General features: G+C 71.4%; 180 protein-coding genes, 3 tRNA genes, 1 other RNA gene and 1 pseudogene. 110 read left to right on the forward strand and 75 right to left on the reverse strand.

The features are described 5' to 3' along the window. Positions 1-321 precede the first annotated feature (321 nt). The 3 genes from IDM40_RS28170 (at position 322) to nudC (ending at position 5,429) form a co-directional block, all read left to right on the forward strand. Positions 322-1,677, forward strand: coding sequence for an HNH endonuclease signature motif containing protein (locus IDM40_RS28170; protein WP_328807019.1), 1,356 nt, complete (start codon positions 322-324; stop codon positions 1,675-1,677). A gap of 1,242 nt (positions 1,678-2,919) precedes the next feature. Further along, complete coding sequence (locus IDM40_RS13790) at positions 2,920-4,296, forward strand: dipeptidase (protein ID WP_193122404.1); 1,377 nt, start codon at positions 2,920-2,922, stop codon at positions 4,294-4,296. A gap of 173 nt (positions 4,297-4,469) precedes the next feature. Then, complete coding sequence (nudC, locus tag IDM40_RS13795; protein ID WP_193122405.1) at positions 4,470-5,429, forward strand: NAD(+) diphosphatase; 960 nt, start codon at positions 4,470-4,472, stop codon at positions 5,427-5,429. A gap of 25 nt (positions 5,430-5,454) precedes the next feature. On the opposite strand, the gene IDM40_RS13800 is transcribed toward nudC, so the two are convergent. Together IDM40_RS13800 and IDM40_RS13805 are read right to left on the reverse strand one after the other, a co-directional pair. Next, the gene (locus IDM40_RS13800) at positions 5,455-5,901 is read right to left on the reverse strand and encodes an ANTAR domain-containing protein (RefSeq protein WP_193122406.1); all 447 of its coding nucleotides are present in this window, start codon (positions 5,899-5,901) and stop codon (positions 5,455-5,457) included. Between the two features lie 158 nt (positions 5,902-6,059). Continuing rightward, positions 6,060-6,320 (reverse strand): mycoredoxin, encoded by a 261-nt coding sequence (locus IDM40_RS13805; RefSeq protein ID WP_193122549.1) that lies wholly within the window; start codon positions 6,318-6,320, stop codon positions 6,060-6,062. A gap of 282 nt (positions 6,321-6,602) precedes the next feature. On the opposite strand from IDM40_RS13805, the gene IDM40_RS13810 reads away from it, so the two are divergent. The 6 genes from IDM40_RS13810 to IDM40_RS13835 all read left to right on the forward strand — a co-directional run bounded on the left by IDM40_RS13810 (position 6,603) and on the right by IDM40_RS13835 (position 11,539). Continuing rightward, positions 6,603-8,720, forward strand: a complete 2,118-nt coding sequence (locus tag IDM40_RS13810) for an ATP-dependent DNA helicase UvrD2 (protein ID WP_193122407.1) — start codon at positions 6,603-6,605, stop codon at positions 8,718-8,720. Beyond that, a complete protein-coding gene (gene tesB / locus IDM40_RS13815; RefSeq protein WP_193122408.1) occupies positions 8,713-9,615 on the forward strand; it encodes an acyl-CoA thioesterase II in 903 nt (300 codons plus the stop codon). The genes IDM40_RS13810 and tesB overlap by 8 nt, the downstream gene beginning before the upstream one ends. A 198-nt stretch (positions 9,616-9,813) precedes the next feature. Next, a complete protein-coding gene (locus tag IDM40_RS13820) occupies positions 9,814-10,173 on the forward strand; it encodes a hypothetical protein (protein WP_193122409.1) in 360 nt (119 codons plus the stop codon). A 197-nt stretch (positions 10,174-10,370) separates the two neighbouring features. Beyond that, positions 10,371-10,649, forward strand: a complete 279-nt coding sequence (locus IDM40_RS13825) for a WhiB family transcriptional regulator (RefSeq protein WP_193122410.1) — start codon at positions 10,371-10,373, stop codon at positions 10,647-10,649. Between the two features lie 50 nt (positions 10,650-10,699). Then, the gene (locus IDM40_RS13830; RefSeq protein WP_193122411.1) at positions 10,700-10,864 is read left to right on the forward strand and encodes a hypothetical protein; all 165 of its coding nucleotides are present in this window, start codon (positions 10,700-10,702) and stop codon (positions 10,862-10,864) included. Positions 10,865-10,987: 123 nt separating this feature from the next. Further along, a complete protein-coding gene (locus IDM40_RS13835) occupies positions 10,988-11,539 on the forward strand; it encodes a M48 metallopeptidase family protein (RefSeq protein ID WP_193122412.1) in 552 nt (183 codons plus the stop codon). 8 nt (positions 11,540-11,547) lie between these two features. Here IDM40_RS13835 and IDM40_RS13840 read toward each other — a convergent pair whose 3' ends face one another. Genes IDM40_RS13840 through IDM40_RS13850 form a run of 3 tightly spaced genes read right to left on the reverse strand, consistent with a single transcriptional unit; the run spans position 11,548 to position 13,919 of the window. Further along, positions 11,548-11,883, reverse strand: a complete 336-nt coding sequence (locus IDM40_RS13840) for a hypothetical protein (RefSeq protein WP_328807020.1) — start codon at positions 11,881-11,883, stop codon at positions 11,548-11,550. Positions 11,884-11,912: 29 nt separating this feature from the next. Beyond that, positions 11,913-12,491, reverse strand: a complete 579-nt coding sequence (locus tag IDM40_RS13845) for an NUDIX hydrolase (protein WP_193122413.1) — start codon at positions 12,489-12,491, stop codon at positions 11,913-11,915. 3 nt (positions 12,492-12,494) lie between these two features. Beyond that, a complete protein-coding gene (locus tag IDM40_RS13850; protein ID WP_193122414.1) occupies positions 12,495-13,919 on the reverse strand; it encodes a zinc-dependent metalloprotease in 1,425 nt (474 codons plus the stop codon). 123 nt (positions 13,920-14,042) lie between these two features. Between IDM40_RS13850 and IDM40_RS13855 the strand changes: the two genes are divergently transcribed. From IDM40_RS13855 to IDM40_RS13865, 3 genes are all read left to right on the forward strand, one after another. Further along, the gene (locus IDM40_RS13855) at positions 14,043-15,110 is read left to right on the forward strand and encodes an NAD-dependent epimerase/dehydratase family protein (RefSeq protein ID WP_193122415.1); all 1,068 of its coding nucleotides are present in this window, start codon (positions 14,043-14,045) and stop codon (positions 15,108-15,110) included. An 83-nt stretch (positions 15,111-15,193) separates the two neighbouring features. Continuing rightward, entirely contained in the window at positions 15,194-15,631 is a 438-nt protein-coding gene (locus IDM40_RS13860; RefSeq protein ID WP_193122416.1) for a molybdenum cofactor biosynthesis protein MoaE, read from the forward strand. Positions 15,632-15,738: 107 nt separating this feature from the next. Beyond that, positions 15,739-16,806: a YlbL family protein gene (locus IDM40_RS13865; RefSeq protein WP_193122551.1), complete on the forward strand. Its 1,068-nt coding sequence runs from the start codon at positions 15,739-15,741 to the stop codon at positions 16,804-16,806. A gap of 86 nt (positions 16,807-16,892) precedes the next feature. Here IDM40_RS13865 and IDM40_RS13870 read toward each other — a convergent pair whose 3' ends face one another. Beyond that, a complete protein-coding gene (locus tag IDM40_RS13870) occupies positions 16,893-17,429 on the reverse strand; it encodes a PPA1309 family protein (protein ID WP_328807021.1) in 537 nt (178 codons plus the stop codon). A 299-nt stretch (positions 17,430-17,728) separates the two neighbouring features. Here IDM40_RS13870 and IDM40_RS13875 point away from each other — a divergent pair, with 299 nt between their 5' ends. The 4 genes from IDM40_RS13875 to IDM40_RS13890 all read left to right on the forward strand — a co-directional run bounded on the left by IDM40_RS13875 (position 17,729) and on the right by IDM40_RS13890 (position 21,301). After that, on the forward strand, positions 17,729-20,659 hold the full coding sequence (locus tag IDM40_RS13875; RefSeq protein ID WP_193122553.1) for a UPF0182 family membrane protein: 2,931 nt from the start codon (positions 17,729-17,731) through the stop codon (positions 20,657-20,659). Positions 20,660-20,828: 169 nt separating this feature from the next. Then, positions 20,829-20,905: transfer RNA gene (locus IDM40_RS13880), tRNA-Met, on the forward strand. Between the two features lie 122 nt (positions 20,906-21,027). Then, positions 21,028-21,104: transfer RNA gene (locus tag IDM40_RS13885), tRNA-Met, on the forward strand. 120 nt (positions 21,105-21,224) lie between these two features. After that, positions 21,225-21,301 (forward strand) — tRNA-Met (locus IDM40_RS13890). A gap of 208 nt (positions 21,302-21,509) precedes the next feature. Here the strand turns inward: IDM40_RS13890 and IDM40_RS13895 are convergent. Both IDM40_RS13895 and hisN read right to left on the reverse strand, forming a co-directional pair. Continuing rightward, positions 21,510-22,019, reverse strand: coding sequence for a hypothetical protein (locus tag IDM40_RS13895; protein ID WP_328807022.1), 510 nt, complete (start codon positions 22,017-22,019; stop codon positions 21,510-21,512). An 82-nt stretch (positions 22,020-22,101) separates the two neighbouring features. Next, positions 22,102-22,908 (reverse strand): histidinol-phosphatase, encoded by an 807-nt coding sequence (gene hisN / locus IDM40_RS13900; RefSeq protein WP_193122417.1) that lies wholly within the window; start codon positions 22,906-22,908, stop codon positions 22,102-22,104. Between the two features lie 137 nt (positions 22,909-23,045). Between hisN and IDM40_RS13905 the strand changes: the two genes are divergently transcribed. Both IDM40_RS13905 and IDM40_RS13910 read left to right on the forward strand, forming a co-directional pair. After that, positions 23,046-23,651: a TetR family transcriptional regulator gene (locus IDM40_RS13905; RefSeq protein WP_193122418.1), complete on the forward strand. Its 606-nt coding sequence runs from the start codon at positions 23,046-23,048 to the stop codon at positions 23,649-23,651. Positions 23,652-23,676: 25 nt separating this feature from the next. After that, complete coding sequence (locus tag IDM40_RS13910; RefSeq protein ID WP_193122419.1) at positions 23,677-23,967, forward strand: DUF2087 domain-containing protein; 291 nt, start codon at positions 23,677-23,679, stop codon at positions 23,965-23,967. Positions 23,968-24,046: 79 nt separating this feature from the next. On the opposite strand, the gene rsgA is transcribed toward IDM40_RS13910, so the two are convergent. Both rsgA and aroA read right to left on the reverse strand, forming a co-directional pair. Next, positions 24,047-25,063, reverse strand: coding sequence for a ribosome small subunit-dependent GTPase A (gene rsgA / locus IDM40_RS13915; RefSeq protein ID WP_193122420.1), 1,017 nt, complete (start codon positions 25,061-25,063; stop codon positions 24,047-24,049). Continuing rightward, positions 25,060-26,352: a 3-phosphoshikimate 1-carboxyvinyltransferase gene (gene aroA, locus IDM40_RS13920; protein ID WP_193122421.1), complete on the reverse strand. Its 1,293-nt coding sequence runs from the start codon at positions 26,350-26,352 to the stop codon at positions 25,060-25,062. The genes rsgA and aroA overlap by 4 nt, the downstream gene beginning before the upstream one ends. Positions 26,353-26,426: 74 nt before the next feature. Here aroA and IDM40_RS13925 point away from each other — a divergent pair, with 74 nt between their 5' ends. Next, positions 26,427-27,599, forward strand: a complete 1,173-nt coding sequence (locus IDM40_RS13925; protein ID WP_193122422.1) for a cysteine desulfurase family protein — start codon at positions 26,427-26,429, stop codon at positions 27,597-27,599. A gap of 5 nt (positions 27,600-27,604) precedes the next feature. Here the strand turns inward: IDM40_RS13925 and IDM40_RS13930 are convergent, their stop codons facing one another. Together IDM40_RS13930 and IDM40_RS13935 are read right to left on the reverse strand one after the other, a co-directional pair. Then, the gene (locus IDM40_RS13930; RefSeq protein ID WP_235997579.1) at positions 27,605-28,264 is read right to left on the reverse strand and encodes a peptidylprolyl isomerase; all 660 of its coding nucleotides are present in this window, start codon (positions 28,262-28,264) and stop codon (positions 27,605-27,607) included. A 118-nt stretch (positions 28,265-28,382) separates the two neighbouring features. Beyond that, a complete protein-coding gene (locus IDM40_RS13935; protein WP_193122556.1) occupies positions 28,383-28,802 on the reverse strand; it encodes a PLD nuclease N-terminal domain-containing protein in 420 nt (139 codons plus the stop codon). 299 nt (positions 28,803-29,101) lie between these two features. Between IDM40_RS13935 and IDM40_RS13940 the strand changes: the two genes are divergently transcribed. From IDM40_RS13940 to IDM40_RS13950, 3 genes are all read left to right on the forward strand, one after another. After that, positions 29,102-29,914: a helix-turn-helix domain-containing protein gene (locus IDM40_RS13940; RefSeq protein WP_193122423.1), complete on the forward strand. Its 813-nt coding sequence runs from the start codon at positions 29,102-29,104 to the stop codon at positions 29,912-29,914. 67 nt (positions 29,915-29,981) lie between these two features. Then, positions 29,982-31,196, forward strand: coding sequence for an amidohydrolase (locus IDM40_RS13945; protein WP_193122424.1), 1,215 nt, complete (start codon positions 29,982-29,984; stop codon positions 31,194-31,196). Between the two features lie 445 nt (positions 31,197-31,641). Then, positions 31,642-31,812, forward strand: a complete 171-nt coding sequence (locus tag IDM40_RS13950) for a hypothetical protein (RefSeq protein ID WP_193122425.1) — start codon at positions 31,642-31,644, stop codon at positions 31,810-31,812. Here IDM40_RS13950 and IDM40_RS13955 read toward each other — a convergent pair. Beyond that, on the reverse strand, positions 31,768-32,706 hold the full coding sequence (locus IDM40_RS13955) for a DUF3592 domain-containing protein (RefSeq protein WP_193122426.1): 939 nt from the start codon (positions 32,704-32,706) through the stop codon (positions 31,768-31,770). The two genes, IDM40_RS13950 and IDM40_RS13955, sit on opposite strands and share 45 nt — an antisense overlap. Before the next feature lie 104 nt (positions 32,707-32,810). Next, positions 32,811-33,608, reverse strand: coding sequence for a TIGR03089 family protein (locus IDM40_RS13960; RefSeq protein WP_193122427.1), 798 nt, complete (start codon positions 33,606-33,608; stop codon positions 32,811-32,813). Between the two features lie 176 nt (positions 33,609-33,784). On the opposite strand from IDM40_RS13960, the gene IDM40_RS13965 reads away from it, so the two are divergent. Genes IDM40_RS13965 through IDM40_RS13975 form a run of 3 tightly spaced genes read left to right on the forward strand, consistent with a single transcriptional unit; the run spans position 33,785 to position 37,892 of the window. After that, positions 33,785-35,833: a hypothetical protein gene (locus tag IDM40_RS13965; RefSeq protein WP_193122428.1), complete on the forward strand. Its 2,049-nt coding sequence runs from the start codon at positions 33,785-33,787 to the stop codon at positions 35,831-35,833. A 20-nt stretch (positions 35,834-35,853) separates the two neighbouring features. Beyond that, positions 35,854-36,792, forward strand: a complete 939-nt coding sequence (locus IDM40_RS13970) for a glycosyltransferase family 2 protein (RefSeq protein WP_193122429.1) — start codon at positions 35,854-35,856, stop codon at positions 36,790-36,792. Then, positions 36,789-37,892 carry a glycosyltransferase family 4 protein gene (locus IDM40_RS13975; RefSeq protein WP_193122430.1) on the forward strand — a complete coding sequence of 368 codons (1,104 nt, stop codon included), beginning with the start codon at positions 36,789-36,791 and terminating at the stop codon, positions 37,890-37,892. Before IDM40_RS13970 ends, IDM40_RS13975 begins: the two co-directional genes overlap by 4 nt. On the opposite strand, the gene IDM40_RS13980 is transcribed toward IDM40_RS13975, so the two are convergent. Next, complete coding sequence (locus IDM40_RS13980; protein WP_407939970.1) at positions 37,862-38,893, reverse strand: lysylphosphatidylglycerol synthase domain-containing protein; 1,032 nt, start codon at positions 38,891-38,893, stop codon at positions 37,862-37,864. The genes IDM40_RS13975 and IDM40_RS13980 overlap by 31 nt on opposite strands. A 162-nt stretch (positions 38,894-39,055) precedes the next feature. On the opposite strand from IDM40_RS13980, the gene IDM40_RS13985 reads away from it, so the two are divergent. After that, a complete protein-coding gene (locus IDM40_RS13985) occupies positions 39,056-41,683 on the forward strand; it encodes a bifunctional FO biosynthesis protein CofGH (RefSeq protein ID WP_193122431.1) in 2,628 nt (875 codons plus the stop codon). Between the two features lie 60 nt (positions 41,684-41,743). Here the strand turns inward: IDM40_RS13985 and IDM40_RS13990 are convergent, their stop codons facing one another. Next, positions 41,744-42,769, reverse strand: a complete 1,026-nt coding sequence (locus IDM40_RS13990) for a chitinase (protein ID WP_193122432.1) — start codon at positions 42,767-42,769, stop codon at positions 41,744-41,746. Between the two features lie 167 nt (positions 42,770-42,936). After that, entirely contained in the window at positions 42,937-44,517 is a 1,581-nt protein-coding gene (locus tag IDM40_RS13995; RefSeq protein ID WP_193122558.1) for a Na+/H+ antiporter, read from the reverse strand. Positions 44,518-44,635: 118 nt separating this feature from the next. On the opposite strand from IDM40_RS13995, the gene IDM40_RS14000 reads away from it, so the two are divergent. Beyond that, positions 44,636-45,655 carry a methyltransferase gene (locus IDM40_RS14000; RefSeq protein ID WP_235997596.1) on the forward strand — a complete coding sequence of 340 codons (1,020 nt, stop codon included), beginning with the start codon at positions 44,636-44,638 and terminating at the stop codon, positions 45,653-45,655. On the opposite strand, the gene IDM40_RS14005 is transcribed toward IDM40_RS14000, so the two are convergent. The 5 genes from IDM40_RS14005 to cofD form a co-directional block, all read right to left on the reverse strand. Continuing rightward, positions 45,633-46,358 carry a tRNA-dependent cyclodipeptide synthase gene (locus tag IDM40_RS14005; RefSeq protein WP_407939971.1) on the reverse strand — a complete coding sequence of 242 codons (726 nt, stop codon included), beginning with the start codon at positions 46,356-46,358 and terminating at the stop codon, positions 45,633-45,635. The two genes, IDM40_RS14000 and IDM40_RS14005, sit on opposite strands and share 23 nt — an antisense overlap. Further along, a complete protein-coding gene (locus tag IDM40_RS14010) occupies positions 46,342-46,662 on the reverse strand; it encodes a DUF6092 family protein (RefSeq protein ID WP_193122433.1) in 321 nt (106 codons plus the stop codon). Before IDM40_RS14010 ends, IDM40_RS14005 begins: the two co-directional genes overlap by 17 nt. Continuing rightward, the gene (locus IDM40_RS14015; protein ID WP_193122434.1) at positions 46,643-47,197 is read right to left on the reverse strand and encodes a nitroreductase family protein; all 555 of its coding nucleotides are present in this window, start codon (positions 47,195-47,197) and stop codon (positions 46,643-46,645) included. The genes IDM40_RS14010 and IDM40_RS14015 overlap by 20 nt, the downstream gene beginning before the upstream one ends. 244 nt (positions 47,198-47,441) lie before the next feature. Beyond that, positions 47,442-48,737 (reverse strand): coenzyme F420-0:L-glutamate ligase, encoded by a 1,296-nt coding sequence (locus IDM40_RS14020; protein ID WP_193122435.1) that lies wholly within the window; start codon positions 48,735-48,737, stop codon positions 47,442-47,444. Then, entirely contained in the window at positions 48,734-49,714 is a 981-nt protein-coding gene (cofD, locus tag IDM40_RS14025; protein WP_193122436.1) for a 2-phospho-L-lactate transferase, read from the reverse strand. Before cofD ends, IDM40_RS14020 begins: the two co-directional genes overlap by 4 nt. A gap of 271 nt (positions 49,715-49,985) precedes the next feature. Here cofD and IDM40_RS28645 point away from each other — a divergent pair, with 271 nt between their 5' ends. The 11 genes from IDM40_RS28645 to IDM40_RS14080 all read left to right on the forward strand — a co-directional run bounded on the left by IDM40_RS28645 (position 49,986) and on the right by IDM40_RS14080 (position 68,204). Further along, positions 49,986-51,686, forward strand: a complete 1,701-nt coding sequence (locus tag IDM40_RS28645) for a hypothetical protein (protein ID WP_268959337.1) — start codon at positions 49,986-49,988, stop codon at positions 51,684-51,686. Positions 51,687-51,924: 238 nt separating this feature from the next. Next, positions 51,925-52,212, forward strand: a complete 288-nt coding sequence (locus IDM40_RS14035; protein ID WP_026118359.1) for a WhiB family transcriptional regulator — start codon at positions 51,925-51,927, stop codon at positions 52,210-52,212. Between the two features lie 264 nt (positions 52,213-52,476). Continuing rightward, positions 52,477-55,971 carry a glycosyltransferase gene (locus IDM40_RS14040; RefSeq protein ID WP_193122438.1) on the forward strand — a complete coding sequence of 1,165 codons (3,495 nt, stop codon included), beginning with the start codon at positions 52,477-52,479 and terminating at the stop codon, positions 55,969-55,971. A gap of 2 nt (positions 55,972-55,973) precedes the next feature. Beyond that, positions 55,974-57,581: a DUF5719 family protein gene (locus IDM40_RS14045; RefSeq protein ID WP_193122439.1), complete on the forward strand. Its 1,608-nt coding sequence runs from the start codon at positions 55,974-55,976 to the stop codon at positions 57,579-57,581. A gap of 104 nt (positions 57,582-57,685) precedes the next feature. Continuing rightward, positions 57,686-58,285: a nucleotide exchange factor GrpE gene (gene grpE / locus IDM40_RS14050; RefSeq protein ID WP_193122440.1), complete on the forward strand. Its 600-nt coding sequence runs from the start codon at positions 57,686-57,688 to the stop codon at positions 58,283-58,285. Positions 58,286-58,397: 112 nt separating this feature from the next. Further along, on the forward strand, positions 58,398-59,981 hold the full coding sequence (locus IDM40_RS14055; protein ID WP_193122441.1) for an Hsp70 family protein: 1,584 nt from the start codon (positions 58,398-58,400) through the stop codon (positions 59,979-59,981). Between the two features lie 21 nt (positions 59,982-60,002). Then, complete coding sequence (locus tag IDM40_RS14060) at positions 60,003-62,705, forward strand: fibronectin type III domain-containing protein (RefSeq protein WP_193122442.1); 2,703 nt, start codon at positions 60,003-60,005, stop codon at positions 62,703-62,705. 123 nt (positions 62,706-62,828) lie between these two features. Beyond that, positions 62,829-63,923: a zinc ribbon domain-containing protein gene (locus IDM40_RS14065; protein ID WP_235997581.1), complete on the forward strand. Its 1,095-nt coding sequence runs from the start codon at positions 62,829-62,831 to the stop codon at positions 63,921-63,923. 1 nt (position 63,924) lies between these two features. Beyond that, complete coding sequence (locus IDM40_RS14070) at positions 63,925-66,363, forward strand: GAP1-N2 domain-containing protein (protein WP_193122444.1); 2,439 nt, start codon at positions 63,925-63,927, stop codon at positions 66,361-66,363. Beyond that, the gene (locus IDM40_RS14075) at positions 66,364-67,983 is read left to right on the forward strand and encodes a TRAFAC clade GTPase domain-containing protein (protein ID WP_193122445.1); all 1,620 of its coding nucleotides are present in this window, start codon (positions 66,364-66,366) and stop codon (positions 67,981-67,983) included. Next, complete coding sequence (locus IDM40_RS14080) at positions 67,980-68,204, forward strand: hypothetical protein (protein ID WP_193122446.1); 225 nt, start codon at positions 67,980-67,982, stop codon at positions 68,202-68,204. The genes IDM40_RS14075 and IDM40_RS14080 overlap by 4 nt, the downstream gene beginning before the upstream one ends. Positions 68,205-68,270: 66 nt before the next feature. On the opposite strand, the gene IDM40_RS14085 is transcribed toward IDM40_RS14080, so the two are convergent. Then, entirely contained in the window at positions 68,271-68,657 is a 387-nt protein-coding gene (locus tag IDM40_RS14085; RefSeq protein WP_193122447.1) for a metallopeptidase family protein, read from the reverse strand. A gap of 231 nt (positions 68,658-68,888) precedes the next feature. Between IDM40_RS14085 and IDM40_RS14090 the strand changes: the two genes are divergently transcribed. From IDM40_RS14090 to IDM40_RS14105, 4 genes are all read left to right on the forward strand, one after another. Further along, positions 68,889-69,254: a DUF3499 domain-containing protein gene (locus tag IDM40_RS14090; RefSeq protein ID WP_193122448.1), complete on the forward strand. Its 366-nt coding sequence runs from the start codon at positions 68,889-68,891 to the stop codon at positions 69,252-69,254. A gap of 78 nt (positions 69,255-69,332) precedes the next feature. After that, on the forward strand, positions 69,333-70,685 hold the full coding sequence (locus tag IDM40_RS14095; protein WP_193122449.1) for a phosphomannomutase/phosphoglucomutase: 1,353 nt from the start codon (positions 69,333-69,335) through the stop codon (positions 70,683-70,685). A 74-nt stretch (positions 70,686-70,759) separates the two neighbouring features. Then, on the forward strand, positions 70,760-70,936 hold the full coding sequence (locus IDM40_RS14100) for a Trm112 family protein (RefSeq protein WP_193122450.1): 177 nt from the start codon (positions 70,760-70,762) through the stop codon (positions 70,934-70,936). A 159-nt stretch (positions 70,937-71,095) separates the two neighbouring features. Next, the gene (locus tag IDM40_RS14105; protein ID WP_193122451.1) at positions 71,096-72,469 is read left to right on the forward strand and encodes a serine/threonine-protein kinase; all 1,374 of its coding nucleotides are present in this window, start codon (positions 71,096-71,098) and stop codon (positions 72,467-72,469) included. A 36-nt stretch (positions 72,470-72,505) separates the two neighbouring features. Here the strand turns inward: IDM40_RS14105 and IDM40_RS14110 are convergent, their stop codons facing one another. Then, on the reverse strand, positions 72,506-73,633 hold the full coding sequence (locus tag IDM40_RS14110; RefSeq protein ID WP_193122452.1) for a hypothetical protein: 1,128 nt from the start codon (positions 73,631-73,633) through the stop codon (positions 72,506-72,508). 172 nt (positions 73,634-73,805) lie between these two features. Continuing rightward, on the reverse strand, positions 73,806-74,228 hold the full coding sequence (locus IDM40_RS14115; RefSeq protein WP_193122453.1) for a MerR family transcriptional regulator: 423 nt from the start codon (positions 74,226-74,228) through the stop codon (positions 73,806-73,808). A gap of 129 nt (positions 74,229-74,357) precedes the next feature. Here IDM40_RS14115 and ahcY (IDM40_RS14120) point away from each other — a divergent pair, with 129 nt between their 5' ends. After that, a complete protein-coding gene (ahcY, locus tag IDM40_RS14120; RefSeq protein WP_193122454.1) occupies positions 74,358-75,794 on the forward strand; it encodes an adenosylhomocysteinase in 1,437 nt (478 codons plus the stop codon). Between the two features lie 16 nt (positions 75,795-75,810). Next, on the forward strand, positions 75,811-77,073 hold the full coding sequence (ahcY, locus tag IDM40_RS14125) for an adenosylhomocysteinase (protein ID WP_193122455.1): 1,263 nt from the start codon (positions 75,811-75,813) through the stop codon (positions 77,071-77,073). Positions 77,074-77,111: 38 nt separating this feature from the next. On the opposite strand, the gene IDM40_RS14130 is transcribed toward ahcY (IDM40_RS14125), so the two are convergent. Continuing rightward, positions 77,112-77,984, reverse strand: coding sequence for an RDD family protein (locus IDM40_RS14130; RefSeq protein ID WP_328807024.1), 873 nt, complete (start codon positions 77,982-77,984; stop codon positions 77,112-77,114). A gap of 116 nt (positions 77,985-78,100) precedes the next feature. On the opposite strand from IDM40_RS14130, the gene IDM40_RS14135 reads away from it, so the two are divergent. Then, positions 78,101-79,108: a stage II sporulation protein M gene (locus IDM40_RS14135; RefSeq protein ID WP_193122456.1), complete on the forward strand. Its 1,008-nt coding sequence runs from the start codon at positions 78,101-78,103 to the stop codon at positions 79,106-79,108. Between the two features lie 22 nt (positions 79,109-79,130). Here the strand turns inward: IDM40_RS14135 and IDM40_RS14140 are convergent, their stop codons facing one another. The 6 genes from IDM40_RS14140 to IDM40_RS14165 all read right to left on the reverse strand — a co-directional run bounded on the left by IDM40_RS14140 (position 79,131) and on the right by IDM40_RS14165 (position 85,587). Further along, complete coding sequence (locus IDM40_RS14140; protein WP_193122457.1) at positions 79,131-80,336, reverse strand: ATP-binding protein; 1,206 nt, start codon at positions 80,334-80,336, stop codon at positions 79,131-79,133. A gap of 126 nt (positions 80,337-80,462) precedes the next feature. Further along, entirely contained in the window at positions 80,463-81,761 is a 1,299-nt protein-coding gene (locus IDM40_RS14145; RefSeq protein ID WP_193122458.1) for a DUF58 domain-containing protein, read from the reverse strand. Beyond that, complete coding sequence (locus IDM40_RS14150; RefSeq protein ID WP_193122459.1) at positions 81,761-82,747, reverse strand: AAA family ATPase; 987 nt, start codon at positions 82,745-82,747, stop codon at positions 81,761-81,763. The genes IDM40_RS14145 and IDM40_RS14150 overlap by 1 nt, the downstream gene beginning before the upstream one ends. Before the next feature lie 58 nt (positions 82,748-82,805). Next, a complete protein-coding gene (locus IDM40_RS14155; RefSeq protein ID WP_193122460.1) occupies positions 82,806-83,951 on the reverse strand; it encodes a DUF4350 domain-containing protein in 1,146 nt (381 codons plus the stop codon). Further along, the gene (locus tag IDM40_RS14160; protein ID WP_193122461.1) at positions 83,948-84,589 is read right to left on the reverse strand and encodes a DUF4129 domain-containing protein; all 642 of its coding nucleotides are present in this window, start codon (positions 84,587-84,589) and stop codon (positions 83,948-83,950) included. The genes IDM40_RS14155 and IDM40_RS14160 overlap by 4 nt, the downstream gene beginning before the upstream one ends. Further along, on the reverse strand, positions 84,586-85,587 hold the full coding sequence (locus IDM40_RS14165; RefSeq protein ID WP_193122462.1) for a glycerophosphoryl diester phosphodiesterase membrane domain-containing protein: 1,002 nt from the start codon (positions 85,585-85,587) through the stop codon (positions 84,586-84,588). The genes IDM40_RS14160 and IDM40_RS14165 overlap by 4 nt, the downstream gene beginning before the upstream one ends. 865 nt (positions 85,588-86,452) lie before the next feature. Between IDM40_RS14165 and mtrA the strand changes: the two genes are divergently transcribed. The 5 genes from mtrA to hpf all read left to right on the forward strand — a co-directional run bounded on the left by mtrA (position 86,453) and on the right by hpf (position 92,941). Beyond that, positions 86,453-87,130, forward strand: a complete 678-nt coding sequence (gene mtrA, locus IDM40_RS14170) for an MtrAB system response regulator MtrA (RefSeq protein WP_017570965.1) — start codon at positions 86,453-86,455, stop codon at positions 87,128-87,130. A gap of 16 nt (positions 87,131-87,146) precedes the next feature. Beyond that, entirely contained in the window at positions 87,147-88,874 is a 1,728-nt protein-coding gene (gene mtrB / locus IDM40_RS14175; RefSeq protein WP_193122463.1) for an MtrAB system histidine kinase MtrB, read from the forward strand. Continuing rightward, entirely contained in the window at positions 88,871-90,748 is a 1,878-nt protein-coding gene (locus tag IDM40_RS14180) for an LpqB family beta-propeller domain-containing protein (protein ID WP_193122464.1), read from the forward strand. Before mtrB ends, IDM40_RS14180 begins: the two co-directional genes overlap by 4 nt. Before the next feature lie 77 nt (positions 90,749-90,825). Continuing rightward, positions 90,826-91,569 carry a ComF family protein gene (locus IDM40_RS14185; RefSeq protein WP_193122465.1) on the forward strand — a complete coding sequence of 248 codons (744 nt, stop codon included), beginning with the start codon at positions 90,826-90,828 and terminating at the stop codon, positions 91,567-91,569. Between the two features lie 703 nt (positions 91,570-92,272). After that, complete coding sequence (gene hpf, locus IDM40_RS14190; protein ID WP_193122466.1) at positions 92,273-92,941, forward strand: ribosome hibernation-promoting factor, HPF/YfiA family; 669 nt, start codon at positions 92,273-92,275, stop codon at positions 92,939-92,941. Positions 92,942-93,030: 89 nt separating this feature from the next. Here the strand turns inward: hpf and IDM40_RS14195 are convergent, their stop codons facing one another. After that, entirely contained in the window at positions 93,031-93,558 is a 528-nt protein-coding gene (locus IDM40_RS14195; RefSeq protein ID WP_193122467.1) for a hypothetical protein, read from the reverse strand. 304 nt (positions 93,559-93,862) lie between these two features. On the opposite strand from IDM40_RS14195, the gene secA reads away from it, so the two are divergent. Further along, on the forward strand, positions 93,863-96,706 hold the full coding sequence (gene secA, locus IDM40_RS14200; protein WP_193122468.1) for a preprotein translocase subunit SecA: 2,844 nt from the start codon (positions 93,863-93,865) through the stop codon (positions 96,704-96,706). Between the two features lie 81 nt (positions 96,707-96,787). Here secA and IDM40_RS14205 read toward each other — a convergent pair whose 3' ends face one another. Together IDM40_RS14205 and IDM40_RS14210 are read right to left on the reverse strand one after the other, a co-directional pair. Continuing rightward, positions 96,788-98,164, reverse strand: a complete 1,377-nt coding sequence (locus IDM40_RS14205; RefSeq protein WP_193122469.1) for a PTS transporter subunit EIIC — start codon at positions 98,162-98,164, stop codon at positions 96,788-96,790. Between the two features lie 46 nt (positions 98,165-98,210). After that, a complete protein-coding gene (locus IDM40_RS14210) occupies positions 98,211-98,948 on the reverse strand; it encodes a GntR family transcriptional regulator (protein WP_193122470.1) in 738 nt (245 codons plus the stop codon). A 137-nt stretch (positions 98,949-99,085) separates the two neighbouring features. On the opposite strand from IDM40_RS14210, the gene IDM40_RS14215 reads away from it, so the two are divergent. From IDM40_RS14215 to ssrA, 15 genes are all read left to right on the forward strand, one after another. After that, positions 99,086-100,129 (forward strand): SIS domain-containing protein, encoded by a 1,044-nt coding sequence (locus IDM40_RS14215; protein ID WP_193122471.1) that lies wholly within the window; start codon positions 99,086-99,088, stop codon positions 100,127-100,129. Positions 100,130-100,276: 147 nt separating this feature from the next. Beyond that, positions 100,277-100,513 carry a glucose PTS transporter subunit EIIB gene (locus IDM40_RS14220; RefSeq protein WP_193122472.1) on the forward strand — a complete coding sequence of 79 codons (237 nt, stop codon included), beginning with the start codon at positions 100,277-100,279 and terminating at the stop codon, positions 100,511-100,513. A 92-nt stretch (positions 100,514-100,605) separates the two neighbouring features. Next, positions 100,606-101,094: a PTS sugar transporter subunit IIA gene (locus IDM40_RS14225; RefSeq protein WP_193122473.1), complete on the forward strand. Its 489-nt coding sequence runs from the start codon at positions 100,606-100,608 to the stop codon at positions 101,092-101,094. A 95-nt stretch (positions 101,095-101,189) separates the two neighbouring features. Then, complete coding sequence (locus IDM40_RS14230; RefSeq protein ID WP_193122474.1) at positions 101,190-102,857, forward strand: glycoside hydrolase family 3 protein; 1,668 nt, start codon at positions 101,190-101,192, stop codon at positions 102,855-102,857. Positions 102,858-102,966: 109 nt separating this feature from the next. Further along, positions 102,967-103,608, forward strand: coding sequence for an HAD family hydrolase (locus IDM40_RS14235; protein ID WP_193122475.1), 642 nt, complete (start codon positions 102,967-102,969; stop codon positions 103,606-103,608). 77 nt (positions 103,609-103,685) lie between these two features. Beyond that, a complete protein-coding gene (locus IDM40_RS14240; RefSeq protein WP_193122561.1) occupies positions 103,686-104,138 on the forward strand; it encodes a DUF6912 family protein in 453 nt (150 codons plus the stop codon). A gap of 189 nt (positions 104,139-104,327) precedes the next feature. After that, positions 104,328-105,602, forward strand: coding sequence for a cytochrome P450 family protein (locus tag IDM40_RS14245; RefSeq protein WP_193122476.1), 1,275 nt, complete (start codon positions 104,328-104,330; stop codon positions 105,600-105,602). 87 nt (positions 105,603-105,689) lie between these two features. Further along, positions 105,690-106,382, forward strand: a complete 693-nt coding sequence (locus IDM40_RS14250; RefSeq protein ID WP_193122477.1) for an HAD family hydrolase — start codon at positions 105,690-105,692, stop codon at positions 106,380-106,382. 380 nt (positions 106,383-106,762) lie between these two features. Then, complete coding sequence (locus IDM40_RS14255; protein WP_193122478.1) at positions 106,763-111,631, forward strand: NAD-glutamate dehydrogenase; 4,869 nt, start codon at positions 106,763-106,765, stop codon at positions 111,629-111,631. 307 nt (positions 111,632-111,938) lie between these two features. Continuing rightward, positions 111,939-113,048, forward strand: a complete 1,110-nt coding sequence (gene prfB / locus IDM40_RS14260; protein WP_193122479.1) for a peptide chain release factor 2 — start codon at positions 111,939-111,941, stop codon at positions 113,046-113,048. Between the two features lie 354 nt (positions 113,049-113,402). Beyond that, positions 113,403-114,092: a cell division ATP-binding protein FtsE gene (ftsE, locus tag IDM40_RS14265; RefSeq protein ID WP_193122480.1), complete on the forward strand. Its 690-nt coding sequence runs from the start codon at positions 113,403-113,405 to the stop codon at positions 114,090-114,092. A gap of 80 nt (positions 114,093-114,172) precedes the next feature. Beyond that, a complete protein-coding gene (gene ftsX, locus IDM40_RS14270; RefSeq protein ID WP_216630782.1) occupies positions 114,173-115,084 on the forward strand; it encodes a permease-like cell division protein FtsX in 912 nt (303 codons plus the stop codon). 59 nt (positions 115,085-115,143) lie between these two features. Further along, positions 115,144-115,623, forward strand: a complete 480-nt coding sequence (smpB, locus tag IDM40_RS14275) for an SsrA-binding protein SmpB (protein ID WP_193122481.1) — start codon at positions 115,144-115,146, stop codon at positions 115,621-115,623. A 23-nt stretch (positions 115,624-115,646) separates the two neighbouring features. After that, positions 115,647-117,593, forward strand: coding sequence for a penicillin-binding transpeptidase domain-containing protein (locus IDM40_RS14280; protein WP_193122482.1), 1,947 nt, complete (start codon positions 115,647-115,649; stop codon positions 117,591-117,593). Positions 117,594-117,959: 366 nt separating this feature from the next. Then, positions 117,960-118,335, forward strand: a transfer-messenger RNA (tmRNA) gene (gene ssrA, locus IDM40_RS14285). A 1,163-nt stretch (positions 118,336-119,498) separates the two neighbouring features. Here the strand turns inward: ssrA and IDM40_RS14290 are convergent. The 4 genes from IDM40_RS14290 to nagA form a co-directional block, all read right to left on the reverse strand. Then, entirely contained in the window at positions 119,499-120,248 is a 750-nt protein-coding gene (locus tag IDM40_RS14290) for a helical backbone metal receptor (protein ID WP_193122483.1), read from the reverse strand. Further along, positions 120,235-120,387 carry a hypothetical protein gene (locus IDM40_RS14295; RefSeq protein WP_193122484.1) on the reverse strand — a complete coding sequence of 51 codons (153 nt, stop codon included), beginning with the start codon at positions 120,385-120,387 and terminating at the stop codon, positions 120,235-120,237. The genes IDM40_RS14290 and IDM40_RS14295 overlap by 14 nt, the downstream gene beginning before the upstream one ends. A gap of 84 nt (positions 120,388-120,471) precedes the next feature. Then, positions 120,472-120,780, reverse strand: a complete 309-nt coding sequence (locus tag IDM40_RS14300; RefSeq protein WP_193122485.1) for a hypothetical protein — start codon at positions 120,778-120,780, stop codon at positions 120,472-120,474. 101 nt (positions 120,781-120,881) lie between these two features. Then, positions 120,882-122,018 carry an N-acetylglucosamine-6-phosphate deacetylase gene (nagA, locus tag IDM40_RS14305; RefSeq protein WP_193122486.1) on the reverse strand — a complete coding sequence of 379 codons (1,137 nt, stop codon included), beginning with the start codon at positions 122,016-122,018 and terminating at the stop codon, positions 120,882-120,884. A gap of 637 nt (positions 122,019-122,655) precedes the next feature. On the opposite strand from nagA, the gene IDM40_RS14310 reads away from it, so the two are divergent. Continuing rightward, positions 122,656-123,171 carry an NADPH-dependent FMN reductase gene (locus tag IDM40_RS14310; RefSeq protein WP_193122487.1) on the forward strand — a complete coding sequence of 172 codons (516 nt, stop codon included), beginning with the start codon at positions 122,656-122,658 and terminating at the stop codon, positions 123,169-123,171. Between the two features lie 166 nt (positions 123,172-123,337). Here the strand turns inward: IDM40_RS14310 and IDM40_RS14315 are convergent, their stop codons facing one another. After that, on the reverse strand, positions 123,338-124,267 hold the full coding sequence (locus tag IDM40_RS14315; protein ID WP_193122563.1) for a hypothetical protein: 930 nt from the start codon (positions 124,265-124,267) through the stop codon (positions 123,338-123,340). 216 nt (positions 124,268-124,483) lie between these two features. On the opposite strand from IDM40_RS14315, the gene IDM40_RS14320 reads away from it, so the two are divergent. The 8 genes from IDM40_RS14320 to thiC all read left to right on the forward strand — a co-directional run bounded on the left by IDM40_RS14320 (position 124,484) and on the right by thiC (position 138,040). Then, complete coding sequence (locus tag IDM40_RS14320) at positions 124,484-126,226, forward strand: SGNH/GDSL hydrolase family protein (protein ID WP_193122488.1); 1,743 nt, start codon at positions 124,484-124,486, stop codon at positions 126,224-126,226. Then, on the forward strand, positions 126,226-128,052 hold the full coding sequence (locus IDM40_RS14325; RefSeq protein ID WP_193122489.1) for a hypothetical protein: 1,827 nt from the start codon (positions 126,226-126,228) through the stop codon (positions 128,050-128,052). The genes IDM40_RS14320 and IDM40_RS14325 overlap by 1 nt, the downstream gene beginning before the upstream one ends. Then, a complete protein-coding gene (locus IDM40_RS14330) occupies positions 128,049-128,189 on the forward strand; it encodes a hypothetical protein (RefSeq protein WP_017612178.1) in 141 nt (46 codons plus the stop codon). Before IDM40_RS14325 ends, IDM40_RS14330 begins: the two co-directional genes overlap by 4 nt. Positions 128,190-128,404: 215 nt before the next feature. After that, entirely contained in the window at positions 128,405-129,730 is a 1,326-nt protein-coding gene (locus tag IDM40_RS14335) for a glycosyltransferase family 4 protein (protein ID WP_193122490.1), read from the forward strand. Further along, positions 129,727-134,214 carry an alpha-(1->3)-arabinofuranosyltransferase domain-containing protein gene (locus IDM40_RS14340; RefSeq protein WP_193122491.1) on the forward strand — a complete coding sequence of 1,496 codons (4,488 nt, stop codon included), beginning with the start codon at positions 129,727-129,729 and terminating at the stop codon, positions 134,212-134,214. The genes IDM40_RS14335 and IDM40_RS14340 overlap by 4 nt, the downstream gene beginning before the upstream one ends. Continuing rightward, positions 134,211-135,320, forward strand: coding sequence for a DUF3068 domain-containing protein (locus IDM40_RS14345; protein WP_193122492.1), 1,110 nt, complete (start codon positions 134,211-134,213; stop codon positions 135,318-135,320). The genes IDM40_RS14340 and IDM40_RS14345 overlap by 4 nt, the downstream gene beginning before the upstream one ends. Before the next feature lie 10 nt (positions 135,321-135,330). Then, the gene (locus tag IDM40_RS14350) at positions 135,331-136,179 is read left to right on the forward strand and encodes an SOS response-associated peptidase (RefSeq protein WP_193122493.1); all 849 of its coding nucleotides are present in this window, start codon (positions 135,331-135,333) and stop codon (positions 136,177-136,179) included. 199 nt (positions 136,180-136,378) lie between these two features. Beyond that, positions 136,379-138,040, forward strand: a complete 1,662-nt coding sequence (gene thiC, locus IDM40_RS14355) for a phosphomethylpyrimidine synthase ThiC (RefSeq protein WP_235997585.1) — start codon at positions 136,379-136,381, stop codon at positions 138,038-138,040. Between the two features lie 46 nt (positions 138,041-138,086). Here thiC and IDM40_RS14360 read toward each other — a convergent pair whose 3' ends face one another. After that, a complete protein-coding gene (locus tag IDM40_RS14360) occupies positions 138,087-138,908 on the reverse strand; it encodes a class I SAM-dependent methyltransferase (protein WP_193122494.1) in 822 nt (273 codons plus the stop codon). A 358-nt stretch (positions 138,909-139,266) separates the two neighbouring features. Here IDM40_RS14360 and IDM40_RS14365 point away from each other — a divergent pair, with 358 nt between their 5' ends. The 5 genes from IDM40_RS14365 (at position 139,267) to IDM40_RS14385 (ending at position 143,868) form a co-directional block, all read left to right on the forward strand. Further along, positions 139,267-139,932 carry a sigma-70 family RNA polymerase sigma factor gene (locus IDM40_RS14365; protein ID WP_193122565.1) on the forward strand — a complete coding sequence of 222 codons (666 nt, stop codon included), beginning with the start codon at positions 139,267-139,269 and terminating at the stop codon, positions 139,930-139,932. After that, complete coding sequence (rsrA, locus tag IDM40_RS14370) at positions 139,932-140,240, forward strand: mycothiol system anti-sigma-R factor (protein ID WP_193122495.1); 309 nt, start codon at positions 139,932-139,934, stop codon at positions 140,238-140,240. The genes IDM40_RS14365 and rsrA overlap by 1 nt, the downstream gene beginning before the upstream one ends. 812 nt (positions 140,241-141,052) lie before the next feature. Continuing rightward, positions 141,053-142,330 carry an HD-GYP domain-containing protein gene (locus tag IDM40_RS14375; protein WP_328807026.1) on the forward strand — a complete coding sequence of 426 codons (1,278 nt, stop codon included), beginning with the start codon at positions 141,053-141,055 and terminating at the stop codon, positions 142,328-142,330. Beyond that, positions 142,330-143,592, forward strand: coding sequence for an HD-GYP domain-containing protein (locus tag IDM40_RS14380; RefSeq protein ID WP_193122496.1), 1,263 nt, complete (start codon positions 142,330-142,332; stop codon positions 143,590-143,592). The genes IDM40_RS14375 and IDM40_RS14380 overlap by 1 nt, the downstream gene beginning before the upstream one ends. A 63-nt stretch (positions 143,593-143,655) precedes the next feature. After that, on the forward strand, positions 143,656-143,868 hold the full coding sequence (locus IDM40_RS14385) for a biotin/lipoyl-binding carrier protein (protein ID WP_193122497.1): 213 nt from the start codon (positions 143,656-143,658) through the stop codon (positions 143,866-143,868). A 39-nt stretch (positions 143,869-143,907) separates the two neighbouring features. Here IDM40_RS14385 and IDM40_RS14390 read toward each other — a convergent pair whose 3' ends face one another. Then, entirely contained in the window at positions 143,908-144,648 is a 741-nt protein-coding gene (locus IDM40_RS14390) for a GntR family transcriptional regulator (RefSeq protein WP_193122498.1), read from the reverse strand. A 169-nt stretch (positions 144,649-144,817) separates the two neighbouring features. On the opposite strand from IDM40_RS14390, the gene IDM40_RS14395 reads away from it, so the two are divergent. After that, on the forward strand, positions 144,818-146,368 hold the full coding sequence (locus tag IDM40_RS14395; RefSeq protein ID WP_193122499.1) for a sensor histidine kinase: 1,551 nt from the start codon (positions 144,818-144,820) through the stop codon (positions 146,366-146,368). Between the two features lie 81 nt (positions 146,369-146,449). Here the strand turns inward: IDM40_RS14395 and IDM40_RS14400 are convergent, their stop codons facing one another. Both IDM40_RS14400 and IDM40_RS14405 read right to left on the reverse strand, forming a co-directional pair. Beyond that, complete coding sequence (locus IDM40_RS14400; RefSeq protein WP_017612192.1) at positions 146,450-146,707, reverse strand: WhiB family transcriptional regulator; 258 nt, start codon at positions 146,705-146,707, stop codon at positions 146,450-146,452. Between the two features lie 302 nt (positions 146,708-147,009). After that, complete coding sequence (locus tag IDM40_RS14405; RefSeq protein ID WP_193122500.1) at positions 147,010-147,942, reverse strand: diacylglycerol/lipid kinase family protein; 933 nt, start codon at positions 147,940-147,942, stop codon at positions 147,010-147,012. Positions 147,943-147,987: 45 nt separating this feature from the next. Between IDM40_RS14405 and IDM40_RS14410 the strand changes: the two genes are divergently transcribed. Next, positions 147,988-148,389, forward strand: a complete 402-nt coding sequence (locus IDM40_RS14410; protein WP_193122501.1) for a hypothetical protein — start codon at positions 147,988-147,990, stop codon at positions 148,387-148,389. Between the two features lie 118 nt (positions 148,390-148,507). Beyond that, positions 148,508-149,878 (forward strand): acyltransferase family protein, encoded by a 1,371-nt coding sequence (locus IDM40_RS14415; protein ID WP_193122502.1) that lies wholly within the window; start codon positions 148,508-148,510, stop codon positions 149,876-149,878. Positions 149,879-149,917: 39 nt separating this feature from the next. Here IDM40_RS14415 and IDM40_RS14420 read toward each other — a convergent pair whose 3' ends face one another. The 8 genes from IDM40_RS14420 to IDM40_RS14455 all read right to left on the reverse strand — a co-directional run bounded on the left by IDM40_RS14420 (position 149,918) and on the right by IDM40_RS14455 (position 155,686). Beyond that, positions 149,918-150,676, reverse strand: coding sequence for an RNA polymerase sigma factor SigF (locus tag IDM40_RS14420; protein WP_083931723.1), 759 nt, complete (start codon positions 150,674-150,676; stop codon positions 149,918-149,920). Positions 150,677-150,717: 41 nt separating this feature from the next. Further along, positions 150,718-151,143 (reverse strand): ATP-binding protein, encoded by a 426-nt coding sequence (locus tag IDM40_RS14425; protein ID WP_017612197.1) that lies wholly within the window; start codon positions 151,141-151,143, stop codon positions 150,718-150,720. A gap of 126 nt (positions 151,144-151,269) precedes the next feature. Continuing rightward, a complete protein-coding gene (locus tag IDM40_RS14430; RefSeq protein WP_193122567.1) occupies positions 151,270-151,761 on the reverse strand; it encodes a GNAT family N-acetyltransferase in 492 nt (163 codons plus the stop codon). Positions 151,762-151,844: 83 nt separating this feature from the next. After that, on the reverse strand, positions 151,845-152,426 hold the full coding sequence (locus IDM40_RS14435; RefSeq protein WP_193122503.1) for a class I SAM-dependent methyltransferase: 582 nt from the start codon (positions 152,424-152,426) through the stop codon (positions 151,845-151,847). 99 nt (positions 152,427-152,525) lie between these two features. Beyond that, positions 152,526-152,732: a DUF6199 family natural product biosynthesis protein gene (locus IDM40_RS14440; protein WP_193122504.1), complete on the reverse strand. Its 207-nt coding sequence runs from the start codon at positions 152,730-152,732 to the stop codon at positions 152,526-152,528. A 195-nt stretch (positions 152,733-152,927) separates the two neighbouring features. Further along, a complete protein-coding gene (locus tag IDM40_RS14445; RefSeq protein ID WP_328807025.1) occupies positions 152,928-153,746 on the reverse strand; it encodes an amino acid ABC transporter ATP-binding protein in 819 nt (272 codons plus the stop codon). Further along, on the reverse strand, positions 153,746-154,705 hold the full coding sequence (locus IDM40_RS14450; RefSeq protein WP_193122505.1) for an amino acid ABC transporter permease: 960 nt from the start codon (positions 154,703-154,705) through the stop codon (positions 153,746-153,748). The genes IDM40_RS14445 and IDM40_RS14450 overlap by 1 nt, the downstream gene beginning before the upstream one ends. A gap of 129 nt (positions 154,706-154,834) precedes the next feature. After that, the gene (locus tag IDM40_RS14455) at positions 154,835-155,686 is read right to left on the reverse strand and encodes an ABC transporter substrate-binding protein (RefSeq protein WP_193122506.1); all 852 of its coding nucleotides are present in this window, start codon (positions 155,684-155,686) and stop codon (positions 154,835-154,837) included. Positions 155,687-156,067: 381 nt separating this feature from the next. On the opposite strand from IDM40_RS14455, the gene IDM40_RS14460 reads away from it, so the two are divergent. Further along, complete coding sequence (locus tag IDM40_RS14460) at positions 156,068-157,264, forward strand: NAD(P)-dependent malic enzyme (protein ID WP_193122569.1); 1,197 nt, start codon at positions 156,068-156,070, stop codon at positions 157,262-157,264. A 435-nt stretch (positions 157,265-157,699) separates the two neighbouring features. Here the strand turns inward: IDM40_RS14460 and IDM40_RS14470 are convergent, their stop codons facing one another. The 4 genes from IDM40_RS14470 to IDM40_RS14485 all read right to left on the reverse strand — a co-directional run bounded on the left by IDM40_RS14470 (position 157,700) and on the right by IDM40_RS14485 (position 164,004). Further along, complete coding sequence (locus IDM40_RS14470; RefSeq protein ID WP_193122507.1) at positions 157,700-158,650, reverse strand: PadR family transcriptional regulator; 951 nt, start codon at positions 158,648-158,650, stop codon at positions 157,700-157,702. After that, on the reverse strand, positions 158,651-159,502 hold the full coding sequence (locus IDM40_RS14475) for a DUF4097 family beta strand repeat-containing protein (protein WP_193122508.1): 852 nt from the start codon (positions 159,500-159,502) through the stop codon (positions 158,651-158,653). Positions 159,503-159,713: 211 nt separating this feature from the next. Further along, entirely contained in the window at positions 159,714-159,893 is a 180-nt protein-coding gene (locus IDM40_RS14480) for a DUF6104 family protein (RefSeq protein ID WP_193122509.1), read from the reverse strand. Positions 159,894-160,377: 484 nt separating this feature from the next. Beyond that, on the reverse strand, positions 160,378-164,004 hold the full coding sequence (locus tag IDM40_RS14485; RefSeq protein ID WP_193122510.1) for a multifunctional oxoglutarate decarboxylase/oxoglutarate dehydrogenase thiamine pyrophosphate-binding subunit/dihydrolipoyllysine-residue succinyltransferase subunit: 3,627 nt from the start codon (positions 164,002-164,004) through the stop codon (positions 160,378-160,380). 528 nt (positions 164,005-164,532) lie between these two features. On the opposite strand from IDM40_RS14485, the gene IDM40_RS14490 reads away from it, so the two are divergent. Continuing rightward, a complete protein-coding gene (locus tag IDM40_RS14490) occupies positions 164,533-164,907 on the forward strand; it encodes a BlaI/MecI/CopY family transcriptional regulator (protein ID WP_193122511.1) in 375 nt (124 codons plus the stop codon). Between the two features lie 3 nt (positions 164,908-164,910). Here the strand turns inward: IDM40_RS14490 and IDM40_RS14495 are convergent, their stop codons facing one another. Both IDM40_RS14495 and IDM40_RS14500 read right to left on the reverse strand, forming a co-directional pair. Then, on the reverse strand, positions 164,911-166,137 hold the full coding sequence (locus IDM40_RS14495; RefSeq protein ID WP_193122512.1) for an MFS transporter: 1,227 nt from the start codon (positions 166,135-166,137) through the stop codon (positions 164,911-164,913). 86 nt (positions 166,138-166,223) lie between these two features. Beyond that, positions 166,224-167,303 carry a suppressor of fused domain protein gene (locus IDM40_RS14500; protein WP_193122513.1) on the reverse strand — a complete coding sequence of 360 codons (1,080 nt, stop codon included), beginning with the start codon at positions 167,301-167,303 and terminating at the stop codon, positions 166,224-166,226. A 203-nt stretch (positions 167,304-167,506) separates the two neighbouring features. On the opposite strand from IDM40_RS14500, the gene rlmN reads away from it, so the two are divergent. After that, positions 167,507-168,604, forward strand: a complete 1,098-nt coding sequence (rlmN, locus tag IDM40_RS14505; RefSeq protein ID WP_193122514.1) for a 23S rRNA (adenine(2503)-C(2))-methyltransferase RlmN — start codon at positions 167,507-167,509, stop codon at positions 168,602-168,604. 7 nt (positions 168,605-168,611) lie between these two features. After that, entirely contained in the window at positions 168,612-169,085 is a 474-nt protein-coding gene (locus tag IDM40_RS14510; RefSeq protein WP_193122515.1) for a hypothetical protein, read from the forward strand. A 20-nt stretch (positions 169,086-169,105) separates the two neighbouring features. Here IDM40_RS14510 and IDM40_RS14515 read toward each other — a convergent pair whose 3' ends face one another. The 4 genes from IDM40_RS14515 to IDM40_RS14530 all read right to left on the reverse strand — a co-directional run bounded on the left by IDM40_RS14515 (position 169,106) and on the right by IDM40_RS14530 (position 173,285). After that, positions 169,106-169,957 (reverse strand): alpha/beta hydrolase, encoded by an 852-nt coding sequence (locus IDM40_RS14515; RefSeq protein ID WP_235997587.1) that lies wholly within the window; start codon positions 169,955-169,957, stop codon positions 169,106-169,108. 98 nt (positions 169,958-170,055) lie between these two features. Then, positions 170,056-171,654 carry an ABC transporter permease gene (locus IDM40_RS14520; protein WP_193122516.1) on the reverse strand — a complete coding sequence of 533 codons (1,599 nt, stop codon included), beginning with the start codon at positions 171,652-171,654 and terminating at the stop codon, positions 170,056-170,058. Next, positions 171,651-172,592 carry an ABC transporter ATP-binding protein gene (locus tag IDM40_RS14525; RefSeq protein WP_407939973.1) on the reverse strand — a complete coding sequence of 314 codons (942 nt, stop codon included), beginning with the start codon at positions 172,590-172,592 and terminating at the stop codon, positions 171,651-171,653. Before IDM40_RS14525 ends, IDM40_RS14520 begins: the two co-directional genes overlap by 4 nt. 18 nt (positions 172,593-172,610) lie before the next feature. After that, a complete protein-coding gene (locus tag IDM40_RS14530; RefSeq protein ID WP_193122517.1) occupies positions 172,611-173,285 on the reverse strand; it encodes a TetR/AcrR family transcriptional regulator in 675 nt (224 codons plus the stop codon). 144 nt (positions 173,286-173,429) lie between these two features. On the opposite strand from IDM40_RS14530, the gene IDM40_RS14535 reads away from it, so the two are divergent. Then, the gene (locus IDM40_RS14535; protein WP_193122518.1) at positions 173,430-174,239 is read left to right on the forward strand and encodes a carbon-nitrogen hydrolase family protein; all 810 of its coding nucleotides are present in this window, start codon (positions 173,430-173,432) and stop codon (positions 174,237-174,239) included. Between the two features lie 730 nt (positions 174,240-174,969). On the opposite strand, the gene IDM40_RS14540 is transcribed toward IDM40_RS14535, so the two are convergent. Then, a complete protein-coding gene (locus IDM40_RS14540) occupies positions 174,970-176,478 on the reverse strand; it encodes a CoA-acylating methylmalonate-semialdehyde dehydrogenase (protein ID WP_193122519.1) in 1,509 nt (502 codons plus the stop codon). A gap of 37 nt (positions 176,479-176,515) precedes the next feature. Beyond that, positions 176,516-177,808 carry an aspartate aminotransferase family protein gene (locus IDM40_RS14545; RefSeq protein ID WP_193122520.1) on the reverse strand — a complete coding sequence of 431 codons (1,293 nt, stop codon included), beginning with the start codon at positions 177,806-177,808 and terminating at the stop codon, positions 176,516-176,518. Positions 177,809-177,890: 82 nt separating this feature from the next. Between IDM40_RS14545 and IDM40_RS14550 the strand changes: the two genes are divergently transcribed. From IDM40_RS14550 to IDM40_RS14595, 10 genes are all read left to right on the forward strand, one after another. Further along, complete coding sequence (locus IDM40_RS14550; RefSeq protein ID WP_193122521.1) at positions 177,891-179,495, forward strand: PucR family transcriptional regulator; 1,605 nt, start codon at positions 177,891-177,893, stop codon at positions 179,493-179,495. Between the two features lie 155 nt (positions 179,496-179,650). Continuing rightward, positions 179,651-182,638 (forward strand): ATP-binding protein, encoded by a 2,988-nt coding sequence (locus IDM40_RS14555; RefSeq protein ID WP_193122522.1) that lies wholly within the window; start codon positions 179,651-179,653, stop codon positions 182,636-182,638. Positions 182,639-182,728: 90 nt separating this feature from the next. After that, positions 182,729-183,613: an Fpg/Nei family DNA glycosylase gene (locus IDM40_RS14560; RefSeq protein WP_193122523.1), complete on the forward strand. Its 885-nt coding sequence runs from the start codon at positions 182,729-182,731 to the stop codon at positions 183,611-183,613. A gap of 81 nt (positions 183,614-183,694) precedes the next feature. Further along, on the forward strand, positions 183,695-184,720 hold the full coding sequence (locus IDM40_RS14565; RefSeq protein WP_193122572.1) for a LacI family DNA-binding transcriptional regulator: 1,026 nt from the start codon (positions 183,695-183,697) through the stop codon (positions 184,718-184,720). A 209-nt stretch (positions 184,721-184,929) separates the two neighbouring features. Next, positions 184,930-186,624, forward strand: a complete 1,695-nt coding sequence (locus IDM40_RS14570) for an ABC transporter substrate-binding protein (RefSeq protein ID WP_193122524.1) — start codon at positions 184,930-184,932, stop codon at positions 186,622-186,624. A gap of 41 nt (positions 186,625-186,665) precedes the next feature. Further along, positions 186,666-187,661 (forward strand): ABC transporter permease, encoded by a 996-nt coding sequence (locus IDM40_RS14575; RefSeq protein ID WP_193122525.1) that lies wholly within the window; start codon positions 186,666-186,668, stop codon positions 187,659-187,661. Further along, the gene (locus IDM40_RS14580) at positions 187,658-188,497 is read left to right on the forward strand and encodes an ABC transporter permease (protein ID WP_193122526.1); all 840 of its coding nucleotides are present in this window, start codon (positions 187,658-187,660) and stop codon (positions 188,495-188,497) included. The genes IDM40_RS14575 and IDM40_RS14580 overlap by 4 nt, the downstream gene beginning before the upstream one ends. Beyond that, a complete protein-coding gene (locus IDM40_RS14585) occupies positions 188,497-189,450 on the forward strand; it encodes an ABC transporter ATP-binding protein (RefSeq protein ID WP_193122527.1) in 954 nt (317 codons plus the stop codon). The genes IDM40_RS14580 and IDM40_RS14585 overlap by 1 nt, the downstream gene beginning before the upstream one ends. A 1-nt stretch (position 189,451) precedes the next feature. Beyond that, positions 189,452-190,363, forward strand: coding sequence for an ABC transporter ATP-binding protein (locus tag IDM40_RS14590; protein WP_193122528.1), 912 nt, complete (start codon positions 189,452-189,454; stop codon positions 190,361-190,363). A 275-nt stretch (positions 190,364-190,638) separates the two neighbouring features. Further along, a complete protein-coding gene (locus IDM40_RS14595; RefSeq protein ID WP_193122529.1) occupies positions 190,639-190,842 on the forward strand; it encodes a cold-shock protein in 204 nt (67 codons plus the stop codon). Positions 190,843-190,930: 88 nt separating this feature from the next. Here the strand turns inward: IDM40_RS14595 and IDM40_RS14600 are convergent, their stop codons facing one another. From IDM40_RS14600 to IDM40_RS14625, 6 genes are all read right to left on the reverse strand, one after another. Beyond that, positions 190,931-191,683: an MIP/aquaporin family protein gene (locus IDM40_RS14600; RefSeq protein WP_193122530.1), complete on the reverse strand. Its 753-nt coding sequence runs from the start codon at positions 191,681-191,683 to the stop codon at positions 190,931-190,933. Positions 191,684-191,784: 101 nt separating this feature from the next. Beyond that, positions 191,785-193,299, reverse strand: a complete 1,515-nt coding sequence (gene glpK, locus IDM40_RS14605; protein WP_193122531.1) for a glycerol kinase GlpK — start codon at positions 193,297-193,299, stop codon at positions 191,785-191,787. Between the two features lie 250 nt (positions 193,300-193,549). Next, a complete protein-coding gene (locus IDM40_RS14610) occupies positions 193,550-194,305 on the reverse strand; it encodes an IclR family transcriptional regulator (RefSeq protein ID WP_193122532.1) in 756 nt (251 codons plus the stop codon). Positions 194,306-194,361: 56 nt separating this feature from the next. After that, entirely contained in the window at positions 194,362-195,372 is a 1,011-nt protein-coding gene (locus tag IDM40_RS14615) for a threonine aldolase family protein (protein ID WP_193122533.1), read from the reverse strand. Between the two features lie 47 nt (positions 195,373-195,419). Then, complete coding sequence (locus IDM40_RS14620; protein ID WP_193122534.1) at positions 195,420-195,881, reverse strand: MarR family winged helix-turn-helix transcriptional regulator; 462 nt, start codon at positions 195,879-195,881, stop codon at positions 195,420-195,422. Next, positions 195,878-196,510, reverse strand: coding sequence for a DJ-1/PfpI family protein (locus IDM40_RS14625; RefSeq protein ID WP_193122535.1), 633 nt, complete (start codon positions 196,508-196,510; stop codon positions 195,878-195,880). The genes IDM40_RS14620 and IDM40_RS14625 overlap by 4 nt, the downstream gene beginning before the upstream one ends. 520 nt (positions 196,511-197,030) lie before the next feature. Between IDM40_RS14625 and IDM40_RS14630 the strand changes: the two genes are divergently transcribed. Further along, complete coding sequence (locus IDM40_RS14630) at positions 197,031-198,407, forward strand: GntP family permease (RefSeq protein WP_193122573.1); 1,377 nt, start codon at positions 197,031-197,033, stop codon at positions 198,405-198,407. A gap of 24 nt (positions 198,408-198,431) precedes the next feature. On the opposite strand, the gene IDM40_RS14635 is transcribed toward IDM40_RS14630, so the two are convergent. Then, positions 198,432-199,166, reverse strand: coding sequence for a FadR/GntR family transcriptional regulator (locus IDM40_RS14635; protein ID WP_193122536.1), 735 nt, complete (start codon positions 199,164-199,166; stop codon positions 198,432-198,434). 140 nt (positions 199,167-199,306) lie between these two features. On the opposite strand from IDM40_RS14635, the gene IDM40_RS14640 reads away from it, so the two are divergent. From IDM40_RS14640 to IDM40_RS14670, 7 genes are all read left to right on the forward strand, one after another. Beyond that, positions 199,307-199,822 (forward strand): gluconokinase, encoded by a 516-nt coding sequence (locus tag IDM40_RS14640; RefSeq protein ID WP_193122537.1) that lies wholly within the window; start codon positions 199,307-199,309, stop codon positions 199,820-199,822. 45 nt (positions 199,823-199,867) lie between these two features. Then, on the forward strand, positions 199,868-200,389 hold the full coding sequence (locus tag IDM40_RS14645) for a hypothetical protein (protein WP_235997589.1): 522 nt from the start codon (positions 199,868-199,870) through the stop codon (positions 200,387-200,389). 423 nt (positions 200,390-200,812) lie between these two features. Continuing rightward, a complete protein-coding gene (locus IDM40_RS14650) occupies positions 200,813-202,480 on the forward strand; it encodes an ABC transporter substrate-binding protein (protein ID WP_193122538.1) in 1,668 nt (555 codons plus the stop codon). Positions 202,481-202,583: 103 nt separating this feature from the next. After that, entirely contained in the window at positions 202,584-203,588 is a 1,005-nt protein-coding gene (locus IDM40_RS14655; RefSeq protein WP_193122539.1) for an ABC transporter permease, read from the forward strand. Next, positions 203,588-204,577: an ABC transporter permease gene (locus IDM40_RS14660; protein WP_193122540.1), complete on the forward strand. Its 990-nt coding sequence runs from the start codon at positions 203,588-203,590 to the stop codon at positions 204,575-204,577. The genes IDM40_RS14655 and IDM40_RS14660 overlap by 1 nt, the downstream gene beginning before the upstream one ends. A 2-nt stretch (positions 204,578-204,579) precedes the next feature. Next, positions 204,580-205,644 (forward strand): ABC transporter ATP-binding protein, encoded by a 1,065-nt coding sequence (locus IDM40_RS14665; protein WP_193122541.1) that lies wholly within the window; start codon positions 204,580-204,582, stop codon positions 205,642-205,644. After that, complete coding sequence (locus tag IDM40_RS14670; RefSeq protein WP_193122542.1) at positions 205,641-206,762, forward strand: ABC transporter ATP-binding protein; 1,122 nt, start codon at positions 205,641-205,643, stop codon at positions 206,760-206,762. The genes IDM40_RS14665 and IDM40_RS14670 overlap by 4 nt, the downstream gene beginning before the upstream one ends. Before the next feature lie 66 nt (positions 206,763-206,828). Here IDM40_RS14670 and IDM40_RS14675 read toward each other — a convergent pair whose 3' ends face one another. Beyond that, positions 206,829-208,259 (reverse strand): PQQ-binding-like beta-propeller repeat protein, encoded by a 1,431-nt coding sequence (locus tag IDM40_RS14675; protein ID WP_193122543.1) that lies wholly within the window; start codon positions 208,257-208,259, stop codon positions 206,829-206,831. 56 nt (positions 208,260-208,315) lie between these two features. Further along, positions 208,316-208,783 carry a hypothetical protein gene (locus IDM40_RS14680; RefSeq protein WP_193122544.1) on the reverse strand — a complete coding sequence of 156 codons (468 nt, stop codon included), beginning with the start codon at positions 208,781-208,783 and terminating at the stop codon, positions 208,316-208,318. Between the two features lie 138 nt (positions 208,784-208,921). Between IDM40_RS14680 and IDM40_RS14685 the strand changes: the two genes are divergently transcribed. Continuing rightward, positions 208,922-210,550, forward strand: a complete 1,629-nt coding sequence (locus IDM40_RS14685; RefSeq protein WP_193122545.1) for a serine hydrolase domain-containing protein — start codon at positions 208,922-208,924, stop codon at positions 210,548-210,550. 42 nt (positions 210,551-210,592) lie between these two features. Here IDM40_RS14685 and IDM40_RS14690 read toward each other — a convergent pair whose 3' ends face one another. Both IDM40_RS14690 and IDM40_RS28825 read right to left on the reverse strand, forming a co-directional pair. After that, positions 210,593-211,267, reverse strand: coding sequence for a response regulator (locus IDM40_RS14690; protein ID WP_193122546.1), 675 nt, complete (start codon positions 211,265-211,267; stop codon positions 210,593-210,595). Further along, positions 211,264-212,532: a sensor histidine kinase gene (locus IDM40_RS28825; RefSeq protein ID WP_193122547.1), complete on the reverse strand. Its 1,269-nt coding sequence runs from the start codon at positions 212,530-212,532 to the stop codon at positions 211,264-211,266. The genes IDM40_RS14690 and IDM40_RS28825 overlap by 4 nt, the downstream gene beginning before the upstream one ends. A 169-nt stretch (positions 212,533-212,701) precedes the next feature. Here IDM40_RS28825 and IDM40_RS14700 point away from each other — a divergent pair, with 169 nt between their 5' ends. From IDM40_RS14700 to IDM40_RS14710, 3 genes and pseudogenes are all read left to right on the forward strand, one after another. Then, positions 212,702-213,214 (forward strand): SdpI family protein, encoded by a 513-nt coding sequence (locus IDM40_RS14700; RefSeq protein ID WP_216630786.1) that lies wholly within the window; start codon positions 212,702-212,704, stop codon positions 213,212-213,214. After that, positions 213,211-213,579, forward strand: a complete 369-nt coding sequence (locus IDM40_RS14705) for a hypothetical protein (protein WP_193122548.1) — start codon at positions 213,211-213,213, stop codon at positions 213,577-213,579. Before IDM40_RS14700 ends, IDM40_RS14705 begins: the two co-directional genes overlap by 4 nt. A gap of 897 nt (positions 213,580-214,476) precedes the next feature. Next, positions 214,477-214,684: pseudogene (locus IDM40_RS14710) on the forward strand (HNH endonuclease); the annotation flags it as partial.

The following is a 214,684-nucleotide window of genomic DNA, read 5'->3' on the forward strand; positions in this document are numbered from 1 at the left end:
CGAGACCGCCTCCGCGATCGGGGACGGCGCTCTGACCGTCGGCGAGGCGGCTGCGATCGCTTCGGGTGTCAAGCGCCAGGTCGAAAACCGCGACACCGCAGAACACCCGGACGAGGAGCTGTACCGGGCCAAGCTCGACCACGGGTTGGCCAACCTCAAGCGAGTCAAGCCGGCCACCTCGGTGCAGACCCTGGACCGCACCGCCCACGCCCTGGGGCTGACCTACAACCCCAACCGGGCGGAGAAGAACGAAGAGGCGGCCTTCGCTGAGCGCGGGGCGCGCCTGCAGACNACCTCAAGCGAGTCAAGCCGGCCACCTCGGTGCAGACCCTGGACCGCACCGCCCACGCCCTGGGGCTGACCTACAACCCCAACCGGGCGGAGAAGAACGAAGAGGCCGCTTTCGCTGAGCGCGGGGCGCGCCTGCAGACTTCGTTCGCCGGTTTCACGTTCCAGGCGTGGGGTCCTGCTTCCGACGGTGAGCGCCTCAAGGCAGCGCTGGCCTCGTTCACCGCCCCCTACGGGGCCACCGACAAGACCACCGACGCCAACGGCGTGGGCACTAACGCTGGTGGCGCCGAAGGCGCCGCCTCCGGCGGCACCGGCACCACCGGTGCCGACATCGGCCTGATCCCCGCGGGTGAGTCGGTGACCTCGCGCTACGCGCGCACCTACGACGCCCTGATCTCCGCGGCCGGGTTCGCACACGGCCACCACGGCCACGGCACCACCAACGGCAACGGCTTCGCCGGTGCCACCACCGTTGCTGCTGGCGCTGACCCCGTCGGCGGTGCCGATGGCGCTGGCGGCTCTGCCGCTGCCGCTGTCACTGGTGGCGCCAGCGCTGCTGGTGGCTGCTCGCAGCCGCCCGGCACCAAGGCCGTCATCAACATCACCGTGCCGCTGTCGGCGCTGCTGGGCTTCGGCTTCGCCTTCAACAACGACAACGAGGCCGACGGCAACGCCGTCGCTGGCGCCGAAGGCGCCACCGCCAAGGCGGGCACCGCAGGTGGCGCCAACACCACCGCGGCAACCGGGAACACCGGGGCGACCGCCGTCCCCGGCCCCGAGCCGGGCACCGGGTCGGACCCCGATTCGGGCACCGACTCCGAATCGCCGCCCGGCACCTACACCGGCACCACCACCGGTCACGGTGCCACCGGCGCCGCAGGTGGCACCAACGCCAACACCGGCCCGCCCTCCACCACCCCCGATTCCCCGGGCCCCTCCGGTTTCCCCGGTGTGCCCGTCTCCTCCGGTGTGGCCGTGACCGAGGACGGCAACGTCCTGGCCCTGTCGGCGGTGCGTGCGATGGCGCCGACGGCGCAGATCCGCCGGTTGATCTTCGATGACCGTACCGGCCTGCCCCTGGACCTGGGCCGGGCCCACCGCCTGGCGCCCGGTTACCTGCGCACCGCCGCTTTTGCCGGGCACACCACCTGCGCATGGTCGGGTGGGTGCGATGTGCCGGTCTCGCAGTGCGAGGCCGACCACATCACCGAGTTCTCCCACGGCGGCGAAACCAAGGCCACCAACCTCCAGCCGCTGTGCTCGACCCACAACCGCGCCAAGTACCGCCGCTCGAACAACAACCACACCGGCGGTGCCGAAGGCGCCAACGGCGGCTCGGGTACCGAAGGCACCGGCACCGGCACCGGCACCACCGGCACCGGCTAGACCAGCAGGCCTCTTCCACAGGCCGCCCGCCCCAGGCCCGATCCCCCTGCCGAGCCCCGCTCTGGCCGTCAGAGAATCTCCAGGACCGGCTCCAGTGGTGCACGCTGGGACGGCGACTGCCGCAACTGGCCCCGCAGAGACCCACGGCCCACCGCCCACCACGCACCGGGCACCGGGCACCGGGCACCGGGCACCGGGCACCGGGCACCAGGCACCGGGCACCGGGCACCGGGCACCGCTTCTGGAGCATCTCCATCGAAGGCCCAACACATACCCACCCACGGCGGCGGCCCGCACTCTGTCCCCACCGGACCCGATCGCACGTGAGCCTGCTCCTGGCCCGAGCGGCCCTTCCCAGCGGTTGATAGTGCTCTTTCGAGCACCTGAAAACGTTGTCAGTGCCTAATGGAGCACTACCAACGACACAGAGCCGGATACCGGCCCCACCAGCGTCACCAGCAACCGGGGGTGAGCCGAGGCAGGCCCACCCGGGACTCACCCGCACACGTGCCACCCCTGACACTCAATGCCCTGCCGGGAGCGCGCGGGGCCGGGGAGGCTGCCCACACACGTGCCACCCCCGACACTCAATGCCCTGCCGGGAGGGCGCGGGGCGTGCCGTGCCTGTGCCGTTGCCGTTGCCGTTGCTTGTGCCGTCGCAGGAGCGAGCCACCACCCCCGCACCTTGACCGTTGGTCGCAATGAAGCGCCCCAGGGGGTGGGCAGTTGCAGTTGGCTCTTGGACCCCGTTCCTTTGGGCTGCCAGGGGGCCTCGGGGGTGAAGGGGGTTCGTCGATGCGGGTCGGGTCAGCCCGGCGAACAGGGCCGGAACGCACACCCCGAGGCGCCCCGAACAACCACGCACAACGCCGACACATCCACTCCAACCCTGTGAACTGGTGGGGCGCCGACGCGGGTTGCGAGAAGGCCCGGCCGGGCTACGATCCCGACCCCCGACGAACCACCACCCCCGAGGCAGCACGACAGAACACCTATCCCGCCGACCACCCCCGAGGCAACACCACAGAAGACCCGCCCCACCGCACACCCCCGAGGCAACACCACAGAACACCCATCCCGCCGACTACCCCAGGGCCAGCACCCCAGAACAACCCCATGAACAGCACACCCCGAATAACCAGAGGTGCGGTCGGATCACCCGAGGTGCGGCCGGGGCTGCGCGCGCTCTAGTGTCATACCGGACAAGAACCAGGACAAAGACGTCGACAGAAAGACACACGGATGGACGCGCGCGCCTACATCGAGGCCCACAGGGACGACTTCCTCTCCTCACTCGACGAGTGGCTGAGGATCCCCTCGATCTCCTCCGACCCCGGACACCACGAGGACGTACGCGCCTCCGCCGAGTGGCTCGCCGAGCACCTGCGCGGCACCGGCTTCCCGGCCGTCGAGATCTGGGAGACCCCGGGCCTGCCGTCCGTCTTCGCCGAGTGGCAGGCCGCCGACCCCGACGCACCGACGGTCCTGGTCTACGGCCACCACGACGTCCAGCCCGTCGACCCCGTCGGTGCCTGGGAGACCGACCCCTTCACCCCGACCCTGCGCGGCACCTCTCTCTACGCGCGCGGCGCCTCCGACGACAAGGGCCAGGTGCTCTTCCACGCGCTGGGCGTGAAGGCCGCGCTCGCCGCGTCCGGCGCGGACGCCCCTCCGGTGACGATCAAGATGCTCATCGAGGGCGAGGAAGAATCCGGCTCGGTGCACTTCGCCGACCTCATGCGCGCGAAGCGGGACCGCCTGGCCTGCGACACCGTCGTCATCTCCGACACCACCATGTGGTCCGCCGACGTCCCCTCCATGTGCGTGGGCATGCGCGGGGTCACCGACCTGCAGATCGACCTGCACGGCCCCGACCGCGACCTGCACAGCGGCTCGTTCGGCGGCGCCGTCCCCAACCCGTTGCAGGGCATGTCCGACCTCCTGTCCGCCCTGCACGACGACGACAACCACATCACTGTTCCCGGGTTCTACGACGGCGTCGTCGAGGCCTCCGACGAGGAGCGCGAGCTCATCGCCCGCCTGCCCTTCGACGAGAAGGGGTGGCTGGACACCGCCGCCTCCTCCGCGACGTGGGGGGAGGAGGGCTACAGCACTCTCGAGCGCGTCTGGCTCCGGCCGACCGCCGAGATCAACGGCATGTGGGGCGGCCACATCGGCGAGGGCCGCAAGACCATCGTCCCCGCCTCCGCGCACGCCAAGGTCAGTTTCCGTCTCGTCCCCGGCCAGGACCCCGTGAAGATCCAGCAGGGTGTGCAGCAGTTCGTCGACGCCCACACCCCGGCCGGACTGCGCGCGGAGACCCACTTCAGCGGACCGGGCACCCGCGCCTGCGCCTCCGACCTCGACTCCACCGCACTCAAGGCCGCCCGCTCCGCCATGGAGCAGGCCTTCGGCAAGGAGGTCCTCTTCACCCGCGAGGGCGGCAGCGGGCCCGAGGCCGACATCGCCGAGATCCTCGACGCCCCGCTCGTCTTCGTCGCCGTGGGCCTGGACGAGGACCAGATCCACGCGCCCAACGAGAAGGTCGAGGTCCCGCTCCTGCTCAAGGGTGCCGAGAGCGCCGCCCACCTGTGGCGCGAGCTCGCCGAACGCTCCTGAACCGGAACCCGGCCCGGTCCCGCAGGGGCCCGCTACGACCGGGCCGGGAACCGTGTGCCTCCGCGCACCGCATCACGCGGGCATGCGCGGGGGCGCCACACTGTTGTGCCAGGAGTGGACCACGGGGGCGCCCCGTCCAGGGCGCCCCGCGACCGATCCGGGACGAAGGAGCCATGGCAACCGACGCAACCGACCCGACCCCCTCGCTGGCCCGAGCCACCATCGACCCCGCGGGGCACCGCAGGGCCGACCGCGACTGGCTCGACAAGGCCTGGTCCGACCCCTCGACCCGCGTCCTCGCCCTGGACGGCGGCCCGCCCGACAGCCGCGGCTGGAGCACGCCCTCGCCCCGCCGCACACGCTCCCTCGTCACCACCGACGGCCCCCGCCGCCTGGCCCTGACCACACCCGAACGGGCGCCCGAGGGCGAGCGGTACTTCCTCGGCGCCGAGAACGGCACCGCCTACTTCGGCGTCCGCAGCCCCGAGTCCCTCACCGAACCCGCAGGTACGGCCGCCGCGACCCTCGGCGAGGTCGGAGCGCTGCTGGGCGACCGCGACACCGGGCTCCTCACCCGCGCCGTCGCCCTTGCCAACTGGAACGCCACCCACCGCTTCTGCCCCCGATGCGGCGGACCGACCCGTCTCGCCTCGGCCGGGCACGTGCGCGTGTGCGAGAACGACGGCGACGAGCAGTACCCGCGCACCGACCCGGCCGTCATCATGCTCGTGCACCGCGAGAACGCCGGCCGCGAGGAGGTCCTGCTCGGCAACAACCCCCGGTGGGACGCGCAGCGCTACTCCGTGCTCGCCGGGTTCGTCGACGCGGGGGAGTCCCTGGAACAGGCCGTCGCACGCGAGGTCGCCGAAGAAGCGGGGATCGTCGTCACGGACCCCCGCTACCTGGCCTCCCAGCCCTGGCCGTTCCCGCGCAGCCTCATGATGGGCTACACCGCCCGCGCCGTCGGCGAGACCGAACGCACCGACGACGAGATCGGCGAGCTGCGCTGGTTCACCCGCGACGAACTCGCCGAGGCCGTGCACGGCGGACACGTACGCCTGCCCGGGGCGGTCTCCATCGCCCACACCCTCATCGAGCACTGGTACGGAGGAGAGCTCCCGGGCGGCTGGTGAGCGGTGCGTGCGGGCGCCCGGACGGTCAGGGCCCCACACCCAGTTCGTCGGGGAGCACGGTCAGGGGGCTGTTGCTGCTCTCCACCACGTCCCGGGCCAGGTCGGCGACCTTGCGCCCACGCGAGCGCGCCGACGAACGCAGCCGCTCGAACGCCTCCCGCGTCGGCATCGTGTGCCGCTCCGCCAGCACGCCGATGGCCTGCTCGACCACCACACGCGAGTGCAGCGCGTGCTCCAGCTGGGAGATCGTGTGCCGCAGGCGTTCCACCTCGGACGCGCCCTCGGGTGCGCGCCCGGGCGCCTGCGTGCGCGGCCGGGGGGAACCCGTCTCGCTGTTGATCAGGTCGGCCAGGACCATCGCGCTGATCAGGTCCGGAACCTCCGGGCCGCCCTCGACCCGCCACCCGGTCGGGGTGCGTCGCACCACGTCGGTGTCCACCGGGTGGCCGGCGGCTATGTCGTGAGGCCTCATCTCGTTGCCCAACTCCACACTCCCCGTCTTCCGTCTTCGTCGAGAGCCGCCCGTCCGCGGCTCTGCCGTCGTCGGCCGGGGTGCCGTGGGAGGCACGGCCCGTGCTCCGGCCGGCCGGGACACCCGGGGGAGGGTGCCGCCGGCCGACCGGGGCCCGGCTACGACAGCTCGGCCAATTTCTGCTTCACCTGAGCGAGAGACGGGTTGGTCATGGCCGTGTCGTCGGCGAAGACCAGCGTGGGGACGGTCGCGTTCCCACCGTTGACCTTCATGACGTAATCCGCGGCCCCCGGGTCCTGTTCGATGTCCACCTCGCGGCCCGTGATCCCCTCCCGGGACAACTGGCTCTTGAGCCGCTTGCAGTAGCCGCACCAGGGGGTGGTGTACATCGTGAACTGTTCGGTGTCCGTGTTCGTCATCTCGCTCACGTCTTTTCCGTCTCGAGGTCGGGGATCACTTCCGTCCCCCATCCCAACACCGGGCGGGTTCGGCGGCTTCCCGCGGCCACGCGACACCACGTGGGACGCATCACAGGGCGATCTGGTTCGACCCGGGTGCAAATGCCCCCGTACCGATCCGCTCTCCGACGGCGCCGATACTTGAGAGACTGTCTCCTCAGCACGCGCAGCCGTCCCTCCGATGCACCCCCGGGGACCGCGCTGCCGTTGCCCGCAGCAGCCCCGACCACACGCAGGAGCACCATGGACCCCGACCGCGTCCTGGAGGGACTCGACCCGGAGCAGACCCAGGTGGCACGCGCCCTGCGCGGCCCCGTGTGCGTGCTCGCGGGCGCGGGAACCGGCAAGACCCGCGCCATCACGCACCGCATCGCCCACGCCGTCGCGAGCGGGGTCGTGGCCGAGCAGCAGGTTCTGGCGGTCACCTTCACGGCCCGGGCCGCGGGTGAGATGCGTGGCCGGTTGCGGACACTGGGAGCCCCCCGGGTCCAGGCGCGTACGTTCCACTCCGCGGCGCTGCGCCAGCTCTCCTACTTCTGGCCCGACGCCGTCGGCGGTGAGAAACCCACCCTCATCGACAGCAAGATCAAGGCCGTCGCGCAGGCCGCGCACATGGTGGGGCTCCAGCCCGACCGCACCGGGTTGCGCGACCTCGCCAGCGAGATCGAGTGGGCCAAGGTCACCCAGGTGCGCCCCACCGACTACGAGAAAGCGGTCGCCAAGGCCGGACGCGACACCCCGACGTCCTCGCCCCAGGAGGTCTCCCGGGTCTTCGAGGCCTACGAGGACCTCTGCCGCGAGCGCAACCTGCTCGACTTCGAGTCGATGCTCGAGCTCACCGCCGGCATGATCAACGCCGACCCCGGCATCGCGCAGAAGGTGCGCGGCCAGTACCGCTACTTCGTCGTCGACGAGTTCCAGGACGTCAACCCGCTGCAGAAGCTCCTCCTGGACGCCTGGCTGGGCGACCGCGACGACCTGTGCGTGGTCGGCGACCCGAGCCAGACCATCTACTCCTTCGCCGGCGCGACCCCCGGTTACCTCACCGGGTTCGCCGCGGGCCACCCCCACGCCACCGTGGTCGAACTCGTGCGCGACTACCGCTCCACCCCGCAGGTGGTGCGCGTGGCCAACCACGTCATCTCCCAGGCCCGCGGTTCGGCCGCCAACAGCCACCTGACCCTGCGGGCGCAGCGCCCCGACGGCCCTGATCCCCTCTACCAGGAGTACGACGACGAGCCCGCCGAGGCCACCGGCGTCGCCCGCAAGATCCGGGTGCTCATGGACAGCGGCGGTGTGCCCGCGAGCGAGATCGCCGTGCTCGTGCGCACCAACTCCCAGTCGGCCGCCTACGAACAGGCCCTCACCGACGAGGGTGTGCCCTTCACCGTGCGCGGTACCGCCCGCTTCTTCGAACGCCCCGAGATCCGCGAGGCCGTGCACCTGCTGCGCGGGGCCCGCCACGGCGCCGCCGACGACGCGGGGGAGGACCTCGTCTCGGGCGTGCGCCACCTGCTCACCCAGTTGGGCCTCACCGAGACCGCACCCGAGGGGCGCCAGGCCCGCGAACGCTGGGAATCGCTGTCCGCCCTCGCCCAGCTCGCCGAGGACATGGTCGCCACCGCCGGCAGCCGCGTGACCATGGCGCACTTCCTGGAGGAGCTCGAGGCCCGCATGGCCACCGAGCACGCGCCAGGGTTCGAGGGGGTGACCATCGCGTCCCTGCACTCGGCCAAGGGTCTGGAGTGGGACGCGGTGTTCATGTGCGGGCTCCACGAGGGCATGATGCCGATCATCTACGCCGAGACCGACGAACAGGTCGAGGAGGAGCGCCGCCTCTTCTACGTCGGCGTGACCCGCGCGCGCGAGCACCTGTCCATGTCCTGGTCGCTGTCGCGCTCGCCCGGCGGGCGCCGCACCCGCAAACCCTCGCGCTTCCTCGACGGCCTGCGCCCCGCCTCGCCGACCACCGGAGCTCGCCGGGACCGCCGCAACAACCGTGTCGTGCGCTGCCGGGTGTGCGGGGTCGCCCTCACCGAGGCCGCCGAGCGCAAGCTCGGACGCTGCTCCGACTGCCCCTCCACCTACGACGAGGCCCTGCTGGAACGCATGCGCCACTGGCGGCTGCTGACCTCCCGGGCGCAGTCCGTGCCCGCCTACGTCGTCTTCACCGACGCCACACTCCAGGCCATCGCCGAGCAGGAGCCCAGCAGCCTGGAACAGCTCTCCACCGTGTCCGGTGTGGGGGCGCAGAAGCGCGGTCGCTACGGTGAAGCGGTGCTGGCCCTGGTTCGCGGAGCCGACCCGGAGGCCCTGGTCGAAGCGCACACCGCAGACATGGAGGACACGACCGATGACTGACCCCACCGGAGCGGCCGACTGGGGGCCGTCGCTGGACGACCTGCTCGGTGTCCTCGACCTCGAACGCATCGAGGTCAACATCTTCCGGGGGAGCAGCCCCTCGGAAGGGCCCCAGCGCGTGTTCGGCGGGCTCGTGGCCGGGCAGGCGCTGGTCGCCGCCGGGCGCACGGTGCCCGAGGACCGCCACGTGCACTCCCTGCACGCCTACTTCATCCGTCCCGGCGACCCCGACGTGCCCATCGTCTACGACGTGGACCGGGTGCGCGACGGGCGTTCGTTCACCACGCGCAGGGTCGTGGCGATCCAGCACGGCAAGGCGATCTTCACGCTGTCCGCCTCCTTCCACAAGGAGGAGCCGGGCCTTGACCACCAGCTCCCGATGCCGGACGTGCCCCCGCCCGAGGAACTGCCCAGCACCCGCGACCGGTTGCGTGCCGAGTTCGGCAAGGTGCCCGGGTTCGTGCGCTGGCACCCCATCGAGATGCGACCGGTCGGCCCGCTCTCCTACGAGGCCGAACGCGACCCCGACCTGCGCACCGCCACCAACCCGGTCTGGCTCAAGGTCGACGGCAAGCTGCCCGACGACCGGCTCACGCAGGTCTGCATGATGACCTACGCCTCCGACCTGACCCTGCTCGACACCGTGCTCCTGCAGCACGGGCGTTCGTTCGCGGGGATCTCGATGGCCAGCCTCGACCACGCGATGTGGTTCCACCGGCCCTTCCGCGCCGACGAATGGCTGCTCTACGCGCAGGAGACCCCGAGCGCCCAGGGTGCGCGGGGACTGGCGCGCGGGCTCGTCTACACCCGCGACGGGCAGCTCGTCTGCTCGGTGGTGCAGGAAGGCCTGATCCGCGTCGTCGACGCCGAGGGCTGGGAGGACACCAGAGCGTGACCGACGCCCCACGCAGGGCCCGGGGACCGATGCGTCGAGACGTCCGGAAGTTGTGGCCGGATCCGGACGTCTTCGCAGGTCAAAAATGGGTTGCCGGGCCTGTGGGGCCGCCGTAGTGTGTAACCCGTCGCCATGACCGCCATACCGGCGCAGGTGAAAGACCCTGACGCCCGACTTCGAGGGAGGTGCCCAGATCTGATGACCGACACCACGATGACCACAGGTTCCATTGCCGGCTTCGACGTGCCGTTCGTGCACACGCGTGACCTGGGTGCCACCTGGAGTGGCCTCATCGGCGTCACCGCCGGAACCAGCGGCAAGCCCTCCAACGGGTTGCCGCACCTGCTGAAGCTCGCAGGCGAGTACCCGGGCCAGGGTCTGCAAGGACCGGCCCGTGTGAACGACCTGTGCACTGTCGCAGGAACGGGCACGCGTGTGTCCGAGTCCGGCGCCCTCGCCCGAGAGCGTGGCGAGCGTGTCATCGATCTCGTCGAAGCTACCCCGCGCTACGGCGCACCGGGGCAGTGTCCACGGAGGAATTCCGGCCCAGCGGAGTAGGCCGAGAGTTTCGTCCCGTGGCCGCGGACCCCGAGAAGGGGCCGCGGCTTTCTTTGTGTCCCGATCCGAGGCTCTCCCCCGGGGAGAGGACCCAGGAACACGGATGCCAACGCAAGTCAGGTCCCTGAGTCGCCACCGAAGGCGGCACGCAACACCGACCGCGTTGAACGAAACGACACAGATGCTGGAGGGCACCGATGCTCGCGTCGGTCCTGCAAACGCCCTGGTTGGGTGAGGTCTCCGTTCCCTGCCGTTACGAGCCCGACCTGTTCTTCGCCGAGGCGCCCGCCGATGTCGAGGCGGCCAAGGCCGTCTGCGGCGCCTGCCCGGTCAAGGAACAGTGCCTGTCCGACGCCCTCGAGCGGCGTGAGCCCTGGGGTGTCTGGGGTGGAGAGCTGCTCGTCTCCGGCCAGGTCGTGGCGCGCAAGCGCCCCCGCGGCCGGCCGCGCAAGAACCCCGCGCCGGCCGCGGCCTGAACGGCCCACCCGACCCGTCCCGCACCGACCCTGCACCGAAGGAACGAACGATGATGCTGTACGAACTGCTGCGCCTCGCCGAGGAGACCGACCAGGAACGCCGGATGGAACTGCAGAGCACCAGGCTCGGCGCCCGCCGGCTGCGCGCCCGTCAGCGTGCGGAGCGCCGCACGGAGGACGCGCTCATGGAACTGGCGTGGTCACGGCTGTGTTGACCGGATGAACACTGGGCGGGCCGGGGTCGAACGGGCCCCGGCCCGCCCGCGTGCGTATCGAACCGGCAAAACTGGACATGCGGAACCTGTTCGTGAGGGACGCGCTCGACTAACGTGAGGGGCGTGCCCTCGAACCCCAAGATCGAGGTGCGACGCAGTTCCCGTCGTCGGCGGACCGTGTCCGCGTACCGGGACGGGGACACCACGGTCGTCCTCGTGCCCGCCTCCTTCTCCCACGCTGAGGAACAGCGGTGGGTGGGACGGATGCTGCGCAAGCTGGAGGCAAAGCAGGGGCGCCGCCACTCCGGGGACGAGGAACTCCTCGAACGCGCGGTCGAGCTGGCCCGGCGGTACCTGGACGGCACGGAGTTGCCCGAGAGCGTGCGGTGGGTCGACAACCAGAACGCGCGCTGGGGTTCGTGCACGCCGGAGAGCCGTACGATCCGTATCTCCCGGCGGCTGGAGGACATGCCCGCCTGGGTCGTGGACTACGTGCTCGTGCACGAGCTCGCGCATCTGCGCATCCCCACGCACGGCCGCGACTTCTGGGACCTCGTGGCCCGGTACCCGAAGGCCGAGCGCGCCCGCGGTTACCTCGAGGGTTTCAGCGCCGCCGCACGGACCGAACCCCCCGAGCCCGACGAGGGCCTGCCCGAGGGCACCGTCACCGACTGATCCCGGGGTCAGGAGGCCAGGCGGGCGACGCGCTCGCGGGCGTCGGTGAGGCGTGAGCCCACCTGGGCGTGGCCGACGAGGGTCACCAGGAGCAGGGCGCCGAAGAACACCAGGTGGAACGGGGTCCACCCGCCCCAGTCGTCGGAGGCCAGCGCCTCCCACACGGTGACGCCCATCAGCGCCGCCATCGCCGCGATCAGGACGGGGCTCACCCGGCGGGCCCGGGCCAGCAGCTCCTCCTCGGCGACGGCGGCCTCGCGCTTGCGCAGGCGCCCGTCGAGCTTGTCCTCGACGATCTGCCGGTTGGCGTTCTCCAGGCCGCGCGCCAGCATCACGACGAGCACACCGACGACCGCGCCGGTCGCGGTGATGATCAGGGAGACGATGACGGCCTCCGGGGGCCGGTGTTCTCGGCCGCGACCGCACGGGAGGCCGCGCGCACGAGGGCGCGCACCGAGTCGTCGGTCGGATCGGGCAGCTCCCGGACGGGGAACCACCCGAGGTCCGTGGACTCGTCGGGGTCGCGCACCAGGACGGCGTCCTCCGGCGCGACCGCCGCGAACTGCACGTCCAGGTGGTGGGTGCCCCCGCCGCACGGCACCGCGTGGCGGTCCAGCCGCACGGGGTCGGGCAGCACGCGCACACCGTGGATCCCGGACTCCTCGGTGGCCTCACGCAGGGCAGAGGCCACCAGCGTGGTGTCCTCCGGCTCGCAGTGGCCGCCGGTCTGCAACCACATGCGCAACATCTTGTGGAGCGTCAGCACCACGTGCGAGCCGTCCGCGGACAGCACCGCGGCGCTGGCGGTGAGGTGGCCGGGCAGGCACTCCCTACGCATGGCGTCGGCGTGTTCGTCCAGGTGGGCGAGGTAGGAGGAGCGCAGCCCCTCCTGCTCCGCGTCGGGCGCGGCCCACCCGGCCAGGACCTCACGGGCGTCGGCGTGCAGGGACACGTGTCAGGAGTCCTCTCCGCGCTTGCCGCCGGTCTCGTCGTCGTCACCGGGCTCCTCGGGCCCCTCGGGGCTCTCCCCGGTGATCTTGCTGATGTCGAAGTCGGCGAATTCGCCCCCGCTGACGAAGGCGTCCGGGTCGTCGAGGTCGTCGCCGGTCGGCATCAGGTCGGGGTGCTCCCAGAGGGCGTCGCGCCCCTCGACCCCTCGGGCCTCCTCCAACGCCGTCCACAGGGCCGAGGCCTCGCGCTGGCGGCGCGGGCGCAGCTCCAGCCCCACCAGGGCGGCGAAGGTGTGCTCGGCCGGGCCCCCGGTGGCGCGGCGGCGACGGGTCGCCTCGGCCAGGGCGTCGGCCTGGGGGAGACGGCCGGCGACGGCCTTGGAGACCACAGTGGACACCCACCCCTCGATGAGAGCGAGGGTCGTCTCCAGGCGGGCCAGCGCGGCCTTCTGCTGCGGGGTGTCCTCGGGCTGCAGCAGGTTCTCGCCGCCCATGCCGCCGGACAGCGCCTCCTGCAGTGCCTCGGGGTTGTTGATGTCGATCTGTCCGAGCTTGTCCTCGAGGCCGCTGACGTCGAAGGACATCCCGGCCGCGTACTCCTCGACCAGGCGGTAGACGTGCTGGCGCAGCCACGGCACGTGCGAGTACAGGCGGTGCACCGCCGCCTCGCGCGCGGCCAGGTACAGGCGGATCTCGTCCTCGGGGATGCCCAGGCCCTCGCCGAACTTGGACACACCGCCGGGGAGCAGCGCCGCGTGCCCCTCGCCGGCCATGGGCACGCCGATGTCGGCGGTGCCGATGACCTCGCGGGCCAGCTCACCGATGGCCTGCCCGGCCTGCTGGCCGACCATCATGCCGCCCATCTGCTGAACCATGCCCAGCAGCGGGCCGGCGACGGACTGCATCTCCTCGGGCAGGTTCTGCCCCATGGCGTCGACGGACTTGGAGGTCAGCGGGTCGCACAGCTGCGCCCACGAACCCATGGTCCGCTCGATCCACTCCGACCGGGTCCAGGCCTGTGCGGTCTGGATCCCCGAAGGGAGGTCGGTGGCCTCGCCGAGCCAGAGGTCGGCCAGACGCAGGGCCTCCTCGATCTTGGCGTAGTCGGCCGGTGGCACACTGGGGTCACCGTGTTCGGCGACGGTGTGCCGGGCGATGTTCTTGGCCATGTCCCAGTTGATCCCCGACTTCGAGGACGCTTCGCCGCCACCGGAACCGGGGGCGGGCTGGGACGACATCATGTCCGCGAACTGGCGGAGCATGTCGGCCATCTGGTTCGGGTCTCCGAACGGGAAGCCGCCCGGAGTACCGGAGTCCCCCCCGCCCGGGCCGCCGCTGCTGCCGGCACCCGAGCCGGAGTCGCCGGAACGGCGCCCGGACTCGTCATCGGGATCGTTCGGCATGCTGAAACCGAAAGGCAGGTCGCTCACAATCAGACCTCAGGCAGGATTAGGTTTGGTCTCCACTGTCACGTTAGCTGGGAGTCGCCCGGAGTGAATACCGATAGCAGCCAGGTTCGCCCAGAGCACAGCTCGCGCGACGGAGCCGGTTCAGTGGTCGCGGTCACCGGCGCCGCGTCGGGCGTGGGCCGGCTTCTTGTGCAACGTCTGGCCGACGCGGAAGGTTCCTCCGCCCCGTCCGAGGTCGTGGCCGTGGACAGCGAGTTCGCGGACCTGCGCGGGGTCACGTGGCGCATCGCCGACGTGTGCGACCCCGGCCTGGTCTCCCGTCTCGACGGGGTCGACGTGCTCGTACACACCGCCGACGACCGGTCCCCGGAGAGCAAGCCGGTCCGCCGCCGCCAGCACAACATCCGCGCCGCCCAGACGGTGCTGACCGCAGCAGCGGCCTCGGGCGTCCCGCGGGTGGTCCTGATCACCAGCACCATGGTCCACGGCGCCGACCCCGCCAACCCGGTGCCGCTGGCCGAGGACGCCCCCCGCGTCTCCGACAACAGCGAGGGCCTCATGGGCGACTTCGCGGAGATCGAGGCGTTGGCCGAGCGCGCCCGCCGGGCCCACCCCAGCCTCTCGGTCACCGTGGTCCGTCCCGCGCCCCTGGTCGGCCCGGAGCTCGACACCCTCCTCAGCCGCCACTTCTCCGCGCCCCGCCTGCTCACCGTCAAGGGCCAGGAACAGCACTGGCAGTTCTGCCACGTCGACGACCTGGTCAGCGCGCTGGCGCACTGCGTCACCGAGGACGTGCACGGCCGCGACGGCGCCCTGGCCGTCGGCAGCGACGGGTCCCTGTCCCAGGACGAGGTCGAGCAGCTCGCCGGGATGAAGCACTTCGAGGTCGCCGCCAACCTCGCCTTCGGGGCGATCCGGCGGCTGCACAAGGCCCGCATCACCCCCGCGGCCGCCGCCGAGCTCACGTTCCTCGTGCACCCCTGCGTCGTGGACTGCGCGAGCCTGCGCGAGTCCGGGTGGAAACCCGTGTACACGAACGAGGAGGCCCTGGCCGCGCTGCTGGAGTCCCGCGAGGGCAAGCACGCCATCGTCGGCCGGAGCGTGGGGCGCAAGGAGGTCACCATCACCGCGGCGGGTGCCGCGGGTGCGGCCGCGGCCGCGATCGGTACCGCCGCCGCCATCCGCCACCTGCGCAAGCGCAAGGGCGGCTGACCGGGCCCGGAGCCCGGCCCCGGCGGACCGGACGGGTGCCCGTGCGGACGCACGCGCACGAACCGGGTTGATACGGTCGGAGCGTGGAAGAGATCACCCTGGCAGCCGTACGTGAGACGCCCCTGTCGGTCGACGAGGTCCTGGACTCGGTCGCCGACCCCCGAGCCGGCGGTACCGCCGTGTTCCTCGGCACCGTGCGCGACCACGACCACGGGCGCGGGGTCGCCGCGCTCGGTTACTCCGCCCACCCGACCGTCGAGGCGCAGCTGCGTTCCGTCATGGAGAAGGTCCTCGGCGACACCTCCACGGCCGGGCGCCCCGTCGTCAAGCTCGCCGCCGTGCACCGCGTCGGCGACCTGGAGATCGGCGACACCGCCGTCGTGGTCGCGGCCTCCGCCGAGCACCGGCAGGAGGCCTTCGAGGCGTGCCGCCGCCTCATCGACGACCTCAAGGCCCAGGTGCCCATCTGGAAGCGCCAGTCCTTCTCCGACGGCGACGACGAATGGGTCGGCGCCCCCTGAGGACGCCCCGACCGGCATCCCCCTGAGGCCGTTCCGTTCCGAACCAGGGTGGTGCGCCCGCACCGTCCCGTGACCGCAATAGTCTGTAGGGCATGCTTCGTCGCGTGATGACCCTCGCTGTCGCCCTCGTCCTCCTCATCGGGCTGGGGGTCGGCAGCCTCTTCCTGCCCATGCCGTATCTGGTGGCGGCACCGGGTGCGATCGTCAACACCACGGGCGACCTGGAGGGCGAACCGGTCATCGAGATCGGGGGAGCCGACACCTACGAGCACGACGACGGATCGCTGTCGATGGTCACGGTCCAGTACGCCGGCGGCCCCGACCACCGGCTCAACTTCTTCACCGTCATGACCTCCTGGCTCTCCCCGCGCGACGCCGTCCTGCCCGAGGAGCTGCTCTTCCCCGCCGACCGCACCCCCGAAGAGGTCAGCGAGCGCCAGAGCGTCCAGATGAACGACTCCCAGACCGAGGCCACCGCTGCCGCCCTCACCCAGCTCGGCACCGACTACGAGGCGGTGCCCGTGGTCGCCGAGGCGGTCGAGGGCATGCCGGCCGAGGGGCTCGTCGAGGCCGACGACATCGTCCTGGAGGTCGACGGAGAGCCGGTTCCCACCCACACGCAGGAGAGCGAGGGCGAGGCCGTGGGCAGCGGCGCCGTCGTCGAGATGGTCGCCGACCGTGAGCCCGGCGAACCCGTCACCCTCCTGCTCGACCGCGACGGCGAGGAGGTCGATGTCGAGCTCGAGACCGAGGAGGGCGAGGACGGCTCCGCGGCCGTCGGGGTCCTCATCGCCGACGACATGGACTTCCCGATCGACGTCGACATCACCGTCGGCCAGATCGGCGGGCCCAGCGCCGGGATGATGTTCTCCCTCGGGATCATGGACCGCCTCAGCGAGGACGGCATCACCGGCGGCGCCGAGGTGGCGGGCTCCGGCACCATCACCGCGGAGGGCGAGGTCGGCGGTGTCAGCGGGATCCCGCAGAAGATGGTCAGCGCCCAGCAGGTCGGCGCCGAGTACTTCTTCGTCGCCTCCGACAGCTGCCCCCAGGTGAGCCAGTCCGCGGCCTACGGAGAGCTCGACGTGGTCGCCGTCGACACCCTCGACGAGGCCGTCGACGCCCTGGAGACCATCAACGCCGACGGCGACGACCTGCCCCGCTGCGAGGAGTAGCCGCCCCGGCCGCACGGCCGCCGCGAACGAGAACGGCGCCGCCCCGAACAGGATCGGGGCGGCGCCGTCGTCGGTCGGGTCGCGGTTCAGGTCTCCGACGACCCCTGCTCGGTGGCCGGCAGCTCGATGTCCAGGGTCAGGGCCAGGGCCGAGGTCAGGGCGGGGATCAGGTCCTCCCCGTCCATCACTTCCTCGTCGGTGTCGTGGTTGCGCAGGCGCATCGCGCAGTGGCGCGACCCGTCCCGCCCGACCCCGGCGACCATGCGGATCTCCTCGGTCTCCTTGCCTGAGGTGTTGGGGTCCTCGTCCACGGCGAGGGTCTCGTCGGACCCCTTCACCACGAGGCGCTCCATCACCAACGCGCACCCGGCCACACCCTCGGGCCACATGATGCGGCCGAGCGCCTCCTCCAGGGGAACGTCCTCCGGAAGGCGCTCCTGCTGCACCGGGGTCAGCTCGTCCGGGGACTCCGGTTCGGAGATCCCCAGCAGCTGCGCGGCGGCGGGCTCGGCCTTGAGCAGCTCGGCCGTCGGCACCAGGGCGTACAGCTCCAACGGCTGGTCCCACCCCTGTTCGGCGACGTGGTGTTCCAGGTCCATCACGGCTTCACGAATGTTCGACACGTTTCCATGGTGGCCGATGTGGGGACCTCGCTGCGCCCGGCACGTCCCAGTAGGGTCGGACCCGGCCCCCGCCCGGATGCAGCTCCGATACTGCAACGATGCACGCTTGTCACCCGCGCGGAAGCGATTTCGGGAACCTGACGGCCACCGATTAAGTTTTCTGTAATAGGGCGCCACTTGCGCACCGAAACGCACCTACCAAGTCAGAACGAGGGGGAGGCGTGAGCTTCCGATCGCCCGGCGCACCACCTGCGCGTATGCCTCGCCGATCAAGGTTGCTCGCGCCTGTCGCAGCGACCGTGGTCGTCATCATCGCGGGTCTGGTGTTCGCCGCCAACTTCTGGACCGACTTCAAGTGGTTCCAGTCCGTCGACTACACCTCGGTCTTCCTGACCGAGCTGTGGACCCGTGTGCTGTTGTTCGCCGCGGCAGGTCTGGTGATGGCGGTCGTCGTCGGCGCCAGCATCTACTTCGCCTACCGTGCCCGGCCGGCCATGCGCCCGGCCAGCCTGGAACAGCAGGGACTGGACCGCTACCGGCAGTCCATCGACCCGCACCGCAAGCTCTTCTACTGGATCGCCGTCGGCGCCCTGGCGGTCCTCGCCGGTGCGGCCGCCAGCGGTGACTGGCAGTCGTTCCTGCAGTTCATGAACGCGACGAACTTCGGGGCGACCGACCCCGAGTTCAACATGGACATCGGGTTCTTCGCGTTCACCCTGCCGTTCCTGGAGACCCTGCTCGGGTACCTGTACGCCGCCGTGATCCTGGCGTTCATCGCCGCGGTCGTCGTGCACTACCTGTACGGCGGCGTCCGCCTGCAGAACGACACCGGCCAGCGTGCCACCCCGTCCGCCCGCGTGCACCTGTCGGTGCTCCTGGGCCTCTTCGTGCTGCTGCGCGCGGTCTCCTACTGGCTCGACCGCTACGGCCTGCTCTTCTCCGAGCGCGGTTACACGTTCGGTGCCGCCTACACCGACGTCAACGCGGTCAAGACGGCGCTGACGATCCTCACCGTCATCTCGGTGATCTGCGCGCTGCTGTTCTTCGCGAACATCTACTTCAAGAACACGATGGTCCCGATGGCGAGCCTGGGGCTCCTGCTGCTGTCCGCCGTCCTCGTGGGCGTGGCCTACCCGCAGATCGTGCAGAACTTCCAGGTCGACCCCAACGAGCAGCGCCTGGAAGCCGAGTACATCCAGCGCAACATCGACAGCACCCGTGAGGCGTACGAGATCGCCGACTCGGACGTGCAGACCTACGACGCCACCACCGAGCTCACGCCCGAGGAGCTGGCGGAAGAGGCCGACACGATCCCGAGCGTGCGCCTGGCCGACCCGTCCGTGGTCTCGCAGACCTTCCAGCAGATGCAGCAGGTCCGCGGCTTCTACCAGTTCCCGGACGTGCTCGAGGTCGACCGCTACGAGGACACCGACGGCAACCTCACCGACACGCTGGTCGCCGTCCGCGAGCTCGAGGGTCCGCCGGACGACCAGGACAACTGGCTGAACCGGCACCTGATCTACACCCACGGCTACGGCATGGTGGGCGCGGCCGGCAACCTCATCGACGACGAGGGCCGCCCGGTCTTCACCGAGTACAACATCCCGCCGCGGGGTGAGCTCAGTGAGGTGACCGGCGAGTACGAGCCGCGCATCTACTACGGCCGCGAAGGCGCCGAGTACGTCATCGTCGGCGCCGAGGACGAGTACGACTACCCCCTCGACGCCGAGGAGGACGCGGGGGACGTGCCCACGCCCGAGGACGCGATCGAGGACGAGTCCCGCGCGCCCAACGAGGGCGACACCGAAGGCAACGGTGAAGGCGGCGGCGAGGGTGCCGACGCCGAGGGCGAGGGCGAGGAGCCCGAGGGTTCGCAGGCCTACACCAACTACGACGGTGAAGGCGGCGTGCCGCTGAACAACTTCTTCGACCGGATCCTGTACGCGATCAAGTACCAGGAGACGAGCATCCTGCTCAACAGCGCGATCGACAGCAACTCGCGCATCATCTACGAGCGGGACCCGGAGGAGCGCGTCCAGAAGGTCGCCCCGTTCCTGACCACCGACAGCCGCCCGTACCCGGCGGTCGTCGACGGCCAGGTCAAGTGGATCGTGGACGCCTACACCACGTCCAACAACTACCCGTACGCCAACCGGCTCGACTTCAACCAGGCGGTGACCGACACCTTCACCGACGGTTCGGTGCAGGAGGTCGGCGCGCTGCCCGGCAACGAGGTCAACTACATCCGGAACTCGGTCAAGGCCACCGTCGACGCCTACGACGGCACGGTGGAGCTGTACCAGTGGGACGAGGACGACCCCGTCCTGGAGACCTGGATGGGTGCGTTCCCGGACATCGTCACGCCGCGGGACGAGATGAGCGACGAGCTCATCGACCACATCCGGTACCCGGACGACCTGTTCAAGGTCCAGCGCGAGATCATGCGCGAGTACCACGTGACCGAGCCGGACGCCTACTACGGCGGTCAGGACTTCTGGGAGGTCCCGGAGGACCCGACCAACGAGACGGAAGAGGCCGAGCCGCCCTACCGCCAGACCATCAACTTCCCGGGCGCGGAGGAGGCCAGCTTCTCGCTGACCTCGACCTTCGTGCCGCGGGGACGTGAGAACCTGGCGGCGTTCATGGCCGTGGACAGCGACCCGCGCTCCGACGACTACGGTCAGCTGCAGCTCCTGGAGCTGCCGCGGAGCACCGTGATCTTCGGTCCCGGGCAGATCCAGAACGCCTTCGACTCCGACGCCGATGTGCGTGAGGTCCTGCTCCCGCTGGAGCAGTCCGAGGCCGAGGTCACGCGGGGCAACCTGCTGACCCTGCCGTTCGGTGGCGGTCTGCTCTACGTCGAGCCGCTGTACGTCCAGGCCGGCGGCGGCGGTGCTGCGTCCTTCCCGCTCCTGCAGCAGGTGATGGTCGGCTTCGGTGAGGAGGTCGCCATCGGCAGCACCCTCCAGGAGGCTCTGAACAACCTGTTCGAGGGCGGCCAGGGCCCGCTCCCCGAGCCGGACACCGGCGACGAGGGGACCGAGGACGAGGACCCGGCCGAGGGTGACGCCGGGGCCGGTGACGAAGACACCGGCGGAACCGACGAGGACCTCGTCGACGCCCTGAACGAGGCCGTGGAGGCCTTGGAGGAGGCCCAGGAGTCCAACGACGACGCCAACGAGCGCGTGCGTGAGGCCCTGGAGGACATCGAGGAGCAGATGGGCAACTAACGGCCCAGGGGTCCGAGGGCCCGCGCTCCGAGAGCGTTCCGTGTGGGGCGGTACCCGTCGAGGGTGCCGCCCCACCGTCGTTCCCGGGCGGGGAACGGGCGGGTGAGTGGCCGCACACCCGCACTGTTCGAGGGAGTCCCGCGAGCACGATAGGCTGAGAACACACCGACGCGGGGTGGAGCAGTTCGGTAGCTCGCTGGGCTCATAACCCAGAGGTCGCAGGTTCAAATCCTGTCCCCGCTACCACGTCCTCGGCCGGGGGTTCGCCCCCGGCCGAGGGGATTCATTCGGGTGGGCCTCACTCGGCGAACCGCAAGGGGAACCGATTTGCCACCCGGGCCGCAAGGTCCTAAAGTTGAGGTCAACGACGCGGGGTGGAGCAGTTCGGTAGCTCGCTGGGCTCATAACCCAGAGGTCGCAGGTTCAAATCCTGTCCCCGCTACCACGTTTTCCGGAGAGATTTCATCCCGCTCTCCGGGGAATTCAACGGGTGGGTCTCATCCGGTCCCTTCACGGGAACCGATACGGCACCCGGGCCGCAAGGCCCGAAATTCGAGGCCATCGACGCGGGGTGGAGCAGTTCGGTAGCTCGCTGGGCTCATAACCCAGAGGTCGCAGGTTCAAATCCTGTCCCCGCTACCAAGGAAGCGCCGGGTGGAGAATTCCGCCCGGCGCTTTTTCGTGTGTCCGGTCATGGCCGTCGCGCACGGCAGGGCCCGCACACGAGAAGAGCCCCGCAGACCCCGGGCGGCCGTTGTGGCGGCCGCCGGGTCCACGGGGCTCCGTAAGTCCGGCCGGGCCGGTCCCGGGCGCCCACGGCCCTCTCAGAGGTGTACGGCTGGGCGCGGGCCTACTCGGCCTCGAAGCCGTCGCAGGCCAGCGCGGTCCCGGTCTCCTCGTCGGTCCACAGGACGGTGTGCGTGCCCGCGGCCAGCCCGGCGCCCTCGAAGTCGTCGGGGAACTCGACGGGGGCCACCTCGCCGTCCTCGACGGCCGCCGCAGCGGTCACGGGTTCCTCGTCCGGTCCCACCACGACGACCTCGGTGCCCGTGGTGTCGGCGTCCTCCGGGGCGTGGGCGGACAGCGCGACGGGGCCCTCCTCGACGGCACGGCGGGGCACGTCCGTGCGCCACCCGCCGGCGGCGTCCACGTCCGGCTCGCACAGAAGGGTGTCGGGGTCGAAGCGGGACTCGGGGAGCCCGTCCTCCTCGGCCCCGTTCGCCTCGCGTGCGTCCTCGGCGATCATGGCGTCGAGCTGCTCGGGTGAGTGGCCGTGCCCCTCGGAGCAGGCGGTGGCCAGCAGGAACAGGGGCAGGGCGGCGCACACGGCCAGGCGCCGCACAGGGTGGGTCGTCAACACGCCGTGCACGCTACTACAACGGGCCGACCCGTCAGCACCGAACGATCCGGGTTCCGAAGGGCACCGGGAACCCTGGACGGGGTCAGGTGGGGCGCAGCGGAGTGGGTCCGCCGTTGAGCCAGGTCAGGGTCTGGTCGTGGAGCGCGCCGTTGGTGCAGACCAGCGGCCCGTTGTCCTCGAAGCCCTCACCGCGCAGGTTGGTGGCGCGGCCGCCGGCCTCCTCGAGGATGATCGGCAGCGGGGCGGCGTCCCACACCGACAGTTCCGGTTCGGCGGCGATGTCGACCGTGCCCTCGGCGACCATCACGTGCGACCAGAAGTCACCGTAGGCGCGCGTGCGCCACACCGAACGGGTCAGGCCGAGGAAGGACTCCAGGCGGCCCTGCTCCTCCCAGCCGGTCAGCGACGAAAAACTGAGCGAGGCGTCGGAGAGCTCGCCGACCTGCGAGACCTGGCAGCGCGAGGCCTTGGAGAGGCTGCGCCCGGTCCACGTCCCGTTGCCCTGGGAGGCCCACCAGCGCCGCTGCAGCGCCGGGGCAGAGACCACACCCACCACCGGGCGGTCGCCCTCGAGCAGGGCGATGAGCGTCGCCCACACGGGGACCCCGCGCACGTAGTTCTTGGTGCCGTCGATGGGGTCGATGACCCACACCCGGTTGCTGTTGCCGGTCTTGCCGTACTCCTCGCCGACCACCGCGTCGCGCGGGCGCGCGCGGGAGAGCACACTGCGCAGCGTCTCCTCGACCATCCGGTCGGCCTCGGTCACCGGGGTGAGGTCGGGTTTGGTGTCCACCACCAGATCGAGTGCTCGGAAACGCTTGAGAGCGATGTCGTCGGCAGCGTCGGCGAGCACGTGGGCCAGACGCAGATCATCGTCGAAGGACGCCATGGGCGGTAACGCTACCCGCCCCGGAACGAACATGGCCAAAGGGGCACCCGCACGTGATGCAAGTGTGACACCGGGCGGAACCGGAACCCTTGCGGCTCCGGGGTTCCGGTCCGGCGGCGGATGCGATCATGGAGGGCATGGAACCGGTGAACGAAGAGCGTGCCGAACGCACCCCCGTGCGCGAGCGGCTCATGGACGCCGCCTACGCCGAGGTCGTGGCGGGCCGCTGGACACAACAGCGCATGGCCGACATCGCCTCGGCCGCGGAGGTGTCCCGGCAGACGCTCTACAACGTCTTCGGCAGTAAGGAAGGGCTGCTGCAGGCGGTCGTGGTGCGGGAGGCCGACAGCCTCCTCGACAAGGTCGTCGCACTGCTGGAGGAGGACCGGTCCGACCCCGTGCACGCCGTCAGCCGCACGACGGGGTTCGTGCTGCGCTCGCTGCGCGACAACCCGCTCCTGCGCGCCGTCGTCGCCGGGGACCGCGAACTGCTGCCCGTGGTCACCACCCGTTCCGCGCCGCTGCTGGACGTGCTCGGTGAACGCATGGCCGCCATGCTCGCCGAGAGCTGCCCCGAGCTGGACCGTTCGGTGACCGAGGCCGTCGCGGACGTGAACCTGCGCCTGACGGTCTCCTACGCCCTGCAACCCATCGACCCCGACGAGGCCGCCCGCCGTGTGGAGGCCGTGGTCCACGGAATGCTCTGCGTGGGCCTGCCCGAGGCGGGCCGCACCCGGGGTTGAGCGGACCGAGAGGAGGAGCGCCCCCGTGCGGGACGGTTCCTACACAGAACGGCACCGCCAGGAGGTTCTGGACTGCTACACCTCCGGCGGGCGGATCACGGCCATGCCCGTGCGGCGCCCGGACCGGCTCGTCCTGCTCGACCACGTGGCACGCGGCCTGGAACCGGGCGTGCGCTACACCGAACCGGAGCTGACCGCGGTGCTGCTGCGCTACGGCTCCGACCTGGCGGCGCTACGCGGCGGACTGTTGGCCGAGGGGTTCCTCGAACACGACCGGCGGGCGTACTGGCGCTGCGGCGGCACCGTCGAGCTCTGAGCAGGGCAGACGCTCGGGGATCTTGCTACCGGAGCCGAACTCAGCGCTGAACCCGGCTCTGGTAGCAAGATCCTCGCAATCAGGAAAGGGCCGGGGGCTCTTCCTCGTCCTCGCCCTCGCGGCTGGAGAGCAGCCGCACCAGGGAGGACACCCGGTCGGCGTCCAGGGTCCCGGCGGCCAGGGCCGCATGGACGGCGCAGCCGGGGGAGTCGGGCCGGTGCGCGCAGCCCTCCGGGCAGTCCGGGGTGAGCTCGGCGATCTCCGGGAACCCGGCGACGATCTCCTCCGGTGCGATGTGGGCGAGCCCGAAGCTGCGCACACCCGGGGTGTCGATGAGCCATCCGCCCTCGAAGGCGAGGGCGACCGCGGAGGTCGAGGTGTGGCGCCCGCGGCCGGTGACGGTGTTGACCCCGCCCACGGCCCGGTCGGTTCCGGGGATCAACCGGTTGACCAGCGTCGACTTTCCCACGCCGGAGGAACCCACGAGCACCGTCGTGCGCCCGGCGAGGCGCTCGGACAGTTCCGTCGGGTCCGAGTCCGGACCGAGCACGACGTACGGCAGGCCGAGCGGTTCGTACAGGCGCACCATCGGCCCGGGGTCCCCGAGGTCGGCCTTGGTCAGGCACAGCAGGGGTTCCAGGCCGGCGTCGTAGGCGGCGACCAGACAGCGGTCCACGAACCGGGGCTGCGGTTCGGGGTCGGCCAGGGCGCACACGATCGCGAGCTGGTCGGCGTTGGCGACGATGATGCGCTCGACCGGGTCGGTGTCGTCGGCGGTGCGGCGCAGCACCGAGTGGCGGTCCTTGACCCGCACGACCCGGGCGAGTGTGTCCGGCTTGCCCGACAGGTCGCCGACCACGTCCACCCGGTCCCCGACCACGATGGAACCGCGGCCCAGTTCGCGGGCCTTCATCGCCACCACCGGGACGCCGGCGACCAGGCACCGGTACCGGCCGCGGTCCACGGCGGTGACCAGGCCCTCCTCGGCGTCGGAGTGCTTGGGCCGGTTGCGGGTGCGGGGCTTGGAACCGCCCCGGGCGCGCACGCGTACGTCGCGTTCGTCCATGTGGCGGCCCCCGCCCCGCGTGCGGCTCACGACAGGGCCTCCGCCCAGAGCCCGGGGAAGTCGGGCAGGGTCTTGCGGGTGGTGGCGATGTCCTCCACCTCGATCCCGGGGACCGCCAGCCCGAGCACCGCGCCGGAGGTGGCCATGCGGTGGTCGTCGTAGGAGTGGAAGACACCACCGTGCAGCGGGCGCGGCTCGATGACCAGGCCGTCCTCGAGCTCCTCCGCGTGCCCGCCGAGCCGGTTGATCTCCGTGGCCAGCGCGGCGATCCGGTCGGTCTCGTGGCGGCGCAGGTGGGCGACGCCGGTCAGGCGCGAGGGGCTGTCGGCCAGCGCGGCGAGGGCGGCGATCGTCGGCGTGAGTTCACCGACGTCGTGCAGGTCGGCGTCGATCCCGCGGATCTTGCCGGTGCCGTAGACGGTCAGGTCGCCGCCGTCCCGGGCGACCTCGCCGCCCATGCGGGCCAGCAGCGAACGCAGTGCGTCGCCGGCCTGCGTGGTGTGCTCGGGCCAGTCCTCGACGGTGACCGCGCCCCCGGTGACCAGCGCAGCTGCCAGGAACGGTCCGGCGTTGGACAGGTCCGGCTCGACGGGGATCTCCGACACCCGGATCGCACCCGGTTCGACCCGCCACTCGTCCTCGCCGGTCTCCACGGTGACCCCGGCCGCGCGCAGCATCTCCACGGTCATGTCCAGGTGCGGCTGGGAGGGCACCGGCGGGCCGTCGTGGCGCAGGCGCAGGCCCTTCTCGAACCGCGCCCCGCTCAGCAGCAGCGCCGACACGAACTGGGAGGAACCCGACGCGTCGAGGGTGACCTCGCCGCCCGGGAGCGACCCCGTTCCGTGCACGGTCATCGGCAGCGCACCCCGGCCGCCGTCGTCGATGTCGGCGCCCAACGCACGCAGGGCCTGCAGGAGCGCGCCGACGGGGCGCTCGTGCGAACGCGGGTCGCCGTCGAAGTGCACGTCACCGTCGGCCAGGGCCGCGATCGGGGGCACGAACCGCATCACCGTTCCGGCGTTGCCCACGTCCACCGACGCCGGGCCGCGCAGGTCGGCCGGGGTGACGGCCAGGTCGTCGCCGTCCTGCTCCACACGCGCGCCCAGGGAACGCAGCGCACCCGCCATGAGGTCGCTGTCCCGGCTGACCAGGGGGCGGCGGACCACGCACGGGGTCTCCGACAGCGCGGCCAGCACCAGCGCACGGTTGGTCACGGACTTGGAACCGGGCAGGGACAGGCGGGCGCGCACAGGGCGGTCGGCCGTGGGCGCGGGCCAGTGGTCGGCGGCAGACGGCTGCGGGGATGCGGAGTCAGGCATGGTCCCAGGTTATGGGAAACGGTGCCACCGCGGTTCCGGGCGGCCGGTTCGCCCGAAGTATCCTTGGTGGCGACATGGTGTATCTGGATCACGCTGCCACGACCGGGGTCCGCCCCGAGGTCGCCGCCGACGTCACGGCCGGGCTCGGCTCGCTCGGCAACCCTTCCTCCCTGCACGGCCACGGCCGGGCCGCCCGCCGCACCGTCGAGGAATCACGCGAACGCATCGCGGCGGCCGTGGGCTGTACCCCGCACGAGGTCGTGTTCACCGGGGGCGGGACCGAGGCCGACAACCTCGCGATCAAGGGCCTGTACTGGGCCCGCAACGCCCAGGACCCTGCGCGGCGGCGTGTGCTGCTCAGCGCGGTCGAGCACCACGCCGCGCTCGACCCGGCGCAGTGGATCGCCGACCACCAGGGCGCGCAGGTCGAGTACCTGCCGGTGGACCGCCTGGGGCGCGTGAGCCCCGAGACCTTGCGCGAGGCGGTCGGGAGCGACCCGGACTCGGTCGCGCTGGTCTCGGTCATGTGGGCCAACAACGAGGTCGGCACGGTCCAGCCGGTCCGGGAGCTCGCCGAGGTCGCCGCCGAGTACGGGATCCCGATGCACACCGACGCCGTGCAGGCCGTGGGCGCCGAGCCGGTCGACTTCGCCGCGAGCGGGGTCGGTGCGCTCAGCCTCAGCGGCCATAAGCTCGGCGGTCCCGTGGGGGCCGGGGCTCTGGTGCTCGCACGCGGGCTCACCCCGGTCCCGGTGCTGCACGGCGGCGGCCAGGAACGCGACGTGCGTTCGGGGACCGTGCCCACGGCGCTGGTGCGGGGCCTGGCGACCGCCGTGGGGATGGCCGTCGACGAGCGTGAGGAGCACGTCAAGCACGTGTCCGCGCTGCGGGACGAGCTCGAGGCCCGTGTGCGCGAGGCCGTTCCGGACGTGGTCGTCAACGGTGACCCCCAGGGCCGCCTGCCCGGGATCGCGCACCTGTCGTTCCCCGGCTGCGAGGGCGACGCCCTGCTCATGCTCCTGGACGCCCAGGGCATCTCGTGCTCGACCGGTTCGGCCTGCTCGGCCGGGGTGGCCCAGCCCAGCCACGTGCTGCTGGCCATGGGGGCCGACCCCGACACCGCGCTCAGCAGCCTGCGCCTGTCCCTGGGCCGGTCCTCCACCTCGGAGGACGTGGCCGCCCTGGCCGCGGCGATCGGCCCCGCGGTCGAGCGCTCGCGTGCCGCCCGCGCCAAGCGCAGGTACTGAAACGCCTAGGCGCGCTCGATGGTGACCGACTCCAGGGTCACGTCGCTGACCGGGCGGTCCTGGGAATCGGTCTCCACCTGCGCGATGGTGTCCAGGACCTCCTGGGAGTCGTCGTCGGCCACGTGCCCGAAGATCGTGTGCTGGCCGTCCAGGTGCGTGGTCTCGGTGACCGTCAGGAAGAACTGCGACCCGTTCGTGCCGTCGCCCTCGGGGGTCCGGCCGGAGTTGGCCATGGCCAGCACACCCGGCTGGTCGAAGCTGTGGTCGGCCTCGACCTCGTCGTCGAAGGTGTAGCCGGGGCCGCCGCGCCCGGTCCCCTCGGGGTCGCCGCCCTGGACCATGAAGTCGTCGATGACGCGGTGGAAGATCAGGCCGTCGTAGAACTCGTCCTCCGACAGCCCCACGAAGTTCGCGACGGTGACCGGGGCGTCCTCGGGGTGCAGGTCCAGCTCGATGTCGCCCTCGCTGGTGTGCAGCACGGCGCCCTCGACGTCGGAGACGTCCACGTCCGGCGGGCCGGCGTCGTCGTTCTGCTGGTCGCCCTGGGTCTGCTCGTCGTTCGGCTGTTCCTCGGGCTCCGACGGGGACCCTTCGCCGCAGGCCGCGGTCAGCAGCAGGGCCGAGGAGGCCAGGAGGGCCGAGGCGGGGAGAGTCAAGCGCGTCATCGGTTCACTTCCGGGTCAGGTTCAGCGGCTGGGCGGTCCACAGGGTACTGCGGTACCCGCACCGCAGCGCGACAGGACCTTGGTCCTTCGCTGCGCCGGAAGGGGCCCGGCGCGGCTCTCAACCCGCGTCGAGACCGTCCTCGTCCTGCTCGCGGTCCTGCCGCTCGCGGCGCTCCTGCTCCTCCCGCTCCTGCAGCTCACGTGCCCGGCGGCGCTGGGCCTCGGCGCGCTCGCGGCACCGGCGCAGGAACTCCTCGTCGTCCTCAGGGGTCGCTCCCCGAGCCCGGTTCGGATGGTCGTATTCGGGGAAGGGCGAAGTCGTGGCCGGGGACCGGGTGGTGACGAGGGACTCCCTGGGCGGGCGTCCCAGGGTGAACCACAGCAGTCCGCCGAACTTCGGCAGGAACAGCACGATCACGACCCACACCGGCTTGGACAGCAGCCGTGTCGACCCGGCGTCCGCGCTGATCACGTCGAACAGCGCGTACACCCAGATGGCCAGGGACATCACGGCGAGGAACAGCGCGAGGTAGACCACGGGGACTTTCCAATCGGGGGACACCAGGAGACCGGGACTGCGGCCGCGGTCCCTGTCATGACTTATCACGGATCGCCGTACCCACCGCGGGCCTTGACCTCCCGTGTGCACAGGAGGAAGGTCGGTCCACGCCGCCGGGCCCGGTCCTGTCCGGGCCCGGAAGAGTACCGGGTTGCGCACGGGGCGGACCCGGGAACACCCGGAAGAGCGGGAGGCGACGAGATGGACGAGTTGCACCGGGCAGGACCCGCCCGTACACCGATCCGGCCGACCGGCCGGCCACGAACCCGGGAGGTCGGATGAACACTGCACTGCCGTCCGCGATGTGGCTGCCTTTCGCGGCGCGGGTCCTGCGGGCCCGTTCCGACCGCGGGCTCACCCGGGCCGAGCTGGCCCGGTCCGTCGGGGTCAGTGACGACAAGCTCCGCGAGGTGGAACGTGCACACTGCCGTCCCGCGCGCTCGCTCGTCGCGCGCGTGGAGACCGCCCTGGGCCCGGAACACCAGCTCATGGAGGCCTGGGCGATCACACTCCAGGCGGAGGCGTTCCCGAACGAGTTCGCCGACCTGTGCGAGCTCGGTGTGCACGCCCAGCACCTGTGGGAGCACCAGCCGGTCGCGATCCCGGTGTTCCTGCGCGTGCCCGAGTACTCCAGGGCCGTGATCAAACCGCGGCTGGGCCACCTCGGCGACGAGGAGGTCGAGCTCATGGTCGACGACGAGATGGAACACCGCGCGGCGATGATCGCGCCCGGCGGGCCGGGCCTGCGTGTGGTGCTCAACGAGTCGGTGCTGCGCCGTCCCCAGGGCGGGGTGCGGGTGCTCAACGCACAGCGCAGGTTCCTGGCCGACCTCGTCGACGCCGGCATCGTCACGATCGCGGTGATCCCGGAGGCCACCCCGGACCACCCGGGCCTGGGGGAGGCGTTCCGGCTCATGGAGTTCGCCGACCGGCCGAGCATGGTCTACGCGTTCGGGGCCCGCGGCGGCGAGCTCACCGCCGAGAGCGAGCAGGTCGCGGGGTGCACGATGGTGCGCGACGCCATCGAGGACGTCGGGGTGGAACTCTCGCCCGACTCCGAACTGCTCACCGCGCGCCCCATCGACGACTGACCCGGTCGCCGAGTCGTGACCCCGCGGGTCTTGGGCGGCCTGCCCCGTGTGGGCTAGGTTGCGCGCCATGGATATCGCGATCACATCCGGATACGTCGTGCCCGTCGACGGTGACCCCGTCGACGGCGGCACGGTCCTCATCTCCGACGGCCGGATCACCGCCGTCGGCCCGGACTCCGAGGTCACCGTCCCCGCGGGCGCCCGGGTCGTCGACGCCGCCGGCAAGTGGGTGCTGCCGGGGTTCGTCGAGGCGCACGGCCACATCGGCGTACATGAGGAGAGCGTCGGCTGGGCCGGCGACGACACCAACGAGATGACCGACCCCAACGGCGCGCGCATGCGTGCGCTCGACGCGGTCAACCCCGCCGACCAGGGTTTTGTCGACGCGCTCGCCGGCGGTGTCACGAGCTCGGTCATCAAACCCGGTTCCGGCAACCCCATCGGCGGGCAGACCGTCGCGGTCAAGTGCTGGGGCCGCAGCATGGAGGACCGCCTCCTCAAGGAGCCCGCGAGCGTCAAGAGCGCCCTGGGCGAGAACCCCAAGCGTGTGTACGGGAACAAGGACCGCCTGCCCTCCACCCGCCAGGGTGTGGCCGCGGTGATCCGCGACGCCCTGACCAAGGCCCAGGACTACAAGGCCAAGCGCGACCACGCCGCCGCCGAGGGCACGCCCTTCGACCGGGACAACACCCTGGAGGTCCTGGCGCGGGTGCTCGACGGCGAGGTGCCGTGGTGCCAGCACACCCACCGGGCCGACGACATCCACACGGCGATCCGGCTCGCGGACGAGTTCGGGTACCGGCTGGTCATCAACCACACGACCGAGGGCCACCTGCTGGCCGACGAGATCGCCGAACGCGGTATCCCGGTGATCAGCGGCCCCCTCATGACGAGCCGGTCGAAGCTGGAGGTGTCGCAGCGGACCCTCGCCAACCCGGGGATCCTCGACCGGGCCGGGGTGAAGCTCGCGCTGACCACCGACCACCCGGTGATCCCGATCGACTTCCTCATCTACCAGGCGATCCTGTGCGTGAAGGAGGGCCTGGACCGCGACAGTGCGATCCGCGCCATCACCCTGAACCCCGCCGAGATCATGGGCCTGGACGACCGGGTCGGGGCGCTGCGCCCGGGTCTGGACGCCGACGTCGTGGTGTGGTCAGGCGACCCGCTGGACGTCATGAGCCGCGCGCTGCAGGTCTTCGTCGACGGGCGCGAGGTCTACACCTGGGACGACCAGGCCCGCCGGGGCGAGGCACTGGACCCCTACTACCGCGAGGACTGAGGGTCCGCTCCGAGGACTGAGGGGGCCTCAGGGCGGTCGCGCGAGGGACTGAGGCGCGGCCGCCCGCGCGGTTACGGCATCCTGCCGATGGTGGCACCGGGTGCCTCAGCCGGAGTCTGGGAGCAGGGCCTGTTTGGTGGACGCCTTCCGTCGCTTCGACCAGCTACTGCGCCGAAGGCGTCGTTTGAGGGTTGGTGGCGGGTGACGGGTGGGCGTATCCAGTGGTGCTATCGCAAGGCCGAAGAAGGAGGCCCCTACTGTGCGCTGCTTCGCAAGCTCAGCAATATCGCACAGCGGGGGCCCGGCCCGGAAGTGCCGTTGACTGATGAGAACGCAGCGAGAGTGCCGCTGGGGCGTCGCGCAGCAGGTAACGGGTGTTCGCCAAGCAGGCCCTAGGTCGGGACGCAGGCCCGGCCGGGAACCCGACCCCCGTTGAGGAGCCGCCGTGCACCCCGATCTCGCCGCCCAGGCCGCCGACCTCTACCGCGCCGAACGCGAGCAGGAAGCCAGGCAGGCCCGCTTGGTGCGCACGTCCCGCGCGGCGCGCCGGCGCCCGGCCCCGCGCGGCCGGTCAGAACCACAGGGCCGGCAGGAGGATCAGCCCGGCCAACGCTGAGACCAGCAGGATCCCGGACCCGAGCAGGATGTGCTTCGGGGCCCACCACGCCCGGTCCCGGGGCGGCCCCGGGGTGAGCAGCGTGAAGTCGCCGGGGTCGTCGGGGGCGTGACGCACCGGGATCCGGTCGCCGACGCGGGACGGGGACCGGGTTCCGGGGCTCCCGTCGCGGCGGTGGATCTCCCGGCCGTCGGGCAGCACGAACCGCACGACCCGCTGGTGGACCCGCGTCGGGATCTGGTTCCTTCCGCCGGAGAGCCGGGACCAGGCGTCGGTGACCGTCGCCTCCGCCCCCGCGGTGTGGTGCTCCGGGACCTGCCCGGCCCGGCGCAGCGCCTGTACCGCACGCACGATCAGGACGACCCCCAGGCCCGCGAAGAACGGCGGCAGGAGCAGGGGGAGGAAGCCGGCCGAGCCCGTCCCGACGAGGACGAAGAGCAGCAGGAACACCGCGGCGCCCCCGAGCAGGGCCAGGCCGTGGGTGTAGGACGCTCCGCCCGGGCGGCGTCCGTGCGGGTTCACCGGGTAGAAGGCGCCGTCACCCGGCCGGGCCGCGCGCAGCACCGCCACGTTCCCCGGGTCGTCGGGGTGGTGGACCGCCTCCACGGGTGTGCCCTCGCGCACCAGGTGCCCGCCCAGCCCGCTCGTGTCGTCGGCCTCCCAGCGCGCGCCGTCGGCCCCGTGCAGCCGGACGGTCACCGGGTGGCCGTGCGGGCTGCGATTCAGCGGGTGCACACGCGTGACGACACCCCGCACCGGAACGCCGCGGCTGCGGAGCTCGTCGGCGTCCTCCTGCCGGGAACGCACACGCAGCAGGTCGCGCACCGCGTACACGGAGACGGCCGCGGCGGCCAGGGTCGGGAGGGCGAGCATTTCGAGGAGCTCGTTGTCCACGGCGGGGCTCCCGGGGGTGGAGGGGCGGTGACCCGGACGGGTCCCGCACCCCGTTCCGATGCCCCCGGGCGGCCCGTGGTTCCGTGAACCGTGTCGGTCCGGACTCAGTCCAGGGCGCGCACGCCCTCGGGTACCGCGGTGCCGTCCGCCGACACCGCCGCCGTCACGTGCTCGGTCGACAGGCGCTGCGCGAGCCCGTCGGCGGAACCCGGTGTGAGCACCAGCGGGGTGCCCGCGTGCACGGCCGCGCCCAGCAGGGAGAGGTCCGCGCCGAGCACCGACAGCGGGGCGTCCTCCCCGGCCAGGACGGCGATGCGGTCCTTCTCGCCCAGGTCCCACGCCTCGGCCCGCGCGCGCCCGGCCTCCACCAGCTCGGCGCCGGTGTACTCGCGGTCGGTGCGCAGGGCCGCTTCCGCGGGGTCCACGGGGTAGTGCGCGAAGTGGTCGCCGTGGCCGCGCACCTCGACGGTGTAGTCGGTGACCATCGGCGGCGTTCCGCTCAGAGGCAGGCCCAGCGGGTGAAGGGAGGTGCCCACGACCTCCTCGGCGCCGCTGTCCAACGCCGCCTCCAGCCGGTCGGAGTCGGCGACCGCGAACTGGGCGCCCGAGGGCACCTCACCGGGGCGGGCCGGCTCGGCGATCGCGCCCACCGACCACGACGCGAGCAGCCACACCAGCGACTGCCAGTGCAGGGGCAGGGCCACGGCCACCCGGTCGCCGGGTTGGGCGCCCAGGCCGTCGATGAGCATGTTCGAGGTCTTGGAGACCCAGTTGTCCACGGTGGCGCGGGACAGCTCGACCCGGCCGCCGGAGGCGTCGTAGGCGGTCACGAAGGGGCGGGCGGGGTCGGCGGCCACGAGGGCGCGCCACGCGGGGCCCGGTGCGGCAGGTGTGTCGGACATGCCCACAGCTTAGGAGCGGTGACCCCGTGGCCTTCCCGGCGGCCCACGGGGTCGGGCCGAGCCACGCGCGTGCGGGCCGGCTCCGGGACCGATCGGACGAACCCGCTCTCGCCGGAGCGTCCCGCCCAAAGGGGGCTCGGCGTGCACGTGATGGCAGGAACTGCCAGAGTGACCCCATGCGCTTGTCTCCCGGACGATTCCTCGCCCGTGTCACCGCGCTCCCCGCGATCGCAGTCTCCGCCTGGCTCCTGGTGACCTTCCCCCTCCTCGCCCTGGGGGCGTTCACCCCGTTGCTCTCGGCGATCTTCGGCATCCCCGCCGTCGTCGCCGCGTGCACCCTCGTCCCGCGGCTGATCCCCGAACCGGAGGAGGACCGCGCGCCCTGGTGGCCGGTCGTGCTGGTCCTGCTCATCGTGGTGGTCTTCGCGGCCGTGCAGATCGCCTACCACGCCGAGGCCCTCGTGATCCGCCGCGATCCTGCCTCCTACGCGATGTACACGGTGTGGATCGCCGAGAACGGGTCCCTGCCGATCCCGCGCATGCACGAGCTCATCGCCGGCAACGACCCCGCGCTCAGTTACCAGAGCCTGGCCCACTACGAGCGCGACGACGTGATCTGGCCCCAGTTCATGGCAGGCGCACCGCTGCTCACCAGCATCGGTTACTGGCTGGGCGGGCTCACCGGGATGCTCGTCACCACGCCGGTCCTGGGCGCCCTCGGCGTCCTGGTCCTCGCCGGGCTCACCGCGCGCCTGGTCGGCGTGCGCTGGGCCCCGCTCGCCGCGCTGGTCCTGGCGGTCTGCCTCCCGCAGCAGTGGGTCAGCCGGTTCACCTACAGCGAGCCCGTCACACAGATCCTGCTCCTGGGCGGGCTCGTGCTGGCCTACGACGCCCTGTCCCGGCGCAGCGGCCTCACCGAGCGCTGGGGCCGGACCCACGTGCTCGCAGCCGCGGCCGGGCTGGTCTTCGGGCTCGCCCTGATCACCCGCATCGACGTGCTCCGCGACCTGCTGCCCGTGGTCGGGTTCCTCGGGCTCCTGCTGCTCGCCCGCCGCGGCCAGGCGGTCCCGATGCTGGGCGGGCTCACCGTCGGCGTGCTCATGGGCCTCTACGCCGGGTACGGGCTCTCCTACCCCTACCTGGAGTACCTGTCGGACTCCCTGGTCCCGCTCCTGATGATCTCGGGTGTGGTCGTCGCGCTCACCGTGGTCGCCACCGCCGCGCTCTGGCGCATGGGGCTGCCCCAGGTGTGGCGGGTGCGGTGGCTGCCCAACGCCGTCGCGATCGCCGCCGTCCTGCTCATGGTCGGGCTGGCCCTGCGCCCCGTCCTGTGGCCCGACTACGGCCACGGCAGCGACTTCACCGACCAGTGGGTCGCCGCCGTTCAGGAGATGGAGGGCCTGCCCGTCGAGGGCAGCCGCACCTACTACGACTTCAGCCTGTACTGGGTCGGCTGGTACGTCGGTCTGGGCAGCGTCCTGTTCGCGACCTTCGGCGTCGCCCTGGTCCTGCGCAAGCTCGCACAGGGCCGCCTCGCGCAGTGGCTGCTCCCGGCGATGCTCCTGAGCTGGACCGTGGTCACCACCCTGCTGCGCCCAGCCATCACCCCCGACCACCCGTGGGCCAGCCGGCGCCTCATCGTGCTGGTGATCCCGGCGTTCATCCTGTTCGCGGTGTGGTTCACGGCCTGGCTGACCCGGTACTGCGCCCGCGCCTCCGCCCCGGACCGCCGTGCACTGTCGGCCTCCTTGCCCGCGGTGGTGGCCGCCGGTGCGTCCGTGGCCATGATCGGCCCCACCGTGATCACGTCCGCGCAGGGGATCATGGGGTACAGACAGGACGTGGGCACCGTCGCCGCGACCGAGAACCTGTGCGCGTCGCTGCCCGAGGACGGGTCGGTGGTCGTGGTTGACTCCGGGATGGCGAGCAATTACATGCCGTTGATCCGGAACGTGTGCGGCCTGCCCACCGCCGCGATGAACGAACCCGTGCAGGAGGACGTCGACCGGGTCGTCGGAGAGATCCACGACCGCGACCGCACCGCCGTGCTCGCCGGACCGGAATGGCGACCGCTGCAAGAACTCACCGGAACCGAACCCGAACGCCCGTTCCGGGTGGTGGCCGAGATGGACCCGAGCACCCTCATGGAACCTCCGACGGGGAGCTGGGGTTTCGAGGGGGACGTGTGGATCTCCGTCGTCCCGCCCGACGAGAACACCCGCTGAACGACCCCGCTGAGAGAGGCATGACCCCTACACACGAACCCGCCCGCCCGGTCCCCGGTGGCCCGGAGGACGAACCCCGGGTGACGATCGTGCTGCCCTGCTACAACGAGGAGCACCACGTCGTCGACGAGGTCAAACGCATCTGTGCGGCCATGGACCAGTCGGGGTGGACCTACGAGCTCCTGGCGGTGGACGACGCCTCCACCGACGGGACCCTCGAACGCCTGCGCGACGTGCAGGACCTCTACCCGTCCATGCGCGTCATCGCCTTCGGCCACAACGGCGGGGCCGGGACGGTACGCCGCGTCGGCAGCAGCCGGGCGCGCGGGGAGTACGTGGTGTGGACCGACGCCGACATGAGCTACCCCAACGAGCGCATCCCCGAGCTCGTGCGCATGCTCGACGCCGACCCCGAGACCGACCAGGTCGTGGGCGCCCGCACCACCGAGACGGGGTCGCACAAGGCGCTGCGGGTGCCGGCCAAGTGGATGATCCGCAAGATCGCCGAGGGCCTGACCCGCACGCGCATCCCCGACCTCAACTCCGGACTGCGGGTGTTCCGCCGCGACGTCGCCCGCCCGTACCTGCGCTTGCTGCCGCCCGGGTTCTCCTGCGTCACGACCATCACGCTGGCGTTCCTGTCCAACCAGCACCCGGTGCGGTACGTGCCCATCGAGTACGCCACACGGGCGGGGCGTTCCAAGTTCCGTTTCGTCAGCGACGCCTACCGCTACATCCTCCAGGTGTTGCGGATGGTCATGTATTTCCATCCCCTCAAGGTCCTGATGCCGCCCGCCCTGGTCCTCCTCGGCCTCGGCGCCGGCAAGTTCGTCTTCGACCAGGTGCGCAACCCGCTGTACATGCCCAACAACACCGTCATGATCCTCATGACCGGGCTGATCATCGGCGCGATGGCGCTCCTGGCCGACCTGATCGTGCGCTCCAGGGAGCACTCGTGAGGATCACCCTCGTCGGCCCCGCCCACCCCTACAAGGGCGGAGGGGCCCGCCACACCACCGAACTCGCCCACCGGCTCTCCGCCCGGGGGCACAGCACCGCGATCGAGTCGTGGCACGCGCAGTACCCGTCGCTGCTCTACCCGGGGCAGCAGACCATCGCCGACCCGGAGGCCGAGACGTTCTCCGGCACCCGCCACCGCCTGGCCTGGTACCGGCCGGACGGGTGGTGGCGCACGGGCCGGAGGCTCGCACGCGAGTCCGACCTGGTCGTGCTCACCCTGTTCTCGCCCGCGCAGATCCCCGCCTACCTGGGCATCCTCGCCGGGCTGTGCTCGCGCCGGGACCGCGCGCGGGTGGTGGCGCTGTGCCACAACGTGCTGCCGCACGAACGGCGTTCCGTGGACGTCAGCCTCACCCGGGCCCTGCTGCGGAGGGTCGACGGGATCCTCACGCACAGCGCCGAGCAGGCCCACCTCGCGCGGGGGCTGCTGCGCGGGGACCAGGCCGACCCGGTCGTGGCCTCGATGCCGCCGCACCTGCCCGAGACCGGGGGCGCGGTGGAACAGCCGTGCGGGGAACGCCGCCACCTGCTCTTCCTCGGGATGGTGCGGCCGTACAAGGGCGTGGACCTGCTGCTGCGCGCGCTGGCCGAGGGCGCGCCGGACGACGTCGCGCTCACCGTCGCGGGCGAGTTCTGGGGCGGGACCGCGGAGCTGTCCGCGCTCGCCGGGGAACTGGGCCTGAGCGACCGGGTGACGCTGCGCGACGGGTACGTGCCGGCCGAGGAGCTGCCGGAGCTGTTCGCCGGCGCCGACGCGGCCGTGCTCCCGTACCGTTCGGCGACCGCGACGCAGAACGTGTGGATGGCGCACGAACACGGCGTCCCGGTGATCGCCACGCGTGCGGGGACCCTGCCGGACCACGTGAGCGAGGGTGTGGACGGCCTGCTGTGCGCCCCCGGCGAGGTGGAGGACCTGGCACGGGCGCTGCGTGAGTTCTACATGCCCGGGGTGCCGGAGAAACTGCGCGCCGGTGTACGCCCCGTCGACCCCGGGCCGCACTGGGACACCTACGTGGGGCGGTTGCTCTCCTCGGCCTGAGCGCTCCCGTGCGGGCCGGGGCGTGAACGCGAGGCGAGCAGGCCCGTCCCGGCCCACGCGAGGTCGGCGACGGTCATGACCAGGCGGGACAGGACGGCGAGCACGAGTGCGGCGCCCGCGTCCACGACCGGGGCGAGCGCGACGACCAGGACGGCCTCGCGCACGCCCAGGCCCGCGGGCGCGAAGACCACGAGCAGGCCCAGGGTCCACGCGAGTGCGTAGGCGCCCACGGCCGGGCCGAGCGAGGAGAGCGGGTCGCCGCCGACGGCCCACGTGAGGACCCACAGGTGGGCGCCGAGGGGGATCCACGCGATCAGGGTCCAGGCGACGGCGGCGGTGATCGCGCGTCCGCCCACGTCCAGGGACCCGGACTCGGCGACCTCCCGGAACCGCGCGAACGGGCGTGCCGCCAGCCCCAGCCCCCACGCGACCACCTTCGGGTGCAGGGCGGCCAGCAGCAGCGGGGCGAGCGCGAGCGCCCACCACCAGCGCCTGGCGGCCTCGGCCGAGGACAGGGGCAGCGCGACCGCTGCGACCGCGAGCCCGGTCGCGACCGTCACGGCCACGGCGAGCAGGGTGGCGGCGGCGCCGCGCGTGCGGGGGACGGCGTGGTCGCGGGCCAGTTCCACCTGGGCGACGAAGGCCCACACGGAACCGGGCAGGTACTTGCCGAGCTGGCCGACGAACATCACGCGCGCCGCCACACGGCGGGGGAGGGGCGAACCCAGCCCGGCCAGCAGCGCCCGCCACGCCATCATCTGCGCGGCGAGCCCGGCCATCCCGGCCAGGACCGCGGCGGGCGGCGCCCACGGCGGGAGGTCGAGGAGGGCCTCGCGCGCCTGACCCCAGTGGGTGTGCAGCGCCCACCCGGCGGCCGCGCACACGAGCACGAGCAGCCCCAGGCGTACCGCCCGGTTGGCGCGCAGGCGGGCGAGGAGGCCGGGCGCCCCGGCCTCGCCGGGTTCGCCGGTCCCGCCGGCTCCGTTCGCGGTGCGTTCCACGCCTCGACTCTAGGCGTGCCGTGCGGTGGGGTCGGCGACCTCATGCCGGGGATCTTGCTACCAGAGCCGGTAACGGCGCCCAAGTCGGCTCTGGTGGCAAGATCCCGCGACTGGGGGCGGTGCGCTCGCGGGCCCGCGCGGGCCGACGCGTAGGGTGCGCGTATGAGTGGTGCGAACGACCCGGATTCCGTCACACCCCCGACCCCGTCGGCGATGCGCAGGGCCCTGGCCCGCGCGCGGGACGGCAAGACCCTGGACGCGACCGAGGCCGAAGTGCTCCTGCACGCGCGCGGCGAGGACCTCGAGACCCTGCTCGACCACGCCGGCCGTGTGCGCGACGCCGGCCTGGAGGCCCACGGCCGGCCCGGGGTGGTCACCTACAGCCGCAAGGTCTTCGTCCCCCTGACCCGCTTGTGCCGCGACCGCTGCCACTACTGCACGTTCGCGACCGTGCCCGGCAGGCTCGACGCCCCCTTCCTGTCTCCGGACGAGGTCCTCGACATCGCCCGCGAGGGCGCCGCCATGGGCTGCAAGGAGGCCCTCTTCACGCTCGGCGACCGCCCCGAGGACCGCTGGAGCCAGGCCGCCGAGTGGCTGGGCGCGCACGGATACGACGACACGCTCTCCTACGTCCGGGCCATGGCGATCATGGTCCTGGAGGAGACCGGCCTGCTCCCGCACCTCAACCCGGGCGTGCTGGGCTGGTCCGACCTCCAGCGCCTCAAACCGGTCGCCCCGTCCATGGGGATGATGCTGGAGACCACCTCCGAGCGCCTGTTCACCGAGAAGGGCCAGGCGCACTACGGCAGCCCGGACAAGGACCCCGCGGTCCGCCTCCGGGTGCTCGAGGACGCCGGGCGCTCCAACGTCCCCTTCACCACCGGGATCCTGCTCGGCATCGGCGAGAACCACACCGAGCGCGCCGAGTCGATCTTCGCGATGCGCGGGGCCGCCCGTCGCTACGGCGGGATCCAGGAGGTCATCGTGCAGAACTTCCGGGCCAAACCCGCCACCGCGATGATGAACCGCCCGGACGCCGAGATCGACGAGATGGCGGCGACGATCGCCGTGACCCGCCTGGTCATGGGCCCCAAGGCGCACATCCAGGCCCCGCCCAACCTCATCGGCGGCGAACACGGCGGCCGCGACGAGTACGCCCTCATGCTCCGTGCGGGCATCGACGACTGGGGCGGGGTCTCACCGCTCACCCCCGACCACGTCAACCCCGAACGCCCCTGGCCCCAGATCGACGACCTGGCCGCCCGCACCACCGAGCACGGATTCACCCTGCGCGAGCGCCTCACCGTCTACCCCGAGTACGTGCGCGCGGGGGAACCGTGGCTGGACCCGCGCATCTCCGCCCACGTCGCCGCCCTCGCAGACCCGGAGACCGGCCTGGCCGCGGAGGACGCCCCTGTGCGCGGCCGCCCGTGGCAGGAGCCCGAGGCCGCCCTCACCTCCACCGGGCGCACCGACCTGCACACCGGCATCGACGCCGAGGGCCGCACCGGCGACCGCCGCGGCGACTTCGACGCGGTCTACGGCGACTGGGACGAGCTCAGCGCGGGCGTGGACCGCGAGGGCGCCGTCCCGCGCCGGTTCGACCCGGACATCGCCGACGCCCTCCGTGCCGCCGAGCACGACCCGGCCGGCCTCGACGACGACCAGGCCCTCGCGCTCCTGCACGCCGACGGCCCCGAGCTCGAGGCCCTCACCGGCCTGGCCGACCGGGTGCGCCGCGACACCGTGGGCGACGACGTCACCTACATCGTCACCAGGAACATCAACTTCACGAACGTCTGTTACACGGGCTGCCGTTTCTGCGCCTTCGCCCAGCGCCGGACCGACGCCGACGCCTACACGCTGTCCCTGGACCAGGTCGCCGACCGGGCCGAGGAGGCGTGGAAGGCCGGCGCCTCCGAGGTGTGCATGCAGGGCGGTATCCACCCCGACCTGCCCGGCAGCGCCTACTTCGACCTGGCCGCGGCGGTGCGCGAACGTGTCCCGGACATGCACGTGCACGCCTTCAGCCCGATGGAGGTCGTCAACGGCGCGGCCCGCACCGACCTCCCGGTGCGCGAGTGGCTCACCCGGGCGCGCGACGCAGGCCTGGGGTCCCTCCCGGGCACGGCCGCGGAGATCCTCGACGACGAGGTGCGGTGGATCCTCACCAAGGGCAAGCTGCCCGCCCGCGAGTGGATCGACGTGGTGACCACCGCGCACGACCTGGGCCTGCCGACCACGTCCACGATGATGTACGGCCACGTGGACTCGCCCCACCACTGGGTCGCGCACATCAAGCTGATCCGGTCGCTGCAGGAACGTTCGCTGGAACGCAACGGCGTGCGCGGGTTCACCGAGTTCGTGCCGCTGCCGTTCGTGCACACCAACGCGCCCATCTACCTCGCCGGCCTGGCGCGCACCGGGCCGACCGTGCGGGAGAACCGTGCGGTGCACGCCCTGGCGCGGCTGCTGCTGCACGGCGCGATCGACAACATCCAGTGCTCGTGGGTCAAGCTCGCCGAGGACACCTGCCGCCAGTTGCTGGCCGGCGGCGTCAACGACGTGGGCGGCACGCTCATGGAGGAGACGATCAGCCGGATGGCCGGTTCCGGCGAGGGTTCGTACAAGACCATCAGCGACATCCGGGCGCTGGTGGAGCCCACGGGCCGCCCGCTGCGCCAGCGCACCACGCTCTACGGCCCGGTGAGCGAGGAGCGCCTCCGGGTGGCCGAGGAGAACGACGGGGTGGCCCCGAGCATCCTGCGCCCCAACCTGCCGCTGGTCTGACCCGCCGCACACGAAGGGGCGGGGCGCCGGGGGATCGGCGCCCCGCCCGTCGGGGAAAGGTCAGTTCAGGCGCGGGGCCACGGTGTCGGCGAACGCGTACCCGTTCGCGGCGTCCCAGTTGATCGACCAGGTCATCACGCCGCCGATCGGGCCGTAGGGCGACTCGGGCGAGAACGAACCGCAGGAGGAGCCCTCCTCCAGGCAGTCCAGGGCGTCGACGACACCCTCGGGCTCCAGGTACCCGCCGCCGGCGGCGTCCTCCGTGGCGGGCAGGCCGAGGCCGACCTGGTGGGGTTCGAGGTCCATCTCCAGCTGGATGCAGGCGAGCGCGGCCACGAAGTCGGACGTGCCCTGCTCGTACACCGAACCGTCGCAGCCCTCCATCGACCCGGAGTTGTAGTACTGCATGTTCACCAGCGTGAGGATGTCGGAGATGTTCTCCGCGAGCTGGTAGTAGTCCTCGTCCGGGCTCTGGAAGTCGATGGTCTGCGGCGCCATCGTGATGATCGGGTCGGTGTCGGCGAGACCGTCGAGCTGCTGCAGGGCGTCGGTCATGTGCTCGGCGTCGATGCCGTGCTCGAGGTCGATGTCGACGCCGTCGAACCCGTAGTCCTCCATGAGTTCGTGTGTGGTCTCGGCGAAGTTCTCGGCCTGCTCGGGGTCGGTCACGTCGACGTGACCGAGTTCGCCGCCGACGGAGATGATGACGCTGGTCCCGGCGTCCTGCAGGCCGGCGAGGTCGTCGCGGAACTCCTCGTCGGTGTAGCCGTCGAGTTCGTCGCCGGCCACATCGAAGGTGATGCCTCCGTCGAGCTCGGGGTGGTTGTCGGCGAAGGCCACGGCCACGAGGTTGTACTCCTCGGGCACGTCGGCGAGCGGCATGACCGTGGACCCGTTGTCGAAGTTGTGCCAGTACCCGGTGAGCCACTGCCCGTCCTGCTGGGGCGCGGTGTCGGCGACCGTGTCGGCCTCCTGCGGCCCGGGGGTCTGGGCCGCGGCGACACCTGCGGCACCGAGCGCGAGCGCGGCGGTCAGGGCGACGCCGGCGCGGACGCCGGTCCTGTTCCTCTTGCGGTGTGTGCTCAAGGGGGTTCCTTCCGTCGAGCGGGGGACGAAGGGGGGCTCGGAGAACCCGAAATTGTGAAGAAACCTTAGAGTTGCGTCGGGTCGCGGGTCAACGGGAATCGGAAAGTAAGTTTGCAGTTTCGTTGGGAACGCGGTCCCCGGCGCATCCGTCCCCCTGGTCACCCCCGTCAGTCCCCGTACGCGCCCCCGCCCGAGTCCCGCATGTCGAGGTCGCGGTTGAGCTTCTGGAAGACGTCGTGGTCGATCCGCCCCTCCCGGTACAGCGACTCCAGCCGGTCCCGGCGGGCCTGGATGATCTGCCCGTGCACCGCCACCCCGCTCTCGAAGCGCCGCCGTGCGCCGTCGTCCTCCGACATCAGGCCCTGGAGCTCGGAGAGCCGGCGTGAGTACACCGAACGCACCGACTCGGCGGTCTTCTCGTCCACGGCCCCGGAGGTCTGCAGCTCGTCCACCTTCTGCAGGGCCGCGCAGCTCATCTCGTAGTCGGCGTCGAGCACCTCGCGCTGCATCTGGTCGCCCTTGGTCAGGCCCAGCTTGCGCAGCAGGAGGGGCAGGGTCAGGCCCTGGATCAGGAGCGTGCCCATGACCACCACCCCGGCGATGTAGATGAGGCCGCCCCGTTCGGTGAAGGCCTCCCCGCCGATCGTCGCCGGCAGGGACAGCGCGATGGCCAGGGACACCGCGCCCCGCATACCGCTCCAGCCGATCACCACACGTTCGCGCAGGTTCGACACGTCCAGTTCCAGCCGCGGTACGAACTGCTGCAACGGGATCACCGCCAGCATCAGCAGCATCCTCAGCACCACCGCGACCAGCGTGACCACCAGGGCCACCCAGGTCAGCTGCCACAGGGAGTAGTGCTCCTGCACCGACGTGACCACCGCGTCCAGCTGCAGCCCGAGCAGGACGAAGAGCATCGCCTCCAGCAGCGTCACCAGGGTCTTCCACACCACCTGCCCGGTCAGCCGCACGCGCGGCGGTAGCGGGCCCTCCCCGCGGCCGCCGAGCACGAAGCCGGCGACCACGGCGGCCAGCACCCCGGAGAAACCGGCCTTCTCCGCGGGCACGTAGGCCACGAACGGGGTGATCAGGGCGACCATGAGCTGGATCGAGGGGTCGCGCAGCTTCGGGCGCACCCACAGGATGAACCAGGACACCAGCCCGCCGTAGACGAGGCCGCCGACGACCACCGAACCCAGCGTCACCAGGCCCTCGGTCGGCGGCAGCGGGTGCGCCATCGAGGTCACCGCCAGGCTGAACAGGGTCAGGGCCACCCCGTCGTTGACCAGGCTCTCGCCCTCCAGGATCGTCATGACCCGGCGCGGGGTGCCCACCCGTTTGAGGATCGCCGACGCCGAGACCGCGTCCGTGGGCGCCACCGCCGCGCCCAGGGCGATGGCGGCCGGCCACTCCACGGCCGGGATCAGCACGTAGATCACCGAGGCCATCCCGAACGCCGTCACCAGGGTGACCCCCACCGACATCACCAGGATGGGCCGGAACAGGTTGCGCATGTCCTTCGGCGAGGAGAAGAACGCCGCGTTGTAGATCAGCGGCGGCAGGAACACCAGGAGGATCACCTCGGGGGTGATCGACAGCGAGTGCATCCAGGGCACCACGCCGAGCACCATCCCCAGCAGGACCAGGACGATCGCGCTCGGCACACGCAGCCGGCCGGCCGCCAGCTGTCCCACGATCACCGCGACCACCACGACCAGCGTCGCGATCACGTACTCCTCGACGTCCACACGTCCCCCGTCCACCGAAACACTGAGAACCCAAATGGTGACTGTCAGTAGTATGAGCGGGCCGAGGGGGCCACCGCCGCCCGGGACCCGCAGTCGGACCAGGAGAGATACGACAGTGCTGAACGAGGCGACCGCCCCAGCCGAACGCACCGAGGCCCCACTGGCGGGGCTCGTCTCCTCGGCGATGCTCGTGCACGCCGTCTCGGCCCTGCTCGACCTCGGCGTGGTCGACCTCCTGGAGGACGGCCCGCGGGAGCTCGCCGACCTCGCGCGGGAGACCGGGGTCCCAGCCGAACGCCTGACCGTGGTCCTGCGCGCGGTCACCGCCGCCGGCCTGGTCCGCCAACCTGCCCCCGGGCGCCACGAACTCACCCCGGCCGGCAACCACCTGCGCCGCGGCGACGCCCTCGGCCTGCGCGACCTGTTCCGGATGTGCACCCATGGCGACTTCTTCCGCGCGTGGTCCCAGCTCGGCGCCGCCGTGGAGACCGGCCGCAGCCCGTTCGAACTGCAGACCGGCCGCGGGCTCTTCCCCTACCTGGCGGGGCGGCCCGAGGAGTCCGAGCTCTTCCGCCGCGCGATGAACGCCTCCGCCCCCGCCGACGTGCTGCTGCGTGCCGCGGACCTGTCCGGAGCCGCCACCGTCGCCGACCTCGGCGGGGGAGAGGGCGCCACTCTCGCCGCCGTCCTGCGGGCCCGCCCGGGGGCCGCGGGTGTGCTCTTCGACCTGCCCGAGGTCGTGGCCGGGGCCGGTCCCCTGCTGCGGCGCGAAGGGGTGGCCGACCGGTGCACCGTCGTGAGCGGCGACCTCTTCGAGGGCGTTCCGGCCGGCGCCGACGTCTACGTCATGGCCAGGGTCCTGCAGAACTGGGGTCCCGAGGACGCGGTCCGGATCCTGCGCAACGTACGCGACGCGATGCCGGAGACGGGCCGCCTGCTCGTGGTCGGCCACCTCTCCGACGACGAGCGCCCCGACCCCTTCGTCGAGGCGATCGGGCTGAGCATGTACGTGCTCTACGGGGCCCCGCCGCGCACCCGCGCGGACCACGAGGGGCTGTTCGCCCGGGCCGGGTTGGCGCTGCACGCGGTCCACCCGGTCCCGGACGGCGCATCGGTCATGGACGTCCGTCGCGCGTGAGCGGCCGCACCACCGCGTGCGCCTGCCCTGTGTGGAAACAGGAACCCTCGTCGTGCAGCTGCTCCACGACCGGCAGCAGGTCGTGGTAACAGCACACCGACGAGGGCACCCCCAACACCTCCGGGGTGGCCAGCAGGAACGGCAGCTCGGCGTGCAGGTAGGCCAGGCCGGCCCGGAACCGTGCGTCGTCGGCCGCCGCCCCGCCGCCGAGCAGCTTCCCGACGTGGGCCTCGCACGCGCCGCGCACACGCGCGTTGGTGTCGAACTCCCGCTCCAGCCGGTCCCGCACCGTGCGGTACCCGGGCAGGCCGACCGTCTCCGACAGCGCCAGGGAACGCAGATGCCCGGGGACGGCACCGACCGCCTCCAGCGCGCGGCGGATACGGCGGCGCACGTCCCGGAGCGAGCGCTTGGTGCGGCGGGCCGCCTGCTCCTCGTCGGCGCCGCCGGCCCGGTGCATGGTGTCCAGGTGCAGGTCGGTGTGGAGTACGTCGATGTGGGCGAAGCGCCGGCCCGCCCACCGCAGCAGCTGGGTGAGGCGTTCCTGGGTGAAGTAGCCGTTGCCCGCACTGACGCCGATGAGCGCGTGCTCCCCTCGGGCGAGCACACGCGCGCACGAGCGGGTGAAGGGCCGCACCTCGAGGCCGTCCTCCATCCGCAGGTCCTCGGGCGCGGAGCGGGTGGGCTCAGGCGGAGACGGCATCGGTCTCCTCCAGCACGGCAGCGAGCCGGTCGCAGAGGTCGTCGAGCAGGACGTCGAGTTCGCGGTCGGCCATCGCGCCGCACATGACGTCCTCCATGCGTGTGCGCAGTCCGTCCAGCCCGGGATGATCGCCGTGGCCCAGGTCGGAGCGCAGCGCCAGGACCCGGCGTGCGGCGTCCAGGCAGCGCAGCGGTCCGTACTCGCGGGGTTCCTCCAGCAGTCCGCGGCCGCTGCTGAGCAGGTAGGCGGCGAGCAGCAGGAGCTCCTCGCCGGTGTGTGGGGCCTCAGCCGTGCCAGCGCTCATCGCTGATCACCTCGTTCCGGTCGCGTCGTGGGGCCTTGTCGATGGGGCGTGCTGGGTGGCCGATCGTCACCAGGAGCAGGGGTTCGAGGTGGTCGGGCAGGCCGAGGAAGCGTCGGACGGGGGCTCTGCGGAAGCTCGCCGTGGGGCACCCGCCCAGGCCGAGGGCGTGCGCCGCGAGCAGCAGGTTCTCCACCGCCATGGCGACGCAGAGCATGCCCTCGTCCCAGGAACCCTCTCCGCCCACGGCGCGGGTGCGGTCGAAGCAGGCGGCCACGACCAGGGGTGGGGGTTCGATGATGCCGGGGGAGAAGGCCCGGAGCAGCCGGAGCGTTCTGCGGCGGCGGACGGTGACGAAGGCCCACGCCTGTTTGTTCGAGGCGGAGGGCGCGGCGAGCAGGGCGTCCGTCAGGTGTTCGAGGAGGTCGTCCGCGACGGGCCTGCCGTCGAAGGCGCGTACCACCCGCCGCGTGGTCAGTACTCGCAGGGCGTGGGCGGCCTGTGCCTCCGCCTCCGGCCCCGCGTCGGTGCTCACCACACTGAGCCTCACTCTCTGTCAAAGGTAAAATGCAGTGAGTAATATAACGCGTCGTACGACCGCCCGTCCCATGGTCGGACGGGTTTCTCCGCCGGAAAGGTCACCCACTCACCGTGTCCACCACTTCCCTCCCGCAGGCAGGGCTCAGCGAGGCCTGAGCCCGCCCGGCCCGGCCACCCCGGCCCGGACACACGCGGGGCCGGACGCAGCACGCGCCCGGCCCCCGTTCAACGCTCCGCGGCGGTCACCGCACCACGAGGAAGTCGCCGGCCTCCCGCGGCGGGCGGTCGGCCGGGGCCTCGGCCGCGTACCCCACGGCCACCGACCCCATCGGCTGCCAGTCCTCCGGCAGGTCCAGGACCTTGCGCACCACGTCGGCGCAGAACATCGTCGACGAGATCCACGCCGAGCCGAGACCCTCCATCGCCAGCGCCACGAGCAGGTTCTGCACACCCGCGCCCATCGCCACGTGGAACATCGTGCGCTCGGCGTCGGACCGCCGCGCGTCCGGGTAGGGGTGCGCGCCGTCGGCGACCAGGAACGGCACCACCAGGCACGGCGCGGCCCGCAGCACGTCCCCACGGCGGGTGCGCCGTGCGATCTGCTCCTCGGTGAAGCCGTCCGCGCGCAGGTCCGCGATCCAGGCGTCGAGCATCGAGTCGAGCAGGTGCTCGCGCACCTCCGGCGACTCCACCAGCACGAACCGCCACGGCGTCGTGTGGTGCGGCGCGGGCGCGGTCACGGCCGATGCGACGGCCTTGCGGACCAGGGCCGGGTCCACCGGGGTGTCGGCGAACGACCGCACCGTGCGGCGGGCCGGGACCACGTCGCGCGATCCGTACCGGAACAGGTCCGCGTCGGCCGGGCGCACCAGGGCCGCGGCCCCGGGGCCGTCCTCCTCGGTGACCAGGTCCGCGAGACCGCCGACCACCGCCACCGGGATCCCCGCCGTCTTGCCCTTGACGAGCTCCCCGGCGCCCGCGATCTCGTCGGCGACCGCGTTGACCGTGGCCTCCATGATCTGGCCGCGGCTGTCGGGGGTCCCGCGCAGGTCCTCCAGGGGACGGATCCCCGCCGCCCCGATGGCCACGTCGGTCTGCCCGATGCGCCAGGGCCGGCCGAACGTGTCGGAGACCACGACGGCGACGTTCACGCCCAGGCGCTCGCGCAGCCCCGCCCGCAGTGCACGGGCCGAGGCGTCGGAGTCCTCCGGGAGCAGCAGCACCGTGCCGGGGTCGACGTTGGAGGCGTCCACCCCCGCGGCCGCCATGACCAGGCCCTGGCGGGTCTGCACGATGCGGGTGTGCCCGGCCCGGGCCACCACACGCTCGGTCTCGGCCGTGATGGCGTCCTCGCGGTCCGTGCGCCGCGAACGCCCCTCGGCCTTGCTCACGATCTTGGAGGTCACGACGAGCACGTCGCCGTCGGACAGTGCGGTGCCCGACGCGTGCACGGCTTCGGCGAGCACCCGCGCCAGGTCGTCGCCCTCACGGACCTCCGGAACGCCGGGCAGGCCGCGCACGTGCAGTTCCGCGATCACGCGCGTGCCTCCGAGAGCTCGACGGCCAGGTCCACGGCTGCCCGGGCCAGCGCCTCGGTGGAGTCCGGGTCACTCATGTACAGGGGGCGGGAGCGCACCTCGACTCCCTCCACCTCGGTGCCCGCGTCGGCCTCGTCGACCAGCCACCCGTCGAGCAGGTCCGCGCCCAGGTGTTCGGCGACCGCGCCTGCGTCGGTCTCCACGCCGATGGCGGACAGGCACGCGTCGGCCATCCCGCGCACGGGCGCGCCGCCGATGATGGGGGAGACCCCGACGACGGTCTTCTCGGCCATGGCTTCACGGATCCCGGGGACCTGGAAGACCGAGCCCACGCTCACCACCGGGTTCGACGGCGGCAGGATCACCGCGTCGGCCTGCGCGATCGCGTCCAGCACACCCGGCGCCGGCTTGGCCGACTCCGCGCCCACCGACACGAACTGCCGCGCGGGCAGCTCGGCCCGGTGCTTGATCCACCACTCCTGGAAGTGGATCGCACGCGTGCGGCCCTCCTCCTCGACGACCACGTGCGTCTCCACCTGGTCGTCGGTCATCGGCAGCAGCCGCACTCCGGGCTGCCAGCGGTCGCACAGCGCCTCGGTCACGGCGGACAGGGGGAACCTCGCGGCGATCATCTGCGCGCGTACGATGTGCGTGGCGGTGTCGCGGTCGCCGAGGCCGAACCACGTGGGTTTCATGCCGTAGGCGGCGAGTTCCTCCTTGACGGTGAAGGACTCGTCCTTCCTCCCCCACCCCCGGTCCTCGTCGATACCGCCGCCCAGGGTGTACATCACAGTGTCCAGATCCGGACAGATCCGGAGCCCGAACAGTGTGATGTCGTCGCCGGTGTTCCCGATGACGGTGATGGAAGGGTTTGTGGTCTGCTCTTCGGAGGCCGGCGCGTCCGTTCCGAGAGCGGCCTTGAGGCCGCGCAGGAAGCGGGCGCCGCCGATACCGCCTGCCGGTACGACTATCCGCATGCGTCCAAGTCTGGCAGGCTGGTGCCGTGTATGGGTCGTCTGCCCCGTGGTGCGACCCGAGCGGCGTGTGACCGTACCGAGACGGGGGTTCGCGAACCCCGGTGCGTCGGCCGCCATCCCACTTCACGGCCCGGAGTGTCCGGCTGTCCCCATTTCTGCCTGGACCCGGCCGATTCACCCGACTGTCCGACGATATGCCAAGCTTCCACCGACGCGACGGCGATGAAGCGGAAGAGGGGAACCTCTCTTGAACAACGAAACTCTAGAACGCTTGCGCCTTCCCGCGGCGTGGGTGCTGATCGGTGCGGTCGGCGCCTCGATGCTGTCCGGGTTGATCGGTCTGATCGCGCGCTCCACCGCTTCCTCCGGGTTGGGTTCGGAGTACGATCCCGGCTTCCCGGGGGCGATGGCGAGCTCCGGCCAGTCCTTCTTCGGTCTGCCGGTCCTGATCCTTCTCGTGGGTGCGGTCGCCCTGGTGCTGACCAGTGAGCGCACGAGGCCCTCCGCTCTCCCGGTCGTCGTGACCGCCATGGTCATGACGGGTGTGGGTCTGCTCTTCGCGGCCATCAACCTCGTCACCGTGTTCATGCAGCACGCGGACGACATGGGCATGGGCTTCGCCGGGTTCATCGGCCTCTTCGTGACCGGTGCCCCGCTGGCCCTGTTCGGGTTCTTCCTCCTGAAGGCCTTCAACGACCCGAACCTGGTCCCGCGCCCCGTGCCGCAGGTCGGCCAGTACAACCCGCAGGGCTTCCCGCCCGCGACCGGCGCGCAGCAGTCCTTCGCCGGGTACGGCCAGGACCCGTACGGCCAGCAGGGCTACGGTCAGGACCCCTACGGTCAGCAGGCGTACGGGCAGGACCCGTACGGCCAGCAGCAGGCGGCCGCGTACGGCACCGGCGGCCAGCAGGCCTACGGTCAGGACGCCTACGGGCAGCAGCAGGCCGCGGCCTACGGGACCGGCGGTCAGCAGGCCTACGACCCCAACGCCTACGGACAGGCCTACGGTCAGGACGCTTACGGCCAGCAGCAGGCCGCGGCCTACGGCACGGGCGGTCAGCAGGCCTACGACCCCAACGCCTACGGACAGGCCGACGGCAGCGGTGCGCAGCAGGCCTACGACCCCAACGCCGACGGACAGGCCTACGGTCAGGACGCTGACGGCCAGCAGCAGGCCGCGGCCTACGGGACGGGCGGTCAGCAGGCCTACGACCCCGACGCCTACGGACAGGCCTACGGCAGCGGTGCGCAGCAGGCGTACGACCCCAACGCGTACGGCCAGCAGGGCTACGGTCAGGACCCCTACGGTCAGCAGGCGTACGGGCAGGACCCGTACGGCCAGCAGCAGGCGGCCGCGTACGGCACGGGTGGCCGGCAGGCCTACGACCCCAACGCCTACGGACAGGCCTACGGCAGCGGTGCGCAGCAGGCGTACGACCCCAACGCGTACGGCCAGCAGGGCTACGGTCAGGACCCCTACGGTCAGCAGGCGTACGGGCAGGACCCGTACGGCCAGCAGCAGGCGGCCGCGTACGGCACGGGTGGCCAGCAGGCCTACGACCCCAACGCCTACGGACAGGCTTACGGGACCGGTGGCCAGCAGGCCTACGACCCCAACGCCTACGGTCAGCAGGCCTACGACCCGAACGCGTACGGGCAGGCCTACGGCAGCGGTGCGCAGCAGTCCTACGACCCGAACGCCTACGGGCAGGGGTACGACCCCTCGCAGTACGCCCCGCAGGCCGGCGCCGACCAGGCCCAGACCTCGGCCTCCGGTGAGCAGGCCGCCCAGGACGCCATCCAGTACGGGTGGTACCAGGGCGCCGAGCAGTCCTACCAGCAGGGCCAGGAGTCCACACCCGGGGCCGACGGCGGCGGGTACGGCGAGTCCGGTGCATACGGCTCTGACCAGTACGGACAGGGCGGAACCGGCGGTCAGCAGGGCTGGTACGGCAACGACGAGCAGCGCTGACCCCGACCAGGGACCCCGTGCTCCCCACCGCCTCGGACGTGCGTGAATTGCGTGGTAATCCACAGAACGGACATCGCGGGCCCGCCGACGGCAGTTCGCGGCGTGATATTCAGTGGATTACCACGCAGGGCGCTTGACGCACAGCGAGTGTCACGCGTGTAATTTCAGGGTGGGATTCAACCCGGTCCGGGGGATGAAAAGGGCCGGGTACATCTATGGGGGGCAACAGGAGGTGCGCATGAGCGAGGTCATCCCGCTGGCGCACGGCTCGGACGAGGATCTGGGCTGGCAGGAACGTGCCCTGTGCGCGCAGACCGACCCGGAGGCTTTCTTTCCCGAGAAGGGCGGCTCCACGAGGGAGGCGAAGAAGGTCTGCCAGTCGTGCGAGGTCCGGGCCGAGTGCCTGGAGTACGCGCTGGAGCACGATGAGCGCTTCGGTATCTGGGGGGGACTCTCCGAGAGGGAGCGCCGGCGGCTGAAGAAAGCTGTCGGCGGAGATTTCGATTTCCTCGCGGACATGCTCTAGGTGATCCGGACAAGACGAGCGCCCCGGTGGTTGCACCGGGGCGCTCGTCTTTCGTGTGGGACGCCGTTCGGGACCGAGGTCGAGATTGGATGATCCGCCCGCTCCCCGTGGGAATGCCCCGATATGGCGGCTATGGACCGGGGGTGTCAGGGTGCGCGGAATAGGCACGTAATGGTGCCGAGTGGCGTATCGTGATGACCCGTCTCAGCAGTCCCGTACCTCTCCACGGGACGGCCCCTCCCCGGAAGAGAACCCACTACAGCCGTGCTTGACCAGGACTCCGCCCGCCACGTCGTCACCGCGGTCGTCGTGACCCACGACGGGGCACGTTGGCTCCCCGAGACGATGGCCGCGCTGCGGGCGCAGACCCGCCCCCTGCAGCGCGTCGTCGCCGCGGACACCGGCAGCACCGACGGCAGCGGCGACATCCTCGCCGAGTACCTGCCCTCGGACTCCATCACCGACCAGTCGCCCGTGACCGGTTACGGCGACGCCGTGCGCGCCGCCCTGGACCTGCCGCGCTCGTCCACCGCCGTGCGGGACTCCGGCGAGGGGGCCACCGAGTGGATCTGGCTGATGCACGACGACCTCGTGCCCGAACGCGACGCCCTCGAACAGCTCCTGGCCGCCGCCGACCGCGACCCCCGGGCGGCCGTGCTCGGCCCCAAGCTGCGGGACTGGTTCGACCGGCGCCTGCTCGTCGAGGTCGGCGTGGCCATCGACGGCGCGGGACGGCGCGAGACCGGTCTGGAACAGCGTGAGTTCGACCACGGCCAGCACGACGGCAACCGGCAGGTCCTGGCGGTCTCCAGCGCCGGGATGCTCGTGCGCCGCGACGTGTGGGACCGCCTCGGCGGGTTCGACCCGTCCCTGCCGCTGTTCCGCGACGACATCGACTTCTGCTGGCGCGTGGGCGGGGCGGGGCTGCGCGCGCTCGTGGTCACCGACGCCGTCGCCTACCACGCCGAGGCCTCCTCCCGGCGCCGGCGCGAGATCTCCGCGACCCGCAACCACCCGCGGCGTGTGGACCGGCGCCACGCGGTCTTCGTGCTGCTGGCCAACCTGCCCTTCGGCGGCATGGTCGCGGCGCTGCTGCGCAACTCCTTCGCGTCGCTGATGCGCGTGGTCATGTACCTGCTCATCAAACAGCCCGCGAACGCGCTGGACGAGGCCGCCGCGATCACGCTGGTCTACCTGCGGCCCGACAAGCTCGCGCGCGCCCGGTTCCGGCGCCGCCGCGACCGCCGCCGCACCTACAGCGCGATCCGGCCGTTCCTGGCGCGCGGGGTGGCGATGCGCCAGTTCGCCGACGCCCTCACCGCGGTGCTGACCGGCGAACCCGTGCGCAACACCCCCGGCCGGCACCAGGCGGTGACCGCGCCGCCCAACCCCGAGGACGAGGAGGCGGTGCTCTCCGACGACCAGAGCTTCCTGCGGAGGGTGGTCACCCGGCCCGGGGTCATGCTGGTGCTCGTGCTGTCGGTGGTCTCGCTCGTGGCCGGGCGTTCGCTGCTCTTCGGCGAGCTGCTGGCGGGCGGGGCCCTGCCGCCGGTGGCAGGGAGCGCCGCCGACCTGTGGTCGCTGTACCTGTCCTCCAGCCCGGAGAGCGGGATCGGCGCGGGCGGGCCGGTGCCGCCCTACGTGGGGCTGCTGGCGCTGCTGTCCACCCTGACCCTGGGCCAGCCCTGGCTCGCGGTCACGGTGATCCTGCTCGGGTGCGTGCCCCTGGCCGGGTGCACCGCCTACCTGCTGGCCCGGGCCGTGCTGCGTTACGTCCCGGCGCGCCTGTGGCTGGCCGGTACCTACGCGCTGCTGCCGGTGGCCACGGGCGCCGTGGCCCAGGGACGCCTGGGCACCGCGATCGTGCACGCGCTTCTGCCGGTCCTGGCTCTGCTGCTGGTGCGGGTGGTCAGCCTTCCGGACAAGGCGTCCCGGCGCGCGGCCTGGGGCCTTGGGCTCACGCTGGCCGTGTCGACCGCGTTCGTGCCGATCGTCTGGCTGCTGGCCCTGGTCACCGGGGTCCTGGTCGCCCTCGCCTTCGGACACGTGGGACAGCGCCTCTACGTCAGTGTCGCGCTGAGCCTGGCCGTGCCGATCGTCCTGTTGTTGCCGTGGTCGCTGGAACTGCTCACGCACCCCACGCTCTGGCTGCTGGAGGCCGGACTGCACCGGCCGGAACTCTCCGACCCCGCCGCCGGGCCGTTCGAGCTGCTCATGCTCTCGCCCGGCGGTCCCGGGGCGCCGCCCGTGTGGGTCACCGCCGGGTTCCTGACCGCCGCCCTCATGGCCCTGTTGCTGCTGCGCAACCGCATGGTCGTGGCCGCGGGGTGGTCGCTGGCCCTGTTCGGGCTGCTCGTGGCGATCGTGGTCGGACGCCTGGTCGTCGAGCCCTACTTCGGCGGCCCGCCCGCCCCGGTCTGGCCGGGTGTCGCGCTGTCCTTCGCCGCGACCGCCGTCCTGATGTCCGCGGGCACCTCCGCCCGCGCCATCGGGGACATGCTCCGCGGCGACCACGGCGGCGCCGACGCGAACGCCCCCTGGTGGAAGGACTGGCGCCGGGGGTTCGCGCTCGCGGTCACGGTGGCGGCCCTGGCCACACCCGCCTCCGCGGCCGCCCTGTGGATGTGGGAGGGCTCGGACGGCCCGGTCACCTCCGACGCCCCCGCGACGGTTCCCGGGGCGCTGGAGAGCCGCAGCGACGACGGCACCGAACCGCGTGCGCTCGTGGTGGCGCCGGACGACGAGGGCAACGTCGACTACACCGTCGTGCGAGGACGCGAACCGCACCTCGGCGAGGAGGCGGTCGTGCCCGACGAGGACGGCCGCACCAGCATGGACCGCGCCGTCGCCGAACTCAGCGCCGGCCAGGGCGGCGACCAGCTGCACACCCTGCTCGACCACGGCGTCCAGTACGTGCTCTACCCGCGCCCGGAGGAGGCCGGCCCGTCCCAGGCCACCATGGTCGACGTGCTCGACGGCACCCCCGGGCTGGACCGGCAGTCGCTGTCGGTCCACTACGGGCTCTGGCGGATCTCGGAGGACACCGGCGCGCTGCGCGTGGTGCCCGAGGGCGGGCTCGACGCCACGGCCCTGCCGGTCGAGGGCAGCGCCGGCGACATGAGCGCGGAGGTGGAGGCGGGCTCCACCGGCCGCCGCCTGGCCCTGGCCGAACCCGCCGACGGGAGCTGGAAGGCCACGCTCGACGGGCAGGAGCTGTCCGAGGTCGCCGTCGAGAACGGCACCCAGGCGTGGGCCCTGCCCGTCGACGGCGGCCAGGTGCGCGTGTGGCACAGCGATCCCGTGCACACCGCGTGGATGATCACCCAGGGCGTGCTGCTGCTCGTGGTCGCCGTCCTGGCCGCACCCGGCGTGCGCACCGAGGAGGAGGCCCGCCTGATCGCCTCCACCCCGCCGCCGAGGCCGCGCCGCCCCGACAGCCTGCGCCGCTCCGGCCGCCGGGGGACGGGGGCACGCGACGGCGGGTCCCGGGCCGCCGGTGAGACCGCCGAGAGCGACGGGGAAGCACCGGAGGGCGGCGGCGACCCCGCCACCACGGAAGAGGCCGCCGAGGGCTCCGACACCGCCGACACGGCCGAGGAGAGCGCCTCCGGGACCGACCGCGACACCACGACCACCACCGGTTCCATCCCGGCCCTGCTGGGCGGGGGACGGCGCAAGGGCACACGTCGCAAACCCGGGCGACGGCGCGCCTCGCCCCGGAGCCGCCGCAACACCGACCGTCCCGAGGGTGAGGAGTGACCGTGCGAGTGATCGTGGAGAACCGGTTCGCGCTGTTCGGCCTGGTCGCCCTGGCCCTGACCGCCCTGCTCGGCGTCGCCTTCCTCACCCGGCCCCTCACCGCCGAGGTGGGGGTGAGCGAGGCAGGGACCGTGCGCCCCGACCGTGCGGTGCAGGTCTGTCCTGAGCCGCACGAGGACTCCGACGCCGACAGTGTCGCGGCCGCCTTCGCCCCGCGGGTGAGCCGTGACGACGAGGGCGAGCTGTGGGGCGTCCCGGTCCCGGGCACGCCCTCCGAGGACGACGAGGACGAGGACACGGAGGACGGGGAGGCCTCGCCCTCGCCGGACCCCGCCGACGCCGCTGAGGACGACCTCATCGGCGACCAGATCACCGAACCCAACCGGGTCTGGAGCGCCGAGACCGGCGACCTGGGCGACCCCACCGCGGTGCACGCGTCCGGCGACCTGGCCTCCGGGTTGGAGATCGCGCAGATCACCGCCTCGGACGACGAGGCCACCGAGGTGCTGTGCGCCCAGCCCTCCATCGGCACGTGGTTCGCGCTGCCCGGAGGCGACGACCCCGACGGTGTGGACCTGGAGGAGCTGACCGCCCACCTGTCCAACCCCGAGGACTTCCGCGCCACCGCGAGCATCGACGTCTACACCGCCGACGGGCCCTCGCACTCCACCGAGAGCCGGGGCATCCCGCTGGGCCCGGGGGAGTCCACCGAGCTCGACCTGACCGAGCTCGTGCACAGCACCAGCGCGGTCGGGGTCCATGTGCGCACCAGCACCGGCCGGGTCGCCGCGTCGCTGCTGGCCGAGCACTCCTCCGGCGGCACCGACTGGGTCAACCCGACCTCGGAGCCGGCCGAGGAGGCGATCGTGCCGGGCGTACCCGGCGGCGAAGGCGTGCGCCGGCTCATGCTCGCCGCACCCGGCGACGACCCCGTCACCGCACGGGTGCACGTGCTGACGGAAGAACCCGCCGACGACGAGGACGGCGAGGACGGCGACGACGACGGGAACGGCACCGGTACCCCCGGCGACCCGTACACCGTGCACGTGCCGCCGGCCGCCTCCGCGTGGCTGTCCCTGGAGAGCGCCCTGGCCGAGGAGCCCGGAACCGTCGTCGTCGAAGCCGACGGCGAGGTCGTGGCCGGCGTCGCGTCCGAGTTCGACGACGGTTCGGAGACCGCCTACAGCTCCGCCGTCGACCCGCTCGACCGTCCCCTCGACACCACCGCGGTCCTGCCCGACGTCCCCCGCGATGCCGAGACCGAGGTCGTGGTCGGGGCCGTCGAGAGCGACGCCGCGATCGTGGCCACCCCCGTCGGCGCCGACGGTGACCAGGGAGACGCCGTCAAGCTCACCGTCCCCGCGGGCACCACCCAGGTCTTCGGCACCGACGCCGGCGACGAGGACGTGGCCTGGGAACCGCCGCCGGGCATCGGCGCGGGCGAGGGTTACGCGGTCCGGCTCGACCTCGTCGACGACGGCTCCGGCCCCGTCCACGTGGGCCGGGTGCTGCGCACCGACGACGGCGTGGGCGCCGCCCCGGTGCGGCCCGCGCCGGTCGAGGTCCCGCTGCCCGTGGTCCGCGACAGCCTGGTGGGCCTGACGCCCTGATCCCCCGCAGCGGCGGGGATCGAGATCGGCGAACCGCCCCTACGCGACCGGTTCTTGGTCCATACTTGGACCGTCATTGAACCGGGTGCCTCTGGGAGGTCTGCGTGGTGGAACCGTCGGACGACACCGCTGGGGCCCCGGGCACCGAACCCGTCCCGGGGGCGGAGACCCCCGATCCCCCGGCGCCGGAGCCCGACCCGGGCGTGACGGACCCCCCGTCCCCCGACGGGGTGGCCGCCGCTGTCGATGGCCTGTCCGAGCAGGTGCGCGGGTTCCACGCCCGCGCCGACAACTACGAGCAGATCATTCGGCAGATGCAGAACCGGATCGAGCAGCTCCAGGGCGACCAGGTGCAGGCCCTTCTCAAACCGGTGATCCGCAGGTTCGCCGGACTGCACGCCCAAGCGGCCGAAGCAGCCGAACGCGCCGGCGAACGGGGAGAAAGAGCCGAGAAGGATTTCGATTTCTTCATGGACACCATCGAAGAAGCGCTCGGCCTCATCGACGTCGAATCCGTGGAGGCAGAACCCTCCGCCGAGTTCGACCCCGCGAAACACCACGCGGCACGTGTCGTGACCACCGACGACCCCGAGAAGGACCGGCGTGTGCACCGTGTCCTGCGACAGGGTTTCACCTACGCCGACGCCGACCGTGTTTTCCTGCCGGCACAGGTGAGTGTCTACAGACACGAGGATTCTCGGTAGGGTTTCCCGCGGTTCCCCTTCCGCCGCGAAGCCCTGCCCCCGCGGACTTCTGAGCCCCCGGGCCGGGGTGCGACAGCGACCACGTGACCAATCCTGAATGAGGAGTTCTCCGTTGGGTGACAGCGTGTACGGGATCGACCTGGGCACGACGTATTCGGGGATCGCTCGGATCAATGATCTCGGGCAGGCCGAAATCGTCCTCAACTACGACAGCAACCCGACGACCCCCTCCGTGGTCTATTTCGAGGGCGAGAACAACATCGTCGTCGGCGAAGAAGCAAAACGTGTACAGCGGTCGGCCCCCGACCATGCGTGCTCGTTGATCAAACGCCACATGGGTACCTCCTATCCCCAGGAGTTCCACGGCGACAGGTACACGCCGGAGAGCATTTCCGCGCTGATCCTCAAAGAACTCGTGGCCACGGCCAACAACGAGAGCGGCCAGGAGATCGGCAGGGCCGTCATCACCGTGCCCGCCTACTTCGGGGTCAAGGAGAAGGAGGCCACCCGGCAGGCCGGACAGATCGCCGGGCTCGACGTGGTCGGCATCGTCACCGAGCCCGTGGCGGCCGCCCTCTCCCTCGGGATCCGCGGTGAGAACCCCGAGACCGTGCTCGTCTACGACCTCGGCGGCGGCACCTTCGACACCACCGTGCTGCGCGCGGAGGCAGGCCGGGTCGAGGTGGTCGCCGTCGACGGGAACAAGACCCTGGGCGGCGCGGACTGGGACTCCGCCCTCGCCCAGCTGATCGTGGAGAAGTTCGTCCGGGCGGCCGGCCTGGGCGACGAGGACCCCCTGCTCGACGAGGAGTTCGAGGCCGAACTCCTGGGCCAGGTCGAGGAGACCAAGAAGTCGCTCACCAAGCGCGAGAAGGCGACCGTCCGCTGCCGGTACGGGGACCACGACGAGAAGGTCGAGGTCACCCGTGCCGAGTTCGAGGAGGCCACGCGCCACCTGGTCGGCCAGACCCTGGAGATCGCTCAGCGGACCGTGGCCACGGCGGAGGAGAAGGTGCCCGGGCTCTCCGTCGACCGGGTCCTGCTGGTCGGCGGCTCGGCCAAGATGCCCATGGTCGAGACGGCGCTGCGCGACCAGCTCGGGTGGGACCCGGCACGCAGCGACTTCGACCTGGCCGTGGCCAAGGGCGCCGCCGTGTACGGGCAGGCCGCGGTGGACGAGGTGCTGTCCACCGACGGCTCGGAGGTCGAGGTTCCCAAGGGCGCCGAGAAGAGGTACTTCCTCGGTGATTCCCGCAGCCTGAGCGTCACCAACGTGCTCTCGCGCGGACTCGGGGTCCAGTTCATGGACGAGGAGAAGGACCGGGAGTACGTCTCCTTCCTCGTGCACGCCAACGACGCCATCCCCGCGCAACCCGCCCCCATCACGGCCGAAACCCTCGTGGACAACCAGGAACGGGTCGCCATCACGCTCTGCGAACAGGGCGGGGAGCTCGAATCGGAGGCCCCGGAGGACAACGAGGTCCTCCAGGAGAAGATGCTGCCCATCCCTCCGCTGCCCAAGGGGGCGCCGGTCGAGATCACCCTCACCGTGACCGCCGAGGGCCTGGCCAGGGTCCACGCCTACGACCCGGCCGGCGACCGGAGCATCGACGTCGAGGCCCAGGTCTCCGTGCTCTCCCAGGACGAGGTCGCGCAGGCCGTGAAGCAGGTCTCGGGGCTGTCGCTGCGTTCCTGATCCGTCCGGCTGGAGGCAACGGTGGCGTTCGACGCCAAGCAGTACAGGAAGAGCGTCCTGATCCCGTTGGAGAAGGACAAGGACCGCAAGGCGGTGCTCCAGGAGGCCATCCGGGGGTTCCAGGGCACGGAGGGGGCCTCTGCCCTGGCCCGGCTGGACCTGTCCGCGCTGTTCGCCGTGGAACCCTCGATGTCCGGGCCGGACCTGGAACGCCACCTCGGCAGTGTCGAGGCGGCCTTCAACAGCCCCGCGGTCAAGAACCGCGGCTCGGCGCAGCTGTTGAAGAAGCTCCTCGAACTGTTGCGGCGGTCCGAGGACGTGGAGGTCGCCGACCCCGCGTTCTGGTCCAGGATGGCGGCCGCCCGGACCCGGGCCGAGCGCACGCAGCTGGACGGGTTCGCCCGCGCCGTGGCGCAGGAGCAACCGCTCAAGGTGGTCCTGGCCGACCGGGTCGCCGAGCTCGCCGCCGGCACCGGCTTGGGGAGCGTGGCCGAGAGCGACCTGGCCGCGGCGCTCTCGTCCCACGGGGTCACCGTGGTGCCCGACTTCGAGCTGCCCAGGGTGAGGGTCCCCCCGGCGGTGCGCGCTGCGACCGGCTTCCCCGAGTTCCGCACCGTCGTGGACGTGGTGTGCCGTACCGAGCGGCCCGACGGGATCCGTGTCGTCGACGGCCTCTCGTACGGGGAACCGGCACGCCGCCTGGGCCCGCAGGACGTCGCCCGTGCCAAGGCACTGCTGCAGCAGCAGGAGGCACGGGTCGAGGAGGGCGCCCGCCAGGCGGCCCAGAACGCTCTGGCCGCCCTCACCGAGTGTGCCTCCGCCGCCGACCTGCACGCCCTCGCCCTGGCCTCGGTGGCCGAGGCCGCCGAGACCCTGCTGCGGCGGGGCCTGCCGCGGGTGACGGTCCACGAAGAACTGTGCAAGCTCGGTGTGCACCGGGACGACGCCGCCCGGCTGGTCACCAAGCTCTCGACCGGGAGCAAGGTGCTCGGCCCCGACGACGTCGCCGAGCTCCTGGCCGACGGTGCCCTGGGCGAGGCCCGCAGGCTGCTCGACAGCCTGCCCGACCCCTCCGACGACGAGCGCGCGGCACGGGAACGCCTGGCCGAGCGGGTCGCGGCGGCCGAGAGCAAGAAGGACCGGAGCCTGGCGCGTTACCACGCCGCGGTCGAGGCCGGGGACCACCCCGGCGCCGCGGCGGCCCTGCGCGAGGCCCTGGACGTCGACCCGCGCGACGGCGACCTGAGCGAGCGCCTGCGCAGGCTGCCGCCCCCGCCGCCCGCCAACCTGTCGCTGCGGATCGAGGGGCGCGGCCTCGTCGTGGCCTGGAACGCCGACGGGGACGAGGCGGTCACCCACGCCGTGGTGCGCACCACCGACGGGGTCCCGGCCAACCCGCAGGACGGCCGCCGCCTCGTGGACGGCCACACCGGAACCCTCTTCCGGGACGAGGAACCCCCGGTCGGGGCCCGCGTGCGTTACTCGGTCTTCGCCACCCGCGACGGGGCCGCCTGGTCCGACCCGGCCACCGGAACCTGCGTGGTCCTGCCGCCGCCGACCGACCCGGGCGCCTCCGCCGGTACCACCCAGGTCTCGCTCTCCTGGGGCACCCCGCCCGAGGCCGTCGGGGCGGTCGTCACCCGCACCGACCCGGACGGCAGCAGCCGGACCTATCACCCCGCCGAACCCGGCGAACTGACCGTCACCGGGCTCACCACGGGGACCAAGTACCGGTTCTCCGTCGCCGCCGTCTACCTGACGGAGGGCGGGCAGCGGCGGGAGTCGGCCGCGGTCAGCACCGACGCCACCCCGCGCGGCGCCGTCCGTGCGGTGGAGGACCTGCGCGTGGACGCCGCCCCCGACGGCCACCGGGCGAGCTGGACCACGGTCGTCGGCCACCCCGTCGAACTGTGGGCCCTGCCGGTCACCGGCCGGATCGAACCCGGCACCCGCCTGTCCCGTGCCGAGCTGGCCCGCATGCACGGGCGCCGGATCACCCTGCGCCCGGGGCCCACCGCACCCGGCCGCACCGTGCGCGAGTTCGACACCCCCACGGGGGTCGTCCTCCTGGTCCCCGTCACGGCGGACGGCGACGGCGGCCTCGTCGGCACGCCCGAGGTCACCGGTTCCGCGCCGCAGGTACGGATGCCGACCGTCGAACGCCTGGGCGAAGGGCTCCGGCTGTCCTGGCAGTGGCCCGAGGGCGACCACGTCATCGAGGTCGGCTGGCACGCCGACGGAGAACCGGTCACCCGCCGAGTCACGCGGACCGCCTACAACGAGGGCGGCGGCGTCAAGATCCCACGGGCGCACACGGTCAGCGGCCTCACCCTGGCCACGGTGGTGCGCACGGCCGACCGCGAGTGGGTGTCCGCCCCCGTGCAGGTGCCCCTCGGCGGACGCGCCCCGGCGGCGTCCTACACCCTCCGGGTCAGACGGTCCTGGCTGGGCGGCAGGGGCACCGCGACGGTGACCGTCGAGTCCCCCGAGTTCCGCGGCACGGTCCGGGCCCTGACCGTGCTCAAGGAGGCCAAGTTCATGCCGGGCGACGCCACCGACGGCACGGTGGTGGACCGCCGAGATCTGGACTTCGCCGACGAACGTTCCCACACCTTCGAGCTGAGCCTGGGCAAGGTCGCCACACCCTTCTGGGTGCGGCTCTTCACCGAGCCCGGAAGCGCGGTCCGGCTCGAGGACCCCCCGACGAGCCGGATGCGAGGCTGAGACACGGTGCTCTTCAAGGCGACGGCCCCGTGCCCGTACTGCTACACCGAGATCAACCCCCGGAGGCTGGCGTACCGCTGCTCCGGTCGGCACGCGGCCGGCCGGTCGCCCTGCACGAAGGCGATGGACGAGGCACGCAGCAGGCACTTCAACGACACCAACGCCTACTGGCCGATCATCCGACCGGAGCGTTTCGACAGCCCGCTCATGGAGACCGCGGCCAAGGCCGGCGTCGTCGACCGCTGTGCCGACTGCGGCGCCGACCCGGGCCCGCCGGTCTGTCCGGAGTGCCATTCACTGCTGCCCTCCGAGTACGGGTCCGACTCGGCCCTGTTCGGCCTGGTCGGGGTGCGCGGGTCGGGCAAGACCGTCATGCTCTCGGTCCTGGACGCGGAGCTGCGCGGTTCGGTCGCCGACCGTTTCGACGCGGCCATCGACGTGCCCGGCGGCAAGTCCGGGCTCACCCGTGACCTGCGGGTCCACCACGAGCTCATGAGCGACGCCCGCAGGAGGGTCCCCGGCCAGACCCAGGAGAACCGCGGCGGGAAGAAGGAACCCGCGGTCTACACGTGGCGCTACGTCAAGAAGGGGCCGCTGGGCACCTCCCGTACCGCCTCGACCGTCTTCTCCTTCTACGACAACGCCGGCGAGGACTTCGCGACCGCCGACGCCGCCATGACCCAGCGGTACCTGGGCGCCACCTCCGGGCTGATCCTGCTGCTGGACCCCTTCGGGTTCCCGGAGAACCGCAAGCGGGCGGCCGACCGGGGCGCAGGGTTCGTGGAGACCGGGCCGGAGGAGGTCGTCGACGCGGTCACCACCGTGCTGAGGGCCACCGGCAGGGTCAGGCGCTCGAAGAAGATCAAGCAGCCCGTCGCCGTGGTGGTGTCCAAGATCGACGCCTTCTTCGACCAGATCGAGGAGGGCCACCCGCTGCGCCGGCCGTCCTCGGGCCGCCCCCTGTTCGACGAGACCGAGGCACAGACGGTGCACGACCACCTCGGTCTGCTGATCCAGCAGTGGGGAGGGGCGAAGATCATCCGCACACTCGAACAGCACTACGCCGACTTCCGCCTCTTCGGGGCCTCGGCCCTGGGCGCCGAACCCGACTACGCCTCGCAGCGGGTCAACCACCGCGGCCTGTTGCCCCACCGCGTCGCCGAACCGCTGCTGTGGCTCATGGCGCGCCGGGGTTTCCTGCCCTCGACGGGAGAGTGACATGGCCTTCGAAGTAGCGACCTACACCGATGTCACGTCCGGCGAGGCGATCGACGGCGTCGACGGTTTCAACTTCCAGGCGGTCTCCCCCGGCCTGACCGGCGAGGACCGCCAGCGCATCCGGGAAGGGCTGCTCCACCGTGTGGTGCCCTCGTGGGCGTTGGGGCACGATCCCCTCGACCACCCGCCCACGTGTGCGTTCGCGGTCGAGGACGGGCGCAGTTACCTCGCCCTCGGCAGGTCCACCGGCACCACCAACAGCGGTCGCCCGGGGAACCAGGTCACGCAGGTCATCGCCGCCTCCGACCCCGACGACTTCGTGCCCTACCGGCCCGCACAGCTCTACGGGGCCCGCCGGTGGGACCTGCGGAAGGCGCCGGGGCCGGATCTGGAACCGTGGGTGACCCCGCTCGAGATCCGCCCCGAGTTCGAGGCGGACGCCCTCCGGGACCTGGTCGTGCAGGACGAGTGGGCGGCGCGGGTTCTCCCGCACTTCCTGACGATGGTCGACGAGGCGGCCGGGCCCGAACCGGTCAAGGCGGTGCTGGTGCACACCGACCTCGACACGGTGATGCGGTGGATCGCGCTGGGCACCCTCTTCCTCGACCCGGAACGCGCGCACACGCTCCGGTTCCGGGCGCTGGTCGACGACCCCTGGCGCGCCGACGCCGCGTTGGTGGGGGTGAGCCCCGAGTTCGGCGCGGTCGACCCGGGTTCGGCGCACGTGCTGGACCTGATGGGGCGCACGGTGCCCGACGTCGAACCGAGCGACGCCGCGCGGGCCCGGGCGGAGCTGTTCCTCGCACACGACGCCGCCGACGCGCTCAGCGCCGTGGAGACCGCACGCCGGTGGGAACCCGCGCTCGGCCCGGGCGCCTCGCTCGATGCGGCGCGGATCGTCGCGGTCCCCGGGGCGGACACCGGCGGTGCCCGGGCGTGGCGCACCGCGGTCTCGGCGATCGACGGGCTCGCCGGGGCCGGCCAGGAGGACGACCTGGCCCTGTACGGGGAGGAACTGGGCGAGGTGGCCGTCACCCACGGTCCGTCCAGTGCCGAGGAGTTCGCCCTGGCCGGACGCGCGGTCCACAGCACCCACACGCTGGGGCTCGACGACGTCGCGTGCGGGGTGCTCGTACCGGTGCTCGAAGCGCTCGCCGCCGCACCCGAACACACGACGGCGTTCGCACGGGAACTGTGCCGGGCCGAGAAACCGCTGGAGTGGGCATCGGAGGAGGAGCGCACGGCCGCCGGCGCCTTTCTGGACACCGTGCTCGCCTCGTCGTCGCGGGACGCCCTGCCCGACCTCCTGGACGCCGCCCGGGTCATCGGGGCCCCGGTGCCGCAGGAACGGCGTGCAGACGCGGCCGAAGGGCTCGCGGGCCTGTGGGCGGGCGACCCGGAGCTCGGGCGGGGCCGGTGGAAATACTGGCTCGCCGGGCCGGAGGCGGCCACGGCGGTCTCCCGCCACCTGGCCGGCGCCTGCACGGCCGGGGAACACGCGACCGTGGCCGCCGTGCGCCGCGGCGACTGGGACTACCTGGCACAAGAGGCCGACGCCCCAGAACTGCGCGGCTGGGTGCAGGCCGCCCGCATCGGCCGCCTGCCCGTGGCCGAACGCCGCGCCGCGGTCACCTCCGCGCTGTCCGTGCCGGCCGAGGCGTGGGGTTGGGTCCTGGCCGATGCCCCGGTGGAGCAGGACCCCGCTCTGTGGGCGGCCTGGATCTCCCGCCACGGGTACTCCGCCGACCTGATCCGGTCCCTGTCCGCGGCCCTGGGCGGCACCCGCAGGTCCGACACGGCCACCGACCGGGACACGGCCGACTGGGGCCCGCTCCTGGAGGCGCTCACGGACGCTCCGGAGCCCTGGCTGGCCGACCTCTCCGCCGACCACGCCCGAGCCTGCGCCGACCTCGACGCCGCGCTCGTCCAGGTGCGGGACGGAGGAGACTCGGCGCCCGACCCCGACCTGTCCCGGGTGAGCCCGGTGGCCCGGTACTTGCTGCCCCGCGTCGGACAGCTGCTGCTGCACGCCCGCGACCCCGAGACCAGGGCCCGGCTCTCCATCGCGGTCAACCCCTGGGGCCCCGCCGCCCTGCGGGCCCGCCTGGTGGTCCTTGCCGAGAAGGAGGGCGACCCCGAGGCGGTCCGCCACGCGGTGAGCCTGCGCTCCGACCCCGACCGCAAGACCGCCGGGGCCGCCGAGGCCGCCCTGGCACGGATCCGGCAACTGCGCCCGGCACTGGTCGAGGAGGCCAGGAGGAGCGCCCCCTGGATCCGCAAGGAACTGGACGCCGGCCCGCGCGGACGGCCGGGCGAGGCGGGGCGCAGATCCGGCGGCGTCCTCTCGTGGGCCAAGGACAGGGTCAGGGGCAAGGGGCCGGCCCAGGGTCAGGACCCGGGCCAGGACGGGGGCCGGGGCAGGGGCGGAGGAGGGGCGTAGATGCCGCAGCTCATCCTCATCATCCTGGCCATCGTCCTGGCCATCTGGCTCGTGTGGCTGGCCCTGGCCCTGCTCGTGCGGGCCGTCGCGCTGATCCTCGTCGGCTGGATCCTGCTCTTCTTCGGCGGGATCGTGGGCGGTGTGGTCCGCGGTGTCTTCCTGCCCCCGAGCGTGCTCGCCGGGAGGACGGAGGAGACACCCGCGATCGCCACCCCCGACGCGGTGGTGGAGGGCCGGGTGCTGGGCAAGGCCCCCCGCGGGCACGCCAAGTACCTCGGCTGGGACCGCGCCTGGCCCGTCTACATCCCCCACCAGGCCAGGCGGGACGCCGACGCGGTCCTGGCGGCGGGCAAACGCATCGGACTGTCCTCCCTGGCCTCGATCTTCGGCTGGTGGGTCACGGGCGTGGTGTTCTTCCCCGCCCAGATCGGGTTCGCGCTGGGCCTGTGGGCGTCCGTCCTGACCTGGTACCTGGTGATGGGCGTCCTGGGCGCGCTGGTCCTCGTCGGCCAGGCGGCCGGTGTCCTGGCCTACCGCTGGTACGACCACCTGGTCCGCAGGAGCATCGGCGCCGACCTGCGCTGTGTCAGCTGTTACCGCGTCACGGTCGTGCCGAGCTACCGGTGCCCCGGCCGCTCCTGCACCACCATCCACAACGACGTGCGCCCCGGCCCCCTCGGCATCGTGCACCGCCAGTGCGGGTGCGGGACCCGGATCCCGGCGACGGTCGGCAGGGCCGCCGCGCGCCTGGTCACCGTCTGCCCCTTCTGCGACACCGACGCCCCGGACGGCAGCGGGACCCGCCAGGTGTTGCCGCTGCCGGTCATCGGTGCGGTCAGTGCGGGCAAGTCCCAGTTCCTGACCAGCGGAGTGGTCGAGCTGCGGGACCGTGCCCGGTCGGTGTCCGGCTCGCTCACCCCGATCTCCCCCGTGGCCGAGGACTTCCTGAAGACCTCCCGCGCCTCCGTCTTCTCCGGCCGACGGGTGGGCAAGACCGCCTGGGAGGACCGGCCCGAGGGCATCCCGCTCGTCCTGTCCCTCGGGGGAACCGACATCGAGATGCAGATCATGGACGCGGCCGGGGAGAACTTCGTCGGTTGGGAACGCTCGCAGAGCCTCGGTTACATCGACACGGCGAGCACACTGCTGTTCGTGCTCGACCCCTTGGCCCTGCCCGAGGTGAAGGAGCAGCTCCGGAGGGCGGGGGAGGAGGACACCGTGCCGCTCGCCCAGGGCGACCAGGAGGGCGCCTACGCCGCCGTCGTCGACCGGCTCCGGGCCGAGGGTGTGGCGTTGGGGCCCAAACACCTGTGCGTGGTGCTGACCAAGCTCGACGTCCTGCGGAGGATCCCGGGCACGGTCGACGCTCTCGACCCCGGGAACGGCGCCTCGGTCAAGGAGTGGCTGCGGGCGCACGGAGGACACAGGCTCGTGCGGCGGATCAACGGGGACTTCCGGAACGTGGACTACTACACCGTGGACTCGCTCGGATCCCGCGAGGGCACCGACCCCTCGCACCCCGTCCAGGTCCTGGACCGGGCCCTGAGGGTCGCCGACCGGCGGATGGCCGTGCTGCCGGAACCGGAGACGGCCCCGGCCGGGGAAGCGAGGAACGCATGACCGGGATGGAGGACGGCCTCCCGCTGATGCACCGGCGGCTCCGCAACGCGTGGACCGCGGTGCACGTGGTCCTCGTGCTCGCCGGCGCCGTCGCCCTCGTCGTGTGGGGGAGCACCGACGGCAACGCGGAGAGGCTGTGGGAAGACTTCTGGGGCGGCCTGCTCGACCTCCAACACCGGGTGGCGAGCCTGATCTCCTGGCCCTGGCCCTGGAACGACTGACCGGCCGCGCGCAGTGTTCTCCGGGCGCAGTGTGGGCGCCGTGTTCCCGGGGCGCAGGGCCCGCGGTCAGCCCTCGGGGTCGACCGACTCCGGCTCGACCCCGAGGAGGTTGGCGACCTCTTCCACGACGGTGTCGTGGACCAGGAGGGCCATCTCGTCGGGGTCCTTGGTGCGGATCTCCACCGGGCGCCGGTACACCACGATGCGGGACCGGCCGTCGGGGTCGGTCTCCAGCCGGGAGAAGGGGATCGTCTCCGCCATGGGCGGCACCGGGGGGACGTCTTCCACGAGGAAGTCGACATTGGCCAGCTCACGGGACCACAAGCGTTCCAGGCGTTCGACCGCGTCCAGGACGAGGTCGTCGAACGCCTGCGCTCGGCTCCGGAAAACCGGCAGGTCGGCGGGGACGAGAGGGCCGCGGATACCTCGTCCTCGGCGGTCCCTTCGCCGCACACGGTCTGGTTGGCCACTGGATAGGCGCACTCGTCGCACACTCCGAGACTAAGCCATCGGCGGGCTCGCGCGTAGCCCCTCCCGGCCCCCGCACTGCCGGGATCCGGCACCCGGACGGGCCCCGCGGGTGTGCTGAACGGGGTGGAAGGCGCGGGCCCTCCGTCCCTGAACGGGTTCCGGATATGGGGTGATGCTGGCGTGTCCTTGAGGAAGGGCATACAGTCGTTGGCTGTGAGCCATGTTCGACGCTGTTCCCGCACCGCGTGCAGGCAGCCCGCCGTATTCACGCTCACGTACGTCTACGCCGACTCGACGGCCGTCCTCGGTCCGCTCGCCGCCTACGTCGAGCCGCACTGCTACGACCTGTGCGCCATGCACGCCGACCGGCTGACCGCCCCCCGGGGGTGGGAGGTCGTCAGGCTCCCGGTCGAAGCGGTCGGCGGTGGCCCCGGCAGTGACGACCTGGAGGCCCTCGCCGACGCTGTACGTGAGGCGGCGCGCCCCCCTGCGCAGACCGAACCCGAGGGCGAGGACCCCACTCGCCGCGGACACCTGCGTGTGGTGCGTTCGGACCAACAGCCGCCCCGGCAGTCCTGAACGCCGCCCGTCCCGCGCGCTTGCTAGCTTTGTACCGCGCACCCGGCCCCCAGGACCCACCGGAGAACCGGAGAAGACGTGGCTGATCTCGCAAGCATCTTCAAGGCCTACGACGTCCGCGGCGTCGTGCCCGACACCCTCGACACCGGGGTCGCGCGCGCCGTCGGCGCCGCCTTCGCCCGTGTGGTGGACGCCGACGCCGTGGTCGTCGCGTACGACATGCGTCCGTCCTCCCCCGAGCTGACCGCGGCCTTCGCCGAGGGCGTCACCGGCCAGGGCGTGGACGTGGTCGACGCCGGCCTCGGCTCCACCGACCTGCTGTACTACGCCTCGGGCGAGCTGGGCCTGCCCGGTGCGATGTTCACCGCCAGCCACAACCCGGCCCAGTACAACGGCATCAAGATGTGCCGGGCCGGGGCGGCACCCATGAGCGCCGACACCGGGCTCGACGAGATCCGCCGCCTCGCGGAGAAGGGAGTCCCCGAGCACGACGGCCCGGCCGGGACCGTGACCCGCCGCGACCTCCTGCAGGGGTACGCCGACTACCTGCGCGGCCTCGTCGACCTCTCCGGCATCCGCCCGCTCAAGGTCGCCGTGGACGCCGGCAACGGCATGGGCGGGCACACAGTCCCCACCGTGCTCGGGCGGGGGCTGCCGCTGGAGATCGTGCCGCTGTACTTCGAGCTCGACGGCACGTTCCCGAACCACCCCGCCAACCCGCTCGACCCCGACAACCTCGTCGACCTGCAGGCGAAGGTGCGCGAGAGCGGCGCCGACATCGGACTGGCCTTCGACGGCGACGCCGACCGGTGCTTCGTGGTGGACGAGCGCGGCGAGCCGGTGCCTCCGTCGGCCGTGACCGCGCTGGTGGCCGCCCAGGAACTGGAGCGCGAACCGGGCGCCACGGTCATCCACAACCTCATCACCTCGCAGGCGGTCCCCGAGATCGTCGCCGAGAAGGGCGGCAGCCCCGTGCGCACGCGCGTGGGGCACTCCTTCATCAAGGCGACCATGGCCGAGACCGGCGCGATCTTCGGCGGGGAGCACTCCGCCCACTACTACTTCCGCGACTTCTGGCGGGCCGACACCGGTATGCTCGCGGCGATGCACGTCCTGCGGGTCCTGGGCACCGAGACCCGCCCCCTGTCGGAGATCACGCGGGAGTACACGCGGTACGCCGCCTCCGGGGAGGTCAACTCCGAGGTCGACGACGCGGCCGGCCGCATGGCCGCGGTCCGTGAGGCCTACGAGGGGCACGAGGGGATCACCGTCGACGACCTCGACGGGCTCAGCGTGACCCTGCCCGACGGCTCCTGGTTCAACCTGCGCGCCTCCAACACCGAGCCGCTGCTCCGGCTCAACGTCGAGGCGCCCGACGACACCGGGGTCGCGGCCCTGCGCGACCGGGTCCTGGCGATTGTGCGCGCCTGACCAGGCATGATGGGGGAGCGGCGTGGCCCTGCGCCGCGCCCGCACCCGCACACCGAGACGAGGAACGAGAACCCATGAGCACGAAGATCGACGGCTGGCTGCTCGAGATCCTGGCCTGCCCCCAGAGCCAGGCCCCGCTCCGCCACGACCCGGAGACCGACGAGCTGGTCTGCGACGAGAGCAAGCTCGCCTACCCGATCCGCGACGGCATCCCGGTCCTGCTGGTCGACGAGGCGCGACGTATCGATTGAGGGTCGGGTGGAACGGAACCGACGTTCCGGTAGTCATATCGGGTACGCCAGGAGGGGACACCCCTTCCGGACCGACCGGGCGCGGGCCCGGCCGTGCCCCGGACGCCCCTTACCCTGGTCCCCGCCCCCGTAGTACGACGACCTCCCTGGAGGAGACCGATGGCCGGCCCCCAAGCGCTCATGCCGAGCGACCCCTCGGCGTTCGGTGACTACAGCGTGACCGGCCGGCTCGGCAAGGGTGGCCAGGGGGTGGTCTACCTCGCCGAGGACCGCGACGGCGAGGAGTTCGCGGTCAAGGTCCTCAACGACCAGTGGGCCGAGGACGCCGACCTGCGCAAGCGGTTCGTCAAGGAGGTCAGCGCCGCCCAGAAGGTCGCCTCGTTCTGCACGGCGGCGATCATCGACGCACAGCTCGACGACGACCCGCCCTACGTCGTCAGCGAGTTCGTGCCCGGCAAGGACCTGCAGGAGACCGTCTCCCGCGGCGGTCCCCAGCGCGGCAGCCGGCTCCAGCGCCTGGCGGTCTCGACGGCCACGGCCCTGGTGGCCATCCACAAGGCCGGGATCGTGCACCGCGACTTCAAGCCCGGAAACGTGCTCCTGGGCCCGGACGGGCCCCGCGTCATCGACTTCGGCATCGCCCGGGTCGACGACGGCACCGCCACCATGACCAACTCGATCGTCGGAACGCCGTCCTACATGGCGCCCGAACAGATCGAGGGCCGCGGCATCACCGACAAGTGCGACATCTTCGCGTGGGGCTGCGTCATGGCGTTCGCCTCCACCGGGCGGGCCCCGTTCGGTTCCGACACCGTGCCCGCGGTCGTGCACCGTGTGGTCACCGCGCCGCCGGACCTCGACGGGCTCGACGACAACCTGCGCCCGATCGTCGAGACGTGCCTGGACAAGAACCCGCAGAACCGGCCCAACGCGCAGACCCTGCTCATGCGCCTGCTCGGCCACGACGGGCCGGACGAACCGGCGCGCTCCACCGACGAGGCGGTCAAGCAGGGCGAGCAGATCGCGCAGACGGGCACCTTCACCGGCGGGCAGACCGCGTTCCCGCCCGCGCCGCCGTACCAGCCGCAGCAGTACCCCACGGGCGGGCAGCCGCCCATGACCTCCGACCCCCGGCAGGGCATGGGGCAGCCCGGGCAGCCCCCGATGACCTCCGACCCGCGCCACGGGTTCGGCCCCCACCCGGGCACGTCGAACCCCCAGCCCGGTTTCGGACCGCACCCCGGGACCTCGAACCCGCAGCCCGGGTTCGCCGGTCCGCCCCCGGGCACGTCCGACCCGCGCCACGGCATGCAGGGGAACCCGTACGCGGGGCCCACGACCCCGCCCCCGCACGGGACGCACATGGGCGGGATGAACCCGAACCAGACCTACGCCCGGCCGACGCCCCAGCAGCCGGTGCCGGCCCCGGTCGAGGAGGACTCGCTCCTGCAGCAGAGCTGGGTGATCCCGGCGGTGCTCATCACCATCGTCATCCTGCTGCTGGTCCTGGCCCTGGTCGCGCTGAGCGGCTGAGCGGAGCCGGGAGCCCCTCGCGCGCCGGATCCCCGTTCAGGCCCGGGTGAGCTGGTCCATCGACCGCGACAGGGCCTCGTCGACGAGGTCGCGCACCAGGGGCCACCGCTCGTCGGCGGAGTCGTTGGGCATCACGGTCACCCCGTCGACGTCGGACATCAGCGGGGCCTCGCGCACCCCCTCGCCGGTGGTCAGACGCGCGTCCGCCGTCACCGCGAGCACACCCGTGCTGGAGGGGCCGACCTCCTGCACGATCACGTACAGCACCAGGGCGGTCTCACCCACGCCCAGCGCCAGGCAGGCCCACCAGTGGGGCGCACCGGGTGACAGCAGGGCCCGCTCCGGGGGAGCGCCGACCTCCCGAGAGGGCTGCGGCGCACTGCCCGCGTGCACGTCCGCGCTCGCGCCGTCGTCGAGCGATCCCAGCACCTGCAGCAGGGGTCCCCGCCGGTCGCGCAGGTATTCCAGGGCCCGGCGGTGGGTCGCCGCGGCCAGCGGCGGCGCCGATGCGGGGGACGGTCCCGGGTGGGACGGCAACCGGCTCAGCTCGGTGCGCAGGGACGTGGCCACCAGCCGTCCCAGATGGCGGGCGCACAGGTCGACACGGCGGGATCCCCCCGCCCCGGTGCACGCGGGCACCCCCGCGTCGGGAACCAGAGGGGGGAAGTCGGCCCGCTGCAGCACCAGGGACGCCAGGACCCACGGCAGAGCCCATCCCCGTTCTTCGCCGGCCCGCTCGGGATCGGCTCCGGTCAGCGCGTCCACGCAGGTGACGTACGTGTGCACGGCGCGCACGACCGGATGTCCGGGCGCGCCTGCCGCGCGCGCGACACCGGCGGCGCCGGCCCCGTCCAGCGGCGGACAGCGGCCCGCGGTCCCGGGCAGCGACGCGGCGCGCGCGGCCAGCTCGGCGACGTAGTCCGGGGTCAGGGCGGGACCGGACATCTCCTCCGCGGCGGTGGCCTCCAGCAGGTCGGCCAGCTCCGGCCCGCCCCCGAGGTCGAACGCCCTGCGGCGGGCCAGCTCCCTGCGGGCCCGGGAGCGTTCCTCCCGCGGGCCCCGGTGCTCGGCCCAGACCGCACGCAGACGGTCGAGGTCATCGAGGTCCGGGCGCAGGTGCCCTTCGATGGTCTGCGAGGTCGCGTCGCCGCGTAGCGTATCCACGTTCCTGTCCGTAGCCCGTGGTCACTTTGCCAAAACCTGCCCGGGACGTGAACGGGTGTCCGCGACCGGCCGCGGCCCCCGGTCAACCCGGCGACGCCGGTGTGCGTCGAGGATCTTGCTACTGGAGCCACTCTCGGCGCCGAAGTCGGCTCTGGCAGCAAGATCCCCGCCGTCAGGGCCGCGGGCGGGCCTCGTGCAGCAACCGCATCGCCTTCTGCTTCTCGAAGTCCATCGCGCGTGCCGGGGCGGCGGTCAGGCGGCCCAGGCGTTCGCCGTGGCGCCGCACCCGGGTCAGCAGCTCCGGCTCGGCCAGCACCCGCAGCGCGAACGCCAGCGCGGCCGGGGGGATGTCGAGCTCGCGCTCCAGTTCCATGCCGGCCCCGATCGTGTGGAGGTCCTCGTCGGTGAAGCGCCGGTGCCGGTGTCCGCGCCCGGTCGGCGACTCCTGGGTCCGGGGGAGCAGTCCCAGCGCCTCCCGGTAGCGGAGCATGCGCGCCGTGCTGCCCACGCGGTCGGCCGCGGCGGAGATCGGGACCGCGCCGGACGCGTCCTGCACCGGTGCGTTCGGGAACGGGGTGTTGTCGCTGGCCGCCATGCACGCGACCCTAACCCAACGCCAGTCCCCACGGTCGCAAATCTGACAACCGAACGTCAGGTTTGTGCTGTGGAGCGCTCCACGGCTCTAGACTCGGGGTTGCCAGCACGAGTCACGAGTGAGGAACGCATGGCTTTCGACTACAAGGTCGCCGATCTTTCCCTGGCCGAGTTCGGCCGCGACGAGATCCGCCTCGCCGAGCACGAGATGCCCGGCCTCATGGCCACCCGCGCCGAGTACGGGGACAGCAAGCCGCTCCGTGGCGCCCGCATCATGGGCTCGCTGCACATGACCGTGCAGACGGCCGTCCTCATCGAGACCCTGGTCGCCCTCGGTGCCGAGGTGCGCTGGGTCAGCTGCAACATCTTCTCCACCCAGGACCACGCCGCGGCCGCCGCCGTGGTCGGCCCCGACGGCACCCCGGACGACCCCAAGGGCGTGCCGGTCTTCGCCTGGAAGGGCGAGACGCTGGAGGAGTACTGGTGGTGCACCGAGCAGGCCCTGACCTGGCCCGGTGCTGAAGGCCCCAACATGATCCTCGACGACGGCGGCGACGCCACCATGCTCGTCCACAAGGGTGCCGAGTTCGAGAAGGCCGGTGCGGTCCCGGACCCGTCCACCGCGGACGCCGAGGAGTTCCAGGTCGTCCTGACCCTCCTGCAGAAGAGCCTGCAGAAGGACTCCGGCAAGTGGACCAAGATCGCCCAGGGCATCAAGGGTGTCTCCGAGGAGACCACCACCGGTGTCCTGCGCCTGTACGAGATGCAGCGCGAGGGCACGCTGTCCTTCCCGGCGATCAACGTCAACGACTCGGTCACCAAGAGCAAGTTCGACAACAAGTACGGCATCCGCCACTCGCTGCCGGACGGCATCATGCGCGCCACCGACGTCCTCATCGGCGGCAAGATCGCCGTCGTGTGCGGCTACGGCGACGTCGGCAAGGGCTCCGCCGAGTCCCTGCGCGGCCAGGGTGCCCGGGTCATCGTCACCGAGATCGACCCGATCAACGCCCTCCAGGCCGCCATGGACGGCTACCAGGTCGCTTCCCTGGAGTCGGTGATCGAGACCGGTGACATCTTCATCACCACCACCGGCAACTTCAACGTGATCATGACCGAGCACATGGCGGGCATGAAGCACCAGGCCATCGTCGGCAACGTCGGCCACTTCGACAACGAGATCGACATGGCCGGCCTCGAGAAGGTCGAGGGCATCAAGAAGAAGGAGATCAAGCCCCAGGTCCACGAGTGGACCTTCCCCGGTGGCAAGTCGATCCTGGTGCTGTCCGAGGGCCGCCTGCTCAACCTGGGCAACGCCACCGGCCACCCCAGCTTCGTGATGTCGAACAGCTTCACCAACCAGGTGATCGCGCAGATCGAGCTGTACGCCAAGACCGACGAGTACCCGACGGGCGTCTACACGCTCCCGAAGATCCTCGACGAGAAGGTCGCCCGCCTGCACCTGGACGCCCTCGGCGTCGAGCTCACCACGCTCACCAAGGAGCAGGCCGAGTACATCGGTGTCGACGTCGCCGGCCCCTACAAGCCCGAGCACTACCGCTACTAGGGATACCCGCGAGCAGATGACACTGCCCTCACACGAGGTGGCGGACCTCGGCCTCTCCCGGGCCGGGGTCCGCCGGGTCGACTGGGCCGAACGCTCCATGCCGGTCCTGCGCAGCGTGCGCGAACGTTTCGCGGAGGAACGCCCCCTGGAGGGGCTGCGCGTCGCCGTGTGCATGCACGTGACCGCCGAGACCGCGAACCTGCTGCGCGCGCTGCGCGCGGGCGGGGCCGACGTGTGGCTGGCCGCCTCCAACCCGCTCTCCACCCAGGACGACACCGCCGCCGCGCTCGTCACCGAGTACGGCGTCTCCGTGTACGCCTGGGCCGGGATGGACACCGCCGCCTACGACCGCAACCTCGTCACCGTGCTGGAGTCACGGCCGCACCTGTTGCTCGACGACGGGTGCGACCTGGTCAACACGGTGCACCTGGCCCGTCCCGACCTGCTCGCGGACGTGATGGGCGGCTGCGAACAGACCACCACCGGTGTGATCCGGCTCCGGCGCATGAGCGCGGAGGGCGAACTGCGGCTGCCGATCGTCGCGGTCAACGACACCGCCACCAAGCGTATGTTCGACAACCGCTACGGGACCGGGCAGTCCACCATCGACGGGATCCTGCGCGCCACCAACGCCCTGATGGCCGGCCGCACCGTGGTCGTCGCCGGGTTCGGGTACTGCGGCCGCGGCCTCGCCGAGCGGGCCCGCGGCATGGGCGCGCGGGTCGTGGTCACCGAGGTCGACCCCGTCAAGGCCCTGGACGCCGTCATGCAGGGCTACACCGTCACCACCATGGACGAGGCCGCGCCCATGGGGGACGTCTTCGTCACCGTCACCGGGAACCGCGACGTCATCGGCGCCCGGCACTTGGCGCGGATGCGCGACGGCGTCGTGCTCGCCAACTCCGGCCACTTCGACCTCGAGATCGACCTGGACTCCCTCGCGCGCATGGCGGTCGAGGTCAACCCGGGCGTGCGCGAACAGGCCGACGAGTACGTGCTCGCCGACGGCCGGCGCCTGCTGCTGCTCTCCGAGGGCCGACTGGTCAACCTGGGCGCCGCCGAGGGCCACCCGGCCGCCGTCATGGACCTGTCCTTCGCGGTGCACGCCCTGACCACGGCCTGGCTCGCCGAGCACCACGGGGAACTGGAGCCCGGCGTCGTGGAGGTCCCCGACACCACCGACACCGAGGTCGCCCGGCTCGAACTGGCCGCGCTCGGGGTCGGCATCGACAGTCTCACCCCGGAGCAGGAGTCCTACCTGAGGTCCTGGCACGTCTGAGCGACCGGGAACCGCCGGACCGGAGGGCGGAGCCGGGGTCAGTAGAGGCTGTTACCGGGACCGCGTCGGCCGAATCCCCGACGGGGCCCGTTCCACGCGCCGCCGTGGGTCCACACCCCGTTGCTCTCGAGCTCGGTGCCCATCCCGCGCCTGCGCCGCTCCGCCAGCACCGCCGCCAGGAAGTAGGGCGGCGAGGTGCCCGGGGGCGGGGGCGGGCTGATCTGCGCGGCGACCGCCTCGGCCAGCTCGATGCCCAGCTCGTGCCGGGTGTGCTGGGCCAGCTCGTCGTAGCGCAGCACGTACTGGCGTGCGTCCGCGGCCGTGTCCGTGGAGAGCCCGGAGAGCTCGGCGTTGGCGGCCCAGCCCTCGAGCTGCGGGGGCATGCTGATCGTCTCGTTGCGGCGGCGCCCGGTGCGCTCCTCCACCACGGTCGTTCCGGCCACGAAGTCGCCCAGGCGGCGGCCGTCGCGGTTGACCAGCGAGGTGATGAGGGCGACCGTGCCCATGGTCATCCACACCTCGACGACGGACATGAGCGCGCGGCCCAGCGCCTGCCGGAAGCGTTCCGGCGACCCGTCGGTGCCCACCACACGCAGGCCGAGCGCGAGCTTGCCCAGGGAACGGCCGCGCGAGAGCGTCTCGAACGCCGCCGGGTACCCCACGATCACCAGGACCGTCACACCCAGGGACATGGCGGCCATCGCCGCGTCGTCCAGGCCGGTGCTGATCCACGACCCGAGCATCGTCAGCGCCAGCAGCGCGATGACCTGCACGAGCACGTCGATGAACAGGGCCACGGCCCTCGTCGCGAACCCCGCGGGCCGCAGTTCGAGGACCACGGCGTCCCCGGTGACCAGGGGTGTCGACCCGTAGGGGTCGTCGTGGACCGGGCCACCGCCGGGATAGGACACCAACTCACGCTCCCTCGGGCTCTGCGGCGCACGTCTCCCACGACACTACCCGCCCACCGGGCACCCCGTTCCGTCCTGGGGACATGCCCCGGTGCCCATCGAGTAAGGTCCGGAGCGTGGATATCGACGTGTTCGCGGCGACACACGCCCAGGAGTGGAAGCGACTGGACGAGCTGATCCGGCGGCGGCGTTCGCTCTCGGGCGCGGAGATCGACGAGCTGGTCGACCTGTACCAGCGTGTCTCCACCCACCTGTCGGTGGTGCGCTCCGGCGGCCAGGACCCCAACCTCGTCGCCCGGCTGTCGGCGCTGGTGGCCCGCGCCCGATCGGCGGTGACCGGCGCGCACTCCTCCTCCTGGGGCGAGTTCACGGGTTTCTTCACCCGCACGTTCCCCGGCACCCTCTACCGCCTGCGCTGGTGGTGGATCGGGGCGAGCCTGGGAACGCTGCTCGTCGCCTTCGTCTCCGGCGCCTGGGTCGTGCTCAACCCCGAAGTGCTGAACGCGATGCAGACCCCCGAGGCGATGCGGCAGTACGTCGAGCACGACTTCGCCAACTACTACGCCGAGAACCCCGGGGCCTCGTTCTCCGCCCAGGTGTGGACCAACAACGCCTGGGTCGCCGCGCAGGCCATCATCTTCGGCGCCTTCCTCGCCCTGCCGACCATCGGGGTGCTCGCCGTCAACGGCGCGGGCATCGGGTCGTCCGGCGGGATGATGATCGTGCACGGGCGCGGGGAGGAGTTCTTCTCCCTGATCCTGCCGCACGGGCTCCTGGAGCTGACCGCGGTCTTCGTCGCCGGCGGTGTGGGGCTCAAGCTCGGCTGGACGATCATCTCGCCCGGCGAACGCACCCGCCTGGTGGCGTTCGGCGCGGAGGCCCGTGCCGCCATGGCCGTGGCGCTGGGGCTGGTCGTGGTGCTGTTCGCCAGCGGTCTCATCGAAGGGCTGGTGACCGGGAACATGGTGCGCGGCCACATCTCCACCCCGGTGGGGCTGGCGATCGGCATCGCCGCGGAGGTCCTGTTCCTGCTGTACGTCTACACCGTCGGCAAGCGCGCCCACGAGGAGGGCGAGACGGGGGAGATCCGCAACGCCCCCGAGACCGCGCCCGTCGCCGCCTGAGGCACCCCCTACCCGGGACCGGTCATCCCTGCGCGGCCACTATGCGGTCGGCCAGTGCGTGGAACGGGGCGCACCGCTCCGGTTGCGCACGCAGGGTCTCCGAGACGAGCGGGTGCAGCCGCAGGTCGATGGCCGCCCCGCCGTCGTCCACCGACACCAGGCCGTGCACGACGAGCGCGTTGACGGTGCGGGCGAGCTCGGGCCGGTCGTTCAGGGGTAGGGGTTCGTCCCGCAGGAAACCCGGGTCCAGTCGGCCCAGGGGCACGGGTGTGCCCTCGCTGCCGAGGACCGCGAGCAGGCGCAGGAGCGCGGGCGCCTTCGGTTCCCGCCGCGACACCAGGTCGAGCGCCACGTCCCAGATCCCGGAGAGCAGGGACCGGCCCTCGCACAACGGCCCGTCCGGGGGCTCGAGCCCGTCCTCGTCCAGGCGTTTGCACAGGGCACGTGCGTCGGGGAACAGCACCCGGTGGGAGGCCAGGATCCGGCCGGCCAGGGTGAGCGCCAACGGGACCCCGCCCAGGCGTTCGGCGAGCTCCTCGGCGCCCGGCAGGGCCTCCTCCCCGGCGTGGTCGGCAAGCGCCGCACCGGCGGCCGCGCTGTCGAGCTCGGCGACCGAGTGCATCCGGGCCGGAGCCCACAGAGCCGGGTCGTCCACGCGGCTCGTCACCAGCACGAACCCGGCGGGGCTCGTCCGCAACCAGCCCACCTGATCCCCCGGGCGGTGGTGGGGATCGATCTCCTCGGGGCGGTCCGCGTTGTCGAGGACCAGGAGCCAGGGTTCGGGGGCGCGGTCCAGTTGCCGCCACACCCAGCGCGCCGCCCGCTGGGGCGAATCGCGCACGCGCTCGGCCTCGGACGGGGACCCGCCCACCTCGACCGCTGCCTCGAGCAGTCCGGTGGAGACGTCACCCGCGCGCGCCCAGAACACCCGCCGACCGTCGGCCTTCGCGCGTTGGGCCAGCGCGGCGGCCACCGTGGTCGTGCCGACCCCGTGCGGGCCTGCGAGGACGTGTGGGACGGGCGCGCCCGCGTCCATCGCCGCGGTGAGCTCCCCGAGCAGCCGCGTGCGTCCCCGGACCGCGGTCGTGGTGCGGGGCGGGTCGAGGCGGACCTCCGGGCGACCCGGGGCGGGCGCGTCGGCGGCGTCGTGGATGTCCCGGGCGCGGAGGAGCGGGCCGTGCACGGTTGCCCGGGAGATGGTGCTCAGATACGGATCACGAGGGGGCATGCATCCATGGTGCCCAACCCTGGGGCCGCGCGGAAGACGCTTCCGTCCCGCTGTGGAGAACGGTGGCCGCGACCCCCGGCGACCGGGGTGCCGCGGCCACCGCACGGAGGAGCGGTAGAGCTCGGGCTACAACCGCCCCTGCGCCTTGAGGTTGATGTAGGCGTCCGCCAACGCGGGCGCGATGTGCTCGGGCCCGGCGTCGACGACCTCGGCGCCCATGCGCCGCAGCTCCGACGTCACCCGCCGCCGCTCGGCGAGGGTGCGCTCGGCGGAGGCCGCCCGGTACAGCGCCTCCGGGGTGCCGCGCTCCTCGGCCATCGCGTCGACCGCGGGATCGCGCACCGACGCCACCAGCAGCAAGTGCTGCGAGGTCAGCGCGGGCAGCCGGGGGAGCAGGCTCTCCTCCAGCGCCGCCGCGTTGAGGTCGGTCATCAGCACCACGAGCTTGCGCGAGCGCCCCTGCGCCATGACGGTCCCGGCCATGCCCGCCGGGTCGGACTCCACGAGCGCCGCCTCCAACGGGGCCATCGCCGAGACCAGCTGCTGGATCTGGCTTCCCTTGCCCCCGGACCGCACCTGGGCGCGCACGCGGCGGTCGTAGGCCAGGAAGTCCACGCGGTCCCCCGCACGCCCGGCCAGCGCCGCCAACAGCAGGGACGCGTCCATGGAGTGGTCCAGGCGCGGGGTGTCGCCCACCCGGCCCGCGGAGGTGCGGCCGGTGTCGAGCACGATCAGGATCCGCCGGTCCCGCTCCGGACGCCACGTGCGCACCACGACGCCGTCGTTGCGGGCGGTCGCGCGCCAGTCGATGGAACGCACGTCGTCGCCGCGCACGTAGTCGCGCAGGGAGTCGAACTCGCTGCCCTGTCCGCGCACCATCGCGGTGTGCTGCCCCTCCAGCTCCCGCAGCCGCGAGAGCTTGCCGGGGAGGTGCCTGCGGCTGTGGAACGGCGGCAGCACACGCACGGTCCACGGCGCGGACAGGGTGCGCTGGCGGCCCGCCAGGCCCAGGGGACCGATCGTGCGCACGGTGACCCCCGCGGCACGGGCGTCGCCCCGCCGGGTCGGGGCCAGCGTCACACCGAACCGCCGCCGTTCGCCGCCGGCCACGTGCGCCGGCGCCGACCGCGGTTCCACGTGCGCGCTCGGCGGCCACGCGTCGCGCACACGCCCGCGCAGGGTCCGCCGCGTCGGGTTGTGCAGCACCAGGGACAGCGCCGCGGACTCACCCAACCGCACCGACGTGTCGCCCTCCCGTGTCAGGCGCATCGCCCGCGGGCTCGCCGCGAGCAGCACGTCCAGCACCAGCAGGGCCGCCACCACGGCCAGCGCGGCCGCCGTGACCTGCGGACTGATCTGGCCGGAGACCAGCACCGCCCCGACCGCGAGCAGGGCGAGGACCACCGACCGGCCGGTGACCACCATCAGCGCGGCACCGGGACGGAAGCGAGCACACCGTCGAGGACCCCGTCGGCGGTCGCGCCCTCCAGCTCCGCCTCGGGGCGCAGCGTGACACGGTGCCGCAGGGTGCCCTTGGCGAGCGCTTTGACGTCGTCCGGGGTGACGTAGTCGCGGCCCGACAGCCACGCCCACGCCCGGCTCGTACGCAGCAGCGCGGTCGCACCGCGGGGCGAGACACCCAGCTGCAGCGACGGCGACTGCCGGGTCGCCCGGGCCAGGTCCACGATGTAACCCAGCACCTCCGGGGCCATGTGCACGTGCTCCACGGCGTTCTGTGCGGCCCGCAGCTCACGGGCGCCCGCGACCGCCCGCACCCCCGCGGCGGCCAGGTCGCCGGGGTCGAAGCCCGCGGCGTGCCTGCCCAGCATGTCGACCTCGGCGGCCCGCTGGGGCAGCCCCACCGTCACCTTGAGCAGGAACCGGTCGAGCTGTGCCTCCGGCAGCGGGTACGTGCCCTCGTACTCCACCGGGTTCTGCGTCGCCGCCACCAGGAACGGCTCCGGGAGCGCGATCGGGTCGCCCTCCACCGTCACCTGGTGCTCCTCCATGGCCTCCAGCAGCGAGGCCTGCGTCTTGGGCGGGGTCCGGTTGATCTCGTCGGCCAACAGCAGGTTGGTGAAGACCGGCCCCTTGTGGAACTCGAACTTCGCCGTGTGCTGGTCGTAGACGAGCGAACCCGTCACGTCGCCCGGCATGAGGTCCGGGGTGAACTGCACCCGCTTGTGGTCCAGCGACAGGGCCTCGGAGACGGTGCGCACCAGCAGCGTCTTGGCGACACCGGGCACACCCTCCATGAGGATGTGGCCCCGGCACAGCAGCGCCACCACCATGCCGGTCACGGTCTCCTCCTGCCCCACGACCGCCTTGGCGACCTCGTGGCGCAGAGCGGTCAGGGCCTCTCGTGCCTCGTCGGCGGAGGGCAGTCCCTCGTCGGGTGTCAGGGCGCTCACGTGCGGCCCACCTCTCTCGAATACCTGTCGGTTGCAGCGTGTGGAGTACCGGCCGGGATCACCGCAGCCTCCGCGACCGCTCGTCCAGCTCCTCCGCGAGCCGGTTCAGCGCCTCGTCGCCGCCCGCGTACGGGTCGGGGTGATCGGGGTACAGGAGCGCACCCACATGAGCCGGGTCCTCACCCAGCCGTGCGGCGAGCGCGGAGACCACGGTCTCCGGGGGGTCGTCCGGACGCAGGCCGAGCTTGCCGGAGACACGGTCCAGGAACCCGGTCCGCAGCGCGGCGGCCGCCCGGTCCCGTGCCCTGCGCGAGCGGTACAGCCCGGCGCGGCCCTCGGTGGTCTCGGAGGCACGCACCACGACCGGCAGCGACTCCGGAACCAGGGCCCCGAGGCGGCGCCCGCGCCACAGCGCCAGCAGCACGAGCGCGGCCGCGAGCGGCACCGCGGCCCAGCGCAGGCCCTGCGGGAGGAGCTCGGCCAGGGTGGCGCTGTCCTCGGGCACGTGCGGCTCGGGGCGCAGCCACACCACGTCCTCGGCGGCCATGAGGTTCATCGCCAGCGCGGCGTTGCCCTCGTCGGGGAGCTCGGTGTTGGTCATGAAGTGGTCGGTGCCCACGACGGTGGTGGTCGCGGCGCCGTGCTCGACCTGGATCACGGCCGAACCCGCGGCGGCCGCGTAACACTCCGTGGAGGCCTGCCCGGGCGCCGCGTCGTACACCTCGCCTGCCACGTCGGCGGGCCCGGCGGCCTCGGCCGCGGGGAGGTCGCACGCGGCGTCCAGGGTCTCGTCCGACTCGGTGCGCCCACTCATGTCGACCCCGGGCGCGAACTCGCCCAGCGTCTGCAACGTGGGCTGCACGAGCACGGTGTCGACCTCGAGATCGGCCAGCGTCCGCACCTCGCCGGGCTCCATCCGGTGGTCGAGGAAGACGGTCAGCACCGCGTCGCCTCCGGCCTCGCCCAGGGCCTCCTCGGCGTCACCGGCCGAACGCACGACGTGCACGTCCCGGTCCTCGCGCATGGTCTCCACGAGCGCGCGCCCGCCCTCGGGGTCGACGCTTCCGGGCTCCATGTGGCCCTGGGGGAACTGGTCGTCGCCGAGCGAGGCCAGGACCGCGACCACGACCAGCACGATCAGGACCGCGCCGGGGATCCGGCCGGCCCGCCACACGCGGCGCCACCCGGTTTCCGGGGTGCTCATCGTCGCTCCTCCTCGGCGGGGGTCGGTCGCGCGGCGCGCAGGTGGTCGTCGAGCTCACGCATGGTGCGGGCCGACCCGACGGTCGCCTCGGTGCGGCCGTACACGATGCCGTTGAACAGCCCTGCAGCCTCGGAGAGCCGTCCGGCCTGGTCGGGCAGGTTCCGGGACGCCTCGGCGGCCAGTTCGGTGGCGGTGCGCCCGGCGGACGGGGTGATCAGCGCCCGCTCCTCCAGGTCGACGTCGACCGCGCGCATGCGTTCCACGACGGCGTCGTAGTAGTGCCCCGAGCCCTCGTGCCGCTCGGAGGCGGACCGGTGTTCGGCCGCCGTGCGCTTGGACTCGGTGTGCACGGGCGCCGCGGACCTGCGGTTGCGGCCCGGGCGCAGGAACACCACGAGCACCAGCCCCAGCACGGCCAGTACCACGACCAGCAACAGTGGCCCCAGCACCCACCAGCCGCCGGGCAGGCCGTCGCCGAGCTGGAGGAGGTCGTCGATCAGTCCGGACAACCACTCCACGAAACGGTCGACGAGGGAGGGTTCGCGGTCGCCGTACACGGGATCGCCGAGTTCCTCGAACGCGCGTCGGCGGCCCTCCTCCCCGGTGACGTCCGGGGAGGGGGCGTTCGGGGCTGTCACGCGGGCTGCTCCGGGCGGTAGATCTCGGGTCCGACGGCCGTACCCTGCTGGGCGACCCGGTGCAGGCGCAGGTCCAGGCCCTCACGGCGCATGCGCAGGTCGATGTAGAGCAGCGTGGTGACGGCGGCCAGGAACGGCGTGGTGATGCTGTAGGTGATCGCCTCGACGAGCACACCGACCGCGTTGGCCGCGGTCATGCCCCAGTCGGCATCCCCGGCGGCCAGCGTCGGGATCAGCGTGAGCAGGCCGAGCGCGATGCTCAGCACCAGGGCGACCGCGAGCACGATGATCATGGTGAGCAGCACGATGCCGAACATCCGCCACCAATTGCCCTGCGTGAGGCGCCAGGAACGGGCGAGTGCGCTCATGGGCCCGATGCGCTCCAGGACCACGATCGGCATGGCCAGGAAGATGCGCACGGAGATCCACACGAAGAGCGCGAAACCACCCGCGAGACCGAGCAGCACCGTGACCACCGCGACGAGGCCGCCGGCCATCTCGTTGCCGGTCACGCCCAGAAAGACGCCGAGCATGACGCCCAGCACGGTGACGACCAGCATCACCATCGCGAGCGCGATGTGGATGAGGTACTGCACGATCGAGAGGCCGATGACCGCCCCGATGCGCCCGCGCACCACGGCCCAGGTCTGCGCGACGGTGTACCGGTGTCCGAGCACGGCCATGCCCACCACCGAGGTGAGCAGCGCGGTCAGGATCGTCACGGCGAGGTAGCTGACGACACCGCCCAGCATCACCAGCGCGAACGAGCCGGGGGTGAACGGCATCTCCGGCGGGTCGTCGGGGGAGATCTGGCCGGTCGCCATCTGCTCGATCGAGCGCTCGTACTCGGCGAGGAACCCGCTGCTGAGCAGGGTCGAGATGATGGCCGCGATCCCCATGACCACGAACGCCAGACCGAGCGTGGTGGCCGGGTGGTTGCGGATCAGGGTGAAGGCGCCGTTGAGGATGTCGCCGAGGCCGAGCGGGCGCAGCGGCACGACCCCGGGCTTGAGCGGCTGGCCGCCCCCGCCCTGGGGATACTGCTGCCCGTACGCGCCTCCGTATCCAGGGGGCGGCGGGCCCTGGGGAGCCCAGTGCCCCGGAGGCGGCCCCTGCTCACCCCCGTACCCGGGAGGCGGACCCTGGGGCGGTCCGTATCCGGGGGGAGGGCCCTGCGGAGGCTGTCCCCCCTGGCCGGGCGGCGGTCCGTACCCGGGGGGAGGCCCCTGGGGAGGCCCGTATCCGGGAGGCGGTCCCTGGGGAGGTCCGTACCCCGGGGGTGGGCCCTGCTGCCCTCCGTGGCCGGGAGGCGGTCCCTGCGGGTTCCCGCCGCCGGGGGCCGACCAGCCGCTCCCGGGCGCCGACCACCCGCCGGGCCCACCGGGTTCCTCCGGGCCGCCCCTGCGGTCGTCCTCGTGGCTCATGTGGGCCGCCCTCCCTGAGGCTTCGGTTACGCTGCGCGAACGAGGTCACGTGGTTCTCACGGCACCGGAACCCAACCTACCGGCCGGTTCCGGCGATTCCACGCACGGTCGGGTGCTTCGGGAGAGAGCCGACGCACTTCATTCCTTTTGTATGCTTTCTGTTATCTACAGGCCAAGTCAGCCTCGATCCGCGCCCCGGTCCGCCGGTGAGCTCGGGCGCCGCTGAACGGCCGGATCCGGTCGGACGGGTACCCGATACCTGTGACCCCGCTCCCCACCGTCCGCACAGGTGGCAGAGTGGATCCAGTACGTACGAAAGCAGTTCCCCCGCCGGGGAGCAAGGGCACCGACCAAGACGCCGCTTGAGTGTTCCAGAGAGAGGAGTAGGCGCCGCGGACACGCTCCCGAGCGGGTTCGACGCCCGGCGCCGGACACACCGATGAAGGGACGTGTACTGGTTGTCGACGATGACCTCGCCCTCGCCGAGATGCTGGGCATCGTACTGCGCGGCGAGGGGTTCGAACCCTCGTTCGTCCACGACGGGGACAAGGCCCTCGAAGCCTTCCGTGAGACCAAGCCCGACCTGGTCCTGCTCGACCTGATGCTCCCGGGCGCCGACGGCATCGACGTGTGCCGTCAGATCCGCGCCGAGTCCGGGGTGCCCATCGTCATGCTCACGGCCAAGAGCGACACGATCGACGTCGTCCTGGGCCTGGAGTCCGGTGCCGACGACTACATCGTCAAGCCCTTCAAGCCCAAGGAGCTCGTGGCCCGCGTGCGCGTGCGCCTGCGCCGCACCGAGGAGCCGGCCCCCGAGGTCCTGCAGATCGGCGACATCACCATCGACGTCGCCGGGCACGCGGTGCGCCGCGACGGCGAGCAGATCAGCCTCACCCCTCTGGAGTTCGACCTCCTGGTCGCCCTCGCACGCAAGCCCCGCCAGGTCTTCACCCGCGAGGTCCTGCTCGAGCAGGTCTGGGGGTACCGCCATGCCGCGGACACCCGCCTGGTCAACGTCCACGTGCAGCGCCTGCGCGCCAAGATCGAGAAGGACCCGGAGCACCCCGAGGTCGTCGTGACCGTCCGCGGTGTCGGCTACAAGGCCGGTACCGCCTGACCCCGCCGGTGTCCCCATGACAGCAGCCCCGCAGGAGGAGGAACGGGGGACCGATCCCGAGGGGGAACGGTCCGACCCGCCCTCCGGCGTGCCCGGAGACGACGGGCGCGACGGGGGCTCGGGGCTGACCCGGGCCTACCTGTTCGCCCAACGCGCCGCCCGCGCCCTGGTCAAGGGCGTGCAGAGCCGGTGGCGGCGTTCGCTGCACCTGAGGGTCATCTCCACGACCCTGGTGCTGTCCCTCCTGGTCATGGCGGGGCTCGGCTACGTCATGCTGTCGCAGGTGCGCGGCGGGTTGCTGGATGCCAAGATCGACACCGCGGTCAACGACCACCGGGCCGGCCTCAACTACGCCCTGGCAGAGCTGCAGGAGAACGAGGTCGGCGACCGCGACCGCCTGCTCTACAACATCACCGACGAGCTCACCGGCCGCAGCGGTGACACCGGGCTCTACGGTGTCGTCATCATGCCCTCGGTCGGCGACGAGACCGGCTGGGCGACCGGCGACGAGGACACCGTCCAGCAGCAGAGCGTCCCGCAGCGGCTCATCGACCAGGTCCGCCAGTCGGGGTCGGAGCAGCAGTACCACACCTACACGCGCATCGACATGGACGGCTCCTACGAGCCCGCCCTGGTCGTCGGCGCGGAGCTCACCCACGCCTACGAGCTCTACTACCTCTTCCCGCTCCAGCACGAGCAGGAGATCCTCGACCTGGTGCAGGGCACCGTCGCGCTCGTGGGGATCCTGCTGGTCATACTGCTCGGCCTCATCGCGTTCGTGGTCACCCGCCTGGTGGTGAGACCGGTGCGGTCGGCGGCGCAGTCGGCCGAACGCCTGGCCTCCGGGGAGCTCTCCGAACGCATGGCCGTGCACGGGGAGGACGACCTCGCCCGGCTCGCGGTCTCCTTCAACGACATGGCGGGCAACCTCCAGGAGAAGATCCAGGAGCTGGAGGAGCTCTCCAAGGTCCAACGCCAGTTCGTCTCCGACGTCTCGCACGAGCTGCGCACCCCGCTCACCACGATCCGGATGGCCGGCGACCTGCTCTTCGACGAACGCGAGGAGCTCGACACCTCCCAGCGCCGCTCCGTGGAACTGCTCAAGGGCCAGGTGGAACGCTTCGAGGAGCTCCTCGGCGACCTGCTCGAGATCAGCCGCCACGACGCCGGCGCCGCCACCCTGGGCGTGGAGCCCAGCGACATCCGCGACTCGGTCATGAAGGCCGTCGGCGACGCCGAGCAGATCGCCGAGAAGCGCGGCATCAAGATCGTGCTGCGTCTGCCCGCGGAGCCGTGCGTGGCCGAGTTCGACACCCGCCGCATCAACCGCATCCTGCGCAACCTCGTGGTCAACGCGGTCGAGCACAGCGAGGACCGGGACGTGGTGGTCAGCGCCGCAGGCGACCGCGACGCCGTCGCCGTGGCCGTGCGCGACTACGGTGTCGGCCTCAAGGAGGGGGAGGAGCACCTGTGCTTCGACCGCTTCTGGCGGGCCGACTACTCGCGTGTGCGCACCACCGGCGGCACCGGACTCGGGCTGTCCATAGCCAAGGAGGACGCCACCCTGCACGGCGGTTGGCTCCAGGCCTGGGGCCTGCCCGGCCAGGGTTCGCAGTTCCGGCTCTCCCTGCCCCGCTCGTCCGGGGCCGAACTGCGCGGTTCGCCGCTGCCCCTGGTCCCGCCCGAGATCGCGCTGGGCCACAACTTCACGCCGGTCCCCGACGACGGAGAGGACGACGGATGAGACCCTCCCTCGGCCGCCGGACCCGCTCCGCACTGACCGCGGCCGCCGCCTGTGTCCTGCTGGCCTCCTGCGCCAGCGTGCCCACCACCGGACCCGTCGTGCCCGGTGACGGCGGCGACGTCGTCACCGACCCCTACGGCGGTTACGTGCGCCTGCTCCCGGCCGGCCCGCAGCCCGGGGTCACACCCGAGGGCCTGGTCAACGGCTTCCTGAAGGACATGGGCAGCTTCGAGGAGGACCACAAGGCCGCCCGCAGCTACATGCTCCCCGACCTCGAGGAGTCCTGGTCGCCCGACGGGACGGTGCAGGTCTTCCGCGACCTCGACACCATCGACCTCGACCCCGAGATCAGCTCCGACGGCCTGACCGCCACGGTGAGCCTGCGCAGCGCCCTGGTGGCCACCATCGACGAGAGCGGCAAGTACGTCCCCAACGACGACCAGGGCCTCTACGAGGTCACGTTCCAGCTGGCCCGGGAGAACGGCGACCCCGACGGCGAGTGGCGCATCCACGACATGCCCGACGAGCTGATCCTCAGCGAGCTCGACGTCGAACGCACCCACCGCCCGCTCAACCTCTACTACTTCAACCCGGAGGGCACCGCCCTGGTGCCCGACCCCGTCTACCTCCCGGTCAGCAACAACGAGCTCGCCGAACGCCTCCTCGACAAGCTCATGGACGGCCCCAGCGACTGGCTGGACCCGGCGGTGCGCTCGGCCTTCCCCGCCAACGCCGAGACCGAGCTCGAGGTCGACAACGAGAGCGCGGTCGTCGAGGTCGAGACCGGCGGCGACCCCGACACCGTGGAGATGGGCGCCCAGGTCGCCTGGACCCTGCGGCAGATCCCCGACATCCAGGAGTTCACCCTCACCGTCGACGGCACCGAGGTGAACTTCCCCGGCACCGAGGGCGACAGCGAGGACCGCCCGCGCCCCGGCGACGACTTCTGGGCGGGGGTGAGCCCGAGCGCGACCACCTCGGGCAGCCGCGCCTACTACTCCCACGACGGCCAGCTCTGGTCGGCCGGCGACTGGGAGAACGACAACTTCGACGACGTGGAACGTGTGGCCGGGCCCCTGGGCGCCGGTGACGTGCCCATCGAGAGCTTCGCGGTCTCCATGGACGAGAGCACCGTCGCCGGCATCACCCTCGGCGGCGACGAGGTCGTCACCAGCTTCACCAGCCCGGGCGCCGAGTACGAGACGGTCCTGGACGACGGCGTCTTCACGGAGGTCTCCTGGGACGTCAACGGCCACCTGTGGGTCGTCGAGGAGACCGAACCGCCCGAGACCAGGGACGACGAGGACGACGGCGCCGCCGAGCGCGCCCAGGAGGACCAGCCCAGCATCGACGGCGAGGACCTGCCCCCGGAACCGGGCGACTCCGCCCTGTGGCTGCTGCGCGGCGGCGACGAGGTCGTGCGCGTGGACGTCCCCGAACTCCGGGACCGCTCGCTGGTCGATTTCCAGATCTCCCGGGACGGCACCCGGGCCGCGGCGATCACCGAGGTCGACGGGGAACGCTCGCTCGAGATGGGGCGCGTGGTCTCCGACGGCGACCAGGTCTCGGTCGGCGGGTTCATCCCCATGGCCGAGGAGCTCGAGGACGTCATCGACCTGTCGTGGCGCTCCGGCGACCAGCTCGTCATCCTGGGGTCCCGCGACGGGGGGTCGAGCCAGGCCTTCCTGGTCCCGGTGGACGGCGGGTCCCCGCCCGCGAGCACCGGTTCCCCGGTCGCGGGCATGGTGGCGATCTCCGGTGCGCCCGGTCAGCCGCTCATCGCCGGCACCGACGACGGCGGAATCTGGGTCTCCAACGACCGCCTGAACTGGCAGAACGCGGTCGAGGGCGCGGAGCCGACCTTCCCGGGCTGACCTCCGCGGCGCCGTGGCCGTCCACAGGTCGGAAATCCGGTGGTGCGTTCCGGGCCCGGCGCGGTGATCCTCGAACCATGGATCTCCGCCGTGTGTTCCGCGCCCTGTTCGGTGTCGCCGCCGCCCTGTTCGAACTCCTCCTGCCGCACCGCTGCGCCGGGTGCTCCGGGCCGGACGGCCCCCTGTGCACGTGGTGCCGCGACCGGCTCGACCGCCGTCCCCGGCGCTGCGTCCCGCGTCCGCGCTGCCCCCAGGTGTGGGCGGCCGGACCGCACGACGGCCACGACCGCCGGGTGCTGCTCGCGCACAAGGAGGAGGGCGACGACGCGCTCCGCGCCCCGCTGGGCGAACGCCTCGCTCGGGTGTACACGGCCACGGGGTGGTCCGGCCCGCACACCGTGCTCGTTCCCGTGCCCCCGCGCGGGCGCCTGCCGGGGGAGGGGCCGGTGGCCGGGTTGGCCGAGGCCGCCCTCGCCGCGGCCGGGGGAGCGCGGGCCGGCCGCACGGCCCCGCTGTTGAGGTACCGCCTCCCCGCCCCGAGGCAGGTCGGTCTCGGACGCAGGGAACGCCTGCGCAACCGGGTCGGGGTGTTCGAGGCCGTGCCCTCCGCGGTGCGGGTCCGCGGTTCGCCGGTGGTGGTGGTCGACGACGTGGTCACGACCGGGGCGACGCTCGCCGAGGCGACACGGGTCCTGAGCGGCGCGGGCCTGCGTGTGGTCGGTGCGGTCGTGCTCAACGAGAGCCGCCGGAGGGAGATTCGGACCGTCCCACACGAAGGTTTTACGCGAGGTCCTCCGAGAGCGGAAAGTCCTTGTCCGTAGGGGTTCACGGGGGATTCCCGGGGTTCGGCCGGGCCACCAGTACCTGACAACCTCCGCCGGACGGGTTACCGTCCAGGTATGGCACCCGTCCGGGTCCGTGGTTGCGCCGGAGAGACAGCTCGCGGGAACACCGTCGAGCAGTTCCGGCAAGCCGAGGCCAGGCGCAGGCGAAACGGCCCACGTAAGGCGACTTTTTGTCGACCGATCACGGTGCGCCTTAGAGGTAAGTCCTGCCCCGCGGAGGGTCCCGATGTCCCTCACGGCAGGGAGAAGGGCAGTAGTCGCGTACAAGAGCGGCGACCCCCTCAGCAGGCGGATGTGGGGACGAAGACCAGGTCGGCCGGGCGGGTGGCATACCGACCCGTGGGGGCCGCCGGAAACGGCGGCCTCCGCTGCCCCTCCTGGGCCCTCCCACACACCTCTTCGCCCGGCACACCCCGTACCGTCCGGGTGCCCGGCCTGCAGTCGAGACACCACACGTCCCTCTCCGAGCCGCGCAAGTCACCGGCAAACACCGACGTGAGGCGCGTGATGACCCCGCCCGGCGTGGGTATACGCACTCTCAACCGAGCCGTGATACGGCCGGACTCGACCGGGACAGCAACGGAAGGGGGCCAGCGCGCGACACCCTTTCCGTCCTGAGGCGGAAGGGTTGCAGAGCCAGCCTGGCCGTCAAGGACGGCCACGCGATGAAGGGGGTCCTATGGACATCATCGTCAAGGGTCGACGCACCGGCGTGAGCGACAAGTTCCGGCAGCACGTCGAGACCAAGCTCGACAAGCTCTCCAAGTGGGAGAAGAAGGGCATGAGCGTCGACGTGGAGGTGTCCACGGAGCGCAACCCCAAGCTCGCGGACGTGCGCGAGCGGGTTGAGCTGACCATCCACTCCGACGGGCCCGTGATCCGAAGCGAAGCGGCGGCCGCAGACCGCCACGGCGCTCTGGACCTCGCGGTCGACAAGGTCGAGGCGCGCCTGCGCAAGTCGGCCGACCGCCGCAAGGTGCACCGCGGCAACCACACTCCCGTCTCGGTGGCCGCAGCCACCGCCGATCTCCCCGGGGACCTGCCCGGGCCCCTCACGGAACAGAGCGCCTCGCCCCCGGCGCAGCGAGCGGGCGACGACATCGACGGCACGGCGGTCGACGGCCGCTTCTCCGACGAGTTCGTCGAGCTCGACACCCAGGGTGAGGCTCCCGTCGTCGTACGGGAGAAGTTCCACCGGGCCAAGCCGATGAGCATCGACCAGGCGTTGATGGAGATGGAACTCATCGGGCACGACTTCTACCTCTTCCACGACGAGGTGAAGGACGCCCCGAGCGTGGTCTACCGCCGTAAGGGCTTCAATTACGGGGTCCTCCGACTGGTCGACTAGAAGTCGCCGCCCTCCCGAACACAGCCGACACGAGAGAGGGGCCGGCGCCGGGTTCTCCCCGGTGCCGGCCCCTCTCCGCGGCCCCGCCGTCAGTCGGCGGCCGTGCCCGCCTTGCGGGCCTTCTTCCGTTCCTTGCGGGCCATCGACCTGATGCGGTGCAGGGGTGTCTGGTGCGGTTCCTCGGACTCGTCACGCGGCGAGTCCAGAACGACGTCCGTGAGGATGTCGCAGACGAACGCGATGATCAGCGCGAGCACCATGAGGGCCGCACCTGCCACCAGCGGGACGAGCGCCCAGCCCATGGCCACGGAGATCCCGCCCAGGGTGAAACCCACGCAGGCGAGCGCCACCACGACCCAGGAACTGGCCCTGCCCCGGTGCCGGTTGGTCGGGGCCCAGGCGCCGCCCTGGCGCTGGAACCCGCGGATCCGGCCGAAACCCTCGTGGTCACCGGGGTGATGGTGTTCCCAGCGCCGCGCGTGGTGTTCGTCGGCCACCGGGTCCTCGACCCTGCCCCAGTCGCCGCCGATGGCGGGATCGGTTCCCTGGTGCGGCACGGACGGGCGTTCGGTCGCCGCGCCTCCGGCCTCGTGCCGCCCTCTCGACTGTGCGTCCATGGGTCCCCCTCTTCCGACGGAACACATCGTGTCCCCCTTGTACCCACTGACGTGCAGGAATGCCCCGAAGCCCCGCAGAAGGGGAGGGGAACATCCGGCCCCGTTCCGCACGTTGTGCCCGAGTGACCGTCAATGCCCGCCCGGCCCGGTACTCGAGCCCGGCGGAGCAACGGCAGGGGTCCTCTAGGATGGGTGACCCAGGCCCCAAACCCCCGGCTGTATGCCGCGGCCAGCGGTCAGCGGGGCCCAGGTACACGCTCCACGGACGTGGGGCCAACCGTGATGTGCGAGGAGCGCGAAGGAAGTGCCAGGGATACTCAGTAAGCTCCTGCGCGCGGGTGAGGGAAAGATCCTGCGCCGGCTGAACAAGCTGAAGGACCAGGTCAACTCGCTCGAGGACGAGTACGTCGACCTCAGTGACGAAGAACTGCGCGACCTCACGCAGGAGTACAAGGAACGCTACGAGGACGGCGAGACGCTGGACGATCTCCTCCCGGAGGCGTTCGCGACCGTCCGAGAGGCGGCCAAGCGCACCCTGGGCCAGCGCCACTTCGACGTCCAGATCCAGGGTGGTGCCGCTCTGCACCTCGGCAACATCGCCGAGATGAAGACCGGTGAGGGCAAGACCCTGACCGGGACCCTCGCGGTCTACCTGAACGCGCTCGCCGGCGAGGGCGTGCACGTCATCACCACCAACGACTACCTTGCCCGGCGTGACGCCCAGAACATGGGGCGCATCTACCAGTTCCTCGGGCTCGAGGTCGGCGTCGTCGGCCCGAACATGACGCAGGAACAGCGCAAGGCCGCCTACCAGGCCGACATCACCTACGGGACCAACAACGAGTTCGGTTTCGACTACCTGCGCGACAACATGGCCCTGTCGCTGGACAACTGCGTCCAGCGCGGCCACTTCTTCGCGCTGGTCGACGAGGTCGACTCCATCCTCATCGACGAGGCCCGTACCCCGCTGATCATCAGCGGCCCCTCGGAGCAGAACTCCCGCTGGTACGCCGAGTTCGCCAAGATCGCGCCCCGCCTCAAGCGGGACGAGGACTACGAGGTCGACGAGAAGAAGCGCACCGTCGGCATCACCGAGGACGGCGTCGCCAAGGTCGAGGACTGGCTGGGCATCGACAACCTCTACGAGGCCGTCAACACCCCGCTCATCAGCTTCCTCAACAACTCCCTCAAGGCCAAGGAGCTCTACCGCAAGGACAAGGAGTACATCGTCAAGGACGGTGAGGTCCTCATCGTCGACGAGTTCACCGGACGTGTGCTTGCGGGACGGCGCTACAACGAGGGCATGCACCAGGCCATCGAGGCCAAGGAACGCGTCAAGATCAAGGACGAGAACCAGACCCTCGCCAAGGTCACGCTGCAGAACTACTTCCGCCTCTACGACAAGCTGGCCGGCATGACCGGTACGGCCGAGACCGAGGCGGCGGAGTTCCACCAGACCTACGGCGTCGGCGTGGTTCCCATCCCCACCAACAAGCCGATGATCCGCGAGGACGTCAAGGACGTCGTCTACCAGAGCGAGGACGCCAAGTTCCAGGCCCTGGCCGAGGACATCGCCGACCGCCACGAGGCCGGCCAGCCGGTCCTGGTCGGTACGACCAGCGTCGAGAAGTCCGAGCTGCTCTCGCGCATGCTCAAGCGCGAGGGCGTCAAACACGAGGTCCTCAACGCGAAGAACCACGCGCGTGAGGCCTCGATCATCGCCCGCGCGGGCAAGCTCAGCGCGGTCACCGTCGCCACCAACATGGCCGGCCGCGGTACCGACATCATGCTCGGCGGCAACCCCGACTTCCTCGCCGACGAGGAACTCCAGGAGCGCGGGCTCAGCCCCCTGGAGACCCCGGAGGAGTACGAGGAGGCCTGGCCCGAGGCGCTGGAGAAGGCCACCAAGGCCTTCGAGGAGGAGCACGAGCAGGTCGTCGAGGCCGGCGGACTGTACGTGCTCGGCACCGAGCGCCACGAGTCCCGCCGTATCGACAACCAGCTCCGCGGCCGCTCCGGCCGTCAGGGCGACCCCGGTCTGTCGCGCTTCTACCTGTCCCTGCAGGACGACCTGCTGCGCCTGTTCAACAGCTCGCGCCTCGAGGTCTTCATGGAGCGGCTGAACATCCCCGAGGACCAGCCCATCGAGTCCGGCATGGTCAGCAAGGCGATCGCCTCCGCGCAGGGCCAGGTCGAGACCCAGAACTTCGAGACGCGCAAGAACGTCCTGAAGTACGACGAGGTCCTCAACCGCCAGCGCAAGGTCATCTACGCCGAGCGCCGCAAGGTCCTGGAGGGCCAGGACCTGCGGGACCAGATGATGGAGATGCTCGAGGAAGTCCTGCGGGGTTACGTCTCCGAGGAGACCGCCGAGGGTGACCCGGCCGACTGGGACCTCGACAAGCTCTGGCGCGCGTTCAAGCAGGTCTACCCGATCAGCTTCACCGTCGACCAGTTCATCGACGAGAACGGCGGGCTGGAGAACATCACCGGCCGCCTCATCGCCGACCAGGTCGTCGAGGACTCCCACACCGCCTACGAGGCCCGCGAGGCCGAGCTGGGCGAGGAGGCCATGCGCGAGGTCGAGCGCCGCGTGATCCTGCAGGTCATGGACCGCAAGTGGCGCGAGCACCTCTACGAGATGGACTACCTCCAGGAGGGCATCGGCCTGCGTGCGATGGCCCAGCGCAACCCGCTCATCGAGTTCCAGCGCGAAGGCTTCGACATGTTCCAGCAGATGCTGGAGGCCATCAAGGAGGAGTCCGTCGGCTTCGTCTTCAACGTCGAGGTCCAGGTCCGCAAGAAGGAGGAGCCGGCCCTGACCACGGCCGCCGCGGCCCAGACCGCCGGTGCCGTCGGTGGCGCCACCGGTGCGACCGCCGTGGCGACCGCGGTGGAGGACGACGAGGAGGCCGCGAAGGCCGATGCGCCCTCCACCGAGGCGGACGAGGCCGAGGACGTCTTCGTCCCGGGCTTCGGCGAGGACCGGCCCGACCGGCTCCAGTACTCCGCGCCGAGCGAGGACGGCTCCGTGGAGCGCCACAGCGAGTCGACCGACGAGTACGCGGGCACGGCACGCAACTCGCCCTGCCCGTGCGGCTCCGGCAAGAAGTTCAAGAAGTGCCACGGTGACCCCGCGGCCCGGTAGGTCGCCCGGTCACTGACACTGCGCGACGTGGGCGCGGTCCCTTCTCCAGGGGGCCGCGCCCACGCGTGTGCGCGGGGCTGGTCAGTCCTTGGCCGCGCTCTCCTCGGCTTCGTCCTCGCGGCCCGGTGTGGGCAGGTTGAACTTGCGGATGAGCAGGGAGAACACCCCGAAGTAGAGGAAGAAGTAGACCACGCCCATCAACAGGATCCACCCCAACCCCGTCGTGTTGTCCTTGGTCGCGTTGAGCAGCATGTCGATGAGCCCCGCGGAGAACCCGAAGCCCAGGTGGGCGTCGAGCGCGTTGAGGATCGCCAGGGACAGCCCGGTCAGCACGATGTGCACGGCGTACAGCAGCGGCGCCACGAAGATGAACGCGAACTCCACCGGCTCGGTGATGCCCGTGGCGAAGGCGGTCAGGGCGGCCGGGATCATGATCGACCCGATCCGTGCGCGCTGGGCGGGGTGGGCGGCCCACCACATCGCCAGGGCGGCACCGGGCAGCCCGAACATGAGCACGGGGAAGAACCCGGACAGGAACCCGCCGGCCTCGGGGTCCCCGGCCAGGTACCGGGTGATCTCCCCGCGCACGACGCCGTCCTCGCCGTCGTAGGTGCCCGCGACGAACCAGACGTAGGAGTTGACCACGTGGTGCAGCCCCATGGGCAGCAGGATGCGGTTGACGACCCCGTAGAGGCCCGCACCGAGCGCCCCGGCGCCCACGATCGCCTCGCCCAGGTTCTGGATCCACATCCCGACCACGGCCCACACCAGGCCCAGGACCACACCGATGACCAGCCCTGCCGCGGCCGACACGATCGGTACGAACCGGCGCCCGCCGAAGAAACCGAGCCAGGTGGGGAGCTTGATGCGGTGATAGCGCTGCCACAGCACCGCTGCGACCAGGCCGATGACGATGCCGCCGAGCACGTCCGTCGGGTTCTTGACGGCGTGGTCCACGACCGGTTCGACCGCGCTCACCGCTGACGGGTCGGTGAGGGGTTCCCGTGTCTGTGGATCGGTCTCCAACGGATACGTGGCCACCTGGGAGCCCAGGTCGCCCTCGGGCCCCTCGAAGGTGAACATCGTCCAGGCCGAGACCCGGTCGAAGACGAGGTAACCCACCACCGCGGCCAACGCCGTGGACCCGTCGGCGCGTTTGGCCCACCCGATGGCCACACCCACCGCGAAGAGCAGGGGCAGGGCCTCGAAGACGGCGTCGCCCGCGGTGCCCACGGCCCCGGCGACCGGTTCCATCCATCCCATGCCGCGGAGACCGGCCAGGCCTTCCGCGCCGAGGAGGTCGTCCTGGCCCAGGCGCAGGAGGATGGCGGCCGCGGGAAGCACCGCGATGGGAAGCATGAGACTGCGGCCGAGCCGTTGGAGCAGGGCCAGAACCGTGGACGAGCGTTTGGCCCGAGCGGGTTCGGCGGAGGGCTCTTGGGCGGAGGGCTGGTTCACGAGGGGTACCTCCCGTCGTCCCGCGCCCCCGGGCGAGGCGCGGCGGTCAGTCTCCGTGCCGGCGCGGATCCAGTCGGGAGTGCAGTTGGTAACGGTCGGCACGGTAGGTGGACAGTGCGAGCTCCACGCACTGCCCCTTGGTGAAGCTGCGCCGCTGCATCACCAGTACCGGGTTCCCGGCGGGCAGGCCCAGGAGGCGGGAGTCGGCCGAGTCGCAGATCCCGGCCTCGATGGTCTGTTCCCCCGCATCCAACAGGATGTCGAACTCGTTTTCCAGGACCTCGTAGAGCGACCGTTCGGCCAGGTCGAAGCTCTCCAGCCCCGGGACGAGCTCCGCCGGGATGTTGGAGCGCTCCACCGCCATGGGTTCGTCGTCTGCGGTGCGCATGCGTTCGATGTGGTGCACGAGGGTGCCGGGGGCGATGTCGAGCATGCGCGCGGTGTGCCCGCTGGCGGGGATGACCTGCCGGATCAGCTCGCGTGCGCCGGGTTCGTAGCCGCGGGCGCGCATGTCCTCGCTGTAGGAGGCCAGCTCCAGCGACATGGCGATCTTGGGGCGGGCGATGAAGGTGCCCTTGCCCGGGACCCGGTACAGCCGCCCCTCCGAGACCAGCAGGTCGGTGGTCTGCCGCACGGTCATGCGCGAGAGGCCGTGGGTGGCGCTGAGCTCGCGCTCGGAGGGCACCAGGTCGTCCACCCCCAGGCCGTCGGCGGCGATGCCGTCCAGGATCAGGTCGCGGAGCTGGACGTACTTGGGCTGGGGGTTGGTGGGGTCGATCGGCATCGGTGCGGTCGGCCTTCCGGACGTGGGTGCGGCCCTGGGAGAGGGCGGTCCCGACTGGTATGGTCCGGACTAGACCATAGCTCCTCAGGCCTGTCAATCCGTCCGCCCTCAGGCGGTTCGCACGGGAAGGGTTGCCCATGACCAGCACCTCGAGCGTCATGCGTTCGGAGATCTCACAGCAGCCCGACGCCCTGCGGCGCACCTTCGCCGAGCTCCTGCCACTGCGCCCGGAGCTCGAGGCCCTCGCCCGCGAGACCAAGCAGGTGCTCTTCATCGCGCGCGGTTCCTCCGACAACGCGGCGGTCTACGGCGGATACCTGATGCAGGCCCACACCGGGCGCCTGGCCACCCTCGGTTCGCCCTCCATCGCCACCACCTACGGCGCGCGCCTGGACCTGTCCGGTGTGCTCGCGGTGGCCATCTCCCAGTCCGGGCGGACCGAGGAGATCGTCGAGACCATGCGCTGGGCCGCCGACTGCGGGGCCCGCACCGTCGGCATCACCAACGGGGCCGGTTCACCCCTGGCCACCGAGTCCGACGCGGCCCTGGTCACGCAGGCCGGCGACGAGGTCGCGGTACCCGCCACGAAGACCTACACCACCCAGTTGGCCGCGCTCGCGGTGCTCGCCCTCGGCCTGGGCGCGGACCTGGACCCCGCCGACCTCGACCGGGTCCCCGACGCGATCGAGGAGAGCCTGGCAGCTCCGACCGACGGCCTGGACGAGATCGTCGAGCGCATGGTCGCCGTGCAGGGCGCCGTGGTGTCCGGCCGAGGGATGGCCTTCTCCACGGCCCTGGAAGCCTCCCTCAAGCTCAAGGAGGCCTGCTACCTGCACGCCATGGGGCTCTCCTACGCCGACCTGCTGCACGGGCCCATGGCGGTCGTCGACCCCCGCACGCCCGCACTGCTGATGGCCGCGCCCTCCGGCCCCACACTCGGAGGCACCGTCGCGCTGGCCGAGCGTGTCCGCCAGGCCGGGGCCCCGGTCTTCGGGTTCGGCGGCGGCGCCGAGCTGGCCCGGGCGAGCGACGTGAACGTGCCCGTGCCCGACCTGCCCGAGTGGGTGTCCCCGCTCCAGCTCATCGTCCCCGCCCAGCTGCTGACCGAGCGCCTGGCCCGCCGCCTGGGCCTGGACCCCGATGTCCCCCGCGGCCTGAACAAGGTCACCCAGACCTCCTGACCCGGAGGTTCACGCGGTCGAGTCGATGAGGCGCCGATCGGCCTGTCGCCCTTCGGGTGACCCTGGTGTGTGGGGCCGCTCACCCCTAAGCTCTGGTCAGGCCCCTAGGACCGGGAGGGTCCCGGGACGGGCGAGCACGGAGGACACATGGCGGACAAGGCGGCGGCGATCGTGGCCGGCCTCGGCGGAGCGGGCAACATCGAGGACGTCGAGGCCTGCATCACCCGCCTGCGCACCGAGGTCGGCGACCCCGCGCTGGTCAAGGAGGACGACCTCAAGGCGGCCGGCGCGCACGGTGTGCTGACCTCCGGGTCGGTCGTGCAGGTGGTCGTCGGACCCGAGGCCGACACCCTCGCCGACGACATCCAGGACCTCCTGGAGTGACCGTGCGGACGGTCCTTTTGTGAAACAGGCCTTTGGTCACTTCCGGTCCGCCGAATCAGGATGAAGCGCCGTTTCACGGGAAGACCGTCCCCATGTCAGAAGCCACCGACGCCCTACGCGTGCTCTCTCCCGTGCCCGGCACCGCGCTGCCCCTCGACTCCGTCCCCGATCCCGCCTTCTCGGCGGGCATGGTCGGGCCGGGTGTGGCGATCCACCCCGAACCCGGGCAGGAGGGCGGACAGGACCGGCAGCAGGACGCGGTCTCCCCCCTCACCGGCACGCTGATCAAGCTCCACCCCCACGCGTTCGTGGTCCTGGCCCCCGACCGCACCCGAGGCGTCCTCGTCCACCTGGGCATCGACACCGTCAAGTTGGCGGGGGACGGCTTCACCCTCCTCGCCGAGCAGGGGCAGCGGGTCGAGGCCGGAACCCCGATCGTGCGGTGGTGCCCCGGGAGCGTGGCCGCGGCCGGCAAGCCCTCCGTCGTCCCCGTGGTCGCGCTCGACGCCTCGGCCGAGGCCCTCACCGAGGTCGCGCACGGTGCCGTCGAGCACGGCGACCCCCTCTTCGTGTGGGGGTGAGGGGCAACACGTACTGAACGAGACCCCAGTCACAAGGGGTACCGGGTATTCTCCGGCGTCGAATCCCAGTTCGTTGCCGGAGATGATCCCTGCCCATGAGTCCGACCTTTCCGCACAAACTGATCGCGGCCTGCACGGCGTTCCTGCTCGCCCTCACCGCGTGCACGAACGAGGAGGTGGGTTCCTCGCAGGAGGACACCGAAGACCAGACCTCCGGCTCCGAACCCTTCGAGCCGGTCCAGGCCCCCGAGATCCTCGCCGACATGAGCCTGGACGAGAAGATCGGCCAGCTCATGGTGCTGACCGCCCAGGGCACCTCGGCCGAGGACAACGCGCAGATGATCGAGACCTACAACCCCGGCGGGATCATCTACTTCGACTCCAACCTGAACGAGGTCGCGCAGATCGCGCAGATGTCGGCCGGGGTCCAGGAGACCGCCGCCGGCACCGGCCAGGGTGTGCCGCTGTTCATCGGCATCGACCAGGAACAGGGCATGGTCTCACGCCTGCCCGTGGGCACCCGCTTCCCCGACGCCATGGCGGTCGGCGCGGGCGGTGACACCGAGCTCGCGGCCCTGCGCGCCTCGACCACCGCGGACGAGCTCGCGGCGCTGGGCATGAACATGAACTACTCACCGGACGCCGACGTCAACACCGACCCGAACAACCCGGTCATCGGCATCCGCTCGTTCGGTTCCGACCCGGACCTGGTCTCGCAGATGGTGCTGGCCGAGTCCGAGGCCTACGCCGAACGCGGCGTGGTCCCCGTGCCCAAGCACTTCCCCGGCCACGGCGACACCGACGTGGACAGCCACTCCGGCCTGCCCGTCATCGACCTCCCGCGCGACCAGTGGGAGAAGGAGCACCTGCCGCCCTTCGAGGCCGCCGTCGACGCCGGGGTGGACACGATCATGACCGGGCACGTGCTCATGCCCCAGCTCGAGGGCGAGGACGCCACCGACCCGGCCACGCTCTCGCCGAACATCATCGACGGCATCCTGCGCGAGGAGCTCGGCTTCGACGGCGTGGTCACCACCGACGCCCTCAACATGGAGGGTGTGCGCCAGGAGCACTCCGACTCCGAGATCGCCGTGCGTGTGATCGAGGCCGGCGTCGACCAGCTCCTCATGCCCGGCGACCCGCAGGCCGCCTTCGACGGGGTCCGTGACGCCGTGGACGAGGGCCGCCTGACCGAGGAGCGCATCGACGAGTCCGTCCTGCGCATCCTCACGCTCAAGGAGAAGCACGGGGTCCTGGACGCCGAGCCCGCCGACCCCGACGCCGCGGCCGAGACCGTGGGCAGCTCCGAGAACGCCGAGGCCGCCCAGCGCGTGGCCGACGCGTCCGTGACCATGCTGCGCAACGAGGGCGGTGTCCTGCCCCTTTCCGAGGGCCAGAGCGTCAGCGTCAGCGGTGTGGGCTCCGACGAGATCAGTGAGGCCCTCACCGACCTCGGCGTGACGGTCACCGACGATGACCCGGACGTGGCAGTGGTCGGCACCAACGGCGCCCGCGGCGACGCCGAACAGCAGCAGATGGTGGAGTCGGCCGGTGCCGACGGCACGCCCGTCGTGGCCGTGGCCCAGGGCGTTCCCTACGACCTCGAGGCCTTCCCCGAGGTCGACGGCTACCTCGCCGTCTACTCCTCGGTGGGTGTGTCCCGCGTGGCTGCAGCCAAGGCCATCGCCGGTGAGATCGAGGCCGGAGGCACCCTCCCGGTGTCCATCCCCGGCGCGGACATCGAGTTCGGGGCCGGTCTCTGACCCTGGTTGAAGCGGGCGGGGAACGGGAAGAACCGTTGCCCGCCCGAACCCTCGGGCAGCCGAGCGATCGGGCGGTGGACCGACACCGCACGACGCGAGGAGGGATCGGATGGACGCCACCGGACGAGGTGTCATCTGCGACTGGGCGGGTGTGCTCACCCCGCCGCTGACCGAGGGCATCCGCGCGTGGCTGCACGCCGACCGGATCGATCCGGACCACTACCAGGAGGTCATGCGCCCGTACTTCGACGGGAGCCTGGCCGACGCCAACCCGGTGCACGCGCTCGAACGCGGCGAGATCGACACCGGCGACTTCGAACGCGATCTCGCGCCCCTGCTGCGCCGCGTCGACGGACGCCCCCTCCGCGCGGAGGGGCTCATCCACCGCATGTTCTCCCGATTCCACCCGGTGCACGACATGTACGAGGCCCTGAGGCAGGTGCGCGGCGCGGGCACACCCACCGCGCTGCTGTCCAACTCGTGGGGCAACGGTTACCCCCGGGAGCACTTCGACTCCACCTTCGACGAGGTCGTGATCTCCGGCGAGGTGGGGATGCGCAAACCCGAGGAGCGCATCTACCTGCACACCTGTGAGCGCCTGGGTCTGCGCCCGCAGGACTGCGTGTTCATCGACGACCTCGAGCGCAACGTCCGCACCGCCGAGAGCCTGGGCATGACCGGGATCGTGCACACCGACACCGCCTCCACCCAGCGCGCCCTCGACCGGTTCCTGGCGGCCGAACCGGTGTGAGCGGCGCCGGAGGCGCTTCGGGGAGCGGGTCCCTGGCAGACTCGGAGGTCGTCCCCGTCACCGTCCCGGAGCAGCGCATGTACGTCTTCCTGCCCAGCACCGTCCCCGCCCTCGCGGCCGCACTCGCCGAGCGGCGCGTGGACGGTGCCCCGCTGACCGCCTTCACCGCCGACCCCGGGCCCGGCTCCGACACCGAGGAGGCCGAGTACGAGGCGATGTACGCGGCCGCCGAGGAGTCCCTGCGGCTCCTGCGGGAGGACCCCGACGCACCCCGCCGCCGTGTGGTGCTGGCCGCCGAGGTGCCCGACGACCTCGTCGAGCACGGGGGCCGCGCCGGACAGGACGCCGCGCGGGTGAGCATCACCGGGGCGGTCCCGTACAAGAAGTTCCGTTCGGCGCACGTTGACGACCCCGACGCCGCGGACGACATCGCCGCCGCCGTCGCCGAGCCCGGTTCCGAAGCGGCCGAGGAGCACGAGCTCATGTGGTTCGCGGTCCAGGAGCTGCGCCACCTGGTCGAGGAGGCCTGAGCCCGGAACCCCGGTCCCGAGCACGCGGTCCCGAGCATGCGCGCCCGGGCCGTGGGACCCGAGACGGGCGCGGCGCGCACCGTGGCCGGAACCGGACGATGCGCGGCATCCGTGAGCCTCCGGGCGGGGAGCGGGAACGAACCACGGCGATCCGCACGCCGGCCCCGCCCCCCGAGCTCAGGAGGACGTATGTCCACCCCCGCGCACACCGGCCGATCCGAATGCCCCTTCCGACTGCGCACCGACGGCACCGGGTTCCATGAAGAGGCCGCCCACCTCCGCACACGCGGGCCGGCGGTCCGCGTGGAACTCCCGGGAGGCGTCGTGGCCTGGGCCGTGACACGGCACGACCTGGTGAACCGGCTGCTCACCGACCCACGGATCTCGCGCGACCCCCGCAGGCACTGGCCCGACGGGGACGCCGTGGGCAGCGCCTGGCCGCTGGCCCGACTCGTCTTCCTCGACGCCTTCATCAACAAGTACGGCGAGGAGCACCGCGCCCTCCGTCGGCTCGTCACCCCGGCCTTCACCCCCGCCCGGGTCCGGCGCCTGGAGAGCACCGTGCGCGACCGCGCCCGCACGCTCGTGGCCGGCCTGGTGCGGACCGCCCCGGGGGAGAGCGCCGACGTGCGAGCCGAACTGTCCCGGCCCCTGACGACGTGGGTGATCTGCGAACTCTTCGGTGTCCCCACCGGCCTGCGCGAACGCCTGGGCCGAGCGGTGGACGCCGGGGTCGACACCACGCTCGGACCGGAGGAGGTCCTGGCGCAACAGCGGGCGCTCATGGAGTGCCTGGACGAGCTCGTCGACCACCACCTGAACGACCCGGGGGAGGACCTCACCGGCGACCTGGTCGCGCCCGAGTCCGGCGACCCGCTCCCGCGGGAGCAGCTCGTGGCCACCCTCGTCCTCATGATCGGCGCCGGGTTCGAGACCGCGGTCAACCTCATCACCAACGCGGTGCAGGCGTTGCTCGAACACCCCCGGCACCGCGACCGCCTCGTGAACGGCGAGCTGTCCGCCGAGGCGGTCGTCGAGGAGTCCCTCCGCCGCGATCCGCCCACCAAGTACGTGCCCCTGCGGTACGCGGTGGAGGACGTCTACCTCGGCGAGGGGATCACCATCGCGCAGGGCGAGCCCGTGCTGATCGCCTTCGGGGCCGTGGGCCGCGACCCGGACCTGCACCCGGAGGCCCCGGAAGCGTTCGATCCCGACCGCGGATCCAAGGAGCACGTCGCCTTCGGCCACGGCGCACACTTCTGTGTGGGTGCCCACCTCGCCCGGACCGAGGCGCGGGTGGCGCTGGAGGAACTCTTCGCCGCCCTGCCCCGCCTCACCCCCGACGACCAGGGGCGGAACCCAGAGCCGGTGCCCTCGCTCCTGGTCAACGGCCCGTCCGAACTCCCCGTGGTCCCGCATCCGACGGAAGGGGGCGGTGTGGACCTTCCGGCCGCAAAGCGGTAGGTATGGATCACCGCGTGCCCGCCCGTACGGCACAATAGGTGCGTCCGAAGCCCCGACAACCCCGAGGAGGCAGCCATCAGCCGCCTGGTGCTGTGGAACATCGACCTCACCCTCCTCGACGTCGGACAGGTCATGCGCGCCGCCTACGCGGAGGCCTTCGAGAAGGTCACGGGCGAGCCGCTGGTGTACCTGACCTCGGCGTCGGGGCGCACCGACTCCGAGATGTTCTTCGAGTTCTGCGCCCGCAACTACGTCGAGGCCGAGCCGGACGGCGACACCCTCGCGGAGTTCCTCACGACGCTGGAGGCCTCCTTCGCCGACCGCAAGGGCGAACTGCGTTCCAAGGGCCGTGCCATGCCAGGCGCGGCCGCCTCCCTCGCCGCGGTCGCGAACATGCCCGAGACCGTGCAGACGGTGGTCAGCGGCAGCACGCGCGCCAACGCCCGGGCCAAGCTCGAGGCCTTCGGGCTCGACGCCCACCTCGACCTGTCGATCGGCGGCTACGGCTCGGTCAACTACCCCAAGTCCAGTCTCATCCAGTCGATCCGGCTGCACGCCGCCGGCGAGGGCGTCCGGCCCTACGGCGAGAACGAGACGGTCTTCGTCACCGACTCCGCGTCGGACGTGCGCGCCGCGCTCATCGGCGGTGCCACCCCGGTCGCGGTGCTCAACGGCTCCACCACCGAGGGGCAGCTGAGGGACGCCGGGGTGCGCCACGTGCTGCCCGACCTGGGCGATCCCCGCGCGGTGATGACCGCGGTCGCACAGGCGAGCACCTGAGACCACCGCCCCCGGCATCCGAGACCCCGACGGCCCCTCCTGACCGCCCCCCACCGGCACCATCCGGTCCCACCGATCGGTAACCTCCATGTAACGGTGTTGGCCGTGTGCTGACGCCGCAGAGCCAGTAGCCTGGTTCGTGGAACGGGCCAGGAGCCCCCGGTTCCAGGGACACACGACAACGGTGTCGCGTGCCCCCGATCCGCCCGATCCACCGCCTGTGCACAGGCAGCACCCGACCCAGACCCCGAGACCGTGGTTCCGTGCGGCCCGTCGGCCTCACGTGCCATCACAATGCTTCACACGTGTTCACAGGTCATATGACCCGGTGTTCAGGCAAAGCTCGCGCGACGTTGCTCACAAAGGAGTGAGAGATCCCTATGTCCGGGCAATCCGATGCCTACCTCCAGAAACTGCTCAGTGACGCGGCCGCCGCGTGGTCCCCGGGTCCGGGGATCAGCGCCGAGGAGGCCGAGGAGGTCCGCCGCCTCCTTCCCCTCTACTACCGCCACACCGACCCCGACGACATCGCCGGGCGCAGCCCCGAGCAGCTCTGCGGGACCGCCGCACAGCACCGAGCGTTCGGCAGCACGCGCCAACCCGGCCGTGCCAAGGTGCGCATCTACACCCCCACACTCGAGGAGCACGGCTGGGACCAGCAGACCAGCGTCGTGGAGGTCGTCACCGACAACGCGCCCTTCCTGGTCTCCTCCGCCACGATGGCGCTGGACGCCTTCAGCGCCGGTGTGCGCCTGGTCGTCCACCCGCAGCTGACCGTCGCCCGCGGCGTCGAGGGCGAACTGCTCGCCGTCGACCCCCGCATCGGCGGTGACGGCCTGCTGCCCGTCGACGAGTCCTGGATGCACATCGAGATCGACCGGCAGTCCGACCCCGAGCGGATCAAGGAGATCACCCACCGCCTCGAGCAGGTCCTGGCCGACGTGCGCAACGTCGACGAGGACTCCGCGAAGATGAGCGACCGGGCGATCCGCGTCGCCGACGAGCTCGCCGCCTACCCCGACCGCCTCGTGGCCGGGGGAGTGGACCCGCGCGACGTCGGCGAGAGCGTCGACTTCCTGCGCTGGGTCGCCGGGCGCCACTTCACCTTCATGGGCTACCGCGAGTACGGCCTGGTCACCGACGAGAACGGCGACGACGTCCTGCGCCCCGAGCCCGGCACCGGGCTGGGCCTGCTGCGCATGGACTCCCCGGCCTCCACGAGCTTCGCCGCCCTGCCCCCGGAGATCCGCGCCAAGGCCCGCGAGCCCTACGTGCTCGTGCTCACCAAGGCCAACTCCCGCGCGACCGTCTACCGCCCCGAGTACCTCGACTACATCGGCGTGAAGAAGTTCGACGCCCAGGGCAACATCGTGGGCGAGCGCCGCTTCCTGGGGCTGTTCACCCCGCAGGCCACCAGCACCACCATCGGCCAGATCCCCATCCTGCGCCGCAAGCAGGCCGAGGTCCTGGCGCTGTCCGGGTTCGAGGCCGACAGCTACGACGGCCGCGACCTCATCGAACTGCTGGAGACCTTCCCGCGCGAGGAACTCCTGCAGATCCCGGTCAACGAGCTCTACAACATCGTGCGCGGGGTCCTGCGGCTGCGCGACCGCCGCGGCACGAAGCTGTTCATGCGCCGCGACCCCTACGGCGGGCGTTACATGTCCTGCTTCGTGTACATGCCGCGCGACGAGTACAGCACGCGTGTGCGCCTGGACATCCAGAGGGTCCTCGCCGAGGCCTTCGAGGGCGCAGGCATGGACCACAACGTGATGATCGGCAGCGCCCCGCTGGCCCGCCTCTACCTGGTCGCCCGCGCCGGCGAGCGCGGCACCCTGCCCGACATCGACCAGGTCGCGCTGGAGGAGAAGGTCCGCCGCGCCGCCCGGTCCTGGGACGCCGACCTCGACGACGCCCTCACCGACGCGTTCGGGCCGGCCCGCGCCACCGACTACAAGAAGCGCTACGGCTCCGGGATCACCGAGGCCTACAAGGTCGACAACGACCCCGTCACCGCCGCGCGCGACATCGGCGAGATCGAGAGCCTGCTCGCCCGCGCCGGCACCGACAACCACGGCGAGTTCTCCGCCAGCCTCTACCAGCCCGAGGGTTCCGAGCCCGGGACGTGGCGGTTCCGCCTCTACCGCATCGGCGAGCCCGTCACCCTGACGCGGGTGCTGCCGGTGCTGGAGGACCTCGGTGTCCAGGTCGACGACGAGTGGCCCTACGAGGTCACCGTCGAGGGCGTGGGCCGCGTGTGGGTCTACGACTTCGGCCTCGGCCCGATCGAGGGCTCCGACCTGCCCCCGGCACGACTGAAGAAGCTCTTCGAGGACGCCTTCGACGCCTCCTGGCGAGACCTGGGCGAGTCCGACCGCTTCAACGCCCTCGTGGTGCGCGGCGGCCTCGACTGGCGCCAGCTCACCGTGCTGCGCGCCTACGCCAAGTACCTGCGCCAGACCGGGTCGACGTTCACGCCCGACTACTTCGCCGACGTCCTGGTCGGCAACGTGGGCATCGCCGGCCTGCTCGTGGAGCTCTTCGAGGCCCGCTTCGACCCCGACCAGCCCGACGAGGGACGCACGGACCGCGCCGAGGCGATCACCGCCAAGATCGAGACCGAGCTGGACTCCGTGGCCAGCCTGGACCACGACCGGATCCTGCGCTCGTTCCTGTCGGCCATCGGCGCGACGCTGCGGACCAACCACTACCAGGGCCACCCGTACCTGGTGCTCAAGCTCGACCCGCAGGCCATCCCGGACCTGCCGCAGCCGCGGCCCCGGTTCGAGATCTACGTGTACTCCCCGCGGGTGGAGGGCGTGCACCTGCGCTTCGGCTCCGTCGCCCGCGGCGGCCTGCGCTGGTCCGACCGCTTCGAGGACTTCCGCACCGAGATCCTCGGCCTGGTCAAGGCCCAGATGGTGAAGAACTCGGTGATCGTGCCCAGCGGCGCCAAGGGCGGTTTCGTCTGCAAGCGCCTGCCGCAGGGCGGGGGCCGCGAGGAGGTCATGGCCGAGGTCGTGTCCTGCTACAAGCAGTTCATCAGCGGCCTGCTCGACGTGACCGACAACCTCGTCGACGGCACCACGGTGCACCCCGAGCGCACCGTCCTGCACGACGGTGACGACTCCTACCTGGTCGTGGCGGCCGACAAGGGCACCGCGACCTTCTCCGACACCGCCAACGAGATCTCCGTGCAGCGCGGGTTCTGGCTGGGTGACGCCTTCGCCTCCGGTGGTTCGGTCGGCTACGACCACAAGGCCATGGGCATCACCGCCCGGGGCGCGTGGGAGTCGGTCAAGTTCCACTTCCGCGAGATGGGCGTGGACACCCAGAGCGAGCCCTTCAGCGTGGTCGGCGTCGGCGACATGTCCGGCGACGTCTTCGGCAACGGCATGCTGCTGTCGAAGGAGATCAAGCTGGTGGCCGCCTTCGACCACCGCCACGTCTTCCTGGACCCGAACCCGGACCCGCACGCCTCGTGGACCGAGCGCGAGCGCATGTTCCGGCTCCCGCGCAGCACCTGGGAGGACTACGACACCTCCCTGATCTCCGAGGGCGGCGGCGTGCACCCGCGCACCGCGAAGTCGATCACGCTCACCCCGCAGGTCAAGGCGGTGCTGGGCATCGACGAGGAGATCGAGAAGGTCACCCCGGACGAGCTCATCCGGTACGCGCTCACCTCCCCGGTCGACCTGCTGTGGAACGGCGGCATCGGCACCTACGTCAAGGCCGCGGCCGAGACGCACGCCGATGTCGGCGACAAGGCCAACGACCAGGTCCGCGTCAACGGCGCCGACCTGCGCGCCAAGGTCGTCGGCGAGGGCGGGAACCTGGGTCTGACCCAGCCGGCCCGCATCGAGTTCGCCCGCCGCGGGGGCCGCGTCAACACCGACTTCATCGACAACTCCGCCGGTGTGGACACCTCCGACCACGAGGTCAACATCAAGATCATGCTCGACCGCGACGTGCGCGCGGGCGGCATGGACAAGGCCGAACGCGACCGCCTCTTCATCGACATGACCGACGAGGTCGGCGGTCTGGCCCTGGACAACAACTACGCGCAGAACAACCTGCTCGCGGCGGCCCGCAAGCAGGCCGGGTCGATGCTGCACGTGCACGGCCGGTACATGCGCCACCTGGAGCGCACCAAGGTCCTCAAGCGCAAGCTCGAGGACCTGCCCTCCGACAAGGCGATCGCCGAGCGCCGCGCCGCCGGCAAGGGTCTGACCAGCCCGGAGTTCTCCACGCTGGTCTCCTACACCAAGATCGACCTCAAGGAGCAGATCGGCCTGTCCGACCTGGCCGACGACCCCTACCTCGCGCAGACGCTGACGGACTACTTCCCGTCGCCGCTGCGGTCGGAGCGCTTCGCCGACGGCGTGGCCACGCACCCGCTGCGCAAGGAGATCATCGTCAACCAGGTGGTCAACCAGCTGGTGAACCGGTCCGGGATCACCTTCGCGTTCCGCCTCAACGAGGAGCTCGGCTCCAGCGCCGCCGACATCGCCCGTGCCTACCTGGTGGTCCAGGACGCGCTGGGGCTGCGCGGGTTCTGGGACGAGGTCGAGGCCCTGGACCACGACATCAGCGTCGACGCCCAGCTGACCCTGCTGCTGGAGACCCGCAAGCTCGCCGAGCGGGCCGCGCGCTGGCTCCTGCGGCACCGGTCGTTCCCGTTCGACATCCGCAGCGAGACCGCCTACTTCTCCGAGGGCATCGGCGAGGTGCTCCCGCACCTGGTGGGCCTGCTGCGGGGCCGCGACCGTGAGGGCTACGAGGAGCGCCGCGACCGCTACACCTCCATGGGTGTGCCGGCCGGACTGGCCGAGCGGGTGGCCGCGATGGTTCCGGCCTACTCCTCCCTGGACCTGGTGGAGATCGCACACCGCACCGGCCGTTCGCTGCAGCAGGTCGCCGAGCTCTACTTCGAGCTCGCCGACCGGCTCAACATCAGCTGGTGGCGTGAGCGCATCATCGACCTGCCGCGCGACGACCGCTGGGTCACCACGGCACGGGCGGCGCTGCGCGACGACCTGTACGCCGTGCACGCCGACCTGACCGCGCGGGTCCTGGAGTCCGGCGGGCCCGACGACTCGACCGCCGTCCTCATCGACCAGTGGTCGGCGCAGAACGAGGGCGAGATCGACCGGGCGGGCATCACCCTGTCGGAGATCCAGGAGAACGAGCGCTTCGACCTGGCCACCCTCTCGGTGGCACTGCGGTCGATCCGCGGCCTGGTCGGCTGAGCCGGCCGGGAGCACCGGAGAAACGAACACACGAGGGGCGCGCGGCACGGAGCCGCGCGCCCCTCGCGCGATCCCGGGCCGGAGGCGGTCCCCTCCCGGGTCCGGCCCGGGTTGCTGAGACGTCAGGGCGTGGCCGGTGGACGCCGGACGTCGCGAGCGGCGTCTCCAGTGGTGCAGCCGCAAGGCCGAGGAGGGAGTCGGCCGGGTGTGCCGTTGACTGACGAGAACGCAGCGAGGGTGCCGCTGGGGCGTCGCGCAGCAGTTCGAGTGTTCGCCGGTTACGCCCTAAACTGGCGGGGTGGCAGACATGGACCCAGCAGAGAAGATCAAGGAACTCGCGGCGACCCTGACGAGCGTGACCGCCGTCTTGGACATGGACGCGATGCAGACGCAGATCGCAGAGCTGCGCGAGCAGTCCGCCGACCCCGAACTGTGGTCGGACCAGGCCAACGCGCAGCGGGTGACGCGTCAGCTCTCCGCACTGGAGTCCATGGTCAACAAGGTCGAGGGCATCCGCCAGCGGCTCGACGACCTCGGGGTGCTCTACGAGCTCGCCGAGGCCGAGGACGACCCGGACACGCGCGGCGAGGCCGACCGTGAGCTCGAGCAGCTGCGCAAGGACATCGGCGAGCTCGAGGTGCGCACGCTCCTCAACGGCCCCTACGACGAACGCGAGGCCATCGTCAGCATCAACTCCCAGGCGGGCGGGATCGACGCCGCCGACTGGGCCCAGATGCTGCAGCGCATGTACCTGCGCTGGGCCGAGCGGCACGGGTACCCGACGGACGTCTACGAGACCTCGTACGCGGAGGAGGCGGGCATCAAGTCCACGTCCTTCCTGGTCAAGTCGCAGTTCGCCTACGGGACCCTGCGCGGGGAGCACGGGACGCACCGCCTGGTGCGCATCTCCCCGTTCGACAACCAGAACCGGCGCCAGACCTCGTTCGCGGGCGTCGACGTCGTTCCGGTGGTCGAGAAGAGCGACCACATCGAGATCGACGAGACCGAGCTGCGTGTGGACGTCTACCGTTCCAGCGGCCCCGGGGGACAGGGCGTGAACACCACCGACTCGGCGGTGCGCATCACCCACCTCCCGAGCGGCATCGTGGTCTCGTGCCAGAACGAGCGCTCGCAGCTGCAGAACAAGGCCACGGCGATGACGATGCTCCAGGCCAAGCTCCTGGCCCGCAAGCGCGAGCAGGAGCAGGCCGAGATCGACGAGATCCGCGGTGAGTCCTTCAGCAGCTGGGGCACGCAGATGCGCAACTACGTGCTGCACCCGTACCAGAACGTCAAGGACGTGCGGACAGGGATGGAGACCGGTAACACCACCGGTGTACTGGACGGCGAGATCGACGACTTCATCGACGCCGAGATCCGCTGGATGCGCAGCCGCGAGTCGGCCGACGACAACTGATCGACCCGGGCGTGTGCTCTCCCACATCAGGGGAGGGGGCACGCCCGGTGTCCGTCCGGGTGCCCGGGGTGCCCGCCCCGAGGTGACCTCGGCGGACGTGTCCGAATGGTGACGCGCGCGTCTCCGCGGTTTTACCGAAACTGCTATATGTGAACGTTATCATCGGTTGACGCCTCCGATATGCTCGTGGCTGTTGTCCGACGGTGTTCCACTACGAGGGGCGAGGGGCAGCCCTGGACAATCCGGGCTCTATCCCCCTCTACACTGTCGGTTGGCCACGTGGCCGGTACGATCCCGCGCGGAGCCTCGCTCCGGCGCGGGCACCCATACCTTCGAGAACCTTGTGATGCGCCTGTGATCCACTTCGACAACGTCACCAAGGTCTACACGACCCAGAAGCGCCCCGCGCTCGACGGCGTTTCCATTGACGTAGACAAGGGCGAGTTCGTATTCCTGGTCGGCCCGTCGGGCTCCGGCAAGTCGACCTTCCTCCGCCTGGTGCTCAAGGAGGAGAAGCCCGACAAGGGGCGCGTGCACGTCGCGGGCAAGGACCTCGCGCGCCTGTCCAACTGGAAGGTGCCGCACCTGCGCCGCCGTATCGGCTGCGTGTTCCAGGACTTCCGACTGCTGCCGAACAAGAACGTCTTCGAGAACGTCGCGTTCGCGCTCGAGGTCATCGGTAAGCCCCGCCGCTTCATCCGCAAGGTCGTGCCCGAGGTCGTCGAACTCGTCGGTCTCGAGGGCAAGGCCGGCCGGATGCCCCACGAGCTCTCCGGTGGTGAGCAGCAGCGCGTCGCGATCGCCCGCGCCTTCGTCAACCGCCCGCAGATCCTGCTGGCCGACGAGCCCACCGGCAACATCGACCCCGCGACCTCCATCGGCATCATGAAGGTGCTGGACCGAATCAACCGCACGGGCACGACCGTGGTCATGGCGACCCACGACGCCGCCATCGTCGACTCGATGCGCAAGCGCGTCATCGAGCTCGAGGAAGGGCTCGTCGTGCGTGACCAGACCCGCGGCGTCTACGGCCAGGCGTACTGACCCAGGGCACCCCGTACACGGGTGGCCCGGTACCGAGGAACGACGCGGCGAAGCCCCGAAGGACGGACCTTTAACAGACCATGCGAGCACAATTCGTTCTCTCCGAGACGTGGATCGGCCTGCGTCGAAACCTCACGATGACCGTCTCCGTCATCACGACGGTGGCGATCTCCCTCGCGCTCTTCGGTGCCGGTCTGCTGGTCAACCAGCAGGTCACCGAGATGCGCAACTACTGGGACCAGCGGATCACGCTGACGGTCTACATGTGCAACGACATCTCGCCGGCCCCGGCCTGCCAGGAGAACGGCCCGGCCACCGAAGAGGACCAGGACAACATGCGGTCCATCCTCGACGACCAGGCCGAGGTCGCCGACTACGAGTTCCTCTCCGAGGCAGAAGCGTGGCAGGACTTCCAGGAGCGTCTCGGCTCCACCAACGAGGCCCTGGCCGGCGCCGCCCAGGAGGGCGACATCCCGGAGAACTTCCGGGTGCAGCTGACCGATCCTGATCAGTACGACACCGTGCGCAACGCCGTCGAGGGTGCGTCGGGTGTCGACTCGGTCTCCGACGACCAGAGCGTGCTGGAACAGTTCTTCGGACTGTTGGACGGGCTCAAGTGGGCCGCCCTGGTGCTCGCGGGCGTCCAGTTGGCCGCGGCTGCGCTCCTGATCGGCAACACCATCCGTCTGTCGGCCTACAGCCGACGGCGGGAGACCGGGATCATGCGCCTCGTCGGTGCGTCGAACTTCTACATCCAGTTGCCGTTCCTGTTGGAAGGTGCCATCGCCGGTCTGATCGGTGGCATCATCGCCTCCGGGTTCATCGTCGCCACCAGGTTCACGCTCCTCACACAGATCGAGGGCTGGTTCCAGTTCGACGTGGCCCTGGGTACGGGCTCGCTGCTGTACGTGATCGGAATGTCGGTCATCCTCGGTGTGCTGCTGTGTACCATCACCTCGTTCCTCACCCTGCGGCGCTACCTCAAGATCTGACGATCGGGCGAGCACGCAGGGCATGATCCGGGGGGTCCAGCGATGGACCCCCCGACGCCATGAAGGGAGTTCGCGTGACGCGGGAGACCGGGCGCAAGCTCATCGCGCAGAACCGCCGTGCGCGGTTCGACTACCACATCGACGAGACCTACGAGGCGGGCATCGTCCTGACGGGAACCGAGGTCAAGTCGTTGCGGCAGGGCCGCGCCTCGCTGGTCGACGGGTTCGCGCACATCCACAACGGAGAGGTGTGGATGAACAACGTCCACATCCCCGAGTACTCACAGGGGACGTGGACCAACCACGCTTCACGCAGATCACGTAAGCTACTCCTGCACCGTGAGCAGATCTCCCGGTTGATCGGCAAGACCCGGGAGCCGGGCCGAACCCTGGTGCCCATGTCGCTCTACTTCAGCGACGGCAAGGCCAAGGTCGAGATCGCCCTCGCCCGCGGTAAGCGTGAGTACGACAAGCGCCATGCGATCGCCGAGCGCGAGGCCAAGCGAGACATCGAACGCGCTCTCCGCCGCCGCCGTTGAGGCGCCTGAAAGGAACACACAAGGTGTCCCCCCGTCCCCTGGGCCGCAGAGCCGCGGCCGCCGGAACCGGTCTGCTCGTCACACTGACCCTCGTGGCTTGCACGCCCCACCCCAGCGCGGAGGTGGCGGTCAGGTCCTTCCTGCTCGCGTGGCAGGACGGCGACTACGCGGAGGCCGCCCGTTACACCGACGGCGACGCCGCGGAGGTCGAATCGACCCTTGCGGACGTGCACGACCAACTCGACCTGGCCTCTCTCAGGTTCGACCTCGGCCCCATCTCCGAGGACGGCGAGAGCGCCACGGCCGAGTTCGAGGCCAACGCCGACCTCGGCATCGGCGACCCCACCTGGACCTACACCGGGGAGATGCCCCTGGAGTGGGGCCCCGACGGGTGGGAGATCTCCTGGTCGCCGAGCGTCATCCACCCCGAGATCAGCGAGGGCGAACGCCTCGCCGTCAGCTACCAGCTCCAGGACCGCGGCCAGATCCTCGACCGCGACGGCACCTCCCTCGTCACCCCCGACAGTGTCACCGCCTTCGGTGTGCTGCCCTCGGAGATGGACGACAAGGAAGAGGGCGTCGCCGAGCTGGCCGAACTCCTCGACGAGGACCCCGACCCGCTGCTGCAGCGCGTGCGGTCGGCACCGCCGGAGGAGTTCCAGCCGCTGGTGCTGCTGCGCGACAGCAACGTCGACGCGAACCTGCTGCGCCAGGCCTCCCAGATCGCGGGTGTGGACACCCAGGCGGTCGAGGTCAACATGACACCCGAGCTCGCGCCCTCCCTCGTGGGCGAGGTCGCCGGTACCTCCGAACACCGGGTCTCGGCGCGCGTTCCCGGCCCGTACCAGGCCGGCGACACCGTCGGGCTGAGCGGGCTGCAGAGCATCTTCCAGAACGAGCTCGCCGGGTCGGCCACCACCCAGGTCGTCGCGCTCGACGCCTCGGGCGAGGTCACCGACGTGCTCGAGTCCTGGGACGGCGAGCTCAGCGGCCAGATCGAGACCACCCTGGACTCGGACGTCCAGAGCGCCGCCGAGTCCGCCATGGACACCCTTCCGGGCAACGGCTACCTGGTCGCGGTCGACCCCTCGAACGGGGAGATCCTCGCCGCCGCCAACGACTCCGAGAGCGCCACGGACGACGGTGCGCTCAACGGGTCCTTCGCCCCCGGCCCGGTCTTCACACTCATCTCCACGGTGGCGGCGCTGGAATCGGGGGCGGTCACACGGGAGACCACCTCCGAGTGCGCGGCCGAGGCCGACGTCGGCGGACGAACGTTCGTCAACCCCAGCCAGGGGTACCTCGCCGGCGAACCCGACCTGGTGCGCAACCTCGCCTACGCCTGCACCGTCGCCTACGCGCAGTTCGCCGACCAGGTGGGCGCCGACAACATCGCCGACACCGCCGAGCGCTTCGGTATCGGCGCGGACTGGCAGCTGCCGCTGCCCTCCACCTCCGGTTCGGTCGACATCAACGACGAGGAGGCCGACGTGGCCTCCGCGATGATCGGCGAACACGGGATCGAGGTCAGCCCCCTGACGATGGCGCTCGCCGCTGCCGCGATCTCCGACGGCAACTGGCACGCGCCCACCCTCATCCAGGAGGAGGGCCCGGCCCCCGAGGAGACCTCGCCCTTCGACGAGGAACACCTCGAGGTGGTGCGCGAGGGTATGCGCGACGCCGTCGATCAGCGCATGATGCCCGAACTGGCGGTCGGCGGGCCCGATCTGCACGGACAGTGGTCGCGCGTCGAGGGCCAGGAGGTCTCCCACCACTGGTTCGTCGGCTACCAGGACGACGTCGCCTTCGCGCTGGTCGCCGAGGTGGACCCGTCCGTGTCGCTGTGGCAGCCCTACGCCGTCCAGGGCGCGCAGTCCTTCCTCGCCGAACTCGGATCGCCGGGCACGGAGGACCAGGGGCTGGAACCCGCCGGCGACCCCGCCGAGGCCGACCTCTCCGGCCCCGAATAAGGGCGACCCGGAACCGGACCCGAACCGGGCCCCCGACGGAGCAACCCGTCGGGGGCCCGCGTGCGTCTTCCCTGGTGAGTCGGGTTAGCGAACAGGGGTCTGCGCCCGATTCGTGGGGCAGGACCTCATCTCGGGGGAGGCCCTGCCGATATCCCGAGGCCGGTCCGACCCTGCCGGCCGCCCCCGTGGGCCGCGTCGACCGCCTCTGGAGTCCGCGCCCACGGGGGTTTCTCCTGCTTCGGGCACTGCGCACCCCCTGCCGGGAATGCACTTGGTGCCCGCGCCGTTGTAGCGGTAGAGTGGCGCACGTGAGCGCGCGCCGCTCACGTGTCGGTCGCCCCGCGGGGCGGCTTTGACAACTTCACAGGGGGTGATCGGTTTCGACTTCGGTGATTGTTCCGAGGGGAAGCGGGTCGAGGACTGCGTATGCCACCTCGTTAATCATGCATTCGCACTAAACACAAGTGCCGATTCCAAGCGCACTGAGTTCGCCCTCGCTGCCTAATCAGCGATAGCGACTCTGTCGGCCCGAGCTCGTCATCGGCTCAGGTACCGGCATCAGCCAGATGACTCACCGCCCGGATCATGTCACGGGACCGGGCGGGACATTCACGTGGCTGGGCCTGTCAGCGATGTGTGCGTTCAAGCGCTGAGGCCGAGCAGAACGACACTACGCACTGCACCCGGAGAAGCCCTGGTTCGATGCTGAAGGACGCGGGTTCGATTCCCGCCACCTCCACGCGATGGGCCCTGCTCGGCGGACTTCGTCCGCCTTCGCAGGGCCCATGTTCTTTTCGGGGGGACGACCCCCCGAACCCCCCGGTGTGCGCTCGCTGGCGCTCGCGCCCGGGGGGTTTGCTGTGTCCGGGGTGGTCAGACCCCCGGTGACACGTGACCCCCTGTGGCTGGGGCCCGTCGGACGGGCACCCCCCGGTGTGCGCTCGCTGGCGCTCGCGCCCGGGGGGTTTGCTGTGTCCGGGGTGGTCAGACCCCCGGTGACACGTGACCCCCTGTGGCTGGGGCCCGTCGGACGGGCACCCCCCGGTGTGCGCTCGCTGGCGCTCGCGCCCGGGGGGTTTGCTGTGTCCGGGGTGGTCAGACCCCCGGTGACACGTGACCCCCTGTGGCTGGGGCCCGTCGGACGGGCACCCCCCGGTGTGCGCTCGCTGGCGCTCGCGCCCGGGGGGTTTGCTGTGTCCGGGGTGGTCAGACCCCCGGTGACACGTGACCCCCTGTGGCTGGGGCCCGTCGGACGGGCACCCCCCGGTGTGCGCTCGCTGGCGCTCGCGCCCGGGGGGTTTGCTGTGTCCGGGGTGGTCAGACCCCCGGTGACACGTGACCCCCTGTGGCTGGGGCCCGTCGGACGGGCCGGGCAACCCCCTGTGGGATTGGTTCCGGGGCGCTCCCTGTGGCTGAGGTTCCTCGATAGGTCGGGGCACCCCGAAGGTTGCCGGAATGCTCTTCGTTCCCCCTGGACGTCCCTCAGGGCACCCCAAGGACGTTCCACGTGTGGACCGCCTCGAGCGTTCCGAGCCATGTACCCCCAGTAGACCTGCGTGCGTTGAGCGTGACGGAGCGGTCCTGGCGCGGACGTGTGCTTGAGGTCGTGCGTCTTTGGGCGGGCGTCCTGGGGGGTCATGACGCACCGGGTTCTGAGTTTCCGTAAACCTCCGCGACCATCTCGGCCAGGCTCACCGCCGGGCCACCCGGGCCACCCGGGTCGCTCGCGATCGTCCGGTCGGCCTGGATTGCCAGACACTCGTCGAGCGCGTCCTCCAGAGCCTCGAACTCATCGAAGGGGACGACGGCTGCGGCCGGTGCACCCGCCGCGCATGATGACGGTCGGCTCACCCCGCTGAGCTCGTGTGATCAGGGTCCGAAGATGGGCATTCTCGATGTCCACGTTCATGGGCGGTTCCGTAGTGCGTTGCTCAGGTGGGCATGGGCCTCGACCAGGGACGGGCCGTACCAGGTGAGGTCACGGCCGGAGACCAGGGCCGACGGGACGGAGAAGGCCTCGGGGCCGTCGTCCGGGCCGAAGGCGTAGGGCTCGTCCGGCAGGACGGCGAGGTCCGGCGCGAGGTCGTCCGGTGGGGCCGCGGGGTAGCGGCCCTCCAGGCCCGCGCACACGTTGACCGCGCCCAGGCGCGCGAGCACGTCGTGCGCGAAGGTGTCTGCGCCGACGAACATCCACGGGTCACGCCAGATCGGCACGGCCACCCGAGGGCCGTCGGGCGGGGGCGTGGACCACAGGCGTTCGGCCTCGGGCAGCCAGTCCGGGACGGGCAGCCCGCACACGTGCAGGAGGCGGCGCAGGGACACGAAGGCGTCCGGCACGGTGCGGATGTCGGTCACCCAGACGGGGATCCCCGCCTCGCGCAGCGTCTCCACGTGCCGCCGCCGGTTCTCCTCGCGGTTGGCGACGACCAGGTCGGGCGCGAGCTCGACGATGCGTGACACGTGCGGGTTCTTGGTGCCGCGCACCCGTTCCACGTCCAGGCCGGCCGGGTGGGTGCACCACACCGTCGCGGCGGTCAGCAGGCCAGGGGAGCTGTGGGCCAGGGTCTCGGTCAGGGAAGGCACCAGGGAGACCACGCGGGCCGGGGGAGTGTCCAGTCGGACCGGGTGCCCCAGGTCGTCCTCAAGGATGGTCATGGTGGACCAGGATCTCCGACAGGGTCCTGGAAGCTTGTACCGGGGGGAAACTCTCGCGTTCCGGGCTGGTCAGGTCGTGCGTGGAGAGGGCCTCCACGACGTCTCCGGGGTCACCGAGAAGAACTGTTTCGTCACTCATGGGAGCCGAGCGTACAGGTTCCGGGCCGGGCCGGGGCGGCGTCCGGCCGGACGCCGCCCCCACCGGCGCACGGACGGGTGGGTCCTACTGTTCGGTCACCCCGACCAGCCACGCGACCTTGTGCGCCGTGACGCCGAGGCTCCCGCTGCTGCCCAGGTAGACGCCGAAGGAGGCGATGAACGCGTAGTCGTGTTCGCGTCGTTCGCAGGTCACGTCCTCCACGGCGTACCTGTTGGCCGGGTTGCTCACACGCAGGTAGGGCGGGTCGGCGTCGACGACGTCGGTCTCGACGCCGTAGCCGGACAACTCGGTGGCGAGCTTGCCGAGGTGTCCGCTCTCCTCGGAGGGCACCCGGGTCGGCTGCTCGTCCTTCGCCTGTCTCGACTGGGCCATGGCAGATCCTTTCGTGTCGAGCATGGTGCTTTCCTCGATGCCCTGGCGCCATTGTCGCCCACTGTTAAGTTACTGATACGTACCGTGCCTACGACACGCCGCTACCCGACGAACGCCCCGCGATGCACCACCTCGGCGACCGCGAGCCCTTCGTCCAACACCACCAGGTCCGCCGGTGCGCCCGGCTCGACCCGGCCGACGCCCGGGAGCCCCACGGCCGCCGCGGGCACGGACGAGGCCGAACGCACGGCGTCCGGAACCGTCATCCCGAGGTGATCCACCGCGTTGCGCACCGCCTGGGGCAGCACGATGGTGCTCGAGGCGATCGACCCGGTCTCCACCACCCGCGCCTCACCGCCGCTCACCCGCACCCGCAGGCCGCCCAGGGTGTACTCGCCGTCGCCCAGCCCCGTCGCGTTCATCGCGTCGGTCACCAGGGACAGCCGCCCCGGGCCCACCGCGTCGAGCACCACCTGCGCCGCACCGGGGTGGACGTGCACCAGGTCCAGGATCAGCTCCACCGACACGCGCCCGTCGCCCAGCGCGGCCGCGATCGGCCCCGGGTCCCTGTGCCCCAGCGGGCGCATCGCGTTGTACAGGTGCGTGGCCACAGTGGCGCCCGCGTCGAAGGCGGCCACGGTCTCCTCGTAGGTCGCCTCGGTGTGGCCGACCGCCGGCACCACACCGGACGACGCCGCCGCCCGGATCAGCTCCAGCGCCCCCGGCAGTTCGGGCGCCACCGTGATCATGCGGACGTGTCCGCGTCCGGCCTCCAACCACCGGTCGAACTCGGCCGTGTCCGGGTCCCGCAACAGCTCGGGGTCGTGCGCACCGCACCGCTGCCGGGCGATGAAGGGCCCCTCCAGGTAGATCCCGGCCAGCTCGCCCTCGTCGCACAGGTCGGCCAGCACCGACACCTGGTGCAGGGTGTCCTCCGGGGAGGCCGCGACCAGGCCGCCCACCATCGAGGTCACGCCCTGCGAACGGTTGAAAGCCGTGACCGCACGGGCGCCCTCGGGGTCGGCGTCGGGGAACCCGTGCCCCGCGCCGCCGTGCACGTGGGTGTCGACCAGGCCCGGCGCCACCCAGCGCCCGCCCGCGTCGTGCACGGCGCCCCGGGGCGGTTCACCGGTGCCCAGCTCGGCGACGCGTCCGTTCTCCAGGTGCACCCAGCCCTCGTGCACCCCCTCGGGTGTGACGGTCCGGGTGTCGGTCAGGGTGAGCGGGGTGGGGCTCATGGGCGGTCCTGCTTCCTTCGTGTCGGGGTGTCCGCTGTCCGTACGAGTGTGGTGTGTTGCAAATTACATCGGGGTGAACGGAGCGTCGTCCGACGGCCCCGCCGAGCCCGTCGTGCCCTCCGGAACAGGGCAATCCCGCTCCCCGAGACATCCGTCCGCGCTCTGGACCGGCCCCGGGAGGGGTCCGCGGGGGTCCACAGGGCAGGGACCGTGCATTGACGCCGACACCCGCAGCGCTCCATCATGGAGGCATGTCCGCCGGTGAGCTGCTTGTCCAGCGCCTGCACGTCGATCTCCGACAGCAGGCGAGCGCGCTCTGTCGTAGCTAGCGCCTTCGCGGGGTCCACCCCGCGCCACGGGTTCGGCCCGTGCCCTCCGCAGACACCGGACGCTCATCCCCTTCTGGGTCAGGAGCCCGATTCGATTCGGGCCCCGGGAGCGCCCTGTCGGCCGACACCACCCCCTTCTCTTTCCGTGGACGACGAGGTCCGCACCTGTGTCGAGCCGAGGATCGATGCCTTCTCCGGTGTCACACGACGGCCCACCGCCGCCAGGCGGAGCGGCCCGATCCCGTTCCACCCCCGAGGTTCCTTCCGGTCGATTCCGGCTCGTTCTTGACCGAACCCAGGAGTTACGCATGACCCGCTTCACCGTGCTCGTCGCCGACCCCCAGCCCACTTCCGCCGTCCACGACGCCGCCCTGTGCGCAGCCGACGAGATCGGCACCCGTGCCGGCGTCCGCGACACCCCCGAGGTCATCGACCTCGCCGGCCTCGGCGCCGACCTGCTCGCCGAGACCTCGCCCGCCCTGGAAGCCGCCCTGGAGCGCGTCGCCGACAGCGACGTCCTTCTGGTCGCCTCGCCCCAGGCCCACGGCACCTACACCGGCCTGCTCAAGGTCTTCCTCGACCGCCTGCCCGAGCTCGGACTGGGCCACGCGGTCGCCGTCCCGATGACCGTCGTCGACGACCTGCGCAACAGCCGCGGCATCGAGGAGGACCTCCGGGTGCTCCTGGCCGACCTGGGCGCCTGGGTCGCCGAGCCCGGCCTGGTCCTGGTCGGCGGCGAGACCGCCGGCCCCGACCATGTGGTGCGGGCCTGGGCCGACGTCGCCGCCCCCGGGCTGCGCGACGCGGTCTCCGTCGCGGTCTGAGGAACGCAACGAAACACCGGGCCCCGGTGGGCACAGCTTGGGTTCTAGCGGTGGTCGCAACACCCTGACTTTCAGGAGGTTGCGACCACCGTGTCGTTGTCCAAGGAAGAACGGGACCGCCTCAGGGAGCGGTTCCTGGAGCTGATGGCCCAGTCCGCCGGGGCCCTCACGTGTCCCGGGACCCCGAAGCCTCGACGGTTCCGGCCCGCGCGGCCCGTTCGGCGCTGGTGTCCGCCTCGGCCTGGGCGACGTTGCCGCGCACCAGCACCACGACCACGAGGGTCAGCGCGAACCCGCCGATCCGCAGCGCCGCCACGGCCGGGTCGTCCGGAAGGCTCTCGCCGAACAGCACCGAGCCCGCCACGACGGTGAAGACGTTGCCGACCACGTTGGCCACTGGGGCGGTGATCGAGGCGCGCGAACGCTGCAGCGACGTCTGGAACAGGACGATGCCCACCGCCCAGCCCAGCGCGTACAGGTACGGGTAGGGCGACATGAGCGCGGGCAGCAGCGCGCCCCACAGCCCGTGGTCGGCGAGCAGTCCGCCCAACCCCTTGCCCTGGAGCCCGGCACTGCCCTGGGCCAGCCCGGCGGCCGCACCCATCGCCGCCGCCGACACGTACTTTCCGCGCCCGCCGGCCAGGCTCATCGCGGTCACGCACGCCAGCACCGTCAGCACGGTCACCACCACCAGCAGCGGGGTGTTCGCGGTCGTCCCGGTCTCCGCCCCGTCCCCCGTGGAAAGGCTCAGCAGGCCCAGCGCCACCGGCATGATCGCCAGCGCCACGTACTCGCCCCGGGTGATGCGCTCGCCCATGACGATGGTGACGACCAGCAGCGAGCAGGCCACACCCGCGGCGAAGGCGGGCTGGACGACCGATACGGGCGCCAGGCCCAGCGCCACGATGAGGCCGATGCTCCCGAGCGCTGCGAACACGCACCCGAACACCCAGCGCGGGTTGCCGAGCAGAACCCGCGCCAGGTGCAGGGGGCGGTTGATGGAGATCGACTCGGAACCGTGGAGGGCGCGCTGCTCCACGGACAGGCCCACCGTGTAGGTCACGGCGGACAGGAGCGCGACCAGGAGTCCGATCACGGGGGTGGCCTTCCGGCTCGACGGTGCTGTGGGGGTGCCCTCGGGGGTGCTCCGCCGGGGGCGGCGGATCGGGGCGCCTCCCATGTAACCAGTTCTATCTTTGCGCGACCAGTGCGCCTATCCTCGTCTGAACAGGTGCCCGGGGGGAGTCCGGCTCCCGTCGTGAGAACCTGTTCAGGAGCGCTCGGGCGGTGATGGTCGACGGATCGGGGCACAGTGCAGGACCAACGGGACACGGAGGAGCAGACCTCGCGGTGGTCGCGTGCGTCGGCGTGGTTCACCGCCTCCCACTGGCGCGGCCGCACCTGGCGCGACCTGGTCCCCGCCCGCGCCCGGTCCCGCCGGTTCGAGCCCGGCCCTCTCGGCCTTCTCGGCGTCATGCTCGCCGCCATGGCCGTGACCCTGCTGATCATCCAGCACGGGTCCGGGGGTTTCGGCGAGAGCGGTGAGGAGGCCGGCGACCAGCCCGCGGCGTTCCCGGGGCCGCCCGACGGCGAGCTGCGTGTCATGCCCGTCGGCGACGGCCTCACCCAGGGCAGCAGCGGCGACCACACCTGGCGCTACCACCTGTGGTCGCACCTGGACGGCGCTGACGTCGACTTCTCCTTCGTGGGCCCGCACGACGACATGTACTCCCTGGAGGAGGACGGCCACGGCGACCACAATTACGCCGAACCGGACTTCGACACCGCCCACGCCGCCCGCTGGGGCCAGAGCGTCGACGACATGGCCGACGGCATCGCCGAGTCCGCCGCTGAGCACGAACCGCACTACCTGCTGATCCTGGCCGGCTCCGACGACCTGCTGTCCGGAGGCGACCCAGACCTGGTCCTCGAGGGCATCGGCGAGACGGTCTCGACCGCGCGCGTGGCCCTGGAGGACGCCCGCTTCGTGATCGGGGAGCTGCCCCGGGTGGAGGGCACCGGCGACGACACGGCCGTCAACGAACGCATCGACCGCTTCAACATGGGCCTGGTCGACCTGGCCGAGCAGCTGTCCTCCGGTTCCTCCCCGGTGGTGATCGCGCAGGTCTCCGAGGACTACGCCCCCGAGTTCGACAACTGGGACGAGGCCCACCCCAACGCGCGGGGCGAGGTCAAGATCGCCGCGGCCTTCGCCGACGCCCTCGCAGACCCGCTGGAGGTCGGTGAACCCTTCCCCAGGCCGCTCCCGGAGCTCTCGGCCGGACCGCGCACCCCGCCCGACCCCGAGGCCGAGGAGGCCGGCGACGGGCTGCGCATCTCGTGGGACCAGGTCCCCGGCGCCACCGACTACCGGGTGGAGCAGCGCCGCACCGAACCCGAACCGGACGATGCCGCCGTGCTGCCCCTGGACGTCGAACGCGACGGCGGGCGCCGGTCGGTGCTCGTGGAGTCACTGCTGAGCGGGGCCGCGTACGAGTTCGTCGTGCACCCGTACAAGGGCCGTGACGCCGGGGTGGGCTCCGACCCGCTGGAGGTGGTCTACGACGACGATCCGCCCCCGGGCCCGGACACCCTGTCGGTACGCGCGGACGGCACGGTGGTGTGGGACGAGGTCGGTTCCGCGTCCCACTACGAGGTGTGGGTACGCACCCTGGACTGCTCGGTGAGTGACGACAGCCGCCGCCCACTGCCGTCCCAGAACACCGGACCGGAGAGCGGACGCGCACCGGCCGGGGAACACGACCAGGACCACGAGGCGCCCGCCTCGCCGCCGCCCGAGTCCCCGAGCCCGCCGCCGCCCGCGCCGCCCGAACCCGACGAGTCGCCGGACCCGCCGGGGATCGCGGCCGAGCCGGTCTGCGAACCCCGCGACGGGCAGGGCCCCGGCGAGGGCGAGGGCTGGCAGGGCCAGGGGTCGGTCGGTTCCGATCCCCTGTGGGGCCCGACGGTCTCCGGCCCGCACGAGGTGGTCGTGCGCTCCTACCGCGACTACGTCCCGGGCGGGTACTCCGACCCGGTGCTGCTGGAGGCCTGATGCGCGGCGCCTGGACCGCGCGGCTCCTGCCGTGGGCGGTGGGCCTGGTCGCGGGTGTGCTCGCGCTCGGCCCCGCGCTCGGGCGGGGGTTCGTCCTGCGCTACGACATGGTGTTCGTACCGGACCTGTCGGTGCGCGGGGTGCTGGCGGACGCCGACGGGTTCCCGCGCGCGATCCCCAGCGACGCCGTGGTCGGGGCGCTGTCGTCGGTGCTGCCGGGCGACCTGGTGCAGTCCCTGGCGCTCCTGGCGGTCTTCGTGCTCGGCGGGGCCGGTGCGGCGCGCCTGGCCCTGCGACTGCTCTCCTCCGCTGACGGGCCGACCGCCGGTACGGCGGTCGCTTCGGTGGCGGCCGGTGTCGCCTACGTCTGGAACCCGTTCGTGGCCGAACGCCTGCTGCTCGGCCAATGGGCGGTGCTGTTGGGGTACGCGGGGCTGCCGTGGGTGGTGGCGGCGACCGCACGCCTGGCCGAGCGCTCCCCGGGCCGGGGCCTGGCCGGGCTGGTGTGTGCGCTCATCCCTGCGGCGGTCGGCGGGTTCTCCTCGGTCCTGCTCTCGGCCCTGGCGGCGGGTCCGGTCGCGCTTTGGCGGCGCGGTCCCCGTGCACTGCGCTGGTGGGCGCGCGCAGGGCTGTTCGCGGCCGCCCTGGTACTGGTGTCGCTCCCGTGGCTGGTGCCGTCGCTGACCGCGGGAGCAGTGACCGACCCGCGCGGGGTGGAGGCCTTCGCGCCCCGCGCCGACACCCCGTTCGGTGTCCTGGGGTCGCTGTTGGCCCTGGGCGGGGTCTGGAACGCCGGGGCGGTCCCGCCGGGGTACGGCGAACCCGTGACCGCGCTGCTGCGGCTGGTGCTGTGCGTGCTGGCCCTCGCCACGTGGGTGTGGTGGATGCTGCGGCGCGACCGTCCGGTGTTCGGCACGGGGCTCTCCGTGGGAGCCGCGGTCGGGTTCACGATCGCACTGGCCGGCGCCACCGGGGCCGGACGCGCGGTCACCTCGGGGCTCATCGAACTGTGGCCGGGTTTCGGTCCCCTGCGCGACGCCCAGCTGTACGTGGCCCCGCTCGGGCTCGTTCAGGCCCTGGGACTGGCGTTCGTGGTGTGGTGGGCGGCCGGCGCGGCGCAGGCCCCCGTGTGGCGGGTGGGAACCGGGGTGTTCGCGGCGCTGCTGCCCGTCGTGGTGCTGCCGGGGCTGGTGTGGGGTGCGGGCGGCCGACTGGAACCGGTCGAGTACCCGGATGAGTGGGTGCGCGCGCAGAACGAGGTGGCCGCCGACGACGTCCCCGGTTCCGTGGTGGTGCTGCCGTGGAGCGCCTACCGCGGGCTCGACTGGTCGGGGGAGACGACCGTGGCCCTGGACCCGGCGACCAAGCTCTTCGACCGGCGCACGGTCTGGAACGACGACCTGTCGGTGGGAACCCCCGACGGCGGCACGGTCGTGGTCGAGGGCGAGGACCCGCTGGCCGTGCAGGTGGCGGGGGTGCTGGACCCCGATCCGGAGACGGGGATGCCCCGCGGCGAGGACCTTGCTGCGGAGCTCGGCGCGCTCGGGGCACGATACGTCGTCGTGTCCGCTCCGGTCGATAACGGGTTCTGGTCCGAGGGCCAGGGTTTCGAGGTGGTGTCCGAGGGGTCGGAGATGACCCTGTTCCGGGTTCCGGAAGCGCGGGTAAAAGCCGACAAACCAGGCATAACGGGGTTGGAAGTTACCGGCGGGTTAGTTACAGTTGGGGCAATCATCTGGTCTGTAGGTAGATCAGGTTCTAGTCTCGTTCTCCAGTGCCCCGGCCCCAGAGCGGGGCGGAGCACGCGGAAGGAGATCCCCACGTGATCAAGGTAATCGCCGCCTGCGCCATCGGCGCGGCCCTCGCCGGCGGCGCCGCGTTCGTGGCGACCAGTGTTGCCACGGAATCGACCGCCACCGCTGAACCGGTGAACGAAACCCTCTACAACTACGGCGACCGCTAGGAAGTCGCAGCGGAGGACCGAGGGCGCCTCGCCCCCGGGCGGGGCGCCCGCCCCCCGACCCCCGGCGGCCCCGGCCGCTGACCCCATCGACGTCCGGTCGAGGGCCTGCCAGGTGTGTGTTCGACGCGCCCCCGTTCCGTCGCTCAGCGTGCCCAATCCCATGCGCACGGTCACCACGCAGCTCCCACCGGGCATCCCGCGCGGAAGGAGAGCGTGTGGTCTTCCCCAAGACCCCCGACCGGTCCGCGGCCGGTCCGCCCTCGGCCACCGAGCCCGCCGCAGTGGCCCCCGCGCCCGCAGCGGCCCCGGCACCCGCCCCCACGGAGGCCCCCATCGACCTCGGCCCGCGCCTCGACGGCGTCAGGATCGTCATGATCAACTGGCGCGACCCCTGGCAGTCCGCCGCCGGCGGGGCCGAGGAGTACGCCTGGCGCATCAGCCGCCACCTGGCCGAACGCGGCGCCATCGTCACCTTCCTGACCAGCCGCGAACCCCACCAGGCCCGGGTGGAGACCGAGGACGGCATCGTCATCCGCCGCATGGGCGGCCGCTTCACCGTCTACCCGCGCGTCATGGCCTGGCTCGCGCTCTGGCGCCGCGAGTACCAGCTCGCCTTCGACTGCATGAACGGCATCCCGTTCCTGTCCCGCCTCGTGCTGCGCCGCAGCACCCGCGTGGTCAGCGTCGTGCACCACGTCCACGACCTCCAGTTCGACGCCTACTTCTCCGCGCCGCTGGCCTGGTTCGGCAGGTTCATGGAGTCGACGGTGGCCTCCTTCGTCTACCGCCGCTGCACCACGGTGACGGTCTCGGAATCCTCCCGCCGGGCCATGCGCGACAAGCTCGGCTGGCGCGCCCCCATCGAGATCGTGCACAACGGCGGCCTGTCCGGGCCCCGCAGGCCGCTCGACGACGCGCCCACCCCCGCCGAGGTCGGCAGTCCCGCCCTGGTCAGCCTCGGCCGCCTCGTGGTGCAGAAGCGCGTCGAGCGGGTCGCGTCCCTCGCGCACGGGCTCCGCGACCAGCACCCCGACCTGCGCGTGCACGTCATCGGGCGCGGGCCCGAGGGCGAACGCCTCACCGGACAGGTACAGCGCGAGGGCACCGCCGACCGGGTGCACATCCACGGGTTCCTGTCCGAGGAGGACAAGAACGCGGTCCTGGGCGCCTGCACCCTCCACGTGACCGCCTCGGAGTTCGAGGGCTGGGGCCTCACCGTCATCGAGGCCGCCCGGCTGGGCGTGCCCACCGTGGCCTACGATGTGGACGGACTTCGCGATTCGGTCCGGGACGGGGAGACCGGGTGGCTCGTCCGCGACGGCGAGAGCCTCACCGACGTGGTCGCCCGCGCCCTCAAGGAACTGTCCGACCCCCGCCGCGCCGAGGAGGTCCGCCGCGCCTGCCGCGACTGGGCGTCCCGGTTCACCTGGGAGGCCAGCGGGGCGCGGATGACCCGCCTGGTCGCGAACGAACTCGCACTCACCGACAGCACGACCCCCGGCGGCCCGAACAACCCAGCGGGTAGGAAAACGACCACGTGACTACGGCGGACCCCTCCGCCCGGCGCGGCCCGGAGGAGCCCGGCGCACCGTCCGCCCCGCGCGGACCCCTGGACGACACGCTGCTCGCGCGGCTCAAGGTCCTCACGGTGTGCCTGCTCCTGGGCGCGTTGGCGGCCAGCATCGACCCCGGCAACATCGTCAGCGACACCAAGCTCGACATGACGGCGGACCCGCTGGGGTTCATGGAGCGCGCCCTGTACCTCTGGGACGCCTCCTACTTCGGGCAGATCCAGAACCAGGCCTACGGGTACTTCTTCCCGAACGGGCCCTTCCACGCGCTCCTCGACGTGCTGGGCATGCCCGACTGGCTCATCCAACGCCTGTGGATGGCCGTGCTCCTCATCGCCGCGTTCGTGGGCACCTACAAGGTCGCCCGGGCGCTCGGCCTCGGCACCGTCAACACCCGCATCCTCGCCGGGGTGGCCTACGCGCTGGCCCCGCGCGTGCTCACGCTGCTGTCGTACAACTCCGCGGAACTGCAGCCCATGCTGCTCATGCCGTGGATCCTGCTCCCGCTGATCCTGGGCGCCAAACACGGCTACCCGCCCGCGCGCATGGCCCTGCTCTCCGGGCTGGCCTTCCTCATGTGCGGCGGCACCAACGCCGCCTCCGAGCTCGCCGTGCTGGTCGTGCCCGGGCTCTACCTGCTGACCCGCGCCAACGGCCCCCGCAAGTGGCGGCTCATGGGGTGGTGGTCGCTCGCCCTGGTGCTGGCCGCGTTCTGGTACATCGTGCCGCTGCTGCTCATGTCGCGGTACGTGTACTCGTTCATGCCCTACACCGAGGACGCCGCCGTCACCACCGACGTGACGTCGATCCTCAACGCGTTGCGCGGCACGTCCAACTGGATGGGGTTCCTGCCCGACCAGGGCAACACCGCCCTGCCCGCCGGCGCGGAGCTGTCCACCGCGCCGTGGCTGATCGCCGTCACCGCGCTCGTGGCCGGTCTCGGGCTGGCCGGGCTCATCAACCGGCGCACGCCCGAGCGGCTCTTCCTCATCTCCACCCTGCTGGTCGGCACCGCGATCGTGGTCGCCGGTTACACCGGGACCCTCACCGGGCCGTTCGCCGAGACGATGCGGGGCCTGTTCGACGGGGCACTCGCGCCGTTCCGCAACATCCACAAGTTCGACGCGCTCATCCGGTTGCCGATCGTGCTGGGGCTGGCGCACCTGCCCGTGGTCGTGGCCCGGGACTGGGCCGAACGCCGGGGCGAACGTGTGTCGGGGCGAGTGCGCAGGGCCGTCGCCGGCGGTACCTCCGCGGTCTTCCTGGTCACCCTCGTGCCCATCGGGACCGCCGGGGTCGCGCCCGCCGGCGGTTACGAGGAGATCCCCGACTACTGGCACGAGGCGGCCGACTGGCTCGAGGAGAACTCCGGCGACACCGGGATGACCATGGCCCTGCCCGGGTCGGCCCGCGGTGAGTACGAGTGGGGCCGCCCGATGGACGAACCCCTCCAACCCCTCTTGGACGGGGCCTGGACCAACCACCAGATCATCCCCTGGGGTTCGGCCGGCGCCTCCCGTCTCACCCACGAGATCGACCAGCGTGTCTCCTCCGGCCGCGGCTCCCAGGGCCTGGCCGACACCCTGGCCCGCACGGGCGTCACCCACCTGGTGGTCCGCAACGACCTGCAGCGCGTCGACCTCAACGGCGCCTGGCCCGCCCGTGTGCACCAGGCCCTCGACGACTCACCGGGCATCAGCGTGGCCGAGACCTTCGGGCCCACCGTCGGCTCCCTCGACCACTCGTCGGCCTCGCAGTGGTTCGACCAGCCCCACCCCTCCCTCACCGTCTACGAGGTCGAGGAGGCCGCACCCACCGTGGGCACGGTGCCCGCGGACGAGACCGTGCGGGTCACCGGCGGACCGGAGTCGATGCTCCACCTCGCCGAGGAGGGCGTGATCGGCGACGACCGCCCCGTCGTGCTCGGCGACGACCCCACCGCCGAGGACATCGCGGCCGAGGACACCGTCGTCACCGACACCGCACGCCGCCGCGAGGTCGTCTACCCCGACGTGCGCAACAACGTCTCCGCCACCCTCACCGAGGACCAGGAGCTCGAACGCGACGTCCCCGCGCCCGACATCATGGACCCCGCATGGGAAGGGTTCGTCGGCCACGCCGAGGACCTCGGCATCGAGTCGGTGCGCGCCTCCTCCGCCGAGAGCGGCGCCGACGCCCGATCCTCCGACCGCGACCCGGGCCACGCGCCGCACGCCGCGCTCGACGACGACCTCAGCACGTCGTGGCGCTCCAGCGTCTTCACCGGGGCGATCGGCGAATGGATCGAGATCGAGTTCGCCGAACCGCGCGACCTCGACGGCCTCTCCATGGCCTTCGAACAGTTCGCCGACGAACCCCCGCCCTCCACGGTCAGCCTCATCACCGACGAGGGCAGCTCCGAGGTCACCGTCGAGGAGACCGACGAACCCCAGGAGGTCACCGCGCCGCCGGGCGAGACCAGCACCCTGCGCGTACGCATCGACGAACTCGCCTGGGAACCGGAGGACCGCTTCGGCACCCGGGTCGGCATCTCCGACATCGCCCTGCCCGGGATGGAGGCCGGACGCACCCTGGACGTGCCCGGACCCGCCGACGCCGGGAGCCACCTCTTCACCGGCTCCACCGGTACCGTGCCCGGGTGCATGGAGGGCCCCAACGCCTGGGTGTGCAACCCCGGGCTCCAGGTCCAGGGCGAGGACGCCCGTGGGCTCGACCGCACGTTCACGCTGTCGGAGGACGCCGCCTCCGAACCCCACTCCATCTCCGGGCAGGTCGTGCTCACCGACCCCCGCGAGGCCGAGAACGCCGCCAACCGGGCGAGCCCGTTCCCGCACGTGACGGCCTCCTCCACCGCCGTGCAGCACCCCGCCGCCATGGGCCGGGGCGCGCTCGACGACGAGGACGGCACGGTCTGGTACCCGGACCCCGACGAGCAGGAACCCTGGCTCGACATCGAGCTGGGCCAGGCCACCGAGATCGACCACCTCGAGGTCGACTTCCCCCGCGCCGACAGCGTCATGCGCCCGATCAAGGTCACCGTCGAGGGCGACGACCAGGTGCGCGAGGGCTGGCTCGACGGCAGCGGCCGCGTCGACTTCACCTCGCTGATCGCCGACTCCGTGCGCGTGAGCTTCGAACGCCCCGAGGGCCAGGCCCTGGAGGTCGGCGGGATCAGCCTGCCCGGCGTCGGCGAGGTCGAGGCGCTGCCCGACGGCGGGGCCACCACCGGCTGCGGCCTCGGCCCGACCCTGCGCGTCAACGACGAACGGGTCGAGACCCGCATCAGCGGCGGCAGCCTCTCCGATCAGCTCACCGGGAAACCCCTGCCCTACGAGGCCTGCACCAGCCTGGACCTGGAGTCCGGGGAGAACCGTGTGGTCGTCGAACCCGGCAACCGCTACGAGGTGCGTTCGGCGCTCGTGGAGTCCGGCGACGCCGTTGGCGCCCGCGACGAGGTGTCCATGAGTGAGGTCGAGGAACTGCACGGTTGGGGACCGAGCGGCCGCAGTTTCGACGTCGACGTCGCGGACGAGAGCCTGCTCGTGGTCAACGAGAACTTCAACGAGGGCTGGGAGGCCACCCTCGAGGGCTCCGACCAGCCGCTCGAACCCCTGCGGCTGGAGGGATGGAAACAGGCCTGGGTGCTGCCGGAGGGCAGCAGCGGCACCGTCACGCTGTCCTACACACCCGACAACGCCTACCACGTGTCCCTCGGCATCGGGGCGGCCCTGGCCGTGCTCCTGGCCGTCCTGGCCCTGTGGCCCCGCCGCTGGCTGCCCGGGGGACGCCGCCTGCGCGCCGGGGAACCGGTCGGCGCCCGCGACCTGCCCGAGGCCGGTCCGGGATGGCTTGCACGCCGGGCGGTCCTGCCGCTGGGCCTGGCCTTCGGCGTCTGGGTGGCGGGCCTCGCCGGGGCCGCTCTCGTCGGGCTGATCCTGCTCGCCATGTGGTGGCTCGGCCGGTCCGCACCCAAGCGGCTGCGCCACGCCAGGCCGGGGACGCCCTCCCTGGGCGGGACCGTGCTGCGGCGGCTGGCCGCACCCTGGACCGTGGCGGCCTCGCTCACCCTGGCCGGGCTGGCGATGGCCGGCGGCACCTACCTGGCCATGTACCTGCCCTTCCACGACGTCAGCGAGTTCATCGGCAGCGCCCTGCGCGGGTGGATCCCGCAACTGCTGTGCCTGCCCGCGCTCGCCCGCCTCGTGCTCTCCCTGGGCCAGCCCGGGGACGGACTCCCGGCCGACGCCGACCCGCCCGAGGCGGAGCAGAGCGCGGTCGGCCCCGGTTCCGGACACGGCGGTGAACAGGGCCGCGACGGAGGACCCGGCCGGGACGGTGACGACCCCGACGACGAGGGACCCGACGGCGGACCCGAGGGCGACGGCACCGGCGGCGACGGCCCGGGCGACGGGGCACGCACGCCCCGGACCGACACCGAGGAGGTCCGCACGTGAGTACGGCGTCCCAGGTGGGGGCCGCACCCCGCGACCCCGGGCCGGTCGACAGCCAGGTCGGGCCGGCCCGCAGACCCCGCAGGTCGCTCCCGGCCGGCACCGTCCTGGTGGCGGCGGGAACCTTCCTGCTGACCCTGGCGGTCATGCTGCCGCTCTACGTGTACGACCAGGTCGCGCTCCTGCCCGCCGAGGCCGAGTACGAGCTGCGCCTGACCGACGAGGACGCCTCCTACCTCGACACCTCCACCTGGTCGTGGGTGGAGGGCAGCGAGGTGGAGCGGCACACCGCCGTCGACGCCACCGCGAGCGGCTCCGACTGGTCGGCCTGGGAGATGACCGTGGACACCTCCGCCCCCGACCGCATGGTCGACCACTGGAGCCGCCGGGTCATCGTCGACCGCAGCACCGCACGCGCCGTCAACTGCTGCGGCGAACACGTCGACGGCGACCGGGCCGTGCGCCAGGCCGGGCTCGTCCACCACTTCCCGCCCGGGGCCGGTGCCGACTCCTACCCCTTCTACGACGCGGAGGTGCGCTCGGCCCCCTCCATGGAGTTCCAGGAGGAGGACGAGGTCGCCGGGGTACCGGTGCGCCGCTACACCCAGGCGGTCGAGGCCACCCAGGTCCCCGACTCCGCCCGAGACGTGCCCGCCGCCCTGTTCTCCGCGACCGCGTCGGGCACCGTCACCGCCACCCGCTGGCTCGAGCTCACCCGCACCCTGTGGGTGGAACCGGTCAGCGGCACGGTCGTCAACGTGCAGGAGACCCGTGCCGAGACCCTGCGCGCCCAGGACGGCGACGACGCCGTGCCGCTGCTCGAGGCCGACCTGACCCTCGCCGACGCCCAGGTCGACGGGTACGTCGAACAGGCCCGTGTGCAGTCGGTCCTGCTGCGCACCCTCGACACCTGGGCGCCGTGGACCCTGGCCCCGCTCGGAGCGCTGGCCCTGGCCGCCGGCCTGTTGCGCGCCCGCTCCCAGAAGGCGCAGGAACACCGGGACGCCGAAGCGGGGGAGTCCGCCGGCGGGGAGCCCGGGGACGGCACGGAGGTCGGGGAGCAGGAGGACCGCCCGGCCGAGCACGGTTCCGGGTCCGTGACGCCGTAGGATCGCGCCCATGTGCGGTCGCTATGCCCAGTCCCGGAACGTCCACCAGCTCCAGCTCGCCTTCGGCCTGCCCGAACAGGTACAGGACGAGCAGGCCGACCCGCGGTCGTGGCCGCCGCTGGAGGACATCGGCGCCGACTACAACATCTCGCCCGGCAGCGCCGTCCAGGCCGTGCTCGGCCCGCCCCCGCAGGGCGGGCAGGACGGAGCCCCCGGGCCGCGTTCCCTGCACACCATGCGGTGGGGGCTCGTGCCGTCCTGGGCCAAGGACCGCAACATCGGCTACAAGATGATCAACGCGCGCGCCGAGACCATCGCCGACAAACCCGCCTTCCGCGCGGCGTTCCGGCACCGGCGCTGCCTGCTGCCCGCCGACGCCTACTACGAGTGGCAGCTCATCGGCCGCGACGGCCGCGCCGAGGCCAGCACCTCGCCGGTCACCGACTCCGAGCACAAGAAACGCAAGGCGCGCTCGGCCAAGAAGCCGTACGCGGTCCGCTACCAGCAGGACCGCCCGCTCGCCCTGGCCGGGATCTTCGAGCGCTGGCGCGACCCCGAGGCCGCCGAGGACGACCCCGCAGCCTGGCTGTGGACCTGCGCCGTCGTGACCACCGCGGCCGTGCCCGGGCTCGACTTCATCCACGAGCGCATGCCCGTCGTCGTGCCCGAGGAGGACTGGGCCGCCTGGCTGGACCCGGGCACCGGCGCCGCCGAACTCGCGCACGTCATGGGGGACACCCCCGTCGACCGGTTCTCCGTCGACCCGGTCTCCACCCAGGTCAACAGCGTCAAGAACAACGACCCCGGCCTCCTCGTGCCGGTCGCCGACGGGGGTGACGAACCCGAGACACTTTTCTGACCCCCGCCCCTGTGGACACGGTGGGGCAGAACAGGGTTATGGTGTCGGGGGCCACACGGCCGCGCGCATCCCCACGGGGGTGCGCGAGCACATGTGAATACGCAGCGGGAGCTCGCGCCATGGCGGGCTGAGAGGGCGGCTCAACGGTGTCGCCGACCGCAGAACCTGTTCGGGTAATTCCGACGTAGGGAGGCATGCCATGACCGCTCTCCACGACCACGGCAACGGGTCGGACCAGAGCGTGACCACCGGTCCCATCATGGGATCGGCCAAGGTCCACCGCGAGATCCACACCCCCGAAGGGCACCGGCTCCGTGTGCCCGCACGGCGTGTGGCACTCGACGACGGCAGCCACTTCGATCTGTACGACACCTCCGGCCCCTACACCGACGAGCGGGCCGACATCGACGTCCACCAGGGCCTTCCCGCCACCCGGCGCGACTGGGCCCTGCCCCCGGCCGGCGGCGCGCACACCCAGCTCGCACACGCCAGGGCCGGCACCGTCACCCCCGAGATGCGCTTCGTGGCCGAACGCGAGGGCCTGGAGCCCGAGTTCGTCCGCGAGGAGGTCGCCCTCGGGCGGGCGGTGATCCCCGTCAACCGCAACCACCCCGAGTCCGAGCCGACCGCGATCGGCAAGAACTTCCTCGTCAAGGTCAACGCCAACATCGGCAACTCCGCGGTGACCTCCTCCGTGCCCGAGGAGGTGGAGAAGATGGTGTGGGCGACCCGCTGGGGCGCGGACACCGTCATGGACCTGTCCACCGGCAAGCGCATCCACGAGACCCGCGAACGCATCCTCCGCAACTCCCCGGTCCCCATCGGGACGGTGCCCATCTACCAGGCGCTGGAGAAGGTCGACGGCGACCCCACCCGGCTGACCTGGGAGCTCTACCGGGAGACCGTCATCGAGCAGGCCGAGCAGGGCGTGGACTACATGACGGTGCACGCCGGGGTCCTGCTCCGGTACGTGCCGCTCACCGCCCGCCGGGTCACCGGTATCGTCTCGCGCGGCGGGTCGATCATGGCCGCGTGGTGCCTGGCCCATCACCGGGAGAGCTTCCTCTACACCCGCTTCGAGGAGCTCTGCGAGATCTTCCGCGAGTACGACATCACCTTCTCCCTCGGCGACGGGCTGCGGCCCGGGTCCATCGCCGACGCCAACGACGAGGCCCAGTTCGCCGAACTGCGCACCCTCGGCGAGCTCACCCACGTGGCCCGCTCACACGACGTGCAGGTCATGGTGGAGGGCCCCGGGCACGTCCCGATGGACAAGATCCCCGAGAACGTGCGCCTGGAGGAGGAACTGTGCGGTGAGGCGCCGTTCTACACGCTCGGCCCCCTCACCACCGACGTCGCCCCCGGCTACGACCACATCACCTCCGCCATCGGCGCCGCCCAGATCGGGTGGCACGGCACGGCGATGCTCTGTTACGTGACCCCGAAGGAGCACCTGGGCCTGCCCGACCGCGACGACGTCAAGACCGGCGTGATCACCTACAAACTCGCCGCGCACGCCGCCGACGTCGCCAAGGGCCACCCCCGGGCACAGGCGTGGGACGACGAACTGTCCCGGGCGCGCTTCGAGTTCCGCTGGCGCGACCAGTTCCACCTCTCCCTGGACCCCGAGACCGCGCAGGCCTACCACGACCAGACCCTGCCCGCCGAACCCGCCAAGACCGCACACTTCTGCTCCATGTGCGGTCCCAAGTTCTGCTCCATGCGCATCTCGCACGACGTGCGGCGTTACGCGGAGGAGAACGGGTTGGAGACCGCCGAGGCCATCGAACACGGGATGGCCGCCAAGTCCGCCGAGTTCGCCGACGGCGGCAACCGTGTCCACCTGCCCCTGGCCGACTGACCCCTGTCCCCGGCCCGGCGTCCGTGCGGCGCCGGGCCGCCGTGCGTCAGGCGGGTTTGCGGGCGCTCGCCACGAGGTGCACGCCGACGTAGTCGTCGGACTCGGTCGCCCGCAGTTCCATCTCGACCAGGCGCCCCATCGAACGGGGGTCCCGGTCGAGCATCATCTCGACGGTCGACGCCGAGAGCACGGTGCGGGGTTTGACCCACTCCATCTCCAGGCCGGAGTCGGCGAGGGTCTCGGCGAGCTGCTCGGCGGTGAAACACCGGGTGATCGACCCGTCCGGCCAGGGCACCAGCAGCACGTCCGCGCTCGGGGCGTGGCTGAGCTCGGGCCAGCGGTCCTGCTCGGCCAACAGCGCCATGCCCAGCACCACGGAGTCGACCACCAGCAGCGCACGGCCGCCCGGGCGCAGCACCCGCGCGACCTCCGCGACGGAGGACTCGGTGGCCAGATGGCGGGAGAGCACCCGGTTGTCGGCGATGACCCCGTCGAAGGAGGAGTCGGCGAACCCCCGCAAGAACGCGGAGTCGCCCACCACGTGCCGCAGCCGCCCGCGCGGGGCCGGGTGCGGCACCGGCGAGCGTCCGTTGACCAGGGTGAGCGGACGGCGCACCGCCATGTCCGCGGACGGCAGCAGCGTGACCACGTCGTGTCCGGCGGCGACGGCGCGCGGTGTGCCCTGGAAATCGGGGCTGGACAGGTCCAGCAGTCGGGAGGGGGAAGAAGGGAGCCAGCGGGCGATCTGGGCCTCGGCGACCGCCCAGTAGAACCGCCAGTAGTCCGAGAGCCGGTCGGAAGCGGCGAACTGCGCAGCCGGTGAACGGGGGCGGTCAGAGGCCGGGGTCGAGGACGGTCGCACGTGCACTCCTCTCCCATCCTTCAAAGGGTCCTACCCGCACTCTGCCATGCCTCACCTCCACCGACAGGGCCGAACGGCGAAGTTCTCACGGAGCAGGACCTTCGTCCACGCCGACGGCGGAATGCGTCCGGGAGCGCCGTTGTTGTGACTCGACACCGCGCCCCGGGACGAGCAGCCGGGGCCTGAAGCGAGACCCCGAGGAGGCGGCCGCCACATGCCGACAGCTGGGTCGTGCCTGGAGCGCGAGGAGACGCGGGCGACGTCACGCGAGGCCGGTGCCCCGGCCCCACCTGTGGGAACGTATCGTTGGGACGATACGGATGTCCCAGTGGGGAACAGCGCGAGGAGGCCGACAGGCTTGGAAATGGGCCAGGAGCAGGAAACAGCCGAGGAGCGCGATCAGCGGTTCGAGAGGGACGTGCTTCCCTTCCTCGACCAGCTCTACTCCGCGGCGCTGCGGATGACCCGGAACCCCGCGGACGCCGAGGACCTGGTCCAGGAGACCTTCGCCAAGGCGTTCGGTTCGTTCCACCAGTTCAAGCAGGGGACGAACCTCAAGGCGTGGCTGTACCGCATCCTCACCAACACCTTCATCAACTCCTACCGCAAGAAGCAGCGTGAGCCGAAGCAGGCCGGGACCGAGGACGTCGAGGACTGGCAGCTCGCCCAGGCCGCGTCGCACTCCGCGGCCGGTCTGAAGTCCGCCGAGGCGGAGGCGCTCGAACACCTCCCCGACAGCGACGTCAAGCGGGCCCTGCAGGAGCTTCCGGAGGACTTCCGGATCGCGGTCTACCTCGCCGATGTCGAGGGGTTCGCGTACAAGGAGGTCGCCGAGATCATGGGGACGCCGATCGGGACGGTCATGTCCCGTCTGCACCGTGGCCGGCGCCAGCTCCGCACGTTGCTGGAGGAGTACGCGGTCGACCGCGGGTTCCTGCCGGCCGCGCGTGCGGCCGAGACGGCGGGTGCGGTGACGGGGTCCGCGGACGCGCGGACCGAGACGGCTGGGTCGGATCGAGGAGACCGGTGATGAGCGCTGGGCACGGCAAGGACAACGAGACCCCGTGCAGCGAGGTCCTCGACAATCTGTACACCTACATCGACGGTGAGCTGGAGGCGGGCAACTACGACGTGGTGCGCGAGCACCTCGACGGTTGCTCCCCCTGCCTCGAGGAGTACGGGCTCGAAGAGGCCGTGAAGAAGCTCGTCGCCAAGCACTGCGGGTGCGACCCCGTCCCGCTCGACCTGCGGGACAAGGTCCTGACCCGGCTGGCCCGGGCACGCAACGAGCAGCTGGCCAAGGAGGCCGGCGCGGAGCCCCCGAACGCGCCTGCCTGAGGCGGGCACACACCACGACGGGCGGCGGTCGAATTGTTCGGCCGCCGCCCTTTCTGTGTTCCGGTGCGGGGGCGGAACGATTTCTGTCCCTGTGTGGCGCGCGTTGGTCCGTTTTGCGACGTTTGTGGGAATTCAGTTCTGCAACTCACCGGGTGGACCCGGTTTTGGTCCGGTGCCCCATTGTCGGAGAGTGCATCCTGGGCCCGGTGACACGCCCGGAGCGCGGTACTCTCTCGAGTCGTGGGCGGGGCGGAATGTTTTTTGCCGAACTTCTTTGTGTCGATTCTGCATGGTTACACATGGTAGTCGCTGCTGATGGCGTTCGTGCCTCCGGAGCGTGAAAGCGGCTCGTTGTAGGGGAACTCCGTCCCCCTGCGCTTGCGCGATCAGTTACGCAGGGTAGCTGTGCAGAATTACGACTTGAATTAGTAATTCCATATGGCGAAAAATACTGGCCGGTTTGGGCGCGGATGGATCACGGTTCGGGTTGGTGGTAATCGTTGCGCTGTGATTGGCCGTTAAACTGGCCTCCATATCCGCCGAATGGGGTAATTTGCGCGGCGTGTTCGGGGGCTAGCCGGTGCGCCGCGCGACAGAGGAAGGAGTTCCGGATGAACGTCGCTTCGATGCTCAGGACGACCACCACTGTGGGTGCCGCGTCCACCTTCAACGGATGGTCCTGGTGGTAGAACAGAACCGGTGAAATCATGACGGTCCGGTCGCCAGTCGGTGGGGGGTGAACACGGGTGCGGGCTCTTCCAGGGGGCGCTCGCGTCTACGTCGGGGTCGTCGTCGTGAGTGCGGCGGCCGTGGTGTTGATCGGTCCCCACGCGGGGATCGACGTGCGGACGCTGGTTCTCCTCGCGGTCCTCTTCGTGGTCGCGGAATCGATCGGGACGGCGGTGCTGCCCGACGTCCGCGCGGGGATCTCCCCGAGTTCCGCGGTCGCGCTGGCCTCGGTGGTCCTGCTGGGGCCGGTCGGGGCCGCGGTGGTCGGGCTCTCCGCCTGCCTCGTGATCCGCCGGCTGGCGGTGGTCAAACGGGCCTTCAACGGGGCGCAGTTCGCGCTCTCGGCCTACGCCGCCGGACTCGTCTACATCATGCTGGGCGGCCCGGTCGGGTCCCCCGGACGGGAGGACTTCCCGGCCGTCCTGGCTCCTTATCTGGCGGCGGTGGCCACCCACACCGTCGTCAACCTCGCGCTCATGAGCGCACTCCTGTGGACCCTCGGGGCGGTCAAGCACCTCAGCCGTGACGTGCTCGGCCGCCGCCCCCTGGCCGTCGTCGAGGTCACCTCGCTCGGTTACCAGATGGTGGGCCTGGCCATCGCGGCCATCTGGTCCGGCGTCGGCGTCATCGCGCCCCTGCTCGTGCTCTTCCCGCTCTTCATCGCCAGGTGGACCTTCACCCAGCAGGCCAACGAGGTCCGCGCCCACGAGGCCACACTCGAGACCCTGTGCCAGGCGGTCGAGACCAAGGACCACTACACGCGCGGCCACTGCATGCGCGTGGCCGAGGGCTCGGCCATGATCGCCCGCGAACTCGGCATGTCCGCCGAACGCGTGCAGAAGATCCGCTACGCCGGGATGCTGCACGACATCGGCAAGCTCGGGGTCCCGACCAAGGTCCTGCAGAAGACCGGCAAGCTCGACGACGACGAGTACGCGGCCATCAAGCTCCACCCCACCCGCGGCTACGAGATCGTCCGCGAGATCGGCTTCCTCGACGAGGCCCTCGCCGGCATCCGCCACCACCACGAACGCCTGGACGGGCGCGGCTATCCCATGGGCCTGGTGGGCATGGAGATCCCCGAGTCGGCGCGGGTCATCAGCGTCGCCGACGTCTTCGACTGCCTGACCTCCACCCGCTCCTACCGCAAGGCCTGGAGCGTGGAGGCCGCCGTCGCCGAGCTCCGCCGCTGCGCCGGCACCCAGTTCGACCCCCGCATGGTCGAGGCCCTGGTCCGCGCGGTCGAACGCGAGGGTTGGCGCACACCCGACATCGAGGAGCCGCCCGGCGGCTGTTACGGCCAGATCGCCACGGCCGGCGCCGGCCCGGGCGACCTCACCGGTCCGGGCGGGCGCGAGTGATGCAGCAGCAGGCGCCCGAGCAGGAGGACTGGACCCGGCGTCCCCTGCGCACCGCCCTGCTCGCCCTGGTCGCGGCCGGTTCCGCCGGCGCCCTGCTGTGGACCGCCCTGACCGGGGTCGAGGAACCCGCCGTCGCCCTCGTCTTCTGCCTGTTCGTCGCCGGCGGCGAGCTGGCCCGCATCACCCTGCCCGGGGACCGCGAGGTCGCCCCGGTCGCCGCCGCCGGGGCGATCAGCTACGCGTTCGTGGTCAGCCTGGGGGAGGGGCCGCTCGAGCACTCCGCCGCCCAGGTCGTGGCGGTCGCAGCGATCGGCGTGCTCATGGGCGAACTCCCGCACGTGGCCGTGGGGCGCGCACCCCGCCCCGAGGACGCCGCGCGCCGCCTGCTGACCGTCATGCTCCTGGCGTGGACCTTCCGTCCCATGGCCGAGGAGCTCTCGCTCTCGGGGCTGTCGGTCACCGCAACCCTGCTCATGCTGGCCCTGGTCAGCGCAGCCTGGCTCCTGGACGCCTGCCTGGCCGCGCTCCTGCGCGCCGAGCGCCTGCGCACCCGCCTGTGGGTCACCGTGCGCGACGAGGTACGCGCCCAGTCCGCGGTCGGCGGTGTCATCGGCGCCGGGGCGGTGCTCATCGCCCTGGCGTGCAGTGTCTCCGGGCTCGTGGGCCTGCTGGTCTTCTCCGCGCCCCTGCTCGTCTCGCACGTGGCCTTCCGCCGGTACGCCGAGATCCGCCGCACCTACCTGGAGACCGTGCGGGCGCTGTCCCGGGTCACCGAGGTCGGCGGTTACGTCGAGAACGGGCACTCGCGCCGGGTCAGCCGCATCTCGCACGCCGTGGCCTGCGAGATGGGTTTCTCCGAGGCCGACCTGCTCAGCCTCGAGTACGCCGCCCTCATGCACGACATCGGCCAGCTATCCCTGAGCGAACCGATCGCGGGCGGCGCGACCGTGCTCGCCTCGCCCCTCGAACAGCGCCGCATCGCCGAGCTCGGGTCCGGCATCATCCGCCAGACCGGGGTGCTCGACACCGTCGCCGAGACCGTGCGCCGCCAGTGCGAACCGGTCGGCGGGGACGGCCGTGCCGGGGATCCCCCGATGGCCAGCCGCATCATCAAGGTCGCCAACGCCTTCGACGACCTCGTCGGTGCCGGGGGAGGCGCCGAACGCCGTGCCGCGGTCGTGGAACGGCTGCGGATGGACGCCGGCACCGAGTACGACCCCGAGGTCGTCGACGCCCTCGCCCGGGTGCTCACGCGACCGTGACGGGGGCCTCCCGCACGCGTGAGAGGGTCGGTCCGACAACACCGAACCGGGGAGGCGCACACCATGGCAGAGATCCGCGCGGAGATGGTCGCCAACATCTTCGAGCTGCAGGTCGGCGAGGGCGACCGTGTCGAGGCCGGCGGCATCCTGCTGCTCCTGGAGTCCATGAAGATGGAGATCCCGGTGCTCACCGAGGACGCGGGGACCGTCACCCGGGTCGCCGTGTCCGAGGGGGACGTGGTGCAGGAGGGCGACCTGCTGGCCGTCGTCGAGTGAGCGCGCACGCCGGAGCCCTCGGGCCCCGGCCGCTCCGCCTCAGTCCGTCGGGGGCCGCAGCCGGGTGACGAACTTGTACCGGTCGCCGCGGTAGAGCGAGCGCACCCACTCGACGGGGTGCCCGTCCCCGTCGAAGCTGTGCTGGCAGTGCAGGACCAGGGGCAGTCCCACGTCCACGCCCAGGAGACGGGCCTCGTTCGGGGTCGCGAGCACCGTCTCGATGGAGGCCTCCGCCTCGGCCAGCGACACGTCGTAGGCGCTGGCCAGGGCCTCGTACAGCGACGCGTAGCGGTCCAGCTGGCGGCGCAGCCCGGGGAAGCGCCGGGCGGCCAGGTGCGCGGTCTCCACGGCCATGGGCTCGCCGTTGGCCAGCCGCAGGCGTTCGATACGCAGCACACGGCCGCCCGACCGGATCGCCAGGAGTTCGGCGAGCTGGTCGTCGGCGTTGATGTAACTCACGTCGAGGATGCGGGTCGCGGGGTGCAGGCCGTGCGCCCGCATCTCCTGCGTGTAACTGGTCAGCTGGAGGATCTGCGCGACCTTGGGCTTGGCCACGAAGGTGCCCTTGCCCTGGATGCGCAGCAGCCGTCCCTCGACGACCATCTCGGTCAGGGCCTGGCGTACCGTCGTGCGCGAGGTGCCGAACTGGGTGGCCAGGGCGCGCTCGGGGGGCACCGGGTTGCCCGCGGGCATCGCCTCGATGAGTTCGAGCAGTTGTTTCTTGACCTGGTAGTACTTGGGCACCCTGGGGTTGCCGTCGACTGTCTGCCGGCCGGTCATCCGTCTCCTCCGCCGCGTCCCGGTCCTCACGCCGCACCCTCGGTCGCCGTGGGCCGGACGGTGGTGCTCCGGGCCCGGTGGGGGAGCCCGTCTCGGCCACCGATTGGTATGGACCACTGGTTGAGTGCGTACCCCTTGAGTATGCCTTCCTTCATGGGATGATTTGTGAGTGCCTCACCTCAGTGATCTCATCAGGCGTCACACGTCACTCAAACAAGCCGACCTGGAGTGGATCTACTCCCTGGTCTCGGACTGGCAGCTGCTGGCCGACCTCTCCTTCGCCGACCTCGTCCTGTGGGTGCGCCTGCGCGGCGACGACGGCTGGGTCGCCATAGCGCAGATGCGGCCCACGACCGGGCCCACCGCCTTCCAGGACGACCTGGTGGAGACGGTCCTGCGCGACGACATGAAGGACGTCGACCCTCGCTCGGCCCCCAGGGTCGTGGGGCGCAGGGCGCTCATCGACCGCGCCTGGGAGGAGGGGCGCATCTGCCGCGACGGAGACCCCGACTGGTCCGGCGGGGTCCCGGTGCGCGAGGAGACCGTCCCGGTGCGCCGCGAGGGACGCCTCATCGGGGTGATCCAGCGCAGTACCAACCTCAGCTCGGCCCGCACCCCCAGCCGCCTGGAGCTGACCTACCTGCAGAGCGCCGGCGACCTCGCCCAGATGATCGCCGAGGGCGCCTTCCCGTTCAGCGACCAGGGCCCGCTCATGGTCCGCTCGCCCCGCGTCGGCGACGGGCTCCTGCGCCTGGACCAGAACGGCGAGGTCGTCTACGCCAGTCCCAACGCGCTCTCCGCCTACCGCCGCCTGGGCCTGACCGCCGACCTCGTGGGCGGCCGCCTGGACCGCACGACCCTGGAACTGGCGGCCCCGGGGGAGGCCCGTGACGAGAACCTCACCTACACCGCCAGCGGGCGCGCCCCGCAGGAGGCCGAGGTCGAGGCGCGCGGGGTCACCGTCCAGCTGCGGTCCATACCGCTGGTCATCGACGGGGTGCGCATCGGTGCGCTGGTGATGGTCCGCGACGTCACCGAGTTGCGGCGCCGCGAACGCGAACTCATGACCAAGGACGCGACGATCCGGGAGATCCACCACCGGGTCAAGAACAACCTGCAGACCGTCGCGGCGCTGCTGCGCCTGCAGGCCCGGCGCCTGGACGTGCCCGAGGCGCGCACCGCCTTGGACGAGGCCGTGGGGCGTGTGGGATCGATCGCGATCGTGCACGAAATGCTCTCGCACACCCCCGACGAGGTCGTGGATTTCGACGACATCGCCGACCGGGTCATGCAGATGGCCGCGGAGGTCTCCTCGACCAAGGGGGCGGTGATCCCGCGCAGGATCGGCGGGTTCGGGCTGCTCAACGCGCTGGTGGCCACACCGTTGTCGATGGTGCTGGCGGAGCTGGTGCAGAACGCCGTGGAGCACGGCCTGGGGCAGGGCCCCGGACAGATCGAGGTGCGGGTGCGCCGCTACGACGCGGGTCCGGGGTTCCCGGGTTCGAGCCGTCTGGAACTGGCGGTCTCCGACGACGGCGGCGGGCTTCCGGAGGACTTCGACCTGGAGGGCACCAAGAGCCTGGGGCTGCAGATCGTCCGGACCCTCATCGTGGGCGAGCTCGGGGGGTCGCTGGAGATCGAGCCGAAGGAGGGCGGAGGGACCGAGGTGGCGATCAGGTTGCCGCTGGAGAGGGAGGACGAGGAGGTCCCCCGCAGGTAGGGCGGCCGGTCCGGCCGTCCTTCGCCCTGCCGAGGTGGGGGATGAGGGTCCCCGCTGCGCCGGGCGGGGGCCTTCCGTGTTTCAGTAGGTACGGGCCATCGTGCGTCGGCCGGCACCGCGCTTGCGGAGCGCGCGGCGCTCCTCCTCGCTGGTGCCGCCCCAGACGCCGCCGTCCTGTCCGCTCTCGAGGGCCCACTGCAGGCAGGCGGAGCTGACGGGACAGCGCCCGCACACCGCCTTGGCCTCCTCGATCTGGATCAGGGCGGGGCCGAAGTTGCCGATGGGGAAGAAGAGCTCCGGGTCTTCGTCACGGCAGGCTGCGTCGTGGCGCCAGTCCATGCGGTCCACTCCTCACGGTGAGGCGATCGGGGGTTGTGAAGGGATTCACGATCGATCGTGTGTGCGTGCGCGGATGTGCATCGGGAGCCCGGCGGGCCGGACCCGCCGGTGAATTCCTCGAGGTGTTTCGGAGGTTCACCCCACGACCGTGTGGGGGCGCCCAAGTTAACTCGCCCGTAACTCGAGGCGATATCTTGAGCGTGGCAGGGTTCAACGACCCATGCAAGAGGTCCCGAGGCCAAAGGTCCTGATCACGGTGTCGCATGCGTCACAGTGGTCCGGAATTCGTTCTCCCGGTGCAATTAGCAGACGATTCGTAACGCTTTCGGTAGCGACCGGCAGTTGACCTGTTCGCGGTCTCCCAGGTATTCACCGTCGATCTGGAACGCCCGCGGATGGTCGGACGTGATCGTCAGCGAAGCCTCGTCGTGCCAGGTCAGATACCCTTCGCCTTCCTCGGGCAGGCCTTTGGGGAAGAACATCTGCGACAGAATCCACCCGGTCACCGCGGTCGAGGAGTGCGTCAACGCGAAAGCGTCGAGACCCAACTCGAAACGCGACGCCGGGGTCGGCTGCAACGGCAGTGCACCCGCGTAGGTCCATGGGGACGTGTTGGTGACCAGCGCGAAATACACGTTGTCGCGAGAGGTTCCCCCGCCCGACACGGTGAGTGACGGATCGCGGATATCGCCCTGGAAGAAGAGCTTCATCGCCACTTCCGCGTACAGCGCCGGTGTGGCCCTGCGGCCGTTGCCGCGTTCGTCCTCGACGCGCTGCACGACGTCGGCGTCCCAGCCGAACCCGGCACAGAACGTGAAGTAACGGTCGGCCATGCCGTCGTCGACGAGGCCCAGACCGATCTCGCGCTCACTGCCCTCCCGCAGCGCCCTCAGGACCGTGCCGGTGGCCTCGACCGGGTCGCCGGGCACCCCCAGGGAACGGATGAAGACGTTCGCGCTGCCGCCGGGCAGGACCGCGTACCGCGGGCGGGGCAGGTGGGAGGGCGCCTCGAGCAGGCCGTTGACGACCTCGTTCACGGTGCCGTCACCGCCCAGGCTGATCACCAGGCGGTATCCGTGCTCGGCCGCGGACCGCGCGAGCTCGCGCGCGTGGTCGCGGTGGGTGGTCACGATCGTGGTCAGGTCCAACTCCGAACGGAGGGCACCCTCGATGACCTCCTGCGACCGGGAAGTGGTCGTGGTCGCTTTCGGGTTGACGACGAAGAGGGCACGCACCCGGCCAGTGTAGGGGCACCCCGGGCACGCGGATAGGCTCGGAGGGTGTCTTCGCGTCCCTTCACCATCACCATCGCCGCCGTCCTCCAGGCCCTGATCGGCCTGGGCGCAGGGCTGGCCGGCCTCTACAGCTTCTACGCGGCCGTCACCGGGCAGGTCAACGACGTCATGTCCGCGGTCCCGCTGGCCGCCGCCGGCCTCGGTGTCGGAGCGCTGCTGGTGTTCGTCGCCCACGGCCTCTGGCAGCTCAACGACTGGGCCCGCACCCCGGTCTTCGTCACCCAGCTCTTCCTCGCGGTGATCGCCTACTACATGTTCACCGGCGAGCAGTACGGTGCCGCGGCCCTGTTCGGCGCCACCGCGGTCGCCGCCGGCGCGGCGGTGCTGTCCCCGCCCACGACCGCGGCCCTGTTCCCCGTCGAGGAACCGCAGAAGAAGAAGCGCTGACCCGCTCCCGGGCGACCACGGGGACACGCGAGGACGCGCGCCTCACACACGCGCCGGGCGGGCGCCGGTAACCAGGGTGCATGCCCGAGACCAGCCGCCCGCGTTCCGGGGACCGCCGGTGAACGGCCCCCGCCGCCTCCTCGCCGGGATGCGCGAGGCCGCGGAGCACACACCCGCCCGACGCGACCGCTACATCGACCTCCTGCGCGCCCTGGCCATCGTGCTCGTCGCGGTCGGGCACTGGCTCATGGTCGTGGTCGAGACCGGCGACGGCATCGACGGCGGCAACGCCCTGGCCGATCTTCCCTGGGCCGAACCCCTGACGTGGTTCTTCCAGGTCATGCCGGTCTTCTTCCTCGTGGGCGGGTACTCGCACGCCGCCTCGCTGGCCTCGCACCGGCGCAAGGGCGGTGACACGACCGGATGGTTGCTGGGGCGCACCGACCGTCTCCTGCGCCCCACGACCCTGTTCCTGTGCCTGTGGTGGGCGGCCGCGTTCGGAGCGGTCTCGCTGGGCGCGGACCCCACGATCGTCGGCCTCGCGGTCTGGGCGGCCACCATCCCCCTGTGGTTCCTCACCGCCTACCTGGCCGTGGTGCTGCTCGCCCCCGCGCTGTACGCACTGCACCGCAGGTTCGGTGCGGCCGTGCCCGCGGTCCTGGTCGGCCTCGTCGCCGTGCTCGACCTGCTGCGCCTCGGGTCCGGCGTCCCGGTGGTGGGGGAGGCCAACCACCTGCTGGTCTGGATCGCGCTGCACCAGTGCGGGTTCGTGCTGTACGACCACCCCGGGGCCGGGCGGCCCGCACCGTGGTCCGGGCTCACCGTGCTCGGGCTCGCCCTGCTGTGCGCGCTGACCGTGTTCGGCCCTTACCCGGTGAGCATGGTCGACGTGCCCGGCGCGGAGATGGGCAACGCCTCACCGCCCAGCCTCGCGCTGCTCGTGCTCGGCCTCACCCAGACGTGCCTGGCGCTGTCCCTGGCCGGGCCGGCCCGGCGCCTGCTGCGCGCCGGCGGGCCCTGGACCGCCGTGGTCGGCGTCAACACGGTCGTTCTGACCCTGTTCCTCTGGCACATGAGCGCCGCGATCCTCGCCGGGGTCCTCCTGTACGGGACGGGGCTGCTGCCGCAACCGCCCGTGGGGTCGGCCGAGTGGCTCCTGCTCCGGGTGCCGTGGGTCCTCGGGGTGAGTGCGGTGATGATCGTACTGCTGGCGCTCCTGGGGCCCGTGGAAGCACGGACGGGGCCGTCGGGGGCCGGTCGGCGGGCCGGGAGGCTCAGGGGTGTCGGTGCGGCACTGAAGGGCCGCACGGTCGTGGTCTGGTGTGCGCTCCCCGCGGCGTTCGCGGGTTTCGCCTGGTGCGCCCTCGCGGGGCCGGGGATGCACGGGGCGGGGGCGCTGCCCACCGCCGGGTTCGTCCTCTACCTGGGGGCGGCGGCCGTGCTGCGCGAGGCCAGGCGGTCGGTGGCACGGGACACCGGACGGGGATGACCCCCGGCGGCCGCCCCTGGGCGACCGCCGGATGCCGGGTCAGTCGTCCGTGGTCAGCGCCTGCCGGAGCTGGGCGAGCGTACGCGCCAGCAGCCGGGAGACGTGCATCTGCGATATGCCCAGTTCCTGGGCGATCTGCGACTGAGTCATGTTGCCGAAGAAGCGCAGCAGCAGGATGCGCTTCTCCCGCGGCGGCAGCTGCTCCAGGAGCGGCTTGAGCGACTCCCGGTACTCCACCCCCTCCAGGGACTCGTCCACGATGCCCAACGAGTCGGCGACGGCGGGAGCGTCCTCGTCCCCGCTGTCCGGGGCGTCCAGCGACACCGTGGAGTAGGCGTTGGCGGACTCCAGGCCCTCCAGCACCTCCTCCTCCGACATGTTGAGATGGCTCGCGAGCTCCGCGACCGTCGGCGAACGCCCCTCCCTCTGGGACAGGTCGCTGACGGCCTTGGTGAGCGAGAGCTTCAGCTCCTGGAGGCGACGGGGAACCCGCACCGCCCAGCCCTTGTCACGGAAGTGACGCTTGATCTCACCGACGATCGTGGGCGTGGCGTAGGTCGAGAACTCCACACCCCGGTCCAGATCGAAGCGGTCGATGGACTTGATGAGACCGATCGTCGCGACCTGGGTGAGATCGTCCAGCCACTCGCCGCGGTTGCGGAACCGGCGGGCCAGGTACTCCACCAGAGGGAGGTGGAGCTCCACGAGCTCGTCACGGATCCGTCGCCGCTCCGGTGACTCCGGGTCGAGTTCACTCAGGCGCTCGAACAACTCTCTGGCGCGTGCCCGGTCGGGCACCGCGTGTTCGGTCTTGGCTGTCAGAGCGGGCCCCCTTTCGCTCACGTCGGCTCCAGTGTGCCGCGACGCTTGTACAGAACGATGTAGACGCGGTCGTCAGGGCCGACTTCGGCGTCGACGTCACCCGCGAGCGCGGACAGGACCGTCCACGCGAACGTGTCGCGGGCGGGGAGGCGTCCGTCGGCGGTCAGCACCGACACGGAGATGCGCATCCCCTCGGGGGTGAGTTCGAATTCGGTGGTCAGTTCTGTGCCGGGCAATGCCTGGGAGAGCAGCATCGCGCAGGCCTCGTCGACGCCGATCCTCAGGTCCTCGATCTCGTCGAGGGTGAAGTCGAGTCGCGCGGCGAGTCCCGCCGTCGCCGTCCGCAGTACGGACAGGTAGGCGCTGTCCGCGGGCATATTGACGGTGACAGCGTCGCGGACACCGGCCGCGTCGGCCGTGGGCACGGCGGTTTCTTCGGTCACGTCCCTCCTTCGGGGGGCGAGGTTGCCGCTTGAGAGCAATGTATCTCGTTTCACCCTGCCACTGGCGCAGGGCGGAGCAGATCGTGTCCGCACGGCGACGTACGAACACGAGACGAACGGTCGCCGTCAGTCATCGGAAGTACCCAGTGCGTCCAGTGCGTCGCCGTCCAGCCGGCGTACCGTCCAACCGTCCATCGGCACCGAGCCGAGGGACTCGTAGAAACGGATGGCGGGTGTGTTCCAGTCCAGGACACTCCACTCCAGCCGGCGGTAACCGCGTTCCACACAGATGCGGGCGAGGTTGCGCAGCAGAGCGGACCCGTGGCCCAGCGCCCGGTGTTCGGGACGCACGTAGAGGTCCTCCAGGTGGATCCCGTGCCGGCCCGTCCACGTGGAATACGTCAGGAACCACAGAGCGAACCCGGCCGTGACGGGCGCACCGTCGTCGCCGGTGTGCTCGGCCACGTGCGCGAAGACCGCCGGGGCCTCCCCGAACAGAGCCCGGTGCAGGTCCCCCTCGGTGGCCACGACCGCGTCCGGTTCCTTCTCGTACTCGGCCAACTCCCCGATGAGCCGATGGATCTCGGGGACGTCGTCGGGGCGGGCGGGGCGGATCAAACGGATCACCTTGGTCAAGGGCGGAATGTGTCGGTCCCTGCCAGCCTATGCGCAGGCCGGCGCCGCCCCGCGGCCCGAGACGGTCAGGGCCGGTGCGCGACCACACGTTCGATCGTCCCCAGCATCAGCCGGTCGTGGTGCCCCACACGGAAACCCGCCTCCACCGCGACCTCGCGCGGCAGTCGGCGGGGGTTGCGGCGGCGCTGCTCGACGAGGCGGAACGGCAGACGGGCCCGGCCGATGCGGTCGACCATGAGCAGGCGTCCCCCGGGCTCCAGGACCCGGTACATCTCCCGCATGGCCGCCGCCTGGTCGTCGACCGCGCCCAGTGTGAGTGTGCACATGACCGTGTCGAAGGAGCGGTCGGGGAAGTCGAGGTCCTGCACGTCACCCACGAGGAAACGGCCCGGCAGCGCCAGCTCGGCGGCGTGCTCACGGGCCCGCTCGATCTTGGCGGGGTCGGTGTCGATCGCGGTCAGCCGCACCTGCGGCGGGTAGAAGGGCAGGTTGCGCCCGGAACCCACACCCACCTCGAGGGTGCGCCCGCGCGCGCCCGCGCACAGCAGTTCCCTGGTCCGGTGCAGGACCGGCCCGGGAACGCGTTCGCCGTGGTCCTGCCGGTCGGCCGGGTCCACCCGGTGCCTGCGCTCCGAACGCGATGCCATGCCACTCCTGGAAAGGGGATGTCCACACCATGACTCTGGGTCCCCTGCGTCTCCTGGTCAAGAGCGGCACGGCGGGTGATCGCCGGGGGCGCGTGCGTGTCAGGCCACGGTCGAGACCATGATCAGGAGCACGACGAGCGAGAACGCAGCGCCGAGCCGCTGCGCCATGTACCAGGCGTCGCTGGGCTCGTTCTTCTCGGGGTTCTTGTACTGCCAGGCCGACAGATGCCAGAGCAGTTGGGGGCGGATGATGATGGCGAGGCACATCAGCGACGCGAGCGCGACGAGCAGGTACAGGCCGGCCATGGGGGAGCCTCCTCGTTCCGGTCGGGCAGGGATGCGGAAGACCGCTACGGGTACTGACGCGACACGGGTGCACAGGGTTCGGTTCTCGGGGCAGATGTGGAGCAGGTCACCCGAGGTGCGCAGGGCCCCGCACACGCCCGTGTGCGGGGCCCTGGGAGGGTGCAGGAAGGAGCACCCGTGTGAGGCGGTCCGGCCTCAGAAGAGCACCTTGGACAGGAACGCCTGGGTGCGCTCGTGCTGCGGGTCGTTGAGGACCTCCACCGGGGAACCGGACTCAACGATCGCGCCGTCGTCCATGAACACCAGGGAGTCGCCGACCTCGCGTGCGAACCCCATCTCGTGGGTGACCACGATCATCGTCATGCCGTTCCGGGCCAGGTCGCGCATGACGTCCAGGACCTCGCCGACCAGCTCCGGGTCGAGGGCGCTGGTGGGCTCGTCGAACAGCATGAGGCTCGGCTCCATCGCCAGCGCGCGGGCGATCGCCACACGCTGCTGCTGGCCACCGGAGAGCTGCTCGGGGTAGAAGTCGGCCTTGTCCGGCAGGCCCACCCGCTCCAGCAGTTCCCTGCCGCGTTCGGTCGCCTCGGCCTTGGGGACACGGTTGACCTGGACCGGCGCCTCGATGATGTTGCCCAGCGCGGTCAGGTGCGGGAACAGGTTGAAGCGCTGGAAGACCATGCCGATGTCGCTGCGCTGTGCGGCGATCTCGTGGTCGCGCAGTTCGTAGAGCCGCCCGCGCTTCTGCCGGAAGCCCATGAGCTCGCCGTTGACCCACAGGCGGCCCGCGGTCAGCTTCTCCAGGTGGTTGATGCACCGCAGGAACGTGGACTTGCCCGAACCGGACGGCCCGACCACGCACATGACCTCACCGCGGCGCACCTCCAGGTCGATGCCCTTGAGCACCTCCAGGCGGCCGAAGCTCTTGTGCACGTTCTCCGCCACGACCAGGGCGTCGGACGGCAGCTCCGCGCCCTCCGTGGTCTCGATGACGGCCTCGTTCTTCTCGCTCATCAGTGGGCCCCTCCGACCGTGCGGATCCTGGCGCCGCGCTGCTCGGGGTTGAACCGGCGCTCGATGAAGTACTGGCCGACCATCAGCACGCTCGTTGCGGCCAGGTACCAGAGGCAGGCCGCGACCAGCATCGGGAAGATCTGGTACGTGCTCGTGCCGATGGCCTGGAGCTGGTAGAACAGCTCGATCGTCACCGGCACGTACGCCAGCAACGCGGTGTCCTTGAGCATCGCGATGGTCTCGTTGCCGGTCGGCGGGATGACCACGCGCATGGCCTGCGGCAGGGTGATGCGGCGCAGGATCTTGCCGCGGCTCATGCCCAGCGCCTGGGCCGCCTCGGTCTGGCCCTTGTTCACCGACTGCAGGCCGGCGCGGATGATCTCGGCCATGTAGGCGCCCTCGGACAGCGACAGCGCCAGGAGACCGGCCATGTACCCGCTCAGGACGGTGCGCACGTCGATCTCGAAGAAGCGGGCGTCGCCCTCCAGGCCCAGCAGCGGCATCCAGTAGTTGTCGAACGGCAGCCCGATGTGGATGGTCGAGTACAGGATCGCCAGGTTGCCGAAGAGCACGGCGAGGACGAGCCGGGGCACGCCGCGGAAGAACCACGTGTACAGCCAGGAGACGGTGACCAGCACGGGGTTGCCGGACAGGCGCATGACCGCGAGCAGGATGCCCAGCAGGATGCCGATGATCATCGAGAGCACGGTCGCGCTGAGGGTCACCCCGACACCGCGCAGCACCGGCTCGGAGAACATGTTCTCCCACATGAACGGCCAGTTGAAGGCGTCGTTCGTGAACAGCATGTGCACGAACATCGCGGCGAGGACCAGGACGACACCCGCGGCGACCCACCGTTCCGGGTATCGGACGGGGACGGCGGCGATCGGTTCGGCGGGGCGGCTCGGCTGCGGGTTGTCCGGTGCCGGGCCCTCCGCCGGTTCGGTCGGTGTGGACACAGATCGGTCTTTCACTCGTGCGCTCGGCGGTGGGCCGCCGAGCGCTGGACGGGAGAAGGGCGGGCGCCGGGTACGCGCCCGCCCGGAGCCGGGGGAGGGGGATGGAGCGGGGCCGGAGGGGAACCGGTGTTACTCGTCGACGTCGGGGTTGAGCTCGGCGGAGTCGACGGCGCCGACGTCGATGCCCCACTCCTCGAGGATCTCCTCGTAGGTGCCGTTCTCCATGATCGTGTTGAACGCCTCGGCGAGCTCCTCGGCCAGCTCGGTGTCGTCCTGGTGCATCACGATGCCGTAGGGGGCGGCGTCGTACTGGTCGCCGATGAACTCGAGGACACCCTCGCCGGTCTGCTCCAGGGCGTAGGCGGAGGTGGGCATGTCCGCGAGGGAGGCGTCGTTGACACCGGAGACGACGGTCTCGGTGGCCTGCGGCTGGTTCGGGAACTTCTCGATGGTGATCGGGTCGTCGCCGTCCTCGACACAGGCCTCGCTGCGGGCCTCGATGTCGTCGTCGTGCGTGGTGCCGGTCTGCACCGCGATCCGCATGCCGCAGGCGTCGTCCGGGTCGACGTCCTCGGGGTTGCCCTCCTGGGCGAACCACTGCGTCCCGGAGGAGAAGTAGCCGACCATGTTGACCTGCTCCATGCGCTCCTCGGTGATGGTGAAGGAGGAGGAACCCATGTCGTAGTTGCCGGAGTCCACGCCCATGATGATGCGGTCGAAGTTGGCGGGCTCCCAGTCGGCCTGCATGTCCATCTCGGCCAGCGCGGCCTCGAGGAGCTCGACGTTGAAACCGAGCACGGTCTCGCCGTCGGTGTCCAGGTACTCGCCGGGCGGGTACTCGGCCTCGACACCGATGGTGACGGTCTCGCCGGAGGCCTCGTCCGCCTCGCCCTCGCTGCCGCAGCCGGCCAGGACCAGGGCGGCGGTCAGGGGGAGGGCACCGAGGGCGTAACGGCGCGATGATCGCGTACGCAGGGCCATGTGCGGTCTCCTTCTTCCTTCTTCATGAAGTGACTGGTCGGAGACGATTGAGGGGTCCACCGCCCAGGTCTGTGCGACATTCGGGACATAACGGTAATCGTCGGTGCCGCCTCATCCTGCACACCCGCGATTTTCCTCGGATCACCGTTGTGAGAGGATTGGGTAACGGGTCATCCCCGACTGATGAGGCGGCCGCGCAGTACTCGCATAGGAGTCCGGCGAAGCACGACTCCCCGGCGACATCACCGGTCATGGCCGACCGGCGCCGGAGGAGCTCCCCTAGCACCCCACGTCTTCGCACGCAGGCCGCGTTCCATCCACCACCGCCCGCCGTCATGGCCGACGGAAGGCGGCAGTACAGACCTGAAGGGTTTGAGTGAGTTGACCACCGTTTCGCGTACCCAGAACCCGGATAACTCCGCCGCGCAGCGTGACGAGGACCCGGCCTTCGCCCTGCACCGGGGCGGCAAGCTGCACGTGAACTCGTCCGTCGACGTCAACGACCACGAAGGGCTCTCCCTGGCCTACACGCCCGGGGTCGCCCGTGTCTGCGACGCCATCGCCGACGAGCCCGAGCTCGTCGACACCTACACGTGGAAGAGCAACCTGGTCGCCGTCGTCACCGACGGCACCGCCGTTCTGGGCCTGGGCAACATCGGCCCCGAGGCCTCCCTGCCGGTCATGGAGGGCAAGTCCCTCCTCTTCAAGCAGTTCGCGGGTGTCGACTCCGTCCCGATCGCGCTCACCTGCAGCGACGTGGACGAGTTCGTCGAGACCGTCGCGCGCATGTCGCCCTCCTTCGGCGGGATCAACCTGGAGGACATCGCCGCCCCGCGCTGCTTCGAGATCGAGGCACGCCTGCGCGAGCGCCTCGACATCCCCGTCTTCCACGACGACCAGCACGGCACCGCGATCGTGACCGTCGCCGCCCTGCAGAACGCCGCCCGCCTGAGCGGGCGCAGCCTGGCCGACCTCCGAGCCGTCGTCTCCGGCGCCGGCGCCGCGGGTGTCTCGGTCACCAAGATGCTCGTCGACGCGGGCATCGGCGACATCGCCGTCGCCGACTCCAAGGGCCTGATCCACGAGGGCCGCGACGGGCTCACCCCCGTCAAGCGCGAGCTGGCCGGGATCAGCAACAAGGCCGGGCTGACCGGCTCCATCGAGTCCGCCCTCGAGGGCGCCGACGTCTTCATCGGGCTCTCCGCCGGGGAGGTCGGTGAATCGGTCGTGTCCACCATGGCCGAGGACGCCATCATCTTCGCGATGGCCAACCCCAACCCCGAGGTGCACCCCGACGTCGCGCGTAAGTACGCCGGTGTCGTGGCGACCGGGCGCAGTGACTTCCCGAACCAGATCAACAACGTGCTGGCCTTCCCCGGGATGTTCCGTGGCGCGTTCGACGCCGGCGCCAGCGACATCACCGAGAACATGAAGCAGGCCGCCGCGCGTGCGCTGGCCGACCTCGTCGGGGACGACCTGTCCGCCGACTACGTCATCCCCAGCGCCTTCGATTCGCGGGTCGCGCCCGCCGTCGCGCGGGCCGTGGCCGAGCAGGCGCGCGCCGACGGCGTCGCCTGACCCACCACGCACGAGGGCGGGGCCGGTTCCGACCGACCCCGCCCTTCTTCTGTCACCGCTCGCGCCACGGGGGACGTGTCCGAGTGGTCACGGCGAAAGTCCGGGTGGCCCGAACTCCTCGATGAGCCCGATGAGGGCCTCGCGCAGATCGGCGACGGCGGATCCGGGGTCGTCTCCCACCCCGTGGGCACCGCCCCGGGGTGGAGTTCTGCGTGGGCGCACCACACCCCGTCTTCGTCCTGCTCGACGGCGTACTCGACGTGCGGGGTCTGGGACATGCACGCTCCTCCTGTCTGTGCGCCTGATGACAGGCTCGCACGAGAGCGGGAGGGTGTGTGCCTTCGTGCGGGGCGGTCGTACACCGGTGCGGGCACACGTGAAGGCCCGGGAGGCGCGCCCCCGCGTCGCCTCCCGGGCCCCTGTGCAGTGCGGGGGTCAGTCCCCCTTGGTGGGCTCGCCGTCCTCGTCGACGGCGGCGCCCCACGGGTCTCCGTCCGCGCCCGTTTCGCGGGGACGGTCGTCCCGGGCTGCCTCCGGTTCCGGGGCCGGGTCCTCGGAACCGCCGCGCGGCGGGCCCCAGGAACGCACGTCCCGGCGGATGACCTCGACGGTCTCGTCGAGGATGCGCCGCAGGTCGCCGGCGGCCGCGCCGCCGACACTGCCGGCCTCGCGCACCACGTCCCGCACCCGGTCGCTGAAGTCGCGCAGCTCCCGGTCGAACGCGTGGCTCCCCGAGCTGCCCCTGTCGTCGCCGGAGGCCTGCTCACCGTCGGAGCCCTCCTCACGGTCGGCGGACCGCTCCTCCCCGGAGGGCCCTTCGTTCTCCTGCGAGCCCCGCCAGGACGAGCCCAGGTTGCTGAACGAGCGGGTGAAGCGCACCCACTCCTCGGTCAGGCTCGGGCCCTGCCGCTCGGAGCCCCGGTCGTCGGAACCGCGCTCCCCGTCGGGCTGCTCGGGTCCGGAACCCTGCTCGGGCCCGGAACCGTCGGCGTTCCCTTCCTCACGGCGGGCCTGGGAGAACTTGAGCTCCTCCCGCAGCGAGCTGATCGTGGCGCGCACGTCCTGCTTCACCGCACGGGCGATGTCGCGCACCGAGTCGGTGATCTCCTGCTCCAGGTCGTCGAGGTCGCTCTCGCGCTCGCGCAGCTCCTCACGCCCCTTGTCGGTGAGGCGGTAGACCTTGCGGCCGCCCTCCTCGGTGTGCGTGACCAGGCCCTCCTCCTCAAGGCGGGCCAGCCGCGGGTAGATCGTGCCGGGGGAGGGCGAGTACACGCCCAGGAACCGGTCGCGCAGCAGGCTGATGATCTCGTAGCCGTGCCGGGGGCTCTCGTCCAGCATCTTGAGCAGATACAGGCGGAGTCTGCCGTGGCCGAAGATGGTGCTCATTCAGGCCCCCTCGGGGATCGCCGCGGGTGCCTCGGGCGCACGCCGCAGCAGGGCGGTGCGTCCGGACACGGTGGTGGTGGAGATGGAGGCGGGGTCGACGCCCATACCGATCGCGCCGCTCAGCGCGTTGCGGGCGGTCGCGGTCTTGCGGTCGAGCCCGAAGTCGGAGTCCAGGTTCCCGGTGACCGAACGCAGTTCCGCCGAGGCCGAGGTCTCCGCGGGCACCCGCAGGGCGATCTCGCCGGAGACCGTCTTGAGCCGCACCTTCGCCGAGGGGGTGAGGTCCGAGTCGGCCAGGATCTGACCCGACGCGGTGTTGGCCCGCAGCGACGACAGCCGCCCGCCGGCCACCGCGATGCGCCCGCTCGCGCTGTTGAAGGTCAGGCTGCCGCCCGGCCCGCGCACCGACACGTCGGCCGAGGCGGTGTTGATGTCGGTGTCGCCGGAGACGTCGTCGAGGGTGACCTCGCCCGTCCCGGTCTTGATGTTGGTCCGCGAGGTCAGCCCCGCCGCCACGACCGGCGCGCTCGCGGTGGTGACCTCGACGGGGCACTGGGACGGGACCCGCAGGTTGACCGTGGCCCTGCGCGAACCCACGCCCTTGTAGTTGCCGAGCTGCACCGGCTTGAGCCGGTCGAGCAGTCCCTGCGCGGTGAGGTCCTCGTAGTGGATGGTGAGGATGCCCGCCTCCTGGGAGACCGTGACCGGCTCGCCGACCACGTCGGTGATCTCGAAGGTCACGGGGTCGTCCGTGGGCAGGATGTTGACGTGGCCGCCGATGATCCGGACGCGCAACGCGACGATGCCGTCCAGGGTCTGGGTCGTCGGCCTGTCGACGGTCCAGTGTGACATCTGAGAGATCCCTTCGCTCGCTCCGTGCCCTTCACGATATGTCGCGAGTGGGGTGAACTCAAGATATGTCGTGGATCCTGGGGGCACGGTCCGGGGCACCTCGGGGGTGCCTCGGGGACGACCCCGAACAGGGCCGCGGACCAGGACCCCGGACACACGGAAGGGGCCCGGGCCCGCGTGCTGCGGACCCGGGCCCCTCGGCCGGTACTGCCTACTCGTCGTCCTCGTCTTCCAACCGGGCCAGCCAGGTGGCCAGGCGGTCGACCGGGGTCTCGAACTCGGGGTTCAGGTCGGTGAACACCCGCAGCTGCTCGGAGAGCCAGGCGAAGCTGAACTCCTCGTCACCGCGGCGGTTCTCCAGTTCCTCGATCCCACGATCCGTGTAATACATGTACCTCTTTTTACGGCCTCGCAAGCTCGGCCGGGGCTGCGGGCGTCGGAAGCCGGGATGCTTCGGCCTCGTCTGCGCCTGGCGCGCGTTCCTCGCTCTCGGCTTGACTCGTCCTGCTGCGACCCGGCACGCCCTTCGCGCTTTTTACGGCGTGGCAGGCTCGGCCGGGGCTGCGGGCGGTGGAAGCCGGGATGCTTCGGCCTCGTCTGCGCCTGGCGCGCGTTCCTCGCTCTCGGCTTGACTCGTCCTGCAGCGACCCGGCACGCCCTTCGCGCTTTTTACGGCTTGGCAGGCTCGGCCGGGGCTGCGGGCGTCGGAAGCCGGGATGCTTCGGCCTCGTCTGCGCCTGGCGCTCGTTCCTCGCTCTCGGCTTGACTCGTCCTGCAGCGACCCGGCACGCCCTTCGCGCTTTTTACGGCTTGGCAGGCTCGGCCGGGGCTACGGGCGTCGGAAGCCCGTGCGCCCGTAGCCCCGGCGGGAGCACTTACTCGGCGGGCGGGAACACCGTGTCCACCAGGGCCCGCTGCTCGGCCTCGTGCCGCTTGGCCGAACCGGCGGCCGGCGACGAGGAGGCCGGACGCGAGATCCGGGTGAACGGACGGTCGAGCTGCTCGGAGAAGACCAGCGCGACGAAGGGCCAAGGACCCATGTTCGCCGGCTCCTCCTGCACCCACAGGACCTCGCCCGCGTTCGGGAAGGACTTGAGCTGCTCGCGGATCTCCTCGATCGGCAGCGGGTAGAGGCGCTCGGCGCGGATGATCGCCGTGTGCTTGTCCCCGCTGGCCTTCCGGGCCGCGTCCAGGTCGTAGTAGATCTTGCCCGAGCACAGCACGACGCGGCGGACCTGGTCCGGCTCGATCGAGTCGTCGCCGATCAGCGGCTCGAAGTGGCCGTCGGTGAAGTCGGCGGCGGCCGAGACGGCGGCCTTGTTGCGCAGCAGCGACTTGGGCGTGAACACCACGAGCGGGCGCTCCAGCGGCGACTTGGCCTGCCAACGCAGCAGGTGGAAGTAGCTCGCCGGGTTGCTCGGGTTGGCCACCGTCATGTTCTCCTGAGCGCACTGCTGCAGGAACCGCTCGATGCGGGCCGACGAGTGGTCCGGGCCCTGGCCCTCGTAGCCGTGCGGCAGCAGCAGGGTCACGCTGGAGCGCTGGCCCCACTTCTGCTCACCGGCGCTGATGTACTCGTCGATGATGGTCTGGGCGCCGTTGACGAAGTCGCCGAACTGCGCCTCCCACATGACCAGCGACTCGGGCCGGGTCAGGGAGTAGCCGTACTCGAAGCCCAGCGCCGCGTACTCGCTCAGCAGCGAGTCGTGCACGTGGAACTTCGTGGTGCCGTTGTCGAACTGCTTGAGCGGCGTGTAGGCCTCGCCGGTCTCGCGGTCCATGATCGTGGCGTGGCGCTGGGTGAACGTACCGCGGCGGCTGTCCTGACCGATCAGGCGCACCGGGTGGTCGTCCAGCAGCAGCGAACCGAAGGCCAACAGCTCACCGGTGGCCCAGTCGATGGTGTCCTTCTCGACCATCTGGGCGCGGCGCGTGAGCTGCGGGGCCAGACGCGGGTGCGCCGTGAAGCCCTCGGGCAGGCTGACCTGCGTGTCGATGATCCGCTTGACGGTCTCGTCGCTGATCGCGGTGTCGACCTTGGTGTGGTCGAGGTGCGACTCGGTGAAGACCTCGGGACGCACGACCGAACCGGGCTCGACCGGCTTCTTCTCGACCTCGCGGGTCTCGGTGAAGGCGCGCTCGAGCTCGTTCTGGAAGTCGCGCAGGGCCTGCTCGGCCTCTTCCATCGTGATGTCGCCGCGACCGACGAGGGCCTCGGTGTACAGCTTGCGCGTGGAGCGCTTGCTGTCGATGACGTCGTACATCAGCGGCTGGGTGAAGGCCGGGTTGTCGCCCTCGTTGTGACCGCGGCGGCGGTAGCACACCAGGTCGATCACGACGTCCTTCTTGAACGCCTGACGGTAGGCGAAGGCCAGCTCGGCGACGCGGACCACGGCCTCGGGGTCGTCCCCGTTGACGTGGAAGATCGGCGCCTGGACCATCCGCGCCACGTCCGTGGCGTAGACGCTGGAACGGCTGTCGTTCGGCGACGTGGTGAAGCCGACCTGGTTGTTCAGGACGACGTGCACCGTGCCGCCGGTGCGGTAACCGCGCAGCTGGGACAGGTTGAGCGTCTCGGCGACCACACCCTGGCCGGCGAAGGCCGCGTCACCGTGGATGAGCAGCGGCAGCACGGTGAAGCCGTGCGGGCCCTTGTCGAGCACGTCCTGCTTGGCGCGGACGATGCCCTCCAGGACCGGGTTGACCGTCTCCAGGTGGGAGGGGTTGGCGGCGAGCTCGATGTCGATCTTCTCGCCGTCGTGGGTCTCGAAGACGCCCTCGGTGCCCAGGTGGTACTTGACGTCACCGGAGCCGTGCGAGCTCCGCGGGTCGAGGTTGCCCTCGAACTCCCCGAAGATCTGCCCGTAGGACTTGCCGCAGATGTTGGCCAGCACGTTGAGGCGGCCGCGGTGGGCCATGCCGATGATGGCCTCGTCCAGACCGGCCTTGGCGGCCTTGGTGATCACGCCGTCCAGCAGCGGGATCAGGGATTCGCCGCCCTCGAGGGAGAAGCGCTTCTGACCCACGTACTTGGTCTGCAGGAAGGTCTCGAACGCCTCGGCGTTGTTGAGCCGGTGCAGGATGCGCAGCTGCTCGTCGCGGTCGAGCTTCTCGTGCTCACGCTCGACGTGCGACTGGATCCACTCGCGCTCCTCCGGGCTCTGGATGTGCATGTACTCGATACCCACCGTGCGGCAGTAGGTGTCGCGCAGCACTCCGAGCACGTCGCGGAGCTTCATGACCTGCTTGCCGCCGAAGCCCCCGGTGGGGAACTCGCGGTCGAGGTCCCACAGCGTCAGCCCGTGCTCGAGCACGTCGAGGTCGGGGTGCTTGCGCTGCTCGTGCTCCAGCGGGTTGGTGTCGGCCATGAGGTGGCCGCGCACACGGTAGGCGTGGATCAGCTCCTGGACCCGGGTGGTCTTGTCGAGCTGGGTGGCCGGGTTGACGTGGATGTCCTGCACCCAGCGGACCGGCTCGTAGGGGATCCTCAGGGACTTGAAGATCTCGTCGTAGAAGCCGTCCTCGCCCAGCAGCAGCTGGTGGATACGGCGCAGGAACTCACCCGACTGCGCACCCTGGATGATGCGGTGGTCGTAGGTGGAGGTCAGCGTCATGACCTTGCTGATGCCGAGCTCGCTCAGGGTGTCCTGGGACGCGCCCTGGAACTCGGCGGGGTACTCCATGGCCCCGACGCCGAGGATGGTGCCCTGGCCGGGCATCAGGCGCGGCACGGAGTGCACGGTGCCGATGCCGCCGGGGTTGGTGAGGCTGATCGTGGTGCCCTGGAAGTCCGGCACGCCCAGCTTGTTGTTGCGGGCCTTGCGGACCAGGTCCTCGTAGCCGCTCCAGAAGTCCGCGAAGTCCATCTCGTCGGCGGCCTTGATGGAGGGCACGACCAGCTGACGGGTTCCGTCGCCCTTCTGCAGGTCGATGGCCAGGCCGAAGTTGACGTGCTCGGGCTTGGCAACGCCCGGCTTGCCGTCGACCTCGACGTAGGAGTAGTTCATCTCCGGCATGGCCGCGAGGGCCTTGGTCATCGCGTAGCCGATGATGTGCGTGAAGGAGACCTTCCCGCCTCGGGCACGCCGGAGGTGGTTGTTGATGACGATGCGGTTGTCGAACATGAGCTTGACCGGGACCGCGCGCACGCTGGTCGCGGTCGGCAGCTCGAGACTGGACTCCATGTTGGTGGCCGTGCGCGCCGGAGCGCCGCGCAGGCGCTCGCGCTTCACGCCGTCCTCGTCGCCCGAGGAGGCAGGGGCCTTGTCCTTGGTGTCCTTCTTCGGCGCGGGGCTCTTGGCGGGGGCCTTGTTCTCGTTCTGCGTCTTCGCAGCACCCCCACTCTTCGAACCGGCCGACTCCGCGGGCTTGTAGTCCGCGAAGAAGTTCCACCAGGCCTTGTCAACGGAGTTCCGGTCGTTCAGGTACTTCTGATAAAGCTCCTCGACCAACCACTCGTTCGGGCCGAAATCTGTCAGGGGTTGAGACGCCTGAGACGACACGGCGGAGATCGCCCACTTCCGCAGCTCGCTTGTGAATGTGAATGACGACGGGTGGCTGTCTGGCCGGCCGGGCTCAGAACGCAGGGTTGTCCCCGCACCGGCGGGGAGTCATCCGACCTGGCCAGCACTCGTCGGATACCAGGCTACTTGTACCTGCCTCCCCCACGGGAACGCGGCCGGTGGGAAAACTGGGAGATAGGCAACAATCTTTCACACGGCTATGTACGGAGTGCGAGTGCACGTGTACTCTGCGCCGATCGTTTGACCCTTTTGTCGGGTTTTTCGGATGTGCAATCGTGTGAAGACTGTGTCCGTGTTCGGCCAGTCGGGGTGTGTGGGGTTACACCGTTCTCTGTTCCGTGCACGTGCAGCAACCGTCGGTCCGGGCTGGAAGGCAGTGGCGAAACACCGGCCGTGTGCCCCGAACCCGTACGAATGTGTGTGCTCTGCCGGGTTTACCCACGCCGCGGCGGGCCACCTGCCTACGATCGCGGTACGAACACCGTAAGTGAACGGGTGGGGAGGCCCATGCGCGGGCTCGGGGAACTCGAAGCAGCCATCATGGACGCGCTGTGGCGTGCGGAGGGGCCGATGTCGGTGCGCCAGGTGCGCGAGACCATGGTCTACGACCGCGACATCGCCTACACGACCGTCATGACCGTCGCCAACATCCTCTTCCACAAGGGCCTGCTCGACCGGGAGAAGGCCGGCCGCGCCTGGCTGTACTGGACCCGGGAGACCCACGCCGAGTACACCGCCCGCGTCATGGACGAGGTGCTCAGTACCGGCCCCGACCCCGGCGCGACCCTGCGCAGTTTCGTGGAGCGCCTCAGCGACGAGGACATGGTGCGCTGCCAGCGTGTGATCGGCCAGATCCGCGACCGCCGCGGCATCCCCGGTTGACTCTCACCCCCGCCGCCGGAGCCCGCGCACGCTCGGCACGGCCACCGCCGCCAACGTGGCCAGCAGCGTCGCCGACGCCACCAGCGCCAGCGCCCGCCCGGGGCCCGCGGCCTCCGCCACCGGACCGATCGCGATCTGGCCCACCGGCATCGCCACGAACGACCCGAGCGCGTCGTAGGAGTAGACCCGCGACAGGCGTTCCTGCGGCACGTTCTCCTGCACCGACACCTCCCAGGCCACGGTGAACTGCTCGACCGCCACCCCGCCCACGAACATCGCCGCGAACAGCAGCGGCAGCGGCGACGGACCCATGAGGGCGAAGAACGGAACCGTCTGCACCGTCACCAGCGCCGTCCCGTACAGCAGGGCCCGGTGCGGTTGCCACCGGGCCGCCAGGACCCCTCCGATCAGCAGGCCGACGCTGTTGGCCGCCATCAGCAGGCCCCACGCCGTCCGGCCGAACGTCTCGTCGGCGATGCCCGGCCCCAGCACGGTCGTGGCCGCCGCCCACCCGGCGTTGACCACCATGAACTGGAGCACGATCACCCACACCCAGGTCCGGGCGGTGAACTCGCTCCACCCCTCCCGCAGGTCGGTGAGCACGCCCCGGGGGCCGGACGGGCGGTTGTGGTCGGGCACCCTCAGCAAGAAGAAGGCCGCGCCCGCCGCCGCGAACATCACGGCGTCCACCGCGATGGCCCACCCCGGGCCGGCCAGACCGACCACGACCCCGCCGGCGGACATCCCCGAGAGCATGCCCCCGTGCTTGACGATCCCGATCAGCGCGTTGGCCTGCCGCAACAGGCGGTACGGGACGGTCTGCGGGGTCAGGGCGGCCGAGGCCGGCAGGTTCGCCGCGGCGGCCGCCCCGTTGACCAGGCTCAGCGCCACCATCAACGGCAAGGACGCGGTCCCCGTGAGCAGCGCGAGGGCCAGTAGACCCTGCGATCCCGCCGCGAGCGCGCACGCGCCCCGCAGCACCAGTGCACGCGGGAGGCGGTCGGCGATCACCCCTCCCAGCAGCAACAGGGACACGTTGGCGATCGAGCGAGCCCCGACCACCAGGCCGACCTGTGCCAGCGACCCGGTGACGTCCAGGACCGCGAAGGCCAGTGCCACCCCCGCCATCCCGTTGCCGAAGAGCATGAGGCCCCGACCGAGTGCGAGCGCGCGGAACGGGCCGTACGAGAGAGGTGCGGTGATCCCCGGGCCGCCGAGAGCCTGTGCCATCCCCACCCCTTCCGCCGACCGGGGGCACGATGCCGTGCGGCCCCTCGCCCGTCAAAGGGTTTTCCCGCGTCCGGCGGCCCGTGCGGTCAGGTGAGGATCCAGCTCCGGCCCTCGGCGGCGAGCTTCTCCACGAGGGTGGCGCTGTCGTGCTCCTTGGCGAAAAGGTGCTCGGGGCGGGTGATGGGCACCGCCCACAACCAGTGCACCGGGTCGCCCTGGAAGCTCAGCCCCGACAGGTCCGGCGGGGGCGGACCCCCGGACAGCGGGGTGGGGCCGGACAGCAGCAGGACCGCGCCGGCGCCGCCCCGCATCGCGCGGTCCTCGGCGTTGTCCAGCCACTTCACCGTGTGCCCGTGCCCGAACCACGTCACCGCACGCCAGGGGAAGGCGCCGATCCACCGGAAGATCCGCGCCGCCTGGTGCGCCGGCATCGTCGTGGCCAGCGCCAGCTCCACGCGCGCGTACGCGGAGGTGTCGGCCATGTACCGGTCCAGGGTGGGCATCCTCTGGCCGCACATGCCGACCGTCGACAGGATCGTGTACGGACGCTCGGCCGTGGCGGGCCGCTCCGAGACCCGCAACAGCGGCGGATGCCCGTCCGAGACGTCCCAGTAGTGGCCGGGGTCCCCCACCGTGCGGTTCAGGTGGCTCAGCACCGTGCGCTGCACACTCCGCCAGGCCCCCGAGGCGCGGCGCCAGTCCCAGTAGGCCTCGGCGTGCACGACCCGGGGCCACAGCTGCTCGCGTACGGAGTCCAGCTCCCACGCGTACGGGCTCCGGCCGATCGCCTCACGCGCGTACCCGGGCAGCCCGCTGTCGGCCTCCGCCCAGCCGGGGATGACCGCGAGCAGGCCCTCCTCGTCGACCAGCGCCACCCCGTCGCCCTCCTCGAACCACACCGCGCGCAGGCACGACGGGTCGAAACGGGGACGTCCCGGAGGGTGCTTGGTGTGGGCCTCGGGCATGAGCGGCGCCCGGCCCTCGAAGAGACCGCCGGACTCGTCGACCACGGGCGCCACCTCGTGGTTGGCCAGCCACACGGGCACGCGGATGCGCCCGCGCGCGTCCAGGAGATAGGCGGCGGTGGTGTGGGAATCGCACTCCACGACGACTCTGCGGCTCTGGTAGGGGCTGACCTCGTCGAGAAGGACGTCGATCCCTGTCACCGGCCCTCCCACGTGCCGCTCCCGTGTTGTCCGACCAACGGCGACGAAACCCCGGCGGGTGTCGTCCGCGCAGTGCGTAGAATCGACGGTAGTGCCCTGACAGGCGGAGCCGTACTGCGGCCGCGTATAGGTCGTATAACGACCAGAACCGCCGCCGCTTCGCGCCGGGCCCCGACCATCGACTCCACGTCCTACGGATTCCTATGCCCGCCGAGCTCAACTTCGTCGCCCCTCGCCGTGCCAAGCCGCCCCGGCACCTGGCCGACCTCAGCCCCGACGAGCGGGCCGAGATCGTCCGTGACCTGGGAGAGAAGCCCTTCCGCGCCAAACAGCTCGCCAAGCACTACTTCGGCGGTCTCGAGTCCGACACCGAGCAGATGACCGACCTGCCCGCGGGTTCGCGCGAGGCTCTCGGCGAGGCACTGCTGCCGACCCTGCTCACGCCGGTCCGGCACGTGACCACCGACAACGGGATGACCCGCAAGACGCTGTGGAAGGCGTTCGACGGTGTGATGTTCGAGTCGGTGCTCATGCGCTACCCCGACCGCGTCACCCTGTGCATCTCGTCGCAGGCCGGGTGCGGCATGAACTGCCCGTTCTGCGCCACCGGCCAGGCCGGGCTCACCCGCAACCTCTCCACCGGCGAGATCGTCGACCAGGTCGTCTCCAGCGCCCGCGACCTCGCCCGCGGCGACGTCGCCGGCGGCCCGGGCCGCATCAGCAACATCGTGTTCATGGGCATGGGCGAGCCCCTGGCCAACTACAAGCGTGTGCTGCAGACCGTGCGCCGCATGACCGACCCGGTCCCCGAGGGCATGGGCATCTCGCAGCGCGGCGTGACCGTGTCCACCGTGGGCCTGGTCCCGGCCATCAACAAGCTCATCGACGAGAAGATGCAGGTCCGCCTCGCGATCTCCCTGCACGCCCCCGACGACGAGCTGCGTGACGAGCTGGTCCCGGTCAACAACCGGTGGAAGGTCGACGAGGTCCTCGACTCCGCCTGGCGCTACGCCGGCATGACCGGCCGCCGGGTGTCCATCGAGTACGCGCTCATCAAGGACATCAACGACCAGGCCTGGCGCGCCGACATGCTCGGAAAGCTCCTCAAGGGCCACCTGGTGCACGTCAACCTCATCCCGCTCAACCCCACACCGGGTTCGAAGTGGACGGCCTCGCGCCCCGAGGACGAGGCGGAGTTCGTGCGGCGCCTGAAGTCGCACGGGGTCTCGGTCACCATCCGCGACACCCGCGGCCAGGAGATCGACGGCGCCTGCGGACAGCTCGCCGCCGCCGAGGACTGATCCCGCCGTGATCGAGACCGGACTGGCCCTGCTCGTGGCGACGGTGTCCGGTCTGGTCCCGCTCATCAACATCGAGCTGTACCTCGTGGGCGCCGTCGTCGCCGTGGACGACGGCGCCCTCGTCGCGATGGCGGTGGCCGCGGGTCTGGGGCAGACCCTGGGAAAACTGCCCTACTACTACGTCGGCCGCGGGTCGCTCGAGATCCCGTGGTTCAAACGGCGGGCGCGCACCCCCGGGAAGTGGACCGCCCGGGCCGAGACCTGGCGGGCCCGCGCCGAGGCCCGCCCCGTCTGGGGCATGGGCCTGCTCGCGGTGAGCTCCCTGGTGAGCGTGCCGCCGTTCATGGTGGTGTCGGTGCTGGCCGGGGTGGTGCGGATGGGACCGGTCGCGTTCTGCACCATCACCTTCCTCACCCGCACCGCCCGGTTCCTCGTGGTGGTCCTCGCCCCGGCCTGGGCGCTGTCGGTACTGCCCGCCTGAACGGGGCCGCCCTGCGCCCTTCAGAGCACCTCGTCGGCCAGCCGCACGAACGCGTCCACGACCTCAGGACCGTGCACCATCGCCAGGTCGTTGTGCCCGGTGTCCGGCAGCACGAGCTCCTCGACCAGGTCCGGAGCGGCCTCGGCCACCGCGTGGCTCTGCTCGGCCGGCACCACCGTGTCGCTCTCCCCGATCGCCACGCTCACCGGAAGGTGCAGGTCGGCCACGGTCGTCCGCACGAGGTAGTCGTCGCGCAGCATCGCCTCGGGCACCACCGGGTAGTGCGACCCCGCCATGTCCGCCAGGGAACTGAACGGCGACCTGAGGAACAGCCCTGCCGGCGGCTCCTCCACGGCCAGGTTGGTGGCCACGGCCGCGCCCAGGCTCTCGCCCCAGTACAGGATCCGGTCGCCGTCGTGGCCGCGCTCGCGCAGCAGGTCGAGGCCGGCGCGGGCGTCGGCGGTCAGCCCGGGTTCGGTGGGGTCGCCCTCGTTGCCGCCGAAACCCCGGTAGTCGAAGACGAGCACGGAGAACCCTTCCTGGGCCAACGCCTGCGCCAGGGGAGCGCGGCTCTCCCGGTTGCCCGCGTTGCCGTTGGTGACCAGGACGGCCGCGTCGCGGTCCTGCCCGGCCGCGGGCACGTACCACCCGCCGAGCTCCAGGCCGTCGTCGGTGTGGAGCACGACGTCCTCGGCGCCCTGCACCACGTCCCCGGCGGGCGGCGGTTCACCCCCGCTGGGCAGGTAGATGACGGAGCGCTGTCCGCCCCACACCAGGCCGCCCAGCAGCACCGCCGCGCCGCCGAGCACGGCCGCGGAGACGATGACGGTGCGCATGCGACGTCGGGGTCGGGAGGTCTCGGGGGAGTCCATGGGGGATCTCCTTTCCTACGGCGTCCCCGCCACCGTAAGCGCCCGTGCCCGGGGCCCGGCGGCGGGTGACGGGTGGTCGCCCATCCGCCGGGCGGTCCCTAGGCGGTGACCAGGTCGCGGCGTCCGAACCCGGCCAGACCCGCCGCCCCGGCCACGAGCACCGCCCCCAGGAACAGCAGGAACGGCGCCGTCTCGAAACCGTCCATCGGGAGCGCGGGCAGGATCTCGAACGCGCTCGCCCGCATGGCAGCGTCGGGCAACCCGAGCAGCGCCCCGAGCATGGTCGCGAACACGCTGTAACCCAGCCACACCCACACGAGCGGGATCCACCGCGGAACCGTGCCGAACAGCAGCGCCACGAGCGCCCCGAAGGCCAGCGCCGCCGGGAGCCCGGCCAGGGAAGCCTCGACCATCCGCCCGGCCCACCCGCCGTCCTCCAGCGTCACCGCGGCGCCCAGCCCCAGGCCGAGGCCGCCGACCACCGTGACCAGCGCCGTGGCCGCCGCGGCGACCAGGAGCGCGGTACCCATCCAGCGCGTGCGGCCCACGGCGGTGGCCAGCACCATCTCGGCCCGCCCGGCGCTCTCCTCCGCGCGGGTCCGCAGCACCGACAGCGCCCCGAACGCGCCGGCGCCCATGAGCACGTACAGCCCGATGGTGCCGAGGAAACCGCCGACCAGGTCGTCGGTGTCGCCGCCCAGGATCACCGCGAGGTCCGGGTTGGAATCGATCATCGACTCCACCTCCGGCGCGAGCGTCCCGAACGACAGCGCGAGCACGAACACCGCGGCCGACCACGTGAGCACCGCACCGCGCTGCTGGTGCAGGTGCAGGGCGAACATCCCGCGCAGCAAGGGCCCGGCACCGGACGGCCCCGGACGGGTGGCCACCAGGCCCGCGCCGAGGTCGCGCCGGCCCGCCAGGGTGTGGGCGACGGCGAACAGCACCGCGGCGGCGGCCGGGTACAGCGCCAGCGGCCACCACTCGAGCCCGTCGAAGGGCCTGGCCTGCTGCACCCACGCGAACGGCGACAGCCACGAGAGCGCGTTGCCGCCGGGCTCGGAGACGTCCCCGACCACACGGGCCATGAAGAGCACCCCGACCACCAGGAAGGCCGTGCCCGCCGCGGTCCGGCCGTGCTCGGAGATCTGTGTGCACACCGCGGCCACGGCGGCGAAGACCACCCCGGCCAGCCCGATCCCCAGCCCGTAGGCGAAGGAGTCGGCCGCCGCGAGCCCGTAACCGGCCATCGATGCGAAGATCAGCGCCCCGATGAGCAGGTCCGCGGCCGCGGCGGTGATCAGGGCCGACGCCGGTTGGGCGCCCGAGCCCACGGGCGCCGCCCGCAGGAGTTCGGCCCGGCCGCTCTCCTCCTCGGCCCGCGTGTGGCGCACCACGTGCAGCACGTTGAACACCGCCAGCGCGATGAGCAGCGTCATGGTCAGCTCGTTCACCAGCATCGGGCCGAGCTGGTAGTCGTCGAGGCCGTACCCGGGCCCGCCGAAGACGATCCCGGTCGGGGTGTCCATGAGCGCGGCCCGGCCCTGGCGCTCTGCGTCGGTGGTGAACATGTCGTCCAGGGCGGGCACGGACGCGGCGACCGTGGCCGCCAGCGCGATCACCCACACCGACAGGCGCAGGCGGTCCCGGCGCAGGACGAATCGGATCAGGTTCCCGGTTCCCGCGAAGGCGTTCATGAGGTCCCACCCCCGTGGCCGCTCCCGGCACCGGCCGGTGCCTCGCCGTAGTGGCGCATGAACAGCTGCTCGAGCGAGGGCGGGTTGCTCACCAGGGAACGCACGCCCAGCGAGGACAGGTGCCGCACGACGCCGTCGAGGTGGTCGTGGTCGGCGTCGAGGGTGACCCGGTCCCCGTCCACGGTCAGGTCGTGCACCCCGGTCACGTCCGCCAGGCCGGCCGGATCGCCGTCGACGGTCGCGCGCACCGACGAGCGGGTCAGGTGCCGCAGGTCGTCCAGGGTTCCGGACTCCACCGTGCGCCCCTGCCGGATGATGGTGACGGTGTCGCACAGCTTCTCCACCTCCGACAGGATGTGGCTGGACAGCAGCACCGTGCGCCCCTCCGCCTTGGCCTCCAGCACACACTCGGTGAAGACCGCCTCCATGAGCGGGTCCAGGCCCGAGGTCGGCTCGTCCAGGATCAGCAGTTCCGCCCGGGACGCCAGCGCGGCCACGAGCGCGACCTTCTGCCGGTTGCCCTTGGAGTAGGTGCGGGCCTTCTTGGACGGGTCGAGCTCGAAGCGTTCGGTGAAGGCGCGGACCCGGTCGCGGTCCAGGCCGCCGCGCAGGCGTCCGAGCAGGTCGACGGCCTGTCCACCGCTGAGGTTGGGCCACAGGGACACGTCGCCCGGAACGTAGGCCAGCCGCCGGTGCAGCGCCACCGCGTCGCGCCAGGGGTCGCCGCCGAGCAGGCGCACCCGCCCGGCGTCGGCCCGCAGCAGGCCCAGCAGGATCCGGATGGTCGTGGACTTGCCCGAGCCGTTGGGGCCGAGGAACCCGGCCACCTGCCCGGTGCGCACGGTGAGGTCGAGCCCGTCGAGGGCCCGGAAGCGGCCGAAGCTCTTGTCGACGCCGCGCACGTCGACGGCGGTCGGATCGGTCATCGCTGTGGACATGGTGACTCCGTTCGGTCGTCAGTCGTCGCCGGTCCCGGTGCCGCCCTCGTCGCCGGCCCCTCCGCCGGCGTGGGCGACGTAGGTGTCCAGGAGCGTGCGGTCGAGGAGCACGGGCTCGGTGTAGGACTCCAGCGCCGGGAGCATGTACGCCTCGATCCACTCCTGCATCACCTGACCGAAGTCGGGTTCGGCGCCGGTGTGGTGCAGGGTCGTGTGCAGCATGAGCGAACCGAGGGCGCTCGAGGTCAGGTAGCGGGCCCGGGCGGCGGGGTCGCGGCTGGACGCGACGGTCCCGGCCTCCACCCCGACGGCCATGAAGCGTTCGACGTCCTCGACCATCAGCTCGAAGAAGTCGGCCGCCAGGACCCCGCCGGACTGCAGCGAGCGCAGCACGTAACCGAGCACGGGCCCGTACTGCTCGATCTCCGCCATCTGCTGGAGCATGAACGCTCCGGAGGCCTCCTCGACGGTCTGGGTCTTGACCTCGGTGATGACGCCGCGCACGTGGGTGTCGCACTCCTCGCGCAGCCGCGCCTTGCTCCCGAAGTGGTGGATGACCAGGCCGGGGGAGACGCCGGCGTGCTCGGCGATGGTGCGGACCGAGACCGAGAACCCTTCGCGTGCGAAGCACTCCACGGCACCGTCGCGGATGCGGGCCCTTGTGGTGAGGTCGCCCCTCGATGCTGAACTCATGTTCAATACATTAAACGCATGTTCAGGCTGCTGGCAAGGGTGTGGCCGGACGCGGCCGTACACTCGGGGCACGGCGCCCCCGGGAGAGTGCCCTCTGTCGAGGTGGCCCGCGGGTGCCGCCGACACCGACGAGGAGAGGCACCGATGACGCAGGTAGCGGTCGCGCAGTTCGCCCCCGGCGAGGACAAGGACGAGAACGCCCGTTCGGTGGCGCAGTTGACCGCGCGTGCCGCGGCCGAGGGCGCCGAGGTCGTGCTCCTGCCCGAGTACGCCATGTTCACCGCCTCCCGCACCGACCGGCGCTACGTCGAGGCGGCCGAGCCCCTGGACGGCCCCTTCGTCTCAGCCGCTGCCGAGACCGCCCGGCGCGAGGGTGTGCACGTGGTCCTGGGTGTGAACGAGGCGGAGAAGGGCGAGGAGGCCACCCACTTCAACAACACCCTGGTGGCGCTCTCCCCGCAGGGCGAGCGGGTCGCGCTCTACCGCAAGATCCACCTCTACGACGCCTTCGGGGTGCGCGAGTCCGAGGTGGTCGCCCCCGGGGCCATCGAGGAGCCGGAGACCTTCACCGTCGGTGACGTCACCTTCGGCCTGCAGACCTGCTACGACCTGCGCTTTCCCGAGGTGACGCGGCGCATCGCCGACGCCGGGGTGCACGTCCTGCTCCTGGCCGCCCAGTGGGTGCCCGGCCCGCTCAAGGAGGACCACTGGCGCACGCTGGCCCGGGCCCGCGCGATCGAGAACACCGTCTACGTGGCCGCGGCCGGGCAGCCGGCGCCCAGGGGCGCGGGCAACAGCATGGTCATCGATCCCATGGGGACCGCCGTCTCCGCCCTGGGGGAGGAGACCTTCGCGGTGAGCACCGCCCGGGTTTCGGCCAGCAGGGTCGACGAGGTTCGGGTCACGAACCCGGCCCTGGAGATGCGCCGATTCTCGGTGATCCCGAACGGGTAGATCCGTGCATTAACGGGTAGTCCCGGGGAGGAAATTCGGACAAATAGTGCGTATTTTCCCTGGCCTCAAGGGGCTTCCCAGGGTTCATTACTAAGGGTTATGCTTTCCAAGCACGGAGTGATTTGGATCGGTCCACACCCTTCCAGGTGCTGAGTGCACCTGAACGAAAATGAGCCGGTGGTAATCGGCCCGCCAGACTGTCCTAAACCACGGGGGGAGCAGGGACATTGCGCGGAACGAGCACGTTGTGCGAACCGGACACGGGGTCCGGCGGTACAACAGACCTCTACGTCTACGACCCGGAAACGTTGAGCGCGGCGCAGTGCATGGGGGATGCCTGCGCCGTGTGCCACGTCCAGTGGCCGCGGCCCCGAACGGTCCTGGGGTCGCTGCCGGACGGGGCCGGGGTCCTGGGGTGCGGCGAATGCGCCGAGCTCATGGGGTTGGCCCCGCGCTCGCGTGCGGGCCACGCGCTCACGGCCGTGCGTTGACGGTGTGAGGCGCAGCCCGCAGTGGGCGGAAGAAGGGCCGTGTCCCGGCCCCCGGGGGAGCCGGGGACCGGGACACGGCTGTGGGCACACCCGCTTCCATGGGGAGGAGGGGAATTGAGCGTGCCTCTCCGGGATGGACCGAGGGGCGCCCGCGTGGGCGCACGACCACAACAATACTGCGTGTGGTGCGCCACAGACCCACCGTGAGGCAGATTCGGCCGGATTTTCCGGCGCAGGGCTCACCCGTTGGTCGGAAAACCCAGGTCCACACCGTCGGACGGACGCTTCGACGGGTCCGACCAGCGGGCCGTGACCGCCTTGGTCCTGGTGTAGAAGTGCACACCCTCGGTCCCGTGCACGTGGGAGTCGCCGAACAGCGACTGCTTCCAGCCCCCGAACGAGTAGTAGGCCATCGGCACCGGGATCGGGACGTTGATCCCTACCATCCCCACCTGCACCTCGTTCTGGAAACGCCGCGCGGCGCCCCCGTCCTTGGTGAAGACCGCCGTGCCGTTGCCGTAGGGGTTGTCGTCCACGAGCTGCAGCGCCTCCTCGTAACCGCTCACCCGCACCACGCTCAGGACCGGACCGAAGATCTCGTCGCGGTAGCAGGCCATCGAGGACGTGACGTGGTCGAGCAGCGACGGGCCCAGCCAGAAACCCTCCGTGGCCCCGCCCAGCACCGGGTGCACCCGGCCGTCCACCGCCAGCGTGGCGCCTTCCTCGACCCCCGACTCCAGGTACGAGGCGACCTTGTCGCGGTGCTCGCGGGTCACGAGCGGCCCCATCTCGCTGCGGTCGTCGTCGCCCGGCCCCACCAACAGGCGCGAGACCCTTTCGCGGATGCGCGCCACGAGTTCGTCGGCGACCGAGTCCACGACCGCGACGGCGGAGATGGCCATGCACCGCTCGCCGGCCGACCCGAACCCGGCCGAGACCGCCGCGTCCGCCGCCTGGTCCAGGTCGGCGTCGGGCAGCACGACCATGTGGTTCTTCGCGCCGCCGAGCGCCTGCACACGCTTCCCGTGGTCGGCGGCGGTGCGGTACACGTACCGGGCGATGGGCGTGGAACCGACGAAGCTCACCGCGGCCACGTCCCGGTGCTCGAGCAGCGCGTCGACCGCGGTCTTGTCGCCGTGGACCACGTTGAACACACCCTCGGGCAGGCCCGCCTCGGCCCACAACCCGGCCAGCAGCAGCGACGCCGAGGGGTCCTTCTCGCTCGGCTTGAGCACGAACGTGTTCCCGCACGCGATCGCCACAGGGAACATCCACAGCGGCACCATCGCCGGGAAGTTGAACGGCGTGATGCCCACCGCCACCCCGACCGGCTGGTGCACCGACCACGCGTCCACCCCGCGCGAGACGTTCTCGGAGAACCCGCCCTTGAGCAGGTGCGGGATCCCGCAGGCGAAGTCGACGACCTCCAGGCCGCGCTCGACCTCGCCCAGGGCGTCGGAGAAGACCTTGCCGTGCTCGGAACTGATGGCCGCGGCCAGCTTCTCCCGGTCGCGGTTCAGCAGTTCACGGAAGCGGAAGAGGGTCTTGACGCGCTGCGACAGCGGGGTGTCGCGCCAACCCGGGAAAGCGGCCCGCGCGGCCGCCACCGCCGCGTCGACGTCCTTGGGTCCGGCCATCTCGACCTCGCCGGTGATCTGGCCCGAGGCAGGGTTGTACACCGGTGCCCGGCGGCCGTCCGCGCTCTCCTGCGGGGCCCCGCCGATCCAGTGGGTGACGTGCTTGTCCATGGTGTGGTGTCCTCGCTTCACGTGGGGTGATGGGGGTTCAGGACGCGGCGCCGGCGTCGACCGCGCGCACGGCGTCCAGGAGGATGTCGCGGCCCTCGGCGGCGTCGGCGTCCGACAGCGTCAGCGGCGGGGCCATGCGCAGGACGTTGCCCTGGAGCCCGCCCTTGCCGACCAGCAGCCCCCGCTCGCGCGCGGCCTCGAGCACCTGCCCGGCCAGCGCGGGGGAGGGGGCGCCGGTGGCGGGGTCGGCCATCTCGATCGCGAACATCAGGCCCTTGCCGCGCACGTCCTTGACCGAGTCCAGCTCGCGCAGGGCCAGGATCCCGTCCAGCAGGGTGGTGCCCTGGCGCAGTGCGTTGGACTGCAGGTCGTGGTCGAGCACGTACTTCAGGGTCGCGCGGGCCGCGGCGGTGGAGACCGGGTTCCCGCCGAAAGTGGCCACACCCAGGGCCGGCAGGCCGTCCATGAGGTCGCCGCGTGCGACCACGCCGCCGATCGCGAACCCGTTGCCCAGGCCCTTGGCGAAGGTCATCGCGTCCGGGGTCACGCCGTGGTTGTCGATGCCGAAGAACCCGGTCCCGGTGCGGCCCCACCCGGTCTGGACCTCGTCGGAGATCATGAGGATCCCGTGCTCGTCCAGGACCTCCTTGTACGCGCCCAGGAGCCCGTCCGGCGGCATCTGGAACCCGTTCACCCCCTGCACCGGCTCGGCGATCATGCACGCGACCTTCGGGGACGCGGTGGCGAGCACGTCACGCAGATCGGCCACGCACGCGTCGATGTACTCGCGGTCGGACATGTGCCGGAACGCGGGGGAGGCGTGGTCGGTGCCGTGCAGGTAGTGCACGTTCAGCGGCGACAGCGACGAGTTCTTCCACGCCCGGTTCCCGGTCACCGCGACCGTGCCGAAGGAACGCCCGTGGTAGCTCCCGCGCAGCGCCAGCACCTCGTCGCTGCCGCGCGCGTGGGTGGCCAGGAGCAGGGCGGTCTCGTTGGCCTCGGTGCCGGAGTTGGTGAAGAAGACCTTCGCGTCGGGGATGCCCGACAGCTCGGCGATCTGCTCGGCGAGTTCGACCTGGTGGCGGATGAGGTAGAGGGTGGAGGTGTGCGCGACCCCCGTCGCGATCTGGGCCTCGACCGCCTCGCGTACCTCGGCCACGTCGTAGCCGAGCATGTTGGTCACGATCCCGGTGAAGAAGTCCAGGTAGGAGCTGCCTTCGGCGTCGGTGACACGCGAACCCTTGCCGCCGGTGATCTCCAGCGGCGACTCGTAGTAGAGGGGCATCCAGGAGGGCAGGACCGCGCGGTGGCGCGAGTGAAGTTCCGACATGGCCCCAGTCTCGCCCGGCCTTCCCGCCTTGGCCAGAACCACCATGTTGACAACATGCTGGGCGGATTTACATCCTGTAAAGGTGCTACCCACCCTCGCCGAGGTACTCGAACTTCCCGCCCTCCGACGTGCCCGGCCCCGTGTGGTCGTGGGTCGCGACCGCCTCGACGTCCCCGTGCGCTGGGTCCACATCGCCGAGGTCACCGACCTGGCCCACCTGCTGCGCGGCGGTGAACTCGTGCTCAGCACCGGGATCGCCATGCCGGACGACCCCGACGCCCTGCGCCGCTACATCGACGACCTCGCCGCCGCCGGGGCCAGCGGCATCGCCGTCGAACTCGGCCGCAAGTATCACGCCGAGCTCCCCGAGGCCTTCCGCGAGGCGGCCCGCTCGGCCGGGCTCCCCGTCGTCCTGCTCGACCGCGAGGCGCGCTTCGTCGAGATCACCGAGGCCGTGCACGTGCGCGTGGTCAACGAACAGCTCGAGGAACTGCGCGAGTCCGACCGCCTGCACTCCGTCTTCACCCAGCTCTCGGTCGAGGGCGCCGACAGCGGGCGCATCCTCGCCGAGGTCGCCCGCATCTCCGGCTGCCCCGTGGTGCTGGAGAACCTCAGCCACCAGGTGCTGGCCTGCGACCTCAACGGCGAGGACCCCGGAACCCTGTTGACCTCCTGGGAGAGCCGCTCACGGGCGGTGCGCACCGGCAGCCGCACCGTCCACGTGCCCTCCAGCGGCTGGCTGGTCACCACCGTGGGCGCCCGCGGGCAGGACTGGGGCCGCCTGGTGCTGGTCGCCGGCGCCGCGCCCACCCGCAGCCGCCGCATGCTCGTCGAACGCGCCGCCACCACCCTCGCCCTGGGGCGCCTGCTCGAACGCCACCAGGAGAGCCTGGAACGCCAGACCCACCGCACGATCATCGCCGGCATCCTCGACCGCGCCTACTCCGACCCCGAGGAGGCCCTCGTGCGCGCCCGCGCGGTCGGGGTGCCCCTGCAGGGACGCGAACTCGTCGGCCTCGTCCTGCGCCTGCGCGAGGGCGGGACCGGCCTGGCCGCCGAGGCCCGCCTGTCCGACACCGCCGAGGGCGCCGCCCGGGCCTGCCGCGAACTGCGCCTGTCCGCCCTGGTCGGTTCCCTCGACGACCTGCGCGTGGGCATCCTGCTCGCCCTGCCCGACCGCGGCCGTCTCGAGGCCACGCTCCACATGCTCGCCGACCGGGTCCACAGCACGCTCGGCGGCAGCGCGGTCCTGGCCGTGGGCTCGACCGCGGAAGGGGTGCGTGAGGTCCGGCGCTCCTTCCTCGAAGCGCGCCAGGTCGGCGACGTCGCCCTGCGCCAGAGCGACCGCCGCCCCTTCTACCGCCTGCCCGACCTGCACCTGCGCGGGCTCCTGCACCTGTTCCGCGAGGACGAGCGCCTGCAGACCTACGTCGAACGCGAGCTCGGCCCGCTCCTGGAGTACGACGACCGGCACGGCGGCGACCTCACCGAGATGCTCCGCCACTACCTCGACTCCGGGCGGAACAAGGCCCGCGCCGCCGCCCGCGCCCACCTGTCGCGCCCCGCGTTCTACGACCGCCTGCGCCGTATCGCCAACGTGCTGGACGCGGACCTGGAGTCGGTGGAGACCTCCCTGTCCCTGCACGTGGCGCTGTGGTCCCTGGACGCCCTGCGCGACGCCCCCTGACCCGCAGTTCCCCGACCGCGCCCCGGCCCGTCCCGTAAATGGCGGGCACCGGTTTTCCCGTTCCCCGGGTCCCCGGCCGCACCGTCCACGACAATGGAGCGGATCCGGACTTTGAGTAATCACCCGATCACCCGGTCGGGTGTGGGGGAGCGACTGTGCGGTCACTGCAGGACGACGAGGACACCATCGCCGAAGGCGCCACCGCCGCACCCGGGGGGCCGCCGATGCCGGCCGGGCGCTCCGGGGTGGGCGCCGCCTCGCTGCGCTGGAAACCCTCCGTGGACCGGACCGGAGTGTGCTCGCTCCTGGCCTACCTGCGCACCTGCGTGCGCCGCGAGGCCGTCCACCACCACGCCGTGTTCGAGGACCAGCTCGACACCGACGTGTGCGCGTGCCTGCCGGCCGGACCGGAACCGCTGTTCAGCGGCGCCGCCGAGGCCCTGGAGACCGACCCGGCCACCGCGCGGGTGGCCCGGTGCGCCGGACGGTACGGCCAGTCGCTGCGCTACGGCTACCCGCTCGTGCTCATCGGGGAGGGACGCGACCGCGCCGCCCTTCCGCTGCTGACCGTCGACGTCCGGACCGTTGACGAGACCGGGGCCGCCGTGCGCTCCAACGCACCCGGCGCCCGCCTGCGCGCGGTCGGCCCGCCCGACCTCAACGCCGCGCTCCTGTCCCGCCTGGGCCTGACCGACCCCGAGGACCTCTTCGAACTCCGTGCCCGCCTCCGCGGCGGGGGCCCCGGGGACGCCCGCCGCCCCGCTGCCGTCGGCGACCTGGCCGCGAAGGTGCGCAGCCTGCTGTCCCGCCTGGAGATCGAACGGGTCGACGACATCGATCCCGCCGCGACCCGCGGGGGTCCACGCGGGTCCGCGGCCGGCGCACACAACGCCGCGGTCCTGTTCCGGGCCGGCCCCGAGGAAGACCCCATCGGCCGGGACTGCGACCCCGGCGGCACCGCGGGCCTGCTCGACGACCTCGACCACACCACCGACCACGGCCTCGACCCCGACCGGGTCAGCGGCACCGCACTGGAGGCCCTGGTCGGCCCACCGGCCACCGATGACGGGGAGCCCCTCGGCGGCGACGCCGTGCCCATCAACGCCGCCCCGCTCGGCCAGGACCAGTACTCCCTCGTGCGCGCGGGCATGCGCGAGCAGCTCACCGTCGCCATCACCCCGCCCGGGACCGGCGACGACACCGCGGTGGACGCGCTCGTGCGCACCGCCGTCACCCACGGCCAGCGCGTGCTCGTCTGCGCGCACAGTGACACCGAACTCGACCGTGTCCTGCGCCGGACCGACACCGATCCGGCCCACCCCGTCGTCCGGGTCGGGGAAGGAACCCACCGGGGAGCCGAGGCCCGCCTGCTCACCCGGCTGCTCGCCGAACACCGCGGCCCGCGCGCCACCCCCGTGCAGGGCGGCTCCCGCTGGGGCGACCTCACCGCCGAGTGGAACCGGGTCCGCGAGGTGTGGAACGCGATGGACACCATGGCCTCCGGCGGCCACGAACTCGCCCACCTGGCCGAAGAGCGTGCCCGCCACGTCGACAACGGCTGGGACCCCGACGCGCTCTTCACCCCCGAACGCGGCGGCCCCGACCTGTGGCTCGACCGCACTCGCCGCGCCCAGGCCGGCGGGCTGCGCTCCCGCCGCCACCGCACCCTCATCCGCCGCGAACTCGGGGTGCGCACCGATCCCGAGTCCCTCACCCAGCTGCGCGAAGTGGCGCTGCTGGAGAGCCGGTGGCGCTCGGCCGTCGACCGCCGCACCCGCTGCGCGCCCCTCGGCGAACTCTCCACCGCGCTCACCGAGGCCCTCGACCAGCACCGCCGGGCCGGGACCGACTGCCTGACCACCGTCGCCGAGGCCCGCCTGCGCCGCGGCCGCGCCGCAGTGGAGAACCGGTTGGAGACCCTCAACTGGCACCGCGGGGACGGTTGGCCCGGGCTCTCCGCGCTCATGGACACCCTGCCCGCCTGGGCCTGCCGCACCGACCACGTGCGGTCGCTCCCGCTGCGTGCCGGGCTGTTCGACCTGGTGATCGTGCTGGGCGGCGAACGCACCCGCGTGGCCGAGGTGGTGCCCGCGCTCTACCGCGCCACCCGCGCCGTCGTGCTCGGCGACCCCACACACCCGGGTCCGGCCACCGCTCTGGAACCGGAGGAGGAACGCCGCGCCCTCACCGTGGCCGGGGTCCTCGGCGACCAACTCGACGAACACGGCCTGCGCTACGGCGAGGGTTCGGCCCTGACCGCAGGGCTCCGGGCCGCCCCGTCGCCCGTGTGGCTGACCGAGCACGGCGGCGCCCCGACGCGGCTCGTCCGGACCGCCTCCCGCCACTGCTACGGGGGGTACCTGTCCTCCCGCACCGCGCCGGACCCGGACGGCGGGCCGTGCTTCGAGTGGCGCGACGCACCCGGGACCTGCGAGGCGGCGCCCGGGGCCTCCTACGTCAACCGGGAGGAGGCCTACCGGGTCGCGGTCGTGGTCAGCGAGATCGACGCCGAACTCCCGCCGGGGGAGGGGCTCACCGTCGTCGCACCCACCCAGCCCCAGGTCGTCCTGTTGCGCCGCCTGCTCCTGCGCCGCCCGGCCCGGCGCGAGATCCGGGTGGGCGGGCCGGACCTGCTGAACGAGAACGACGCCGACGTCACCGTGCTCTCGCCGATCCTGGCCGACGGCGCCCCGGGCATCGCCGAACGCCGCGTGCGCCGCACCACCCACCTGTGGTCGTCGGTGCTCACCCGCACCCGGCGCCGCCTCGTCGTCGTGGGCGACCGCCACCACTGGGCCGCGGGGGAAGGGCCCCTGAGCGAGCTCGCCGCCGACGGCACCGGCACGCCCGTAGTGCCCGACACTGCGTTGACCGCGCTCGCCGACGCCCTGCGCGCCGCCGGCACCCGCGTGACACTGCGCCGGGAACCCGACGTCTGGAGCGCCGACCTCGTGGTGCGCTTCGGGGCCCGCCGCCTGTGCCTGCTGCTCGACCGCGAACCGGACGGCGCCGCCCTGCGCCACCTCATGGTCCGCGGCGAACACCTCAACCGCACCAGCGGCGACCCCGTCGTGGTCGTGCCCGCCTGGCGCTGCCTGGCCGACCGCCGCGCCCTCGTCTCGGAGATCCTCTCCGCCCACTGACCGGCCCGCCCCGGCGCCCCCTTTACCCTGGGATGCCCCCGGAATGCGGCCCCTGGCGGGGCGATCGGGGGCGGGACGAGAGGAGAACGGGTGCCTGAGGGCCACACGCTGCACCGACTCGCGGCGCACTTCGACAAGACCTTCGGCGGGGGAGCGGTGCGAGTCTCCAGCCCGCAGGGCCGCTTCGCCGACGGCGCCGCGCTCGTCGACGGGCGTGTGCTGGCCGAGAGCGAGGCGCACGGCAAACACCTGTTCCTCGGCTTCGACTCCGGAGCCTGGTTGCGGGTGCACCTGGGCCTCTACGGCGCCTGGACCTTCGGCGACGCCGACGGGGAACGCCACCTGGGCGCACCCCGCGCCGCCGGGGCCACCAGCGTCGAACTGGACCGCGACCCCGACGGTTTTGTCGTGCCGCCCGCACCCGTCGGCGCCGTGCGGGCCCGCATGGTCAACACCTCGGGATGGGCCGACCTGCGCGGCCCCTCGGCCTGCGAAGTCGTCACCGAGGACGAAAAAATCGCCGTGCAGGACAAGCTCGGCCCCGACCCCCTGCGCGCCGACGCCGACCCCGAGCGTGCGTGGGCGCGGGTGAGCCGGTCGCGCACCACCGTCGCCGCCCTGCTCATGCGCCAGGACATCGTGGCGGGCATCGGCAACATCTACCGGGCCGAGTCCCTGTTCCGGGCCGGGATCGACCCGATGACGCCCGGACGCGAGCTCACCCGCGACCAGTGGGACGCCCTGTGGCAGGACCTCGGCGGGCTGCTGCGCGACGGCGTACGTGACGGCTACATCATCACCACCCGGCCCGAACACCGCCCCGACCCCGACGCCCACCCGGTGCCCAGGCCCGACACCCTCTACGTCTGTTACCGCACCGGCGACCCCTGCCGGGTCTGCTCGTCCCCGATCGCCGCCGCAGAGCTGGCCGGCCGCACCCTCTACTGGTGCCCCGGGTGCCAACCCGCCCGCTGACCCGGGAGGAAGAGCAGTGTGTACAATCCGTAGCCATTGACTGAACCGGTTCAGGACGGGGTGAGGTTGGTGGGGGCTCTCATGCGGCGTCCGACGATCGTGGACATCGCCAAGGCCGCCGGGGTGTCCAAGGGCGCCGTCTCCTACGCGCTCAACGGACGCCCGGGCGTCTCCGACCGCACCCGCGAACGCATCCTCGCCATCGCCCGCGACCTGGGCTGGGTCCCCAACGGCCCCGCCCGCGCACTGTCCCCGAACGGCAGGGTCGGCGCCGTGGGGCTCGTGGTCGACCGCCCGGCCGGGGCCCTGGCCGCCGAACCGTTCTTCACCCGCCTGGTCTCGGGGCTGGAGTCGGAGCTGACCGGTTCCGGGACCGACCTGCTCCTCCAGGTCACCGCCGACCCGGAGGCCGAGTCCGCCGCCTACCGCCGCTGGGCCGCCGAGCGCCGCGTCGACGGGGTCGTGGTGGTCGACCTGCGTGTGGACGACCACCGCACGGACCTCCTGCGCGAACTCCCGCTCCCCGCCGTCGTGCTGGGCGGCGGCTCCGGTGGTGCCGAGGGGCTCCCGTGCCTGTGGACCGACGACGCCGCCGCGATGCACGAGGTCGTGCACTACCTCGCCGCGTTGGGCCACCGGAACGTCGTGCGGGTGGCCGGCCCCGAGCACTTCCGCCACACGGGGGTGCGCACCGCGGCCTTCACCGAGGCGGCCGCCGAGGCCGGGCTGGACAGCGCGGAGACGGTCCACTCCGACTACACCGGCGACGGAGGGACCCGGGTGACCCGGCGCCTGTTGGCGCACCGCGACCGCCCCACGGCGGTGCTCTACGACAACGACCTCATGGCCGTGGCCGGGCTCGGTGTGGCCGCGGAGATGGGGATCGCCGTGCCTTCGCAGCTGTCCATCGTGGCCTGGGACGACTCGGTCCTGTGCCGGCTCGTGCGCCCCTCCGTCACGGCGGTGGCGCGCGACGTGGAGGACAGCGGCGCCCGTCTCGCACGCATGCTCACCCGCCTGGTGTCCGGGGAGCCGGTGCACAGCGAGGAGAGCGCCCGCGGCGAGCTGGTGCCGCGCGACAGCACGGGCCCGCTCTCCGAGGCCTGACGCCCGTCCGCACGCCCGGGTACCCGCGTCACAAGCGCGTAACAGGCGGTGGCACGGGGATTGACGCCCTCCGAACCACCGTGGTGTTGTTGACGTCACTTACCCGGTTCAGCAAGGCCCCCTCGTCCCGCGGTTGGGAGCGCTCCCAGCTGTGCGGGGTCGCGAGGACCCCCACACCCCCCGAGCCGCCGGGTGGAAGGAGGAGTCCGATGAGATCCCCTCGGCTTCCGGCCGCACTGGTGGCCCTGGCCCTCACCGCCACCGCCTGTTCGGGCGATACGGACTCGGGCGGTTACCCCCGCGAGGAGACCCTCTACACCACGGGCACCGCCTGGGGCCCGCCCGTGAACTGGAACCCCCTCATGCCCGGCAACTTCGCCGTCGGCACCAAGGGCCTGGTGTACGAGCCGCTGTTCCACTACGACCCCGACGAGAACGAGTACGAACCCTGGCTCGCCGAGAGCGACGAGTGGCCCGAGGAGAACGTGCACGTCATCACCCTGCGCGAGGGCGTGGAGTGGAGCGACGGGGAACCCTTCACCGCCGACGACGTCGTGGCCACCCTCGAGCTCGGTGCACACGACGCCGTCCACTACAGCAACATCCACGCCATGATCGACTCGGCCGAGGCCACCGGCGAGCACGAGGTCACCGTCACCTTCGAGGACAACCGTCCCCAGGAGTGGATGAACTGGGCCTACAGCGAAGCCGTCCTGCCCGAGCACGTCTGGGCCGACATGGACGAAGAGGCGCTGACCGACAGCCCCAACGAGGAACCGGTCGGCACCGGCCCCTACCTGCACGAGTCCAACACCGACGACCGCATGGTGTGGGAACGCAACGACGACTGGTGGGGCACCGACGCGCTCGGCCTGGAGATGCAGCCGCGCTACGTGGTCGACATCGTCAACACCTCGAACGAGATCACCATGGGCATGCTGCAACAGCACGACGTCGACATGTCCAACAACTTCCTGCCCGGCATCGACCAGGTCCTCGACGGCGACGAGGCGATCACCAGCTTCTACGACGAACCGCCGTACATGCGCAGCGCCAACACCGCCTGGCTGATCCCCAACCACGAGCGCGAACCCCTCGACGACCCCGCCTTCCGCGACGCCCTCGCCCACTCGGTCGACGTCCAGCAGATCGTCGAGGGCCCCTACTCCGACCTGGTCGAGCCCGCCAACCCCACCGGGCTCCTGCCCGAGTGGGACGACTACATCGACCACGAGCTCGTCGAGGAGGAGGGCTTCACCCACGACCCCGAGCGGGCCGAGGAGATCCTCGAGGAGGCCGGCTACACCGACGAGGACGGCGACGGATTCGTCGAGGACCCCGACGGCGAGCCCGTCAGCCTCACGCTCGAGGTGCCCTCGGGCTGGACCGACTGGATGGAGGCCGCCCGGGTCATCGCCGGCAACGCCCAGGACGTCGGCATCGACCTCGACACCGAGTTCCCCGACGAACAGCTCCTCGTCGAGAACCGCAACAGCGGCGACTACGACCTCGTCGTCAACAACGACCAGCAGCTCAGCAACACCCCGTGGACCTACTACGAGTACCTCTTCGAGCTGCCCCTGCGGGAGGACCAGACCACCGCCAACTTCCAGCGCCACGAGAACGAGGAGGCCTGGGAACTGGTGGAGAGCCTCGCCGAGGTGCCCGCCGAGGACCACGAGGCGATCGCCGAGGTCGTCTCCGAGGTGCAGGAGATCCAACTGGCCGAGAACCCGGCGATCCCCCTCTGGTACAACGGCCTCTGGTCGCAGTCCAGCAACGCCGTCTGGACCAACTGGCCCAGCGACGCCGACGGCCCCGCCCACCCCGCCACGATGTGGGGCGACTGGTTCGAACTCGGCGCCATCAGGACCCTCGCGGAGATCGAACCCGCGGCAGGGTAGCCCCGCGCACCCCCGCCCACCCCCATCACCGGAGGTAGCCCGTGTGGCGCTACATGGGGCGCAAACTCCTCGTCTACGCCCTCACCTTCGCCGTCGCGGTCACCATCAACTGGATGATCCCGCGGTTCATGCCCGGCGACCCCGTCCGGAGCATGCTCAACCGGGGCTCGATCAGCGACCCCGGCGCCCTCGAACGCATGACCGCCTACTACGAGGAGGTCTTCGGGCTCGACGCACCGCTGCACGAGCAGTACCTGAACTTCTGGTCCGGGCTGCTCCGCGGCGACCTGGGCATCAGTGTGATGCTCTACCCCGAACCCGTCGTCGACGTCATCCTGCGCGCGGTGCCCTACACCCTCGCGCTGCTGATCCCCGCGATCGTGCTGAGCTGGATCGTCGGCAACCGCTTCGGTGCGTTCGCCGCCCGCAGCAAGGTCCTCGACAACAGCATCCTGCCGATCGGCTACGTGCTCACCGCGACCCCGTACATGTGGCTCGCGCTGCTCATGGCCTGGAGCCTCGGCATCGTCGCCGGGATCTTCCCCACCGCCGGCGGGCACAGTTACGCGCTCACCCCTGGGATGAACGCCGAGTTCCTGGCCAGCCTGGTCACCCACTGGTTCCTGCCGTTCCTGTCGATGTTCGTGGTCGCGCTCGGCGGGTGGGCGATCGGCATGCGCAACATGATCATCTACGAGCTCGAGGCCGACTACGCCACCTACCTGCGCACGCTCGGCGCACCCCGCAAGCTCGTGCGGCGGTATGCGTACCGCAACGCACTCCTGCCACAGATCACCGGGCTCGCCGTGCAGCTCGGCACCATCATCACCGGCGCCCTGCTCACCGAGATCGTCTTCAACTACCCGGGCCTGGGCACCCTCGTCCTGGACTCCCTCAACAACCGCGACTTCTTCCTGCTCCAGGGCGTCTTCCTGTTCGTGGTCATCGGGGTGCTCGTCGCGAACTTCGTCATCGACCTCGTCTACGTCTTCATCGACCCCCGGACCCGGGTGCAGATGACGGGAGCATCCTCATGAACGAGACCCTCCACGTCGCCCGGCGCAACCCGAAGCTCCTCATCGGGCTGTCGGTCGTGCTCGGTTTCCTGCTGCTCGGCCTCCTCGGACCGCTCTTCGTCGACCACGGCCCCAACCAGTACGTCGGACCGCAGAGCGAACCGCCCAGCGCGCAGTACTGGCTCGGCACCACCACGTTCGGCCAGGACGTGTGGGCGCAGTTCGTGTACGGGATCCGCTCGACCTTCCTCATCGGGGTGCTCGGCGGGGGCGTCGCCTTCGCCATCGGCACCGCCGTCGGGTTCCTCGCCGGGTACCGCGGCGGCATCGTCGACGAGATCCTCACCATGCTCACCAACGTCGTGCTCGTGCTCCCCGCCCTGGTCGTGCTCATCGTCGCCGTGGCCTACCTCGACGCCCGCGGCCTCGTCGTGCAGGCCGTCTTCATCGGACTCACGACCTGGCCCTGGGCCGCCCGCGCCGTCCGTGCGCAGACCCTGTCGCTGGCCACCCGCGAGTACGTCGACCTGGCGCGCCTGAGCGGGCGACGCACCTGGCGGGTGATCATCACCGAGATCGCCCCGAACATGAGCTCCTACCTGGTCATGAGCTTCATCCTGCTGTTCGGCGGCGCGGTGCTGACCGCCGCCGGCCTGGACTTCATCGGGCTCGGCCCCACCGACGGCGTCTCACTCGGCCTGATGCTGGAGAACGCCGTGGCCTGGAGCGCCCTGCAGCTGGGCCTGTGGTGGTGGTTCGTCCCGCCGGGCGCGGCCATCACCGCCGTCGTCGGCTCGATGTACATCCTCAACGTCGGGTTGGACGAGGTCTTCAACCCCAAACTGCGGGAGCTGTGATGAGCCTGCGCGTGAACGGTCTGAAGGTCCACTACCGCACCCTGCGCGGGGACGTGCAGGCCCTCGACGGGGTCACGTTCTCCCTCGGGGACGGCGAGATCATGGGACTGGTGGGGGAGTCCGGCTGCGGGAAGTCCACCCTAGGCAAGAGCCTGATCCGGCTCGACCACCGCATGCACCACATCGCCGGCAGTATCGAGCTCAACGGCCGCGACGTGCCCATCGGCGACGACGCGGCGATGGTCCCGCTCCGGTACCACGAGATCTCGCTCATCCCCCAGTACGCGATGAGCGCCCTCAACCCCACCCGCCGCATCGGCAGGATGATCGACGAGCTCCTGCGCTCCCGGGGCGTGCGGCCCGCCGACCGCGCCGACGAGCTCCGGCGCCGCCTGGAACTGGTGGGCCTCGGCACCGACGTGCTGCGCCGGTTCCCCATCGAGCTCTCCGGCGGCATGAAACAGCGGGTGGTCATGGTCGTCTCCACGCTCCTGGACCCGTCCCTGCTCATCGCGGACGAGGTGACCTCCGCGCTCGACGTGTCCACACAGCGTTCGGTGGCCGAGTCCCTCGTGGAGTTCCGCGACCGGGGCCACGTCGGCAGCATGGTGTTCGTGACCCACGACGTCGCGCTCGTCCACCAGTTCGCCGACACGATCATGGTGATGTACGCCGGGCACGTCGCCGAGAAGGGGCCCGCCGCCGACGTCGTCTCCGACCCCCGCCACCCCTACACGCAGATGCTCCTGTCGGCCCTGCCCGAGGCCGGCGAGGACACCGGGGAGCGCCTGCGGGGCATCCCCGGAACCCCGCCCGGCCTGCTCGACCCGCCCACCGGATGCCGGTTCCGGGACCGCTGCCCGATGGCCTTCGACAAGTGCGCGGAGAGACCCCCGCTCGTGGAGACCGCGCCCGGCCACTGGTCGGCGTGCTGGAAGACGGAAGGACACTGACGTGCTCGAACTCAGCCACGTGCACAAGGTCTACCGGGTGGGGGCCTTCGGCGGCGGCCGCCTGCGCGCGGTCCGCGACGTCGGCCTGACCGTGGAACCGGGCGAGGTCGTCTCGCTCATCGGGGAGAGCGGCAGCGGCAAGAGCACCCTCGGCCGGATGGTCCTGGGCCTGACGCGCCCCACCTCCGGACGCATCGCGTTCGAGGGCGCCGATGTCACGGCGATCAAGGGGTTCCGCGCGAAGAAGGAGTACCACCGGAAGGTGCAGGGGGTCTTCCAGGACCCCTTCAGCAGTTTCAACCCGATCTTCAAGGCTGAACGGGTCCTGTCGATGATCCGCTCCTCCTACTTTCCCGGGGTCTCCGACGCCGACTGGCGCGACCGGGTGACCGACTCCCTGCGCACCGTGCGCCTGGACCCCGACGCCGTGCTCGGCAAGTACCCGCACCAGCTCAGCGGCGGCCAGCTGCAGCGCCTGCTCATCGCCCGCGCACTCCTGCTGGACATCCGCCTGCTCGTGGCCGACGAGGTCATCAGCATGCTCGACGCCTCCACCCGCATCGACGTGCTCAACCTGCTCGCCGACCTCAAGGAGCGCGGCCTCGGCATCCTCTTCGTCACCCACGACCTGTCCCTGGGCACCTACGTCAGCGACACCACGGTGATCCTGCGCAAGGGCGCCGTCGCGGAGAAGGGGCCCACCCGGGCGGTCTTCGCCGACCCGCGCCACCCCTACAGCCGCCACCTGCTCTCGTGCGTGCCCCGGCTCCACCGGACCTGGGCGGAGGTCGACGCCGATCTGGACCGCGAACGACCCGATCCCGTGGTGCCGCCGGCGCCCGCCGACGAGGACGGTCCGGTGCCCATGACCGAGGTCGGGGAAGGGCATTTCGTCGGTGCCGACCAGGGCTGAACGGACCCTCGCGGGAAGTACGTCCGGGCTGTTCAGAGCGGTTCGGGACGGGGTCCCGGATATTCCCCGTGCCACCGTGCGCGTCCCCACACCCAAAGCCCGGTCACGCCCCGATCCCTGTGGTAGGTTCTGAGGAGATTGTTAGTCGTTGAATTTCGCAGTTGGTGACACGCCCGCGGAGTTTTTTGACCGGCGGGCGGTTCGCTATGGGCCGGCTCGCGGCAATTGGCGGGTGTGAGTGACGCGCCCGCGCCCGAAGAGCTGAAGGAGAGAACATGGCTCAGGGAACTGTGAAGTGGTTCAACGGCGAGAAGGGCTTCGGCTTCATCTCCCCCGACGACGGCGGCCCGGACGCCTTCGTCCACTACAGCGCGATCCAGGGTTCGGGTTTCCGTAACCTCGAGGAGAACCAGCGCGTGGAGTTCGAGATCGTCCAGGGCTCGCGTGGCCCGCAGGCGGACAACGTCGTCGGCATCTAAGACGCCGTCGCGTTACTGCGCGAACTCGGAGCGCCCCCGGTAGGACCCTTGGTCCCGCCGGGGGCGCTCTCGTGTGTGCGGTGGGTGCTCAGCCGCCGAAGCCGGTGAGCTTCCAGATCCAGGCGCCGATGACACCGCCGATGATCGGGCCGACGACCGGGACCCACGAGTAGCCCCAGTCCGAGGAGCCCTTGCCCGGGATGGGCAGCAGCGCGTGGGCGATACGCGGGCCCAGGTCACGGGCCGGGTTGATCGCGTACCCGGTGGGACCACCGAGCGACAGACCGATCGCGAAGACCAGCAGACCGGCCAGCAGCGGCGCGATGCCGTTGGAGAACAGCTGGGACAGCTCGACGCCGCCCTCGGCGCTGACCGCGCCCTCGTTCGCACCGATGCCGAGGAGGCCCAGGACCAGCAGGGCCGTGGCGATGACCTCGGTGGCGAGGTTGGCGAACGGGCGGCGCACGCCAGGGGCGGTGCTGAAGACCCCGAGCTTGGCGTCGGGGTCGTCGGTCTGGCTCCAGTGCGCGAAGTAGGCCAGGTAGACGATGACCGCACCGGTGAAGGCACCGGCCATCTGCGCGGCGATGTAACCGGGCACCAGCGCCCACTCGAAGTCGCCGATGCTCGCCATACCGATGGTCACGGCCGGGTTGATGTGGGCACCGCTGATGGCACCCACCACGTAGGCGGCCATCGCCACACCCATGCCCCAGCCGAACGTGACGACGATCCAGCCCGCCTCCTTGGCCTTGGACTTGGCCAACGAGACGCCGGCGACGACACCGCCGCCGAGCAGGATCAGGATCGTGGTACCGATGAACTCTGCCAGATACACCATGGGGACCTCCGCCCCGAGCGGGGCCGTGTGTCGGGTCGGGGCGCCCTATGGCGCTCCGGGGGATGGATCCCGGGCGCACGCGTGGTGCGCCCGGGCGGGGATCAGACCTTGTCGCCGTGGTCGGCGTCCTCGTGCTCGACCCAGTCGAGCGTGCGCCGAACGGCCTTCTTCCAGTTGTGGTACTCGTGCTCGCGCTTCGCGGAGTCCATCTTCGGGTTCCACTCGGCCGCCTTGTGCCAGTTGGCGCGGAGCGTCTCGACGTCGGGCCAGTACCCGACGGCCAGCCCCGCGGCGTAGGCGGCGCCCAGGCACGTGGTCTCGGCGACCATCGGGCGGACCACCTCGGCGTCGAGCACGTCGGACAGGATCTGCATGAGCAGGTTGTCCGCGGTCATGCCGCCGTCGACCTTGAGCGTGGTCAGGTCGATGTGCGAGTCGGCGTTCATCGCGTCGACGACCTCGCGGGTCTGCCACGCGGTCGCCTCGAGCACGGCGCGGGCGATGTGGCCCTTGGTGACGTAACCGGTCAGGCCGGCCATGACACCGCGGGCGTCGCTGCGCCAGTGCGGGGCGAACAGGCCGGAGAAGGCCGGGACGATGTAACAGCCGCCGTTGTCGTCGACGGTGCGCGCCAGGGTCTCGATCTCCGGCGCGGAGGAGATGAGGCCGAGGTTGTCGCGCAGCCACTGCACGAGCGAACCGGTCACGGCGACCGAGCCCTCGAGGGCGTAGACCGCGTCCTCGTCGCCGAGCTTGTAACCCAGCGTCGTGAGCAGGCCGTTCTCGGAGTGGATGGCCTCGGTCCCGGTGTTCATCACCAGGAACGTTCCGGTGCCGTAGGTGCCCTTGACGTCGCCCGGGTCGAAGCAGGTCTGGCCGAACAGGGCGGCGTGCTGGTCGCCCAGCGCCGAGGCGACCGGGGTCCCGGCCAGGTAACCGCGGGCCTCGCCGTAGACCTCGGAGGAGGAACGGATCTCCGGCAGGATCGCGCGCGGCACACCCAGCGCCTCGAGCACAACGTCGTCCCACTCGAGGGTGTGGACGTTCATGAGCATGGTGCGGCTGGCGTTGGTCACGTCGGTGACGTGCTTGCCGGTCAGCTGCCAGATGATCCAGGTGTCGATCGTGCCGAACAGCACCTCGCCACGCTCGGCGCGCTCGCGCAGGCCGTCGACGTTGTCGAGGAGCCACCGGATCTTGGGCCCGGAGAAGTAGGTGGCCAGCGGCAGCCCGCAGATGTGGCGGAAGCGGTCCTGGCCCTCGTCGGCGGCGAGCTCGCGCACGATGTCGTCCGTGCGGGTGTCCTGCCAGACGATGGCGTTGTAGACCGGCTCGCCCGTCTCCTTGTCCCAGACGACCGTGGTCTCGCGCTGGTTGGTGATACCGATGGCTGCGACCTGGTCGGGGGTGATGTCGCTCTTCTGGAGCGACCTCTGGAGGACGACCTCGACGTTGGTCCACAGCTCCTTGGCGTCGTGCTCGACCCACCCCGGCTTGGGGAAGATCTGCCTGTGTTCACGTTGGTCGACGGAGACGATGCGTCCGTCCCGGTCGAAGAGAATGCAGCGGCTCGACGTGGTGCCCTGGTCGATCGCGGCGATGTACTGCTGACTCATCGGTGCTCGCCTTCAGGTGTGACGATGGGGGTGCGGACGCCTGCGCATTTCTTCAGTTGTCCCCGAACGTTGTACGGCATTGACGTATGAGTGGCGTCAGTTTCGTCCCAGTTCAGTTCCCATGTCAAGGCCACGTGACGCAGTCGTGTCACGCGGATCACACACGGTCCGCACCCGACCATCGTCGGTCGTCGGACACCGAAACGCCCGGGGTCGGACGAGCCGGTGTGTCGTCACCGGGAGGCCGCGTTCAGAACGGGGTCGCCCCGAGCTCTCTGGAGATCGCCCGGGCGGCGTCGCGCACGTAGGAGACCTTCTCACGGTCGGGCCCGTCGTCGTCACCGCGGAGGCGTTCGACGGCACCGCGTACCCCGATCGCGCCGACCGTGATCCCCCGGCGGTCCTGGATCGGCGCCGACACCGACATCTCGCCCTCGACGAGTTCGTCGGCCTCCCACGCCCATCCCGCCTCACGGATCGCCTCCGTGCGCTCGGCGAGGGTGTCCGGCGAGGTGATGGTGTGACGTGTGAAGGCCGGAAGGTCGGGGGTCGAGGCGATCGGGTCGAAGGCCAACAGGATCTGCCCCAGGGACGTGGCGTGCAGGGGCAGGAGGCTGCCCACGTCCAGGGTCTGGCGGCTGGAGTCGGGTCGGAACACGTGGTGGACCACGAGCACCTGGTGTTCGTGCAGGGTGCCGATGCGCACGCTCTCCCCGCTGAGCGAGGCCAGGCTGTCGGCCCAGTTCAGGGCCCTGGTGCGGAGCTCGTTGCCGTCGAGGTAGCGGCTGCCGAGGCTGAGCAGGCCCCCGCCCAGGCGGTAGTGGCCGGTCTCGGTCGCCTGTTCGACGAAACCCACGTGTTGCAGGGTGCGCAGGATCCCCAGGGCGGTCCCCTTCGGAAGGCCCGAGGTACGCGAGATCTCGCCGAGGCTCAGCCCCTGCGGCGCCCCGGACAGGAGGCGCAGGAGGGCCGCGGCGCGTTCGATGGACTGGATGCGTCCCGGCATTGGCGCTGCGTCACTCTCTTGTGCGGCAGTGTCGCACGGAAAAGGTTACTACGGGATCACAGATCGGCGCTGGCCTTCTCGATCGCACGGGCCGCCGCGTCGACGTCCTCGGCCCCGATCTCCTGGCGCAGCACCATCCGCACACGGTCGCCGCCCCCCAGGGCCCGGACCCCGTGTCGGGCGAAGGCCTCCGCGTACGCGGCACCCAGACCCTCCGGCGTGCTCACCAGGACCATGTTCGTGCGGGCGCTCGCCCGGATCCCGGGGAGCCCGTCGATGCGCGCGGCGAGGGCCTCGGCGTGCGCGTGGTCCTCGGCGAGGCGTTCGCGGTGGTGGCGCAGCGCGTGCAGCGCCCCCGCGGCCACGATCCCGGCCTGGCGCATGCCCCCGCCCAGGAGCTTGCGCCCCCGACGGGCCCGCAGCACGGTCTCGGCGTCGCCGGCCAGGGCCGAACCCACCGGGGCGCCGAGCCCCTTGGAGAAACAGACCGACACCGAGTCGAACCCCTGCGCCACCCGCGCTGGGCCGACGCCCAGGGCCGTGGCGGCGTTCCACAACCGCGCTCCGTCCAGGTGCGTGCGCATCCCGTGTGAGTGGGCGAAGGCGGTGGCGCGGTCCTGTTCGGCCAGGGGCACCACCTGTCCGCTGAAGGTGTTCTCCAGCCACAGGAGCGCGGGTTCGGCGCGGTGCACGTTCCCCTCGCGCGCGCCCGCGATCCAGGACCCCAACAGGGCGTCGGAGGGCCACGGGTCACCCGAGTACAGCCGGGGGAGCACCCGCGAGAGCACGGCGGCCGCGCCCTGCTCGTCCCCGATGAGGTGGTGGTTCTCGTGCGCCCAGACCTCCTCGCCGCTGCGGGAGGCCACGAACAGGCCCAGCTGGTTGGCCATGTGCCCCGTCGGGACGTAGACGGCCGCCTCGGTCCCGAGTAGGCCGGCGACCTCCTCCTCGAGTTCCCGGACGGTGGGGTCCTCGCCGAACACGTCGTCGCCGACCTCGGCCCCGGCCATCGCCTCGCGCATCCGCGTGGTGGGGGCGGTCAGAGTGTCGGAGCGCAGGTCGATCACGGGGGCTGCTCCTCGGTGGATCGGTGGGTGCTCCGGTCAACCCTAGGTCAGCGCTCTTCCCAGCGGTCCACCGCCTCCGAGAGCGTGTGCAGGCGGGCCAGGGTGTGCCGGAGCTCCTCCTCGCCGAGCTCGGCCAACAGGGCCTCGGCCATGCGCGCGCGTTGGGGGTCGGGGCCGCGCAGCGCCTCGTGCCCCGCCTCGGTGGGTGCGAGCAGGCGGGCCCGGCTGTGCGCGGGGTTGGGGCGGTACTCGGCGACCCCGGCGTCCACGAGGGCGTCGGCGATGCGCTGCACGCTCTGGCGCCGGGTGCCCAGGTGGCGGGCGACGTCGGAGACCGTGCGGGGGCCCTCGGCCACGGTCTCCAGGACCTGCCAGCGTGCGGCGGTCAGCCCGGAGGCGCGGGCCATGCGTTCGTGTGCGGACAGCAGGCGGCCGTGGAGCCGGGCGACGGCCAGGGAGGCCTCGCCGAGCAGCGACGCGGGCGGTCGGGGGGTCCCGTCCACGCTCACGCCCCCTCCAGGAGCGCGTAGTAGGCGTCGGGGTCGTGCTCGGCGTGCAGGCGGTACCAGGCGTCGAGCACACGGGGCGGGTAGACGCCCAGCTCGGCGAAGACCGCCCGCGCGAACTCCAGGTGAGCGGTGGGGCCCGCGGTGATGAGCCCGTCGTCGGTGACGGTGAGGGCGTCGCGGTGGCGGCCGGTGCCGCGGTAGCCCGTGGCCAGCAGGTACTCCGGGGCGGTGCTGGTGTGGTCGCGGTGGTCCAGCAGGCCTTCGCGGGCCAAGCCGGCGGTGGCTCCGCAGATCGCCGCCACGGGCACACCCGCGTCGAGGAAGATGCCGGCAGCGGAACCGAACGGGGCCAGGTGTTCGGGTTCCTGGTCCCACCAGGAGGAGCCCGGCAGCACGAGCATCGCGCTGGTGGAGGGCTTGAGCTGGGGGAGCGTGATGTCGGGCAGGACGGTCATCCCGCCCATCGTGGTCACGGGGGCGCCGGTGAGCCCGACGGTGACGACGTCGAAGCGCCCGGGGCGGGGCTGCCACTGCCCATTGCGGAGGTGGGCGGTGACGTGCCCGATCTGCCAGTCGGCGAGCTGGTCGTAGACGGCGAGGTGGACGGTCTTCCGGTACTCGTCATTCATGGCAGAAAGCTGTCACTCCGACAGGATGCTGTCAATGCTCTCGGGGGAATCCACCGTGTCGCCGACGTGTGTGCACGTGTGTGACGGAAGGGCGTTCGTGCGGCGGGAGAGCGGGGGCGTTCCGGGCGCTGCCGCGCTCGGAGTACGCACTGATCTATCCGGTGGCGCAGGTCGGGGCAAGGCCGCTGTGGCGATAGGTGCCGTCCGGAACCGGGGGAGCGCGGTGGCGTTCGGTGGATCGGTCCCCAGGTGGGCGCTCCGTGCCACTCAGGACGGTCGTGATTGGTCCGGGCCGTAACCCCAGGTCGCGGCGTCGGGACTGTCCGGGCATGGGTCGGTTTAGTGTGACCAGGGTCACCCTCGGTCCATTTAACTTGTTCGACCCCTTGCGTTCACAGAAGCTCACAAATGGTATTACCATTCTCAAAGTTCGTCCCAAGGGCAGGTCATGCCCTCACCCCCTCCCGGGACCGAGGGCGAGCTCGTGCCACCAAGACCCAGCCACCCGGAAGGCTCCGCCGTGGAGAACTTCGAACCCGTCTACGGGACGGGCCCCCTCCTGGGGATCGCCGCCGGCGCGATCGCCCTGTTGCTCTTCCTGATCATCCGCTTCAAGGTCCACGCGTTCATCGCGCTGGTCGTGGTCAGCGTCATCACCGCCCTCGCCGCGGGCATCCCCGTGGACCAGGTGGTGCCCACCCTCCTCGACGGCTTCGGCGGCACACTCGCCAACGTCGCCCTGCTCGTCGGCCTCGGCGTGATGATCGGGAGCATGCTCGAGGTCACCGGCGGCGCCGCCGTGCTCGCGGGCGCGCTCATCAGGGTGTTCGGCGAGAAACGTGCACCCCTCGCACTGGGTGTGGCCTCACTGATCTTCGGGTTCCCGATCTTCTTCGACGTCGGCCTCATCGTCATGTTGCCGATCGTCTTCAGCGTCGCCCGCCGCGTCGGCGGATCCGTGCTCATGTACGCCCTGCCCACCGCGGGCGCCTTCGCGATCATGCACGCCTTCGTGCCCCCGCACCCGGGCCCGGTCACCGCCGCCGTCGAGATCGGCGCCGACATGGGACTGACCCTGCTCATGGGCACCCTGCTGGCCATCCCCACCTGGTACCTGTCCAGCTACCTCTTCGGCCTCTGGGCGGGCAAGCGCTGGGAGCTGCCCGTCCCCGACGACATCATGGGCGACGGCCAGGTCACGCACGAGAACCCGCCGCACCTGGCCACCGTGCTCAGCGTCCTGATCCTGCCGATGCTGCTCATCTTCGGCAACACCGGGGTCAGCACCGCCGTCGAGACCGGCACCGTCCCCGAGGACGCCGTGTGGGCGCAGATCCTCATGATGCTCGGCGAAGCACCCATCGCCCTGCTCATCACCATCATCTACGCGATGGTCGTGCTCAGCGCCGGCCGCTTCGGCCGCCAGCGCGTGGAGGAGATCGTCGGCGGAGCGCTCGGCCCCGTCTGCGGCATCATCCTCATCACCGGTGCCGGCGGCATGTTCGGCGGCGTCCTGCAGAGCAGCGGCATCGGCGAGGCCCTCGCCGGCACACTCGAGAACACCGGCATGCCGGTCATGCTCGCGGCCTTCGTCATCGCCCTGGCCCTGCGCGTGGCCCAGGGTTCGGCCACCGTCGCCATCACCACCGCTTCGGGGCTCGTCGCCCCGGCGGTTCAGGCCACCAGCGGCCTCAGCGGCATCGACCTGGCCCTGATCGTCATCGCGATCGCGTGCGGCGCCACCGCGCTCTCGCACGTCAACGACTCCGGGTTCTGGCTGGTCGGACGCTTCCTGCGCATGGACGTCAAGACCACGCTCAAGACCTGGACCGTGATGGAGACCCTCATCGGTTTCATCGGGTTCGGTCTCGCCTTCGGCCTCCACCTGGCCCTGTAGCGGGACATCGTGCAGCGCGCGACCTCAACGCCCGTCGGGGGCGGCCTGCGGGCCGTCCTCGCGGTCGTCCTCCTTCAGGGCCGTGACCACCTCGGTCACGATCGACCGCATCGCCGCCTCGGCCACCTCCGGCAACCCGTCGCGGATGGCCCGCGCCACCGCGCAGTGCAGGCGCAGCGCCTCGGGTCTGGGGTGGTGCGGCATGAGGTCGTAGGAGGTGCGCCCCACCAGGACCTCGCTGATCACCTGGGTCAGACCCACGAGCATCTCGTTGTCGGCCAGTTCCAGGATGCGCCGGTGGAAGGCCACGTCCAGGTCCAGGAACGTCTCCAGGTCGCCCGCGCGGCCGGTGCGCTCCATCTGGTCGGCCAGCACCACCAGCTGCGCACGCTCCTCCTCACCGCCGCGCGCGGCCGCCAGGGCGGCGGCGCCCGGTTCGACGGCCTCTCGAAGTTCGTTGAGGGTGCGCAACTGCTCCATGCGCCCGCTGCCCGCCAGACGCCAGCGGATCAACTGGGGATCGAAGACGCTCCAGTCCTTGCGCGGACGTACCCGGATCCCCGTCCTGGGGCGGCTGACCACCAGCCGCATCGACTCCAGGACACGGACCGCCTCCCGGGCGACCGTCCGGGAGACCCCGAAATCCTGCTCCAGCCCCTGGAGCGTGAACGTGTGACCGGTCGAGTACTCGCCGGCCGCGATCGCGGGGCCGAGCACCGCCAGCACTCGATTGTGCAGCGTGCGGTGGTCAGTGCCCATCGTGCTCCCCGTGCTCGACACTCCCTCGCCCCCGGCCCGGTTCCCGCCGGGGGACAGCCTGAAGCCTAATCGCACCATTCGATAGCACCATTGGGGTGGGGGAGCACGGGACCGGCCTCCCCACCCGACACGGAGTAACCATGCACTTTGTCTTCATGGGCGTCTCGGGCAGCGGCAAGACGACCGTGGCCGAGCACGTGGCCGAGCGGCTCGAGCTGCCCTTCGCCGAGGCGGACGTGTTCCACCCCGAGGCCAACATCCGCAAGATGTCGGCCGGAACACCCCTGACCGACGAGGACCGCCGGCCCTGGCTGCGCGAGCTGGCCTCCTGGATCGGCGAGCACGACGCCCTGGGGGAGACCACGGTCATGGCGTGCTCCGCGCTCAAGCGCGAGTACCGCGACCTGCTGCGGGAAGGCGCACCCGACGTGCACTTCCTCCACATGCACGGCCCCGCTGAGGTCATCTGGGAGCGCATCGAGGCGCGCCCCGACCACTTCATGCCCCCGGCGTTGCTCCGGTCACAGTTGGAGACGCTGGAGCGCCTGGATCCGGACGAGGCCGGTCAGGAGTTCGACGTCCGTGCCGACCTGGAGACCCTCAACAGCGGGGCCCTGCTCTACGTCGAGGACCACATCCGGCCAGCGGTTCCGTAGCACTCCAGCTTGCGCCCGGCTCGTGCGCACGCGACCCTGTTCGTCATGCAAGACACCGTTTCGTCCCCGACGTCGGCCGCACCGCGGCCCTTCAGCGTGCTGCCGCCCCCGGTACGGAGCCTGACCGCAGGCCGGCGCCTGGGTGTGCAGCCGCCCCAGGACGTGCGGCACACCTGCACCCTCATGTTCGTGGCCGCGCCCGTGCTGGCCCTGGCTTCGGTGCGGGCCGGGTGGATCCTCTACGAGAGCGCGGCCCCGGGTGCGGCCGTCGAGCTGTGGGTGCTGCTGGTGGCCGCGGTCCTGGCCGCCGGGGCCCTCGCCGGGCTGGCCATGCCGGTGCGCCGGGCCGCCTCCATCCTGTGGCGCTGGGCCCAGGGCGGCGCCGTGGCCGCGCTGGCGGTCTCGGTGGGCGCGCTCTACCTGGCCGCTCGGCTCGCGGACACCCTGATGCTCGCCGCCGGGCTGGCCGGGGCGCTGCTGGCGATCATGGTCAACATCGCGCTGTGGAGCACGGCCCTCATCGCCTGGTGCGACACCGACGGGTCCGAGGAGGCCGACCGGGCCTGACCCTCTCCCGCTCCAACCGGGTCCCGACGTGGTCGGGGCCCGGTTCTTGTGTGCCACGGGTGTCGGAATGGTGTCGGTGGTGTTTCTGGGGTTCCAGGGAAAATAAGAACGGTTACCCACTGGAACTCCCCTTTCTGGCATTCACCTGCTGTTTGGGTGTTATTCATGGGATGATTCCATCATGGGGGCGTGCTTTGCGGTCCCTGCCTGCGGTGTTCCGGGTTCCGCCGAAAAGCGTCAAGGGCCGGAACCGCCCTCGGGTTGGACATCTGTGCGGCAAAACCCGTTCTATGGATCACGGCACAGATATGAAACGGTTGTATTAATCCCGAGCTGTCTATCTTCCCACGTGGACGATGCCCGGTTTATGGTCCTGCCATCGCCAACGGGCTCACCCCCCACCGCCCCACACAGAGGTGGACCATGTTCACGAAGTCTTCCCGGAAACCCCTCGGCCTCGTGGCCGCGGCGGCAGCCCTCGCTCTCGTGGCGAGCGCCTGCGCCGAGAGCGACCGCGACGCCTCGGGAATGGACGAGGACGAACCCTTCATCTTCGCCGGCGCCGGCGAGATCACCTCGCTCGATCCCTTCCTCACCAACGACGGCGAGACCTTCCGTTACGCACGGCAGGCCCTCGAACCCCTCCTCGACCACGAATCCGGCGGAACGGAGATCGTGGGCGGGCTGGCCGAGGACTGGGAACAGTCCGAGGACGGCACGGAATGGACCTTCCACCTGCGGGAAGGCGCGGTTTTCCACGACGGCGACGACGTGACCGCAGAAGCCGTCTGCGCGAACTACGACCGCTGGCACAATCTCACCGGCGAGTTCCAGAACGCCAACAACTCCTACTACTGGCAGGCGATCTTCGGCGGTTTCGCGGAGAACGAGAGCGACGCGCTGCCCGAGTCGAACTACGTCGGCTGTGAGGCCACCGACGAGACCACCGCCGTCATCGAGGTCGACGAGTACTCCTCCGTGCTCCCCGGCGGGTTCAGCCTCGCCGCGTTCAGCATCCTCAGCCCCACCACGCTGGAGGCCATCGAGGACGAGGAGATCACCGGCGGCGACGGCGACTTCACCCTGCCCGAGTACACGCGCGACGCCTCCATGATCGCCGGGACCGGCCCCTTCACCGTCGAGGACTGGGACCAGGACCAGAACTCGGTCACCCTGGAGCGCTTCGACGAGTACCACGGCGACCCCGCCGGGTTCCAGACGATGATCCTGCGCGCCATCCCCGACGAGAACGCACGCCTGCAGGCCCTCGAGGCCGGCGACATCCACGGGTACGACCTCGTGGCCCCCGCCGACGTCGAGCAGCTGGAGGAGAACGGCTTCCAGGTGCCCGTGCGCGACGTGTTCAACGTCCTCTACCTCGCCTACCAGCAGGAGAGCCACGAGGCGCTCGGCGACCCCGAGGTCCGCGAGGCCCTCTCCCACGCCGTGAACCGCCAGCGCATCGTCGACACGATCATGCCCGAGGGCAGCGAGGTGGCCACCCAGTTCCACCCCGACACCCTCGACGGATGGTCCGAGGACGTGCGCACCATCGACTACGACCCCGACCTGGCCCGCGAGAAGCTCGAGGACGCCGGACACGAGGACCTCGAACTCGAGTTCTGCTTCCCGGCCGAGGTCACCCGCCCCTACATGCCCGCCCCGCGCGACATCTTCGACGTGATCGTCGAGGACCTGCAGGAGGTCGGCGTCAGCGTCGAGGAGACCTCCTACGAGTGGACCGAGTACACCGCGCAGTCCGAGAACGGCAACTGCGAGATGTACCTGCTCGGCTGGACCGGTGACTACAACGACGCCTACAACTTCATCGGCACCTGGTTCTCGTCCCACAACGACGCCTGGGGCGTGGACAACGAGGACCTCTTCGACGACATGGCCGAGGTCAGCAGCAACCCCGACGAGGAAGAGCGCATCGCCGGGTACGAGGAACTGAACGAGCAGGTCATGGAGGAACTGCCCGGGCTGCCCATCTCCAGCTCCCCGCCCTCCATCGCCTTCGCCCCGGAGGTCGACCCGCCGAACGTCAGCCCCCTGACGCAGGAGATCTTCTCCGAGGCCTCCTGGCAGTAGTCCGCCCCTGACGGTCCCCCGGGTCCGGTCGGCCCACCGCGGCCGGCCGGACCCGCAACGCGGGCGATCCCCGCACCCCACCCGCTGGCGAAAGGCGGCGCACGTGCTGCGATTCATCGTCAGACGACTCCTGCAGCTGATCCCCACCCTCCTCGGGCTGTCGGTCCTGCTGTTCGTCTGGCTGCAACGGCTCCCGGGAGGCCCCGAGAACGCCCTCCTGCCCGACAATGCACCCCCCGAACAGCGGGAGGCGCTGAGGGAATCACTGGGCCTGGACGAACCCTTCACCGTCCAGTACTTCTCGTTCCTCGGCCGGATCTTCCAGGGCGACCTGGGCACCAGCATCCACACCGGGCGCCCCGTGCTGGAGGAGTTCCTCACCCGCTTCCCGGCCACCTTCGAACTCGCCGTCACCGCGATCGCCATCGCCGTCGCCGTCGGACTGCCCCTGGGGTACCTCGCCGCCCGCAAGCGCGGCGGAGCGCTCGACTTCGCGGCCGTCGGCGGTTCACTCCTGGGCATCTGCACGCCGGTGTTCTTCCTGGCCTTCCTCCTCAAGGTGGTCTTCGCCGAACAGCTCGGGCTGTTCCCCTCCGCCTTCCGCATCTCACCCGCGCTCAGCCGCACCGACATCACCGGGTTCGTCGTGCTCGACGGCGTGATGACCCGCGAATGGGACGTGGTGTGGGACGCGCTCATGCACCTGGCGCTGCCCGGCCTGGCGCTGGCCTCCATCCCCCTCGCCGTCATCACACGCATGACCCGCGCGAGCGTCCTGGAGGTCATGGGTGAGGACTACGTGCGCACCGCCAACGCCAAGGGCCTGCACCGCACCACCGTGCGCACGCGCCACGTGCTGCGCAACGCCCTCCTGCCCGTGGTCACCGCCGTCGGCCTGCTGTCCGGGAGCCTCTTCGCCGGGGCCGTGCTCACCGAGAGCGTCTTCGCCTTCCCCGGCATCGGATCGTTCATCTACGAGGCCACCCACGGCCGCGACTACCCAGTCCTGACCGGGTTCATCCTGCTCATCGCGGCCATGTACGTGCTGATCAACCTCCTGGTCGACATCTCCTACAGCCTCCTCGACCCGAGAGTGCGGGCCCAGTGATGCCTACTTCGCCGAGTTCACCCACACCCCTGCACAAACGCAAGGCCGAGAAGGTCGACCGCCTCGCCGAACTCATGGGCTCGCGCGCCGACGAGGGCCGGGTCTCGGGCATCTGGATCGACGCCTTCCGCCGCATGCGCACCAACCCCATGGCGATCACCGGCGCGATCATCGTCGTGCTGTTCGTCGCCGTGGCGCTGTTCTCGCCGCTCATCGCGCCCTACAGCCCCACCTCCCAGGCCTGGGGCGGTGAGGTCTTCCCCAACCGGAACGAGTTCGTCGGCCCGCGCGCGGAGAACTGGCTCGGCCTGGACCACCTGGGCCGCGACCTCTACTCGCGCTTCATCATCGGCGCCCGCCAGACCCTCATGGTCGGGGTCGTGGCCACCCTCGTCGGGTTCTGCTTCGGAGCCCTGCTCGGCGGGCTCGCCGGCGCGTGTGCCGTGCTCGGTGGACGCTGGGGTGCCAACGTCGACAACGTCATCATGCGTGTCATCGACATGATGCTCGCCCTGCCCACGCTGCTGCTCGCCGTCACCGTCGCCGCCCTCGTCGGACCCAGCCTCACCACGGTCATGCTCGCCGTCGGTATCGCACAGATCCCCATCTTCGCCCGCCTGCTGCGCGGGGCCATGCTCGCCCAGGGCAACCGCGAGTACGTGCTCGCCGCCCAGTCCATGGGCGTGCGCCGGCACAAGATCGCACTGACGCACATCCTGCCCAACTCCATGGGGCCGGTCATCGTGCAGTCCACCCTCACCCTGGCCACCGCCATCATCGACGCCGCCGCCCTGTCGTACCTGGGCCTGGGCAACCCCGACGCGTCCTTCCCCGAGTGGGGGACCATGCTCGCCGAGGCGCAACGGTTCCTGTCGACCGCGCCCGCCCTCGCCGTCTACCCCGCGCTCGGCATCATCATCACCGCGCTCGGCTTCACCCTGCTCGGTGAGTCCCTGCGCGAGGCGCTCGACCCGAAGCTGAGGAAGTGACCATGGGAACCAACGCACCGCTGCTCGCGGTGGAGGAGTTGTCCGTCGGCTTCGGCGGACGCGGGTCCGCCCCCGTGAAGGCCGTCGACGGGGTGTCCTTCTCCCTGGAGGAAGGCAAGGTCACCGGGCTGGTCGGCGAATCCGGCTGCGGCAAGAGCGTCACCTCCCTCGCCCTCATGGGGCTGCTGCCCGACCGGGGCGTCGAGGTCGGCGGCCGCGCCGTCATGCAGCTGCCCAAGGGGCCCGAGGACCTGCTCGCCCTGCCCCAGCGCCGCATGCGCGACCTGCGCGGATCCCAGCTCGCGATGATCTTCCAGGACCCGCTGAGCTCCCTCAACCCCGTCGTGCCCATCGGACGGCAGGTCACCGAGATCCTCAAACGCCACCGCGGCATGCGCGGTGAAGCGGCGCGCAAGGAGGCCGCCGACCTGCTCCACCGCGTGGGCATCCCCGACCCCACCCGGCGGCTGCGCGAGTACCCCCACCAGCTCTCCGGCGGCATGCGCCAACGCGCCCTCATCGCCATGGCCGTGGCGTGCCGACCGCGGCTCATGATCGCCGACGAACCCACCACCGCCCTCGACGTCACCATCCAGGCGCAGATCCTCGAACTCCTCCGCGACCTGGTCACCGAGGAGGGCACCGCACTGCTCATGATCACCCATGACCTCGGCGTCGTCGCCGGCCTGTGCGACGACATCAACGTGCTCTACGCCGGACGCGCCGTCGAACACGCACCCCGGGCACCCCTGTTCGCCGAACCCACACACCCGTACACCGTCGGCCTGCTCGGATCCATCCCGCGGCTGGACGCACCCCGCGGCGAACCCCTCACCCCCGTGCGCGGATCCGTCAACGACAACATCGCTTGGACCGACGGATGCGCCTTCGCGCCCCGCTGCGACCACTACACGATGGACTGCCTCCAGGGGCCGCCGCCCCTGGTCGAACGCGACTCCGACCCGGGCCACGTGCACCGCTGCGTCAACCCGATCGGCCACGCCGAGGTGGTCGACCGCGCCGTTCTGGACAGCCCCGCGGTCGTGGGCGAGGAGGAGGACCGGTGAGCCTGCTGCAGATCAAGGACCTCAAGGTCCACTTCCCCATCAAACGCGGCGTGCTGATCGACCGCACCGTCGGCCACGTGCGCGCCGTCGACGGGGTCAGCCTCAGCGTCGAAGAAGGGCAGACCTACGGGCTCGTGGGGGAGTCCGGCTGCGGGAAGACCACCCTCGGCCGCGCCGTGCTGCGCCTCAACCCCGTCACCGAGGGCGAGGTGTGGTTCGGCGGACGCGACCTGGCCGGCCTCGACGCCGAGAGCATGCGCCGCGAGCGCAAGAACCTGCAGATGGTCTTCCAGGACCCGCTCGGCAGCCTCAACCCGCGCCAGAACATCGGCTCCATCCTCATGGAGGGCCTGCAGACCCACGGGATCGGCGACGGCGACGACCGCCGCCAGGTACAGCAGGACCGCCACAACCGAGTCGTCGAAGCGCTCGAACGCGTGGGCCTGTCGGACCGGGCGCTCAAGCGCTACCCGCACGAGTTCTCCGGCGGCCAGCGCCAACGCATCGGCATCGCCCGCGCCCTGGTGCTGCGGCCCGACCTCATCATCTGCGACGAACCGGTCTCCGCGCTGGACGTGTCGATCCAGGCGCAGGTGCTCAACCTGCTGGAGGAACTGCAGGACGAGCTCGGCCTGACCTACCTCGTCATCGCGCACGACCTCGCCGTGGTGCGGCACGTCAGCGACGTCGTCGGTGTCATGTACCTGGGCTCGCTGGTGGAGGAGGCCTCCAGCGACGACATCTACGCCACCCCGCTGCACCCCTACACCCGCACCCTCATGTCTGCGGTGCCCGTGCCCGACCCGTCGGTGGAGGACACCCGCGAGCGCATCCTCCTCGCGGGCGACCTGCCCTCACCCGCGGATCCCCCGGCCGGGTGCCGCTTCCACACCCGCTGCCCGTGGCGGCAGAAGGAACGCTGCGACACCGAGCGCCCCGAGCTGCGCACGCTGCGCGACGCCCCCTCCGGCAGCACCCACCGGGTGGCCTGCCACTACGCGGAGGAGATCCTGTCCGGGCAGATCCAGCCGAGCGAGGAGCGCGCCGAGCGCATCGTCACCGGCGGCGCCGCGGACGGCGGAGGCGGATCGGGCGGGGCGGAGGACCAGGCCCACTAGACCGCGCGGGCGGCCACACGTCGTGTCCCCCAGTGGCCGCCCGCGCGCCCTGTTCCCTGTGGTGGGTCAGGGCACGACGCCGACGAGCGTGTCCGTGGGAGACCCGTCCTCGTCGCGCTCACCTTGTACGACCAAGGAGCCGGGGGCGAGCGTCATGGCTTCGGGATCCGGGAACATGGAATGGGGCGGGGTTCCGTCATGTCCCCGGTCTTCCTCGACCATGAGACCTTCCAGGTCCAGTGTTTCAGTGTTCCCGTTCGACTTATCGGTGACGACGATCTGTGCTGGATCCCAGGAAAAATCGTCCTGCTGGTTGACGTCCAGCCAAGCCAGGCCGTCCGCGAGTGGAACGATGAAGGTTTCGTTGAGGCGTCGTGCCGTGGGCGCTTCGACGGAGACAAGATCCCGGGTGTCGCCGGAGAGGTCTTCGTAGGAGTACTGGACCTCCTCTTCATCTTCGCCTTCGTGGACCGTGACGAGCTGGTCGTCGACCGCGCCGATGATGTCCCCGTCGTGCCCGGAGATGAAGTCGGTGTCGGTCGCCAGGTCGCCGGTCTCTGAGTTCAGGACCCACTCTTGCTCGTGGTCCGTGAAATCAACGGAAGTAAATGCATGATGGCCTTCGTGGTCAAGTGTGGTGCTGGTGATGGGGTAATCCACCTGACTCTGTCCAAAGGCCTCCCGTTGCCACAGATCGGATCCTGTTTCAGCGTCCACTCCGGCCAGGGCGAATGTGTAGTCGCGCGGGTTGTCTGGGGACGCAGCCCCTTCTCCCTCCTGGTCGGTGAAGAGGAGTGAGAGGATCAACGTGTCCTGGGCAGGGAATCCGTGGCTGAGGACGGGCTCTGCATGTTCCGGTCCTTGTTCGACCTCGGGGGAGAGGCGCCAGAGCTCTTCGCCTCCCTCAAGTGAGTAGGCCACGATGTCGCCGTGTTCACCGCCATCGGAGTCCTGGATGACACGCGCTTCATCGGTGATGATCCCGGGGTCACGGCCGTTTTCACGGTGGACGTTGCCATCGAGGCCACCGCCGGAATGGGGGGCGAAGTCTGCTGTGTGTTCGTTGATGATGTCGCCGGTGGCGGCGTCGAGGAGGACGATTTCGTTCTGTGCTGGGGGTTCGTCTTCGTCTTCTTCGTCTGTGTGGTCGCCGGCGTAGGAGAGCATGACTTTGCTGCCGTCGGGGGTGACGGCCGCGGAAGTGATGGGTTCCTCGGGGCGGCGGTAGTGCCAATGCTCTTCACCGGTGTCGCCGGCGAGTGCGACGATGCCGTCATCGACCATCGCTGCGACCCCATGCTGGGTGGGGCTGACGTGCGTGATGCTTGTTTTGTCGGGTGGTTGCCAGTCCCAGCCCACGGAGGTGACTGACGTGGGGACGTCCAGCTCCTGCGGCGAGTTATCGAGGGTGGCGTGCTCCTCGGACGGCTTCAGGAGGGTGCAGGCGTACAGCAGGGGCAGGAGCGCCGCTGCGCAGAGCGCTCGCTTGGTGGGCATGGTTCTTCCTCGTTGTTCTTCACCGGCAGCCGGTACGTGGTTCCACAGGGTGTCCGTCAGGCCCCGTGCCGGGCGTCGTCCACGCGCCGGGCGAGCTCCTCGGCGTCGTGCACGACCACGGTGCAGACCCGGCCGTCGTCGGCGGTGATCCGGACCCCGGTCCCGCTGCGCATGAGCACACCCAGCTCCCCGGAGGTGTTGAAGCGCAGACCCACCCCGCTGAAGTCGGCGAACGCGCTCACCGGGACGGTCTCGACCGACGTGATCCGGTCGACGGGGATGCGCCGGCGCCACAAGGGCCACAGGGCGACGGTCAGGGTGCCGTCGGAGAGGCGGACCCGCACGTGGAACGCCGCGATGACCAGGGGCATCACGATCGCCATCGCCACGACCATCCAGTGCGCAACGGTCTCGTCGGGCTGGTCCCGGGCGGCGGCGTAGAGGATGCCGCACCCGCCGAGAGCCATGAGGACCATCGCGCCGATGAGCGCGGGGTGGGCGGGGACGCGGCGTTCGTAGGTCACGGGGGATGTCCTGTGGTGTGGTGGTCGTCGTCGGGTCGAGCGTAGCCCGGGCCACCACCCCCGCATGACGGCTGTCACGGGCGGCCTCGTGACACCGGTGACTGGCGTGCGGACCCCGTTCCCGCCCAGACTGCCGGTATGAACGCTGACGACATCCCCCGTGACCCCACGTCCGCACCGGAACCCGGCCCCGCACCAGCCCGCAAGCGCCCCCGGGTCCCGCGCGCCGCGCAGGCGCCCGGCCGCGTGTGGCTGGCGGCGCTCGGCGCGGGCGTGGCGGCGGCGCTCCTGGCTCTGCTCCTGTTCCCGCACGAGTCCATGCCGGACGCGGCGTTCGAGGGCGACGAAGCCCTGGTCAGCGACCTGGAGGCTTCCGTCGACGAGGACTTCGTGCAGGGCATGGCGGTCGCCAGGTTCCCCGTCGACGACACCGGCGCGGTGGAGTGGGCGTTCGCGGGCACGTCCGAGGGCAGCACGCCCGTCGACGCCGACACCCAGTTCGAGACGGCGTCGGTGTTCAAGACGTTCACGGCGATGACCTTGGCCGACATGGTCGAGAACGGAGAGACCTCCCTCGACCGCACGTTGGGCGAGGTCTTCCCCGACATCGACTTCGCCGACGACCGGGTCGCCGACGCCACGCTCGAGCAGGTCGCCAACCACCACGCCGGCCTCAGCCCGGGCGCGCCGGGTGCCCCGGACGGGTTCGTGCGCGGCCTCGTCTTCGGTGACGCCTACCGGCACGCGCTCTCCCCGCAGGAGTACCTGCCGCAGACGACCGCGACGGCTCCGGACAGCTATGTGTACTCCAACATCGGGTACGCGGTCCTGTCCGAGGCTTTGGCGCAGGAGAGCGGAACCCCGTACGAGGACCTCGTGCGCGAGCGCGTGCTCGACCCCCTGGGCATGGACGACACGGTGATCTCCGAGGGCATCCCCGAGGGCGGCGCACCCCCGTACGTCGAACCGGGCGCGCGGTCCGAGGAGTGGGTCAACACCGACTACGCCGGCGCGGGCATCACCACGTGGAGCACGACCGCCGACCTCACCCGGTTCATGACGGCCGTCGCGGAGGGCACCGCCCCGGGCATGGGCGCCCTGGACGTCCAGCGCGAGAACGTCGAGTTGACCGGGTTGTCCGACGACGCCGAGGAGAGCGAGGGCATCGGCGGCAACCTCGACATGGGCCTGGGCTGGCACATCCTCGACGTTCCCGACGCGGGGTCGGTGAGCTGGCACAGCGGCGGTTCGTTCGGAACCCGCACGATGGTCGCGGTCAGCGAGAACGAGGCGGTCGTGATCATGGCCAACTCGTTTATGGTCGAGACGGTGCCGCTCGCGTTCGAACTGCTCTCCGACGACCCCGAGCCGATCCCGGGCATGCCCGCGCCGGTGCTGGTCGCGCAGACCGTGGTCATGTCCCTGGTCCCGGCGCTGATGCTGCTCACCTTCGTGGCCCGCCGCCGCACGCTGGTGACCCAGCGACCGTTGGACCGTCTGCGTCTCGTCTCGTTCCCGCTGGGCGCGTTGGCGTGGCTGCTGGCGGCGTTGAAGTTCGGGGCGTGGTCGGTCACGCCGCACGCGGTCGCGGCCGTGGCTGTCGGCGCGATCGCCGCGGCGGTCACCGTCGGGGTCTGGCACTGGAAGCGGATCCCGGGTGAGGCGGCCCGGTGGCGGTGGCTGCACATCACCGTGTTCGTGCTGTCGCTGCTGTTCTCGCTGGCCCTGGGCGGCTTCTCCGCGTACGGGCTGGCCGTCGTGCGCTGACCCCGGGATCCGGGTGAGGGGCGGCCGGGACGGGGCCGCCCCTCACCCGCGTTCGCGTGTGTACCAGAGCGCGAGCTGTGTTCGGTCGCGCAGGTCGAGCTTGCGCAGCGCGTTCGTGACGTGGTTGCGCACGGTGCCTTCGGTGACGAAGAGGCGTTCTGCGATCTCCCGGTTCGCGGCGCCCTCGCTGATGAGCTGGGCGACCTCGGTCTCGCGTTCGGAGAGCGGTCCCGCCGCCTGCTGGGCGGGTTCCGGGACAGGTGGTGTGGCGGGTGCACCGTCCAGGGCCCCGACCAGCCGGTCGGCGACGGCCCCGGTCAGCACCCGCTCGCCCCGCGCGGCGCGGCGCAGCACGTCGGCGACCTCGTCGGGTTCGGCGTCCTTGAGCAGGTATCCGCGGGCGCCGGCGCGGAGCCCGTCGAAGAGGTACTCGTCCTCCTGGAAGGTCGTCAGGATCACCGTGGCCACGCCCGGGTACGTCTCGCCGAGCCGCCGGATGAGGGTGATGCCGTCCATGACCGGCATGCGGATGTCGACCAGCGCCACCTGCGGGTGCTGCTCCTCGGGCAGCCCGGCCAGGAGCGCGAGCGCCTCCTCGCCGTCGCCGACCTCGCCCATGACCTCGATGCCGTCCTCGGTGGCCAGGAGCCGGGCCAGACCGCGGCGCATGAGGGCCTGGTCGTCCACCACCAGGACTCGGACGGGCGGCGTGCTCACCGGACACTCTCCAGACTCGGGTCGAATTCGCGGGGCACGCGCGCGGTGAGCACGTACCCGCCCTCGGGACGGTTGTGGCCGGTCAGCGAACCGCCCAGGGCCGACAGGCGTTCCTCCAGGGTGGTGAGGCCGAAACCGTGGTCCGTGGCCCCGTCACCCGCGCCGACGCCGTTGTCGGCGATCTCCACGGCCACGTGCCTCTCGTCCACGTACACGGTCACGTCGATGTGGTCGGCACCGGAGTGGCGGAGCGCGTTGGTCAGCCCTTCCTGCGCCGCACGGTAGGCGGCCAGTTCGGCCTCGCCGTCCATGGTGTCGGGCCAGACCCCCTCCAGCCGGAAGCGGGTGGAGGCGCCGGTGTCGGCGAAGCTCTGCACGAGCGCTCCGATCGCCTCTGCCCCGTTGCGGCCCTCCAGGTTGAGGGGTTTGAGCGCGCGCACCCACCGGCGGGTCTCCTCCAGCGCCTGCTTGGCCAGCCGGCGCGCTTCGCCGATGTCCTCGCGCACCTGGTCGGGCACGGGGCCGCCGCGTTCGGCGTTGGCCAGGCACACGTTGATGGCGGTGAGGTGGTGGCCGGTGCTGTCGTGCATCTCGCGGGCCATGCGGGAGCGTTCCTCGGCCACGGCGAGCTCGCGCGTGCGGGCGGTGTAGTGGCGGAGCTTGCGGTGGGTCTCCTCCAGGTCGGTGAGCAGGTCGCGGGTGTGCTGGGCCCGGTGCGCGGCGGCCGCGAGCCCGGCGACGACGAAGCAGATGATCAGTCCGGTGACGGTGATCAAGGCGCTGTTGAAGAGGGCCTGGCCGTCCGTGAACGGCGGGACCATGTACTGGACGGAGAAATTGACCCCGCCGAACAGGAACGCGGGGAGCACCCCGACCCGCGGCCCGTATGCGCACGTCGTCTGCGCCACCGCGACGGCCATGAGCAGGTGGTGCCCGAAGTCGGCGACCGAGTAGACCGCCAGGGTCGACACCACGAAACCGACGGTGGCCAGGGTCTGGCGGCGTGAGGGCGATGGGCTCCACGGCAGCAGGGGCCACAGGACCACGGTCGGCGCCAGGAAGGCCAGCAGGGCCATGTACAGCACGGGGGTCTCGTCGAACGGTGGTGGGACGAAGCCGTCGAGCTGGTGGCTGTTGAAACCGCGCACGAGCACGATGAGCGCGATGGTGCCCCAGAAGAGCACGCGGGCGGCGGTGGGGGCGGTACGGCCGCGGGGGTCCCAACGGAGGGGGTCGAATCTGTGGGGGAGTGGACGTGGGGTCACGTCTGCCAGCTTAGACGGTGGGGGGATTCATGACGGTTGTCACGGGTCGGTGCCCCGGTTCCGGTACCCGGGTCACGTACGGGGGTTCCGACCTGTGTGGGATGGTTCGCCGCCGACCGGGTTGCCTAAGCTGTGCCCCGACCGAACGAGAACGGAAGAGGCTTCGGACATGCTTCCATCAGGGGTCCTTGCGGCTGTGGCCGAGGACGGCTCGATCGGAGGGCTCTCCCTGGCGTGGCTGGCCTTCGTGATCGGGGCGTCGGCGATCGCGATGGTGGCGTGCGGGGTGATGAGCGCCCGCCGGACGCTGCACCCGAACGTGCTCGTCGGGATCCGGACGTCGTTCACCCTCGACGGGGACCGGAACTGGTACGCCGTGCACGACCGCGCGGCGCCGGTGTTCACCGGGAGCGGGCTGCTCTACGCGCTCTCCATCGTGCCGCTGTTCCTGCTCGACGGGGTCGGCCCGCAGGCCACGGGGCTGTTGATTCTGATCGGTGTGGGAACCGTGGTGCTGTGCGTCGGGACGATCCGTGCCCAGCGTGCGGCCAAGGCGGCGCTCGCGGAGGAGGACGCGCGCGAGGCTGGTGGATGGGGACCGGAGGAGGGCGCCTCGGACCCGGGCTTCCCCGAGGAGGGGGCGCCGGGGGACGGTTCGTCCGGGGGAGGGGCGGACCGATGACCGCCGTCTGGTTGTTCGTCGCGTTCGTCTGTGCGGTGCTGGCCGGGTTCCTGCTGTGGTCCGCCGGGCGTCCGGTGGCCGAGGACGAACACGGGCGGCTGCGTACGTTCGTGCAGTTGCCTCCCGGGATCGAAACGCTGGAGCAGGCGGAGGCTTATCGGTCGCGGTTGCATCCGCATCTTGCGGTGGCCTCGCACGTGCTGTCCGTTGCGGCGCTGGGGATGGCGGCGTGGGCTCTGCTCGTCGATGATCCCGGGGACCCGGTTTTTGCGGTGCTCGGGGCTTCGCTCACGGTCGTGGTGATCACCGGGACGGGGGCGGTGCGGGCCTCGTTGTACGGCCCGGATCGGCCGCCGTCGGGCTGAGTGAACCAGGTGAAATCGGGCCGGAGCGGGGGCGGGATGCGGGCTGTTCGGGCGGTGCTCGTGGTGTGAGGGCTGGGCGTGTTCTGTGGTCCTGCCTCGGGGGTCGGGGTTCGTCGGGGTCGGATCATAGCCCGGCGGGCCTGCGCGCAACCCGCTTCGGCGCCCCACCACGTATCGGGGTGGGAGGACAGAGGCGCGGGTGTGCGATCTCCGCCCGAGGCGCCTCGGGGTGTGCGCTCCGGCCCTGTTCCCGGGCTGACCCGACCACCCTCGACGAACCCCTCTTCGCCCCCGAGGCCCCCTGGCAGCCAAAGGAACGGGTTCAAGAGCCAACTGCAACTGCCGACCCCCTGGGGTGGCCACATTGCGACCAACGGTCCAGGCGTGTGGGCCCTTCTCGCTCCTGCGACGGCAACGGCACAAGCGCGCCCCCCGCACTCCCGGTGGCGCATTGAGGTCAGGGGTGACAGGCGTGTGCGCCCCCTCCGGGCCCCCACGTGTCCCCGGCAGAGCATTGAGTGTCGGGGTGGCACGCGTGCGGGCGGTTCTCCGGGCCCTGGGCAGGCCGGGCCCTGGGGTCTCCCGGTGGCGCATTGAGCATCGCGGAGGCGCGCGCGGGTGAGCGGGTCCAGGCCCGGGGCCGGGTCTGGGTCCGGATCCGGGCCTGGACCCTGGATCGGAGATTCTCCGCGCGTGGAGCCGGGTTGATGGCGTGCCTCCCCCGCTTCAGAATACACGAGAAAAAGGCCGCCATGGAGTTATCCACAGGCCCATTTTGAAGTGAATGAGGGTGTCCACAATAGGAGGCCTTGCGTGGCCGTGAGGCCGAAATGGGTAAGGGTTCTATTGCCTTTTGGATACTGCCTTTCTCAAGACTGCTCGGGTTATGATAGGACCATGACGAACCACACCGCAGCAGCGCACACCGGCCCGGGCGACGACCCGGTCGCCGCGCGCGCATTCGCTGCGGTGGAAGAGTTCACTCAGACTTTCCAGGGCGAGATCCCCTTCGGTGCTGCGGGTGAGGTGCTGGCACGCGTGGAAAAGGCCCACGCGTTGATCGATGCCCTCACCCTCGCTGTGCTTTCCCCGCTCGCCGCGATGG

It is taken from the genome of Nocardiopsis coralli (genome assembly GCF_014892575.1).
In the GTDB taxonomy this organism is placed as follows: domain Bacteria; phylum Actinomycetota; class Actinomycetes; order Streptosporangiales; family Streptosporangiaceae; genus Nocardiopsis; species Nocardiopsis coralli.

Bases quoted from the DNA above. Each gene is read 5' to 3' on its own strand.
- IDM40_RS13865 (WP_193122551.1), top strand. From the start codon at position 15,739: ATGACCCTCGCTGTCGCCCTCGTCCTCCTCATCGGGCTGGGGGTCGGC.
- IDM40_RS14700 (WP_216630786.1), top strand. From the start codon at position 212,702: ATGCTTCCATCAGGGGTCCTTGCGGCTGTGGCCGAGGACGGCTCGATC.
- IDM40_RS14350 (WP_193122493.1), top strand. From the start codon at position 135,331: ATGTGCGGTCGCTATGCCCAGTCCCGGAACGTCCACCAGCTCCAGCTC.
- IDM40_RS13820 (WP_193122409.1), top strand. From the start codon at position 9,814: ATGACCGACACCACGATGACCACAGGTTCCATTGCCGGCTTCGACGTG.
- mtrA (WP_017570965.1), top strand. From the start codon at position 86,453: ATGAAGGGACGTGTACTGGTTGTCGACGATGACCTCGCCCTCGCCGAG.
- IDM40_RS14140 (WP_193122457.1), bottom strand. From the start codon at position 80,336: ATGCCCCCTCGTGATCCGTATCTGAGCACCATCTCCCGGGCAACCGTG.
- IDM40_RS14535 (WP_193122518.1), top strand. From the start codon at position 173,430: ATGACGCAGGTAGCGGTCGCGCAGTTCGCCCCCGGCGAGGACAAGGAC.
- IDM40_RS14475 (WP_193122508.1), bottom strand. From the start codon at position 159,502: ATGTCACACTGGACCGTCGACAGGCCGACGACCCAGACCCTGGACGGC.
- IDM40_RS13800 (WP_193122406.1), bottom strand. From the start codon at position 5,901: ATGAGGCCTCACGACATAGCCGCCGGCCACCCGGTGGACACCGACGTG.
- IDM40_RS14480 (WP_193122509.1), bottom strand. From the start codon at position 159,893: ATGTATTACACGGATCGTGGGATCGAGGAACTGGAGAACCGCCGCGGT.
- IDM40_RS14530 (WP_193122517.1), bottom strand. From the start codon at position 173,285: ATGAGTTCAGCATCGAGGGGCGACCTCACCACAAGGGCCCGCATCCGC.
- IDM40_RS14585 (WP_193122527.1), top strand. From the start codon at position 188,497: ATGAGCCTGCGCGTGAACGGTCTGAAGGTCCACTACCGCACCCTGCGC.
- IDM40_RS14310 (WP_193122487.1), top strand. From the start codon at position 122,656: ATGACCCGCTTCACCGTGCTCGTCGCCGACCCCCAGCCCACTTCCGCC.
- IDM40_RS14520 (WP_193122516.1), bottom strand. From the start codon at position 171,654: ATGAACGCCTTCGCGGGAACCGGGAACCTGATCCGATTCGTCCTGCGC.
- hisN (WP_193122417.1), bottom strand. From the start codon at position 22,908: ATGGCGTCCTTCGACGATGATCTGCGTCTGGCCCACGTGCTCGCCGAC.
- IDM40_RS14665 (WP_193122541.1), top strand. From the start codon at position 204,580: ATGGGAACCAACGCACCGCTGCTCGCGGTGGAGGAGTTGTCCGTCGGC.
- IDM40_RS14525 (WP_407939973.1), bottom strand. From the start codon at position 172,592: ATGTCCACAGCGATGACCGATCCGACCGCCGTCGACGTGCGCGGCGTC.
- IDM40_RS13810 (WP_193122407.1), top strand. From the start codon at position 6,603: ATGGACCCCGACCGCGTCCTGGAGGGACTCGACCCGGAGCAGACCCAG.
- IDM40_RS14220 (WP_193122472.1), top strand. From the start codon at position 100,277: ATGGCGGACAAGGCGGCGGCGATCGTGGCCGGCCTCGGCGGAGCGGGC.
- IDM40_RS14240 (WP_193122561.1), top strand. From the start codon at position 103,686: ATGTACGTCTTCCTGCCCAGCACCGTCCCCGCCCTCGCGGCCGCACTC.
- IDM40_RS13905 (WP_193122418.1), top strand. From the start codon at position 23,046: ATGGAACCGGTGAACGAAGAGCGTGCCGAACGCACCCCCGTGCGCGAG.
- IDM40_RS13925 (WP_193122422.1), top strand. From the start codon at position 26,427: ATGGTGTATCTGGATCACGCTGCCACGACCGGGGTCCGCCCCGAGGTC.
- IDM40_RS14610 (WP_193122532.1), bottom strand. From the start codon at position 194,305: ATGCCGGGACGCATCCAGTCCATCGAACGCGCCGCGGCCCTCCTGCGC.
- IDM40_RS14100 (WP_193122450.1), top strand. From the start codon at position 70,760: ATGAGCACGAAGATCGACGGCTGGCTGCTCGAGATCCTGGCCTGCCCC.
- IDM40_RS13970 (WP_193122429.1), top strand. From the start codon at position 35,854: ATGACCCCTACACACGAACCCGCCCGCCCGGTCCCCGGTGGCCCGGAG.
- IDM40_RS14565 (WP_193122572.1), top strand. From the start codon at position 183,695: ATGCGGCGTCCGACGATCGTGGACATCGCCAAGGCCGCCGGGGTGTCC.
- IDM40_RS14295 (WP_193122484.1), bottom strand. From the start codon at position 120,387: ATGAGTGACGAAACAGTTCTTCTCGGTGACCCCGGAGACGTCGTGGAG.
- IDM40_RS14145 (WP_193122458.1), bottom strand. From the start codon at position 81,761: ATGGTGGTCACCGGCCGGTCGGTGGTCCTCGCCCTGCTCGCGGTCGGG.
- IDM40_RS13790 (WP_193122404.1), top strand. From the start codon at position 2,920: ATGGACGCGCGCGCCTACATCGAGGCCCACAGGGACGACTTCCTCTCC.
- cofD (WP_193122436.1), bottom strand. From the start codon at position 49,714: ATGCGGATAGTCGTACCGGCAGGCGGTATCGGCGGCGCCCGCTTCCTG.
- IDM40_RS14010 (WP_193122433.1), bottom strand. From the start codon at position 46,662: ATGAGCGCTGGCACGGCTGAGGCCCCACACACCGGCGAGGAGCTCCTG.
- IDM40_RS14445 (WP_328807025.1), bottom strand. From the start codon at position 153,746: ATGAGCGAGAAGAACGAGGCCGTCATCGAGACCACGGAGGGCGCGGAG.
- IDM40_RS14225 (WP_193122473.1), top strand. From the start codon at position 100,606: ATGTCAGAAGCCACCGACGCCCTACGCGTGCTCTCTCCCGTGCCCGGC.
- IDM40_RS14035 (WP_026118359.1), top strand. From the start codon at position 51,925: ATGAGCGAGGTCATCCCGCTGGCGCACGGCTCGGACGAGGATCTGGGC.
- IDM40_RS14155 (WP_193122460.1), bottom strand. From the start codon at position 83,951: ATGAGCACCCCGGAAACCGGGTGGCGCCGCGTGTGGCGGGCCGGCCGG.
- IDM40_RS14490 (WP_193122511.1), top strand. From the start codon at position 164,533: ATGCGCGGGCTCGGGGAACTCGAAGCAGCCATCATGGACGCGCTGTGG.
- IDM40_RS14660 (WP_193122540.1), top strand. From the start codon at position 203,588: ATGCCTACTTCGCCGAGTTCACCCACACCCCTGCACAAACGCAAGGCC.
- IDM40_RS14650 (WP_193122538.1), top strand. From the start codon at position 200,813: ATGTTCACGAAGTCTTCCCGGAAACCCCTCGGCCTCGTGGCCGCGGCG.
- IDM40_RS13985 (WP_193122431.1), top strand. From the start codon at position 39,056: ATGAGTGGTGCGAACGACCCGGATTCCGTCACACCCCCGACCCCGTCG.
- IDM40_RS14185 (WP_193122465.1), top strand. From the start codon at position 90,826: ATGGATCTCCGCCGTGTGTTCCGCGCCCTGTTCGGTGTCGCCGCCGCC.
- IDM40_RS14625 (WP_193122535.1), bottom strand. From the start codon at position 196,510: ATGAATGACGAGTACCGGAAGACCGTCCACCTCGCCGTCTACGACCAG.
- ahcY (WP_193122454.1), top strand. From the start codon at position 74,358: ATGGCTTTCGACTACAAGGTCGCCGATCTTTCCCTGGCCGAGTTCGGC.
- IDM40_RS14385 (WP_193122497.1), top strand. From the start codon at position 143,656: ATGGCAGAGATCCGCGCGGAGATGGTCGCCAACATCTTCGAGCTGCAG.
- IDM40_RS14065 (WP_235997581.1), top strand. From the start codon at position 62,829: ATGGACGAGGCACGCAGCAGGCACTTCAACGACACCAACGCCTACTGG.
- IDM40_RS14580 (WP_193122526.1), top strand. From the start codon at position 187,658: ATGAACGAGACCCTCCACGTCGCCCGGCGCAACCCGAAGCTCCTCATC.
- ahcY (WP_193122455.1), top strand. From the start codon at position 75,811: ATGACACTGCCCTCACACGAGGTGGCGGACCTCGGCCTCTCCCGGGCC.
- IDM40_RS13830 (WP_193122411.1), top strand. From the start codon at position 10,700: ATGATGCTGTACGAACTGCTGCGCCTCGCCGAGGAGACCGACCAGGAA.
- IDM40_RS14300 (WP_193122485.1), bottom strand. From the start codon at position 120,780: ATGGCCCAGTCGAGACAGGCGAAGGACGAGCAGCCGACCCGGGTGCCC.
- IDM40_RS13940 (WP_193122423.1), top strand. From the start codon at position 29,102: ATGAACACTGCACTGCCGTCCGCGATGTGGCTGCCTTTCGCGGCGCGG.
- ftsX (WP_216630782.1), top strand. From the start codon at position 114,173: ATGCGAGCACAATTCGTTCTCTCCGAGACGTGGATCGGCCTGCGTCGA.
- IDM40_RS14400 (WP_017612192.1), bottom strand. From the start codon at position 146,707: ATGGACTGGCGCCACGACGCAGCCTGCCGTGACGAAGACCCGGAGCTC.
- IDM40_RS13965 (WP_193122428.1), top strand. From the start codon at position 33,785: ATGCGCTTGTCTCCCGGACGATTCCTCGCCCGTGTCACCGCGCTCCCC.
- IDM40_RS14545 (WP_193122520.1), bottom strand. From the start codon at position 177,808: ATGTCGGAACTTCACTCGCGCCACCGCGCGGTCCTGCCCTCCTGGATG.
- IDM40_RS14600 (WP_193122530.1), bottom strand. From the start codon at position 191,683: ATGGTGTATCTGGCAGAGTTCATCGGTACCACGATCCTGATCCTGCTC.
- IDM40_RS13825 (WP_193122410.1), top strand. From the start codon at position 10,371: ATGCTCGCGTCGGTCCTGCAAACGCCCTGGTTGGGTGAGGTCTCCGTT.
- IDM40_RS14685 (WP_193122545.1), top strand. From the start codon at position 208,922: ATGAACGCTGACGACATCCCCCGTGACCCCACGTCCGCACCGGAACCC.
- IDM40_RS14235 (WP_193122475.1), top strand. From the start codon at position 102,967: ATGGACGCCACCGGACGAGGTGTCATCTGCGACTGGGCGGGTGTGCTC.
- IDM40_RS14325 (WP_193122489.1), top strand. From the start codon at position 126,226: ATGCGCGGCGCCTGGACCGCGCGGCTCCTGCCGTGGGCGGTGGGCCTG.
- IDM40_RS14595 (WP_193122529.1), top strand. From the start codon at position 190,639: ATGGCTCAGGGAACTGTGAAGTGGTTCAACGGCGAGAAGGGCTTCGGC.
- IDM40_RS14380 (WP_193122496.1), top strand. From the start codon at position 142,330: ATGCAGCAGCAGGCGCCCGAGCAGGAGGACTGGACCCGGCGTCCCCTG.
- IDM40_RS14570 (WP_193122524.1), top strand. From the start codon at position 184,930: ATGAGATCCCCTCGGCTTCCGGCCGCACTGGTGGCCCTGGCCCTCACC.
- IDM40_RS14540 (WP_193122519.1), bottom strand. From the start codon at position 176,478: ATGGACAAGCACGTCACCCACTGGATCGGCGGGGCCCCGCAGGAGAGC.
- mtrB (WP_193122463.1), top strand. From the start codon at position 87,147: ATGACAGCAGCCCCGCAGGAGGAGGAACGGGGGACCGATCCCGAGGGG.
- nagA (WP_193122486.1), bottom strand. From the start codon at position 122,018: ATGAGCCCCACCCCGCTCACCCTGACCGACACCCGGACCGTCACACCC.
- nudC (WP_193122405.1), top strand. From the start codon at position 4,470: ATGGCAACCGACGCAACCGACCCGACCCCCTCGCTGGCCCGAGCCACC.
- IDM40_RS14435 (WP_193122503.1), bottom strand. From the start codon at position 152,426: ATGGCATCGCGTTCGGAGCGCAGGCACCGGGTGGACCCGGCCGACCGG.
- IDM40_RS14635 (WP_193122536.1), bottom strand. From the start codon at position 199,166: ATGGGCACTGACCACCGCACGCTGCACAATCGAGTGCTGGCGGTGCTC.
- IDM40_RS13945 (WP_193122424.1), top strand. From the start codon at position 29,982: ATGGATATCGCGATCACATCCGGATACGTCGTGCCCGTCGACGGTGAC.
- IDM40_RS14230 (WP_193122474.1), top strand. From the start codon at position 101,190: ATGAGTCCGACCTTTCCGCACAAACTGATCGCGGCCTGCACGGCGTTC.
- IDM40_RS14210 (WP_193122470.1), bottom strand. From the start codon at position 98,948: ATGCCGATCGACCCCACCAACCCCCAGCCCAAGTACGTCCAGCTCCGC.
- IDM40_RS14470 (WP_193122507.1), bottom strand. From the start codon at position 158,650: ATGAGCACCATCTTCGGCCACGGCAGACTCCGCCTGTATCTGCTCAAG.
- IDM40_RS14455 (WP_193122506.1), bottom strand. From the start codon at position 155,686: ATGGCCCTGCGTACGCGATCATCGCGCCGTTACGCCCTCGGTGCCCTC.
- IDM40_RS14705 (WP_193122548.1), top strand. From the start codon at position 213,211: ATGACCGCCGTCTGGTTGTTCGTCGCGTTCGTCTGTGCGGTGCTGGCC.
- IDM40_RS14365 (WP_193122565.1), top strand. From the start codon at position 139,267: ATGGGCCAGGAGCAGGAAACAGCCGAGGAGCGCGATCAGCGGTTCGAG.
- IDM40_RS14070 (WP_193122444.1), top strand. From the start codon at position 63,925: ATGGCCTTCGAAGTAGCGACCTACACCGATGTCACGTCCGGCGAGGCG.
- IDM40_RS14245 (WP_193122476.1), top strand. From the start codon at position 104,328: ATGTCCACCCCCGCGCACACCGGCCGATCCGAATGCCCCTTCCGACTG.
- IDM40_RS14495 (WP_193122512.1), bottom strand. From the start codon at position 166,137: ATGGCACAGGCTCTCGGCGGCCCGGGGATCACCGCACCTCTCTCGTAC.
- IDM40_RS13930 (WP_235997579.1), bottom strand. From the start codon at position 28,264: ATGACGCGCTTGACTCTCCCCGCCTCGGCCCTCCTGGCCTCCTCGGCC.
- glpK (WP_193122531.1), bottom strand. From the start codon at position 193,299: ATGAGTCAGCAGTACATCGCCGCGATCGACCAGGGCACCACGTCGAGC.
- prfB (WP_193122479.1), top strand. From the start codon at position 111,939: ATGGACCCAGCAGAGAAGATCAAGGAACTCGCGGCGACCCTGACGAGC.
- rsrA (WP_193122495.1), top strand. From the start codon at position 139,932: ATGAGCGCTGGGCACGGCAAGGACAACGAGACCCCGTGCAGCGAGGTC.
- tesB (WP_193122408.1), top strand. From the start codon at position 8,713: ATGACTGACCCCACCGGAGCGGCCGACTGGGGGCCGTCGCTGGACGAC.
- thiC (WP_235997585.1), top strand. From the start codon at position 136,379: ATGACCGCTCTCCACGACCACGGCAACGGGTCGGACCAGAGCGTGACC.
- IDM40_RS14195 (WP_193122467.1), bottom strand. From the start codon at position 93,558: ATGGACGCACAGTCGAGAGGGCGGCACGAGGCCGGAGGCGCGGCGACC.
- rlmN (WP_193122514.1), top strand. From the start codon at position 167,507: ATGCCCGCCGAGCTCAACTTCGTCGCCCCTCGCCGTGCCAAGCCGCCC.
- IDM40_RS14080 (WP_193122446.1), top strand. From the start codon at position 67,980: ATGACCGGGATGGAGGACGGCCTCCCGCTGATGCACCGGCGGCTCCGC.
- hpf (WP_193122466.1), top strand. From the start codon at position 92,273: ATGGACATCATCGTCAAGGGTCGACGCACCGGCGTGAGCGACAAGTTC.
- IDM40_RS14290 (WP_193122483.1), bottom strand. From the start codon at position 120,248: ATGACCATCCTTGAGGACGACCTGGGGCACCCGGTCCGACTGGACACT.
- IDM40_RS14075 (WP_193122445.1), top strand. From the start codon at position 66,364: ATGCCGCAGCTCATCCTCATCATCCTGGCCATCGTCCTGGCCATCTGG.
- aroA (WP_193122421.1), bottom strand. From the start codon at position 26,352: ATGCCTGACTCCGCATCCCCGCAGCCGTCTGCCGCCGACCACTGGCCC.
- IDM40_RS14675 (WP_193122543.1), bottom strand. From the start codon at position 208,259: ATGCCCACCAAGCGAGCGCTCTGCGCAGCGGCGCTCCTGCCCCTGCTG.
- IDM40_RS14390 (WP_193122498.1), bottom strand. From the start codon at position 144,648: ATGACCGGCCGGCAGACAGTCGACGGCAACCCCAGGGTGCCCAAGTAC.
- IDM40_RS14255 (WP_193122478.1), top strand. From the start codon at position 106,763: ATGTCCGGGCAATCCGATGCCTACCTCCAGAAACTGCTCAGTGACGCG.
- IDM40_RS14440 (WP_193122504.1), bottom strand. From the start codon at position 152,732: ATGGCCGGCCTGTACCTGCTCGTCGCGCTCGCGTCGCTGATGTGCCTC.
- IDM40_RS14515 (WP_235997587.1), bottom strand. From the start codon at position 169,957: ATGGACTCCCCCGAGACCTCCCGACCCCGACGTCGCATGCGCACCGTC.
- IDM40_RS13960 (WP_193122427.1), bottom strand. From the start codon at position 33,608: ATGTCCGACACACCTGCCGCACCGGGCCCCGCGTGGCGCGCCCTCGTG.
- IDM40_RS14180 (WP_193122464.1), top strand. From the start codon at position 88,871: ATGAGACCCTCCCTCGGCCGCCGGACCCGCTCCGCACTGACCGCGGCC.
- IDM40_RS14645 (WP_235997589.1), top strand. From the start codon at position 199,868: ATGCAAGACACCGTTTCGTCCCCGACGTCGGCCGCACCGCGGCCCTTC.
- IDM40_RS14215 (WP_193122471.1), top strand. From the start codon at position 99,086: ATGACCAGCACCTCGAGCGTCATGCGTTCGGAGATCTCACAGCAGCCC.
- IDM40_RS14640 (WP_193122537.1), top strand. From the start codon at position 199,307: ATGCACTTTGTCTTCATGGGCGTCTCGGGCAGCGGCAAGACGACCGTG.
- IDM40_RS14005 (WP_407939971.1), bottom strand. From the start codon at position 46,358: ATGCCGTCTCCGCCTGAGCCCACCCGCTCCGCGCCCGAGGACCTGCGG.
- IDM40_RS14115 (WP_193122453.1), bottom strand. From the start codon at position 74,228: ATGGCGGCCAGCGACAACACCCCGTTCCCGAACGCACCGGTGCAGGAC.
- IDM40_RS14105 (WP_193122451.1), top strand. From the start codon at position 71,096: ATGGCCGGCCCCCAAGCGCTCATGCCGAGCGACCCCTCGGCGTTCGGT.
- smpB (WP_193122481.1), top strand. From the start codon at position 115,144: ATGAAGGGAGTTCGCGTGACGCGGGAGACCGGGCGCAAGCTCATCGCG.
- IDM40_RS13805 (WP_193122549.1), bottom strand. From the start codon at position 6,320: ATGACGAACACGGACACCGAACAGTTCACGATGTACACCACCCCCTGG.